Source organism: Stappia taiwanensis (assembly GCF_014635285.1).
In the GTDB taxonomy this organism is placed as follows: domain Bacteria; phylum Pseudomonadota; class Alphaproteobacteria; order Rhizobiales; family Stappiaceae; genus Stappia; species Stappia taiwanensis.
Map to the genome: position 1 here is coordinate 227,079 of NZ_BMCR01000003.1, position 223,758 is coordinate 450,836.

General features: G+C 66.1%; 210 protein-coding genes, 2 tRNA genes, 1 pseudogene and 2 riboswitches (2 of these 215 running past the window's edge). Of the genes and pseudogenes, 129 read left to right on the forward strand and 84 right to left on the reverse strand.

What is annotated here, in order from left to right; genetic code table 11:
- From IEV83_RS08405 to IEV83_RS08430, 6 genes are all read left to right on the forward strand, one after another.
- Positions 1-670: the 3' portion of an adenosine deaminase gene (locus IEV83_RS08405; protein WP_181760978.1), read on the forward strand. 344 nt of this gene lie to the left of the window's left edge; only the last 670 of its 1,014 coding nucleotides appear in the window; its start codon lies beyond the left edge, outside the window; the stop codon is at positions 668-670.
- A 156-nt stretch (positions 671-826) separates the two neighbouring features.
- Positions 827-1,456, forward strand: coding sequence for a uracil phosphoribosyltransferase (upp, locus tag IEV83_RS08410; protein WP_181760977.1), 630 nt, complete (start codon positions 827-829; stop codon positions 1,454-1,456).
- 44 nt (positions 1,457-1,500) lie between these two features.
- Positions 1,501-2,262 carry an SDR family NAD(P)-dependent oxidoreductase gene (locus IEV83_RS08415; protein ID WP_181760976.1) on the forward strand — a complete coding sequence of 254 codons (762 nt, stop codon included), beginning with the start codon at positions 1,501-1,503 and terminating at the stop codon, positions 2,260-2,262.
- A gap of 49 nt (positions 2,263-2,311) precedes the next feature.
- Positions 2,312-3,226, forward strand: a complete 915-nt coding sequence (locus tag IEV83_RS08420; protein ID WP_181760975.1) for a ribokinase — start codon at positions 2,312-2,314, stop codon at positions 3,224-3,226.
- A gap of 150 nt (positions 3,227-3,376) precedes the next feature.
- A complete protein-coding gene (locus tag IEV83_RS08425) occupies positions 3,377-3,892 on the forward strand; it encodes a retropepsin-like aspartic protease family protein (protein ID WP_181760974.1) in 516 nt (171 codons plus the stop codon).
- A 131-nt stretch (positions 3,893-4,023) separates the two neighbouring features.
- Positions 4,024-5,055: a histone deacetylase family protein gene (locus tag IEV83_RS08430; protein WP_181760973.1), complete on the forward strand. Its 1,032-nt coding sequence runs from the start codon at positions 4,024-4,026 to the stop codon at positions 5,053-5,055.
- A gap of 19 nt (positions 5,056-5,074) precedes the next feature.
- On the opposite strand, the gene IEV83_RS08435 is transcribed toward IEV83_RS08430, so the two are convergent.
- A complete protein-coding gene (locus IEV83_RS08435; RefSeq protein WP_181760972.1) occupies positions 5,075-5,692 on the reverse strand; it encodes an HAD family hydrolase in 618 nt (205 codons plus the stop codon).
- Between the two features lie 277 nt (positions 5,693-5,969).
- On the opposite strand from IEV83_RS08435, the gene IEV83_RS08440 reads away from it, so the two are divergent.
- Complete coding sequence (locus tag IEV83_RS08440) at positions 5,970-6,998, forward strand: phosphate/phosphite/phosphonate ABC transporter substrate-binding protein (protein WP_181760971.1); 1,029 nt, start codon at positions 5,970-5,972, stop codon at positions 6,996-6,998.
- On the opposite strand, the gene IEV83_RS08445 is transcribed toward IEV83_RS08440, so the two are convergent.
- The 5 genes from IEV83_RS08445 to IEV83_RS08465 all read right to left on the reverse strand — a co-directional run bounded on the left by IEV83_RS08445 (position 6,988) and on the right by IEV83_RS08465 (position 11,411).
- The gene (locus IEV83_RS08445; RefSeq protein ID WP_181760970.1) at positions 6,988-8,169 is read right to left on the reverse strand and encodes an acetate/propionate family kinase; all 1,182 of its coding nucleotides are present in this window, start codon (positions 8,167-8,169) and stop codon (positions 6,988-6,990) included. The two genes, IEV83_RS08440 and IEV83_RS08445, sit on opposite strands and share 11 nt — an antisense overlap.
- Positions 8,166-9,590, reverse strand: coding sequence for a bifunctional enoyl-CoA hydratase/phosphate acetyltransferase (locus IEV83_RS08450; protein ID WP_181760969.1), 1,425 nt, complete (start codon positions 9,588-9,590; stop codon positions 8,166-8,168). The genes IEV83_RS08445 and IEV83_RS08450 overlap by 4 nt, the downstream gene beginning before the upstream one ends.
- Before the next feature lie 151 nt (positions 9,591-9,741).
- Positions 9,742-10,314 (reverse strand): TadE/TadG family type IV pilus assembly protein, encoded by a 573-nt coding sequence (locus IEV83_RS08455; RefSeq protein WP_181760968.1) that lies wholly within the window; start codon positions 10,312-10,314, stop codon positions 9,742-9,744.
- Positions 10,314-10,874 (reverse strand): TadE/TadG family type IV pilus assembly protein, encoded by a 561-nt coding sequence (locus IEV83_RS08460; protein WP_181760967.1) that lies wholly within the window; start codon positions 10,872-10,874, stop codon positions 10,314-10,316. Before IEV83_RS08460 ends, IEV83_RS08455 begins: the two co-directional genes overlap by 1 nt.
- A 45-nt stretch (positions 10,875-10,919) precedes the next feature.
- Positions 10,920-11,411, reverse strand: coding sequence for a pilus assembly protein N-terminal domain-containing protein (locus IEV83_RS08465; RefSeq protein WP_209003051.1), 492 nt, complete (start codon positions 11,409-11,411; stop codon positions 10,920-10,922).
- Positions 11,412-11,765: 354 nt separating this feature from the next.
- Between IEV83_RS08465 and IEV83_RS08470 the strand changes: the two genes are divergently transcribed.
- From IEV83_RS08470 to IEV83_RS08510, 9 genes are all read left to right on the forward strand, one after another.
- A complete protein-coding gene (locus tag IEV83_RS08470) occupies positions 11,766-11,951 on the forward strand; it encodes a Flp family type IVb pilin (RefSeq protein ID WP_181760966.1) in 186 nt (61 codons plus the stop codon).
- Between the two features lie 251 nt (positions 11,952-12,202).
- The gene (locus tag IEV83_RS08475; RefSeq protein WP_181760965.1) at positions 12,203-12,706 is read left to right on the forward strand and encodes an A24 family peptidase; all 504 of its coding nucleotides are present in this window, start codon (positions 12,203-12,205) and stop codon (positions 12,704-12,706) included.
- Between the two features lie 219 nt (positions 12,707-12,925).
- A complete protein-coding gene (gene cpaB / locus IEV83_RS08480) occupies positions 12,926-13,705 on the forward strand; it encodes a Flp pilus assembly protein CpaB (protein WP_181760964.1) in 780 nt (259 codons plus the stop codon).
- 35 nt (positions 13,706-13,740) lie between these two features.
- Entirely contained in the window at positions 13,741-15,183 is a 1,443-nt protein-coding gene (locus IEV83_RS08485) for a type II and III secretion system protein family protein (RefSeq protein ID WP_181760963.1), read from the forward strand.
- Between the two features lie 11 nt (positions 15,184-15,194).
- On the forward strand, positions 15,195-15,953 hold the full coding sequence (locus tag IEV83_RS08490; RefSeq protein WP_181760962.1) for a CpaD family pilus assembly protein: 759 nt from the start codon (positions 15,195-15,197) through the stop codon (positions 15,951-15,953).
- Positions 15,954-15,970: 17 nt separating this feature from the next.
- Positions 15,971-17,278, forward strand: coding sequence for a CpaE/TadZ family protein (locus tag IEV83_RS08495; RefSeq protein WP_244628116.1), 1,308 nt, complete (start codon positions 15,971-15,973; stop codon positions 17,276-17,278).
- A gap of 64 nt (positions 17,279-17,342) precedes the next feature.
- Positions 17,343-18,833: a TadA family conjugal transfer-associated ATPase gene (locus tag IEV83_RS08500; protein ID WP_181760961.1), complete on the forward strand. Its 1,491-nt coding sequence runs from the start codon at positions 17,343-17,345 to the stop codon at positions 18,831-18,833.
- On the forward strand, positions 18,826-19,845 hold the full coding sequence (locus IEV83_RS08505; RefSeq protein WP_181760960.1) for a type II secretion system F family protein: 1,020 nt from the start codon (positions 18,826-18,828) through the stop codon (positions 19,843-19,845). Before IEV83_RS08500 ends, IEV83_RS08505 begins: the two co-directional genes overlap by 8 nt.
- A gap of 12 nt (positions 19,846-19,857) precedes the next feature.
- Complete coding sequence (locus tag IEV83_RS08510) at positions 19,858-20,841, forward strand: type II secretion system F family protein (protein WP_181760959.1); 984 nt, start codon at positions 19,858-19,860, stop codon at positions 20,839-20,841.
- A gap of 167 nt (positions 20,842-21,008) precedes the next feature.
- Here the strand turns inward: IEV83_RS08510 and IEV83_RS08515 are convergent, their stop codons facing one another.
- Complete coding sequence (locus tag IEV83_RS08515) at positions 21,009-21,842, reverse strand: tetratricopeptide repeat protein (RefSeq protein WP_181760958.1); 834 nt, start codon at positions 21,840-21,842, stop codon at positions 21,009-21,011.
- A 199-nt stretch (positions 21,843-22,041) separates the two neighbouring features.
- Between IEV83_RS08515 and IEV83_RS08520 the strand changes: the two genes are divergently transcribed.
- From IEV83_RS08520 to IEV83_RS08535, 4 genes are all read left to right on the forward strand, one after another.
- Positions 22,042-23,445, forward strand: coding sequence for a leucyl aminopeptidase family protein (locus IEV83_RS08520; protein WP_371873436.1), 1,404 nt, complete (start codon positions 22,042-22,044; stop codon positions 23,443-23,445).
- Between the two features lie 124 nt (positions 23,446-23,569).
- Positions 23,570-23,920 (forward strand): MarR family transcriptional regulator, encoded by a 351-nt coding sequence (locus tag IEV83_RS08525; RefSeq protein WP_181760957.1) that lies wholly within the window; start codon positions 23,570-23,572, stop codon positions 23,918-23,920.
- Between the two features lie 3 nt (positions 23,921-23,923).
- A complete protein-coding gene (locus tag IEV83_RS08530) occupies positions 23,924-24,799 on the forward strand; it encodes a C40 family peptidase (RefSeq protein WP_181760956.1) in 876 nt (291 codons plus the stop codon).
- Positions 24,800-25,058: 259 nt separating this feature from the next.
- Positions 25,059-25,505 (forward strand): PleD family two-component system response regulator, encoded by a 447-nt coding sequence (locus IEV83_RS08535; protein ID WP_181760955.1) that lies wholly within the window; start codon positions 25,059-25,061, stop codon positions 25,503-25,505.
- A gap of 19 nt (positions 25,506-25,524) precedes the next feature.
- Here IEV83_RS08535 and IEV83_RS08540 read toward each other — a convergent pair whose 3' ends face one another.
- On the reverse strand, positions 25,525-26,469 hold the full coding sequence (locus IEV83_RS08540; RefSeq protein WP_181760954.1) for a 2-hydroxyacid dehydrogenase: 945 nt from the start codon (positions 26,467-26,469) through the stop codon (positions 25,525-25,527).
- 145 nt (positions 26,470-26,614) lie between these two features.
- On the reverse strand, positions 26,615-27,865 hold the full coding sequence (locus IEV83_RS08545) for a DNA recombination protein RmuC (protein WP_181760953.1): 1,251 nt from the start codon (positions 27,863-27,865) through the stop codon (positions 26,615-26,617).
- A gap of 122 nt (positions 27,866-27,987) precedes the next feature.
- Here IEV83_RS08545 and def point away from each other — a divergent pair, with 122 nt between their 5' ends.
- The 4 genes from def to truA all read left to right on the forward strand — a co-directional run bounded on the left by def (position 27,988) and on the right by truA (position 31,044).
- Positions 27,988-28,509: a peptide deformylase gene (gene def / locus IEV83_RS08550; RefSeq protein WP_181760952.1), complete on the forward strand. Its 522-nt coding sequence runs from the start codon at positions 27,988-27,990 to the stop codon at positions 28,507-28,509.
- A gap of 104 nt (positions 28,510-28,613) precedes the next feature.
- A complete protein-coding gene (gene fmt / locus IEV83_RS08555; protein WP_181760951.1) occupies positions 28,614-29,573 on the forward strand; it encodes a methionyl-tRNA formyltransferase in 960 nt (319 codons plus the stop codon).
- Positions 29,574-29,681: 108 nt separating this feature from the next.
- Positions 29,682-30,209, forward strand: coding sequence for a GNAT family N-acetyltransferase (locus IEV83_RS08560; RefSeq protein WP_181760950.1), 528 nt, complete (start codon positions 29,682-29,684; stop codon positions 30,207-30,209).
- A gap of 22 nt (positions 30,210-30,231) precedes the next feature.
- Positions 30,232-31,044 carry a tRNA pseudouridine(38-40) synthase TruA gene (gene truA / locus IEV83_RS08565; protein WP_181760949.1) on the forward strand — a complete coding sequence of 271 codons (813 nt, stop codon included), beginning with the start codon at positions 30,232-30,234 and terminating at the stop codon, positions 31,042-31,044.
- Here truA and IEV83_RS08570 read toward each other — a convergent pair.
- The 4 genes from IEV83_RS08570 to dapD all read right to left on the reverse strand — a co-directional run bounded on the left by IEV83_RS08570 (position 31,011) and on the right by dapD (position 34,709).
- Positions 31,011-31,925: a DUF2189 domain-containing protein gene (locus tag IEV83_RS08570; protein ID WP_181760948.1), complete on the reverse strand. Its 915-nt coding sequence runs from the start codon at positions 31,923-31,925 to the stop codon at positions 31,011-31,013. The two genes, truA and IEV83_RS08570, sit on opposite strands and share 34 nt — an antisense overlap.
- A gap of 109 nt (positions 31,926-32,034) precedes the next feature.
- Positions 32,035-33,210 (reverse strand): succinyl-diaminopimelate desuccinylase, encoded by a 1,176-nt coding sequence (dapE, locus tag IEV83_RS08575; RefSeq protein WP_181760947.1) that lies wholly within the window; start codon positions 33,208-33,210, stop codon positions 32,035-32,037.
- Positions 33,211-33,257: 47 nt separating this feature from the next.
- Positions 33,258-33,683, reverse strand: coding sequence for a DUF805 domain-containing protein (locus IEV83_RS08580; RefSeq protein WP_181760946.1), 426 nt, complete (start codon positions 33,681-33,683; stop codon positions 33,258-33,260).
- 165 nt (positions 33,684-33,848) lie between these two features.
- Positions 33,849-34,709: a 2,3,4,5-tetrahydropyridine-2,6-dicarboxylate N-succinyltransferase gene (gene dapD / locus IEV83_RS08585; RefSeq protein ID WP_181760945.1), complete on the reverse strand. Its 861-nt coding sequence runs from the start codon at positions 34,707-34,709 to the stop codon at positions 33,849-33,851.
- 331 nt (positions 34,710-35,040) lie between these two features.
- Between dapD and IEV83_RS08590 the strand changes: the two genes are divergently transcribed.
- Positions 35,041-35,946 (forward strand): DMT family transporter, encoded by a 906-nt coding sequence (locus tag IEV83_RS08590; protein ID WP_181760944.1) that lies wholly within the window; start codon positions 35,041-35,043, stop codon positions 35,944-35,946.
- Positions 35,947-36,003: 57 nt separating this feature from the next.
- Here the strand turns inward: IEV83_RS08590 and IEV83_RS08595 are convergent, their stop codons facing one another.
- The 9 genes from IEV83_RS08595 to rpmH form a co-directional block, all read right to left on the reverse strand.
- Complete coding sequence (locus tag IEV83_RS08595; protein ID WP_181760943.1) at positions 36,004-36,528, reverse strand: PhnA domain-containing protein; 525 nt, start codon at positions 36,526-36,528, stop codon at positions 36,004-36,006.
- Positions 36,529-36,612: 84 nt separating this feature from the next.
- Complete coding sequence (locus IEV83_RS08600; RefSeq protein ID WP_181760942.1) at positions 36,613-37,359, reverse strand: pyrimidine 5'-nucleotidase; 747 nt, start codon at positions 37,357-37,359, stop codon at positions 36,613-36,615.
- Positions 37,356-38,243 carry an acetylglutamate kinase gene (gene argB / locus IEV83_RS08605; RefSeq protein WP_209003052.1) on the reverse strand — a complete coding sequence of 296 codons (888 nt, stop codon included), beginning with the start codon at positions 38,241-38,243 and terminating at the stop codon, positions 37,356-37,358. The genes IEV83_RS08600 and argB overlap by 4 nt, the downstream gene beginning before the upstream one ends.
- Positions 38,244-38,369: 126 nt before the next feature.
- Complete coding sequence (locus IEV83_RS08610; protein ID WP_181760941.1) at positions 38,370-40,616, reverse strand: putative bifunctional diguanylate cyclase/phosphodiesterase; 2,247 nt, start codon at positions 40,614-40,616, stop codon at positions 38,370-38,372.
- 171 nt (positions 40,617-40,787) lie between these two features.
- Positions 40,788-41,444, reverse strand: a complete 657-nt coding sequence (gene yihA, locus IEV83_RS08615) for a ribosome biogenesis GTP-binding protein YihA/YsxC (RefSeq protein ID WP_181760940.1) — start codon at positions 41,442-41,444, stop codon at positions 40,788-40,790.
- Between the two features lie 77 nt (positions 41,445-41,521).
- Positions 41,522-42,169, reverse strand: a complete 648-nt coding sequence (locus IEV83_RS08620) for a CatB-related O-acetyltransferase (protein ID WP_181760939.1) — start codon at positions 42,167-42,169, stop codon at positions 41,522-41,524.
- Between the two features lie 361 nt (positions 42,170-42,530).
- Positions 42,531-44,345, reverse strand: coding sequence for a membrane protein insertase YidC (yidC, locus tag IEV83_RS08625; protein WP_181760938.1), 1,815 nt, complete (start codon positions 44,343-44,345; stop codon positions 42,531-42,533).
- 9 nt (positions 44,346-44,354) lie between these two features.
- Positions 44,355-44,747, reverse strand: coding sequence for a ribonuclease P protein component (gene rnpA / locus IEV83_RS08630; RefSeq protein WP_181761034.1), 393 nt, complete (start codon positions 44,745-44,747; stop codon positions 44,355-44,357).
- Between the two features lie 74 nt (positions 44,748-44,821).
- Positions 44,822-44,956, reverse strand: coding sequence for a 50S ribosomal protein L34 (gene rpmH, locus IEV83_RS08635; protein ID WP_067220180.1), 135 nt, complete (start codon positions 44,954-44,956; stop codon positions 44,822-44,824).
- A gap of 345 nt (positions 44,957-45,301) precedes the next feature.
- Here rpmH and IEV83_RS08640 point away from each other — a divergent pair, with 345 nt between their 5' ends.
- The 4 genes from IEV83_RS08640 (at position 45,302) to IEV83_RS08655 (ending at position 49,473) form a co-directional block, all read left to right on the forward strand.
- On the forward strand, positions 45,302-46,162 hold the full coding sequence (locus IEV83_RS08640) for a TVP38/TMEM64 family protein (protein ID WP_181760937.1): 861 nt from the start codon (positions 45,302-45,304) through the stop codon (positions 46,160-46,162).
- A 46-nt stretch (positions 46,163-46,208) separates the two neighbouring features.
- A complete protein-coding gene (locus IEV83_RS08645; protein WP_181760936.1) occupies positions 46,209-47,642 on the forward strand; it encodes a dihydrolipoyl dehydrogenase family protein in 1,434 nt (477 codons plus the stop codon).
- A 39-nt stretch (positions 47,643-47,681) separates the two neighbouring features.
- On the forward strand, positions 47,682-49,223 hold the full coding sequence (locus IEV83_RS08650; protein ID WP_244628117.1) for an ATP-binding protein: 1,542 nt from the start codon (positions 47,682-47,684) through the stop codon (positions 49,221-49,223).
- 173 nt (positions 49,224-49,396) lie between these two features.
- A tRNA-Arg gene (locus IEV83_RS08655) sits at positions 49,397-49,473 on the forward strand.
- Between the two features lie 118 nt (positions 49,474-49,591).
- Here IEV83_RS08655 and IEV83_RS08660 read toward each other — a convergent pair.
- On the reverse strand, positions 49,592-50,539 hold the full coding sequence (locus IEV83_RS08660; protein ID WP_181760935.1) for a LysR family transcriptional regulator: 948 nt from the start codon (positions 50,537-50,539) through the stop codon (positions 49,592-49,594).
- A 137-nt stretch (positions 50,540-50,676) separates the two neighbouring features.
- Between IEV83_RS08660 and nhaC the strand changes: the two genes are divergently transcribed.
- From nhaC to IEV83_RS08680, 5 genes and pseudogenes are all read left to right on the forward strand, one after another.
- On the forward strand, positions 50,677-52,077 hold the full coding sequence (gene nhaC, locus IEV83_RS08665; RefSeq protein WP_181760934.1) for a Na+/H+ antiporter NhaC: 1,401 nt from the start codon (positions 50,677-50,679) through the stop codon (positions 52,075-52,077).
- Between the two features lie 70 nt (positions 52,078-52,147).
- Entirely contained in the window at positions 52,148-52,960 is an 813-nt protein-coding gene (locus IEV83_RS08670; protein ID WP_181760933.1) for a hypothetical protein, read from the forward strand.
- Between the two features lie 178 nt (positions 52,961-53,138).
- Positions 53,139-53,285, forward strand: a pseudogene (locus IEV83_RS20460) (hypothetical protein); the annotation flags it as partial.
- Positions 53,286-53,323: 38 nt separating this feature from the next.
- Complete coding sequence (locus tag IEV83_RS08675; RefSeq protein WP_209003053.1) at positions 53,324-54,586, forward strand: asparagine synthetase B family protein; 1,263 nt, start codon at positions 53,324-53,326, stop codon at positions 54,584-54,586.
- Positions 54,587-54,609: 23 nt separating this feature from the next.
- A complete protein-coding gene (locus IEV83_RS08680) occupies positions 54,610-55,143 on the forward strand; it encodes a GNAT family N-acetyltransferase (RefSeq protein ID WP_181760932.1) in 534 nt (177 codons plus the stop codon).
- A 13-nt stretch (positions 55,144-55,156) separates the two neighbouring features.
- Here IEV83_RS08680 and IEV83_RS08685 read toward each other — a convergent pair whose 3' ends face one another.
- Positions 55,157-55,486: a hypothetical protein gene (locus IEV83_RS08685; RefSeq protein WP_244628118.1), complete on the reverse strand. Its 330-nt coding sequence runs from the start codon at positions 55,484-55,486 to the stop codon at positions 55,157-55,159.
- A gap of 551 nt (positions 55,487-56,037) precedes the next feature.
- On the opposite strand from IEV83_RS08685, the gene IEV83_RS08690 reads away from it, so the two are divergent.
- The 15 genes from IEV83_RS08690 (at position 56,038) to IEV83_RS08755 (ending at position 69,747) form a co-directional block, all read left to right on the forward strand.
- The gene (locus IEV83_RS08690; RefSeq protein ID WP_181760931.1) at positions 56,038-56,928 is read left to right on the forward strand and encodes a TauD/TfdA dioxygenase family protein; all 891 of its coding nucleotides are present in this window, start codon (positions 56,038-56,040) and stop codon (positions 56,926-56,928) included.
- A gap of 91 nt (positions 56,929-57,019) precedes the next feature.
- Entirely contained in the window at positions 57,020-58,669 is a 1,650-nt protein-coding gene (locus IEV83_RS08695) for a GMC family oxidoreductase (protein ID WP_244628119.1), read from the forward strand.
- A gap of 3 nt (positions 58,670-58,672) precedes the next feature.
- Positions 58,673-59,176 (forward strand): GNAT family N-acetyltransferase, encoded by a 504-nt coding sequence (locus IEV83_RS20055; protein ID WP_209003054.1) that lies wholly within the window; start codon positions 58,673-58,675, stop codon positions 59,174-59,176.
- Between the two features lie 55 nt (positions 59,177-59,231).
- Complete coding sequence (locus IEV83_RS08700; protein WP_181760930.1) at positions 59,232-60,641, forward strand: DUF8614 domain-containing protein; 1,410 nt, start codon at positions 59,232-59,234, stop codon at positions 60,639-60,641.
- Between the two features lie 58 nt (positions 60,642-60,699).
- Positions 60,700-61,866 (forward strand): hypothetical protein, encoded by a 1,167-nt coding sequence (locus tag IEV83_RS08705; RefSeq protein ID WP_181760929.1) that lies wholly within the window; start codon positions 60,700-60,702, stop codon positions 61,864-61,866.
- A 31-nt stretch (positions 61,867-61,897) separates the two neighbouring features.
- A riboswitch (TPP riboswitch) is annotated at positions 61,898-62,000 on the forward strand.
- 102 nt (positions 62,001-62,102) lie between these two features.
- Positions 62,103-62,981, forward strand: a complete 879-nt coding sequence (thiD, locus tag IEV83_RS08710) for a bifunctional hydroxymethylpyrimidine kinase/phosphomethylpyrimidine kinase (RefSeq protein WP_181760928.1) — start codon at positions 62,103-62,105, stop codon at positions 62,979-62,981.
- Complete coding sequence (gene thiO, locus IEV83_RS08715) at positions 62,978-63,970, forward strand: glycine oxidase ThiO (protein WP_181760927.1); 993 nt, start codon at positions 62,978-62,980, stop codon at positions 63,968-63,970. Before thiD ends, thiO begins: the two co-directional genes overlap by 4 nt.
- Positions 63,964-64,161: a sulfur carrier protein ThiS gene (gene thiS, locus IEV83_RS08720; protein ID WP_181760926.1), complete on the forward strand. Its 198-nt coding sequence runs from the start codon at positions 63,964-63,966 to the stop codon at positions 64,159-64,161. Before thiO ends, thiS begins: the two co-directional genes overlap by 7 nt.
- Before the next feature lies 1 nt (position 64,162).
- Positions 64,163-64,936 (forward strand): thiazole synthase, encoded by a 774-nt coding sequence (locus IEV83_RS08725; RefSeq protein ID WP_181760925.1) that lies wholly within the window; start codon positions 64,163-64,165, stop codon positions 64,934-64,936.
- Positions 64,933-65,571, forward strand: coding sequence for a thiamine phosphate synthase (locus IEV83_RS08730; protein WP_181760924.1), 639 nt, complete (start codon positions 64,933-64,935; stop codon positions 65,569-65,571). The genes IEV83_RS08725 and IEV83_RS08730 overlap by 4 nt, the downstream gene beginning before the upstream one ends.
- 34 nt (positions 65,572-65,605) lie before the next feature.
- Positions 65,606-66,541, forward strand: coding sequence for an ABC transporter substrate-binding protein (locus IEV83_RS08735; RefSeq protein ID WP_181760923.1), 936 nt, complete (start codon positions 65,606-65,608; stop codon positions 66,539-66,541).
- A 10-nt stretch (positions 66,542-66,551) separates the two neighbouring features.
- Positions 66,552-67,250: a thiaminase II gene (gene tenA / locus IEV83_RS08740; RefSeq protein WP_181760922.1), complete on the forward strand. Its 699-nt coding sequence runs from the start codon at positions 66,552-66,554 to the stop codon at positions 67,248-67,250.
- A 2-nt stretch (positions 67,251-67,252) separates the two neighbouring features.
- Positions 67,253-68,008, forward strand: a complete 756-nt coding sequence (locus IEV83_RS08745) for an ABC transporter ATP-binding protein (RefSeq protein ID WP_209003055.1) — start codon at positions 67,253-67,255, stop codon at positions 68,006-68,008.
- On the forward strand, positions 68,005-68,775 hold the full coding sequence (locus IEV83_RS08750) for an ABC transporter permease (RefSeq protein WP_181760921.1): 771 nt from the start codon (positions 68,005-68,007) through the stop codon (positions 68,773-68,775). The genes IEV83_RS08745 and IEV83_RS08750 overlap by 4 nt, the downstream gene beginning before the upstream one ends.
- 204 nt (positions 68,776-68,979) lie before the next feature.
- A complete protein-coding gene (locus IEV83_RS08755) occupies positions 68,980-69,747 on the forward strand; it encodes a GntR family transcriptional regulator (protein WP_181760920.1) in 768 nt (255 codons plus the stop codon).
- A 43-nt stretch (positions 69,748-69,790) separates the two neighbouring features.
- Here the strand turns inward: IEV83_RS08755 and IEV83_RS08760 are convergent, their stop codons facing one another.
- Entirely contained in the window at positions 69,791-70,462 is a 672-nt protein-coding gene (locus IEV83_RS08760) for a thiamine diphosphokinase (protein WP_181760919.1), read from the reverse strand.
- 163 nt (positions 70,463-70,625) lie between these two features.
- Between IEV83_RS08760 and IEV83_RS08765 the strand changes: the two genes are divergently transcribed.
- Positions 70,626-71,969 (forward strand): NAD(P)H-dependent oxidoreductase, encoded by a 1,344-nt coding sequence (locus IEV83_RS08765; RefSeq protein WP_181760918.1) that lies wholly within the window; start codon positions 70,626-70,628, stop codon positions 71,967-71,969.
- Positions 71,970-71,998: 29 nt separating this feature from the next.
- Here the strand turns inward: IEV83_RS08765 and IEV83_RS08770 are convergent, their stop codons facing one another.
- Both IEV83_RS08770 and IEV83_RS08775 read right to left on the reverse strand, forming a co-directional pair.
- On the reverse strand, positions 71,999-73,381 hold the full coding sequence (locus tag IEV83_RS08770; protein ID WP_181760917.1) for an L-serine ammonia-lyase: 1,383 nt from the start codon (positions 73,379-73,381) through the stop codon (positions 71,999-72,001).
- Positions 73,382-73,552: 171 nt separating this feature from the next.
- Positions 73,553-74,287 carry a GntR family transcriptional regulator gene (locus IEV83_RS08775; protein ID WP_181760916.1) on the reverse strand — a complete coding sequence of 245 codons (735 nt, stop codon included), beginning with the start codon at positions 74,285-74,287 and terminating at the stop codon, positions 73,553-73,555.
- 214 nt (positions 74,288-74,501) lie between these two features.
- Between IEV83_RS08775 and kynU the strand changes: the two genes are divergently transcribed.
- From kynU to IEV83_RS08815, 8 genes are all read left to right on the forward strand, one after another.
- Positions 74,502-75,737 (forward strand): kynureninase, encoded by a 1,236-nt coding sequence (kynU, locus tag IEV83_RS08780; RefSeq protein WP_209003056.1) that lies wholly within the window; start codon positions 74,502-74,504, stop codon positions 75,735-75,737.
- Entirely contained in the window at positions 75,734-76,588 is an 855-nt protein-coding gene (gene kynA / locus IEV83_RS08785; RefSeq protein ID WP_181760915.1) for a tryptophan 2,3-dioxygenase, read from the forward strand. Before kynU ends, kynA begins: the two co-directional genes overlap by 4 nt.
- Before the next feature lie 33 nt (positions 76,589-76,621).
- Positions 76,622-77,248, forward strand: a complete 627-nt coding sequence (gene kynB, locus IEV83_RS08790) for an arylformamidase (RefSeq protein WP_181760914.1) — start codon at positions 76,622-76,624, stop codon at positions 77,246-77,248.
- Positions 77,249-77,326: 78 nt separating this feature from the next.
- On the forward strand, positions 77,327-78,094 hold the full coding sequence (locus tag IEV83_RS08795) for an ABC transporter ATP-binding protein (protein ID WP_181760913.1): 768 nt from the start codon (positions 77,327-77,329) through the stop codon (positions 78,092-78,094).
- A complete protein-coding gene (locus tag IEV83_RS08800; RefSeq protein ID WP_181760912.1) occupies positions 78,095-78,802 on the forward strand; it encodes an ABC transporter ATP-binding protein in 708 nt (235 codons plus the stop codon).
- A gap of 5 nt (positions 78,803-78,807) precedes the next feature.
- The gene (locus IEV83_RS08805; RefSeq protein WP_181760911.1) at positions 78,808-79,680 is read left to right on the forward strand and encodes a branched-chain amino acid ABC transporter permease; all 873 of its coding nucleotides are present in this window, start codon (positions 78,808-78,810) and stop codon (positions 79,678-79,680) included.
- Between the two features lie 13 nt (positions 79,681-79,693).
- A complete protein-coding gene (locus IEV83_RS08810) occupies positions 79,694-80,650 on the forward strand; it encodes a branched-chain amino acid ABC transporter permease (protein WP_181760910.1) in 957 nt (318 codons plus the stop codon).
- 120 nt (positions 80,651-80,770) lie between these two features.
- Entirely contained in the window at positions 80,771-81,970 is a 1,200-nt protein-coding gene (locus IEV83_RS08815; RefSeq protein WP_181760909.1) for an ABC transporter substrate-binding protein, read from the forward strand.
- A gap of 166 nt (positions 81,971-82,136) precedes the next feature.
- On the opposite strand, the gene IEV83_RS08820 is transcribed toward IEV83_RS08815, so the two are convergent.
- Positions 82,137-82,592 carry an Rrf2 family transcriptional regulator gene (locus tag IEV83_RS08820; RefSeq protein ID WP_181760908.1) on the reverse strand — a complete coding sequence of 152 codons (456 nt, stop codon included), beginning with the start codon at positions 82,590-82,592 and terminating at the stop codon, positions 82,137-82,139.
- A 184-nt stretch (positions 82,593-82,776) separates the two neighbouring features.
- On the opposite strand from IEV83_RS08820, the gene IEV83_RS08825 reads away from it, so the two are divergent.
- Genes IEV83_RS08825 through IEV83_RS08845 form a run of 5 tightly spaced genes read left to right on the forward strand, consistent with a single transcriptional unit; the run spans position 82,777 to position 86,553 of the window.
- Positions 82,777-83,400, forward strand: a complete 624-nt coding sequence (locus IEV83_RS08825) for a TetR/AcrR family transcriptional regulator (protein ID WP_209003057.1) — start codon at positions 82,777-82,779, stop codon at positions 83,398-83,400.
- The gene (locus IEV83_RS08830; RefSeq protein WP_181760906.1) at positions 83,400-84,218 is read left to right on the forward strand and encodes an enoyl-CoA hydratase/isomerase family protein; all 819 of its coding nucleotides are present in this window, start codon (positions 83,400-83,402) and stop codon (positions 84,216-84,218) included. The genes IEV83_RS08825 and IEV83_RS08830 overlap by 1 nt, the downstream gene beginning before the upstream one ends.
- Positions 84,219-84,240: 22 nt before the next feature.
- Positions 84,241-85,809 carry an AMP-binding protein gene (locus tag IEV83_RS08835; RefSeq protein WP_181760905.1) on the forward strand — a complete coding sequence of 523 codons (1,569 nt, stop codon included), beginning with the start codon at positions 84,241-84,243 and terminating at the stop codon, positions 85,807-85,809.
- Positions 85,796-86,194: a MaoC family dehydratase gene (locus IEV83_RS08840; protein ID WP_181760904.1), complete on the forward strand. Its 399-nt coding sequence runs from the start codon at positions 85,796-85,798 to the stop codon at positions 86,192-86,194. Before IEV83_RS08835 ends, IEV83_RS08840 begins: the two co-directional genes overlap by 14 nt.
- A complete protein-coding gene (locus tag IEV83_RS08845; protein ID WP_181760903.1) occupies positions 86,191-86,553 on the forward strand; it encodes a hotdog family protein in 363 nt (120 codons plus the stop codon). Before IEV83_RS08840 ends, IEV83_RS08845 begins: the two co-directional genes overlap by 4 nt.
- 115 nt (positions 86,554-86,668) lie before the next feature.
- Here IEV83_RS08845 and IEV83_RS08850 read toward each other — a convergent pair whose 3' ends face one another.
- The 7 genes from IEV83_RS08850 to IEV83_RS08880 all read right to left on the reverse strand — a co-directional run bounded on the left by IEV83_RS08850 (position 86,669) and on the right by IEV83_RS08880 (position 92,914).
- A complete protein-coding gene (locus IEV83_RS08850) occupies positions 86,669-86,881 on the reverse strand; it encodes a cold-shock protein (RefSeq protein WP_181761975.1) in 213 nt (70 codons plus the stop codon).
- 273 nt (positions 86,882-87,154) lie between these two features.
- Positions 87,155-87,955 (reverse strand): alpha/beta fold hydrolase, encoded by an 801-nt coding sequence (locus IEV83_RS08855; protein WP_181761976.1) that lies wholly within the window; start codon positions 87,953-87,955, stop codon positions 87,155-87,157.
- Positions 87,952-89,010, reverse strand: a complete 1,059-nt coding sequence (locus IEV83_RS08860; RefSeq protein ID WP_181762007.1) for a branched-chain amino acid ABC transporter permease — start codon at positions 89,008-89,010, stop codon at positions 87,952-87,954. Before IEV83_RS08860 ends, IEV83_RS08855 begins: the two co-directional genes overlap by 4 nt.
- Before the next feature lie 9 nt (positions 89,011-89,019).
- Positions 89,020-90,048: a branched-chain amino acid ABC transporter permease gene (locus IEV83_RS08865; protein WP_181761977.1), complete on the reverse strand. Its 1,029-nt coding sequence runs from the start codon at positions 90,046-90,048 to the stop codon at positions 89,020-89,022.
- Positions 90,045-90,770, reverse strand: a complete 726-nt coding sequence (locus IEV83_RS08870; RefSeq protein WP_181761978.1) for an ABC transporter ATP-binding protein — start codon at positions 90,768-90,770, stop codon at positions 90,045-90,047. Before IEV83_RS08870 ends, IEV83_RS08865 begins: the two co-directional genes overlap by 4 nt.
- Positions 90,763-91,578, reverse strand: a complete 816-nt coding sequence (locus IEV83_RS08875) for an ABC transporter ATP-binding protein (RefSeq protein ID WP_181761979.1) — start codon at positions 91,576-91,578, stop codon at positions 90,763-90,765. The genes IEV83_RS08870 and IEV83_RS08875 overlap by 8 nt, the downstream gene beginning before the upstream one ends.
- Before the next feature lie 154 nt (positions 91,579-91,732).
- Positions 91,733-92,914 (reverse strand): substrate-binding domain-containing protein, encoded by a 1,182-nt coding sequence (locus IEV83_RS08880; protein WP_181761980.1) that lies wholly within the window; start codon positions 92,912-92,914, stop codon positions 91,733-91,735.
- A gap of 314 nt (positions 92,915-93,228) precedes the next feature.
- On the opposite strand from IEV83_RS08880, the gene IEV83_RS08885 reads away from it, so the two are divergent.
- On the forward strand, positions 93,229-93,570 hold the full coding sequence (locus IEV83_RS08885) for a BA14K family protein (protein WP_181761981.1): 342 nt from the start codon (positions 93,229-93,231) through the stop codon (positions 93,568-93,570).
- Positions 93,571-93,837: 267 nt separating this feature from the next.
- On the opposite strand, the gene IEV83_RS08890 is transcribed toward IEV83_RS08885, so the two are convergent.
- Both IEV83_RS08890 and IEV83_RS08895 read right to left on the reverse strand, forming a co-directional pair.
- A complete protein-coding gene (locus IEV83_RS08890; protein WP_181761982.1) occupies positions 93,838-95,088 on the reverse strand; it encodes a BaiN/RdsA family NAD(P)/FAD-dependent oxidoreductase in 1,251 nt (416 codons plus the stop codon).
- Positions 95,085-95,867, reverse strand: coding sequence for a glycosyltransferase family 2 protein (locus tag IEV83_RS08895; protein ID WP_181761983.1), 783 nt, complete (start codon positions 95,865-95,867; stop codon positions 95,085-95,087). The genes IEV83_RS08890 and IEV83_RS08895 overlap by 4 nt, the downstream gene beginning before the upstream one ends.
- A gap of 283 nt (positions 95,868-96,150) precedes the next feature.
- Here IEV83_RS08895 and IEV83_RS08900 point away from each other — a divergent pair, with 283 nt between their 5' ends.
- Positions 96,151-97,410 (forward strand): porin, encoded by a 1,260-nt coding sequence (locus tag IEV83_RS08900; protein ID WP_181761984.1) that lies wholly within the window; start codon positions 96,151-96,153, stop codon positions 97,408-97,410.
- A gap of 466 nt (positions 97,411-97,876) precedes the next feature.
- Positions 97,877-99,043: an acetyl-CoA acetyltransferase gene (locus IEV83_RS08905; protein WP_181761985.1), complete on the forward strand. Its 1,167-nt coding sequence runs from the start codon at positions 97,877-97,879 to the stop codon at positions 99,041-99,043.
- 25 nt (positions 99,044-99,068) lie between these two features.
- On the opposite strand, the gene IEV83_RS08910 is transcribed toward IEV83_RS08905, so the two are convergent.
- Entirely contained in the window at positions 99,069-99,785 is a 717-nt protein-coding gene (locus IEV83_RS08910) for an HAD-IA family hydrolase (protein WP_181761986.1), read from the reverse strand.
- Positions 99,786-100,245: 460 nt separating this feature from the next.
- Between IEV83_RS08910 and cysG the strand changes: the two genes are divergently transcribed.
- The 7 genes from cysG (at position 100,246) to IEV83_RS08945 (ending at position 107,397) form a co-directional block, all read left to right on the forward strand.
- Complete coding sequence (gene cysG, locus IEV83_RS08915; RefSeq protein WP_181761987.1) at positions 100,246-101,691, forward strand: siroheme synthase CysG; 1,446 nt, start codon at positions 100,246-100,248, stop codon at positions 101,689-101,691.
- 14 nt (positions 101,692-101,705) lie between these two features.
- Entirely contained in the window at positions 101,706-102,011 is a 306-nt protein-coding gene (locus tag IEV83_RS08920) for a DUF2849 domain-containing protein (RefSeq protein ID WP_181761988.1), read from the forward strand.
- Positions 102,012-102,094: 83 nt separating this feature from the next.
- Positions 102,095-103,756, forward strand: coding sequence for a nitrite/sulfite reductase (locus tag IEV83_RS08925; RefSeq protein ID WP_181761989.1), 1,662 nt, complete (start codon positions 102,095-102,097; stop codon positions 103,754-103,756).
- Positions 103,743-104,498 (forward strand): phosphoadenylyl-sulfate reductase, encoded by a 756-nt coding sequence (locus IEV83_RS08930; protein WP_181761990.1) that lies wholly within the window; start codon positions 103,743-103,745, stop codon positions 104,496-104,498. The genes IEV83_RS08925 and IEV83_RS08930 overlap by 14 nt, the downstream gene beginning before the upstream one ends.
- Before the next feature lie 3 nt (positions 104,499-104,501).
- The gene (locus IEV83_RS08935; protein ID WP_181761991.1) at positions 104,502-105,026 is read left to right on the forward strand and encodes a DUF934 domain-containing protein; all 525 of its coding nucleotides are present in this window, start codon (positions 104,502-104,504) and stop codon (positions 105,024-105,026) included.
- Positions 105,027-105,226: 200 nt separating this feature from the next.
- Positions 105,227-106,039 (forward strand): ferredoxin--NADP reductase, encoded by an 813-nt coding sequence (locus IEV83_RS08940; RefSeq protein ID WP_181761992.1) that lies wholly within the window; start codon positions 105,227-105,229, stop codon positions 106,037-106,039.
- Positions 106,040-106,194: 155 nt separating this feature from the next.
- On the forward strand, positions 106,195-107,397 hold the full coding sequence (locus IEV83_RS08945) for a lytic murein transglycosylase (RefSeq protein ID WP_181762008.1): 1,203 nt from the start codon (positions 106,195-106,197) through the stop codon (positions 107,395-107,397).
- 21 nt (positions 107,398-107,418) lie between these two features.
- On the opposite strand, the gene msrA is transcribed toward IEV83_RS08945, so the two are convergent.
- The gene (msrA, locus tag IEV83_RS08950) at positions 107,419-108,033 is read right to left on the reverse strand and encodes a peptide-methionine (S)-S-oxide reductase MsrA (RefSeq protein ID WP_209003059.1); all 615 of its coding nucleotides are present in this window, start codon (positions 108,031-108,033) and stop codon (positions 107,419-107,421) included.
- A 190-nt stretch (positions 108,034-108,223) separates the two neighbouring features.
- On the opposite strand from msrA, the gene IEV83_RS08955 reads away from it, so the two are divergent.
- Positions 108,224-109,678, forward strand: a complete 1,455-nt coding sequence (locus IEV83_RS08955) for an aldehyde dehydrogenase family protein (RefSeq protein WP_244628120.1) — start codon at positions 108,224-108,226, stop codon at positions 109,676-109,678.
- 50 nt (positions 109,679-109,728) lie between these two features.
- On the forward strand, positions 109,729-110,478 hold the full coding sequence (locus IEV83_RS08960; protein ID WP_181761994.1) for a glucose 1-dehydrogenase: 750 nt from the start codon (positions 109,729-109,731) through the stop codon (positions 110,476-110,478).
- Positions 110,479-110,487: 9 nt separating this feature from the next.
- Here IEV83_RS08960 and IEV83_RS08965 read toward each other — a convergent pair whose 3' ends face one another.
- From IEV83_RS08965 to IEV83_RS08975, 3 genes are all read right to left on the reverse strand, one after another.
- On the reverse strand, positions 110,488-111,741 hold the full coding sequence (locus IEV83_RS08965) for a diguanylate cyclase (protein WP_181761995.1): 1,254 nt from the start codon (positions 111,739-111,741) through the stop codon (positions 110,488-110,490).
- A gap of 213 nt (positions 111,742-111,954) precedes the next feature.
- Positions 111,955-112,590, reverse strand: a complete 636-nt coding sequence (locus IEV83_RS08970) for a CoA transferase subunit B (protein WP_181761996.1) — start codon at positions 112,588-112,590, stop codon at positions 111,955-111,957.
- 16 nt (positions 112,591-112,606) lie between these two features.
- A complete protein-coding gene (locus tag IEV83_RS08975) occupies positions 112,607-113,302 on the reverse strand; it encodes a CoA transferase subunit A (protein WP_181761997.1) in 696 nt (231 codons plus the stop codon).
- A 229-nt stretch (positions 113,303-113,531) separates the two neighbouring features.
- Here IEV83_RS08975 and IEV83_RS08980 point away from each other — a divergent pair, with 229 nt between their 5' ends.
- A complete protein-coding gene (locus tag IEV83_RS08980; RefSeq protein WP_181761998.1) occupies positions 113,532-115,331 on the forward strand; it encodes an AsmA family protein in 1,800 nt (599 codons plus the stop codon).
- Between the two features lie 69 nt (positions 115,332-115,400).
- On the opposite strand, the gene IEV83_RS08985 is transcribed toward IEV83_RS08980, so the two are convergent.
- From IEV83_RS08985 to IEV83_RS09005, 5 genes are all read right to left on the reverse strand, one after another.
- Positions 115,401-116,225 (reverse strand): ABC transporter permease, encoded by an 825-nt coding sequence (locus tag IEV83_RS08985; RefSeq protein ID WP_181761999.1) that lies wholly within the window; start codon positions 116,223-116,225, stop codon positions 115,401-115,403.
- A gap of 31 nt (positions 116,226-116,256) precedes the next feature.
- The gene (locus IEV83_RS08990; protein ID WP_181762000.1) at positions 116,257-117,258 is read right to left on the reverse strand and encodes an ABC transporter permease subunit; all 1,002 of its coding nucleotides are present in this window, start codon (positions 117,256-117,258) and stop codon (positions 116,257-116,259) included.
- 32 nt (positions 117,259-117,290) lie between these two features.
- Entirely contained in the window at positions 117,291-118,439 is a 1,149-nt protein-coding gene (locus IEV83_RS08995; protein WP_181762001.1) for an ABC transporter ATP-binding protein, read from the reverse strand.
- A gap of 70 nt (positions 118,440-118,509) precedes the next feature.
- The gene (locus IEV83_RS09000; protein ID WP_181762002.1) at positions 118,510-119,601 is read right to left on the reverse strand and encodes a polyamine ABC transporter substrate-binding protein; all 1,092 of its coding nucleotides are present in this window, start codon (positions 119,599-119,601) and stop codon (positions 118,510-118,512) included.
- A gap of 181 nt (positions 119,602-119,782) precedes the next feature.
- Positions 119,783-121,174, reverse strand: coding sequence for a glutamine synthetase family protein (locus tag IEV83_RS09005; RefSeq protein WP_181762003.1), 1,392 nt, complete (start codon positions 121,172-121,174; stop codon positions 119,783-119,785).
- 109 nt (positions 121,175-121,283) lie between these two features.
- Here IEV83_RS09005 and IEV83_RS09010 point away from each other — a divergent pair, with 109 nt between their 5' ends.
- From IEV83_RS09010 to IEV83_RS09025, 4 genes are all read left to right on the forward strand, one after another.
- A complete protein-coding gene (locus tag IEV83_RS09010) occupies positions 121,284-121,955 on the forward strand; it encodes a GntR family transcriptional regulator (protein ID WP_181762004.1) in 672 nt (223 codons plus the stop codon).
- Positions 121,956-122,129: 174 nt separating this feature from the next.
- Complete coding sequence (locus IEV83_RS09015; RefSeq protein WP_181762005.1) at positions 122,130-123,527, forward strand: glutamine synthetase family protein; 1,398 nt, start codon at positions 122,130-122,132, stop codon at positions 123,525-123,527.
- A gap of 80 nt (positions 123,528-123,607) precedes the next feature.
- Positions 123,608-125,005, forward strand: coding sequence for an aspartate aminotransferase family protein (locus tag IEV83_RS09020; protein WP_181762006.1), 1,398 nt, complete (start codon positions 123,608-123,610; stop codon positions 125,003-125,005).
- A gap of 32 nt (positions 125,006-125,037) precedes the next feature.
- Complete coding sequence (locus tag IEV83_RS09025) at positions 125,038-126,327, forward strand: NAD(P)/FAD-dependent oxidoreductase (RefSeq protein ID WP_244628121.1); 1,290 nt, start codon at positions 125,038-125,040, stop codon at positions 126,325-126,327.
- 34 nt (positions 126,328-126,361) lie between these two features.
- On the opposite strand, the gene IEV83_RS09030 is transcribed toward IEV83_RS09025, so the two are convergent.
- The 4 genes from IEV83_RS09030 to IEV83_RS09045 all read right to left on the reverse strand — a co-directional run bounded on the left by IEV83_RS09030 (position 126,362) and on the right by IEV83_RS09045 (position 134,894).
- The gene (locus IEV83_RS09030) at positions 126,362-128,077 is read right to left on the reverse strand and encodes an ABC transporter permease (protein ID WP_209003060.1); all 1,716 of its coding nucleotides are present in this window, start codon (positions 128,075-128,077) and stop codon (positions 126,362-126,364) included.
- 98 nt (positions 128,078-128,175) lie between these two features.
- On the reverse strand, positions 128,176-129,162 hold the full coding sequence (locus IEV83_RS09035; RefSeq protein ID WP_244628137.1) for a Fe(3+) ABC transporter substrate-binding protein: 987 nt from the start codon (positions 129,160-129,162) through the stop codon (positions 128,176-128,178).
- A 358-nt stretch (positions 129,163-129,520) separates the two neighbouring features.
- Positions 129,521-130,483: a threonine dehydratase gene (locus IEV83_RS09040; protein ID WP_181760306.1), complete on the reverse strand. Its 963-nt coding sequence runs from the start codon at positions 130,481-130,483 to the stop codon at positions 129,521-129,523.
- A 103-nt stretch (positions 130,484-130,586) separates the two neighbouring features.
- Positions 130,587-134,894: an ATP-binding protein gene (locus tag IEV83_RS09045; protein ID WP_209003061.1), complete on the reverse strand. Its 4,308-nt coding sequence runs from the start codon at positions 134,892-134,894 to the stop codon at positions 130,587-130,589.
- Positions 134,895-135,262: 368 nt separating this feature from the next.
- Between IEV83_RS09045 and IEV83_RS09050 the strand changes: the two genes are divergently transcribed.
- The 9 genes from IEV83_RS09050 (at position 135,263) to IEV83_RS09090 (ending at position 142,524) form a co-directional block, all read left to right on the forward strand.
- Positions 135,263-135,646: a phasin gene (locus tag IEV83_RS09050; protein ID WP_181760305.1), complete on the forward strand. Its 384-nt coding sequence runs from the start codon at positions 135,263-135,265 to the stop codon at positions 135,644-135,646.
- A 266-nt stretch (positions 135,647-135,912) separates the two neighbouring features.
- Positions 135,913-136,428 (forward strand): phasin, encoded by a 516-nt coding sequence (locus IEV83_RS09055; protein ID WP_181760304.1) that lies wholly within the window; start codon positions 135,913-135,915, stop codon positions 136,426-136,428.
- 178 nt (positions 136,429-136,606) lie between these two features.
- Positions 136,607-136,683: transfer RNA gene (locus IEV83_RS09060), tRNA-His, on the forward strand.
- A 174-nt stretch (positions 136,684-136,857) separates the two neighbouring features.
- Complete coding sequence (locus IEV83_RS09065) at positions 136,858-138,093, forward strand: MFS transporter (protein ID WP_181760303.1); 1,236 nt, start codon at positions 136,858-136,860, stop codon at positions 138,091-138,093.
- A gap of 83 nt (positions 138,094-138,176) precedes the next feature.
- Entirely contained in the window at positions 138,177-138,605 is a 429-nt protein-coding gene (locus tag IEV83_RS09070) for a helix-turn-helix domain-containing protein (RefSeq protein ID WP_181760302.1), read from the forward strand.
- Positions 138,606-138,766: 161 nt separating this feature from the next.
- Positions 138,767-139,219: a helix-turn-helix domain-containing protein gene (locus IEV83_RS09075; protein WP_181760301.1), complete on the forward strand. Its 453-nt coding sequence runs from the start codon at positions 138,767-138,769 to the stop codon at positions 139,217-139,219.
- A gap of 217 nt (positions 139,220-139,436) precedes the next feature.
- Complete coding sequence (locus IEV83_RS09080) at positions 139,437-140,000, forward strand: GcrA family cell cycle regulator (protein ID WP_181760300.1); 564 nt, start codon at positions 139,437-139,439, stop codon at positions 139,998-140,000.
- A gap of 310 nt (positions 140,001-140,310) precedes the next feature.
- Positions 140,311-140,691, forward strand: a complete 381-nt coding sequence (locus IEV83_RS09085) for a hypothetical protein (RefSeq protein ID WP_181760299.1) — start codon at positions 140,311-140,313, stop codon at positions 140,689-140,691.
- Positions 140,692-140,850: 159 nt separating this feature from the next.
- Positions 140,851-142,524: a thiamine pyrophosphate-binding protein gene (locus IEV83_RS09090; RefSeq protein WP_244628122.1), complete on the forward strand. Its 1,674-nt coding sequence runs from the start codon at positions 140,851-140,853 to the stop codon at positions 142,522-142,524.
- A 90-nt stretch (positions 142,525-142,614) separates the two neighbouring features.
- Here the strand turns inward: IEV83_RS09090 and IEV83_RS09095 are convergent, their stop codons facing one another.
- The 3 genes from IEV83_RS09095 to IEV83_RS09105 all read right to left on the reverse strand — a co-directional run bounded on the left by IEV83_RS09095 (position 142,615) and on the right by IEV83_RS09105 (position 147,733).
- Complete coding sequence (locus IEV83_RS09095; RefSeq protein ID WP_181760298.1) at positions 142,615-145,329, reverse strand: bifunctional acetate--CoA ligase family protein/GNAT family N-acetyltransferase; 2,715 nt, start codon at positions 145,327-145,329, stop codon at positions 142,615-142,617.
- A 242-nt stretch (positions 145,330-145,571) separates the two neighbouring features.
- The gene (locus IEV83_RS09100; protein ID WP_181760297.1) at positions 145,572-146,399 is read right to left on the reverse strand and encodes a universal stress protein; all 828 of its coding nucleotides are present in this window, start codon (positions 146,397-146,399) and stop codon (positions 145,572-145,574) included.
- Positions 146,400-146,578: 179 nt separating this feature from the next.
- Positions 146,579-147,733, reverse strand: a complete 1,155-nt coding sequence (locus IEV83_RS09105) for an acyl-CoA dehydrogenase family protein (protein WP_181760296.1) — start codon at positions 147,731-147,733, stop codon at positions 146,579-146,581.
- 58 nt (positions 147,734-147,791) lie between these two features.
- Between IEV83_RS09105 and IEV83_RS09110 the strand changes: the two genes are divergently transcribed.
- From IEV83_RS09110 to IEV83_RS09130, 5 genes are all read left to right on the forward strand, one after another.
- Positions 147,792-149,654, forward strand: coding sequence for a sensor histidine kinase (locus IEV83_RS09110; protein WP_181760295.1), 1,863 nt, complete (start codon positions 147,792-147,794; stop codon positions 149,652-149,654).
- Positions 149,651-151,081, forward strand: a complete 1,431-nt coding sequence (locus IEV83_RS09115; protein ID WP_181760294.1) for a sigma-54-dependent transcriptional regulator — start codon at positions 149,651-149,653, stop codon at positions 151,079-151,081. The genes IEV83_RS09110 and IEV83_RS09115 overlap by 4 nt, the downstream gene beginning before the upstream one ends.
- A 312-nt stretch (positions 151,082-151,393) precedes the next feature.
- The gene (locus tag IEV83_RS09120; RefSeq protein WP_181760293.1) at positions 151,394-152,404 is read left to right on the forward strand and encodes a C4-dicarboxylate TRAP transporter substrate-binding protein; all 1,011 of its coding nucleotides are present in this window, start codon (positions 151,394-151,396) and stop codon (positions 152,402-152,404) included.
- Positions 152,405-152,604: 200 nt separating this feature from the next.
- The gene (locus IEV83_RS09125; RefSeq protein WP_181760292.1) at positions 152,605-153,249 is read left to right on the forward strand and encodes a TRAP transporter small permease subunit; all 645 of its coding nucleotides are present in this window, start codon (positions 152,605-152,607) and stop codon (positions 153,247-153,249) included.
- Entirely contained in the window at positions 153,246-154,613 is a 1,368-nt protein-coding gene (locus IEV83_RS09130) for a TRAP transporter large permease (protein ID WP_181760291.1), read from the forward strand. Before IEV83_RS09125 ends, IEV83_RS09130 begins: the two co-directional genes overlap by 4 nt.
- A gap of 131 nt (positions 154,614-154,744) precedes the next feature.
- Here IEV83_RS09130 and xseA read toward each other — a convergent pair whose 3' ends face one another.
- The gene (gene xseA / locus IEV83_RS09135; protein ID WP_181760290.1) at positions 154,745-156,319 is read right to left on the reverse strand and encodes an exodeoxyribonuclease VII large subunit; all 1,575 of its coding nucleotides are present in this window, start codon (positions 156,317-156,319) and stop codon (positions 154,745-154,747) included.
- Between the two features lie 127 nt (positions 156,320-156,446).
- Between xseA and IEV83_RS09140 the strand changes: the two genes are divergently transcribed.
- The 3 genes from IEV83_RS09140 (at position 156,447) to IEV83_RS09150 (ending at position 159,544) form a co-directional block, all read left to right on the forward strand.
- Complete coding sequence (locus tag IEV83_RS09140; RefSeq protein WP_181760289.1) at positions 156,447-157,196, forward strand: 16S rRNA (uracil(1498)-N(3))-methyltransferase; 750 nt, start codon at positions 156,447-156,449, stop codon at positions 157,194-157,196.
- Between the two features lie 131 nt (positions 157,197-157,327).
- Complete coding sequence (locus IEV83_RS09145; protein ID WP_181760288.1) at positions 157,328-158,701, forward strand: glutamate--cysteine ligase; 1,374 nt, start codon at positions 157,328-157,330, stop codon at positions 158,699-158,701.
- A gap of 90 nt (positions 158,702-158,791) precedes the next feature.
- Complete coding sequence (locus IEV83_RS09150) at positions 158,792-159,544, forward strand: DUF937 domain-containing protein (protein WP_181760287.1); 753 nt, start codon at positions 158,792-158,794, stop codon at positions 159,542-159,544.
- Positions 159,545-159,706: 162 nt separating this feature from the next.
- Here IEV83_RS09150 and IEV83_RS09155 read toward each other — a convergent pair whose 3' ends face one another.
- A complete protein-coding gene (locus IEV83_RS09155) occupies positions 159,707-160,015 on the reverse strand; it encodes a DUF1127 domain-containing protein (RefSeq protein WP_181760286.1) in 309 nt (102 codons plus the stop codon).
- A 213-nt stretch (positions 160,016-160,228) separates the two neighbouring features.
- Between IEV83_RS09155 and IEV83_RS09160 the strand changes: the two genes are divergently transcribed.
- Positions 160,229-161,110: a LysR substrate-binding domain-containing protein gene (locus IEV83_RS09160; RefSeq protein ID WP_181760285.1), complete on the forward strand. Its 882-nt coding sequence runs from the start codon at positions 160,229-160,231 to the stop codon at positions 161,108-161,110.
- A 19-nt stretch (positions 161,111-161,129) separates the two neighbouring features.
- On the opposite strand, the gene IEV83_RS09165 is transcribed toward IEV83_RS09160, so the two are convergent.
- Positions 161,130-162,113, reverse strand: a complete 984-nt coding sequence (locus IEV83_RS09165) for a DMT family transporter (protein WP_181760284.1) — start codon at positions 162,111-162,113, stop codon at positions 161,130-161,132.
- Positions 162,114-162,242: 129 nt separating this feature from the next.
- Positions 162,243-162,884, reverse strand: a complete 642-nt coding sequence (locus tag IEV83_RS09170) for a hypothetical protein (protein ID WP_181760283.1) — start codon at positions 162,882-162,884, stop codon at positions 162,243-162,245.
- Between the two features lie 226 nt (positions 162,885-163,110).
- Here IEV83_RS09170 and IEV83_RS09175 point away from each other — a divergent pair, with 226 nt between their 5' ends.
- On the forward strand, positions 163,111-163,896 hold the full coding sequence (locus tag IEV83_RS09175; protein ID WP_181760282.1) for a transporter substrate-binding domain-containing protein: 786 nt from the start codon (positions 163,111-163,113) through the stop codon (positions 163,894-163,896).
- On the forward strand, positions 163,880-164,746 hold the full coding sequence (locus IEV83_RS09180) for an amino acid ABC transporter permease (RefSeq protein WP_181760281.1): 867 nt from the start codon (positions 163,880-163,882) through the stop codon (positions 164,744-164,746). Before IEV83_RS09175 ends, IEV83_RS09180 begins: the two co-directional genes overlap by 17 nt.
- Before the next feature lie 87 nt (positions 164,747-164,833).
- On the opposite strand, the gene IEV83_RS09185 is transcribed toward IEV83_RS09180, so the two are convergent.
- From IEV83_RS09185 to IEV83_RS09200, 4 genes are all read right to left on the reverse strand, one after another.
- Positions 164,834-166,165, reverse strand: coding sequence for a DUF3422 family protein (locus IEV83_RS09185; protein ID WP_181760280.1), 1,332 nt, complete (start codon positions 166,163-166,165; stop codon positions 164,834-164,836).
- A gap of 67 nt (positions 166,166-166,232) precedes the next feature.
- Positions 166,233-167,609 carry a TRAP transporter large permease gene (locus tag IEV83_RS09190; protein ID WP_181760279.1) on the reverse strand — a complete coding sequence of 459 codons (1,377 nt, stop codon included), beginning with the start codon at positions 167,607-167,609 and terminating at the stop codon, positions 166,233-166,235.
- Between the two features lie 16 nt (positions 167,610-167,625).
- The gene (locus tag IEV83_RS20060) at positions 167,626-168,588 is read right to left on the reverse strand and encodes a TRAP transporter small permease subunit (RefSeq protein ID WP_209003062.1); all 963 of its coding nucleotides are present in this window, start codon (positions 168,586-168,588) and stop codon (positions 167,626-167,628) included.
- Between the two features lie 117 nt (positions 168,589-168,705).
- Positions 168,706-169,749 (reverse strand): TRAP transporter substrate-binding protein, encoded by a 1,044-nt coding sequence (locus IEV83_RS09200; protein WP_209003063.1) that lies wholly within the window; start codon positions 169,747-169,749, stop codon positions 168,706-168,708.
- Positions 169,750-170,054: 305 nt separating this feature from the next.
- Here IEV83_RS09200 and IEV83_RS09205 point away from each other — a divergent pair, with 305 nt between their 5' ends.
- From IEV83_RS09205 to IEV83_RS09220, 4 genes are all read left to right on the forward strand, one after another.
- Positions 170,055-170,885: an FCD domain-containing protein gene (locus IEV83_RS09205; RefSeq protein WP_181760278.1), complete on the forward strand. Its 831-nt coding sequence runs from the start codon at positions 170,055-170,057 to the stop codon at positions 170,883-170,885.
- On the forward strand, positions 170,882-171,688 hold the full coding sequence (locus IEV83_RS09210) for a (Fe-S)-binding protein (RefSeq protein WP_181760277.1): 807 nt from the start codon (positions 170,882-170,884) through the stop codon (positions 171,686-171,688). The genes IEV83_RS09205 and IEV83_RS09210 overlap by 4 nt, the downstream gene beginning before the upstream one ends.
- A 67-nt stretch (positions 171,689-171,755) precedes the next feature.
- On the forward strand, positions 171,756-173,177 hold the full coding sequence (locus IEV83_RS09215) for a LutB/LldF family L-lactate oxidation iron-sulfur protein (RefSeq protein ID WP_181760276.1): 1,422 nt from the start codon (positions 171,756-171,758) through the stop codon (positions 173,175-173,177).
- A complete protein-coding gene (locus tag IEV83_RS09220; protein WP_181760275.1) occupies positions 173,174-173,851 on the forward strand; it encodes a LutC/YkgG family protein in 678 nt (225 codons plus the stop codon). The genes IEV83_RS09215 and IEV83_RS09220 overlap by 4 nt, the downstream gene beginning before the upstream one ends.
- Positions 173,852-173,998: 147 nt before the next feature.
- Here the strand turns inward: IEV83_RS09220 and IEV83_RS09225 are convergent, their stop codons facing one another.
- Both IEV83_RS09225 and IEV83_RS09230 read right to left on the reverse strand, forming a co-directional pair.
- Positions 173,999-174,397: a c-type cytochrome gene (locus tag IEV83_RS09225; protein WP_181760274.1), complete on the reverse strand. Its 399-nt coding sequence runs from the start codon at positions 174,395-174,397 to the stop codon at positions 173,999-174,001.
- A gap of 177 nt (positions 174,398-174,574) precedes the next feature.
- Positions 174,575-175,525 carry a LysR family transcriptional regulator gene (locus tag IEV83_RS09230; RefSeq protein ID WP_244628123.1) on the reverse strand — a complete coding sequence of 317 codons (951 nt, stop codon included), beginning with the start codon at positions 175,523-175,525 and terminating at the stop codon, positions 174,575-174,577.
- 121 nt (positions 175,526-175,646) lie between these two features.
- Here IEV83_RS09230 and IEV83_RS09235 point away from each other — a divergent pair, with 121 nt between their 5' ends.
- From IEV83_RS09235 to glcF, 3 genes are read left to right on the forward strand one after another with little or no spacing between them, the layout of a single operon-like run.
- On the forward strand, positions 175,647-177,143 hold the full coding sequence (locus IEV83_RS09235; RefSeq protein ID WP_181760272.1) for an FAD-linked oxidase C-terminal domain-containing protein: 1,497 nt from the start codon (positions 175,647-175,649) through the stop codon (positions 177,141-177,143).
- A 13-nt stretch (positions 177,144-177,156) separates the two neighbouring features.
- Positions 177,157-178,374 (forward strand): FAD-binding protein, encoded by a 1,218-nt coding sequence (locus tag IEV83_RS09240; RefSeq protein WP_181760271.1) that lies wholly within the window; start codon positions 177,157-177,159, stop codon positions 178,372-178,374.
- Positions 178,375-178,376: 2 nt separating this feature from the next.
- Entirely contained in the window at positions 178,377-179,708 is a 1,332-nt protein-coding gene (glcF, locus tag IEV83_RS09245; RefSeq protein ID WP_181760270.1) for a glycolate oxidase subunit GlcF, read from the forward strand.
- Positions 179,709-179,799: 91 nt separating this feature from the next.
- Here the strand turns inward: glcF and IEV83_RS09250 are convergent, their stop codons facing one another.
- The 3 genes from IEV83_RS09250 to IEV83_RS09260 all read right to left on the reverse strand — a co-directional run bounded on the left by IEV83_RS09250 (position 179,800) and on the right by IEV83_RS09260 (position 182,386).
- Positions 179,800-180,474: a hypothetical protein gene (locus IEV83_RS09250; RefSeq protein WP_181760269.1), complete on the reverse strand. Its 675-nt coding sequence runs from the start codon at positions 180,472-180,474 to the stop codon at positions 179,800-179,802.
- A gap of 189 nt (positions 180,475-180,663) precedes the next feature.
- Entirely contained in the window at positions 180,664-181,377 is a 714-nt protein-coding gene (locus IEV83_RS09255) for a L,D-transpeptidase (RefSeq protein WP_181760321.1), read from the reverse strand.
- 295 nt (positions 181,378-181,672) lie between these two features.
- Complete coding sequence (locus IEV83_RS09260; RefSeq protein WP_181760268.1) at positions 181,673-182,386, reverse strand: DUF2927 domain-containing protein; 714 nt, start codon at positions 182,384-182,386, stop codon at positions 181,673-181,675.
- A gap of 246 nt (positions 182,387-182,632) precedes the next feature.
- Between IEV83_RS09260 and IEV83_RS09265 the strand changes: the two genes are divergently transcribed.
- The 6 genes from IEV83_RS09265 (at position 182,633) to IEV83_RS09290 (ending at position 188,066) form a co-directional block, all read left to right on the forward strand.
- Positions 182,633-183,355, forward strand: coding sequence for a protein phosphatase CheZ (locus IEV83_RS09265; RefSeq protein WP_181760267.1), 723 nt, complete (start codon positions 182,633-182,635; stop codon positions 183,353-183,355).
- 122 nt (positions 183,356-183,477) lie between these two features.
- Positions 183,478-184,116, forward strand: coding sequence for a DNA-3-methyladenine glycosylase I (locus tag IEV83_RS09270; RefSeq protein ID WP_181760266.1), 639 nt, complete (start codon positions 183,478-183,480; stop codon positions 184,114-184,116).
- Between the two features lie 184 nt (positions 184,117-184,300).
- Positions 184,301-185,299: a TRAP transporter substrate-binding protein gene (locus IEV83_RS09275; RefSeq protein WP_181760265.1), complete on the forward strand. Its 999-nt coding sequence runs from the start codon at positions 184,301-184,303 to the stop codon at positions 185,297-185,299.
- A 68-nt stretch (positions 185,300-185,367) separates the two neighbouring features.
- Positions 185,368-185,877 (forward strand): TRAP transporter small permease, encoded by a 510-nt coding sequence (locus IEV83_RS09280; protein WP_181760264.1) that lies wholly within the window; start codon positions 185,368-185,370, stop codon positions 185,875-185,877.
- 9 nt (positions 185,878-185,886) lie between these two features.
- Positions 185,887-187,161, forward strand: coding sequence for a TRAP transporter large permease (locus tag IEV83_RS09285; RefSeq protein ID WP_181760263.1), 1,275 nt, complete (start codon positions 185,887-185,889; stop codon positions 187,159-187,161).
- 35 nt (positions 187,162-187,196) lie between these two features.
- Positions 187,197-188,066: an isocitrate lyase/PEP mutase family protein gene (locus IEV83_RS09290; RefSeq protein ID WP_181760262.1), complete on the forward strand. Its 870-nt coding sequence runs from the start codon at positions 187,197-187,199 to the stop codon at positions 188,064-188,066.
- 227 nt (positions 188,067-188,293) lie between these two features.
- Here the strand turns inward: IEV83_RS09290 and IEV83_RS09295 are convergent, their stop codons facing one another.
- The 4 genes from IEV83_RS09295 to hisS are packed head-to-tail and all read right to left on the reverse strand — an operon-like array spanning position 188,294 to position 193,282.
- A complete protein-coding gene (locus tag IEV83_RS09295; protein ID WP_181760261.1) occupies positions 188,294-189,724 on the reverse strand; it encodes an amidase in 1,431 nt (476 codons plus the stop codon).
- A 3-nt stretch (positions 189,725-189,727) separates the two neighbouring features.
- The gene (gene hisG / locus IEV83_RS09300; RefSeq protein ID WP_181760260.1) at positions 189,728-190,696 is read right to left on the reverse strand and encodes an ATP phosphoribosyltransferase; all 969 of its coding nucleotides are present in this window, start codon (positions 190,694-190,696) and stop codon (positions 189,728-189,730) included.
- A gap of 7 nt (positions 190,697-190,703) precedes the next feature.
- Positions 190,704-191,810: an ATP phosphoribosyltransferase regulatory subunit gene (locus IEV83_RS09305; protein WP_181760259.1), complete on the reverse strand. Its 1,107-nt coding sequence runs from the start codon at positions 191,808-191,810 to the stop codon at positions 190,704-190,706.
- Complete coding sequence (gene hisS / locus IEV83_RS09310) at positions 191,807-193,282, reverse strand: histidine--tRNA ligase (protein WP_181760258.1); 1,476 nt, start codon at positions 193,280-193,282, stop codon at positions 191,807-191,809. The genes IEV83_RS09305 and hisS overlap by 4 nt, the downstream gene beginning before the upstream one ends.
- Before the next feature lie 221 nt (positions 193,283-193,503).
- Between hisS and IEV83_RS09315 the strand changes: the two genes are divergently transcribed.
- The 5 genes from IEV83_RS09315 (at position 193,504) to IEV83_RS09335 (ending at position 200,405) form a co-directional block, all read left to right on the forward strand.
- Positions 193,504-194,697, forward strand: coding sequence for a glycosyltransferase family 2 protein (locus tag IEV83_RS09315; RefSeq protein WP_181760257.1), 1,194 nt, complete (start codon positions 193,504-193,506; stop codon positions 194,695-194,697).
- A 4-nt stretch (positions 194,698-194,701) separates the two neighbouring features.
- On the forward strand, positions 194,702-196,249 hold the full coding sequence (locus IEV83_RS09320; protein ID WP_209003064.1) for a glycosyltransferase family 39 protein: 1,548 nt from the start codon (positions 194,702-194,704) through the stop codon (positions 196,247-196,249).
- Between the two features lie 97 nt (positions 196,250-196,346).
- Positions 196,347-197,135, forward strand: a complete 789-nt coding sequence (locus IEV83_RS09325) for a ChbG/HpnK family deacetylase (RefSeq protein WP_181760256.1) — start codon at positions 196,347-196,349, stop codon at positions 197,133-197,135.
- Between the two features lie 297 nt (positions 197,136-197,432).
- Positions 197,433-198,122 (forward strand): Crp/Fnr family transcriptional regulator, encoded by a 690-nt coding sequence (locus IEV83_RS09330; RefSeq protein ID WP_181760255.1) that lies wholly within the window; start codon positions 197,433-197,435, stop codon positions 198,120-198,122.
- A gap of 228 nt (positions 198,123-198,350) precedes the next feature.
- A complete protein-coding gene (locus IEV83_RS09335; RefSeq protein ID WP_181760254.1) occupies positions 198,351-200,405 on the forward strand; it encodes a methyl-accepting chemotaxis protein in 2,055 nt (684 codons plus the stop codon).
- 115 nt (positions 200,406-200,520) lie between these two features.
- Here IEV83_RS09335 and IEV83_RS09340 read toward each other — a convergent pair whose 3' ends face one another.
- Positions 200,521-200,955, reverse strand: a complete 435-nt coding sequence (locus tag IEV83_RS09340) for an RrF2 family transcriptional regulator (protein ID WP_181760253.1) — start codon at positions 200,953-200,955, stop codon at positions 200,521-200,523.
- A 109-nt stretch (positions 200,956-201,064) separates the two neighbouring features.
- Between IEV83_RS09340 and IEV83_RS09345 the strand changes: the two genes are divergently transcribed.
- From IEV83_RS09345 to IEV83_RS09355, 3 genes are all read left to right on the forward strand, one after another.
- Entirely contained in the window at positions 201,065-201,550 is a 486-nt protein-coding gene (locus IEV83_RS09345; protein ID WP_181760252.1) for a group III truncated hemoglobin, read from the forward strand.
- Positions 201,550-201,768 (forward strand): hypothetical protein, encoded by a 219-nt coding sequence (locus IEV83_RS09350; protein WP_181760251.1) that lies wholly within the window; start codon positions 201,550-201,552, stop codon positions 201,766-201,768. Before IEV83_RS09345 ends, IEV83_RS09350 begins: the two co-directional genes overlap by 1 nt.
- Before the next feature lie 368 nt (positions 201,769-202,136).
- Positions 202,137-202,490, forward strand: coding sequence for an acyl-CoA thioesterase (locus IEV83_RS09355; RefSeq protein WP_181760319.1), 354 nt, complete (start codon positions 202,137-202,139; stop codon positions 202,488-202,490).
- Between the two features lie 67 nt (positions 202,491-202,557).
- Here the strand turns inward: IEV83_RS09355 and IEV83_RS09360 are convergent, their stop codons facing one another.
- The 4 genes from IEV83_RS09360 to IEV83_RS09375 all read right to left on the reverse strand — a co-directional run bounded on the left by IEV83_RS09360 (position 202,558) and on the right by IEV83_RS09375 (position 206,481).
- The gene (locus IEV83_RS09360) at positions 202,558-203,193 is read right to left on the reverse strand and encodes a hypothetical protein (RefSeq protein WP_181760250.1); all 636 of its coding nucleotides are present in this window, start codon (positions 203,191-203,193) and stop codon (positions 202,558-202,560) included.
- A gap of 247 nt (positions 203,194-203,440) precedes the next feature.
- The gene (locus IEV83_RS09365) at positions 203,441-204,199 is read right to left on the reverse strand and encodes an ABC transporter ATP-binding protein (protein ID WP_181760249.1); all 759 of its coding nucleotides are present in this window, start codon (positions 204,197-204,199) and stop codon (positions 203,441-203,443) included.
- On the reverse strand, positions 204,196-205,434 hold the full coding sequence (locus tag IEV83_RS09370) for an ABC transporter permease (protein WP_181760248.1): 1,239 nt from the start codon (positions 205,432-205,434) through the stop codon (positions 204,196-204,198). Before IEV83_RS09370 ends, IEV83_RS09365 begins: the two co-directional genes overlap by 4 nt.
- Before the next feature lie 3 nt (positions 205,435-205,437).
- A complete protein-coding gene (locus IEV83_RS09375) occupies positions 205,438-206,481 on the reverse strand; it encodes an efflux RND transporter periplasmic adaptor subunit (RefSeq protein ID WP_181760247.1) in 1,044 nt (347 codons plus the stop codon).
- 270 nt (positions 206,482-206,751) lie between these two features.
- Here IEV83_RS09375 and IEV83_RS09380 point away from each other — a divergent pair, with 270 nt between their 5' ends.
- Both IEV83_RS09380 and IEV83_RS09385 read left to right on the forward strand, forming a co-directional pair.
- Positions 206,752-208,239: a sigma-54 dependent transcriptional regulator gene (locus IEV83_RS09380; protein ID WP_209003065.1), complete on the forward strand. Its 1,488-nt coding sequence runs from the start codon at positions 206,752-206,754 to the stop codon at positions 208,237-208,239.
- A 178-nt stretch (positions 208,240-208,417) separates the two neighbouring features.
- The gene (locus IEV83_RS09385) at positions 208,418-209,020 is read left to right on the forward strand and encodes a hypothetical protein (RefSeq protein ID WP_181760246.1); all 603 of its coding nucleotides are present in this window, start codon (positions 208,418-208,420) and stop codon (positions 209,018-209,020) included.
- A gap of 7 nt (positions 209,021-209,027) precedes the next feature.
- On the opposite strand, the gene IEV83_RS09390 is transcribed toward IEV83_RS09385, so the two are convergent.
- Positions 209,028-210,665, reverse strand: coding sequence for a TadE/TadG family type IV pilus assembly protein (locus tag IEV83_RS09390; RefSeq protein ID WP_181760245.1), 1,638 nt, complete (start codon positions 210,663-210,665; stop codon positions 209,028-209,030).
- Between the two features lie 284 nt (positions 210,666-210,949).
- Between IEV83_RS09390 and groES the strand changes: the two genes are divergently transcribed.
- From groES to IEV83_RS09410, 4 genes are all read left to right on the forward strand, one after another.
- Positions 210,950-211,237 carry a co-chaperone GroES gene (gene groES, locus IEV83_RS09395; RefSeq protein WP_181760244.1) on the forward strand — a complete coding sequence of 96 codons (288 nt, stop codon included), beginning with the start codon at positions 210,950-210,952 and terminating at the stop codon, positions 211,235-211,237.
- Between the two features lie 156 nt (positions 211,238-211,393).
- Positions 211,394-213,043, forward strand: a complete 1,650-nt coding sequence (gene groL, locus IEV83_RS09400; RefSeq protein WP_181760243.1) for a chaperonin GroEL — start codon at positions 211,394-211,396, stop codon at positions 213,041-213,043.
- A gap of 98 nt (positions 213,044-213,141) precedes the next feature.
- Positions 213,142-213,354 carry a SlyX family protein gene (locus IEV83_RS09405; RefSeq protein ID WP_181760242.1) on the forward strand — a complete coding sequence of 71 codons (213 nt, stop codon included), beginning with the start codon at positions 213,142-213,144 and terminating at the stop codon, positions 213,352-213,354.
- Positions 213,355-213,463: 109 nt separating this feature from the next.
- Positions 213,464-214,771, forward strand: a complete 1,308-nt coding sequence (locus tag IEV83_RS09410; protein WP_181760241.1) for an MFS transporter — start codon at positions 213,464-213,466, stop codon at positions 214,769-214,771.
- A gap of 31 nt (positions 214,772-214,802) precedes the next feature.
- Here IEV83_RS09410 and IEV83_RS09415 read toward each other — a convergent pair whose 3' ends face one another.
- Positions 214,803-215,984, reverse strand: coding sequence for a PQQ-dependent sugar dehydrogenase (locus IEV83_RS09415; protein WP_371873437.1), 1,182 nt, complete (start codon positions 215,982-215,984; stop codon positions 214,803-214,805).
- 275 nt (positions 215,985-216,259) lie between these two features.
- Positions 216,260-216,368: riboswitch (SAM-I-IV-variant riboswitch) on the forward strand.
- Positions 216,369-216,415: 47 nt separating this feature from the next.
- On the opposite strand from IEV83_RS09415, the gene IEV83_RS09420 reads away from it, so the two are divergent.
- Complete coding sequence (locus IEV83_RS09420) at positions 216,416-216,751, forward strand: hypothetical protein (protein ID WP_181760240.1); 336 nt, start codon at positions 216,416-216,418, stop codon at positions 216,749-216,751.
- A 69-nt stretch (positions 216,752-216,820) separates the two neighbouring features.
- Here IEV83_RS09420 and IEV83_RS09425 read toward each other — a convergent pair whose 3' ends face one another.
- Positions 216,821-217,018, reverse strand: coding sequence for a heavy-metal-associated domain-containing protein (locus IEV83_RS09425; RefSeq protein ID WP_181760239.1), 198 nt, complete (start codon positions 217,016-217,018; stop codon positions 216,821-216,823).
- Between the two features lie 212 nt (positions 217,019-217,230).
- Here IEV83_RS09425 and IEV83_RS09430 point away from each other — a divergent pair, with 212 nt between their 5' ends.
- Positions 217,231-218,787 (forward strand): EAL domain-containing protein, encoded by a 1,557-nt coding sequence (locus IEV83_RS09430; RefSeq protein WP_209003066.1) that lies wholly within the window; start codon positions 217,231-217,233, stop codon positions 218,785-218,787.
- A gap of 199 nt (positions 218,788-218,986) precedes the next feature.
- Here the strand turns inward: IEV83_RS09430 and IEV83_RS09435 are convergent, their stop codons facing one another.
- The 5 genes from IEV83_RS09435 to IEV83_RS09455 all read right to left on the reverse strand — a co-directional run.
- Positions 218,987-220,348, reverse strand: a complete 1,362-nt coding sequence (locus IEV83_RS09435) for a M16 family metallopeptidase (RefSeq protein WP_181760238.1) — start codon at positions 220,346-220,348, stop codon at positions 218,987-218,989.
- Positions 220,349-220,368: 20 nt separating this feature from the next.
- A complete protein-coding gene (locus tag IEV83_RS09440) occupies positions 220,369-221,784 on the reverse strand; it encodes a M16 family metallopeptidase (RefSeq protein WP_181760315.1) in 1,416 nt (471 codons plus the stop codon).
- Positions 221,785-222,008: 224 nt separating this feature from the next.
- Complete coding sequence (locus IEV83_RS09445) at positions 222,009-222,743, reverse strand: hypothetical protein (protein WP_181760237.1); 735 nt, start codon at positions 222,741-222,743, stop codon at positions 222,009-222,011.
- Between the two features lie 123 nt (positions 222,744-222,866).
- Positions 222,867-223,382, reverse strand: a complete 516-nt coding sequence (gene lspA, locus IEV83_RS09450) for a signal peptidase II (protein WP_371873426.1) — start codon at positions 223,380-223,382, stop codon at positions 222,867-222,869.
- A gap of 33 nt (positions 223,383-223,415) precedes the next feature.
- Positions 223,416-223,758 carry the final stretch of a DMT family transporter gene (locus tag IEV83_RS09455; protein ID WP_181760236.1) on the reverse strand. 614 nt of this gene lie beyond the right edge of the window, so only the last 343 of its 957 coding nucleotides appear in the window; its start codon lies beyond the right edge, outside the window — the gene reads right to left on this strand; it ends in the stop codon at positions 223,416-223,418.

Consider the following 223,758-nt stretch of genomic DNA (forward strand, 5'->3'; position numbering starts at 1 on the left):
GCTGGCGGAAGGCATCGAGCGCGCCCGGGCGGAGACCGGCATCGAGGCCCGGATGATCGCCATCGGCGTGCGCCATTTCGGTGCCCAGGCGGTGGAGCGGGTGGCCCTGCAGGTGACCGGCGCGCCTCATCCGCTGGTGACCGGCTTCGGCCTTGCCGGCGATGAGCGCGAGGGCCATCCCGCCAGCTTCGCCCGCGCCTTTCGCATCGCCGGGGAGGCGGGGCTCGGGCTGACCGCCCATGCCGGTGAATTCGCCGGCCCGGAGAGTGTCGCGGCGGCGCTCGACTTCCTCAAGGTCCGCCGGATCGGCCATGGCGTGCGGGCGATCGAGGATCCGGCGCTGGTCGAGCGGTTGGCGGCGGAGGGCATCGTGCTGGAGGTCTGCCCCGGCTCCAACCTGGCGCTCGGCCTTTATGGCGCCTTGCGGTTCCACCCGGTCAACCTCCTGCGCCGGGCGGGATGCCGGATCACGCTGAACTCGGACGATCCGCCGTTCTTCCGCACCACTTTGGGACAGGAATACGCTTCCTGCGCGGAGGTTTTCGGCTGGTCGCGGGAGGATCTCATCGCCATCACTGGCTGCGCCATCGACGCGGCCTTCTGCGATGACGAGACCCGCGCGGCGTTGCGCCGACGTCTGCCGGCCGTCCCGGCACAGTGGCAAACCTGAGGAAAAAAGACGAAATCTCACCCGGCATGCACCCTCGCGGCTGGCAAGGCTGTTCATCCGCGCGCGAAAAGGGCATGTAGGAAACTCCAGAGACGGTAACCCGACAGGCCGCCCGGCATGTGTTTCCGGCCAGCGGCGAAAGACAAGAGGCGCGACATGACCGGTGCCACGGTAATCGACCACCCGCTCGTCCAGCACAAGCTGACCCATATGCGGATGAAGGACACCTCGACCCAGGGCTTTCGTCGGCTCTTGCGGGAAATCGCGGTGCTTCTCACCTATGAGGTCACCCGCGACCTGCCGATCACGACGACGGAGATCGAAACGCCGCTGCAGCCGATGAACGCGCCGGTGATCGAGGGCAAGAAGCTGGTGTTCGCCTCGGTGCTGCGCGCCGGCAATGGCCTTCTGGAAGGCATGCTGGAGCTGGTACCGGCCGCCCGCGTCGCCCATGTCGGCCTTTACCGCGATCCGAAGACCCTTCAGCCGGTCGAATATTATTTCAAGGCACCGGAAGGCATGGCCGAACGGCTGGTGATTGTCGTCGATCCGATGCTGGCCACCGCCAATTCGGCCATCGCCGCGGTGCAGCGGCTGAAGGAGGCGGGGGCGACCCAGTTGCGCTTCCTCTGCCTGCTGGCAGCGCCCGAAGGCATCGAGAAGTTCATTGCCGCCCATCCCGATGTGCCGGTGTTCACCGCCGCCATCGACGCGGGGTTGAACGAGAAGAGCTACATACTGCCCGGCCTTGGCGATGCGGGCGACCGCATGTACGGCACCAAGTAAAACCGTCAGTTTTTTATATCATTCGAACTGTCCGAGGGGGATTTATGGGCGGAGCGATCTATCCGGATCTGCAGGAACGCACGGTTTTGGTTACCGGCGGTGGCAGCGGCATTGGTGCGGAAATCGTCCGGCACTTTGCCGCGCAGGGCGCGCGGGTCGGCTTCATCGACATTGCCGCCGAGGCGTCAGAGGCGCTGGTGCAAGAGCTGACCGCCGAGGGCCGGACGGTCCACTTCGAACAGGCGGACCTGACCGATATCGACGCGCTCCGCGCCGCCATTGACCGGGTCCGTGAGGCGTTCGGCCCGATCACCGTTCTGGTCAACAACGCGGCCCATGATGAGCGTCATGCGCTGGAAGACGTGACGCCGGAGTATTGGGACCAGCGGATGGCGGTCAATCTCCGGCATCAGTTCTTCTGCGCCCAGGCGGTGGTGCCGGACATGCGCGCGGCCGGTGGCGGCGCCATCGTCAACATGGGCTCGATTTCCTGGATGATCGGCGAGGGCAACATGGCCGGTTACACCGCCAGCAAATCGGCGGTGCTCGGGCTGACCCGCTCGCTTGCCCGCGATCTTGGCCCGGACAATATCCGCGTCAATTCCATCGCGCCCGGCTGGATCATGACCCAGCGCCAGATCGACCTCTGGCTGACCGAGGAGGGCGAGCAGAACATCATGAAAAGGCAGTGCCTGAAGCGCAAGCTGGTGCCGGCCGATGTGGCGCGGGTGGTGCTGTTCTACGCTTCCTCCGAAGCCTCCGCCTGCACCAACCAGAGCTACATCGTCGACGGCGGCTGGGTCTGATCGCGCCGCCAGGTCGCCGGTCCGGCATCGCGCACGGAAAGGGCCTGCCATGATCATCGTCTTCGGCTCGATCAATCTCGATCTGGTGGTGGCGCTGCCGCGCCTGCCGCGCCCCGGCGAGACCATCGTCGGCCCTGACCATCAGGCCTTTGCCGGGGGCAAGGGCGCCAATCAGGCCCTGTCCGCCCGCCGCGCCGGGGCCTCTGTCCGCATGGTCGGGGCCGTCGGGTCGGATTCCCATGCCGGCCCGGCACTGGCAAACCTGACCGCCGCCGGTGTCGATCTCTCCCATGTGCGGCATCTTGAGGGCGCGACCGGGATCGCCATGATCGGCGTCGATGCCGGGGGCGAGAACCTGATCATGTGCGCCAGCGGGGTCAACGCCCGGGTGGTGCCAGAGTGGCTCGACGGTTGCCTTGAAACCGGTGATCTTCTGGTGCTGCAACGGGAGCTGGAGGCCGAGCCCATCGCCGAGGCGGTGCGGCGCGCGGAGGCGGTCGGGGCGCGGGTGCTGTTGAACACCGCGCCGTCCGGCGATACGGCGTTGGCCGGGCTGGTCGACCGGGTCGACATCGTTGTCGCCAATGAGGCGGAGGCAGCGGAGCTGGCGCAGGCCCGGGGCGCGGCCGGAACGGATGCCGAGGCCCATTGCGCGGCGCTGGCCGGACCGGAACGGCTGGCGGTGGTGACCCTTGGCGGGCGCGGGCTGGTGGCCCGGCGCGGAAAGAAGCGCTGGCGGGTGGCCGCGCGGGCGGTCGAGGTGGTCGATACCACCGGCGCGGGCGACGCCTTCGTCGGCGCGCTGGCTGCGGCGCTGGATCGCGGCGCTCCGGTGGAGCGGGCTCTGTGCGAGGGAACGGCGGCGGGCGCGCTGGCCTGCACCGCCAATGGCGCCCAGTCGAGCGCGCCGGATGCGGATGCGATCGCGGCCCTTGCCGATACGCTGACCTGCAGCGCCGAATAGCCGGACCCTGTTTCAAGGGCGGCGGAACAAGGAGGGAAAGCGATCTTCGTTTTCGCCCTTTCCTATCCGGTTCACCTGTTCCTAAGCACCTCCGGTGCACGCTAGGGCAAGAGGAAGGCCCGGCACGCGGGAACGTTCAAGGGAACCATCATGCTGCGCTATCTTGTCATCGCCGCCGTCGTGGTCGTCGCGGCGATCTTCGGGCCGCGCTTGACCGAGCAGGTGCTCGACCGGGCGGCGACGGAAACGCGCGCGGCATCAGTGAGCGATGAGGACCGGCGGCCGCGTACGGGCAAGCGTACGCTGGTGATCAAGGCCGACCGCAGCGGCCATTTTCGCACCACCGTTCGCCTCAACAATCGGCCGGTCGATGCGCTCATCGACACCGGCGCCACGGCGATTGCCCTGCCGGCGGAGGTCGCGCGCCGGTCCGGCGTTCGGCCCAGGGCGTCCGATTATACGGTGCGGGTCAGGACCGCGAACGGCATGGTGCGGGCGGCCCCCATGCGCATTGGCGATGTGCGCCTTGGCAGCATTCGCCTCAGGAACGTGGACGCGCTGGTGATGCCCGAAGGTGCGCTGGAGGTGACGCTTGTCGGCATGTCGGCGCTGGGGCTGCTGCGCACCGTCGATATCCGCGCCGGCACCATGCGGCTTGTGCAGTAAGGCCGCCGCCGGGACTGGACTTCGCGGAACGAACGGCCCATTGCTGAGGTCTTGGTGACCGCCGGACAGGGCCCCGTGCCCGGTGCCGAAGGATTGCCTTTCCCACCTTGCCAAGGGACCGCGCAGAACCGATGAAAACCGTCTTCTCTCCCGGGCAGCTTGCCCATGATCCGCGACATGAAATTTCCGATGGCGAACTGAAACCGGCCGTGGAGATCCCGGCGAGGGCCGAGATCGTCCGCGCGCGCATTCTTGAGGCCGGAATGGGAGAGATCCTGGCGCCGGAGGAGTTCGGCATGGCGCCGCTCGCCCGGGTGCATGATGCCGGGTATCTTGATTTTCTCGACAGTTTCTGGAGCCGATGGACCGAGGCGGGACGGGGCGGCGAGGCCTTTCCCTTCGTCTGGCCGGTGCGCGGCCTGCGGGCCGATCCGGTGCCGGACCATATCGACGGGCTGTTGGGGCGATACTCCTTCGACGCCGGAACGCCCATGGGGGAGGAAACCTTCGCCGCCGCCCGCGCCAGTGCCAATTCCGCGCTGACCGGGGCGCGCCTCGTTGCTGGCGGAGATCGCGCCGCCTTTGCGCTCTGCCGCCCGCCGGGACACCATGCGGCGGCCGATTACTACGGCGGCTACTGCTTTCTCAACAACGCGGGCATTGCCGCCCAGTGGCTGCGCGACGCCGGCGCGGCGCGGGTGGCGATCTTCGATGTCGACTACCACCATGGCAACGGCACCCAGGCGATCTTCTACGACCGCTCCGATGTGCTGTTCCTGTCGGTCCATGCCGATCCGCGCGAGGAATACCCCTATTTCCTTGGCCATGCGGAAGAGACCGGGATCGGTGCCGGCGAGGGCTTCAACGTCAACTATCCGCTGGCACCGGGGGCGGACTGGGCCATCTGGTCGGCCGCGCTCGATGCCGGGCTGGAGCGGATTGCCCGCTTTGCGCCCGACGTTCTGATCGTCTCGCTGGGGCTCGATCCTTACGAGAAGGATCCGATCTCGCGCTTCCGGCTGACCCAGGACGACTTCACCCGGCTCGGCGCCCGGCTGGCGCGGGCTGGCCTGCCGACCCTTTTTGTGCTGGAGGGCGGCTATGCGGTCGATGCGCTTGGGGTCAATTGCGTCAACACCCTGACCGGGTTCGAGGCCGGCTGACGCCCCGGAGCGGCCACGGTCAGACCGGGAAGCCGAGGCCCTGAAGATGCCGGCGCAGGGCCTCGGGGCCGGTGAAATGCACCGCTGCCATGCCGGCGGCGCGGGCGCCCTCCACATTCGCCGCGCTGTCGTCGATGAAGATCGTCTGCGCCGGGTCGAGGGGATTGCGCTCGAACAGGATGTCGTAGATCCTCCGATCCGGCTTGACGCAGCGCTCATGCGCGGAGACGACGATGTCGCGGAAGGAATTGGCGAGGAACGGGAAGCGCTCCTGGCATTCGGCGAATTTCTCGCCGGAGAAATTGGTGATCGCGTAAAGCGGAACGCCGGCGGCCTTCAGCTCTTCCAGAAGCGTCACGGTGCCGTCGATGGCGCCGGGCACCATGTCGTGCCAACGGCTGTCCCAGGCGCGGATCGGCTCCGCATGCTCGGGAAACAGCGCCAGCCGCTCGGCGATGGCGTCCTTGAACGTCCGGCCCAGATCCTGTTGCAGGTTCCAGTCATGGGTGCAGACTTCGGCGAGAAACCGGTCGGCTTCCTCCTCATTGCCGAAGATGTCCCGGTAGAGCAGGCGGGGATCCCAGTGGATCAGCACATTGCCGATATCGAAGACGACCGTGTCTACACTGCGTGGCATGATGGAACCTGTGTGAATCGTGTGAACGGGAAAATGCCCGATACCCCGGGTTTGTGACAATTCGTCGGTTCCCGGAAAAGGTCGGACAGATAATGCACCGGTTTCGGTAAAGCGGATGGGCAGGATGGCTCTGTACGGATCTGCGAAAGATCAACCGGACGCGGCGGATTGTCAAAGTGCAAGCGTGGGACGGTGCCTCGGCCGGGTGCGGGTCACCGGCCTGTGTCTCATCCTCCTCTGCCTGCTTCCGGCCGCAGGTGCCGTCAGGTCGCAGGATATGCCGCCTCAAGAGGACGCCGTGGAGGAGCTTGCGCCCCCCGCCCTCTACCTGCCCTGGCCGGAGGAGGAGCTTGCGGAAGGCGGAGGCGAGGGCGATGCCGACGATCCCGACGCCGCGCCGGATGCAACGCCAGATGGCGCTTCGGGTGAAGATCGGACCTTCGATCCGGAACTGACCGCACTGCTGCCGGTGCTGCGGGTCGGCTTGGTGCTGGAGCCGTCCGCCGGGGAATTTTCGGTGGCCGAACCGTTCCGCGCCGCGCTGGAGGCGGGCCTGCGCATCCCGGTGATGCTGATCGCCTATCGCGATCTACCGCATTTGCAGCGGGCGATCATCCGGGGGGCGGTCGACTATGCGCCGCTGTCCGCCTCCGCCTATGCGGATGCCTGGCGGCGCTGCGCCTGTCTGGAGCCGCTGGTCGCCCCGCGCGGTGAGGATGGGGCAACCGGCTGGCAGGCGGTCGCCCTCGTTGCCGCCGATGCCCGCTACCGCGCTCTGTCGGATCTGGCAGGCAAGCGGCTTGCCACTTCCGGCCCCGGCTCGACCGCCGGCTACCGGGTGCCCCTTGCCGCGCTGCGCGAGCAGGGACACGACCCGGAGACCTATTTCGCGAAAGCCACGGCCCACGATGGCCCGGTCGCCGCCGCTCTGGCCGTTCTCGCCGGCAAGGCGGATGTGGCGTTTGGCTGGCGACCGCTGGGGGGCGGTGATCCGCCCACCCGGGGCACCTTGCAGGATGTGGCCAAGGAGCGGGGCGGAGCCTCGGGCCTGCGCGTCGTCTGGTCCTCAGCCCCCATCGGCAATGCGCCGCACACCATTCGCCTTGGTGTGCCTGCCGCCGTGCGCGAGCGGATCGTCGAGGTGCTGTTGGCACCGCCCACGCCGGGCGAGGCGGCACCGCTGGCGATCTCGCCGCAAGGCTTCGTGCCGGTGGCCCAAGCCGATTACGCCCCGGTGCTGGCCACCTATCCGCAAGGTGGTGACGGCACGGGGCGTCTGCGGCCGCTTCGGCCGATCAGCCCCTGATCAGCTTGCGGGCTGCCCGGGCGATCATCCTCTCCTCATCGGTGGGAATGCGCAGCACGGTCACCGCCGAGCCGGATGCGGAGAGCACATCCGCATTGGCCGCATTGGCCGCCTCGTCGAAGGCAAGGCCGAGCCACGCCTGCCCGGTGCAGACCATCTGCCGGATCAGCCGCGAGTGTTCGCCGATGCCGCCGGTGAAGACCAGCGCGTCGAGACCGCCGAGCACCGCCGTCAGCCCGCCCAGTTCACGGCGGATGCGGGCGACGAAATGCTCGATTGCCTGGGCTGCGCGCGGGTCGTCCGAGGCCTCCAGCTCGCGCATGTCCGAGGAGATCTCGGACAGGCCCTTCAGCCCGGAATCGTGGTAGAGCAGGGTGGCGATGGCATCGCCGTCCATGCCCCGCTGCTGCATCAGGTAGAGCAGTACGCCCGGGTCGATCTGACCGCAGCGGGTGCCCATCACCAGCCCGTCCAGCGCCGAAAAGCCCATGGTGGAGGAAATGCTGCGCCCCTCATGCATGGCGCACATGGAGGCGCCATTGCCCAAATGCGCGGCGATCACCCGCTTCTTGGCGATCTCCGGGGCAATCTCCGCCAGGCGGCAGGAGATGTAGTCATAGGAGACGCCGTGGAAGCCGTAGCGGCGCACACCCTCGTCGTAATACTGGCGCGGCAGGGCGAACACGGTTTCGGCGAAGGAATGGCCACGGTGGAAGGCGGTGTCGAAACAGGCGACCTGCCGGGCGTCCGGGAAGGCGACCCGCGCCGCGCGAATGCCGGAGATGTTGTGCGGCTGATGCAGCGGGGCGAGCGGGATCAGCCGTTCCAGATCTTCAAGGATCCGGTCGTTCACCTCCACCGGGTCGCCGTAGTTCGGGCCGCCATGCACCACCCGGTGGCCGACGGCGAGAACGCGCGCGTCCGGCAGCGCTTCATCCAGCCAGGCGACGACCACCGCCAGCGCGCTTTCGTGGCAGAACGCCTCTTTCGGCGACAGCGCCCGGTCGGCCTTCGGAATGTCGCTATCGCCGGAAATCCGCAGATGCGGATGGTCCGTGCCCAGCCCGTCGACCTCACCATGCAGGTGCGAATGGTCCGCGTCGAACAGCTGGAACTTGATGGAGGAGGAGCCGGCGTTGAGAACGAGAACGGACCCGTCGATGGCGCTCATTGGCTGGCCTCCCCGGTCAGGGGCGTGTCGGTGGTGAGCGCCGCGCCGTTCTGCTGCCAGTAGTCGTAGAGCAGCGCCAGAACGCAGGAGCTGAGCCGGGCCCGTTCGTCGTCGGCGCGGCTGGTGAGGATCACCGGCACGCTGGCGCCGATGACAAGGCCGGCCGCCTCCGCATGGGCGATGAAGGTCAGCTCCTTGGCCAGCATGTTGCCGGCTTCAAGGTTGGGGGCGATCAGAATATCCGCATGCCCGGCGACCAGCGAGGTGATGCCCTTGGTGCGGGCGGCCTGCACGTCGATGGCATTGTCCATCGCCAGGGGGCCGTCGACGATGCCACCGGTGATCTGGCCGCGTTCGGCCATCTTCGACAAAACCGCCGCGTCGATGCTGGAGGGCATCGCCGGATTGACCGTCTCGATCGCCGACAGAACCCCGACCTTCGGTTCCGACATGCCGATCGCCCGGCCGAGATCGATGGCGTTCTGAACGATATCGACCTTGGCGAGAAGGTCCGGCGCGATGTTGATCGCCGCGTCGGAAATGATCACCGGCGAGGGGCGGCCGGGAATGTCCATGACGAAGCAATGGCTGAGGCGCTTGCCGGTGCGCAGGCCGCCATCGCGCTTGACCACATGCTTCAGCAGCATGTCGGTGTGGAGATGCCCCTTCATCACCGCCCGGGCGCGTCCCGAATGCACCAGCGAGACGGCCATCGCCGCCGCCGCGTCCTCGCGCGGCACGTCGATGATCTCGATACCGGAAAGGTCGGCGCCGATTTCCGCTGCGGCTGCCTCGATATCGGCGGTCTTGCCGACCAGGATCGGCACGATCAGCCCCTCGCGGGCGCCCAGCAGCGCGCCGCCGAGCGAATGCGGATCGTCCGGCGAGGCGACGGCGACCGGCAGGGCCGGCAGTCGGGAGGCCAGCTCGGTCAGCCGGTCGAAATGCTGGTGCCGCTCGATCAGGATGCCCGGCAGTTCGGCGGCATCGAAGGTGATACGCCGGTCCGGCGCAGTCACCACCGCCTCGCCCTCGGCGATGACGGTGCCGTCGGAGCGGGTCACCCGGGTCGCCAAATCGACCTGGCGGTCGGCCGCTTTGTTGGTGACGGTGACGGTGGCGGTCAGGCTGTCACCAAGGTGGACCCGGTCGAGAAAGCGGAAGGTCTGGCTGCGGTAGACGGTTCCAGGTCCTGGCAGGACATTGCCAAGAACGGCGGAAATCAGCGCGCCGACCCACATGGAGGGGGCGATCGGGTCATCCTTCTTGCCATCGCCCGTCCAGTCGATGTCGGGGATGTGCACCGGATTGATGTTGCCGGAGGCATGGGCGAAAACAAACAGATCGTTGATGGTCAGCGCCCGCGACAGGGTCGCGCTTTCCCCGATCTCGATTTCGTCAAAGGTCCGGTTTTTCGCCATTGTGTCTTGTCCTCCTAGCCGGCGGCCTGCCCGGGGAGGGGGCGGCCGTGGCGCTCTAGCCATGCGCCGCCCGTCAGGGCGGCGGCTTTCCGGTCAACATCGGGTCTGATCGTGAAAAGGGAATGAACCCCGGGGCGGGATGCGCCGCGTGTCAGGAGCAACAGGTCACGTTGGTGCTGATGCGCGGACGCAGATAATAGGTGTCTCCAAGGGTGATCGTGCCGGTGCCGAAGATATCCTTCACCAGGCCGGAGAACATTGGCGTGAATGCGTATTCGGTGGTGGCGACGATCAGATAGGTGTTCTTGGTCTTGGTCAGCTCGGCCGGAAGGGGGATCGGCGGGGCGCCGCCACTGGCCCAGGCACCGGTGTTGCTGGCGCGGCTCCACACCACCTGGGGCTTGTCCACGTCCTTGATCCAGATGCTGGCGACCACGAGTTTCAGATCGGTGCCCGGGTAGGGCGACAGGATTACATCGCCCATCTTCAGGATATCGGCGATCTCGCCGCTGGACAGCTTGTCCGCCTGGGCCACCAGGTCGGCGACCGCGCTGCTCGCCTGACTGACCTTGCGGTCGAGGGTGAGCGCGTTGTTCAGCTCCAGCATGCCGATGAACAAGAGCACCATGAAGGGCAGGACCAGCGCGAATTCGACCGCCGCCACGCCTTGCCGGTTGTCCGCGAAGCGGGCGACGATCCGGCCGATTTGCTGCCGCGCGCCCATCAATTCCCCCCTTGCTGGGTCGACCAGGGGAAGGGCTCGTTGCGGAACACGGCGGTGGAGACCAGCAGCCGGTCGCCGGATCCAAGATCGCCGTAGTTGGTCTTCATGAGGGCGGAGATGAGCGGCCAGCGATACAGTGCGCGGACGATGATGATGTCACCGGCCGCACCGTGATCGTAGCCGATGTCCTGGGTAACATTGCCGGTGTCGTCGATGAGCTGCTTTGGCGAGAAGCCGCCGAAGCCCTGGATCTTCTCCACGTCGAGGGTCAACCGGTCGGCGCTGATCGGGAAGCCGGAGACGCTGTCCATGATCTGCGCCTTGAAGGTTTCCTGATTGAAGCCCTGGGCGTGGGCCTGTCCGGTCCGGATCAGTCGGGCCGCGTCCATCACCGCGTTGTTCAGCACCTGATTGGCGAAGAACGACAGGCCGATCTCGATGATGCCGAACAGCAGAAGGAAAAACGGGATGGCGACAAAGGCGAACTCGATCGCCGTGGTTCCCTCGCGGTTGCGGATGAAGCCGCGCAGGAGCCGCAGCCTCGGAAGCCGGAGGGACAAACGCTGTCGAAACATCAAACGCCCGTTCATGGCTGGGTTTATCGCCTAGTTGGTGACCCCGGCGGCTTTTTCCGACATGTCGTTGCGGGAGGTTGCCTGTTTGGTCTGGGCCTCGAACGCGTCGAAATTGTCGCCGACGCGCAGCACCGGCTCGCAGTCCGGCGCGCAGGAATAGGTGGTGCGCGAGGTGTTGCGCATCACAGTGACCACATCATTGCCGGAGGTGCTGACCCGGATCACCTCGTCGATGATCGGCTCGCCCTTCTTGTCGAGAATGACCAGGTTGGTGGTGCCGTAGAGCTTGCCGGTCACCACCACCGTTTGCCGGTCGTACATGGTGACGTCGGCAATCGCCGGGTTGCCGACGATGACCGTGTCCGCGGGCGCGTCGATGCGAAATACCTTGGCACGGTCGGTCATGACCTCCACCGCCCCGTCCTGGGCGATGGCGGGAAGGGAGGACGATGCGCACATGGCGAGCGTGATTGCCGCCAGACGGAAAAAGGCTCCCGGCTTTTTGCGAAAAAACGACACCATGGCTGGCTCCTCGGACGAATTCCTACCCGAATGTGAAGGAGATTGGTGAAGGAAGCGCTAACGCGCCAGGCACGGTCATCTCCCCAAGGGGCAGGCGGGACCGTGCCTTGCCCGGCCGGCGGGCTTGCGAAGGAGGGGCGGGGCGTCATCATGCCGAAGTGTCTCGAAATAAAATCTTTGAAGGTTATTAACCATAGGAAGACACGGGCGGTGGTTTGTTGTTGTGCCTTTGGAATTTAACCTTGTCGCAAGGAGTGGCTTCTATGTTGGCAACATCTTCGATCGACTGAAAAGTTGAAGACAAAGCCGACGAAGTGGTGCTGTCAAAACAAGCTGAATATTAGGAGCCAACCGATGAAGAATCTTCTCGCCCGCTTTGCCAAGGATGAATCCGGCGCGACCGCCATCGAATACGGCCTGATCGCCGGCCTGATCTCGATCGCCATCGTCGCCGCCGTCGAGGCCTCCGGTGGCGCCATCTCCGGCATCTTCAGCACGATCCAGGGCAAGCTGGAAGGCGCTCAGGGCAAGGTGAAGTAATTTCGGCAATCCTTCACCCAGGGTTCTGGTCCTGCCGGCCTTCGGATGACCACGTCGCCGGCCGGACGCACTGGGAGGGTTGACGCGGGCGGCACCAGCCGCCCGCATCCGTTTCCGCCATGGTCTTCTTGCCAGCGGGGACGGACATCGCCTCGCGCCGGCCCCAGCCGGGGCGGCGTGAGTGCCGGACGCCAGTCTTTGCCGCTCGCGGAACCAGAGGCTCTACCAGCGGCTGTTCGAAGGGATGTGAGATGCTCGAAGCGGCGCTGCTCGTGGTGTTCCCCTGTCTGGTGGCCTATGCCGGCGCGTCGGATCTGTTCACCATGACGATCCCGAACCGGGTGTCGCTGCTGCTGATCGCCGGCTTTGCGATCCTTTCCCCCTTCATTGGCCTGACACTGACCGATATCGGCCTGCATCTGCTCATGGGCGCCATGGTCCTTGTCCTTTGCTTCGGCTGTTTTGCCATGGGCTGGATGGGCGGCGGCGATGCCAAGCTCGCCACGGCGGTTGGGCTTTGGTTCGGGTTGTCCCCGGCCATGCTGGAATTCGCGGTGTTCGCGGCCGTTTATGGCGCGGTGTTGACGCTGGCCATCGTCTATTTCCGCGGCGTCGACTATCTGCCGTCGATCCTGCACAATCAGCGCTGGGTGCTGCGACTGCACGATAGCTCGCGCGGCATTCCCTATGGCGTCACCCTGGCGCTGGCGGCGCTGCAGGCCTATCCGCAGTCGGTCTGGTTCGCGGCCCTGTAGTCTCCCGGAACAGAGGCAGGCACAGGTGAAGTCTTAACAAGACCTGAAGACCGAGACGCAAAAAAATCCATTTTGCGAAAAGGTTAATATCCGTTCATCAATATTGCTCATACCTGATTAACCATGTCTTGACCATTTCTCCCCCACAGTAAAAACGACAGGGGTCGGTATGCGTGATGCATCCGGCGCGGAATGGTTGTTTGCGTGGGTGTTAGGGACATGAAAGTCGCACGGTTGGTTATCCTGGGTGTGGCGCTGGGCGCGGGTCTTCTGGCCGCGCGCATGATGATGGGCTCCGCACCGGATCCGGTTCCTCAGCAGGCAAGCGCTCCCGCGCCCGAAATCGAGCGCAGGGAGGTGCTGACGGCCGCCAGGGACGTGGCGCTGGGCACGGCGCTGTCGGCCGACGATCTGAGCTGGGCTGAATGGCCGAAGGACCTGGCGCCGCAAAACGCCATCCTGCGGTCCGACCAACCCGATGCGCTCGATGAATTCGTCGGCCAGATCGCCAAGGCGCCGGTCTATGCCGGCGAGCCGATCCGCGCGGAACGGCTGATCGCCACGGATCGCGGGTTCATGGCGGCGATCCTGCCGAAGGGCAAACGGGCGATCGGCGTGTCGGTCGAGGCGCTGACCACCGCCGGCGGTTTCATTCTGCCGGGCGACAAGGCCGATGTGATCCTGACCCGCCAGGTGAACGCACGCGGCGGCAATTCCTTCACCAGCGAAACCATCCTTCAGAACATTCGCGTTCTTGCCATCGACACCACCACGGCCGGCGAGCAGGACGAGAAGACCCTGACGCCGGGCCAGACGGCGACGCTGGAGCTGACGCCGGAGCAGGCGGAGATCGTCGCCCAGGCCAGCCAGCTCGGCACCATCTCCCTTGTGTTGCGCAGTGCGCAGGATTCCGCGGATGACGCGGAGGAAGAGGCCGTCGGTGGCGGCGTCAATTTCGTGAAATTCGGCGTGCCCAGTCATTCCCGGACCAACCGATAGGACGAGATGGGGCGATGACGTCAAGGAGAACAAAAATGTTGGCACAACGGGTCCTCGGCATCGGCATGGCGTTTGCCCTGGCCTTGGGCGGTCTTGCCTGGACAGGCGCGGCCTCCGCCCAAGGCTATCCCAAGACCGTGAACATCGGCGCCGGCGAGCGGGTCGCCGGGCGCATGTTGCGGGTGGGCCTTGGACGGTCCGTCGTCGTCAATCTGGGCGAAGAAGTCAGCGATGTGATCGTCTCCAATCCGGAAATCGCCGATGCGGTGGTGCGCAGCAGCCGGCGGGTGTTCGTGTTCGGCAACAAGGCGGGGCAGGCGAGCCTGTTCCTGTTCGGCCGGGGCGGCAACCAGATCGCCAGTTTCGATCTGGCGGTGGAAACGGATACCACCGATCTCAACGCGCTGATCCGCCGGGCCGTGCCGGGTGCTCAGGTGCGGGCGGAATCGGTCAATGGCAATCTCATCCTCACCGGCACCGCCAGCAGCACCGCCGAGGCGCAGCGGGCGGCCGATCTGGCCACCCGGTTCAGCGCCCGGGGCGGCGAGGGCGGCCTGCCGGTGCTCAACATGATTTCCGTGACCGGCAAGGATCAGGTGCATCTGAAGGTGACGGTTGCCGAGGTCGAGCGGTCGATCATCAAGCAGCTCGGCGTCAACCTGGCCGGCAATATCGGCATCGGCAACTACAACATCGGCTTCAACAACCAGCCGCCCTTCACGGTCAACACCAATGTGATCGGCCGGGCTGCCGGCGGCCTCTATGACGCCACCAATCCGGCGGCGGCGGCCGGCTTCGTCGCCGGCGCGACCCAGATCAAGGCGAATATTGAGGCGCTGCAGCGCGACGGCGTGATCCGCACCCTGGCCGAACCCACCCTGACGGCGATTTCCGGCGAGAACGCCAGCTTCCTGGCCGGCGGCGAATTCCCGATCCCCATTGCCGACGACAACAACAAGATCACCGTCGAGTTCAAGAAATTCGGTGTCGGTCTCGATTTCACGCCGGTGGTGCTGAGCGGGGGGCGGATCTCCCTGCGGGTCAAGACCGAGGTCAGCGAGATCACCCAGGAAGGGGCGGTCAATGCCGGTGTGCTGACCATTCCGGCGCTGAAGGTGCGCCGGGCCGAATCCACCGTCGAGCTGCCCTCCGGCGGCACCCTCGTGATGGCCGGTCTTTTGAAGGAATCCTACAAGCAGGACCTCAACGGCGTGCCGGGGCTGATGCAGGTGCCGATCCTCGGTGCCCTGTTCAAGAGCCGCGATTTCCTGCGTCAGGAAACCGAACTGGTGGTGTTCGTCACCCCCTATACGGTCAAGCCGGTGGCCCGCTCCGAGCTGGTGACGCCGGTCAAGAACCTGGCGCCGGCAACCGATGGCGACACCATTTTCCTGAACCGTTTGAACCGGGTCTACCGGGTGTCCGGCGAAGCGGGCAACGGCGGCTATCACGGCAATGTCGGATTCATCTACGAATGAGGACCGGACCCATGCAGCCTTTCAAAATCAGATATGTGCGCGCATCGGCGGGTCTCCGGCGGCGTGCGGTTCCGGCCGCGGCCCTGCTGGCCACGCTCCTGCTCGCCGGCTGCCAGTCCCAGCCGACCTACAATGCACTGGCGGCAAACGACTATCGCCTGCGCCATCCGATTACCGTGCGCGAGGCGCCGCGCACCATGGATCTGCCGATCGGCACCGGCTCGCGCCGGCTGTCGCCGCAGATGGCGGCGGCGATTTCCTCCTTTGGCGGCGATGCCCGCAGTCAGGGCGGCGGTACGGTGGAGATCGTGGCCCCGTCCGGTTCGGCGAACGAGGCGGCGGTGCATTCCCTTTTGCCGCAGATCCGCAAGGCGCTTACCCGGGGCGGGGTGGCGCGCAAGCGGATCATCACCCGCAGCTATCCGGTGCATGATACCGAGGTCGCCGCGCCGGTACGGCTTGCCTACATGACGATGCGCGCCACCGCCGGTCCTTGCGGGCAATGGCCGGACAACATCACCGGCGGCTCGCCGACCAAACACAATCCGCAGCTCAACAACACGCTCTATTCGAACTTCGGATGCTCGGCCCAGGCCAATCTGGCGGCGATGGTCGAAAACCCCGCCGATCTCCTTTATCCGCGTGCTTCGGCGCCGGGCGACCAGATGCGCCGGGGCACCGTCTACGAGAAGTATCGCAAGGGTGAGAAGACCGCGTCCGACTACAAGGAAGGCGATGGCGCGCGGATTTCCGATGCGGTTGGCAATTGACCGGGGGAGACAGACCGATGAAGGAACCCGCATTTGACGATGCGCTGGCGGACGGGCCGTCTCTGTCGCAACTGGCCGAGCCGGTGACCGAGCCGCCGGTCGATACCCTGTCGCTGCGGTCGATCCCGCGAATTGCCATCCAGGCGTTTTGCGAAAGCGACGCGGTGATCGGCGTCATCGAGGGCGTTGGTGCCGACCGGCGCATGGCGAAGACCCACGTGAAGGTGCACAAGGGCGGGATCGCGGCGGCGATCGAGTTCTACCGCAATGCGCCGACGCCGAACCTGATCATGATCGAGAGCCGGCTGGCCCCTGCGAAACTGCTGGAGGGGCTGGAGGATCTTGCCGAGGTTTGCGATGCCGGGACCAAGGTGATCATCATCGGTCATGTCAATGACGTGCCGCTCTACCGCGAACTCATCCATCGCGGCATCAGCGATTACCTTGTCGCGCCGATCGACCTGTTTCAGGTGATCCGTACGATTGGCGATCTCTACACCGACCCGGACGCGGAACCGCTTGGCCGGACCCTGGCCTTTGTCGGGGCGAAGGGCGGGGCCGGCGCCTCGACCGTGGCGCATAATGTCGCCTGGTCGATCGGCCGGATGTATGACAGCGACGTGGTGCTGGCCGATCTTGACCTCGCCTTTGGCACCGCCGGTCTCGATTTCAACCAGGATCCGCTGCAAGGGGTGCATGAGGCCGTGTCCTCGCCCGACCGTCTCGATGAGACGATGCTGGATCGCTTGCTGGCGAAATGCGCGGACCGTCTCAGCCTGCTGGCCGCGCCTGCCTCGCTGGAGCGGACCTACGATTATGGCGAAACCAGTTTCGACGGGCTGGTCGATGTGATGCGTCAGGGGGCACCATCTGTGGTGCTCGACATGCCCCATGGCTGGACCAATTGGATGCGCAAGCTGTTGGCCTCGTCCGATGACGTCATCCTGGTGGCGGAGCCGGATCTGGCGAACTTGCGCAATGCCAAGAACCTGGCGGATACCTTGCGTCAGTTGCGGCCCAACGACCCGGCGCCGAAGCTGGTGCTGAACCGGGTCGGCGTGCCGAAGCGACCGGAGATCAAGACGGCGGAATTCGCCGACGCGCTCGGTCTGGAGGCCATCGCGATCATTCCGTTCGAGCCGCAACTTTTCGGAACCGCCGCCAACAATGGCCAAATGATCGGCGAACAGGATGCGCGGCACACGACGGCGGCGCTGTTCGAGCAGATCGCGCAAGCGGCCACCGGACGCGGCGAGGCACGCCGGGACAAGGGGCTGGCAATCGGGTCTCTGGTGACCCGAATTCTGAAACGGGCATCGAAATAGGCCACCCGGCAACGGGTGACGGTCCGCTCGCTTCGGCGGGGGACAAAGCTGAGAGCAGGTGACAATGTTCGGTCGACGAGGCGCATCATCTGGAACGCCGGTTTCCCGCCCGCAGGACACTGCGGTTGCGGCGCCGGACGTGCGTGTTGATCCGGCTCCTGCCAACCCGGCACCTGCCGCCGCGCCGCCGCCCCCTTCCGCGCCGCCGCCCGCGCCCGCCGCGCCCACCCCTGCGGCGCCGGCCAAGCCGGCGACACGCCGGTCGGACGACTACTACGCAACCAAGGCGTCGATCTTCAACGCGCTGGTCGAGGCCATCGATCTGTCGATGCTGACGCGGATGAGCGCGGAGGATGCGCGCGAGGAAATCCGCGACGTCGTCAACGACATCATCGCGTTGAAGAATGTCGTCATGTCGATTTCCGAGCAGGAGGACCTGCTTGAGGATATCTGCAATGACGTTCTGGGCTACGGGCCGCTGGAGCCGTTGCTCGCCCGCGACGACATCGCCGACATCATGGTCAATGGCGCCGACACGGTCTACATCGAGACCGAAGGCCAGATGCAGCAGACCAGCGTTCGCTTCCGCGACAACAAGCAGCTGATGAACATCTGTCAGCGGATCGTCAGCCAGGTCGGCCGGCGCGTCGACGAAGCCAGCCCGATCTGCGACGCGCGCCTTCCCGATGGCTCGCGCGTCAATGTGATCGCGCCGCCGCTGGCGATCGACGGTCCGACCCTGACCATTCGTAAGTTCAAGAAGGACAAGCTGACGCTGAAGCAGCTTGTCCAGTTCGGGTCGATCACCCCGGAGGGCGCGACGATCCTGGAGATCATCGGCCGCAGCCGATGCAATGTGCTGATTTCCGGCGGTACGGGCTCGGGCAAGACGACCCTGCTCAACTGCCTGACCGCCTATATCGACCTCACCGAACGCATCATCACCTGCGAGGATTCGGCCGAGCTGCAGCTTCAGCAGCCACATGTGGTGCGTCTGGAAACCCGCCCGCCGAACCTGGAGGGCGAGGGCGAGGTGACCATGCGCGACCTGGTCAAGAACTGTCTGCGCATGCGGCCCGAGCGGATCATCGTCGGCGAGGTGCGCGGACCGGAGGCGCTCGATCTGTTGCAGGCGATGAACACCGGCCATGACGGCTCGATGGGCACCTTGCACGCCAACAGCCCGCGCGAGGCCCTGTCGCGTATCGAATCGATGATCACCATGGGCGGCTTCTCGCTGCCTTCGCGCACCTTGCGCGAGATGATCGTTGCCTCGATCGATGTGATCGTGCAGGCGCAGCGGCTGCGGGACGGCTCCCGGAGGATCACCCATGTCACCGAAGTGGTGGGCATGGAAGGCGATGTGATCATCACCCAGGACATCTTCGTCTATGACCTGATGGGCGAAGATGCCAATGGCCGGTTGCTTGGCCGCCATCGCTCCACCGGCATCGGCCGGCCGAAGTTCTGGGAGAAGGCCCGCTACTTCGGTGAGGAACACCGCCTGAGTGCGGCGCTTGACGCCGCCGAGGTCTCGGAGCTTGGCCATGTCTGACCTTCAGGCCCTGCTGACCCCGGAACTGACGATGATCGCGGTGGTCTTGCTGGTGGCCTTTTCCATCGGCGGGGTGCTCTACGCCCTGTTCCAGCCGAGCCTTAGCGGTGAAAAGCGCGGCATGCAGCGGTTGCAGCATGTGAAGGCACGGGCCGAGACCCGCGAGGCGAGCCAGCGGGTGCGCGATCTCGACCGGCGGCGCCGGTCCGTGCAGGACCAGTTGAAGGAATTCGAGGAGCGGGAGCGCAACAAGCACCGCGATGCCGCCCGTCCAAGCCTTGAAAAGCGCATCAGCCAAGCCGGGCTGCACTGGACCAAGCAGAAGTTCTGGATCGTGTCGGGTGTCTGCGGCTTGGTGAGCATGGTGTTGGCGCTCCTTGTCACCTCCTCCTATTTCCTCATTCTCTGCATTGCCTTTGTCGGCTTCTTCGGTCTTCCCAGGTTCTACATCTCCCGTCGGCGCAAGAAGCGGATCGAGGCGTTCCTGCTCGAATTGCCCAATGCGGTCGACGTGATCGTGCGCGGTACCCGGGCGGGTCTGCCGCTGGGGGAATGCATCCAGATCGTCTCGGCGGAGGCGCGCGAGCCGATTGCCTCCGAGTTCCGGCAGATCGTCGAGGCGCAGACCATGGGCATCACCTTGAGCGAGGCGATCGCCAGGCTGCCGGAACGGGTGCCGGTGCCCGAAGCGAACTTCCTGGCGATCGTGGTTGCCATCCAGTCCCAGGCCGGCGGCTCGCTGTCCGAAGCGCTCGGCAACCTGTCGAAGGTGCTGCGTGAACGCCGGGCGATGAAGGGCAAGATCCAGTCGATGAGCCAGGAGGCGAAATCCTCCGCCGCAATCATCGGCTCGCTGCCGTTCCTGGTGGCCGGGGTCATGGCCGTGACCAGCCCGAGCTACATCATGGTGCTGTTCACCCATCCGACCGGCAACATCATTTTGATCGGCAGTGCCATCTGGATGACGATGGGCATGCTCATCATGAAGAAAATGATCAATTTCGACTTCTGAGCGGGATCAGCCATGGCCTTGAACATCTCAGACCTCGCCAACCAGCAGACCATCATTGCCGGCCTGACCATGATTGCCGTTGCCGGCACCGTGTTCACGCTGGTGATGCCGCTGTTCGAAGGCGACAAGCTCAAGAGCCGGATGAAATCCGTGGCGCTGGAGCGCGAGCAGATGCGTGCACGCGAGCGCACCCGGCTGGCGAACGAGAAGTCCAGCGCCCGCGCCTCCCTGCGCAACCAGCCGAAGCAGCAGTTGCAGCGCCTTGTCGATCAGTTGAACCTGAAGGCACTGATGTCGGACGAAAACACCCGGCTTCGCCTGCTTCAGGCCGGGTTTCGTGGCACCAAGCCGCTCTACACCTTCCTGGCCGTCCGTCTGGTGATGCCGTTCCTCTTGTTGCTGGCCACCTTGTTCTATCTCTTTGCGGTGATCGGCTACGAGGGATCGGCGACCATCGCCGTGACCATTGCCTGCGCGGCCGCCTTTCTCGGCTATTATGTGCCGGACATCTACCTGCGCAACAGCATCCAGAAGCGTCAGTTGTCGATCAGTCGGGCCTGGCCGGATGCGCTCGATCTGATGCTGATCTGCGTGGAATCGGGCATGTCGATCGAGGTGGCCTTCCACAAGGTCGCCGACGAAATCGGCGTTCAGTCCGTTGCGCTGGCCGAAGAACTGACCCTCACCAACGCGGAACTCTCCTTCCTCGGCGAGCGCCGTGTCGCCTACGAGAACCTTGCCAGGCGCACGGGGCTGGAAGGGGTCAAGAATGTCTGTCTGGCGCTGATCCAGGCGGAGCGCTATGGCACGCCCGTCTCCCAGGCCCTGCGGGTGATGGCGGATGAAAACCGCTCACAGCGCATGCAGGCGGCGGAAAAGAAGGCCGCGGCCCTGCCGCCCAAGCTGACCGTGCCGATGATCGTCTTCTTCCTGCCGGTGCTCTTGGCGGTGATCATCGGACCGGTGATCCTGCAGGTGCTCGCCACCTTCAAATAGGCTGCCGTTCTCCAGAGCGGAAACTGGCCCCGGCGGGCAGGCTCGTCCTGCGTGCGGACCGATCCCGTGAACCCGCGCGCCATTACCGAAAACGCCTCCGGCGGGGGGGGGGGCGGCCGGAGGCGTGGTGATTGGGCTCATCGCTTGAATTGGGGGCGGACGCTATCCTAGCTGCCGCGTTTCTTCTTCTTGTCGGCAGCGGAAATCTCCGCCCAGGAATTGCGCTGCGCCAGCATCGATTTCAGATAGGCAATGTTCTGTTCCGCCTGCGCCGGATCGAGCTCGGCCCGGGCGACCTGTTCCGCTTCGCCGAACCGTCCCTGCAGGCCGAGGGCAAGCGCCAGGTTCTGCCGGATGCGGCTGTCGGCCTTCGGGCTCTGGGCGGCGGAGCGCAGGATTTTTTCCGCTTGCGTGACTTCGCCGGCCAGAAGATGCGACATCGCCAGATTGTTGAGAAGGCTCGGCTCGCCGGGGGCGATCTTCAGCGCCTGATTGTACAGCGCCCGCGCCTTGGCGGTGTTGCCCATCTGGTCGTTGATGGCGGCGGCGGCGGACATCAGCCGCCAGTCGGGCTGGGTCGGGGTCTGCGCGCCCTCGATCACCTGCAGCGCTTCCGGCAGCTTGCCGCCCATCGCCAGCACCTTGCCATAGGCGGCGGCGATGTCGCGGTCGCGCTGATGCTGGATCACCGCCTTGCGCAGCACTGCTTCGGCCTGCGGGATCTGGCCGTTGCGGCGCAGCGCTGCGGCGTAATTGAGAATGTTCTCCCGGTCCTTCGGCGCGCGCGCATAGGCCTGCCCCCAATAGCCAACCGCCTGCCGGGCCGGGTCCGAGCCGGGCGCCGCATAGGGCGCGCCGCGCCCCGCATGGGTGCCCACCGCCTTGTTCGACGACGCGCAGCCGCCGAGCGCCAGGGCTGCCGCCAGCGACAGGGCAAGGGTCAGATGTGAGGCGGTGAGACCAAACCGGGGGCTCTGCCTCTTGGGGCTGGTGAACGGCATCGACCGGGCTCCTCGGCGCGAGAAACGGGAGTGCAAATTGCGTGAGGCCCATCAATACGTCGTTAACCCTAATGCTTCGTTAAACACGGGCGGCGCGTGCTTGCGCTCCACGGCAAGCAGGGGTTTGCCGTCCTGCGGCCTTCATGGTCTATACAGGGGATCTCCAGTGTCTTTTCGATCAGCCAGAAGTGAGACGACCTTGCGCCAGTTCCTGTTGCCCTTCGATGCGGCCCGGCCCACCACCCCGATCCATCTTGTCGACAAGGCGACCCTTCCCGACCTCCTGCAAGAGCGGTTGCCCGAGGCGCGCGACTGGGCGGCGGCCTGCGGTTTTGACGGCGGCGCCGGCGAGCTGTTGCTGGTGCCCGGCGCGGATGGGGGGCTCGCGGCCGTGGTGTTCGGTCTCGCGGCAAGCGCGCCCTCCCGTTTTGCCGTTGGTGCGCTGGCGACCCGGCTGCCGGCGGGCGATTATCGGATCGAGGGGGACAATGCGGACGGAGAGGACGCGGCGCTCGCCTTCGCCATGTCCGCCTATCGGTTCAAGCGCTATCGCAATGCCGGCGAAGCGTCAGAGGAAAAGCCCGCTGCGCGGCTGATGCTGGCGGAAGGTGTCGACCTGGAGCGCATCGGCCGGACCCTTGATGCGGTCGGGCTGGCGCGTGATCTGATCAACACCCCGGCCAACGATCTGGGGCCGGAGGAACTGGCGGCCGCTGCGACCGATCTGTTCGCCCGTCACGGCGGGACGACCTCCGTCACCCTTGGCGATGATCTGCTCGCCGCCGGGTTTCCGATGGTCCACGCGGTCGGCCGGGCGAGCAGCCGGGCGCCGCGCCTGATCGATTGCCGCTGGGGCGAGGAAGACCACCCGAAGGTCAGCCTTATCGGCAAGGGGGTGGTGTTCGACACCGGCGGCCTCGACATCAAGCCGGCCAGTGCCATGGGGCTGATGAAGAAGGACATGGGCGGCGCGGCCAACGTGCTGGCGCTGGCCTCGATGATCATGGCCGCACGGTTGCCCGTGCGCCTCAGGGTCGTGGTTCCGGCGGTGGAAAACGCGATTTCCGGCGCGGCCTTCCGCCCCGGCGATGTGCTGCCGAGCCGCAAGGGCTTGAGCGTGGAAATTGGCAACACCGATGCGGAAGGCCGGCTGGTGCTGGCCGATGCGCTGACGCTGGCCGATGAGGAAAAGCCCGATCTGATGATCGACATGGCGACCCTGACCGGCGCGGCGCGGGTCGCCCTCGGCCCGGAGCTGCCGCCCTTCTATACCGCCGACGAGGCGTTCGCCGCGCGCCTGGCCACGGCCTCCGAAGCGGTCGCCGATCCGCTGTGGCGGCTGCCGCTGTGGGCGCCCTACATGAGCTATCTCGACAGCAGCATTGCCGACATCAACCACATCAACACCCGAGGTGCCGGCTTTGCCGGGTCGGTGACGGCGGCGCTGTTCCTGTCCCGCTTCGTCGAAAACGCCGGCACCTGGACGCATCTCGACGTCTACGGTTGGAACCCGTTCGAGCGGCCGGGCCATCCGGCGGGCGGTGAGGCGCAAGGGATCCGGGCGCTGTTCTCCGTGCTGGAAGAGCGCTATCCGGCGGGCTGATCGGGCTGGCTGATCGGGGCGGGCCGCCCCGCCGCTTGCCGCGATCTCGATAACGGAGCCGAAACGGTTTCGTGTCACAGTGCACCGACGCCACCGGGAGTGGCGGGGAAGAAATGGTGAGCGGATGGGCCTCGACATGCGGCCGTCCCAGGCCTTGCGGTTGTGGCATGAGGTCACGATGGCGATGGTCCGGGACGGGGATCAGGATTTGACGGCACGGCAGATGGCCATCCTGCTGACGGTGTATCTGGAGCCGCCGCCCCACACCGTGCGCGGGCTGGCCAGCCGGTTGAACGTCACCAAGCCGGTGATCACCCGCGCGCTCGACACGCTCGGCGCGAAGAAGCTGTTGTCCCGGCGGCGGGACGAGGCGGACCGGCGCAACGTGGTGGTGACCCGCACGGTTGCCGGCGCGCTTTATCTGGAAAGCGTTGGCGATATCATCGTCGACAAGGCGGCGACACTTGGACGGTAACCGATGACCGAGACCCTCGACAGACGCTTTCATCCGGTCCGGGCGGACCTGGCCGCCAGCGGCTATCGCGGCCGGGTCAGCGACCGGCGCTTTGCCGATGGCACTGCCATGCAGGTGGTCGCCGATCAGGTGGCGCTCCGTCCGGTGGCGGATCTCGCCCGACCGATCGACAGCGAGGCGCTGCACGGTGAGCGGGTGACGGTTTACGAAGACACCGGCGATGGCTGGTGCTGGGGGCAATTGGAGACCGATGGCTATGTCGGCTTCCTGCCGTCTGCCGCGCTTGCCCCGGCCGGCGCACCGCCGACCCACCGGGTGGCGGTGCTGCGCAGCTACCGCTATCCGGTCGCCGACCTGAAATTCCCGCCGCTTGGCCTCTTGTCCTTCGGCGCCCGGGTCGAGGTGGTGGGACGCACCGTGACGCGCGGTCTTGCCTATGCGCTATTGGCCGATGGCTCGGCCATGGTCGAACGTCATCTGGTACCCCTCGACCACCGGGCCGAGGATTGGGTCGGCCAGGCGGAGCTGTTCCTTGACACCCCATATCTGTGGGGCGGGCGCAGCTCGCTCGGTCTCGACTGTTCGGCGCTCGTGCAACTGCCGGCGCTGGCGGCCGGTTACGATTGCCCGCGCGACAGCGACATGCAGGAAACGCGGTTCGGCACCGCGCTGGACATCTCGCAAGGGCTGCCGGATCTCAGGCGCGGCGATCTGGTGTTCTGGAAGGGGCATGTGGCCATCATGGTCGCGCCGGACACGCTGCTGCATGCCAATGGCCACACCATGACCGTTGCCTATGAGCCGCTTGAGGCGGCGGTGGAGCGGATCGCCCGCACCGAATGGGGCGAGGTGACCGCCTGCCGCAGGGTTGGTGGGTGAGAAACTAAAAATGGAAATCCGCGGCGTGCCTTTTTCGGGAATTTCCCTGCGGAATTTCTGGGGGAATGATTTGTGCGGTCGTGAAGAGGTTTTTGAAGCAATCGGAATCCATGCAAATCCGGAAGTCAGATATGCGTCTGGCGCAATTGTAAGCGCTTTGCGGGCTAAATAAACGGGGCGCTTCCGTAACGGGTGGCGAGAGAGTGACGCGGGGGGCGCGCGGATCTCGTCTTTGCAAAACCAGCGCCGGGGCCCCGCAATGCCATTGACCATTCCGCATGTGGTTTTCCTTCATGTGGAAGCCGACACTGAAGCCGCCCGCCTGTTCCGTGAGGCGCTTCTGGGCATTTCCAGCAACATTCGCGTGCGCCGGGTGATGTCCGGCCAGGCCGCGCTCGACCTGATCGCGCGCAGCGACCGGCGGGAGGCCGGGCCGCCCTTCGACTGCCTCGTCACCAATGCCGCACCTCTCGACATGAGCGGTGCGGAGTTGGCCGCACGGCTGCGCAAGCGCTTCGATCCGGCGCTGCTGCCGGTCATCGCACTGACTGAGGAAGGGTCGGCCGGGGAGGGGGAAAACCTGCCGGCAGCGGACCCGCTCTTTGCCGCCGTCTATCGGCAGAGCCGGGATCCGCGTCAGTTGGCGCAAGTTGCCGACAAGGTTGTCGCCACCTGGTTCGCGGCGGCGCGCCGGTTCCACTGCTGACCGGCGCTTCGGGGAAGGTTCAGTAGCCGGCGGCCGGATCGACCACGTTGCGCAAGCCCCCTCCGGCCTCGAAACTGCGAATCTGCTCCTCGATGTAAAGAGAGAGCGCTTCGGGGTCGCTGTCGGCGGCCACATGCGGCGAAATTACCAGATTGGGCGCGTCCCACAGCGGGCTCGTCGCAGGCAAGGGTTCGGTCTCGAACACATCGAGGCTGGCGCCGGTCAAGGTGCCATCGCCAAGTGCCCGGGCAATATCCGCCTCCACCTGGCTGCCGCCGCGCCCGGCGTTGATGAACACCGGCCCGCCGAGCGCGCCGTCTCGCGCCAGACGCGACAGCAGCGCGTGGTCGACCAGATGGCGGGTCTCAGGCGTCAGTGGCAAGAGGTTGACCAGAATGTCGGTGCGTTCGAGGAAGGCGCCGAGTTCATCCGCACCGGCAAAGCTCTCGACCCCGTCGACCGCCTTGAGGCCGCGCGCCCAGCCGGCGACCTGAAAGCCGAGGCCGGCGAGCGCCTGCCCGGCCCGGGCGCCCAGAACGCCGAGGCCGAGAATGCCGACCCGCACCTCCCGCGCGCTCGGCTGCGGCAGCGGCGCCCAGTCGCGGGCGGCCTGCTGCGCCGTGTATTGGAGGTGCTGGCGATGGTGCAGCAGAACCTGGAACACCACCCATTCGCACATGCGCTCGGTCAGGTCCGGATCGACCACCCGGACAATCGGCACCTCGGGCATTTGCGGATCGCAGAGCAGGTGATCCACCCCGGCGCCAAGCGAGAAGATCGCCTTCAGATTGGGGCAGGCCCGCATCACCTCGGCCGGCGCCTTCCAGGCCAGCACATAGTCAACCTCCGCGAGATCGTCCGTCCTGTCGGGCCAGATCTGGATGTCGCGGTCGGGGAAGCGCTGACGCATCCGCTCGGCCCAGCGTTCGGAAGACCAGCCTGCGGTGGCGATCAACAGCAACATGGTGAACTCCTGCCGTAATTAGGGGAGGGGAAGACGGGTGACTGGAAGACGTGCCGGAACCGGCGCTCCAGGTCCGGAGCCGGACCGTCACTCTTGTTAGCCTGTTCGCGCGCTGGTGGTAAAGCGGCCATTGCCGCGTTCCGGATCAGCTCTCCGTGGGCATGGGCGCTGGCCCAGCGGCGGCGCCGTCCATCTCGCGCGCCTCCATCCCGGGCGTTGCTTCAGCCGTTGCCGTTGCCGTTGCCGTGGGCCGGGCGGGGGCTGTGGCGGTGGGCGGGGCCAGATCGAGCTCGCCAATCGCCTGGCCGCGCTTGCCGATCTTGTCGGTGGAGATCAGGATCTGGTCGATATCCTTCGCCGCCTGGCCGAAATGGCTGTGCAGCTTGCGCACCCGCCCGTCGAGCCTTGTGACGTCTTCCACCAGATGCGCCACCTGCGCCTGGATCAGATGGGCCTCCTCGCGCATCCGCGCATCGCGCAGCACCGATTGCACCACCTGGATCGACAGGGCAAGCAGGGAGGGGGAGACGATCACCACCCGGATCCGGTGCGCCCGCTGCACCAGATCGGGGAACTGCTCGTGCAATTCGGCGAAGATGCTTTCCGAGGGCACGAACATGAAGGCCGTGTCCTGGGTCTCGCCGGGGATCAGGTAGCGTTCCTTGATGTCGATCAGATGCTTGGCGATGTCGCGCCGGAACTGCGCCCGGGCCGGCTTTTGCGCCTCGGGCGTGTCCGCCGCGCGGATCAGGTTGTAAGCCTCCAGCGGAAACTTGGCGTCGACCACCAGCGGCGGCGCGCCGTTCGGCATGGTGATCAGGCAATCCGGCCGGGCGTTGCTGGAAAGCGTCGCCTGAAACGCATAGGCCCCGCTGGGCAGTGCGTCCTGGACGATCGCTTCCATCCGCCCCTGACCGAAGGCGCCGCGCGTCTGCTTGTCGCTGAGGATCGATTGCAGCGCGCCGACCTGCCCGCTGAGATCGGCGATGGTGCGCTGGGCCCGGTCGATCACCGCCAGCCGTTCATGCAGGTGGCGCAGGCCGTCATGGGTGCGCCGGCTCGTTTCCGCCATCGACTGGCCGAGCTTGTGGCTCATGCCGTCGAGCCGGTCGTTGACGGCACGCATCAGGTCGCCCTGGCGCGAGCCGAACACCTCGGCCATGGTCTGCATCCGCCCAGTCATTTCCGACTGCACCTTCAGGAGATCGGCGATCCGCGCTTCCAGCTCGCGCGCCTGTTCCGCCGCCTGCCATTCCGCCCGCCGCCGCGCCGCCGCCTGCCGGAACGCCAGCAAGAGCAGCGCCAGCAGCAGGCACAGGACAAGGCCGGCGCCCGCTGCCACGGCCGTGCCGGTGTCGATGGGGCGGTCCCCGAGGGTGAACAGAATCGATGACATGGAAACAAATATAGAACATTTGCCGGCGCCGCAAAACGCTTGGACGTATTTCCTTGGCGGAATCCGGGCCGTGCGCCATTGCGCGCGTTGACGTCGGCGCTGGCATCCCATATCTCACCGGCATGACAAAACGAGACATTCTGATCCTCCCGGACGCGGAACTGCGCCGGGTCAGCGAACCGGTTGCCACGGTCGACGACGGCATTCGCCAACTGGCCGACGACATGCTGGAAACCATGTATGCGGCGCCGGGCATTGGCCTTGCGGCGATCCAGATCGGCGAGCCCAAGCGGATGCTCGTGATGGATGTCGCCCGCGAGGGTGAGGAGGCGCAGCCGATGGTGGTGGTGAATCCGGAGATCGTCTGGAGTTCGCCGGAGCTGTCGGTCTATCAGGAGGGCTGCCTGTCGATCCCCGAATACTACGAGGACGTGGAGCGTCCGGCGCGGATCAAGGTCACCTTCCTCGACCGGGAGGGCAAGTCTTGCGAGTTGGAGGCCGACGGCCTGCTGGCCACCTGCCTGCAACATGAGATCGACCATCTCAACGGTGTGCTGTTCATCGATCATATCTCCAAGCTGAAGCGGGACCGGGTGATGAAGAAGTTCACCAAACAGGCCCGCCTCAACGCCAAGGCGCTCTGACCGGAGCGCACCGACGGGGCGCCATGATCGGCGCCGCGCGCACCATCCCATGACACGAAAACCGCCCGCCGCCGCGATGGCGCGGGTGCCCGAGAAGGAAGATCATGAGCCTGCGGATCGTCTTCATGGGAACGCCGGATTTCGCCGTTCCGACCCTGATGGAAATCGTCGGCCAGGGCCATGACGTGGTGGCCTGTTACACCCAGCCGCCGCGCAAGGCCGGCCGGGGCATGGCCGAGCGCAAGTCGGCGGTGCATCAGGCGGCGGAAACCCTCGGCATCGATGTCTTCACGCCGCTGAGCCTGAAGTCGGAAGAAGAGCAGGCCCGCTTCGCCGAGCTGCGGCCGGATGTGGCGGTGGTGGTGGCCTATGGCCTCTTGTTGCCGCTGGAGATCCTGGAGACGCCGACCCATGGCTGCGTCAATCTTCATGCCTCTCTGCTGCCGCGCTGGCGCGGCGCCGCGCCGATCAACCGGGCGATCATGGCCGGCGACGCGGAAACCGGCGTGGAAGTGATGCGCATGGAGGAGGGGCTGGACACCGGCCCGGTCTACATGGCCGAGCGGATCGCCATTGGCGACACCATGACGGCGGGCGAGTTGCACGACCGGCTCGCCGCGCTTGGCGGTGATCTGATGGTGCGGGCGCTCGCCGCCCTGTCGCGCGGCGCGCTGGCACCGACGCCGCAAGCAGCGGAGGGCGTCACCTACGCCCGCAAGATCGACAAGGGCGAAACCCGCGTCGACTGGACCCGCCCGGCCGGTGAGGTGCACAATCACATTCGCGGCCTGTCGCCCTTTCCCGGTGCCTGGTGCGAGATGGAGCTTGGCGGCAAGCGTGAGCGGGTCAAGCTGCTGCGCAGCGCCCTGGAAACCGGCATCGCGGTGCCGGCGGGCACCCTGCCTGGCACGGTTCTTTCCGCCGATGCGGCGGAGGGCGTCGTCATTGCCTGCGGGTCTGGCGCGCTGCGTCTTGTCCAGTTGCAGCGGGCGGGGCGCAAGCCGATGGCGGTGGCCGAGTTTCAGCGCGGCGCGCAGCTCGCCGCCGGCGATCTGGTGCACTGAGGGGGCGGCGTCCGGTAAATCGGCGCGACAGTTTTGCATCGACGGCGCGGTGTTCCTTTGCTACCCAGCGTCTCAGCCACAGAGCCAATAACAACGGACAAGACCTTCATGACCGGGACCGCGACGCCTCTTTCCATTCGTGCCGTCCTGCCGGCGGACGAAGGGGATATCGCCGAACTGATCGCCGCGGCCTTCGGTCAGCCCGATGAGGCGCATCTGGTGCGCGAGCTGCGCGCCTGCGGTGCGCTGGTGCTGGAGCGGGTCGCCTGCGATCCCTCCGGACAGATCGTCGGCCATGTGGCGTTTTCCCGGGTGACCGGCGCTGGCCAGGGGCACAGGCTGGAGATTTCCTGTCTCGCCCCGGTCTCGGTCTGGCCGAACCTGCAGAAGCAGGGCATCGGCAGTGCCCTGATCCGCGCCGCGCTCGACGATCTGCGCGCCGCTGGCGAGGATCTGGTGCTGGTGCTCGGGCCACCCGCCTACTACCCCCGTTTCGGCTTCGATCCGGTGCTGGCGCGTAAGGTCAGCGCCCCTTATGCCGGTGATGCCTTCCAGGCGCTGGCGCTGACGCCCGCCGCCCGCGACGGGCTGCCGGTCGAGGTGACCTTCGCCACGCCCTTCGAGGCCTTCGAATAGCGATCCTGCGAGCGTTCAGACCATGCCCCGCTACAAGCTGACGGTGGAATATGACGGCCGCCCCTTCGTGGGCTGGCAGCGCCAGGACAATGGCCCGTCGGTGCAAGCGGTGATCGAACGCGCCATCTTCCGCTTCTGCGGCGAGACGGTGACCATCGGCGGCGCCGGGCGGACCGATTCCGGCGTGCATGCCCTTGGCCAGGTCGCCCATATGGATCTTGCCCGCGACTGGCCGGCGGAAAAGGCGCTGGGCGCGCTGAACTTCCATTGCCAGCCGGATCCGGTGGCGATTTTGTCTTGCGAGCGCATGGAGGAGGGGTTCGATGCCCGCTTCTCGGCGATCCGCCGTCACTATCGCTATCGCATCGTCAACCGCGTGCCGCCGCTCACCCATGAACTGGGGCTCGCCTGGCACGTGAAGAACCCACTCGATGCCGAGGCGATGCACGAAGCGGCACAGGCCTTCGTCGGCCACCACGACTTCACCACCTTCCGCCACTCGCGCTGCCAGGCAAAGAGCCCGGTGAAGACGCTGGAGGCGTTCCGCGTCTACCGCGAGGGCGATCTGGTGATCGCCGAATGCAGCTCCCGCTCCTTCCTGCACAATCAGGTGCGCTCGATGGTCGGCACCCTGCGTCTCGTCGGCGAGGGACGCTGGAGCCCGGCGGATGTGACAAAGGCGCTGGCGGCGCGCGACCGGCGCGCCTGCGGTCCGGTGGCGCCGGCGGACGGGCTCTATCTCACCGCCGTCGACTATCGCTCCGCCGAGGAAGACCGCGCGGCGCGCGCGGCCTATCTCGCTCAGTCGGCGCCGGACGGGGCGGCATCTGAGTGAGCCGCCCTGCCTGAACGCGGCCCCGCTTCCGCCGTGTCGGCCGGCACCAGCCGGCGGTAGAGATGCCAGGTGGCATGGCCAAGGATCGGCAGGGTCACCACCAGCCCGACGAAGAACGGCAGCATCGAAATCAGCAGCGTCACGGTGATGATCAGCGCCCAGCCGATCATCGGTACCGGGCTCGTCACCACCGAGCGCACGCTGGTGATCATCGCGGTGATGAAATCCACCTCCCGGTCGAGCAGCATCGGGAAGGACACCACCGTCAGCGAGAACAGCACCACGGACAGCGCCGCGCCGATCACGTTGCCGACCAGCAGGAACATCAGCCCCTCCGGCGTGGTCACCACCACCTCAAGGAAGGCGGGGAAGCTGGCGAAGGACTGGAAGCCGAGGAACAGCGCCAGCAGCAGGCGCACCTGATACATCCACATGATCTGCACGAACAGCACCACGAAGGCCATCCAGGCCAGCTCCCGGCGGCGCTGCTCCCAGATCACGCCAAGGACACCGGACCAGTCGAGCCGTTGCCCCGTCTCAAGGCGCCGGCTCACCTCGTAGAGCCCGACGGCGACGAACGGGCCGATCAGGCCGAAGCCGACCGCCAGCGGATAGCTGAGGTAGCTCATGTTCAGCGCCGAGGCGCTCAGAAGCACGATGATGCCGCCAAGGGCATAGACCCCGCCGAAGAACAGCCCATAGACCGGTGCGCGGCGAAAGTCGCGCATGCCGAGCCCGAGCGCATCGACGATCTCGTTGAAGGTGATCCTGTTGACCCGGGTTGGGTCGGGGCGCCGGGACGGTGCCGGCGAGGGGGAAGAAGAGGCGGGCGTCTGTCCGCCGCCCGGGTCTCTGGGGGTGTTGCTGTCACTGACGGCCATTCGTTCTCCTCCGAGTTTTTTCTCGTTTGGAGGAAGAATGGCACCTGCCGGCCGGTTCGACCAGTGGCGTGTCTTCGGCAGCGTCTTGCGGATGGGTCGGTGCGGGCGCTCAGCCCGCCGGGAAATAGGTCTCGAGGAAGCGGCGGTAGATCGCCGCCAGCCGGTCGAGTTCATCGAGCGGCACCCGCTCGTCCACCTGATGCATGGTCTGGCCGACAAGGCCGAACTCCACCACCGGGCAATGGTTCTTGATGAACCGGGCATCGGAGGTGCCGCCGCCGGTGGAGAGCTCCGGGCGCTTGCCGGTTTCCGCCTCGACCGCATCGGCGAGCGTGTCGATCAGCGCCGCGTCATGGGTGAGGAAACTCTCGCTGGCATCGCTCTTGAAGGTGAGCGACCAGTCGCAGGAAAGGCCCGGCACCCCCTCAAGCGCCGCCTCGATGCGCGCGCGCAAACTGTCCAGCGTCCACTGGTCGTTGAAGCGGATGTTGAACCGGGCTTCTGCCTGGCGGGGGATGACGTTGAAGGCGGTGTTGCCCACATCCACCGAGGTGATTTCCAGATTGGACGGCTGGAAGCGCTCGTTGCCGGCATCGAGCGACAGCCCGGTCAGCGCGCCGACCAGCGCCATCAGATCGGGCACCGGGTTCTTGGCCAGGTGCGGATAGGCCACGTGCCCCTGCACCCCGGTTACCGTCACCGTGCCGGAGAGCGAGCCGCGCCGGCCGACCTTGATGGCATCGCCGAGCGCGTTCGGATTGGTCGGTTCGCCGACGATGCAGGCGTCGAACCGGTGCCCTTCGGCCCGTGCCCAGTCGAGCAGCTTGACCGTGCCGTTGATCGCCGGACCTTCCTCATCGCCGGTGATCAGCAGCGAGACCGTGCCCGGCAGATCGCCGCCTTGGCTGGCGAGGAAGTCGATGGCCGCGGCGGCGAAGGCGGCGATGCCCCCCTTCATGTCGACGGCGCCGCGCCCGTAAAGAATGCCGTCGTCAACCGTTCCGGCGAAGGGATCGTGCCGCCAGGCGGCACTGTCGCCGGCCGGCACCACATCCGTATGGCCGGCGAAGACGAAATGCGGTGCGCCGCTGCCGATGGTGGCGAACAGATTGTCGATATCCGGCGTTCCGGGCTCGGAAAACACCACCCGCGAGACGGTGAAGCCGGCGGCCTCCAGCCGCTCCTGCAACAGCGTCAGGGCGCCGCCTTCCGCCGGGGTGACGGAGGGGCAGCGCAACAGATCGCGGGCAAGCGCTGCGGCGGGCGACAGGGAAGAGGCGGTCATCGGCGGTCCTTGCGGAACGGGAGGAGGAAAGGGCAGGCGCGGACGGGTTACGTCGGCCGTTGCCAGCGGCTGTTCGGGCCGGGGCCATAGGCGTTCGGCCCCGGCGTGCCGGGCAGGAAGCCAAGGGCGATGATGAACAGGATGTTGAACAGTGGCACGAACACCAAGATTGCCAGGAAGCCGGTCAGTCCCCTGTCCTGCAACCGCTTGATCACCAGCGCCAGTTCGACCCACTGCAGGGCCAGCAGCATGAACGGCATCAGCGGGTTGGAATCGACGAAATCGGCCAGGTCGACCTGGGTCACGCCGGCGTCGAAATCGAGGGTCTGAAGCCAGATGCTGAGGGGAATGGCGAACAGGGCCCACACCAGTCCGAAGGCCAGCCAATAGGGCTCGCGCGAGATCCGGCCGATCGGGTTGAAGAACAGCCAGAGCGGTCCGTGGGGACCGGGGTGGGGTTGGGGAGCGGACATGGAGGCCTTTGTGTCGGCGCGGTCAAGGAGATGAGGGGGAAGTAGGCAATGGCGGCGCGACAATCAAGCCGCGCCGCCAGAAGCACCGTCAGATGCGCCGTTTGTTTTCGGGCGGCGGCGCCGGCGCGCCGCAGTCCCTTTCGATGAGATCGGCGCCGGGGTGGCTCAGTCCCGCAGGAGATCGTTGATCGAGGTCTTGGAGCGGGTCTTCTCATCGACGCGCTTGACGATCACCGCGCAGTAAAGGCCCGGTCCCGGCTCGCCATTGGCCATCGGCTTGCCCGGCATGGTGCCGGCGACCACCACCGAATAGGCCGGCACTTCGCCGTAGAAGATCTCGCCGGTCGCCCGGTCGACGATCTTGGTCGATTGGCCGATGAAGACACCCATGCCGAGAACCGCGCCCTCGCGCACGATGCAGCCTTCCACCACTTCGGAGCGGGCGCCGATGAAGCAGTTGTCCTCGATGATCACCGGGCCGGCCTGCAAGGGCTCCAGCACGCCGCCAATGCCGACGCCGCCGGACAGATGCACGTTCTTGCCGATCTGGGCGCAGGAGCCGACCGTCACCCAGGTATCGACCATGGTGCCCTCGTCGACGTAAGCGCCAAGGTTGACGAAGGACGGCATCAGGATGACGTTCTTGGCGATATGCGCCGAGCGGCGGACGATTGCGCCCGGCACCGCGCGGAAGCCCGCGTCCTCGAAGTCGATGCCGCGCCAGCCGTCGAACTTGGAGGGCACCTTGTCCCACCAGGAGGCATCGCCCGGCGCGCCGCTGATGGTTTCCATCGGATTGAGGCGGAAGGACAACAGCACCGCCTTCTTGAGCCACTGGTTGACCACCCAATTGCCGTCGGCGCCTTTTTCCGCCACCCGCGCATGACCGCGATCAAGCAGGGTAAGCGCGGCGTTCACCGCGTCACGGACCTCGCCCGTCGTATGTGTGTCGATCGAGGCACGGTCCTCGAAGGCGGCGTCGATGGTGGCAGCCAGCTTCGCCTGGTCGAGATTGGCGTGGTTCATGCGCGGGAAACTCCAGAAGGGATCGAAAGAAAAGGTCCGGGCGACCTAAGCCGGGGGACGGATTGAAGTCAAGGCCGCCACCTTGCGTTGACGGGGAGCGTATGTCGACACGAAAACAGGGAGGGCGAGTAGCGGTTGGCCAAAGAAAAGGCCGGCAAGCGAGGGGAAAGCAACCGGGAGGCGACAGCAGGGCCAATTGGCGTTATGACAGGCGCCCCCACCCGAGACCGGCCATGTGGTGCCGGCTCCTTTTCCACTCCCGCCTGCCTGTCGCCGACACCATCCGTGCCGGTGGGCTCGTCTTTCGTTCACCCCGCCTGCCGGAGCCTCCATGTCTCTCTGGATTCCGATTACCATCTTCGCCGCATTCTGCCAGAACCTGCGCTCGGCCCTGCAAAAGCACCTGAAGGGCAAGCTCGGCACCACCGGCGCCACCTTCGTGCGGTTCGGCTACGGCTTTCCCTTCGCGCTTCTTTATCTGGCGGTGCTGCATTTCGGCCTGGGGTATGCGCTGCCGGAGGCAAGTGGCACCTTCCTGATCGCCGGTGCGCTTGGCGGCGTGGCGCAGATCCTTGCCACCTTCCTGCTGGTGCACCTTTTCTCCTTCAGCAATTTCGTGGTCGGCACGGCCTATTCCAAGACCGAGCCGGTGCAGGCGGCGATCTTCGGACTGGTTCTCCTGGGGGAGACGATCACCCCGGCCGCGGGTGTGGCCATCGTCATCGGCGTTGGCGGCGTGGTGCTGATTTCCCTCTCCGGGGCTCGGGTCGGGCCGTCGGCGCTCCTGAGCGCGTTGACCGGCCGTCCGGCGCTGATCGGACTTGCCTCGGCGGCCTTCTTCGGCATTTCCGCCGTGTGCTACCGCGCCGCGTCACTGTCGCTCGGCGGGCCGAATTTCATGATGCAGGCGGCGGCGACCCTGGCCTTCGTCACCCTGTTCCAGACCGCGGCGATGGTCGGGTGGATGGCTTGGCGCGAGCCGGACCAGCTCAAGGCGAGCGTTGTCCACTGGCGCTCGGCGATCTGGGTCGGGCTCGTTGGCATCGCCGGGTCGGCCGGCTGGTTCACGGCGATGACGCTGGAAAAGGTCGCCTATGTGCGGGCCCTCGGGCAGATCGAACTGGTGTTCACCTTCCTGGCGTCCTGGCTGGTGTTCCGCGAGACGGTGCGCCCGCGCGAGGCGCTCGGCACGGTGCTGATCGCCTCGGGCATCGTTCTTCTGCTGCTGGGCCGTTAGGGACATGGCACGCCCCGCACAAGGCGGGGCGCGCGTTGCGCGATCAGGCGGTGGCCGTCAGGCCTTTTTCACGAATTGCGTGAGAATGACGATGCGCTGTCCCTCGACGCGGCCTTCGATCTGCGCCGCGTTGTCGGGCACCAGCGCGATCTTGCGCACGGCGGTGCCGCGCTTGGCGGTGAAGCCCGCGCCCTTCACGGCAAGATCCTTGATCAGGGTCACAGTGTCGCCGGCGGCGAGCACCGCGCCGTTGCAATCCACATGCACGATCGCGTCTTCCGCGTCCTCATTGGCAAGGCCGGCCTCGGCCCAGCTCAAGACGTCCGGCTCCAGATAGGCGATGTCGAGCACGTCCCGCGCCCAGGGCGCCTCGGGCAGGCCCTTGAGCAGGCGATAGGCCAGCACCTGAACCGCCGGCTCGGTGCTCCAGATCGCCTCGTTGAGGCACTGCCAGTGCGGGCCGTCCGTCGGGCCTTCCTCCAGCCCGGTGCGGCAGGTCTGGCACAGCATCACCGTGTCCGGCCGGGGAGAGACCTCATAGGCGGTGGCATCTTCGGAATTGCAAAGGGCGCAGTGCGACATCGGTCGTCCAATCGATAAGAAGGCGTATGAGAAGAGGGCTTGGGCATACGCTCCGGCCCGGCAGCGCGATGAGGAGCGGTCAGGTCAGGAGTTTATGGCGCCGAGGACGGCGGTCAGGAAGCCCTTAAGATCGTCGGTGACGAAGTCCACATGCGGGGCATTGGCGCCTTCCAGCTCCCAATCCTCGCGAAACACCTCGCGGGTGCCATCTGGAACCAGCAGCACCGAGCGCATTCCCAGCCGGTGCGGCACCACCAGATTGCGCGACAGATCCTCGAACATCGCCGCGCGCGCTGGCGCCGCGCCGGTGCGCGCCAGGAACTTGCGGTAGGTTTCAAGGTTCGGCTTGGGCATCAGGCCGGCGGCGACAATGTCGAAGATATCGTCGAAATGATCGGCGATGCCGAGGCGGGCGGCGGTGCGTTCCGCATGTGGCCGGTCGCCGTTGGTGAAGATGTACTTGCGGCCGGGCAGCCGGCCGATCGCCTCACCGAGCGCCGGGTTGGGCTCCAGCGGCGTGTAGTCGATGTCGTGCACATAGGCCAGGAACGCGTCCGGATCCATCTTGTACTCGATCATCAACCCGCGCAGGGTGGTGCCGTATTTCTTGTAGAAGGCCTTCTGCTTGACCCGCGCCTCATCGGGCGACAGATCCAGATGCTTGGCGACGAACCGGGAAATCCGCTCATCGATCTGCGAGAACAGGGCCGATGTTGCCGGATAGAGCGTGTTGTCCAGGTCGAACACCCAGGCCTCGACGCCCTTGAAGGCCCGCAGATCGTGCTGATGGGCGTGCCGCCCCTCGCGCGGCAGGGTGGGCTCCTCGGTCATGGGCGCAGCAGGGTTCCGGCGCCCTGATCGGTGAACAGCTCCAGCAGCACCGCATGGGGCACCTTGCCGTTGAGGATCACGACCCCTTCGACGCCCCGCTCCAGCGCCTCGATGCAGGTTTCCACCTTGGGGATCATGCCGCCGGAGATGGTGCCATTGGCGATCAGGTCGCGGGCCTGGCCGACGGTCAGTTCCTTGATCAGCTTGCCGTCGGCATCGAGCACGCCCGGCACATCGGTCAGGAACAACAGCCGCTTGGCGTCGAGCGAGCCGGCAATGGCCCCCGCAAAGGTGTCGGCGTTGATGTTGTAGGTCTCGCCATCGCGGCCGGGCGCCACCGGGGCGACCACCGGAATCAGCTCTTCCTTCATCACCAGTTGCAGCACGGTCGGGTTGACCGCGCTCGGTTCGCCGACGAAGCCGAGATCGAGCACCTCTTCGATCGCCGAATTGGGATCGCGGATGGTCCGGTGCAGCTTTTCCGCGGTGACCAGGTTGCCGTCCTTGCCGCACAGGCCGATGGCCTTGCCGCCAGCGGTGTTGATCAGATGCACCACTTCCTTGTTGATGGCGCCGGCCAGCACCATCTCCACCACCTCCACGGTGGCCTTGTCGGTCACGCGCAGACCGTTCTTGAACTCGCTGCGGATGCCGAGCCGATCCAGCATGGAGCCAATCTGCGGTCCGCCGCCATGCACCACCACCGGCAGGACGCCGGCAAGGCGCAGCAGGGTGATGTCGCGGGCAAAGGCCTGTCCGAGATCCGCATCGCCCATGGCGTGGCCGCCATACTTCACCACCACGACTTTCTCGTTGTAGCGCAGCATGTAGGGCAACGCCTTGGCGATAACCTGGGCGGGGTTGATCGGGGCGGCTTCGGTCATGGCGAGGTCTTAGATCCCGGAAATGGAGAAACGGGCGGGTGGGGGCACGAACGGGCGCGGCCCTTCCAAATGAGCAAGACGCGCTCTATATCGCGTTTTCCCTTATGGCTCAATCATGCTCGCCGGTCATCCGGCATTGGCGTGGGGCATCGCCCCGCCCGTGTGCCGCCGCGTGATCATGGCGTCGGTCTTCTCCATCAGCTGAGGAAACTGTTCGGCCGACACCGGCCGGGAGAAGTGGAACCCTTGCATGTCGTCGCAACCGACCAGCGACAGGAAGTGTTGCTGCTCGTCCGTCTCGATGCCCTCGGCGGTGACCTTGAGGCCGAGATCCACCGCCAGCTTGACGATGGCATGGGTCACCGTGTTGTGATCGATGCTGTTGCCGAGGCCGCGCACGAACTGCCGGTCGACCTTGATCCGGTCGATGGCGAATTGCAGCAGGTGGTTCAGCGAGCCGAAACCGGTGCCGAAATCGTCAAGCGCCACGGAGATGCCCAGACGCTTCAGCGCCTTCAGCACTTCGGGCAGGTCACCGAGCGGCGTCAGCAGCACGTCCTCGGTGACTTCCAGCTCCAGATTGGCGCCCCGGAAACCGGTCTTGTCGAGGATCGCCTGAACCCGGTTGACCAGTCGGGGGTCGCGCACCTGTCCGGTGAACAGGTTGACCGAGAGGCGGAAGTCCCGTTTGCGGGCCTCGACCCAGGGCAGGGCGGCCCGACAGGCGGTCTCCAGCACCCAGTATCCCACGTCGACCGAATGCCGGCCCGAATCGAGCGCCGCCAGAAAGGCACTGGGCAGCAGCCGGCCGCGTTCGGGATGGTTCCAGCGCAAGAGGGCCTCCGCGCCGATGATCCGCTGGTCGGCGATGCGCACGATGGGCTGGTAGGTGAGGTCGAATTGTCCGTCGTGAAACGCCTCGCTCAGCTCCCGCGCCAGGGTGTTGCGCGAATCGGCCTGACGCCGCATGCGCGGCTGAAACGCCATGTGCCGTCCGCGCCCTCTGGCCTTGGCCTCATAAAGGGCGAGATCCGCGTTGCCCATGATCTGGCTGAACGAGCCGCCGTCGTCCGGCAGCACGGCGATGCCGAGACAGCTGCCGCATTCGATGACATCGTGCTGGGCCTCGAACGGGCGCGCGATCGCCTGAAGCAGCATGGCCGCATATTCATCCACCGCCCCGCCGCGCGACAGGCTCGGGTCGAGCACGGCGAATTCATCGCCACCAAGCCGGGCGACCACCGCCTCCGGCCCGGTGCATTCGGTCAGGCGCCGGGCCACCTCGACCAAAAGGTCATCGCCGGTGGAATGGCCGTAGGTGTCGTTGACCCGCTTGAAATGGTCGATATCGAGCAGAAACACGGTGGCGGTGGCCCCGGTTTCTTCCCAGGCGCGGAAGGCGTCGGCGATCCGTGCCTCGAAGGTGGGGCGGTTGGCGACCCCGGTGAGCGCGTCGTGATGGGCCATGTGCTCCACCTCGCGCCGGGTCCGTTCCTCCTCGGTGACATCGCGGGCGGTGCCCCGATAGCCGAGAAAGGTGCCGTCCTGGGCAAATACCGGTTTGCCGCTGATCATGGTGACCCGTTCCGTCTCGCCATCGCGCCAGCGATAGCGCAGGTCGCGGAACGGTTCATGCGCCTCCAGCAGCGCCTTGTGGCGTGCCCAGAAGGCGGGACCTTCCGTTTCCGCCGAGGGGCCCTCCCAGCGGGTGGTGCCCAGCATCTCGCCGGAAGGCATGCCGGTGCCGATGCTCCTGCGGGAAATGTAGGAGAAGCGGAACTCCTCGTCCTGTTCCCAGATCCAGTCCGAGGCGATATCGAGATAGTCGCGCCAGCGCGCATCCCGCTGGCGGCCTTCCAGCACCCGCACGGTCAGCGCGGTCAGGGACTCCAGCAGCGCGTGCTCGTCAGGCGTCAGCCCCTGCGGTCGCACGGCCCGGTCGATCACGCACAGGGTGCCGATCGCATGACCGTCGTTGAGGTGGATCGGAAAGCCGGCGTAGAACCGGTGGCCGCTGTCCATGTCCACATGGGGGAGCCTGGCAAAGCGCGGATCGGTGCGAAGATCGGTGACGATCAGCGGTGCGCCGTTGCGGTAGGCCGTGCCGCAGACCGAAGTCGCGGCCGGCGTTTGCACCGTGTCGCTGCCAACGGCGGCCAGCACATGCAGCACCTCGCCCTGGGCGAAGGTGATGAAGGCCTTTTCGCAGGCGGTCAGATGGGCGGCGGTGCGGACGATGTGATCGAGATCGGCATCCGGACCGTCGTCGACCAGCCCGAAACCGGCAAGGTCGGTGCGTGCGACCGCCCGTCCATGCTCCGGAAAAACGCCGGTCGCCCCAGGCTCGCCCGATCCTTTTCCAGTCTGTCGCATACGCCTTTCCGCTCCTCGTTGCCCGTGAGCATGACGTGGATAGATTTATGCCCTGTTAAAAATGACGAGATTCGGTGATTTCGTCCAACTGGAATCGGTGAATTCGTTGCGGAGGTGGTATGAATTGGTTTCCTTTTGAAGGAAAATTCATGAATTCGACAGTATAGCGGCCTACATCGTGCCGATTGTGTTGATCTCGGCGCGGATTTCCGCAATGCCGATCCCCTTTTCCGAAGAGGTTTCGATCACAAACGGGTGAGCCGCGGGGCGTTTGGCAATCTTCTCCAGGGTTGCCTCACGCATGCGGGCCGCCTGCGGAACCTTGATCTTGTCGATCTTGGTCAGGACGATCTGGTAGTTGACGGCGGCCCGGTCCAGCAGGCCCATCACCTCGGTATCGTTGTCCTTGATGCCATGCCGGCTGTCGATCAGCACGAACACCCGGCGCAGCCGGGCGCGGCCGCGCAGGTAGGAAAACACCAGGTCGGTCCAGGCATCGACCAGGGATTTCGGGGCCTGGGCATAGCCATAGCCGGGCATGTCGACCAGTGCCACCGGGCTCTCGGGCGCGCCGAAATAGTTCAGCATTTGCGTCCGGCCCGGCGTGTTGGAGGTGCGGGCGAGGCCCTTCACCCCAGTGATGGCGTTGATGAGGCTCGATTTGCCCACATTCGACCGGCCGGCGAAGGCGACCTCGACCAGATCGTCCGGCGGCAGCTGCTCAAGCTGGGCGACGCTGGTGACAAAGCCCCAGGGGCGGCGGAACAACAGCCGTCCGGCCTCGATCTGTTCGGCTTTCTGGCGGTCGGTTTCACTGGTTTCGGTCATGCTGCGTTCCGTTGCGCGCCCGGCAGGGCTAGGGCATGTGCGGGCCATGCCGGGGCGTCTGAAGTAGGGGCTGGACGCTACGACAGGCCGGATGCCTGGCGCAACCGGTCGAGATCCGCCCCGCGAATGGCATCGAGGTGACGGCTGACCTTTTCAGCCGGCCAACTCCACCAGGCGATGGCCAGCAGGGTGTCGACCGTGTCCGTGTCGAAGCGGTATCGCACAATGCGCGCGGGGTTTCCAGCAACGACCGCATAGGGCGGCACATCGGCGGCAACGGTGCTCCCCGCACCGATGATCGCCCCGTCGCCGATGGTCACGCCCGGCATCACCAGCGCATCGCGGCCCAGCCAGACGTCATTGCCGACAATGGTATCTCCGCGCAGGCCTTCGCTGATGGAGGTAAAGTCGAATCCCTCCTCCCAGCCTCCGCCGAAGATGTTGAACGGGTAGGTGGAAAACCCGCCCATCGCATGGTTCGCCCCGTTCATGATGAAGCGCACGCCGGTGGCCAGCGCGCAATAGCGGCCGATCACCAGCCGGTCGCCGATGAAATCGAAATGGTAGAGCACGTTGCGCTCCTCGAACCGGTCGGCGTGCTCGGGGTCGTGATAGTAGGTGTAGTCGCCGACCTCGATCGAGGGACGGGAGACGACGGCCTTGAGAAAGACCGTGTGCGGCTCCCCGGCAAAGGGGTAACGCGTGTTGGGGTTGGGGCCATGCATGGTGCGGTCCTGACGGCTTGGACGGTCCGTCCCCGGCGCGTGCTGCGGGCCCGGGAAGGGCGGACGACATCTGACGCCGCGCGCCGGGCAGTTTCAAAGCCGGGCGGGCGCCGCGAAACGGGGAAGGCCGGCGCGCCGGGCCGGGCAGGGGCTCCGGCGGCGCGGGCAGGGGCGGGAAAGCGCCCTCAGGCTGTCCTGATCATCGGCCTTCCTCCGGCTCGATCCGTCATGGGGCCGTCAAGATGGCGCCGGCGCGCCCGTATCGCAAGTCCCTTGCGCGCCGAGCCGTGCGGCGGAGCCATGAAAAAAGCCCCGCGCCGGGGCGCGAGGCTTTTGTGCAACAGGTAAGGGGCGTGCTGGATCAGTCGGACTTTTCCGGCGTCGCCTTCTTGCGCGAGAAGGTGTTTCGCAGGTTGTCCCAGAGCTCCACCTTCACCCCCTGCCGGCGCATGATCACATACTGCTGGCTGATCGACAGGAAGTTGTTCCAGGCCCAGTAGATCACCAGTCCGGCGGGGAAAGAGGCCAGCATGAAGGTGAACAGCACCGGCATCCAGGTGAAGATCATCTGCTGGGTCGGGTCCGGCGGGGCCGGGTTCATCTTCATCTGCACGAACATGGTGATGCCCATGATCAGCGGCCAGACGCCGAGCATCAGCATCTGCGGCGGATCCCAGGGGATCAGGCCGAACAGGTTGAACAGCGACGTGGGATCGGGTGCGGAAAGGTCCTGAATCCAGCCGAAGAACGGCGCATGCCGCATCTCGATGGTGACGAACAGCACCTTGTAGAGCGCGAAGAAGACCGGGATCTGCACCAGCACCGGCAGACAGCCGGCCAGCGGGTTGATCTTCTCCTTCTTGTACAGCTCCATCAGCGCTTGCTGCTGCTTCTGCTTGTCGTCCTTGTAGCGATCACGGATTTCCGTCATCTGCGGCTGCACGAGCTTCATCTTGCTCATGGAGACGTAGGACTTGTTGGCCAGCGGGAAGAACACGGTCTTGATGGCGACCGTGACGATCAGGATGGCGACACCGAAGTTGCCGACCAGACGGAACAGCCAGTCGATGGCGAAGAACAGCGGCTTGGTGAGGAAGTAGAACCAGCCCCAGTCGATCAGCAGCTCGAACTGCTCGATGCCGAGGTCTTCCTCATAGGCGTCGATCGTCGCCGTTTCCTTCGCACCGGCAAACAGGTGGGATGTGGTCGTCGCTTCCGCACCCGGGGCGACCTTCAGGGCGCCGCCGAGGAAATCGGTCTGGAAGTTGTCGCTCGCCGGCGAATAGGAGAACTGCGGCTGGAAGGCTTCGCCCTGGGTCGGGACAAGCGCGGCGGCCCAGTACTTGTCGGTGATGCCGAGCCAGCCGTTTTCCACCTGGTCGGGGCGGATCTTCTTGGCTTCCTGCAGATCGTCGTAGTCGATCTCGCTGAGGCCCTTGTCGCCGAAGACGCCGATCAGCCCCTCATGCAGGATGTAGAAGCCGGCGGTCTGCGGAATGCCGGTGCGGGCGATCAAGCCGTAGGGGTAAAGCTGCAGGTCGGCGTCGGTGCCGTTGATGACGCCCTGCTCGATCTTGAACATGTAGTTCTCATCGATCGAGATCGTGCGCTTGAAGGTCAGGCCGGCGCCATTGTCCCAGCTCAGCACCAGCGGCGTGTCCGGGGTCAGCACCGCGCCTTCGGGAGCCTGCCAGACCGTCGCCGCATCGGGAAGCGCCACATCGGTGCCCGGATCGGCTGCGAAACCGAAGTCGGCGTAATAGGGGGCGGGGCTGCCCTTCGGCGAGAACAGGACGATGGTTGGGCTGTCCGGGTCGACCGTCTCGCGGTAGTCCTTCAGCCGCAGATCGTCGATGCGACCGCCGGTCAGGTTGATGGAGCCGGACACCCGCGGGGTTTCGATCTTGACGCGCGGCGCGGCGGTGAGCGCCGCCTCGCGGTTGACCGCCTGGCCTGCCGTACCGCCAGCGCTGGGGGCGGCGGCGCCTCCGGCAGCGGGCGCGGAGCTGCCGGGCTGCGGCACTGCGCTCTCGCCGGTCGTGCCCTGCAGGGCGGCCTGCTGCTCGGCGGCTTCGCGCTGCCGCTCGATCTGCGGCTGGGCGATGAAGAATTGCCATCCCAACAGGACGATCAGGGACAGAACGATAGCCAGGATCGTATTACGGTTGTCAGCCATGATTGGCGGTCACCCTTGGTTTTTCGGGACGGTTGGGGATTTCGCCTTGTTCGGGCGCGGCCGCGGGCCGCGACGATGGCGATGGGAAGGATCGGGTGTCAGGCGCGGCTTGGCGAGGCAGTCGGCAAGGTCATTCACCAGCGAGGTGAACTCCTGCGACAAGGCTCCGCGCCGGCCGATCAGCACATAATCCGTTCCGGCGCGGGCATTCTCGCTCGCAGCGCGGATGGCGGCGCGCAATCGCCGCTTGATTCGATTCCGCTCCACCGCGTTGCCCGTTTTCTTGGTCACGGTGTAGCCGACATGTGGCTCGCGGCCGCTTTCGGCGGCCTGAAGCACGAATCCACGCCGCGGGCTCCGGCCACCTTTCGCGGTGGCCAGGAACTCGGAGCGCTTCTTCATGGTCGGTAAGGTCTTGCTCGGCGGTTGATTGGGCACGGTCAGAAACCTCCGCCGTTCAACCGGCGCCAGACGCGTCAGGCGCTGAGGCGCTTGCGGCCCTTGGCGCGGCGACGGGCGAGAACCTGACGGCCGTTCTTGGTTGCCATGCGGCTGCGAAAGCCGTGACGGCGCTTGCGGACGAGGCGGCTCGGCTGGTAAGTGCGCTTCATTGTCTTCTTCTCCACGCGCTAAGGGCGCGTGGCCCTGATTGTCGAATTGTTTGCTGGACGATGACCGCATGTCTTTGGGACATACGGCTCCCGTGGGCGCCGCAATAATCAGCACGACCCGGTTTCGGGGGCTTATACGGGGCCGGTGCAGCGAAGTCAACGAGAAGCGGCGGCAGCATTTCGGTTGTTTTGCGCAAAAGACCCTCGTGAGCGCTGTCACGGGGCGGTGAGGGGCGGAACCCGCGCCATCAATTCCCGGTGAAACTGCCCACATTCCCGTTTTGCTCACCTAGATTGCGGGAAATGGGCCGGTAAACAGGTGCCGGCGCACGCAAGCAAAAGGCGATGGATGTGGATGCTCAGGGAAGCCGAGTGGAGGAGGGTGCGGTGAAGGTGGATGGCGCACCGGGCGGCGCGAATGGAAGTGGGGACAATGGTCTTCGGGCAGGGGAAACCACCGCGCCCGGGCGCCTGCGCCGCTGGGGGCCGCTTGTCACCCTTCTGGCGCTACTGGGCCTTGGCTATCTGCTCGGTTGGCATGAGCATCTCACCCTCTCCAATCTGATCCGCGAGCGCTTCGTTCTTGCGGACTTCGTATCGGCGAACATGGCACTTGCCGCCCTGATCTACATGGCGATCTATGTGGTGGCGGTCGCCGCGTCCTTCCCCGGCGCCTCGCTGCTCACCATCATCGGCGGCTTCCTGTTCGGCTGGCTGGTCGCCGGCAGCCTGACGGCGGTGTCCGCGACCCTTGGCGCCATGTTGATCTTCCTGGCCGCGCGCAGTTCGCTCGGCTCCGCTCTGGCCGCCAAGGCCGGCCCGTCCATCAACCGTCTGGCCAAGGGCTTTCGCGAGGATGCCTTCCACTATCTGCTGTTTCTGCGGCTGGCGCCGGTCTTCCCCTTCTGGCTGGTGAATATCGCGCCGGCGCTGTTCGACATGCGGCTGAAGCCCTATCTCATCGCCACCTTTCTCGGCATTCTGCCCGGCACCTTCGCCTATGCCTTCGTCGGCGCCGGTCTCGACAGTGTCATCATGGCGCAGGAACAGGCCAATCCAGGTTGCGCCGCCGCCGGCACCTGCGCCATCGAGTTGTCGGCCCTTGTGACCAGGGAGGTGATTCTGGCCTTCGCCGCGCTCGGGGTGGTCGCGCTTGTTCCGGTCGCCGTGCGCAAGTGGCGCGCCCGCCGCCGTGCCGGCGCATGACGCGCGCAACCCTTGAGGCCTCCCGCCCTCAGATGGAGCCTGTCCCATGTCCCGCAACCTGACCCCGGATATTTGTGTGATCGGCGCCGGCTCCGGCGGTCTTTCGGTTGCCGCCGCCGCTGCTGCCTTCGGCGTCGAAGTGGTGCTGGTGGAAAAGGGAGCGATGGGCGGCGATTGCCTGAACTACGGCTGCGTGCCCTCCAAGGCGCTGATCGCCGCCGGCAAGGCGGCCCATCACGCCCGCACCAGTTCTCCCTTCGGCGTCCATGCCCAAGGGGTCTCGGTCGATTTCCAGCGGGTGCACGATCATGTTCACGAGGTGATCGCCGCCATTGCCCCGCATGATTCGGCGGAGCGGTTCGAATCGCTCGGCGTGACGGTGATCAAGGCCACGGCGCAATTCGTCGACGGGCGTACCCTTGTCGCCGGCGACACCCGCATCCGTGCCCGCCGCTTCGTCATTGCCACCGGCTCCTCGCCGGCGCTGCCGCCGATTCCCGGCCTCGACCAGGTGCCCAGCCTCACCAACGAGACGATCTTCGACCTGACCGCCTGCCCGGAACACCTGATCGTCATCGGCGCCGGGCCGATCGGGCTGGAACTGGCCCAGGCCCATCGCCGGCTGGGGGCCCGGGTCACGGTGATCGAGGCGGAAACGGCGCTGGCGAAGGAGGATCCGGAGCTGGCGGCTGAGGTGGCGGCGCAAATCCGCGCCGAAGGGGTGGAGCTCTTGGAGGGCGCGCGGGTCGGTGAGGTTGCGGCAGCGGACGGGAGCGGCATCCGGGTGCGTGTCAGCGACGCGGCGGGAGAGCGCTGGGTGAGCGGCTCGCATCTCTTGGTGGCCACCGGGCGCCGGCCGAACACCAAGGGGCTGGGGCTCGATGCCGCCGGCGTTGCCCATGGGCGGGGCGGCATTACCGTTGGCGCCGACCTTCGGACCAAGAACCGCCGGATCTATGCCATTGGCGATGTCGCCGGCGGGCTGCAATTCACCCATGTCGCCGGCTATCACGCCGGGATCGTCATTCGCGCGCTGCTGTTTCGCCTGCCGGCCCGGCAAAACCCCGATATCCTGCCCCGGGTCACCTACACCGATCCGGAATTCGGTCATGTGGGGCTGTCCCGGGCGGAGGCGGAGGCGCGCTTTGGCGCGGGTCGGGTGCGGCAGGTCAGTGTGCCGTTTTCCGACAATGACCGGGCGCAGGCGGAGCGCCGGACCCTTGGCGAGGTCCGGCTGATCGTCGGCCCGCGCGGGCGGCTGGTCGGAGCGGACGTGCTTGGTGCCTCCGCCGGCGAGATCGTCAACCTGTTGTCGCTGGCCATTTCCAGCGGGTTGAAGGTCCGGGATCTGGCCAGTTTCGTCTCTCCCTATCCCTCCTTGTCCGAAGCGGTTCGCCGCGCGGCGATTTCCCTTTATGCTGGTGTTCCTGAAAACCCGTGGCTTCGCCGTCTCGTTCGTTTCCTTGCCCGATTCGGGTAAGGCGCACGGCGGCGGAGCCGAGCGGAAGGACGGCAGAGTTTGAACGCCGACGACACGACAGGCGCGCCGCGTCCGGCCATCCCGTCGCCCGCGCCCGAGGCCGCCAATCCGGAGCCCGCAAGCCCGGAGCCCGCCAGTGCGGGCCCGCTCCGGTCGGAAACCGCCGGGGGGCGGGGGCGCTGGGGCGGCCTGTCGGGGCGGCTGCTTGCGCTCACCGTGCTGTTCGTGATGCTGAGCGAAGTGCTGATCTTCGTGCCTTCGGTCGCCAATTTCCGCAACACTTGGCTGAACGACAAGCTGACCATCGCCGGTGTCGCCGCCAGCGTGCTGGTCGAGGTCGACATGGTCGCGCCGGAGGTGCAGGCGGAGTTGTTGCGGGCCACCGGCGCCGTGGCCATCGCCCTTGACGGCGGGGGGCGCCGCCGGCTGATCGCCATGTCCGAGGCGCCCGGCGAGGTCCGGCGGCTGATCGACATGGGGCAGATGACGCCGGCCCGGGCGATTGCCGAGAGCTTCCGCACCCTTCTGGGCGGCGGCGGCGGGCTGGTGCGGGTGGTCGGTCCCGCGCAGATGGGGCTGGGCGGGCGTGTGGATATCGTCCTGCCGCTCGATCTCTTGCGCGACGCGATGCTGGCCTTTTCCGTGCGGATTCTGGCGTTGTCCTTGGTGATTTCGGTGATCACCGCCACGCTGGTCTACCTGTCGCTGCGCTGGCTGCTGGTGCGGCCGATGCAGCGCCTGACCCGGTCGATGGCGCGGTTTCAGGAGCAGCCGGAGGATGTCGCCCGGGTGATCGCTCCCTCCGGCCGCGCCGATGAGATGGGCGATGCGGAGCGGCGTCTGGCGGAGATGCAGCGCACCCTCGCCGGCACCTTGCAGCATCAGAAGCGGCTGGCCGACCTTGGCCTGGCGGTTTCCAAGATCAACCACGATCTGCGCAATCTCCTGGCCGCCGCCCAGCTTTTTTCCGAGCGGCTGGAGCAGGTGGCCGATCCGACGGTGCAGCGGCTGGCGCCGAAGATCATCGCCACCCTCGACCGGGCGGTGGCCTACACCCGCTCCGTGCTGGCCTATGGCAGCGCGCGGGAGGCGCCGTTGAAGCGCCGGCTGGTGCGGCTCGCCATGGTGGTGGGGGATGTACGCGAGGTGCTGCATCTGTCCACCGGCGATGCGGTCAGTTTCGAGAACCGGGTGCCGGACGGCATGGAGATCGATGCCGACCCGGAGCAGATCTTCCGCATCCTGATGAATCTGTGCCGCAACGCCGCCCAGGCCATGACGGCGAATGGCGGGCCGGAGGTGGTGCGCCGGATCACCGTGGAGGCCGCCCGCGCCGGCGATGTGGTGGAGATTCGCATCAAGGATACCGGCCCGGGCATTCCCCCGGTGCTGCGCGGCAAGCTGTTCCAGCCCTTTCAGTCCTCGGCCAAATCGGGCGGCACCGGTCTCGGGCTGGCGATCACCGCGGAGCTGGTGCGGGCCCATGGCGGCAGCATCCGCCTTGTGGAGGGGGAGGGGCCGGGGGCGCAGTTCGAAATCCGCATTCCCGATCGCGAGCAGGGCGATGCGCGCAAGCCGTAGCGGGAGGTTCGGTTATCAACAGGCAAGGTGCGATGGGCTCAAAAAAATTCGATGGCCGCGCTTGCAATCCCCGGGGGACCGGAGTAGAGGTAGCGCCCTGTTGGGGACGCAAGTCACCCACCGCTTCCAACCCGGCCCGGCCGGAGCAGTTTGGAAGCAGATGAAAATGGTACGCGCCCGTAGCTCAGCTGGATAGAGCACCAGACTACGAATCTGGGGGTCAGAGGTTCGAATCCTTTCGGGCGCGCCATTCTCCTTCATTTGCCTGATGTCTCTCAAAAAATCAGCGCTGCCCGGAACTGCTCGCGCCATTTGTCCGCGCAGCGGCCAGCCGCTGCCGTGCGGTCACCGCTGTTCCGTTCAATCGTTCAGTCGGTTGGGCGGAAATCCGCGAGCCGCGCCTCGAAATGGCCGATTTCCATGGCGGTTTCCGCCAGCCAGCGGCGAAAGGCGGGCAGGCTGTCGTTGGCGCGGGCCTGCGGATTGACCACCAGCGCATAGCCGCAGGGGCTGACGGTGCGTGGCGGCATCAACGGCACCAGCTTGCCCTCGGTGATGGCATCCATCACCAGCGAGCTGCGGCCCATGGCGATGCCCTGGCCAAGCTGTGCCAGCTCCAGCGAAATGTTCGACTGGGAGTAGCGCTGGATGTCGCTCCATTCGAGTTGCACCCCGTTCGCCATGCTCCAGACCCGCCAGGTATCGACCGTGTTCTGCCCCTCATCGGTGGTCTCGCCAAGCAGCGGCAGCGTGGCGATGCGCCGTCCCAGCTCCGCTTCGTCAGGGCTTGCGAGCAAGCCGTGCTGGCGGGCGAAGCGCGGTGCGGCCACCGGATAAAGATGCTCGGTGAACAGGAATGCCTCGCCCGGCCGGACGGAATAGACGATGCCCACATGCGCGAAGCTGCGATCGAAATCGGTGGTGTCGATCACCGACTTGACGGTCAGCCGAACCTGGGGGTGCGCCTGCCGGAACCGGTTGAGGCGCGGCAGCAGCCAGCGCACGGAAAAGCCCGGCTGCACGGCGATCACCAGATCCGTGCCGGCATCCCGGCTCTTTTCTTCCTCGATGGCTTGCTGAATATGCCCGAAGCCGTGCCGCACCGCCTGTAGCAGCCGGCGTCCGGCATCGCTGAGGGCAACGCGTCGGCCGCTGCGCTCGAACAATCGGAAGCCGACGGTCTGCTCCAGCAGCTTGATCTGCTGGCTGACAGCGCTTTGGCTCACCGACAGCTCGTCGGCGGCGGCGGTGAAGCTTTCCAGCCTTGCGCAGGCTTCCAGCACCCGCAGGGCCCGCACCGAGGGAATGTTGATCATCCGGTGTCTCGCTCCGGTCGGTCATTGTTAATTCATTAGGTAGATATAATCATATTATTAGATATTGAATATTTTTTCTAATTCATCTGCGTGCTACCCCTCCCGCTCTTGTCTGTCGGAACTCAAGGGAGGGTGAGATGACCGAACCGAACAAGCTGCCTGGCTTTTTACATGCACTGGTGACCTTTGGCGCGATCGTGGTGGTGATCGGCTACGGCCTGTTCGTGCTGGAGGCGAGCCTGCACAGTCTGATGCTGATCTGTCTGCTGATCGCCGGTATCAGCGCCTGGATGCTCGAAAGGGGAGGGTTCGAGCCGATCCGGGATGCCATGAATGCCGGCATCAGCCGTGCCTTCGGCGCGATCTACATCTTCATCCTGATCGGCGTCTTGATTGCCGCGCTGATCCAGGCCGGCTCCGTCAGCGCGTTGATTTCCTATGGTCTGCAGGTGATTTCCCCTGCGGTCTTCCTGCCGGCCGGGCTGATCCTGTGTTCGGTCATGTCCATTGCCACCGGTACCAGCTGGGGCACGGTCGGGACCGCCGGCGTGGTGCTGATCGGCATCGGCGGGGCGATGGAAATCCCACTGCCGCTGGTGGCCGGGATGATCGTCTCCGGTGCCTGTTTCGGTGACAAGATGTCCCCGGTTTCCGACACCACCAACCTGGCGGCGATGTCCTCCGGGACCAATCTCTATGCCCATATCCGGTCGATGACCTACACCACCGGCCCGACCTATCTGATCGTGCTGGCGATCTTCACGGTGCTGGGGCAGGGCTACGCGGCCAATCCGATGCCCGCCGAGCGGTTGCTTGAGCTGACCACGGCCCTGAATGACGCCTATGTCATCAACCTCCTGTGCCTGCTGCCGTTCGTGGTGATGATCGGCCTGAGCCTCGCGCGGGTGGCGGCGGAACCGGCGATGATGGCGGCGGCATTGGTCGCGGTGGTTCTGGCGGTTCTCATGCAAGGGGCGGATTTCACCGCGGTGCTGAACGCGCTTTACGGCGGCGGCAAGGGGGCGACCGGGGTGGAGGCGCTGGACAGCCTTTTGTCGCGCGGCGGCATCGCCTCGATGATGTGGACCTTGTCACTGGCGCTGATGGCGCTGGCGCTCGGCGGCATCCTGCATGGGTTTGGCTTCCTGCGGGTGCTGATCACCACGGTGCTGCGCCGGGTCAGGTCCACCGTCGGGCTGGTCGCCACCACCATCGTCTCCTGCCTCGTCGGCAACATGACCATGGGCGAGGCCTATATGACCATCATCCTCGGCGGCCAGCTGTTCGGTGATGCCTATGACGCCCAGGATATCGACCGCACGGTGTTGTCTCGTTCGCTGGAAGAGGGGGCGACCCTGACCACCACGCTGATCCCCTGGACCACCGGCGGCGCGTTCTTCGCCAGCACCCTCGGTGTCAGTGTCATCGACTATGCGCCCTGGGCCCTGCTGAACTGGATGAACCCGCTGTTGTCGATCCTGTTCGCCGCCTTCGGCATCGCGATCTTCCGCCGCAAGCCCGGCGCGGCCCTTGCGTAACCCGCCGACGCCATGGCCGGCAGGGGCGCATGGCCCCTCCGGCCCGTCTTTTCCCTGAAGGAGTATCCCCATGACCGCTTCCGCCTATCCGCTGGAGATCGATGCCCTGGTGATGACGCGCAACCTGCCGGACGACCTCATTCAGGCCATTCCGGTGCTGATGGTCAATCGGCAGGGCGACAGCGAGAGCGCCTATATGCGTACGGAGAATTTCCTCGGCCATGTGGAGCCGGGCCGGGCCTATCGATTGACGCTCTCCGGTTTTGCCGAAGCTGACGGCGAGGAGCCTGAGCCGCTGCCCGAACCGGCGGAGCCGCCCCATTGCATCCTGCGCGGCACCTGGAACGAGGCCGTCGACCTGACCATTCGCGATGCCAATATCCTTGGCGGCAACGGCCGCTACACCCTGCCGGAGGGCGAGGAGGAACTGGTGGTGCCGGTCGCCCCGGCGACGGCGGAAAACCTGGCTTACTATGGCTGCCAGTTGCTGAAGGTGGGGGAGGTGACCCGCTTCGTCTCCACGGACAATCTGCCGGTGACCATCACGTCGGTCGGACGGGACTATCCGGAAGGCTACCTGCTGCAGCCGGAAAAGGGCGGTGGTGCCTATCTGGAGGTGCATGACCGGCCGCATTTTCACATGCCGCTGGAGGAGGACGCGGGCGGTTACCTGATCATCGGCAAGCGGGATGCGGCGGGCGTGCAGCGGGTCTCAGCCTTCCAGGTGCCCTTTGGCCATGGCATCCACATGGCGCCCTGGGCAATCCACAGCGACGCCTATCTCGTCGGTCGTTACATGGTGATCTATTCGGCAACGCCGGAATTCTCCACGGTGATCCTGCGCAAGGCCGATGGCAGCCTCGCCCCCGTTGCCTTCCGCTAGGAGACCGCCTGACCATTCCCATACCCTCGCCCATGGATGGGGCCGGCTGGCTGCGCGAATTTGCCCTTGCGTCACTGGGGAATTGCAACCAATGATAGGTTAATTCTGTTTATGCTCGCGCATACCTCCCAAGTGTCATCAAGCGAAGGGGGCTGCGCGGGCGAAAGCTGGAGCCGTCATGGGTGGTCTGGTGGGCTGGGTGGATTTTCGCGGCGGATTGGCCGGGCAGGAAGCGCTCCTGCGCCGCATGACCGCGACGTTGGCCCATCGGGGGCCAGACGGGCAGGACGTCTGGTTGTCCGATTATGCTGGGCTCGGCCATTGCCGCCTTGCGGTGGGGGCGGGCGCAGCAACGCGCAGCCGGTGCGTATTGGTGCCGACCGGCACGCGCGGGACGATGACGGTGAGGCCGCCATCGTCGGCGTTCAGACCGGCGCGCTCTACAATCACGAAGAGCTGCGGCGGGATCTGGAGCAGCGCGGCATTCGCTTTGCCGGACGGTCCGAAACGGAAGTTCTGCTGCGGGCCTATCGCCAATGGGGCGCCGATTTCGTGGGCCGGCTGGAGGGCATGTTCGCCTTCGCGATCTGGGACGCGGGCCGGCGGCAGCTTCTGCTCGGGCGCGACCGTTTCGGCATGAAACCGCTCTACTATCATGCGTTCCGGGACGGTTTGCTGTTCGCCAGCGAGCCCAAGGGCATCATGGCGCATCCGCGCTTCGTTCGCCGGCTCGATCTCGACCGGCTGCCGATGGTGTTACAGCCGCGTCTGGCGCTTCCCGGTGAGACCCCGCTTGCCGGGTTGCATGAGCTGCCTGCCGCCCATCTCCTGACCGTGACGGAAGCCGGAACCGCGACCCGGCGCTATTGGCGGCTGGTCAGCGCGCCCCATGGCGATGATTTCGCGGCAACGGCGGGCCGGGTGCGCGGCCTGCTGGAGGACAGCGTTGCCCGGCAGGCGGGCGCGAGCGCGGGCGCGGCGCTCGGCGCCATGCTCTCCGGCGGCATCGATTCCACCTCCGTCGCCGCGCTGGCCTCGGCCGCGCGCCGGCGGCAGCGGCCGGATGCCGCGCTTCCCACCTTTTGCCTGCGCTTTGGCGGCGACGCGGCGCATTTCCAGCCGACCGAGCTGCGCCCGGATGTGGATGCGCCCTTCGCGGCGGAGGCGGCCGCGTTCCTCGGCTGCCGGCATGAAAGCGTGACCGCCGCCGCCAGCGATCTGCCGGCGGTGATCCCCGCCACGCGCCGGGCGCGCGATCTTCCCGGCTGGGGCCAGTTCGATGCCTCCATGTATCTTCTGTTTCGTGAGGTGCACCGCGATTGCAAGGTGGCCCTGACTGGCGAGGCGGCGGATGAGTTCTTCGGCGGCTACCCGCATGTGCAGGATCCGGAGTACGACCGGGCGCTGTTGCGCGAGGCCCATCGGCTCGCCAATGATCCGGGCTCGGCGATTGCCGGCCTGTTCGACACTGGCCGCCTCAACGGGCTGATCGCCGCCGTCGGCGACGACCCTTCCGGCGCCATGCGCGCGCGGGCCTTTCCCGGCGGATCGAGCGCGCCGCACCTGTTGATCCAGCTGCTGGAACTGGGCCGCTGGGTCGAGGACTACAGGGTTCCACTGGGATAGCTGGGGCGCGGGAGGGGGAAGACATGGAGCAGGACGCAATGGAACCCGACACGATCGGGCGGCCGGCGCCGGCAGGCGGACTGCGGATCCGGTTGGCCGTTTCCGACGATGCGCCGGCCATTGCCGACCTGGTACGCCGGGCCTTCGCGCGGCAAGCCGTTGCGGTGATGCCGCCGCCCTCGGCGCTGGGGGAGACCGGCGGGCGCATCGCCGCGCATCTGGCCCGGGATGGCGGGCTGGTCGTCACGGTTGGATGCGAGATCGTCGCCGCCTGCCTCTGGACCGTGACGGGAGGCGACATGTATCTCTCCCGCGTGGCGGTCGATCCGCAGTGGCGCCGGCGCGGCATCGCCCGGGCGATGCTGGTCGAGGTACGTGAACGGGCCCGAGCCGCTGGTCTGGCGCGCATGACCCTGAAGACCCGCATTCTGCTTGAGGGCAACCGGCGGCTCTTTGCAAGCTGCGGCTTTCGCGAGATCGCCCGTCACACTCATGAGGGCTACGACCAGCCGACCTCGGTGGAAATGGCGCTGCTTCTGGAAGACGGAGCGGCGTGAAGCGCGTCTCCGGTCAGCGGTCCTTCGGGCGCGCGGCGATGATTTCGGCAATCCGCTCGGTGTCGCTGGCTTGAAGGTGTCGGCCGCGATCGAGGATCTCGATGGTATATTCCTCATAGGTCAGCCCCAGCCGCTCCGCCCGTTTGATGCGAAACAGGGCGACGTCGCGCGACACGCTCGCCAGCGCCGCCTTGCGGGCCTTCTTCCAGGTGAAATAGCTGCCGACCGGGCCGGTGCCCCATTCGGGCCGATGCTCGTCGTCAAGCGGCGGGCCGCCGTTGTGGCCGATCAGTGCCGGAGCGATGGGGGCCAGATCCATTGAAAGGGATGCGCCGCGAAACATTCCAGGGCTCTCCGCTGCCAGGGGTCTTTTCTGCCAAGGCTCTTTTCCGACTGTCGCATACCGCCTGCGGCGACCGGGTGACCCTCTCGGCATAGCCCGCTTGCGCAGGCACCGCAATGCCGCCGGATGAGGCGGTAAATCCGGCCGCCTCCTTTTTGTGCAGATCTTGCGCGTATCCCCGCTTGTCCCCGATGTCCGGAGCCGCGCCGGACAGACGCGCCCTGTCAAAATGTCGGGGGGCGCGAGAGCGTGGAGCGGGAGCGAAGAGCGGTTCGCCGTCGGCGGGTCGGGAAAGGCGCCGTAGACGGCGCGAAAGGCGTGGGACCTGCACAAATTTCCTTCGGATTGCGCAAATAATTCGCAAAATTGGCGCGGGATTTGGCCGAGTTGCACCAAGCAGAGCCGGTTGAGCCGAACCGGATGGCGATGGGTCTCGGTAAATCTAACGCTGCGGCAGGTTTTGGTTGACAGTATCGCCCTTGCATTGCAGCGTGTTTAATGTTGCAATCTATAGGGGTATGTAGTCGCGCCCGTCGCATCGGAGGCCGGACATGCTTGAACTCATTCCGCTGGTAGATCGCATCGGTATGGAAGTCCGGGGAGTGGATGTGACGGGGCCCATCAGCTCCGGGGATTTCGAGCGGATCTACCAGGCCTGGATCGACAACACGATCCTGCTGTTTCGCGATCAGCACATGACCACGACCGAGCAGATCGCCTTCACCCGGCGGTTTGGCGAGGTGGTCAGCTACACGCGTAAGCAGTTCGCTGAAGGCAGCGAGCCGGAAATCCTGATCCTGTCGAACATCAGCAAGGATGGCAAGCCGATCGGCTCGCCGGTCAGCGGCCGGGTGTGGCACACCGACGGGCATTACCTTCCCGAGCCGCCGGCCGGCTCGCTCCTCTATGCCCTGGAAACGCCGGCTGAGGGCGGGGATACGCTCTTCGCCAATATGTTCGCCGCCTATGACGCGCTGCCGGAGCCGGTGCGGGCGCGGATCGAGGATCTGCAGGTGGTCATCAGCCGGGTGCAGTCGCGCCCCTACAACTATCCGGATCGTCCGCCGGTTACCGAGGCGGAGCGGGCCGAATGGGCGGATGTGCCGCAACCGATGGTGCGGTTCCATGAGGAGGCCGGGCGCAAGGCGATCTACGCCGGCGGCAACGTGCCCTGGCGCATTGTCGGCATGGATGAGGCGGAAAGCGCGCCGCTGGTGACCTTCGTGCAGGAGTTCTCGGTCCAGCCGCGCTTCACGTATCGGCACAAGTGGCGGCCCGGCGACATCATCCTGTGGGACAACCGCAGCGCGCTCCATCGGGCCACCCCTTATGACTTCGCTGGCAGCCGCAGGCTGATGCATCGCACCACGCTGGCGCCGCGCCGGGCGGTGCCCGAGGCGCGAACCGGAGGACGGGAGCACGGCGCGGCCATGGCCGGATGACGGAACGCCTCGACGGGGAGGCCGCCCGGCAAGGCGCATGGCGCGGCCCGGCGGCGTGACGGGCAGGTAGAAGGCGGGGAAGGGGGACAGCGTGATCACGGAATGTGACTATGCGATCATCGGCGCCGGAGCGGCCGGCTGCATCCTCGCCGCCCGCCTCAGTGCAATCGCCGGCGCCCGGGTCCTGCTGCTGGAGGCCGGCGCCCGCCGCCGTTCGCCGCTTCTGTCGATCCCGGCCGGAGAGACCTGGCTGCTCGGCAACCCGCGCTATGACTGGCGCTTCGAGACCGAACCGGATCCGAGCCTGTACGGCCGACGCCTGAAGATCCCGCGCGGCCGCCTGCTCGGCGGCTCGAACGCCATCAACGGCATGATCTTCGTGCGCGGTCAGCGTGCCGATTTCGACGACTGGGCGGAAGGCGGCGCGGACGGCTGGGGCTGGGACGATGTGCTGCCGTACTTTCGCAAGCTGGAGGACTGGCAGGGCGGGGAAAGCGAGACGCGCGGGGTCGGCGGCCCGATCCGGGTCGAGCTGCCGCGTCAGCGCGAACCCTTGTGCGATGTGTTTCTGGAGGCGGCCCGCCAGACCGGATTTGCCGCCAATCCGGACTACAACAGCGGGGATCTGGAAGGCTTCGGCTATTACCAATGCACCCAGCGTCGGGGGCGCCGGGCGTCGGTGGTGGAGGGATATCTGACCGGCGCCCGTGCCCGCGCCAATCTGGCGGTGGAGACCGAGGCGACGGTGACGAGCCTGTGTTTCGAGGGGTGCCGCTGCACCAGCCTGCGGTATCGGCGCGGCGGCGAGAGCCACACCGTCACCGTGACGCGCGAGGTGATCCTGGCCGCTGGAACCATCGGCTCGCCGCAGATTCTGGAACTCTCCGGCATTGGCGAACCGGGGCGCTTGATGCGTGCCGGCATCCATGTGCATCACGCCCTGTCGGCGGTTGGCGAGAACTTTCGCGATCATCTCGCCGCACGCCTGCGCTGGCGGGTCGGCCAGCGCGTCACCTTCAACGAGCGTACCCGGGGACTGGCCCTCGCCGGCCAGATTGCGCGTTATCTGACCACCCGGCGCGGGGTACTCAGCCTGCCCATCGCGCTTGGCTTCGGCTTTGTCCGCAGCACGCCGGGCGAGCCGGTGCCTGACCTCCAGTTTCATTTCGCTCCGGCCAGTTACGGTCCCGGCTCGACCCGGCGGCTCGACCGCCACCCGGGCATGACCCTTGGCGTCTACCCCTTGCGGCCGGCCTCGCGCGGCAGCGTGCATGTCGACGCCGCCGACCCACTTGGGCCGCCGGTGATCGAGCCGCGTTTCCTGTCCGAGGATGAGGACAGACGTCGGTTGATCGCCGGAATCCGCATCGCCCGCCGCATTGTCGCGGCGCCGGCATTCGATGGCTATCGCGGGGAAGAAACCGCGCCGGGGGAGCATCTTTGGGACGAACGGTCGCTGACCGACCATCTCAGGGGCAGCGCCGACACCTCCTATCACCCGGTCGGAACCTGCCGCATGGGCGCGGGGGGCGGGGCGGTGGTCGACCCGCGCCTGCGGCTGCGCGGCCTGTCGGGCCTGCGGGTGATCGATGCCTCGGTGATGCCGACCATGGTCTCGGGCAACACCCAGGCGGCGACCATGATGATTGCGGAAAAGGGCGCGGCGATGATCCGCGAGGAGGCTGGAGCGCGGCCATCACATGCGGCCCGCACAAGTGCTCTGGCGGGAGAGGGGGGCTAGCCGATGAACGGGATCGTTCTGCAGTACAGGATCGTCAGGGCCGGACCGACCCTGCCGGGGATTGCCGCGCTGCTTGCCGCGTCGGAAGTGCATGCCCATGCGCTCTATCCGCCGGAAAGCGTTCACATGCTCGATGTGACCGAGCTCACCCGGCCGCATGTGCGCTTTCTCGCGGTGACCTGCAGCGAGGGGATCGCCAAGGGGTGCGGTGCATTGGTGCTCGACCGGGCCTCCCGCACCGGCGAGCTGAAGCGCCTGTTCGTCGCGCCCTCGGCCCGGGGACGAGGGCTCGGCGCGATGCTGCTCGGCGGCCTGGAGGCGGAGGCGCGGGTGGAAGGCTTGCAGGCGATCCGGCTGGAGACCGGCATCGAACAACCCGAGGCGCTCGGCCTTTACGGCCGCTTCGGCTACCGCCGGCGTGACCCGTTCGGCGACTACCGCCCCGATCCCCTGAGCGTGTTCATGGAAAAACGGCTGCTGCCGGACGCGGAGGGGAACAGCGGCTGATCTGGCGCAGGGAAACGCAAAAGCGGGTGGGGACATCCGGCAAGGAGAGAGGCAGATGACAGGCGGGCGGTTCGATCATCACGGCAATCGCCAACGGGCGGGGAGCTACAGGGGCTGGCGTGGTGTCTTCTGGCCGCCAGCCGATGGCTACCGCGTGCTCTGTCTGGATATCGGCGCCGAAGCCCCATCGCTCGGCAGTGCCTTCGAGGAGGACATGGCGCATCTGGCGGCGCTGATCGAGAGCGAATGGACGGCCTGCAAGCGGCAGGGCGTGCCGGGACGGACCCGCCTGCGCGACCCCGAACCGATTGCCGCCTGCCTGCGCAAGCTCGCGGCGCGGCTGCCCGCGCAAAACGACCGGCAGGCGCTGAGCCTGCGCGCCAATGCGCTTGAAACCGGCTATGACGCCGCCGCTTTGGCGCAACTGGCGGAGATCGATGAGGAGATCGCCTTCGTTGCCGGGCAGATCGCCACCTGGTACGGCAAGCAGACCGGCGGTCTGCCGACCGCTTTCGGCTGTCGCCGTGATGAGGCCGCCCGCGCGGCCGTTGCCAAGGCACGGGACATGCAAGGCGAGGTTGGCGACTGCCTGCGGGGCCTGCGCGCTGGCCTGACCCTTGGCGAGGTGCCCGCCTTTGCCCCGAGCCGGGTGTTCCTGATGGCCGGCGAGGGCAATCGCCTCCCCAAGCACATCGCCTATTTTCTGCCGGAGGACGAGGGGGTGAAACGCTCGCCCTTCAAGAAGAGCTATTACTTCACCAACACCCACCGGGCGCTGATCGACGCGGTGTCGCTGCCGCTGGCTCGCCGCCTGCTCGATCTTGGTTCGCCATTTCCCGAGGAGGCAAGCGGCTTTGGCCAGATCCCGACCCTTGGCGTGCTGGCCCATGAATTCGGTCATTTCGTCCATCGCCCGGAGACGGAGTTCGCCGCGCTGAATGCCGCCGATCGCTGGAACTCGGTGGTGCTGCAGGAGGTGGCGGCGGATGTCTTTGGCGTGTTGATCCTGGCCGAGGTGCTGGCGCCGGCACTGGATCTGCCGCCCGAGCAGGTGCTGGGCTATCACCTTGCCGAAACGCTGCGCTATGTCGACCGGGGACTTGGGCTCTTCCCCGACAGCGACGGCATGTATCTGCAACTGGGCTATCTGACCGCCTTTGGCGTGCTGGCCTTCGCGGAGGCGGGGCCGGACGGCCGGTCTGCCCCTTGCCTTGTCGGCGATCCGCAGGCGGTGCTGGCCGGTTTCCGCTCGCTGGCCCGGGTGCTGGCGGACACGTTGCTGGCCGGGGAGGTGGACCGTAGCCTGGCGCTTTGCCGCGACTTCGGCCCCGGGGCGGGGACGGAGACCGCCCGGAGGCTTGCGCCGCTGCTTGAGCATCTGGCCGAAGGGCTGCCGACGAGTATCGACTATCGGCAGGAGCAAGCCGTGGCCGAAACGGGGGCTCGGGTGGCCATCGCAAGCTGACCGGCTTCGTGCCGCAGGAGGGGGCGCCGCGGTGCGATCTCTCGACAGGAGGACGTCGATGACGCAGACAGCGGGAATGGTATCCCTTCGCCAGGAGCTTGGCCGAGTCCGGGACTACTACTGCACGCGGCGGGCGGTGGATGGCCAGCGGCAACGGAGCATCTACGAGATCTGGGAGGCGGGGGAGGCGTTCAACGATTCCGTGACCCCGTCCACCTATTGCCCGGACTATCGCAGCCACATGGTGCTGAAGATCCTGTCTTTGACCGAGGCAGGCGACAGGGTGTTTTCCTTGGGCTGTGGCAATGCCTTCGTCGAAGGCGATCTGGAGCGCGCGGGCCGCCCGGTCCGGGCGATCGACTGCAATCCGGAGGCGGTGCACTTGGCGACCGGCAAGGGCATGGAGGCGTTCACGGCGGATTTCTTCGATCTGCCGAATGGGGCGCTGATGGGGTTCGATGTGGTCTATGCGGACGGGTTCCTCGGCCATGTGTTTCAGGCCGAGGGCGAATTGACCGGGTTCTTCGAGAAGCTGGCGATGCTGGCGCCGCCGCCCGGATGCTGGCTGGTGTTGTCCAACGATGCGCCGCTGAGCCGGGAGGCGCTGGTGGAGCCGCACCCGCGCGTGGAAGATTTCTGGCTGCTGTCGCGCCGCTATCTCGATACGGTGCTGGGCCGGTTCGGCTTCGAGACCTCAGAGCAATATTACTTCCCCTACCAACGGCCGATGGAGTGCGGGCGCTATGTCACCGGCCCGCATGGGGTGCTGGTCGCCCGGGTGGTCAACCGGATGGCGAAGGAACGGCAGATCGTCGGCCTCGATGCATCCATGTCGGCACTGATGCGGCCGGGCTTTTATCGCGGCGCCTATCACCACATCACCTTGCCCTTCGTCGCGCCGGGCGCCCGCGCGCCGGTCACCGTCGATGTGGTCGGCTCCCTGTGCGAGAACATCGACCGGTTCGCGGTTGACCGCTCCTTGCCGGACCCGCGCGTGGGCGATCTGGTTTATATCCACGATACCGGCGCCCATGGTCATGCCATGGGCTTCACCTACAATGGCCGCCTGCGCCCAGCGGAACTGCTGTTGACCGAGGCGGGCGAGGTGCTGGAGATCCGCCGCGCGGAAACCTTCGCCGATTACACCGGCACGCTGCGCTGGGACCCGGTTGCCGTCGGTCCGGCCCGCCACGAGACCTCTGCGATACCCGCTGCGGGTGCTTGACCGCAAGGTCGCCGTCTCCTATCGTCGCCGACATCATTCGTTGGGGTGCCGAAAGGCTGAGAGGCGCGTTGAAGCGTCAACCCACTGAACCTGATCCGGGTCATGCCGGCGGAGGGAACGGATATTTGCCAAAAAGGCGCGAGGCCCCGAGAACGGGCCGCGCCGTGTATTGGCGCTAGTCTTTCTCCATGCCAGCAAGATGCCGGATCGCCCAGACAGAATGTGGGTGAAACGGAATGCGACGAGATCAAGCTTCAGGCGCCGTCGGAGAGAACGGGCAGGGCATTGCCGCGCCGGCCCGATCCGCGCCGCCAGCCATTGCGCTGACCATTGCCGGCTCGGACAGCGGCGGCGGTGCCGGGATCCAGGCGGACCTGAAGGCGTTTTCCGCCCTTGGCGTTTATGGCGCCAGCGTGATCACTGCCGTCACCGCCCAGAACACCCGCGCCGTTACCCGGGTGCATGACATTCCCGTCGATGTGGTGAGCGCGCAGATCGCTGCCGTGCTCGACGATCTCGACGTGGCGGCGGTGAAGATCGGCATGCTGTCCTCGCCGGAGATCGTCGCGGCGGTTGCCGATGCGCTCGCCGGTTTTTCAGGGCATGTGGTGCTCGATCCGGTGATCGTCTCCAAATCGGGCGCGAAGCTGCTGCGCGACGAGGCCATCGCCGCCCTGCGCGAGCGACTGATCCCGCGCGCCAGCCTGATCACCCCGAACCTTCCGGAAGCGGCGGCGCTGCTGGGTGTGGACCCGGTGCTGGACGCCGCTGGGGCGGAGCGGCAGGGGATGCAGTTGCAGGCGCTTGGCCCCGCCGTCCTGATGAAGGGTGGGCACGGGGAAGGCGCTGAATGCACCGATATCCTGCTTCGGACAGGCGAAGCGCCGCTGCGCTTCACCGCGCCGCGACTGGAAACCGCCAACACCCACGGCACCGGCTGCACCCTGTCGGCGGCGATTGCCGCCGAATGCGCCAAGGGCGCTGATCTGGCCGAGGCGGTGCGTGCCGCCCATGCCTATCTGCATGAGGCGATCCGCGCCGCCGACACGCTGAAGGTCGGTGCGGGCCATGGTCCGGTGCATCATTTCTACCGGCAATGGGAGCTGCACCAATGAAGGTCTCGGTCATCGGCGCCGGTGTCGTCGGACTGGCCTGCGCCAGCGAATTGCAGGCGCGTGGAGCCCAGGTCACCATCTATGAACAGGGCGAGAGCGTCGGCGACAGCGCCTGCTCCTGGTGGGCCGGTGGCATGCTGGCCCCCTGGTGCGAGCGTGAAAGCGCCGAGGAGCCGGTGGAACGGCTCGGCGCCGAGGCGCTCGACTGGTGGGACACGCGCGTCGGCGGCGTGGAGCGCAACGGCAGTCTGGTGCTGGCGCTGGGTCGCGATGCGGGCGAATTGCGCCGCTTTGCCCGGCGGACCTCGGAGTATGAGGAGATCGACGGGACGCGGGTCGGGGCCATCGAGCCGGATCTTGCCGGTCGTTTTGGCGCCGGGCTCTACTTCGCCGGTGAGGGGCACCTCAACCCGCGCCGGGCACTGGCCGATCTCGCCAAGGGACTGGCCGCGCGCGGGGCCGAGCTGTGCTTCGGCTCGGCCATGGAGCCGGACAACGCGCCGGGCGATGCGGTGCTCGACTGCCGGGGGCTGGCCGCCCGCGACGTGCTGCCGGGCCTGCGCGGGGTCAAGGGCGAGATGCTGGTGATCCGCAGCGCGGATGTGACCCTCTCCCGCCCGGTGCGGCTCCTGCATCCGCGTATTCCGCTTTACATCGTGCCGCGCGGCGACGGGGTCTTCATGGTCGGCGCGACCATGATTGAAAGCGATGACCGCACGCGGATTTCCGCCCGCTCCATGCTGGAGCTGCTCGGCGCCGCCTATGCGCTGCATCCGGCCTTCGGCGAAGCGGAAATCCTGGAAACCGGCGTCGATGTGCGCCCCGCCTTCGCCGACAACCTGCCGCGCCTTGTTCGTCACGGCAATGGCCGCGTTCTGCATGTCAACGGCATGTACCGCCATGGCTTCCTGCTCGCCCCGGCGGTTGCCCGGATGGCCGCCGAGGCCGTGCTCGATGCCACCGCTACCCCGGAGTTTTTCCAATGCTGATCAAGGTCAACGGCGAAGCGCGGAGCGTGGAGCCGGATACGCTGTCCGCCGTGCTCGACGCGCTTGGCTATGGCGAGGCGATTGTCGCCACCGCCCTCAACGGCGAGTTCGTGCCGGTGGAGGCGCGCACCGAAACCCGGCTGCGCGACGGCGACCGGCTCGAAATCCTCGCCCCGATGCAGGGAGGCTGAGATGCTGCGTGTTTATGGCGAGGAGATCGCCAGCCGGCTGTTGCTCGGCACGGCCCTTTACCCTTCGCCGGCGATCATGGTGGAGGCGGTGCGTGCCTCCCGCGCGCAGATCGTCACCGTCTCGCTGCGGCGGGAAGCGGGCGGCGGCGGCGCCGGGCAGGATTTCTGGGCGCTGATCCGCGAGCTTGGCGTGCGCGTTCTGCCCAACACCGCCGGCTGCCATTCGGTCAAGGAGGCGGTGACCACCGCGCAGATGGCGCGGGAGGTGTTCGGCACCCCCTGGATCAAGCTTGAGGTGATCAACGACGCGGAAACCCTGCAACCGGATGTGTTCGGTCTGGTCGAGGCGGCGGGCATCCTGACGCGCGAGGGGTTCAAGGTGTTTCCCTATTGCACCGAGGATCTGGGCGTTGCCGACCGGCTGCTGACCGCCGGATGCGAGGTGCTGATGCCCTGGGGCGCGCCGATCGGCTCGGCGCGCGGGCTCAACAATGTCTATGGCCTGCGCTCCTTGCGCGCCCATTTCCCGGATGTGCCGCTGGTGGTGGACGCCGGTCTTGGCGTGCCCTCCCACGCGGCGGCGGCGATGGAGCTTGGCTATGACGCGGTGCTCTTGAACACGGCGGTCGCCAAGGCCGGCGATCCGGCGGCGATGGCCAGCGCCTTCGCCCTTGCCGTGGAGGCGGGACGCACCGCCTTCGAGGCCGACCCCATCGAGGCCCGCGACATGGCCGCCCCCTCAACGCCGGTGCTTGGAAAGGCCTTCCTGGAATGACCTTCGATCCGTTCTATCCGATTGTCGACAGCGCCGACTGGGTGGCCCGGCTGGTGCCGCTCGGCGTCAAGCTGATTCAGCTCCGCATCAAGGACCGCGATCCGGAAACGGTGCGGGCCGAGGTGCGCCGCGCCGAAGCCCTGTGCCGCAAAGCGGACTGCCTGTTGGTGGTCAACGACTACTGGCAGATTGCCATCGAGGAAGCTTGCCGCTGCGTGCATCTGGGGCAGGAGGATCTGGACGAGGCGGATCTCGGCGCGATCCGCGCCGCCGGCCTCCGGCTCGGCCTCAGCAGCCACGATCACGCGGAGCTCGACCGGGCGCTGGCCGCCCGGCCCGACTACATCGCTCTCGGGCCGGTCTATCCGACCATCCTGAAGAAGATGAAATGGACGGAACAGGGGCTCGACCGGGTCAGCGAATGGAAGCGCCTGGTCGGCACGATCCCGCTCGTTGCCATCGGCGGCATGAGCGTGGAGCGCGCGCCGGGCGCCTTCGCCGCCGGTGCCGATATCGTCTCCGCCGTCACCGACATCACCCTCAATGCCGATCCGGACGCGCGGGTGCGCGCCTGGCTCGACGTGACCCGTAACCCCGGTTCGGGGGCGCCTGCGCCCGCCGGACAGCCGGCCTGATCAACCCGACACACCTGACAAGAGGCTCATTCCCATGCGTATTCTGGCCCTGCTCGCCGCGCTTGCGATCGCCATGCCCGCCCATGCGGCGGACAAGATGACGTTGTTGCTCGAATGGTACGTCAACCCGGACCACGGTCCGATCATCGTTGCACAGGAACTCGGCTATTTCGCCGACGAGGGGCTGGAGGTGGAGATTGTCGCCCCGGCCGATCCCAGCGCGCCGCCCAAGCTGGTTGCCGCCGGTAAGGCGGATCTGGCGATTTCCTACCAGCCCCAGGTGCATTTGCAGGTGCATGAGGGCATGCCGTTGAAGCGGGTCGGGACGCTGATCGCCAGCCCGCTCAACTGTCTGATGGTGCGCGACGAAGGTCCGGTGAAGACCATTGCCGACCTGAAGGGCCGCAAGGTCGGTTATTCGGTCGCCGGCGTCGAGGAAGCGGTGCTGAAGGCGATGCTCGCCAAGAACGGCATGAGCATGGACGATGTGGAGATGGTCAACGTCAACTGGTCGCTGGCCCCGTCGGTCATGTCCGGCCAGGTCGATGCGGTGATCGGCGCCTATCGCAATGTGGAGCTGAACCAGATGGCGATCGAGGGCGTCAAGGGGCGCTGCTTCTTCGTCGAGGAAGAGGGCGCGCCGAGCTACGACGAGCTGATCTACGTCGCCCATGCGGACACCATGGACAAGGACAAGATCGCCCGCTTCCTGTCGGCGACCGAACGGGCGATGCAATACATCGTCAATCACCCGCAGAAGAGCTTCGAGATCTACTCCGGCACGGCCAAGGAACTGCAGGACGAACTCAACAAGCGCGCCTGGTTCGACACCATCTCCCGCTTCGCCCTGCGCCCGGCGGCGCTGGATGCGGGCCGCTATGAGCGGTTCGAGGAATTCCTGCTCGAATACGGCCTGATCAAGGAAAAGCGCCCGGTGGCCGATTTCGCCATCGACGTGACCGCGAAGTAAGGGGGCGAGAATGACCTTCCACACCACCGCGCCGGATTTCGGCTCCACCGTTTTCGCCCGCTGGCGCGCCGAAGCCGGCGAGGACTGGCACGCCTACACCCGCCATGCCTTCGTGCGCGGTCTTGGCGATGGCAGCCTGCCGCAGGCGAATTTCCTTCACTACCTGGTGCAGGACTACATTTTCCTGTTCCATTTCGCCCGCGCCTGGGCGCTGGCGGTGGTCAAGGCGGACAATATCGCCGAGGCGCGTCTTGCCGCGTCGATTGTCGACGGTCTCGTCAATCATGAGATGTCGCTGCATGTGGACATCTGCGGCAAGGCGGGCATTGCCGAAGAGGCGCTGCTGCAGGCCGAGGAAGAACGCGAGAACCTCGCCTACACCCGCTATGTGATCGACGCTGGGCTGTCCGGCGACTTCCTCGATGTGGTGGCGGCGCTTGCCCCTTGCGTCTTCGGCTATGGCGAGATCGGTGCGGCGCTCGCGGCGGAGGCCGCCCCGGATGCCACCTACCGGCAGTGGATCGATACCTATGCCGGCGAGGAGTATCATGACATGTGCCGCCAGGTCGGCGCGCTGGTCGATGCGGCGGTGGAGGCCCGTCTCGGGCCCGATCCGCAGTCTTCCCCGCGCTGGGCCATGATCAGCCGCCGGTTCCAGGCCGCGACCCGCCTTGAGGTCGGCTTCTGGGACATGGGGCTAAGGGGATAGACTTGAAGCACGTTCATCCATCTTCCGCGCAGGTGCCGGCTCCCGGCCTGCGCCTGCGCGGGGATTTCGATCACGCCGGCGTGCCGCTGTTTCGCGATCTCGATCTGACGGTCGCGGCCGGCGGCTGGACCTGCCTGCTCGGGCCCTCCGGGGTCGGCAAGTCGACCGTGTTGCGGCTGCTCGCCGGGCTTGAGACCGGCGGCAGCTTCACCGGTGAGATCGGCGCCGACGATGGCGGACCGATTGCCGGGCGCATTGCCTTCATGGCCCAGACCGATCTGCTGGCGCCCTGGCTCGATGTGCGCGGCAATGTCACGCTCGGCGCTCGCTTGCGCGGCGAGACCCCGGACGCGGCGCGCGCAGAGGAGCTGATCGCCCGGGTCGGGCTGGCCGATCATGTGCACAAATGGCCGGCGAGCTTGTCCGGCGGCATGCGCCAGCGGGTGGCGCTGGCGCGGGTGCTGATGGAGGATCGTCCCATCGTGCTGCTGGATGAGCCCTTCGGCGCGCTGGACGCCCGGACCCGGGCGGAAATGCAGGAACTGGCGTTCGAAACGCTCACCGGGCGCACGGTGCTGCTGGTGACGCACGATCCGGCGGAGGCGGTGCGCCTTGGGCACCACCTGTTCATCCTGTCGGAAAACGGTCTCAGCGAATGCGCCGGGCTGGAGAACGAGCCGGTGCGGGCCGTCGATGCGCCCGAAACCATCGAGATGCAGGTGCGGCTGTTCCGCAGCCTGCGGGGAGGTGTGGCATGACCCGTCGTCGGTTGCTCGATGGACTGCTGGCCGCCACCGTCGCCATTCTGCTGTGGCAGGCGCTGGTCTGGATCACCGGGGTGCCGCCCTTCATCCTGCCCGGACCGCTGCGGGTCGCCGGAAGCCTGGTCGACAATGCCGGCCTGATCCTCGACCACGCGACGATCACCGTCGCCGAGGTGCTGATCGGCCTGGTGCTCGGCGCGCTGTTCGGCGCGATGACGGCGCTGCATCTGATGATCTCGCCGCTCGCCCGCCGGCTGGTTCTGCCGGTGATGGTGTTCAGCCAGGCGATCCCGGTGTTCGCGCTGGCGCCGATCCTGACCCTGTGGTTCGGCTACGGCATGGCCTCCAAGATCGTCATGGCGCTGCTGATCATCTATTTCCCAGTGGTCTCAACCTTCTATGACGGCTTGCGCCGCACCGATCCGGGGCTGCTGGATCTGGCCCAGACCATGGGGGCCCGGCCACGCCGGACCCTGTTTTTCCTGCGGCTTCCGGCCGCGCTTCCGGCCTTCGGCTCCGGCCTGCGGCTGGCTGCGGTTTACGCGCCGATTGGCGCGGTGATCGGCGAATGGGTCGGCGCCTCGCGCGGGCTCGGCTACCTGATGCTGCTGGCCAATGGCCGAGCGAAGACGGACCTGATGTTCGCGGCGATGTTCGTGCTGGCGGCCTTTGCCGTGCTCCTCTATGCCGTCGTGTCGGTCATCACCCGGCGCATGGTTCGGTGGTCCGATGAGACCGTCGAGGCGACCCCGCGCGCCTGACGGGGTGATGATCCGATAGAGCACCTTTGCCCCGGGGGCGGCGCCCCTCCCGCCCTCGGGTGCCCGGAGGCAGGGGCGATTGTCCTTGCCTGCCGTGATATTGGCCGTTTATTGGTAGCATGACAGTTTGCGCCAGTGGTTCCGGCGATCTCGTCGGACGGCGTTGCCGATCTTGGGGGCAGGACAGCCATGCAGAACGGGGGAATGGCCGGAGGCGCAGCGGCGTTTCTCTCGGCGGAAAACTGGCCGGCACCGGCCAGCGGGCCGTTGTATCTTCAGGTCAAACGCCGGCTCGAAGAGGCGGTCGCGAGCGGCATTGTCGCCCCGGGCGATGCCTTGCCCTCGGAGCGGGAAATCGCCAGCCTTGCCGGCATTTCGCGGGTCACCGTCCGCCGGGCGGTGCAGGAGCTGGTGAAGGAAGGGGTGCTGCTGCAACGGCAGGGCTCGGGCACCTTCGTCGCGCCGAAGGTGGAGCGGGTCGAGCAATCCCTGTCGCATCTGACGAGCTTTTCCGAGGACATGGCCCGGCGCGGCAAGACGACCACCGCGCAGTGGCTGGAACGGGGCGTTTTCGAACCCTCGCCGGAAGAAACGGTGGTGCTTGGGCTGTCACCGGGCGACCGGGTGGCGCGGCTGAGTCGGCTGCGGGTCGCCGATGGGGTGCCGCTGGCAATCGAGCGGGCGGTGCTGGCCACCGCCATGTTGCCGGATCCCGAAGGGGTGGAAAATTCCCTCTATGAGGCGCTGGACAAGGTCGGCAATCGGCCGGTGCGGGCGATCCAGCGGATCTCGGCGCAGACCCTTGGCGAGGAGGCGGCCCGTCTGCTCGACGCGCCGGTTGGCGCGGCGGCCCTGCGCATCGAGCGGATTTCCTATCTCGCCAGCGGCCGGGTGGTGGAGCACACAACCTCGACCTACCGGGGCGATGCCTATGATTTCGTCGCGGAGCTGCGCTTGCGGCAGCCGCGTTGATCGCCGCGCGGCTCTGAAGCCGGGGAGGGGCGAGTACCCCCCCTCAGACCGTGCCTGCCGCGTCCGTGTCATACGGGCGGGCGATCAGCAGCGCCTTGCCGGCCTCCAGGCCGACGGACAGCGGCGCTTCCGTCTCGGCCAGGATCTTGTTCGACAGGGTCAGAGTGTCGCCGAGGGGAACGTCGCGCCGGGAGAGCGGCCAGTGCACCCCCTCCAGCGTCAGGCCGGTGAGATCCGACAGGGCAAGCACCGAGAACAGGCTGTTGGCCGGCAGGTCGAACGACTGACTGCCCGGCGTCAGTGGCCAGGCTTCCTCCAGACCGCTGGTCATCAGCACACTGATGCCGCGCTCCCGCACGGCCATGCCGAGCAGAAGGTTCTGCATCGCATGGTCCGAGCGCTCGCCGCCAAGGGCGCCGGCGATCACCAGCCGGGTCGCGCCTCGCTCCAGCGCCGCCTCCACCGCAAGTGCCCCATCGGTCATGTCCTTGGCCGGGGGATGGGCCTCGCGCGGGATATGCTCCCAGGTCGATTGCAGACCGGCCGGGCTGGAATCGAAATCGCCGACCCACAGCTCCGGCAGTAGCTCCAGCACGCCGGCATGGCGGATCCCGCCGTCGGCGGCGATGGCGGGAAGCCCGGCGACCTGGCGCAAAAGCCGGTCGGTGAGGGTCAGATGGCCGCCAAGGAGAATCAGGAAAGGGGTGTCGTTCATGCGTTCAGGGCTCATGCTTGCTCTGGGATGAGGGCCGGTGCGCGGCGACCTGGCGCCGGGGAATAGGCGGTTCTGGGCGCGAATCCCGCGTTCGGCTGGCGCTGACGCCAGCGGGCCGGCACACTGGGGATAGTATATCCCAGAACGATATCAGGGGGGGAATATGAATCTGTCGCGGATGTTGCTGGAGCGGGAGGCGGAAGGCCGGCCGGTGCGGGTTGCCTTGATCGGGGCCGGGAAATTCGGCTCCATGTATCTGACCCAGGCGCGGCTGACGCGCGGGGTGCATATCGCGGCGGTGATCGACCTTGCCCCGGTGCGGGCGCGCGCGACCCTTGCCAGATGCGGCTGGCCGCAGGAGCAGGCCAAGGCACGCGATCTCGACGCGGCGGTGGCGACCGGGGCGACCTGGGTCTCCGACAACGCCGAGGCCGTTCTGGCCGATCCGCGCATCGATGTGGTGATCGAGGCGACCGGCGATCCGGCGGTCGGCATCCGCCACGCCCTCGCGGTGATCGGCGCCGGCAAGCATGTCATCATGGTCAATGTGGAAGCGGATGTGCTGGCCGGGCCGTTGCTGGCGGCACGGGCGGAGGCGGCGGGCGTCGTCTATTCGCTCGCCTGGGGCGATCAACCGGCGCTGATCTGCGAACAGGTGGACTGGGCGCGGACCTGCGGCTTCAAGGTGGTCTGCGCCGGCAAGGGCACCCGCTACCTGCCCGGCTATCACAGCCTGACACCGGAGACGGTGTGGGAGGTGCTCGGCCAGTATCTCAACATCACCGACCGCGCGAGCATCAACCCGAAGATGTTCAACTCGTTCCTGGATGGCACCAAGTCAGGCATCGAAATGACCGCCGTGTGCAACGCCACCGGCCTGGTCAGCCAGCCGGACGGGCTCGCCTTCCCGCCGGCCAGCCGGTTCGAACTGGCCGATGTGTGCAAGCCGGGCGAGGAGGGCGGAACGCTGGCGCTCTCCGGCACGACCGAGGTGGTGTCCTCGCTGACCCGGGACGGCAAGGACATTCTCCATCATCTGGCGATGGGCACCTTCGTGGTGATCGAGGGCGAGACCGACTACGCGCGGCAGTGCTTCCGTGAGTATCACATGCTGGAGGACGCCAGCGGCCGGTTTGCCGCGCTCTACCGGCCAACGCATATGATCGGCATGGAGCTTGGGGTGTCCGTTGCCTCGGCGGCGCTGCGCGGCGAGCCGACCGGTGCCCCGCGCGGCTTCGTCAGCGATGTGGTGGCCACCGCCAAACGGGCGCTGAAAGCCGGCGAAATGCTCGACGGGGAGGGCGGGGCGACGGTCTGGGGCAAGCAGCAGCCCGCCACCACTTCGCTCCGCGAAGGCTATCTGCCGCTCGGGCTGGCCGCCCATGTGGCACTGCGCCGGGACGTGGCGGAAGGGGCGGTGCTCACCTGGGAGGACGTGGTCATCGACCCGGAAGCGGAGGCGGTACGCATCCGCCGGGAGATGGAAGCCCGCTTCGCCCCGAGCTGAGACACAGGCGCGCGTCGGCGGGGCGCCGGTCAGCAGGCGACCACGTTGACCGCCAATCCGCCCTTTGAGGTCTCCTTGTACTTGTCGGTCATGTCGAGGCCGGTCTGGCGCATCGTCTCGATGCAACTGTCGAGCGGCACGAAATGGGTGCCGTCGCCGCGCAGCGCCAGCGAGGCGGCGGTCACCGCCTTGACCGCGCCAAGCGCGTTGCGCTCGATGCAGGGCACCTGCACCAGCCCGCCGATCGGATCGCAGGTCATGCCCAGATGGTGCTCCAGCGCGATCTCGGCGGCGTTTTCCACCTGGGCGTTGCTGCCGCCGAGGGCCGCGCACAGCCCCGCCGCCGCCATCGCCGAGGCCGAACCGACCTCGCCCTGGCAACCGACCTCCGCGCCGGAGATCGAGGCATTGGCCTTGATGATGCCGCCGATGGCCGCCGCCACCAGGAGGAAGGTGCGGATACCGGAGCCGCAGCCGTCCGGGCAATGGTCGAGGTAGTAGCGGATCACCGCCGGGATCACCCCGGCGGCGCCATTGGTCGGCGCGGTGACCAGCGACCCGCCGGCGGCGTTTTCCTCGTTGACCGCCATGGCGTAGACGCCGAGCCAGTCCATCACCGTGTGCTGGAAGGGCCGGTTCTTGCCGGCGTCACCGAGGAGCTTTTGATGAATGGCACGGGCGCGGCGCTTGATCTTGAGCCCGCCGGGCAACTCGCCCTCCAGCGATAGCCCGCGTTCCAGGCAGGCGTTCATGGCGCGCCAGATCCGGTCAAGCCCCTCATCGAGATCGCCATCGGGATCGCGCGCCTCCTCGTTCGCCCGTTTCATCGCCTCGATCGACAGGCCGCTGGCCTCGCCCATCTGCAGCATTTCCGCCGCGCTGCGGAAGGCGAAGGGGGCTCGCTCGTCATTGGTTCGCGGCATCAGGTCGTTCTGCCGCTCAAGCTCCTCGGCGGTGGCGACGAACCCGCCGCCGATGGAATAGACGGTCTCTTCCAGCAGCGTCTCCCCCTCCGGGCCAAGGGCGCGGAAGATCATGCCATTGGCATGGGCCGGCAGCGGCGGGCCGTAGTCGAATACCAGATCGGTCTCAGGGTCGAAGGCAATGCCGCCGATGCCCTCCACCATCACCCGCTTGTCCCGCTGCAGCCGCTCCATTTCCCCCTCGATGCAGGCGGGGTCGATCGTCGCCGGGTCATGGCCGGCCAGGCCGAGGCAGATCGCCCGATCGCTGGCATGCCCCTTTCCGGTGAAGGCAAGCGAGCCGTGCAGCGAGGCGGTGATCCGGGCCGGCTTCAGGCCCTTGCTGCGCAGATCGTCGAGAAAGCGGCCGGCGGCGACCATCGGTCCCATGGTGTGCGAGGACGACGGACCGATGCCGATCTTGAAGATATCGAAAACGCTGATGAACACATGTCCCTCCCAGAACGTGTCTGCAGCTTTTTTCGCCCTCGGCACCTCCACACTAGGGGCGGCTGCTTGCGCGGGATCATGCCGCGCAAGCGATGGCGCGTCACCCGCAAACTGCCGATTGTCGCAATTGGCTCTTGGCGGCGTCGCATCTCGGCGACCCGAGGGCCGAAACTATCCGGCGGCCGGGCTGCCCCGGTCCTGCACGTCCTCAGGCCAGAGGAAGGCATAGACGGCGAGGGAAAAGCCGATGTGCTCGTTAAGAAGGGAAATGGCCCGGTCCGCGTCGCGGGCAAGGGTGGCTTCCATCAGCTCCGTGTGATGGGCAAGGCCGAGGGTGCGCTCGATCAGCGCCTGGAAGTGGCCGGCCGCCTCGCTGTCCATCTTGCGACGTGGCGCCGGGCCGCTGATCATGTGCCGGTGATGGCGGGTAAGCTGCTCCCGGATCTGATGCTGAAAGCCGGCCAGCCAGACGGAGCTGTCGCCGGCCAGAAGCGCATCGTGAAAGGCATCGTGACGGGCTTCCCACTGCGCGATCCTGTCGCCGGCCATCACCGGATCCGGTGGCGGGGTCTGCGCCAGAAGGTAATGGGCGGCGACAACCTGGCCTTCCCACTCCGCACCGCCCGCCTCGATCGACCGGCGCAACAGGGTGCTTTCCACCGCGCGGCGAGCTTCCTGCAGGTCCACCAGCGAGGCGGCGGAGACCGGCGCCACCCGATAACCGCGATTGCGCTCCGAAATCACCAGCCGTTCCGCTTCCAGCCGTGACAGCGCCTCGCGCAAGGGGGTCCAGCCAAGGCCGTAGCGTTCGGTCAGGGTGGCCACCACCAACGGGGCGCCCGGCGCCAGCCGGCAGGACAGGATATCGCTTCGCAAACGGCTCAGAGCTTCGTCGGTCTTTGTCATCGCATGCCGTTTCCATGTGGCGCGGGGTGCACGTTCGCCGATGATAGTTCAGGAAAATACAATCGACATAATTATATATAATCCTTGCCGCCTGTCTTCCCCGTTGTTAGGCTGCCTTCGACATCCGGGAGGAACCTGGCGCAAATGCGCGGGTCGGATGCGGACCGTGTTGCCCTGATTTGCGATGGGCCGGTGATTGGGAGAGGCGATATCCATGATGGATGCGGTGAGCGCGCATGCGCGGACACTGGATGAGGGCAATCCGTTCGCGGCCCGGCGTGGCCGGTTCCGGTTGCCGGACGGGGTCATCTATCTCGACGGCAATTCGCTGGGCGTGCTGCCGGCGGCGGTGCCGGAGCGCATGCGCCAGGTGGTCGAGACCCAATGGGGCGAGAGCCTCATCCGCGCCTGGAACGAGCATGACTGGATCGACCTGCCGCAGCGTGTCGGCGACCGCATCGGCGCGCTGATCGGCGCGGCGCCGGGAACGGTCACCGCCGGAGACAGTACCTCGATCAATGTGTTCAAGATGCTGGCGGCGGCGCTGTCCCTGCGCCCGGAGCGCAAGGTCATCCTCTCCGACAACGGCAACTTCCCGACCGATCTTTATGTGGCGCAAGGGCTGCGCGACCTTCTGGACAAAGGCCATGAGCTGAAGGTGGTCGCCCCGCAGGAGGTGGAGGCCGCGCTCGACGACACCGTGGCGGTGATGATGCTGACTGAGGTCGATTATCGCACCGGCCGCCTGCATGACATGGCCGGACTGACCCGCAAGGCCCATGCTGTCGGCGCGCTGACCCTTTGGGATCTGGCTCATTCCGCCGGCGCGCTGCCGGTCGATCTTGGCGGCGCCGGGGCGGATTTCGCGGTCGGCTGCGGCTACAAGTATCTGAACGGCGGTCCCGGCGCGCCGGCCTTCCTTTATGTCGCGCCCGAGCATCAGCCGAGGATCGCCGCGCCGCTGACCGGCTGGATGGGCCACGAGGCGCCCTTCGCCTTCGATCTCGACTACCGTCCGGCCCCTGGGGTCGATAAGATGCGGGTCGGCACGCCGCCGATCCTGTCGCTCTCAGCGCTCGATGCGGCGCTCGATGAATTCGACGGCGTCGACATGGCGGCCCTGCGGGCGCAGTCGGTCAGCCTCAGCGAATTGTTCATTGCCGAGGTGGAGCGGCGCTGCGACGGGCTCGAACTGGTCAGCCCGCGCGATCATGCCCGGCGCGGCAGCCAGGTGTCGTTCCGCTTCGAGCATGGTTACGCCCTGATGCAGGCGTTGATCGACCGGGGGGTGATCGGCGACTTCCGGGCGCCGGATGTGGTCCGCTTCGGCTTCACGCCGCTTTATCTCAGCCATGAAGATGTGCTCCGAGCTTGTGAGATCTTGGAGGACATCGTGGCGACCCGGTCCTGGGACCAGCCAAGGTTCCACAAGCGGGCGAAGGTCACATGAGCGGCAAGGGGGAAGCTATGGAACCGTTCGATCCGGCGCGCGATGGCGCGCAGATGGCCTTCGATGGCCGCATGTCCTATGGCGACTACCTGTCGCTGGACAAGATTCTGGATGCGCAAAAGCCGCTGTCCGAGGCCCATGACGAGATGCTGTTCATCATCCAGCATCAGACCTCGGAACTGTGGATGAAGCTGGCGATCCATGAGCTGGTCGCCGCCAAGGCACGCATCGCCAATGACGATCTGCCGCCGGCCTTCAAGATGCTGACCCGCGTTGCCCGGATCTTCGAGCAGCTTACTGGCGCCTGGCAGGTGCTGCGGACGATGACCCCGTCCGAATACACCGAATTCCGCGATGACCTCGGCCAGTCCTCCGGCTTCCAGTCGTATCAGTACCGGGCAATCGAGTTTCTGGCCGGCAACAAGAACGCGGCGATGCTGCGTCCGCATCAGCACGTGCCGGAAACCTACCAGTGGCTCGACGGTCTGCGCCACGAGACCAGCATCTATGACGAGGCGTTGCGGCTGCTCGCCCGCTCCGGCTTGGCCGTCGATCCGGCGGTGCTGGAGCGCGACCTGGCCGCGCCCTACCAGCGCGATGCCAGCGTCCATGCGGCCTGGCTGGCGGTCTACCGTGACCCGGGCAAATACTGGGCGCTTTACGATCTGGCGGAAAAGCTCGTCGACTTCGAGGATTACTTCCGCCGCTGGCGTTTCAATCATGTCACCACGGTGGAGCGGGTGATCGGCTTCAAGCGCGGCACCGGTGGTACCTCGGGCGTTTCCTACCTGCGGCGCATGCTGGATGTGGTGTTGTTCCCTGAGCTGTGGGACATTCGCGCCGATCTTTGAAGCCGGCATGGTTTTCGCCGACGAGGAGCCTGCATGTCGCAGCTGATTGACATCACACCGCCACTGGCGCCCGGTGCCGCCGTTTTTCCCGGCGATGCGCCCTATCGGGTGGACAAGACCTTTCAGATCGGCCCGGGCTGTCCGGTCAACGTGACCTCCGTGTCGCTCTCCACCCATTGCGGTGCTCATGCGGATGCGCCCTTGCACTACAGTGCCGAGGGCGTTCCCATCGACCGGGTGCCGCTGGAGGATTTCATCGGTCCGGCCCGTCTGATCGACGCGCGCGGCGACGGGCCGCTGTGCCGGCCGGAGGAGTTGCTGCCGCATCTGGATGATGTGCCGCCACGGGTGCTCTTGCGTCTGGCCGATACACTCGACCCGATGCGCTGGCCGGAAGGGTTTCGCGCGCTGGCGCCGGAGACGGTCGATCTTCTGGCAGAGCGGGGTGTCCGGCTGGTGGGCGTCGACGTGCCCTCGGTCGATCCGGAAACCTCCAAGGAGCTGCCCGCGCATATGGGCTTTTTGCGTCATGACATGCGAATCCTGGAAAACCTTGCCCTCCGAGAGGCGGAATTCGGGGATTATGAGTTGATCGCGCTGCCGTTACGGCTAGAAGGGCTGGATGCCGCGCCGGTGCGCGCGATATTGCGGCGGGTATGAGCGGCGCGAAGCCGCCAGAAGAAGAGCCCAACAGGCATTGACGTTGCGCTAGGCGCAACCAGCGGGGGGAGAGGCAACATGCTGGAAGTAGACCAGCTTGTGATGAGCTACGGCGGGTTCCGCGCGGTGGACAATTGCTCGCTGTCCGTGACGGAGGGCAGCATCACCGGCTTGATCGGCCCGAACGGCGCCGGCAAGACCACATTGTTCAATCTGGTGGCCGGGGCGTTTCCGCCGTCCTCCGGTCGGATCCGCTATCTCGGCGAGGACATCACCGGGCTCAGCACCGACCGGCGGTTCCATCTCGGTCTGGTGCGCACCTTCCAGATCCCGCACGAGTTCCATCGGCTCACCGTCATGGAAAACCTGATGATGGTGCCGCCGCATCAGGCCGGCGAGACGCTTCTCGCCAACTGGCTGACCTTTGGCAAGGTGCGCCGGAACGAGGAGGAGGTGCGCCAGCGGGCCGAGGAAACCCTTGCCTTCCTTGAACTGGAGCATGTGGCCGAGGAGCGGGCCGGAAATCTCTCCGGCGGTCAGAAGAAGCTGCTGGAGCTGGGCCGGACCATGATGACCGATGCCCGGTTGGTGCTGCTCGACGAGCCGGCGGCCGGCGTCAACCGGACGCTTTTGCGCAAGCTGGAAGAGAAGATCGCGATCCTCAACAAGGAGCGCGGCTACACCTTCATCCTCATCGAGCATGACATGGAGATGATTGAGAAGCTGTGCCACCCGGTGATCTGCATGGCCGAGGGGCGGGTGCTGATCGAGGGGGACTTTGCCACCGTGCGTGCCGATGAGCGGGTGCTGGAAGCCTATCTCGGCGAAACCGTGGGAGCCGCCTGAATGAAACCGCTTTTGCAGATGACCGATCTTCATGGCGGCTATGGCGACGCCAACATCCTGCATGGGGTCAACCTTCATGTGGCGCCGGCGGAAATCGTCGTCATCGTCGGGCCGAACGGTGCCGGCAAGTCGACGGCGATGAAGGCGATCTTCGGTCTTTTGAAGATCCGCGGCGGTTCGGTGACCGTCGGCGGGGTCGACATCACCGGCTGGGAGCCGAACCGGATTGTCGAGGCGGGCGTCTGCTACGTGCCGCAGGTCGACAATGTGTTCCGCGAAATGACCGTGCATGAAAACCTGGAAATGGGCGCCTTTCTGCGCTCCGGTGATCTGTCCGCCGCCTATGATCGGGTCTACGGCCTGTTCCCGGACCTGAAGGAACGGCGCAAGGCGCTGGCCGGCAACCTGTCCGGCGGCCAGCGGCAGATGGTGGCGATGGGCCGCGCCCTGATGCTGGAGCCGAAGATCCTGCTGCTCGACGAGCCGACCGCCGGCCTGTCGCCGAAATACATGGAGCAGATCTTCCAGATCAGCCGGGATGTGCGCGACACCGGCGTCGCCATCCTCTTGGTGGAACAGCACGCCAAGCAGGCGCTGGCTTTCGCCGATCGCGGCTATGTGCTCGCCTCGGGCTGCAACCGGCACGAGGGCACGGGCGCGGATCTTCTGGCCGACCGCGACGTCGCCGACATGTTCCTCGGAGGGTGATGGGGATGGGCGCTCTGGAAATCATCAACTTCTATCTCGTGCCCGGCCTCGTGGTCGGCTCGATCTACGCGCTGGGCGCGGTCGGCATCACGCTGGTCTTCGCCATCCTGCGCTACGCGCATCTGGCCCATGGCGATCTGGCAACGCTCGGTGCCTTCCTCGGGCTCGGGCTGGTGACCGCGCTCGGCATCTCGCCCTATCTCGCCCTGACGGCGGTGATGGCGCTGACGGCGGTGGTCGCGGTCGGCATCGACAGGGTATTCTACGACTATCTGCGCGAGAGGCCGAAGATCGTCACGGTGATGGCCTCGCTCGGCATCGCCCTGATGGTGCGGGCGATTGTCCAGATGGTATGGGGCGTGGATTCGCAGACCTACACCCGGGGTATCGTCCGGCCGGAAAACTGGTTCGGCATCCGCGTGCGCGACCGGGAACTGATCACCATTGTGGCGATGATCGTGCTGGTGGTCGCCCTGCAGCTCTTCCTGCAGCGCAGCAAGTGGGGCAAGGCCATGCGTGCCATGTCCGACAATCCGGATCTGGCGCTGCTGTCGGGTGTCGACAACGGCAAGGTGGTGACGATCACCTGGGTGATCGTCGGTGGGCTCTGCGCCGCCGCCGGCCTGTTCCTGGGGCTCAATTTCGAGCTCAAGGCGATGATGGGCTGGTCGATGCTGCTGCCGATGTTCGCCGCCGCGATCCTGGGCGGTGTCGGCCGGGTGGAGGGCGCTGTGCTTGGCGGCCTGATCGTCGGCGTGGCGGAGGAGATGTCGACGCTGTTCCTGCCGACCGAATACAAGGCGGCGACCGCCTTTGCGATACTGCTGCTGATGCTGCTGGTGCGCCCGACCGGGCTGCTGCGCGGCAAGGTGCTTTAGGGAGGACGGCGCGATGGAATGGATCGGATTTGCCAACTACGCCGTCTTCATGGCGATCTTCATCTGCATCTATGCCCTGCTGTCGCTGGGGCTGAACATCCAGTGGGGCTTCACCGGCCTCTTCAATGCAGGCATCGCCGGCTTCTTCGCCGTCGGTGCCTATACCTCGGCGGTGCTGACCTCGCCGGCGGCGGATGGGCGCCTTGGCGGCTTCGACCTGCCGTTCTGGGTGGGCTGGATCGGCGCGATGGTGGCGGCGGCGCTGATCGCCTGGCCGATCGGCAAGATCTGTCTGCGCTTTCGCTCCGACTATCTGGCGATTGCCACCATCGGTGTTGCCGAGATCATCCGTCTGGTGATCAAGTCGGAGGACTGGCTGACCAATTCCGCCCGGGGCATTACCGATATTCCGCGCCCGCTGGGCGATCTGTCCTACACCATGTCGCAGCTGGCCTATCTGGGGATCGTCATGGCCATCCTGCTCGTTGCCTATCTGATGGTCGAGCGGCAGATCGCCTCGCCCTGGGGGCGGATGATGCGGGCGATCCGCGACAATGAGGATGCGGCGCGAGCGATGGGCAAGGACGTGCCCTATCGCCGTCTGGAGGCGTTCATCTTCGGCTCGGCGCTGATGGGACTGGGCGGCGCGCTGTTCGCCCATTTCAACCGCAGCATCACCCCGGAGGCGATCGACCCGATGGTCGCGACCTTCCTGGTGTGGATCATGCTGATCCTCGGCGGCTCGGGCAACAACCGGGGGGCGATCCTCGGTGTCGCGGTGGTCTGGATCATCTGGTCCCTATCGGAAATCGTTACCGATCAGTTCCCGCATGAATACGCGGTCAAGGCCAAGTACCTGCGGATTTTCCTGATCGGCTTGATGCTGCAACTGGTGCTGCGGTTTCGCCCCGAAGGGCTGTTGCCCGAGGCGAGCGGGGAACGCAAACCGGTGGGAAAACCAAGCGATTGAGGCTTGTGGGGAGGCGGCATTTGGGTTGAGACTGCGGGTTCAGAACAAGCCCGGTCAACGGGGTTTGCAGAAGGCACGCAGCCGGGTGGCTGTGTGCCAGGATAAGGTGGAGGTATTCCAATGAAACTGTTTCAGACCGCCATTGCCGCGGCGCTTCTCGGCGCCACCGCGCTGGCCGCGCCGGCGCATGCGGATGTCAAGATCGGCCTGATCGGCGGCGTGACCGGCCCGATCGCCGCGATGGCTCCCCCGATGATCGCCAGCGCCCAGCTCGCCATCGACCAGGTCAATGCGAACGGCGGGGTTCTCGACGGCCAGAAGCTGATCGGCGTCGTCGGCGACAGCGCCTGCAACCCGCAGAACGGCACCGATGCGGCCACCAAGGCCGTCAACATCGAAGGCGTCGTCGCCATCGTTGGCCCGCATTGCTCGGGCGCGGTGCTGGCGGTTGCCAACTCCGTCACCGTGCCGGCCGGCATCGCCATCATCACCCCGTCGGGCACCTCGCCGGAGATCACCAGCCTTGACGACAAGGACACGGTGTTCCGTACCGTGCCCTCCGATGACTATCAGGGCCGGGCACTGGCCCGCACCTTGCTGGACCGGGGCACCAAGAAGGTGGCCGTCGCCTATCTGAACAACGATTATGGCAAGGGCCTGGCCGAGGCGTTCAAGTCCGAATTCGAGGCCAAGGGCGGCGAGATCGCCGGCTATGCCGCGCATGAGGGCGAGAAGGCTTCTTACCGGTCGAACCTTGCCGAACTCGCCTCCGGCGGTGCCGATACCCTGGTGATCCTCGACTATGGCGATGGCTCGGGCCTGACCCTGTTGCGTCAGGCGCTGGAAAACGGCTTCTTCGAGAACTTCGTCGGCGCCGACGGCATGAAGTCGGACGCGACCTTCAAGGAGCTGGGCGCGGAAAACCTGACCACCTTCGTCGCCTCCTCGCCGGTCGGCGAGAAGTCCGAGGCGCTGGAGATGTTCAACAAGGCCTTCAGCGAGGCGGGCGGCGACCCGAGCGCCATTTTCGTGACCACCTCCTATGACGCGGCCTTCCTGATGGCGCTGGCGGTCGAAAAGGCCGGCGGTGACAAGACCAAGGTGGCCGCGGCCATGCGCGAGATTTCCAGCGGTTCGGGCGAGACGATCCTGCCGGGCGAATGGGCCAAGGCGAAGGAGCTGATCGCCGCCGGCAAGGCCATCGACTACAAGGGCGCGGCCGGCGATCACAACTTCGATGAAAAGGGCGATGTGCCCGGTGCCTATGCGCTGTTCAAGGTCGGCGCGAATGGCTTTGAGATGATCGGCGAAATGAAGTAAGGGCCGGGCGGCGCCACGCCGCCCTGTCTCCCGCTTGCCGGAAAAGGGCGGGCGAGAAACACGTGCGGCGGCGTCCTTCGGGATGCCGCCGCTCTTGTTTGGCTGGTGCCGAAAATCCGGACGGGAAGGCGATCCGTCAGCCCGCAATACGATAGGCCGTTGCCGCTCAGGCGGTGGCGCTGATTTCCGGCGGCATCTTCAGCAGGAAGCGGATTTCACTGCGGTCCTCGGCAAGCTCGGCGATGGTATGCGCATCGAGCACGTTCATGAAGGCTTCCAGCGCTTCGTGCAGCAAGCCGTTGAAGCCGCAGGAGGTGATCAGCGGGCAGTCCTTGCGCCCGGATTCAAAGCACTCGGCGAGGAGGAAACTCTCCTCGGCGGCGCGGACCACGGCGCCAACGGTGATTTCTTCGGCCGGGCGGGCAAGCACGAGACCGCCGTTGCGCCCGCGAATGGTGCGCACGAAGCCGTTGCTGACCAGCACCTTGAGGATCTTGAACAGATGCGCCTCGGACATCTCGAAGCTGGCCGCGACATCCGCGACCCGGCTCGGGGTGTCCGGATTGGCCGCACAATAGATCAGGGTGCGGACCGCGTAATTGGTCTGTTGTGTAAGGCGCATGTCCCTAGATAGGCGCGCCCGGCGTCCCGCGTCAACGGGCTTGCGCGGGAAAACAGGAGTTTTTCGTTCAGCTATTTGGCGTTCGGCGCAAAATACCGCGACTTTCCGCCCTTCGTGCCCCGGAGCTTGCATCTGAGGTGAAAAACATGAATAGTGATTCATAATTCATGTTGGGAGGATGAAGATGGCAGAGACCGGGACACCGGCGAAAGACCAGACTGGCCGGGAGCCGAAAACCGCGCGTGGGGAAGCGACCCGCCGGGCGATTCTCGGCGCGGCCGAGAAAGTCATCGGTCGCCAGGGCTTCAACGAGGCGTCCATCGGTTCGATCACCCGCGAGGCGGGCGTCGCCCAGGGCACATTCTACATCTACTTTTCCAGCAAGGATGAGGTGTTCTCCGAACTGGTCGCCGAGATGGGGCGGATGCTGCGCCATGTCATCAGCGAGGCGACCGGCGGCATGGCGGATCGGCTGGAGGCGGAGCGGGAGGGCCTGCGCGCGTTTCTGACCTTCGTTGCCTCCCATCCCGAACTGTACCGGATCGTGCAGGAGGCGCAATTCGTCGATCCCGACGCCTATCGGGCCTATTTCCGAACCTTTGCCGAAGGCTACCGGCAGGGCCTGGCCGAGGCGGCCGAGGCCGGAGCGATCCGGCCGGGCGATGCCGATGTCAGGGCCTGGGCGCTGATGGGCATTGCCCGTGCCCTTGGCGAGTATTCCGTGGTGTTCGGCGACACCACGCCGATCGATGAGGTGGTCGACATCGCCCATGATCTCATCGTCGATGGTTTGAGGAAGCGATCCTGATGGCCGATCTCGTTCATTTTCACCGCGAAGATGATGTCGTCACCCTGACCCTCGACCGTCCGGGGCGCGGCAATGCACTGGTGCCCGAACTGCTCGCCGCACTGCGCGGCGGATTGGCGCGGGCCTCGCAGGAAGCGCCCGCCGCGCTGGTTCTGGCCGGCAAGGGGCGGGCCTTTTCCGCCGGCGGCGATGTGGCCGCCTTTCACGAGCATGCCGGCGACCGGGATGAGTTGCTGCGCTATGCCGCCGAGGTGGTCGGCGAACTGAATGGCGCGATCCTCGATCTGCTCGCCTTTCCCGCGCCGGTGCTTGCCGCCGTCAACGGCGCGGTGACCGGCGGCTCCACCGGCCTGGTGCTTGCCTCCGACATGGTCGTGATGAGCGAGCGGGCCTTCCTTCAGCCCTACTACGGCGAGATGGGCTTTGCGCCCGATGGCGGCTGGACCGCGCTGCTGCCCGAGCGCATCGGCGCCGCGCGGGCGCTCGAAGTGCAGTATCTGAACGCGCGTCTGTCGGCACCCGCCTGCCGCGATCTCGGGGTGGCCAGCACCGTCTGCGCCGCCGAGGCGCTGGCGGCGACCGTGGCCGAGCGGCTGGCGACGCTCCGCCGCATGGATCGCGAGACCCTGCGCACCACCCGCGCCCATGTGTGGAGCGAGCCGCGCCGGGCACAGGTCGCGGCAGCGCTGGAGGAGGAGCGGCAGGCGTTCCTGAGGCTGGTGGTCCGGCCGGAAACGCTGGCGCGGATGGAGACGTTTCTCGGGCGGGAGAGTGCCGCGGGTAGCGCCGCCAAGGCGCAGACCCAACAGCAAGTGTAACGGTCTTTTGGGGGGACGGGATATGGAGTGGCTCACCGATATGGCGGCGAAGCGGGCGGAACTGAGCCCCGACCGCGTTGCCTTTGTCGATCATGAAACCGGGGCGGAGCTGACCTTCGCCGATGTGGAGGCGCGGGCGAACCAGATGGCCCGGGCCTTGAGGATGCTCGGCGCGGCCGCCGGCGACCGGGTGGCGGTTCTCTGCCACAACCATCCGGACTTCTTCGTTCTGTTGTTCGCGGCCCAGAAAAGCGGCGTCATCCTGCTGCCGCTCAACTGGCGCCAGCCGGCGGTGGAACTGGCCCCGACCGTGACCCGCTCTGGCGCGCGGCTGCTGATGCATGACAGCGCCTGTGGCGCGACGGCGCGGGCGCTTGCCGAAAGCTGCGGTCTGACGCCGGTCGGTTTTGCCGATGCAGCGGGCGAAGGCGGTGAGGCGGCTGCCACCGATTTCGAGGCGCTGTTGCGTGATGCCGATCCGGCGCCGTTCGGCGATGGCCGGATCCCCGCGTCCGCCCCCTGGTATCTGCTGGCCACCTCCGGTACCACCGGTGAGCCGAAGCTGGTGGTCCAGACCGCGCGCATGGCCTGGGCCAATGCGGTCAACTATACCCAGGCGACCGGCATCACCGCTGGCGACTGCACCGTCAATTACCTGCCGCTGTTTCACACCGCCGGCATCAATCTGATGTCGATGCCGCTGTTCCTGACTGGCGGCACATCCATCGTGCTGCGCCGCTTCGATGTGGCGGTGGTTTTGCGGCTGATCGGCGAGAAGCGGCTGACGGCGTTTTTTGGCGTGCCAGCAATCTATCAGGCCTTGTCGCTCGATCCGGCGTTCGAGACGACGGATTTCTCCGCCGTCCGCAGTCTCGGTTGTGGCGGTGCGCCGATGCCGGCGCCGCTGCTGCGCACCTATCTGGCGCGGGGTGTCACGGTCTGCAACGGCATGGGCATGACCGAGACCGGGCCGACCGTGTTTCTCGCCGATCCGCAGCGGGCGCCGGAAAAGATCGGGTCCGTCGGCAAGGCACAGATATTGGCCGAGGTGCGGCTTGTGGGGATCGACGGTGCGGTGGTAACCGGCGCCGGGGCCGGCGAATTGCAGATCCGTGGGCCGGGGGTGACGCCTGGATACTACGAAAATCCGGAGGCAACCCGCGCCGCGTTCACCGAGGATGGCTGGCTGCGCTCCGGCGATGTCGCCGCGCGGGATGCAGATGGCTATTTCGCCATCGTCGACCGGATCAAGGACATGTATATCTCCGGCGGCGAGAACGTTTATCCGGCTGAAGTTGAGCGGGTTCTGGTCACCCATCCGGCGATCCTCGATGCGGTGGTGGTCGGCGTGGCCGATGCCCGCTGGGGCGAGGTGGGGGCGGCCTATCTGATCCCGCGCCCGGGCGAGCGGATCGAGGAGGCGGCGCTGGTCGCCTGGTGCCGCGAGCGGCTGGCCGCCTACAAGGTGCCGCGTCATATCGCGGTGGTCGACGACCTGCCGCGCACCGCTGCCGGCAAGGTGCAGAAGCACGTGTTGAAACACGCACATGAAGAGCAGAAGGAGGGGGCGTGCGGTGATGGCGAACGCTGACGTGACAGCGGTTGGAGAGGGGCTGGAAAGCCGCTGGCGTCCGACCCAGGCGGATTTCGACCGGTTCGCGGCGATCTCTGGCGATGACAACCCGATCCATGTGGATCCGGAGTTTTCCGCCCGGACCCGGTTCGGGCGCACCGTCTCGCACGGGATGCTGCTCTACTCCCGGGTCTGGGCGCTGATCCGGGCGACCTGGCCGGGCCGGCACCTGCTGCAGGAGCTGATGTTCCCCAACCCCGCCTATGCGGAGGAGGAGCTGGTGATCGCCTTGACACCCACCGCCGCGAACCCGCGCTTGCTGGAGGTCAGCGTCCGCCGGGCGGCGGATGGGGCCATCGTGCTGCAGGGCAAATGCGAACTGGATGAAGGGGCGGGCCGATGATCGAACTGGGACAGAGCGCGGAGCTGGAGCGTGTCTATCCGCGCGAGCAAGCGGCTGATTTCGCCGACCTCGCCGGGCTCGATGCGGTGCCGGACAGCGTGCCCGAGCCCTTGATCGGCGGGCTGTTTTCCTACCTGCTTGGCGTCAAGCTGCCCGGCTTCGGCACCAACTACCTGAAGCAGGAAATGCGTTTTCTCGGCGCTGCCGCCTTCGACACGCCGCTGATCGCCCGGGTGACGGTGACCCGGCTGCGCCCGGAAAAGCATCTGGTCGATCTGGAAACGGTCTGCGAGACCCGGGACGGTACGCGGGTCTGTGAGGGCCGGGCGCTGGTCTATGTGGAGGATGTCGGCGCCTGACGGCGTCGTCATTCAGGACCGGCGATCCGGGCGCGTTGTCTGGTGCGACGCTGCCACAAACAAAAACGCCGCCGGCAAGCCGGCGGCGTTTCCAAAACCGGAGGTCCGGTTAAGCTCAGTCGAGCGCGAGCTGCGCGGCCTGCAGGCCACGGCCGCGACGGTCTTCTTCCGTCACGAAGGTGAGGGTCGTGCCCTCGGCCGGAACGGCAATGCCCGAACGCTCGAAAGCGGTGATGTGCACGAACACATCCTTGCCACCTTCCGCCGGGGTCACAAAGCCGAAGCCGCGATCGTGGTTGAAGAACTTGAGGGTACCTGTCTGGCGCATGGGGAAACTCCTGTCCCGTAGTCAGTCTAAGTGTAAAGAGCGCAAGTAAGCGCGCTTGCTTGCGCGAGCGTGGCATTCAGAAACGGGAAAGGCAGTTCTGTTCGACAGAACCGGCCGTTGTGACCGGGAAGGCGCCGCATACCGAAACTTTCTTAACCGGGTTCGAATTTTCAAGCCCGCTGATGTTGGACCCACATCCAACGTGGACACTATAAGTCAATCGGGTCAACTCGGCAAGCGTTCTGCTCGGTTGCCGCACGGGACTTCGCCCTTTTACCGGGTGGCGAGGCCGCTCAGGAGGGCATTGAAAGCGTCCGCCTCCTCCAGATGCGGGGCGTGGCCGGAGCGGAAAAAGGGGGCGATCCGGGCGCTCGGCAGGCGGCTTTGCTGCCAGCGCGCCGCCCGGCTGTCGTAGAGCTGGCTCTTGCCGCCAGGCGCCAGCACCACCGGAATGTCGATCGCCGGCAGCAAGGCCCGGAAGTCCTGGGCCGTCAGCGAGGCCCACATGGCCGCCAGCGCCGCCGGGTCGGCTTTGCGCATCTCCTGCTCGGCGTGTCGGATCAGCGGGCTGGCCGGGTCGAGATCGGCAGCGAAGGTCTTCAGGGCGGTGGGCCGGACCAGCGCCGGCCATTGCTTTTCCAGCGCCCGGAGGAAGACCGCGTTGCGCCGGGCATCGAGGTCGCTCAAGGTGCCAAGGTCCCAGTCGGGGCCGTTCAGCACCTTCGGCGACATGTCCTCCACCACCAGCGCGGCAAGACGGTCCGTGCCGTGGCGCTCGATCAACGACCAGGCGACGAGCGCGCCCATGGACCAGCCATGCAGAACGACCTCGTCGAGTCCCTCGGCCGCAATCCGCGCCATCACCGCATCCGCCGCCGCCTCGATGGTGAAAGGGCGGACGGCGCGGCTTTCGCCATGGCCGGGCAGGTCCGGCGCCAGCACCAGGGTTTCCCGTCCCAGCGTTGTCAGTTGCGGCTCCATGAAGCCGCCGTGGCAGGACCAGCCATGCAGGAGCACGACCGGCCGCTTGCCCGCCGCAAGTTGGCCGCGGCGCCTTATGTGAAGATCGCTCACCGGCGGCTCCGCAGCCGGCCGACGACCCCGTCGGGAAAGAAATAGACGGAGAGGATGAACAGCATCCCGAGCCACATGAGCCAGCGTTCCGGCGCCACCAGCAGCGGGATCAGCGGCAGCGCCTCGGTGGCGTGTTCGGCGCTGGCCATCAGGGTCTGCAGATAGGTCTGGGCGAGAATGAACAAGGTGGCGCCGATCACCGCCCCGTACATGGTGCCCATGCCGCCGATCACCACCATCAAGAGAATGTCGATCATGATTTCCATCGACAGGGTGGTCGCCGGCCCGGTGTAGCGGATCCAGATCGCCAGCAGCGCACCGGCAAGGGCCGCCACGGCGGCGGAAAGCACCGTGGCGGTGGTGCGGTACCACACCACCCGGTAGCCGATCGCCTCGGCCCGGAAGCCATTGTCGCGCACCGCCTTCAGGGTCCGGCCGAAGGGGGAGTTGACGACCCTGAGCAGCCCGAGGAACAAGACCAGCGCGGAGAAGAACACCAGATAGTAGCAAAGCAGCCGGCCATTGATGCGCACGCCGAAGATCTTGCCATCCATCAGCTTAAAGGCGGGACCGAGTGCCCGGGGAATCCGGTAGGTGAGCCCGTCCTCGCCGCCGGTCAGCCCGGAGAGTTGCGAGACGAGAACGGCGAAGGCACTGGCGACCGCCAGGGTCACCATGGCGAAGAAGATCGCCTTCACCCGCAGCGAGAACAGGCCAATGGCCAGCGCCAGGGCAGCGGCAATCGCCGTGCCGCCGGCGGTGCCAAGCACGATGGCGGTGAAGCTCGGGCCGAGTGAGGAGAGTGCCAGCGCGGTGCCATAGGCGCCGATGCCGAAGAACATCGTGTGGGCGAAGGAGACGACGCCGGTATAGCCGAGCAGGAGGTCGTAGCTCGCCGCCAGCACGATGAAGATGCAGATGCGCGCCGCCGTATCGAGGGATTTGGTCCCGGGAAACAGGAACGGGGCGAAGGCAAGGCCGATCAGGATAAGTGCCAGCACCCCTGCCAGGAGGCGGCTTCGCGGTCGGTCGCCAGACAACAGCCGATTGATCATCATGGGCTCCTACTTCGCCTTGACCACGGGATAGAGCCCTTGCGGGCGCCACATCAGAACGCCGACCATCAGGGCGATGGTCGAGACCAGCGCCACCTTGGGGGCGAGAAAGGCCATGTAGTTGGAGAGAAGGCCGACCAGCAGCGCGCCGATGAAGCAGCCCTCGATGGAGCCCAGCCCGCCGATGATGACGACGACGAACACCAGCACCATGATTTCCGAGCCCATGTGCGCGGTGATGGTCTCCTGATAGAGCCCCCACATCACCCCGCCGAGGCCGGCAAGCGCGGACCCTGCCATGAACACCAGGAGGAACAGGCGGCGGATGCGGTAGCCGAGCGCCTCGACCATCTCGCCGTTCTCCACGCCGGCCCGGACCAGAAGGCCGACCCGGGTGGAGCGCAGCACATGGCGCATGGCGACGAACAGCACCAGCCCGACCGCGACGGCGAACAGCCGGTACTTCTCGATGGCCGCCTCGCCGAAGATCACCGCGCCCTGCAGCGAGGGCGGGCGGGAAAGGTGGATGGCATCCGGTCCCCAGATCACGTGAATGAGCTGCTGGGCGACGATCAACCCGCCCATGGTCACCAGGATCTGTTTCAGATGGTGGCCATAGACCGGGGCAACGATCACCCGCTCGAACATCAGCCCGATCCCGCCGGTCACCGCCATGGAGGCGAGGATGGCGAGAAACACGGCCAGAAGATTGAGCATCACGGCCGGGCTCTGGGTCCAGCCGGCGAGCCAGGCCAGCACGGTGAAGCCGACGAAGGCGCCGACCGAGACGAAGGCACCATGGCCGAAGTTGATCACATCCATCAGGCCGAACACCACGGTCAGGCCGGAGGCCATGATGAAGATCATCAGCCCCATGGCAAGGCCGGCGACGGTCAGCGTCAGCCAGGTGGCGCCATCGCCGATGGCGACAAGACCGAGCCCGGCGAGCACCGGCGCCAAAAGCAGCGGTGCGGCGGATTTCAGCCGTTCGGCGGGCGAGGCCGCGACGAGTTTCGGGCGGATCGCGGTCGAACTCATTGATGCACCTCCAGGCTCAATCCCATCAGCCGTTCCTGCAGACCGTTGTCGGCGGCAAGCTCGGCCATCGTGCCGGCGTGAACGATCCGGCCGTCATCCATCACGGCGACCGTGTCGCCGAGGCTTTTCGCCATCTGGAAATTCTGCTCCACCAGCAGGATGGTCGTTTCGGTTTCCTTGAGTTGGCGCAGGGCGTCGGTCATTGCCCGGATGATCGCCGGCGCCAGCCCCTTGCTTGGCTCGTCAATCAGGATCAGCTTGCGCGGCTCGATGATCGCCCGCGACACGGACAGCATCTGTTTCTGACCGCCCGACAGCGTGCCGGCCGGCCGGTCCCAGAAGGTGGCGATCGGCGGAAACAGCTCTTTGATCCAGGAAAGGCGCTGCGGGTCCATCGTCCCGCTCGCCGCCGCCAGCGTCATGTTCTCGCCAACCGTCAGGTCGGCGAAGATCCCCATGTTCTCGGGCACATAGGCAATACCGGCACGGGAGATCGCCGGCGTCGGCTGTCCGTCGATACGGGTGCCGTCAAAGTGGATCTCGCCCGCGCTCGGCGTCCACAGCCCCATGATGGAGCGCAAGGTGGTCGACTTGCCCGCGCCGTTGCGTCCCAGGAGCACGCTGACGCCGCCGCGCGGCACCTCAAGGTCGACACCCTGGAGAATGTGATAGGGGCCGATGTGGGTGTGCACACCGGCAAGACGAAGCAGGATGTCAGCCACGGGCCACCTCCTCGGTCGCGGTCTTTGCGCGGGCCTCCTCGGCGTCCTCGGGCGCGTTGCCGAGGTAGGCTTCCTGGACGATGGGCGATTTCATCACCTCGGCCGGGTCGCCATCGGCGACGAGCTGGCCGTTGTGCAGCACGATGATCCGGTCGGCGAGGCTGCGGATCACATCCATTTTGTGCTCCACCAGGAGGATCGTCCGGTCCCGGTCGTTTTTCAGCTCGCGAATGAGATCGAGAATCACCGGCACCTCGTCGACGCTCATGCCGGCGGTCGGCTCATCGAACATCAGCACCTGCGGCGCCAGGGCGATCATCATCGCCACTTCCAGCTTGCGCTGGTCGCCGTGGGGGAGAGCGGAGACCGGCTGGTCGGCCTGGTCGAGCAGCTGAACCTCGGCCAGCACATGCTCGGCCCGCTCGATCAGCTCCACATGACTGTCGGCGCGCGAAAACAGGTCGAAGCCGCGCCGCGCCTTTGCCTGAACCACCAGCCGCACGTTCTCGCGCACGCTCAAGGTGGGAAACAGGTTGGTGAGCTGGAAGGCCCGGCCGATGCCCCGGTCGCAGCGCTCGGGAACGCCAAGGCGGGTGATGTCCTCGCCATTCAGCGTGACCGTGCCGGAATAGGCGCGAAGCTGACCGGAGATCAGATTGAAATAGGTGGTCTTGCCGGCGCCGTTCGGGCCGACGATGGCCGTCAGCGTGCCGCGCTCGAAGGCGCAGCTCACCTGATCGACGGCGACATGTCCGCCAAAGCGGATCGTCAGGTCCTGGGTCGTCAGGACGGGAGCTTCAATCGCCACGGGAGGTCTCCGCAAGCAGCCGGCGGGCAGCGGGCCGGGAACGCGGACGGGCTGGTACCGCGCCGCGCCGGGCCGATGGCCGGGGTCGATATCGGATGGATGAAGAGGCGGACCGGACGGGGCAGGCGTCGCCGTCCGGTCCGATTGGCGGGGCTCAGCGCCCGTTGCGCACCGGAATGTCCATGTCCTCGATGGCCAGTTCGCGAACCAGCTCCGGAATGCCCCACTCCACCTCCGGGTCGACCCGGATCTTGAAGTGGTACATGGACTGCAGCGCCTGATGGTCCTCGGCGCGGAACACCATCTTGCCCTTCGGCGTCTCGAAAGCCATGCCTTCCATGGTCTCGATCAAGGCTTCGGTGTCGGTGCTGCCGGCGGTCTTGATCGCCTCGACCACGGCAATGGCAGCCGACATGCCACCGGCGGTGAAGAAGTCCGGCGGGGACTGGAAGCGGGCCTGATGCTCCTTCACCAGCCAGTCATTGGCCGGGTTCTGCGGAATGTCGTGGTAGTAGTAGGTGGCGCCTTCCATGCCGGGCAGGGCCTTGAAGGCCTTCATCGCGGCGAGGATGTTGCCGCCGGTGGCGATCTCGATGCCGAAACGCTCCGGCTCCATCGCCTTGATCTTGCCGATCGGATTGTTGCCGCCGGCCCAGATGATGAAGAGGAACTTGCGGCTCTCCTCGTCCTTCAGCGCATCGAACACCCGCTGGGCGCTGGCGGTGAAGTCCTGGGTGTCGGTCGGGGCGTATTCCTCGAACACCAGCTTCGCGCCGGTCTTCTCCAGTGCCTCGCGGAAGGCGGCAACGCCATCGCGGCCGAAGGCATAGTCCTGCGCCAGCGTGGCGATGGTCACCCCTTCCTTGCCGAGCGCGACCGCATTGGCGATGGCGTCCTGCGAGGAGTTGCGGCCGGTGCGGAACACATAGCGGTTCCAGTTCTCGCCGGTGATGCTGTCGGCCACCGCCGGCTCGACGATCAGGATCTTCTCATATTCCTCGGCGACCGGCAGCATGGCCAGGGCAACGCCGGAGGACACCGGCCCGACGGCAATGTCGACCTCGTCGTCGCCATAGGCCTCGGCCAGGGCGGCGCGGGCGATGTCCGGCTTGAGCTGGGTGTCCTTCTCGATGACGCTGATCTTGCGCCCGTCGATTTCCATGGTGCCACCGGTGGCATACTCCAGCCCCATCATGAAGCCGGTGTGGGACTGCTTGCCATAGGCTTCCAGCGCACCGGTCTTGCCATAGACATGGGCAATCTTGATGTCGTCGGCGAGGCCGGGTGCCGTGCCAAGGCCAAGGGCCAAGGCCGTTGCGGCGATGATGCGTTTCATGTCGCGTCTCCTCCCTGTCGGCGGCTCGGGTGGCGCCGTGGCGCGGGGCGCGCGGCCGGCGCGGAACTCTCCCCCATGTCCGCTCGCCTATATATGACGCATGATTCATGTTTCATGTCAAATCTCATGGCAGGCCGCGCGGCGGCTTCGGTGGCCGTTTTCCTCGCGCGCCGGGTGTTTGGCGGCAACCTGCGAAGGCGTGACGGCGGTCACAGAAGACGGTGGCCGCCCGGCCTAACCTTGTTTCATCAGCGCTGAGAACAGCGCCGGACAAGAAGAAGACGCGAAACCGGATCAACAGAGGGAACAAGGCGATGTACAGGAAATTTGCAGCAACCGGACTGGCGATTGCCCTGACGGCGGGCGCCGTTCTTGCTACCGCGACCACCGATGCCGAGGCGCGGCGCTGGCACCGCAACAACGGCTGGGCCGCCGCCGGCGGCTTCGTGGCCGGCGCGCTGATCGGCTCCGCCCTGAGCCAGCCACGCTACTACGAGCCGGCCCCGGTCTATGTGGAGCCGCGTCCGGTGCGCGGTGGCCGCTTCGAGCCCTGGACCCGGCCCTGGTACCGCTATTGCGCGGCCAAGTACCGCTCGTTCGACCCGTCCACCGGCTACTACCTGACCTATTCGGGGCGGTATCGCTTCTGCCGCTGACGGGGCGGGCGCCCTTGAAGGACGGGAAAAGGCCCGGCGATCCGCCGGGCCTTGAACTGCCGGCAAGGGCAAAGCCCCCGCCCTTGACCTCTGCTCGGCGTCATCCGGCCCCCGAGCCGGGATCGGGGAGCCAGAAGACAAGCGTTTCCAGCGAACAAAAGCCGAGCGACCGTGCCTCTCCGATCCCGGATCTTCGCTGACGCTTCGTCCGGGAGGACGCGGAGAATGGGGCTCTGTCCTCACGCCGGGCCTTTTGTTGCGTGTCCGCTACCGCGCCTCTTCCGGCGCGCTGGCCAGCCGTCTGGCGATTCCCGCTGCCGCCGCCCGTCCGGTGGCAAAGCACGCCTGCAGCAGGTAGCCGCCGGTCGGCGCTTCCCAGTCGATCATCTCCCCGGCGACGAATACCCCCGGCAGCCGTTTCAGCATGAAATCGGCGTCCAGTTCTTCCCAGGCGATGCCGCCGGCGCTGGAAATCGCCCGTTCCAGACCAAAACTGCCGGTGAGGGTGAGCGGCAGCGCCTTGATTCGCGCGGCGAGCTCTTCGGGCGTCGCCGGGCGCGGGCCGGCCTCGCTGAGAAGGGCGATGGCCACTGGCGGCAATCCGGCGGTCTTGCGCAGATGCGTGGACAGGGAGCGCTTGCCACGCGGGGCGGAAAGGCGGGTCGTCAGCGCCGCCAGATCAAGATCCGGGCGCAGGTCGACCGTCAGCACCGCTTCGCCGCGTTGCTGAAGCTCGGCGCGAATCTCCGCCGACAGCGCATAGATCGCACCGCCTTCGATGCCGCTGGCGGTGATCATCGCTTCGCCGCGCACGAGGTGCCCGCCGGCGGCAAGAGCGATCCGCTTCAGCGGCGTGCCGGCATGGCGGGCGGCGAACGTCTCTGACCAATTGACCGTGAAACCGCCATTGGCGGGCATGAACGCCCGCCGGGCGATGCCGAGTCGGTCGATTTCACCGCTCCAGCCGCCATCGCCGCCAAGCCGTGGCCAGCTTGCTCCGCCAAGGGCGAGCAGCACGGCGCGGGGGCGGGGCAGGCTCCGAGGCCCGTCCGGTGTGTCGAATCGCAGCGCGCCATCCTCGTCAAAGCCGCGCCAGCTCCAGCGGGTCGTCAGGCGCACGCCGCGCGCGGCCAGACGGGCGAGCAGGGCGCGCAACAGTGGCGAGGCCTTCATCGCCGAGGGAAACACCCGGCCGCTCGATCCGGTGAAGGTCGAAATGCCGAGTTCTTCGCACCAGGCGCGCAGGTCGCCGGGCGAAAACGCCTCGATGGCCGCCCGCAGGAATGGCGCCGCCTCCCGGTAGCGGGAAAGGAAGCGTTCGGCCGCCTCGCTATGGGTCAGGTTGAGCCCGCCGCGCCCGGCCATCAGCAGCTTGCGGGCTGGCGAGGGCATGCGCTCGATGATGTGCACCGTCAGCCCTTGTTCCGAGAGCGCATCGGCGGCGATCAGCCCGCTCGGGCCAGCGCCGATGATCAGCACATCGGCGGGGCGAGAATCGTTTGTGGTCGCGATATTCATCGGGAGCGGTTCCCGAGTTCGGCTTCATAGGCCTTGGCGACCCGGAGAAAGCGCGTGTAGGCGAAGTTGGTCGAGATCACGAGCCCCCACCAGCCGTACAGCGCGTAGCGGCGCAGCAGATAGGCCTTGAGAAAGGCGAGCGGAAACTCGGCGACAAGCCGCCAGCGGCCGATTCGCCGCCCGCGCGCCGCCATATCCTGCGCCTGCATGGTGGAGTAGCGGTTCATCTTCTCCACATGGAAGGCGATGGAGCGAATCGAGCGATGCTCCATCGGCGCCTTGAGCTGGCCAAGTCGCGCGTCCTTGGGCGGGCGGACCGTGTCATGCACGGTCGAATCGGAAAACCGGCCGCGCCGCCGGTCGTAAAGCCGGATCTGGTTGTAGCCATAGGCCCAGGAGGCGGCGCCGGCCTCATGGGCGAACACATCCTTGATGCGCACCCGCCAGAAATCCGCCTGGCCAACGCGGCCCGAGGCAAAGAGATCCCGGATTTCCGCCGCCAGCGCCGGGGAGGCGGCCTCGTCGGCATCGAGATTGAAGATCCAGTGGTTGCGGCACTGGTCCTCGCCGAAGCGCTTCTGCGCGCCATAGCCGGCCCACTTATTGTAGAGAACGCGCGCGCCGAGAGATTCGGCAATGCTGCAGGTGTCGTCGGTCGAGCCGCTGTCGATGACGATCACCTCATCGGCGAATCCGCCAACGCTCTCGATCGCCCGGCTGATCCGGTCGGCTTCATTGCGTGCAATAATAAAGACTGAGATCGGCTGCTGAGTGGTCATGATCGTCCGGTTGCCAAGGTCGTGCCCCTGACTTACGCGGCCGGGATACGGGCGGCAAGGCGCTTTTCGGCGCCAAACCGGGGCCGTTTCCTAACGAGGCCTTAACGGGGTGTGCCCACAAAGACACACTGTGTCCCAACAGTGCCTCCGCTGGGCATTTGCCGGTTGCTTGCCACGGCTCGGGTCGCTTAGAACAAACTTGAGCTCGCGGGGAAGCTTGCTCAACTCTTCACTTCCCGCCCGGCAACGGCATGGGCGGAAAATAAAACGACGAGGTCAGGAAATGAACATCAAGAGCATTCTGCTCGGCGCTTCCGCCGCTGCTCTGGCAGCCACCGGCGCGCAGGCTGCCGACCTTCCGGTCGCTCCGGAGCCGGTCGACTACGTTCGCGTTTGCGACGCTTTCGGCACGGGCTTCTTCTACATCCCGGGTACCGAGACCTGCCTGAAGATCGGTGGCGGTGTCCGCGCCGAGTTCCGTATGTTCGACGTGCTCGACAACGGTGGTTCCAACTGGGATGACCGCACCGACACCTCGACCGGCATGCGTGCTCGTGGCTACATCAACTTCGACAGCCGCACCAACACCGAGTACGGCCTGCTGCGCACCTACGTCGCTGCCTACATCACCGTTGACAACAACGGCGCTGCCGGCACCACGCTCGATGAAGCCTTCATCCAGCTCGGCGGCTTCGTCGCTGGTCGTACCGGTTCGTACTTCGACTTCTACACCGGCGACAACTGGGGTTCGGTCCTCGATCAGGGCTTCGCGGATAACGGCGACGTCAACCTGTTCGCTTACACCTTCCAGTTCGGCAACGGCTTCTCGGCATCGGCCTCGGTCGAAGCTGGCGATGACCGTCGTTCGCAGATCTTCTACAACGGTAACCAGATCGTGACGGCGGCTACCGCTACGGCTCTCCAGGCCAACAGCGATGGCTACGGCGGCCACAAGGTTCCGGACTTCGTCGCCAACCTGCGCGTCGACCAGGGTTGGGGTTCGGCTCAGTTGATGGGTGCCCTGCACCACGTTTATGGCCGTTCCTATGCCGCTGGTGTGGCAAACGCACCGGTTCCGGCAGCTGGCCTTGCTGGCAAGGGTAAGCTCGGTTGGGCGATCGGCGCTGGCGCTACCTTCAACCTGCCGATGCTGGCCGCTGGCGACAGCTTCTCGATCCAGGCCTCCTACGCTCAGGGCGCCATCCAGTACGTCAACTCCGGCTGGGGTGCGTTCTCCGACGCTTCCTACAACACCGTTGGCGGCCTGAAGCTGTCCAACGCTTGGGGCATCGGTGCGGGCTTCACCCACTTCTGGACCCCGGCGATCTCCACCTCGCTCACCGCGAGCTACTCGGATCTCGACCAGGCCCTCACGGTCGGCGGCGACTTCCGCGAGATCAACGTCCAGGGTAACGTTGGCTGGCGTCCGGTTTCCGGCCTGCTGGTTGGCGCCGAGCTCGAGTACCGCAACCGCGACTTCTCGGGTGCGACGCCGAACGACGACGCTCTGGTCGGTATCCTCCGCGTGCAGCGCACGTTCTAATCGGATCCTTTCGGATCACGATGAAAGCCCGGCGGGAAACCGCCGGGCTTTTTGCTTTTGAGGTCGCTCACCGGGATGCTGTGAGCTCTGGTTTCGTGCAGATGGGGCGTGGTGGCCAGACTCCGCCAGCCGGAGCGTCACGAAACTGATTTGAATTTATTGTAAGTAATTGATATTACTCGTCTAAAACAACTATCTTGACGTTTTCGTCAATAAAATGCTTGGCTTGACGCTGACGGGACCGGGATCGGACCGCCGCGCGCAAGGCCTTGCAATTCTTTTCGGCATCGGCGCAGCGCTTTCCGCCTCATCCCTTGACCTGCGGCCCATCGGGGCCAGTGTTCCGTTCAAGCGACCGCGTGTCGCCGGGAGGCGGCCACGGTAAAGCCGGCAGCGCGAAAGACCGGATGGCGAGGGGATGAGGGCACTTTGCGCCCACCTGCTCGCGTGGAAAGGGAGAGATGTGATGACCGCCGCGATTGTGGGATGGGCGCATACGCCGTTTGGAAAGCAGGCCGAAGAGACGGTGGAGAGCCTCGTGGTGACCGCCGCGCGCGAGGCCATCGCCGATGCGGGGCTGGAGCCCGGCGACGTCGATGAGATCATTCTCGGCCATTTCAACGCCGGCTTCTCGGCCCAGGACTTTACCGCCTCGCTGGTGCTTCAGGCCGATGCGGCCTTGCGCTTCAAGCGGGCGACGCGGGTGGAAAACGCCTGTGCCACCGGCTCGGCGGCGGTGCATCAGGGGGTGCGTGCCATTGCCGCCCGCGATGCGCGCATCGTTCTCGTGGTCGGGGTGGAAAAGATGACTTCCACGCCGGGGCCGGAGATCGGCCGTAACCTGCTCAGGGCCTCCTATCTGGTCGAGGATGGCGATACCCCTGCTGGTTTCGCCGGTGTGTTCGGCAAGATCGCCGACAGCTACTTCCAGAAATACGGCGACAAGTCCGACGCGCTGGCGGCCATCGCCGCCAAGAACCACCGCAACGGTGTCGGCAACCCTTATGCGCAGATGCGCAAGGACCTGGGCTATGACTTCTGCCGCACCGAGAGCGAGAAGAACCCTTACGTCGCCGGTCCGCTGAAGCGGACCGATTGCTCGCTGGTCTCCGATGGTGCGGCGGCCTTGGTGCTGACCGATGTGGAAACCGCGCTTGGCCGGGACAAGGCGGTGGCCTTCCGCTCCATGGCCCATGTGCAGGATTTCCTGCCCATGTCCAAGCGTGACATCCTGCAATTCGAGGGCTGCGGCCGTGCCTGGCAGGATGCGCTCGGCCGCGCCGGGCTTAGCCTTGACGATCTGTCCTTCGTCGAGACTCACGATTGTTTCACCATCGCCGAGTTGATCGAATACGAGGCCATGGGGCTGACTCCGGCTGGTGAAGGGCACCGGGCGATTCTCGAAGGCTGGACCGAGATGGACGGCAAGCTGCCGGTCAATCCCTCCGGCGGGCTCAAGTCAAAGGGCCACCCGATTGGCGCGACCGGCGTGTCCATGCATGTGCTGACCGCGATGCAGCTCACCGGCAAGGCCGGTGACATTCAGGTCAAGGATGCGGAGCTTGGCGGTATCTTCAACATGGGCGGCGCGGCGGTTGCCAACTACGTGTCGGTGATGCAGGCGCTGAAATAGCGGCGATTATAAAACGGCTGCGCGGTCAGTACCGCGCGGCCGATTCCATCTGCCGGGCGAGATCGAGAAGATCGAAGGCGACCACGTCCCAGGGTTCGCTCGGTTCCAGATCAGAGGTCTGTGCCGGTCCATGCTCGCCGGGGCGGGCGAAGAAGGCAGTCTTCAGCCCGGCCTCACGCGCCGGGTAGAGGTCGCGATTGTGGGCGGAGACCATCATCACTTCATCGGGCGCCAGTCCGAGGGCCGCGGCGAAGCTCACATGGGCGCTTGCCGGGTCTTTTTGCGGTGCGGCCGGCTCCGAGGCCAGAATCACGTCCCAGGGCAGGCCGGCGTGTTTTGCCAGCCATGTCATCAACGCGACCGCGCCATTGTTGCGGGGCGCGATCACATATTCCCGTTTCAACGCCTTGAGGCCGGGGACGCTGTCGGGCCAGGGCGGCAGTTTGCGCCAAAGCTGCGGCAGCGCGGCGGTGTCACTGTCGGTGAGCTGCCCGTCCAGGCCGATCTTGGCCAGGCTTGCGCTGAGGGCGCGGGCGAGGGAGGCGTCGAGTGCGTGCCCATCGACAGGCGACGAGCCATCCGCACGCAAGCTGTCGAGGCACTGTTCATGCCAGGCGTCGGCGAGGGTGGGGGCATCGGCGTCGAGCCCTGCGCGGGCAAAGGTGCGCTCCAGCCCGTGAACCAGACCGCTACGCCAGTCGACGACGGTTCCGAAAACATCGAAAAGAATTGCTTTGATCACTGCGATATCGCTCGATAGGAAAAGTCAACGGAGTATGAAACAACTTCATTTCTGATTGTCTTGATTGAAAAATCAATCAGGAGTTACGTTTTCGGGCTCATGGTGTGTGCCCAGTGTCTTCAATTTCTGATCGGTGCAATGTTGATGCCATCCCCTGCATATCCATCATGCGTGTGGTTCGCCATGTCTTGCACCCTGCGCGGTCGGCCCTGAAGAAGAGCATGATGATCCGGGATTCTGTATAGCAATATATAACGAGCTGACCTTTCGCTGGCACCCTGAATCTTTCGCGCGAGGCGGTCGCCGGTTTGCGGGCAATGCCCGGCCCCTGCGGGCCGTCTCTGGGCGATCTGGTTTTTTTTTCTCTCCTTGCTCGCGGCTTTGAAATGTGATGCCCGGCGGATCCGGCGCCGACCGACTATGTGTTGATCGTGTTCGATGAAGCCGGAGGCCGGACGCGATGAGCCGGGAGTTGCCGAAGGAACGTAAGCTCGATGTCTTCCCCGCCTTCCACAAGGTGGCAGGGCGGCGCGTCGTCATCGTCGGCGGCGGCGAGGAAGCGCTCGCCAAGCTGCGGCTCTTGTTGCAAAGCAGCGCGCGGATCGAGGTGGTTTCGGCCGAGATTGTCGCATCCTTGCGAGAGCTGGTGGAGGCGGCGCCCGGTGCGATCTGGCGGCGTGAGCAGTTCCGCCCGGGTCTGCTCAGCGGCGCGGCCTTGGTGTTTGCCGCCAGCGGCGAGCCGGAAACCGACGCGGCGGTGGTCGCGGCGGCGCGGGAGTTGGGACGTCCGGTCAATGCGGTCGACCGGCCCGATCTGTGCGATTTCTATGTTGGCGCCCTGGTCAACCGCGCGCCGGTCGCAGTGGCCATTTCGTCCACGGGATCCGGCCCTGTTCTGGCCCGTCATATCCGCGCGCGTATCGAGGCGATGCTGCCGCGTGAAACCGGGGATCTGGCGCGTCTGGCCGAGAGTTTTCGCGGCTCCGTGTCGCGAGTGATTGCCGGGGCAGCGGAGCGCCGCCGCTTCTGGGCACGGTTCTTCTCTGGGGCGGTGGCCGCCAATCTCTTCGCCGGACGGACAGATGCCGCACGTGCCGAGGCCCAGCGCCTGCTCAATGGCGAGCAGGAGGCGGCGGGTTTTGTCTGGCTGGTGGGTGCCGGGCCGGGGGCGGAGGACCTTCTCACCTTACGGGCGCAACGCCTGCTGCAGGAAGCCGATGTCATTGTCCATGACGCGTTGGTGCCGGAGGCGGTGGTGGCGATGGGGCGTCGCGATGCGCTGCGCCATCCGGTGGGCAAGCGCAAGGGCGCGCATTCGGCCGCACAGGAAGAGATCAACGCCCTGTTGGTGCGTGAGGCGCGCGCCGGCAAGCGGGTGGTGCGGCTGAAGGCAGGCGATCCGCTGGTGTTCGGCCGTGCCGGTGAGGAACTGGCGGCCCTGCGCGCGGCCGGGATCGGTTGCGACATCGTGCCTGGCGTGACCGCCGCGCTGGCGGCGGCGGCAAGCGCGCAGATCCCGCTGACCTTGCGCGGTGTCGCCTCGCAGCTGGTGTTCGCCACCGGTCACGACAAGGACGGCGAAACGCTGCCGGCCTGGGCGGAACTGGCACTGCGCGGCGCCACGGTCGCGGTCTACATGGGCCGCTCCGTCGCCGCGCGGGTGGCCGCCCGTCTCACCGAGGCGGGGTTGGCGGACGCAACACCGGTGGCCGTGATTGAGAATGCGGCTCGCGATAACGAGGTGTTTTACAGCGGCACCCTGGCCGATCTCGCCCTGGTGGAAAGCCGCAAGGAGATCGACGGCCCGGTGCTGATCGTCATCGGCGATGTGGTGGCCGAGGCGGACCTCGCCCGCGCGCGCCCCTTGCGTGCGTCGCTGACCGAGCGCGTGACCGCCGCAGCCTGAAGGAGAGAACCGGAATGAAAGCGCTTACCGCCAATCGCCTGATCGACGGCGAAGTCGTCTGGCTCGACCGTGCGTCGGCCTGGGTGGAAACCCTCGCCGAGGCGCAGGTTCTGGAAGGGGCGGCGGCCGAGGCCGAGGCTTTTGAGTTGGCAGCGGCGGCGGTCGCGGGCCGGCTGATCGTCGATCCCTATCTGATCGACATGGAGCGGGTGGAGGGCGCGCTTCAGCCGGTGCGCCTGCGCGAGCGCATCCGCGCGAGCGGCCCGACCATGCGGCCCGATCTGGGCAAGCAGGCGCGGCCGCGCAGCTCCGCCGCCTGAGTTTTCCGGCCTTTCGCTCGCGACGGCACGAACATCACAAGGCACCTGACCTGCCGAGGGCGGGCGCCGCCGAGGATCTGACCATGTATCGATACGATGAGTTTGACGAGAGCTTTGTCTCCTCCCGGGTCGCCCAGTTTCGTGACCAGGTGCGCCGCCGCCTGTCCGGCGATCTGACCGAGGATCAGTTCAAGCCCTTGCGGCTGATGAACGGTGTCTATCTGCAATTGCATGCCTACATGCTGCGGGTGGCGATCCCCTATGGCACGCTGAATGCCCGGCAGATGCGCAAGCTGGCGGAGGTCGCGCGGACCTATGACCGGGGCTATGGCCATTTCACCACCCGGCAGAACATCCAGTTCAACTGGCCACGGCTGCAGGACGTGCCCGATATCCTTGCCGAGCTGGCCGAGGTGGAGATGCATGCCATCCAGACCTCGGGCAATTGCATCCGCAACGTCACGGCGGATCATTTCGCCGGGGCCGCTGCCGACGAGGTTGCGGACCCGCGCCCCTATGCGGAGATCCTGCGGCAATGGTCGTCGCTCCATCCGGAGTTTTCGTTCCTGCCGCGCAAGTTCAAGATCGCGGTTACCGGGGCGGCCCATGATCGGGCAGCGGTTCAGGTGCATGATATTGGATTGCAACTCATGCGCGATGAGGCGGGAGCCATCGGCTTCACCGTGTTCGTTGGCGGTGGGCTGGGGCGCACGCCGATGGTGGCGCGCAAGGTGCGCGATTTCCTGCCGGAGACGGATCTGCTCGCCTACACGGAGGCAATTCTGCGCGTCTACAACCGTTACGGGCGACGCGACAACAAATACAAGGCGCGGGTCAAGATCCTGATGCATGAGACCGGCCTGGAGACCCTGCGCGCGGATATCGAGCGGGAGTTTCAGGAGGTTCGCAGCGGCGTTCTCGACCTGCCAAAGGCGGAGGTGGACCGGATCAGCGCCTATTTCGCACCGCCGCCTTTCGTGCCAGAGCAAGCGGGCGAGGCGGACGCCTTCGCGCGGGCACTTGCCAGTGATCCGGCGCTTGCCACCTTTGCCGAGCGCAATCTGGCGCCGCACAAGGCGCCGGGCTATGCCAGCCTGACCATTTCGCTGAAGCCGATCGGCGAGGCGCCGGGCGATGCTTCGGCCGAACAGATGGAGCTGGTGGCGGATCTGGCCGAAACCTTCGGCCATGACGAGATCCGGGTCAGTCATGAGCAAAACCTGGTGCTGCCGCATGTGCGCAAGGCCGATGTGCCGGAGATCTTCCGCCGCTTGCGAGGAGCTGGACTGGCCGAGGCCAATGCGGGCCTGATCACCGATATCATTGCCTGCCCTGGCATGGACTATTGCGCGCTGGCAACCGCGCGGTCGATCCCGGTGGCCCAGCGGATTTCCGAGCGTTTCGCCGCATCCGGGCGGCAGCGAGAGATCGGTGACCTGAAGGTCAAGATTTCCGGCTGCATCAACGCCTGCGGCCATCACCATGTGGGCCATATCGGCATTCTCGGCGTGGAGAAGAAGGGCGAGGAATACTACCAGATCACCCTTGGCGGTTCGGGCGATGAGAACACGTCCATTGGCCAGATCGTCGGACGCGGCTTCTCCTATGACGGCATCGTCGATGCGGTCGAAACCGTGGTCGACACCTATCTGGGCCTGCGCCAGTCGCCACAGGAAGACTTCCTGGCCGCGTATCGCCGGGTTGGCGATACGCCCTTCAAGGAGGCGCTTTATGGGACGGCCTGACCCGATCCTGCGCGCGGATGCGCAGCTTGAGGCAGCGCGCGAGGCGAGCCTGCTTGGCGAGCGTTTGCGCGAAGCCAGCGTTATCGAGGTGATCGCGGCTGCACGCGACCGTTTCGGCGACCGGCTGGCGCTGGTTTCCTCCTTCGGGGCGGATTCCGCTGTGCTCTTGCATCTGGTGGCAAGCGTCGATCGCTCGATCCCGGTGCTGTTCATCGACACCGGCAAGCTCTTCCCGGAGACCTTGCGGTATCGCGACCGGCTGGTTGAGAGCTTTGGCCTCACGGCGGTGCGGACCATTGGCCCGGACGCCGCCGATCTGGCGGAGGAGGATCCGGCCGGTGCCTTGTGGCTGAGCGATACCGATGCCTGCTGCGATCTGCGTAAGACCCGGCCACTCGCTCGTGCCCTTGCCGGGTTCGACGCGTGGATTTCCGGACGCAAACGCTTTCAGGCCAGCACCCGCTCGAACATTCCAGTGTTCGAGCCGGATGGGGCCCGGATCAAGGTCAATCCGCTGGCTGACTGGGATCCGGGGGATCTGCGCGCCTATGCCGCCGAGCACGGGCTTCCCGCCCATCCGCTGGTGGCGCAGGGCTTTCCTTCGATTGGCTGCCTGCCCTGCACCAGCAAGGTCGCGCCAGGGGAAGACCTGCGGTCCGGTCGCTGGCGCGGTCAGGAAAAGACCGAATGCGGCATCCACTTCGCGATGCCCCAGGAAAACGAACAGGGAGCGGGGATCTGAATCATGCAGGCCGACATCTACAAGGAAAACGGGTTCTTCCTCGATGAATGGCAACTTCTGGAGGATGAGCAGGCGCTTCCGACCGAGCCGGGGCGATTTCTCGTTTCGCTGGAACGATTTGTCGCAGCGCCAGAGGCGTTTGCCAGCTTGCCGGAAATCGCGATCCTGGTGCGCGCTGGCGATGATGTGACCGTTCTGGCACCTCATCTCGACCGATTTACCATGGTGGCGATTGAATTTGCTGCGTTCTCGGACGGAAGAGGCTATTCTTCCGCAAGGTTGTTGCGTCAGAGGCTTTGCTACCATGGAGAGTTGCGGGCGGTTGGCGATGTCCTTCTGGATCAGATCCCGCTGATGCGGCGTTGCGGTTTCGATGCCTTCAAGGTGGTGCATGAGCCCACGCGGCGGGCGCTTGAAACTGGTCATTTGGCGGAGGTGCCGCTATACCTGCAACCGGCGGCGCGGCCCGATGAGCAACCTGCGGGCGCGCGAGCCTGGGCGCGCAGCCCGGCCGGCTTGGCGAGATGAATGGCGGGTGCTCCGCGTACCCCCTGTCCCCAGCCCGTGCCGGGTGGCGTGGTCACGGTTTCACGAGGGCGGACCTTCGCCGGTCCGGGACGGTCACGGAAATGGCGCACGTGGATCGCTTTGCGCCGGTCGATTGGACAGGAAACGGGGTGGAACCGTTCGGGTTCCGTCCGACATCTTGCGAAGCTGGGGAATAAATCATGAATGTGGTCGATCTTGCCGCCGGACTTTCGGATGCGGTGCCTGCGGGTACCTTTGTCGAGACTGTCACCGACGTTCAGCATTACACGGCGGATCTCTTTCGCTTCCGCCTCACCCGCCCGGCAAGCTTCCGGTTTCGCTCCGGTGAATTCGTGATGATCGGTCTGATGGTCGGCGAAAAGCCGATCTTCCGCGCCTATTCGATCGCCAGCCCGTCCTGGGACGAGGAACTGGAGTTCTTTTCGATCAAGGTTCCGAACGGACCGCTCACCCAGCATCTGCAGAAGATCAAGCCGGGCGATGTGGTGCTGATGAAGAAGAAGCCGACCGGCACGCTCGTCAATGATGCGCTGGTGCCCGGCAAGCGGCTCTACATGTTCTCCACCGGCACCGGCGTTGCGCCCTTCGCCAGCCTGATCCGCGATCCGGAGACCTACGAGAAGTTCGAAGATGTGATCCTGACCCAGACCTGCCGCCAGGCCGCCGACCTGGCCTATGCGCAGGATGTGGTCGCCGCTGCCAAGGCCGATCCGCTGATCGGCGAGCTGGCGTCCGAACGGCTGCGCCTGTTCACCTCCACCACCCGCGAGCCGCACCCCTATCAGGGCCGGATCACGACGCTGATCGAGGATGGCACCCTGTTCAAGGCGTTGGACGTGCCGCCGCTCGATCCGGCCACCGACCGGGCGATGATCTGCGGCTCGATGGCGATGATCCAGGACACCAAGACGCTGCTTGAGAAGAACGGCCTGACCGAGGGCGCCAACAACCGCCCGGCCGAATTCGTGATCGAGCGCGCCTTCGTCGGTTAGCGCTGCCGCGCGGGCAGTCGGTTAGCGCTGTCGCGCGGGCTGTTGAATAACGTATAAAGGCAACTCCCGGTGGCTTGCCGCCGGGCTTGCCATCATCATGCCAAGATGACGTCGTCCTCTGCGCGCTGGACCATGGCGCGGGGAGGCGGAGAATGATGATGTGGCGTGCACGGTACGGCGGGCTTTGGCTAGCGCTGGCCGGTGTGATGGCGCTTGGCGGCATGGTCCCGGAAGCTGGAGCTGCCAGTCTCGATGCCTGCGTGGCATCGATCCGCACGGAAGCCCTGAAGAAGGGGGTGAGCCGCGCCACCGTCGACAAGGCGCTCTCCGGCGTTGCCTATGACGAAAAGGCGGTGCGCTTTTCCACCGCCCAGCCCGAATACAAGACCCCGATCTGGGATTATCTCGCCTTTCTCGTCGATGAGCAGCGCATTGCCGATGGCAAGGCCATGGCGAAGAAGCATGCGCGCACCCTTGCTGCCGTGGAAAAGGCCTATGGCGTCGACCGCTACATCGTTCTCGCGGTCTGGGGCGTGGAGAGCGACTATGGCCAGTTTCGCGGCGATTTCCATGTGCCGCACGCGCTGGCGAATGTCGCCTGCTCCGGCCGTCGGAAGAAATATTTCCGCTCCGAGCTGATCCATTTGCTGAAGATCGTCGACCGGGGCGATGTGCGTCTTTCCGATCTCAACGGCTCCTGGGCCGGCGCCTTCGGCCAGACCCAGTTCATGCCCTCCACCTACCGCCGGCTGGCGGTCGACCACGATGGCGACGGCCGCCGCGATCTGGTGAATTCGGTGCCCGACGCGCTGGCCTCGACCGCCAATTACCTGCGCAAGTCCGGCTGGGTCACCGGAATGCCCTGGGGCTATGAGGTGAAGCTGCCGAAGGGCTATCGTGGTCCGTCGGGCCGCAAGAAGCGGGCGAGCGTCAGCGCCTGGGGCAAGCGCGGGCTGCGGCACCTGGACGGGGACAGCTTGAAGGGCAGCGCCAAGGCGGGGCTGCTCTTGCCGGCCGGCGCCAATGGGCCGGCGTTCCTCGTCTTCAAGAATTTCAACGCAATCTATTCCTACAATGTCGCCGAGAGCTATGCGTTGGCGATTTCCCATCTGGCCGACCGGATCCGGGGCGGCGGTCCGTTCAAGACCCCCTGGCCCACCTCCGATCCTGGTCTGTCGCGGGCCGAACGCCTGGAGCTGCAAAAGCTGTTGCTCAAGGCCGGCTATGACATCGGCGAGGCCGATGGCCGGGTCGGTGCGGCGACCCGGGCCGGCATTCGCCAGGCGGAAGCGCGCCACGGCATGCCGCAGACCGGGCGTCCCGGGCGCAAGATCTACCGGGCGCTTGGCGGCCGCTGACGGGCGCTCTCGCGCGCCCGGTCAGTGCTTGCCTGGAATGCCGGCGAAGGCATCCTTGCCCCAGACCGCGTTGATCCGCGCGTCGCGGCCGCAGGACCAACGGTAGTAGGCGTAGCGGACCGGGTTCTTGTCGTAATAGTTCTGGTGATAGTCCTCCGCCGGGTAAAACGGCGCGGCGGGCAGGATCGGCGTGGCAAGCCGGGAGCCAAGCACGGCCGCGGCCTTCGCCTTCGCAGCGTCCGCCTTGGCCTTCTGCTCCGGCCCGGCGACGAAGATGGCGGTGCGATAGGAGGCGCCGCGATCGCAGAACTGGCCGTCGGCATCGAGCGGATCGACACTGCGGAAGAAGGCGGAGAGCAGCGCCTCATAGCTGACGCGTGCCGGATCGAAGCGGATCCGCACCGCCTCGTAGTGACCGGTGCCGCCAGCCGACACTTGCTCATAAGTGGGGTTGGCGAGGGATCCGCCGGTGTAGCCCGAAACGGTTTCCAGAACCCCGGGAATGCGGTCGAAATCCGATTCCACGCACCAGAAACAGCCGCCGGCGAAAATCGCCGTCTCGGTGGTTTGCGCCCTGGCCGGGGCGCCGGACACGAGCAGCAAGGGCAGGAGCAAAAGAGTGGCAAGACGAGACATTGGGGGAACCTCCATTTGCCGGCATTTGTGGCCCGGGAAGGTGTGCGATCAAGCAACATTGTGATCGCGCGGGCTCACAAGATCGGCATCGGTTCGGCACGTGCGAAGTGATTGCGAGGGAACCGGGGTTCCTTTACCGTCCGTTGAAACGGCTGGGAAACCGCTCGGCACAGGCAGGGAGGCACGCGACGTGGACAGCGAAATCGCCCCTTTTCAGGCGCTGATCGACGGGGCGCGATGCGAGGCCGCCGGTGGTGGCCGGATCGCCATGCATTGCCCGTCCGACGGCGCGGTCTTCGCCAGCATTCCGCGTTGTGACGGCGGCGATGTCGGCCGCGCCGTCGTTGCCGCCCGCCGTGCGTTGGAACGGGAGGACTGGGCCCGAATGCCGGCGGCGGAGCGCGGCGCGATTCTCTCCCGGTTGGCGGCCCTGATCCGCGACAATCTGGAGAGCTTGAGCGCGCTGGAAAGCCGCGACACTGGCAAGCCGCTGCGGCAGGGACGAGCCGATATCGTCAATGCGGCCCGCTATTTCGAGTTCTATGGCGGGGCCGCCGACAAGGTGGCGGGCGAGACCCTGCCGCTGCAGCCGGAGGCGTTGGCTCTGACCCTGCGTGAACCGCATGGGGTGGTCGGCTCGGTGGTGCCGTGGAATTATCCGGCGCAGATCATGGCGCGGGTGGCCGGCGCCGCGCTCGCCATGGGCAATACCCTGGTGATGAAACCGGCTGAGGATGCCTGTTTGTCGGTACTGGCCATCGCCGGTCTTGCGCTGGACGCCGGACTGCCGGCCGGTGTGTGGAATGTGGTGACCGGCTATGGCGAGGAGGCCGGCGCGGCGCTTGCCGATCATCCTGGGGTGGATTTTCTCACCTTCACCGGCTCGCCGGAGGTGGGCACGGCGATCCAGAGCGCGGCGGCACGCAATCATATCGGCTGCACGCTGGAGCTCGGCGGCAAGTCGCCGCAACTGCTGTTCGCCGATGCCGATCTGGAGGCGGCGCTGCCGGTCATCGTCAATGCCATCGTGCAGAATTGCGGCCAGACCTGCTCCGCCGGCAGCCGGCTGCTGGTGGAGGCGTCGATCCTGCCTGAGATCGCGGGCCTGTTGCGTCAGCGTTTCCGCGCGCTGGTCGCCGGCCCGCACGACCGGGATCTCGATCTCGGCCCCCTGATCAACGAAGCGCAGATGCGCCGGGTGGATGCCTTTGTCCGCGAGGCGGAGACGGCGGCGATCCCGCTGATCGCCGAGGGAAGCATCGCCCCCGATTGTCCGCCGGGCGGATATTACGTGCCGGCACGGATCTATGGTCCGGTCCCGGCGAGCGCGCGGCTGGCACAGGAGGAGGTGTTCGGCCCGGTTCTCGCTGTCATCCCCTTTGCGGATGAGGCCGAGGCGGTCGCCATCGCCAATGGTACCGACTATGGCCTGGTTGCCGGTGTCTGGACGCGGGACAGCGCTCGCGCTCTGCGGGTTGCCCGCAAGGTGCGGGCCGGTCAGGTGTTCGTCAACGGTTATGGGGCGGGCGGCGGCGTCGAGTTGCCGTTCGGCGGTTTCAAGAAGTCCGGCCATGGCCGGGAAAAGGGATTTGAGGCGCTGCGGGAGTTTTCGGCGCTGAAAACGATTGTCATTCGGCACGATTGAGGCAGGGGAGGTATCTGCCGCACCGTGGCCGGTTCCTGGGGGGGATGCGAATGAGCCAGAGGCTTGCAGGGAAAGTCGCCATTGTCACCGGCGCCGGATCGGGGTTCGGCGCCGGCATGGCACAGCGCTTCGCCGAAGAGGGGGCGCAGGTGATCGTCGCCGATCTCAACGGCGAGGCGGCCGCCACGGTGGCCGGGGAGATCGGCGCGGCGGCGGAGGCGGTGACCGCCGATGTCACCCGGATGGCGGATGTTGAGGCCATGTGCGCGGCGGCCGAGGCCCGTGGCGGGCTCGACATTCTCGTCAACAACGCCGGCTATACCCATCGCAGCGGCGCTCTGCTCGATGTGGACGAGGAAATCTTCGACCGGGTGTTCGAGGTCAACGCCAAGGCCATCTATCTGGCGGCGAAGGTGGCGGTGCCGATGATGCGCGCGCGCGGCGGCGGGGTGATCCTGAACACCGCGTCGACGGCGGGCCTGCGCCCGCGCCCCGGCCTGACCTGGTACAACGCCTCCAAGGGCTGGGTGATCACCGCGACAAAGTCGATGGCCGTTGAACTGGCACCGGACAACATCCGGGTCAACGCCTTGTGCCCGGTGGCCGGCGAAACCGGCATGCTGCATCTGTTCATGGGCGAGGACACGCCGGCGAAGCGCGAACAGTTCCTGGCCTCGATCCCGCTTGGCCGGTTTTCGACCCCGGCGGACATGGGCAACGCCGCCTTGTGGCTGGCTTCGGAGGAGGCGTCCTTCATCACCGGTGCGGCCCTTGAGGTCGATGGCGGCCGCTGTATCTGACGCGCCGCTTCAGGAGGCAACCGTGCGATTGCGTCCGCCGTGCTTGGCCGCGTAAAGGCGCATGTCCGCCGTCCTCAGCGCGGCGTGCAGGGTTGGCTCCGTCCCTGCCGACAGGCCGGCACTGATCGTCACCGGCCCGAGCATGCTAAGGGGGCCGGTGACACCGGTGCGCGCTTGCAACTGCTCCCGTAGCCGGGTGACGAACTCCAGTGACGCCTGTGCATCGAGACCGGGCAGCAGCACGCAGAATTCATCGCCGCCGAGCCGCGCGGGAAAGGCGCGGGGCGGGCAGAGGGTGCGCAGCAACTCGCCGAACTGGCGGATCAACGCGTCTCCCTGCTCATGACCGTGACGATCGTTGACCGATTTGAACCGGTCGATGTCGATCGCCGCGACGGTGATCGCCTCGCCAGCCTTTCGCGTGCGTTCGAACAGGGCGTTGCCATCGGAAAACAGGTGCCGCCGGTTTGAAATCCCGGTCAGAACATCGCCATGCGCCATGGCCGACAGGGTCTGGATCCGGTCCAGCATGTCCAGGTTCTGCGAAATGCGCAGCATGAACTCTTCCGGCGTGCAGGACTTCGGCAGGAAGTCATTGGCGCCGGATTTCAGGAAACGGGCGATAACGTCGGGACCTGCGCGGCTGGATAGGCCAATGACCGCAAGATCATTCATGCCGTAGCGGCTGCGCAGGGCGCGCAGCAGCTCGAAACCGTCCGCTTCGGGCATGATATAGTCGAGGACCACCAGCCGCAGGTTTTCCAGGGTATCGAGCATGGCAATCGCTTCGCCGTAGCTCGCAGCTGTATGAACGCGCAGACGGTATAGCTCCAACCGCCGGGCAATCACTTCCGTGTCGATCCGGCTGTCGTCGATGACCAGGGCGTCGATGCCACGGTTGGCATGGACCCGACGCACCAGGGTGGCGAGATAGGTCAGGCTGGCGGGGCTGTCCTTCAGGATATAGTCGACGATGCCCTTGCTCAGCAGCGTTTCCCGAAGTTTCTCATCGAAGCGGCCGGAAAACACGATGGTCGGAAGGCCGGCGTCCAGCGTCACGTCGACGATCTCGCCATTGGGCGCATCGGGCAGCGTGAGGTCGACAAGGGCGATCACCGGCTCGAACGCCGGGTCGGCAAGCAGCACCTCGGCCTCGGCGCGGCTGGCGGCGGATATGACCTCCAGCCCATCGATCTCATCGAGATGGCGCCGGATGACGCGCTCGAAAAACGAGGCGTCTTCTACTAGCAATATCTGGCTCATGGGCAGTCAACTTGCATGAGGGCTGCTGAAGAAACGCAGAATGGCCGGGGTCGGTAAAGGAAGGGTTCAGAAAAGGCAGTTCTGCGGCGTGGAAAATCTCCCGGGGAAGCTTTTGGAGAAGGCTGGGGCAACTATCAAATTATATGAATATGTCTTTGCAATAAGCAGATGAGGCGGGCCGGGTGAGTACTCCGGCCCGCCAAAAGGGTATCGTCAGGCCGGAACCTTGAGCTTGGCCTTGGTGTTGGCCAGAACGTCCTCGACGGTGACGCCGCTTGCCAGTTCCACCAGCTCAAGCCCATCCTCGGTGACATCGAAGACGCCGAGATTGGTGATGATCCGATCGACGCAAGCGACACCGGTCAGCGGCAGGGTGCAGCTGTCCAGAAGCTTCGGGTCGCCCGCCTTGGAGGTGTGATCCATGATCACCACGACGCGCTTGACGCCGGCGACGAGATCCATCGCCCCGCCCATGCCCTTGACCATCTTGCCCGGGATCATCCAGTTGGCGAGATCGCCGTTTTCCGAGACTTCCATGGCGCCGAGAATCGACAGATCGATATGGCCACCGCGAATCATCGCGAAGCTGTCGGCGGAGGAGAAGTAGCTGGTCTGCGGCAGTTCGGTGATGGTCTGCTTGCCGGCGTTGATGAGATCGGCGTCGACCTCGTCATCGGTCGGGAAGGGGCCCATGCCGAGCATCCCGTTCTCCGACTGCAGCGTCACGTGAACGCCTTCGGGGATGTAGTTGGACACCAGCGTCGGGATACCGATGCCGAGGTTGACGTAGAAGCCGTCTTCCAGCTCCTGCGCCGCGCGCTGTGCCATTTCGTCACGAGTCCAAGCCATGATGCTCTCCTTGTCCTCAGGCCGCGCGGGTGGTGCGCTTTTCGATCCGCTTTTCATGCGAACCGACGATGATCCGGTCGACGAAGATGCCGGGGGTGTGGATGTTGTCCGCGTCCAGCTCGCCGATCTCCACCAGCTCTTCGACCTCGACCACGGTCACCTTGCCGGCGGTGGCCATCATCGGGTTGAAGTTGCGGGCGGTCTTGCGGAACAGAAGGTTGCCTTCACGGTCCGCCTTCCAGGCCTTGACCAGCGACACATCGGCCACGAGTCCGGTTTCCATGATGTAGGTCTGGCCGTCGAAGTCCTTGTGTTCCTTGCCCTCGGCGATCAGCGTGCCCACACCGGTCTTGGTGTAGAAACCCGGAATGCCGGCGCCGCCAGCGCGGATGCGCTCGGCCAGGGTCCCTTGCGGGTTGAACTCAAGCTCGAGCTCGCCATTGAGATACTGGCGCTCGAAGGTGGCGTTTTCTCCCACATAAGAGGAGATCATCTTCTTGATCTGCCGCGTCTGCAGCAGAAGGCCGAGGCCGAAATCATCGACACCCGCGTTGTTGGAGATGGCGGTGATCGCCTTCGCACCACTGTCGCGCAGGGCGACGATCAGGTTTTCCGGAATACCGCACAGGCCGAAACCACCGGCCATGATCGTCATTCCGTCGAAGGTCAGTCCCTCCAGCGCGCTTGCCGCGTCGGGGTAAACTTTATTCATCGGGATCTCCTCGCATCGGATAAACGCCGGGTACATGGCCCAGCATGAACCCTTCGTCTGGCGTCTTGTGATAGCGCCGAAGTGTGCCCACCTCAAGCGCCAACCGGATCTTGTGCCCGTGCCAGTCCGGCTTTGTCCTTGAACCGGCCCCGGTTTCCCCCTATCCCGCTTGACAGAGGCGGGGCGGGCAACCGCGACGCTTCCGCACTGGCATCAATCGGACTGCTACATGACACGCCTTCTGGCACTTGCCGCCGCAATCCTGATCCTCGGACTGGCGCTCTTTTTCGGTCCCCGCTGGCTCGTGACGGGGGAGACCGCCCGGCTGCGGGCCGAGGCCGAATTGTCGGATTGGCTGGGGGCTTCGGTGCGCCTGCCGGCCGCGCCGTCCGTGGAGTTTCTCCCCGAGCCGCGCCTCAGCCTCTCCGATGTCCGCCTTGAGAGCGTGAACGGGCTGTGGTCGCTGTCGGCAGGGCGGATACATGTACGTCTCGACGTCTTTGCCCTCGTATTCGGCGAGATGCGCTTCACCGCGTTTCAGATCGAGAACCCGCGTATTCGTCTGGGCGATGGCGTGCTGCCCGCCGGTGCCAACTGGCGCGATGGGCTGCGCGCCGCCGCACGGGGACTGCACCGGCTGACCGCCTATCCGCTGACCGTTACCGATGGGGTTCTGCTCGGAGACGCCGGAGAGATGGCCCCGCTCATCGACCGCATTTCCCTGCGGTTTGTCCGGGATGGGCAGAAGAGCAGCATTCGCGGTGGTTTCCAGGTTTCCGATCAACCGGTGGATATGGCGGTGAGCCTTGCCGATCGGGACAGTCTGATCGGCAAGGCGGGCGGTGCCGTGGCGGTGACGCTGGAGGCGCCGCTGGCGTCCCTGCGTCTCGATGGGGAACTGACCGGCGCGGGCGGCGGTCCGCTGGCGGGCCAGTTCGCGTTCGCCGCCAGCGATCTGCGTGGTCTCGGGCAGCGTCTGGGGTATCAACTGGCGGCGGAGGCCGCCTTTGGCGCCGGTCGGCTCGCCGGAACCGGGCAGCTGTCGTTCGATGCGTTGACGCTGGACAGTGCGCGGATCGAACTTGATGGCAACCTCGGCGAGGGGCAACTGGCGTTTGACATGGCGGACCCGCGTCCGCGCCTGGACGGCACGCTCGCCTTCGAGCGCCTCGACCTGTCCGCCTACCTGCACGAGGCGCCGGTGCTGGCGCGCGGCGCGTGGCGGCGGGCACCGTTGGCTGACGTGCTCAGGCAGATGGATCTCGATCTTCGGGTTTCGGCAGGCGATCTGATCGCCGGTGATCTCTCCCTTCGCCGCTCCGGCCTGTCCTTGTTGCTGCGCGATGGCGATTTTTCCTTCGATCTCAGTGAAGCGACGTTGGCAGGCGGCCGCGCAGCCGCATCGCTGCGGGCAAAGCCGGATGCGGTCTCACACGGGTATGCGGCAACCATGACCGTGCTCGGTGAGGGCCTCGACTTTGCCGCCTTGCCCCGGCCGCAGGAGATGGAGGCGTGGCCGCAAGGGGGGCGCATGGCCGGGCGCGCCAGCGGCGTGGCGGCGGGCGAAAGCCTTGACGACTTGCTCTCGAGCTACAAGGTGACGGCAGCGGTCGACACGCGTCAGACCCGGTTTGCGTCCGATGGATTGGCCACGGCAATCGGAAGACTTGGGACGCCGGGCACGCCTGCGACCTCCTCCGGGCGCTCCACCTTCGCCAAGCTGGATCTTGCGCTGGAGATCGCCCCGGACGCGATCGCGGTACAGCGGCTTCTCGCGGAAACCGGCAAGCATCGGCTGATTGCATCCGGCCGGGTGTCGCGGCCGGAGGGAAGCCTGGCCCTGCGCGGACTGGTGGCCGCTGTGGAGGCGGACAGGCCCGCCGACGGCGAGCCTGAAGGCCCGGCAGCTGCCACCGGCGTGCCGGTGCTCATGCGCGGAACCTGGAGCGAGCCGCTGTTGCTGCCGGACCTGACCGAATTCGTCGGCCCGCCAAAGCGGCATCAGAAAACCACCGCAGGCGGACAGTAGAGCGCGCGCAAGAAGACCGCGCTCCGCGCCGACAAGAGGCCGGCGGCGGGGAGAGGTCAGGGAAGGGCGTCAGGCCTGCTGGGCTTCCGCCAGCCGGATGTCCCGTTGCCGGCGCACCTCCTGACGCTTGGTCATGAGCGAGACGGCAATCACCACCACGGCCACCAGGCCGACGAGAACGGTCGATATGGCGTTGATCTCCGGCGTCACCCCCAGGCGCACCTGGGAATAGATCTTCATCGGCAAGGTGGTCGCGCCGGGCCCGGTGGTGAAGCTGGCGACGACGAGATCGTCGAGCGACAGGGTGAAGGCCAGCATCCAGCCGGCGATGACGCTGGGCAGGATGATCGGCAGGGTCACGGAAAAGAAGGTGCGCAGCGGCGGGCAGCCCAGATCCTGCGCCGCTTCCTCCAGCGAAGCGTCGAAGCCGGTCAGGCGCGACTGCACCACCACGGCGACATAGCACATGGCGAAGGTGGTATGGGCGATGATGATCGTCCAGAAGCCGCGTGCCTGATCGACCGCGACGAACAGAAGAAGCAGCGACAGGCCGAGGATCACTTCCGGCATGACCAAGGGGGCATAGACCATGCCGGAGAACAGCGTCCGGCCGAGGAACCGCCCGGAGCGAACCAGAACGAGCGCCGCCAGCGTCCCCAGAAACGTGGCGATGGAGGCGGAGAGAAAGGCGACGCGCAAGGTCACCCAGGCCGCATCGAGAAGCTGCTGGTTGTTGAGCATCTCCCCGTACCAGCGGGTGGAGAAGCCGCCCCAGACCGTCACCAGCCGGGAATCGTTGAACGAATAGATCACCAGCAGGACGATCGGCAGATAGAGAAAGCCAAGGCCGAGCGCGACGGAGGTCACGTTGAACCAGCTAGGACCGTTGCGCATCACATCCCCTCCGTCCGGGTCGCCGCCACGCTCATCGGCCCTTCTCCGTCGCCCGCTGTTGGTGGTTCTGGAACAGGACGATGGGCACCACCAGGATCAAGAGCAGCAGCACCGCCACGGCGGAGGACACCGGCCAGTCCCGGTTGTTGAAGAATTCCGTCCACAGGGTCTTGCCGATCATCAGCGTGTCCGAGCCGCCGAGCAGGTCCGGGATCACGAATTCGCCGACCGCGGGAATGAAGACGAGGAAACAGCCGGCGATCACCCCGGGCAGCGACAGTGGTACGGTGATCGTCCAGAAGCTGCGCCAGGGCGGGCTGCCCAGGTCGCTGGCCGCCTCCAGCAAGCTTTCATCGAGCTTTTCCAGCGTGGCGTAAAGCGGCAGCACCAGGAACGGCAGGTAGGAATAGACGATGCCGATATACACCGCCACATTGGTGTTGAGGATCGTCAGGGGCGTGTCGATCAACCCAACCCACAGGAGGAACTGGTTGAGCAGCCCTTCGGTCTTGAGAATGCCGATCCAGGCGTAGACGCGGATCAGGAAGCTGGTCCAGAACGGCAGGATCACCAGCATCAGCAGTGTCGGACGCCAGGCCTTCGGTGCGCGCGCCATGCCATAGGCCATGGGGTAGCCGACAATCAGGGTGATCAGCGTCGATGTTGCGGCGATGACAATGCTGGAGACGTAGGATTTCCAGTAAAGACTGTCCTCCGTCAGCCAGAGATAATTGTCGATCGACAGCGCCGTGATTCCGGAGACGAAGTCATCCCAGCCGGCGGCAAGGTCGAAGGTGGGCAGATAGGGCGGAATGGCGACCGCCACCTCCGACAGCGAGATCTTGAAGACGATGAAGAACGGCGCCAGGAAGAAGGTCAGCAGCCAGAGATAGGGTACGGCGATCAGCAGCCAGCCGCCGAGCCCGCGCCGCACGCGCGGGCGGACGGTCCGTTCGATGTCCGTCCCTGTGGTCGCCGTTCGTTTTGCGGTCAACCCGAACGGTGCACCGGATGCGCTGTCGCCTGCCGTCATCCTTTCCCCTCGCTGTCCGTTTGGCGTCCCCGCTATCGGGTCAGCACGATGCCCGCGTCCCGATCCCAGGACAGCCACACCTTGTCTTCCCAGCTCATCGGCCGTTCCACCACCCGGCTGTGATTGGCCACGGTGGCGCGGATGGTTTCCTCGTCGCGAATATGGGTGTGGTAGATCGAGACGTCGCCGAGATAGCCGATGTCCCACACCTCGCCGGCGAGCCGGTTGACGGCGGTGGCGGGCGCGTCGAAGCCGATGCGCACCTTTTCCGGACGAATGGCGAACCAGACCGTATCGCCGACGCTGGCCTCGACCGGCTGGGCCACTTCGATGTCGCAGTCGAAGATCTCGGACCGCAGGGTCGAGCTGTCGCCGTTGCGCCCGGTTAGCTTGCATTCCAGAAGGTTGATGTCGCCAATGAAATCGGCGACGAAGCGGGAGTTGGGCAATTCGTAGATTTCCGCCGGCGAGGCGATCTGGATGATCCGGCCCTTGTCCATCACCGCGATCCGGTCGGCCATGGTCATCGCTTCCTCCTGATCGTGGGTGACGATCACGAAGGTCATGCCAAGGTCCTGCTGCAGATCGGTCAGCTCGAACTGGGTTTCCTCGCGCAGCTTGCGGTCGAGCGCGCCCAGCGGTTCGTCCAGCAGCAGCACCTTCGGCTTCTTGGCGAGCGAACGGGCCAGCGCCACCCGCTGCCGCTGACCGCCGGAGAGCTGATGCGGTTTGCGCCGGGCGAAATCCTCAAGCTTCACCAGCTTCAGCATCTGCGCGACCCGCTCGGTGATGGCCGCCCTGGCCATGCCTTCCTGCTTCAGGCCGAAGGCGATGTTCGCCTCCACCGTCATATGCGGGAACAGCGCATAGGACTGGAACATCATGTTGACCGGCCGGCGGTGCGGCGGAACCCCGCGCAAGGGCTGGCCGTCGAGGAAGATCTCGCCTGAATTCGGCGTTTCGAAGCCGGCCAGCATGCGCATCATCGTCGTCTTGCCGCAGCCGGAGCCGCCGAGCAGGGCGAAGAATTCGCGCTCGTAGATTTTCAGGGACAGGTCATCGACAGCGGTAAAGTCGCCGAACCGCTTGGTGACATTGCGAAACTCAATGAACGGGGTCGCGTTCCCGTCTTCCCAGGGTGCGAACGCACGGCGCACCGGACCGATCGGTTTCTTTGCCAAGGGAGCCCCTTCCCTGTGCCTGCGAGGGACGACAAGGCCCGGCGCTGAAACGCCGGGCCTTGCAAACGCGTCACTGACCGGTCTTGACCTTGGTCCATTCGCGGGTGCGCACCCGCATCGCCTTCGGCGACTTGGTGGTGGTGGAGAACAGGTTTTCCACCGTCGCCTCGCTCGGGTAGATCGCCGGATCCTCCAGCACTTCCTTGCTGATGAAGGCCTGGCTCGCCTTGTTGCCATTGGCGTAGAACACGTAGTCGCTCGCCTTGGCGATCACTTCCGGCTTCATGATGTAGTTGAGGAAGGCATGGGCCTCCTCCACATGGGGAGCGTCCGCCGGGATGGCCATGTTGTCGAACCACATCATCGCCCCTTCCTTGGGGATGCTGTAGGCGACCGTCACGCCATTGTCGGCCTCCGCCGCGCGGTCGCGTGCCTGCAGCACATCGCCCGACCAGCCGATCGCCATGCAGATGTCGCCATTGGCCAGCCCGTTGATGTATTCGGACGAATGGAACTTCTGGATATAGGGCCGGATCTTCAGGAGGACCTCGGTCGCCTTGGCGAAGTCTTCTGGCTTGTCGCTGTCCGGATCGAGACCAAGGTAGGCGAGGGCGGCGGGGAACATTTCATCGGCCGTGTCGAGCACGTGGATGCCGCAATCGGCGAACTTCGAGATCACTTCCGGCTTGAAGATCATGTCCCAGCTGTCGACCGGCGCATCCGGCATCCGCTCCTTGATCTTCTCCACGTTGTAGCCGATGCCGGTGGTGCCCCACATGTAGTTGATGGCATGCTCGTTGCCCGGATCGAAGCGTTCGATCCGCGACATGATCTGCGGCCACAGGTTCTTCAGGTTGGGGAGTTTCGACTTGTCCAGCTTCTGGAACACGCCGGCCTGGATCTGGCGACCGAGGAAGGTGCCGGTCGGAGCCACCACGTCATAGCCGGTGCCGCCGGCAAGAAGCTTGGTTTCCAGGATCTCGTTGCTGTCGAAGACGTCGTAGACGACCTTGATGCCCGTTTCCTTGGTGAAGTCTTCCAGGATGCTTTCGTCGATATAGTCGGACCAGTTGAACACCCGCACGACCCGATCCTCGGCGGCAAGGGCGGAGCCGCCCAGAAGGCCGAGAAGCGCGGCACCCGCAAACAACAGTTTCTTCATGACAACTTCCTCCACTTCCCCGTCCGATAGTGTCGCGGGCCTGCCTTCGCCTGGCGGCCCGGCCGCCTGTTTCGCCATTGCTCCGACCCTAGATCAAGAGGCAATCCGGTGAAAACACCTGATTGCGCGTCTTCTTCGCTCGTCCCCGAGATTGAAGCGCTCATCCTCCCGAAAAGCGGCATCAAAGGTAGGTTTGCCGCTCCAGCGTCGATATTTCGCGTCCGAATGCAAAGAGTTCGTGACGCTTGATGTCGACCAGCACCTTGTGCATGTCCGCGCCGACCGCGTCGCTCATGCGCTGCGAGGCGGCGAAGGCGTCGATTGCCTCGTCCATCCACGGGGTCAGGCGCGGCGCAGTCTTCTCATAGGCGTTGCCCTCCACCGGCGGCGGCGGCGCCTCCGCTCCGGTGATGCCCTGCAACATGCCGGCGAGCACGCCGGTGAGCACCAGATAGGGATTGGCGTCGGCCCCGGCGATCCGGTGTTCGATCCGCGCCGATTCCGGCGTGCCGGCCGGTACCCTGAGGGCAACCGAGCGGTTGTCGTGGCCCCAGCAGATCGAAGTGGGCGCGTAGGAGCCCGGCTGCATCCGGCGGAAGCCGTTGAAGGTGGAGACGAACAGAAGGTGCGCCTCCGGCATGGTGTCGATCAGCCCCTTGATCGCATGGCCGAGCCGGGTTCGTCCGCTGTCCGGATTGGCGAAGATGTTGCCCGCGCCGTTCTCCAGGCTGACATGCACATGCATGCCGCTGCCGGGCCACTCGACGAAGGGCTTGGCCATGAATGAGGCCTTGAGATTGTGCTTGCGGGCGACACCGGCCACCAGCCGGCGCAGCAGCACCGCGTCATCGGCCGCGCGCAGCGGGTCGCGGCGGTAGTGAAGGTTCAGCTCGAACTGTCCGGGCGCGGCCTCCGACACGGCGGCGTCGGCGGGAATGTCCTGAGCGTCCGCCGAGCGGCGGATCTCGTCCACCAGCGGCATGAAGGCTTCCAGATCCGACAGCGCATACATGTTCTGCCGCGCCGGGCCGAGATGGGTGGAGAACACCGGCTGCGGCGCGCCGCTCCAGTCGCCGTCGTCCTGGTCCTCGAACAGGTAGAATTCCAGCTCGAAGGCCGCCGTGGCCGTCAGGTCTTGCCCCGCGAGCCGGTCGGTCATCCGCGACAGCACGTGGCGCGGGTCGCACAGGAAGGCGCCGCCATCCCGGTCATGCATGGACAGGAGCACCTGCGCGGTCGGCCGGTCGGCCCAGGGCACGGCGCGCAAGGATCCGGGCACCGGCCAGCACACGCCGTCCTTGTCGCCGGTCTCGATATGCATGCCGGTCTCCTCGACCTCTCGGCCCCAGACGTCGAGGCCGAACAGGGAGAAGGGCAGGGCAACGCCATTTTCGAACACCTTGCGCAGGGCGCTGCCGGGCAGCCATTTGCCGCGCAGAACGCCATTGCTGTCGGGCAGGATCACTTCAAGCGTGTCGAGATCCGGGTGCTCCGCCTCGAAGCGGGCGACCTCGTCCTGCCAGGTGTCGTCGCCGGCGGGGCGCTGCCAGGCCGAGCGCGAGGTTTGCAACATGAAATCCTCCGGATGGGCGAACCGCGAGAGGCGCGATTGCCGGGACGGCGAAATTGTGATCACATAGCCTGTGCGGTGTCAAGAAAGCCAGCTTGGGAGATGGGCGGCGATGTTGGAGCTAGGGGCTGGATCGGGGCCGGGGGCGCCGGTTGCAGCGGCGCGCGGATCGATCCGGGACCGGGTGGAAAGCGCGGTGCGCGAGGCGCTGCTCACCGGCCGGTTCGTGCCGGGGCGGGCGGTCACCTTGCGCGGGCTTGCCAGCGAGCTCGGGGTCAGCCCGATGCCGGTGCGCGAGGCGGTGCGCTCGCTGTCGGCCGGGCATGCGCTGGAGGTGCGGCCGAACGGCCGCATCCAGGTGCCGACCATGACCGAGGAGCGGCTGGCGGAGATCCTCAAGGCGCGCCTGCTGCTGGAGCCGGAGCTGGCGGAAATGGCCGCGTCCTACCCCGCCGATCTCGATGCGGATGCCTTGGCCGCGCTGGACGATCGGGTCGATGAAAGCCTGATCGGCGGCGATGCCGAAACCTACATGCGCTACAATCACGCCTTCCATTTTCACATTTACCGGGCGTCGCGCTCTGAGGTGCTGTTGCCGCTGGTGGAGAATTTGTGGCTCCAGTTCGCCCCGTTCATGCGCACGGTCTATGGCCGGGTCGGCACGGCGGCGCTCGACGATCATCACAAAGAGGCGGTGCAGGCGGTCCGCGATCGCGATGCGGGCGCCTTGCGCTCAGCGGTTGCGGCCGACATCCGCTGCGGCATGGAGCTGCTCGACCGCTAGGAGGTGACGGCCCAGGCGGTCGGGTTCGAGCGCAGTCGAGATTGACAAGTCGAAATATGTGATCACAAGATGCGCCGGTTCAATACGCGCCCGTCCGGGTGGCTGCGTCGCCGTGAATGGTGACGGCTGCGCCGGTTGGGGAAGTTTCGAGGGGAATGCCCGGAAAGGTTCGTTGTGAGCAAGAAGAAGAAATCCTCGCCGAAGATCGAGAGTCTGCGCGGCGTTGCCTCGCTGGAGGAGGCCTCCATCTGGCTGGCCGAGCGGGGCATTGAGGATATCGAGTGCATCGTTCCGGATCTGGCGGGCGTGGCCCGGGGCAAGATGATGCCGACGGAGAAGTTCTTCTCCGGTCCGGTGATGACCATGCCCGCGTCGATCTTCGCCCAGACGATTTCCGGCGATTATCCGCCCGACGACGAACGCTTCCAGCACAATGCCACCGACGGCGATCTGTTCTTCCGGGCCGATTATTCCACTCTGACGCGGGTGCCCTGGGAGACCGACCCGACGGCGCAGCTCATTCACGATGCCTACACCCGCGAGGGCATTCCGGTGGAGACCGCTCCGCGCAACGTCCTGAAACGGGTGTTGCAGCTCTACGAGGACGAGGGCTGGGAGCCGTTGGTCGCGCCGGAGATGGAGTTTTATCTAGTCCGTCCCAACACTGACCCGGATTATCCGCTGGAGCCGCCGACCGGGCGGTCCGGCCGGCCCGAGGTGGGGCGCCAGTCCTATTCGATTTCCGCGCTCAACGAGTTCGATGACCTGATCGACGACATCTACGACCTGTCCAGTGCGCAAGGGCTGGAGATCGACACCCTGATCCATGAGGAGGGGGCCGCGCAGATGGAGATCAACCTGCGCCATGGCAATCCCCTGGTGCTGGCCGATCAGGTGTTCCTGTTCAAGCGGACCATCCGCGAGGCGGCGTTGCGGCACGACATGTATGCCACCTTCATGGCCAAGCCGATGTCGAACCAGCCGGGCTCGTCCATGCACATCCACCAGTCGGTGATCGATCGGGAGACCGGCGCCAATCTGTTCTCCCGCGAGGATGGCGAGCCGAGCGCGGAATTCCTTTCGTTCATCGCTGGCCATCAGGCCTATTTGCCGGCGGTGACCTGCATTCTCGCCCCTTACGTCAATTCCTACCGCCGGTTCAGTCGCGACACCACGGCGCCGGTCAATGTCTACTGGGGCTATGACAACCGCACCGTCGGCCTGCGCGTGCCCAATTCCAAGCCCTCGGCGCGGCGGCTGGAGAACCGGGTGCCGTCCTCGGACGCCAACCCCTATCTCGCCATCGCCGCCTCGCTCGCCTGCGGCTATCTCGGCATCAAGCAGAACCTGACGCCGGACGAGCCGCGCAACGGCTATTCCAGCGACAAGATGCATGCGCTGCCGCGCGCGTTGCTGGATGCGGTGGCTCTGTTTGGCGAATGCGACGAGTTGATCGATGTGTTCGGCGAGAAATTCGTCGCCACCTATCGGGCGATCAAGCAGGAGGAATTCGAAACCTTCATGGCGGTGATCAGCCCGTGGGAACGGGAATACCTGCTTCTCAACGTTTGAATGTGAGGGGTGGCGCGCGCCGGCCCCTCAAGTGCCCCTGTCCTGACCAAGGACGAGACCTGATTGTGGAGATACGCGCCATGACCGGTGCATCGAACCGCTACCCGACCCGGGACCTGCAGGCCCGTGACGCGGCCCATCACATCCATCCCTTCACCGACACCGGTGCGCTCAACCGGGAGGGGCCGCGCATCATCACCAGCGCCGATGGGGCGTGGCTGACCGACAGCGACGGCAAGCGCTATCTCGATGGCATGGCCGGGCTGTGGTGCTGCCAGGTTGGCCATGGCCGGCAGGAAATCGCCGACGCGGTGCACCGGCAGATGTGCGAATTGGAGTATTACAACACCTTCTTCAAGACCAGCCACCCGCCGGCGGTCGCTCTGGCGGAAAAGCTTGCCGAGCTGACGCCGCCGCAGTTCAACCGGGTGTTCTTCACCTCCTCCGGCTCCGAAGCCAATGACACCGTGTTCCGGATGGTGCGCGCCTACTGGGACAAGATGGGCCAGCCGGAGAAGAAGACCATCATCGGCCGCTGGAACGGCTATCATGGCTCGACCCTGGCCGGCACCAGTCTTGGCGGCATGAAAGGCATGCATGAGCAGGGCGACCTGCCGGTCCCCGGGGTTCACCATATCGCCCAGCCCTACTGGTTCGGCGAGGGTGGGGACATGTCGGAAGAGGAATTCGGCCTATGGGCGGCGCGGGAGCTGGAGCGAGCCATCGACGAGATCGGCGAGGACAAGGTGGCCGCCTTCATCGCCGAGCCGATCCAGGGCGCGGGCGGGGTGATCATCCCGCCGCAGAGCTACTGGCCGGAGGTCTCGCGCATCTGCAAGGAGCGCGGCATTCTGTTGGTCGTCGATGAGGTGATCTGCGGCTTTGGCCGGCTCGGCACCTGGTTCGGCTCCGACTATTACGGTCTGGAACCGGATCTGATGCCCATCGCCAAGGGGCTCTCCTCCGGCTATCTGCCAATCGGCGGGGTGATGGTCTCCGACCGGGTGGCCAGCGTCTTCATCGACCAGGCCGGCGACTTCCATCATGGCTTCACCTATTCCGGTCATCCGGCCTGCTGCGCGGCGGCGCTTGCCAATCTGGAGATCATGCAGCGGGAAAAGCTGGTGGAGCGGGTCGCCGACGACATCGGCCCCTATCTTCAGGCGAAGTGGACAGGGCTGGCCGATCATCCGCTGGTTGGCGAGGCGCGCATGGTCGGGCTGGTCGGCGCGCTGGAACTGGTGCCGGCCAAGGGCGACCGGTCACGCGCCTTCGAGCCGGCCGGTGATGTCGGCACCCTGTGCCGGGACCTGTCGTTCGACAACGGGCTGGTGATGCGCGCGGTGCGCGACAGCATGATCATCTCGCCGCCGCTGGTGCTGACCCACGAGGAGGCCGATCTCCTGGTCGAGCGTACCGCCAAGACCCTCGACGACACCTATGCGGTGCTCAAGCGCGACGGTCGGCTCGCGGCCTGAGGTCGCGGATTGCTTGAGGAGAGAGGGCCATCGTGACCGACATCGTCGCCCCCCATGCCCCATCCTTCTATGCGGCCACCGTGCCGGAGGCGCCGGTTCGCCCGGCGCTCGCCGGGCGGATCCGGGCGGATGTGGCGGTGGTCGGCGGTGGCTTCACCGGGCTCAACGCCGCGCTCACCCTGGCGGAAGCCGGGCGCCAGGTGGTGCTGGTGGAGCAAAACCGCATTGGCTGGGGCGCGAGCGGGCGCAATGGCGGCCAGTTGCACAGCGGCCAGCGGCGCGATCAGGATCATCTGGAAGCGGCCTTCGGGCTGGAGCGCGCCCGCCGGCTCTGGGATCTGGCGGAGGAGGCCAAGGCACTGCTGCTCGGCAGGGCGGCGCGCCATGGCATCGACTGCGACTGGATGCCCGGCCTGATCGAGGCGGCGCACAAGCCCGCCCATGTGGAAGAGAGCTGGCGGTATGCGGAGAAGCTGGCCCGCGACTACGGCTATGACAAGGTGACACCGCTCACCCGCGAGGAACTGGCGGCGGCCATCGGCACGTCGGTCTATTTCGGCGGCACCCGGGATGCCGGCGCCGGCCATCTGCATCCCTTGAAGTTGGCGCTGGGGCTCGCCGCCGCCATCGAGGCCGCAGGCGGAACCATTCACGAGACGACGGCGGCAACGTCGATCACGCCGCAGGGCGGGCGGGTCAAGGTCGGCACCACCCATGGCGAGATCGACGCCGGCGAGGTGCTTCTGGCCGGCAATGGCTATCTCGACGGGCTCGATGCCGATAGCGAGGCGCGGGTCCTGCCGATCAACAATTTCATCCTGACCACCGAGCCGCTCAGCGAGAGCGAGGCCGATGCGCTGATCCCCGGGCGGGAGGCGGTGTCGGACACCCGCTTCGTGGTGCATTACTGGCGCCTGACCAAGGATCGCCGCATGCTGTTCGGCGGCGGCGAAACCTATCGGCGCGGCTTTCCGTCCGATATCGAGGGCTTCGTGCGTGCGCATATGCGCAAGGTCTATCCGCAGCTTGCCGAGGTGCCCGTCGCCCATGCCTGGGGCGGAACCCTGGGGGTGACGCAAACGCGCATGCCCTGCCTGCGCCGCAGCCGTCCGGGCGTCTATGTCGCCGCCGGGTTCTCCGGCCACGGTGTCGCGATGGCCGGCTTCTGCGGCCATGTGACGGCGCAGGCGATGCTCGGTGACAGCGAGCGCTTCGATGTGTTTTCGGCCCTGCCGACGCCGAAGTTCCCCGGCGGCCGGCTGCTGCGCTGGCCGATCCTGGTGCTGGCGATGAGCTGGTTCGCCCTGCGCGACCGGCTGTAACCGGTCCGGCGGGAAACCCGGTTTTGCCCGCCGATCAGCCGCGGGCGCTCTTGCGACCGCGGAAGCTCTGCGCCGAAGACCAGGCCAGCAGAACCGCCGGCGCCAGCCCCACCAGCACGATGACAAGGGCCGGGACGGCGCCTTCGGCGAAGGCTTCGCGCGAAGCGGCGTTGTAGACCGTGGTCGCCAGCGTTTCGAAATTGAACGGCCGCAGCAGGATCGTCGCCGGCAGCTCCTTCATGCAATCGACGAAGGCCAGAAGCACGGCGGTCAGCAGGATCGGCCGGATCAGGGGCAGATGCACCTCGAACAGGGTGCGCACGGAGTTGCGGCCAAGGGTACGGGCGGCCATGTCCAGATGCGGCGTGACCTTGCCGAAGCCGCCCTCAATCTGCCCATGCGCCACCGCCAGGAAACGGACCATATAGGCATAGATCAGCGCGGCGCCGGAGCCGAGCATCAACAGGCCGGTACCGACACCGAAGACGGAGCGGGAGAAGCCGTCGATGAAATTGTCGAAGGCGGCGAGGGGGATCAGGATGCCGACCGCGAGCACCGTGCCGGGAATGGCGTAGCCGATGGAGGCGACGCGGCCGAACAGCTGGGTCGCCGGGTTGTGCTGGATCCGCTGGGCGTAGGTTAGAAGAATGCCGATGGCCACCGTCAGCAGCGCGGCGGTGATCGACAGCACCAGACTGTTGCCGACGGCCGCCATCAGCGCCGGGTCGAACAGCTCATCGAGGCGGCGGCTGGCATAGTCGACCAGCAGTGCGGCGGGCAGAACGAAGCCGAGTAGCACCGGCAGGGCGCAGGCGAGGATGGCCAGGCCCGCGCGCGGGCCGGTGAGCTGGTAGCTCGGCAGTGCCAGATAGCGCGAGGTGGTGATGTGGAAGCGCTGCTTGCGCCGGGCATAGCGCTCCGCCCACAGCAGAAGAAAGACGATCGCCAGCATGCCGCAGGCAAGCTGGGCCGCACCGGCGAGGCTGGAACGGTGGATCCAGGTGTCATAGACGGAAAACGTCATGGTGTTGACGCCGAAGAAGGTCACCGCGCCGATATCGTTGAGGCATTCCATCAGGGCCAGCGACAGCCCGACGACAATGGCCGGCCGGGCCAGCGGCAGGGCGACGACGAAGAACAGTCGCATCGGTCCGGCGCCGAGGGTGCGCGAGACGTCGAGGGCGCAGGCCGATTGCAAGAGGAAGGACGCTCGGGTGGTCAGGTAGACATAGGGGTAGAGCACGAAGCCCATGACGAAGATCGCCCCGCCGAGGGAGCGGATCTCGGGAAACCAGTAATCCCGCGAGGTCTTGAAACCGAACAGCGCCCTCAGGGCGCCCTGCACCGGGCCGGTATAGTCGAGAATTTCCACATAGGTATAGGCGATGATGTAGGTGGGCACGGCCAGCGGGATCAGCAGTGCCCAGTCGAACAGCGCCCGTCCGGGAAAGCGGCACATGGTCACAAGCCAGGCGGTGCCGACGCCGACGATTAGCGTGATCGCCCCGACCCCGAGCATCAACAGGCCGGTGGTGACCAGCGAGGACGGCAGCACGGTGCCGAGCAGATGGGTCCAGACCTCACCGGTCGGCTGCACCGCGATCACCACCAGCGCCAGGATCGGCATCAGGGTGAGCGCGGCCATCAGAAAGCCGATGGCGAGCAGAACCCGATCCGACCGGGTCATGGCGGAGACCGGCCGGACCGCCGCTGCGGCGTCGAACGTCGGGGAGGAAACGATGCTGCTCATGGGGCGCTCATGCGTCCGGATCTGTCGGGGGCGAAACGGCGAACGGCGCCCGGCCTGATCAGGCCGGGCGCCGCCCTATGCGGGAAGGAGAACGTCGGTCAGCTCGACGGGCCGTCGTTGAAGCCGACCTTGTCGACCAGCTCGCTGGCGGTCTTGCGGTTGTTGGCGATCTCGGCCAGCGGCAGGCTATCCGGCTTGATCTCGCCCCAGGACTTCACCCGCTCGGACGCTGCCACGCCCGGCTTGACCGGGTATTCGTAGTTGGCCTCGGCATAGACCTGCTGCGCCGCGTCGGAGGAGAGGAACTCGATCAGCTTCAGCGCTTCGGCCGGATGCGGCGCGTTCTTGGCCATCACCACGCCGGAGATGTTTACATGGGTGCCGCGCTCTTCGGTGTTCGGGAACAGGATCTTGACCGAGTTGGCCCAGTCCTTCTGCTCCGGCTCCTTCTCGTTGGTCTGCATCTTGCCCATGTAATAGGTGTTGCCGAGCGAGATGTCGCATTCGCCGGCGAAGATCGCCTTCACCTGGGCCCGGTCGTTGCCGGAGGGCTTGCTGGCGAGATTGTCTCGCACGCCCGCGAGCCATTCCTCGGTCTTCTCCGCGCCGTGATGGGCGACCATCGAGGCGAACAGGCCGATGGAATAGACATGCTGGCCGGAGCGGGTGCAGATGCGGCCGCGCCACTTCTCGTCGGCGAGCTCCTCATAGGTGATGCTGTCCTGTTCAACCCGGTCCTTGGAGGCATAGACGACGCGGGCGCGGGTGGTCAGGCCGATCCAGTGGCCTTCCGGATCGCGGAACTCGGCCGGGATGTTGGCATTGACCACCTCGGAGGACACCGGCTGGGTGATGCCGAGCTGCTTGGCCCCGTCAAGACGTCCGATATCGACGGTCATCATCACATCCGCCGGGGAATTGGCGCCCTCCGCCTGGATCCGCTCCGCCAGCCCGTCGGAGGCGAAGATGACATTGGTCTTGATGCCGGTTTCCTTGGTGAAGGCATCGAGCAGCGGCTGGATCAGTACCGGCTGGCGATAGGAATAGATGTTGACCTCACCATCGGCCAGCGCCGGTGTCGCCATCGCGGCGGTGGTGAAAAGGGCCGCGGCCAGGAGGCCGGAACGGGTCGGACGGATCGTCTTGGTCATGTCAGTCTCCACACGCACAGGGGGCAAGGCCCTGCCGCGTTGTTGCAATTGGGTCGCGCTGGCAACTGGCGCCAACACCGCGCATCCTAAAAAGAAGAGTTTCAGTGTCAAGATAATTCCCAAGATATTTCAATACCTTGGAATTATTCCAAACTAACCGGAGCGGCGCGTGCTGCGTTGCCACATAGGGGTTTTTGCGAATGGTTCGCGAAAGCTGTGTGGAGTCAAGCCGTTACATTTATCGCAGGGTGGGGCTGCCCGGGCTGTGCGGTTGCCGGGCAGCAACCTGCTCTCAGACCGTGGGGGTTTCGCCGCCGAGCACCTGGTGCATCCATTCGGTGTCGATGTTCTGTCCGGTGAACACCACGCCGGGGTGGCTGCCACGCGGCTTGTCGGCAAGCAGGGCCGCAAGTGCCGCCGCGCCGGCGCCTTCGGTCACCGTGTGGGTTGCGCGGAAGGCAAGGCGGATGGCCTCGGAGATCTGGTCGTCGCTGACCCGGACGATGTCTTCGGCGCCGGCGCGGATCACCGCCAGGGCCGCCTCGCTCGGGCAGCGCACGGCCATGCCATCGGCAAAGGTGTTGGCGCTGTCGGTGTCTTCCAGTTGGCCGCTTTCCAACGACCGGGCATAGGCATCGGCCTGGTCGGAGACGACGCCGACGATCCGGGTCTTCAGTCCGAGCGCGTCACGGGCGGAGATCATGCCGCAAATGCCCGATCCAAGGCCGATCGGGACATAGACCACATCAAGCTCGGGCACCGCGCGCAGGAACTCCATGCCGTAGGTGGCGACACCGCGCACCAGATCGACATGAAAGCTGGGCACCAGCGTCAGCCCGCGTTCATCGGCAAGCTCCGCAGCATGGGCGCGGGCCGCGTCGAAATCCTCGCCATGTTCGATCAGCTCCGCGCCGAAGGCGCGCATGGCCGCGTTCTTCTCACGCGAATTGCCATGGGGCACGACGATGGTGCAGCCAAGGCCGAAGCGGCGGGCGGCGAAGGCAAGGCTCTGTCCATGGTTGCCCCGGGTCGCCGAGACGACGCCCGCGCCGCGCGGGGCATGGGCGGCGAAATCCTGCAGCATCACCAAGCCGCCGCGCACCTTGAAGGCGCCGGTCGGCGTGTGATTCTCATGTTTGACATGGACCGGGCGACCGACGGCCTCGGCCAGAAGCGGCCAGGCATATTGCGGCGTCGGACGCATCGACCGGTAGACGATTTCGGCGGCATCCTCAATGGCGGCGAGCGTAAGCATGAAACCTCTTGGTATCTGGAAGGGGGATGAGACTGCCGCGCCTTACCGGCGCGGTCAATCAGGCAGAGGACAACCGACGGGTTGCCGCTCTGCGCGAGGGGGATTACTCGGCCAGCACCCGCTGCGGCGGGAAGGTGATCTCCACCAGCGTGCCCTGGTGCAATTCCGAATCAATGCGAAAGCTTGCCCGGTTGGCCTCCACCAGCGCCTTGGTCAGCGGCAAGCCGAGCCCTGTGCCGCCGCCGTGCCGGGCGGTGTGGAGCTGGCGGAACGGCTCCATCGCCGCACCTAAGTCCTTGGCGCTCATGCCCATGCCGGTGTCACGCACCCTCAGGATCACCTCGCCGCTGTCCTCCAGTGCCGTGGAGACGATCACCTGACCGCCGGGCTGGTTGAACTTGATGGCGTTGGACAGAAGGTTGAGGATGATCTGCCGCACCGAGCGCCCGTCGGCAACGATGCTGGGCACGGAGCCGGGCAGGCTGGCCCGGATGATCACCCGTTCGCGATTGGCCTGGGGCTGCATCAAGGCGACGCATTCGCGGATGATGTCATTCGCCGAGACCGCCTCGAAGGTAAGATCGAGCTTGCCCGCCTCGATCTTCGACAGGTCGAGCAGGTCGTTGATCAGGCTCATGATATGCGAGCCGGAATTGTGGATGTCGCGCAGGTAGCCCTTGTAGCGGTCGTTGCCGACCGGGCCGAAGCGCTCTTCCATCATCACCTCGGAAAAGCCGATGATGGCATTGAGCGGGGTGCGGATCTCGTGGCTGATCTTGGCGAGGAAATCCGACTTCTGCGAGCTGGCGTTTTCCGCCTGCCGCTTGGCGTCGGTCAGCTCCTCTTCCGCCGTCTTCCACTGGGTGATGTCGCGCAGCACCGTGCAGAAACGCGGACCTTCCGCGTTGCTGCCAACCCGGCCAATGGTCATGAACAACGGGATCAGCCCGCCGGAACGGACCTGGCCAATCACCTCGCGCCCGTCGTTGAGCACGCTGGCGACACCGTTGCGCGCCAGCCCTTCCAGGTAGTCATTGGCGTCCCTGTGGCTTTCCGGCGCCAGATAGCCGGTCAGCGCGGCGCCGATCATCTCGTCGCGCGAGGCGCCAAACAGGGCCTCCGCCGAGCGATTGACCTTGAGGATGCGCCCCTCTTCATTCAGCAGAAGCACGCCGTCGGTGGCGGTCTCCAGCACCGCATCCATCTCCGACAGATGTTCCTCGGCGATGTTGAGTGCGGTCTGTACCTCGTGCAGCCGGTCGAGCGCGGCTTCCTGCGCCGGATCGTGCCGGTCGAGCAGGGAGACCATCAGCGCCTTGCCATCCTGCCAGGGAACGCTGTGCAGCCGTGCCTTCACCGGCTTGGTGCCGCCATCTGCAAGGCAGATGCGCATGGTCCGTTCGGTCATCGAGCCGGGAGGCGCGCCGGGCCAGTCCTCCGGTTCGGCGAAAACCGCGCTCAGACCGCCGGCAGCGCGCAGAGCGGCAAGATCCGGATAGCCGAGAAGATCGAGCAAGGTGGTGTTGGCATAGCCCACGTCATCGCCGTCGATGATGCCGACGCCGACCGGCAGCCGGTCGAGAAGCCCGGTGCTGGTGATGTCCGCAGGTGTCGCGTCGCCATCCGTATCGCGGGCCGGTTTCGCGGGCGGGGGCGCGTCGACCGGTTCCACCGTCTCGGGCGTGTCGGCGCGTGAAGGCACATGCGCCTCGCGGATGCGCCGGCCAAGGTCGATGATCGAGCCGGCGCGAACTGCTGGAGCGGCGGGAGCCGTCGGTGTCGCTGGAGCCGCCGGCTCCGCGCGCCGGCTCGGGATCCTGGGCGGTTCTTCGGTGTCCGGTGTCGCCCCAAGGGCCTCGGCGATCTTACGAAAGGCCTCCCGTTCCGGCTTCGACAGGCGCGAGGCGCCGAGCGCCGGGTCCGCTGACGTCGGGCCATTGGCGGTCGGACTTTCCGGGGAGGTCACGTCTTCCGGGGGGTGCTGACTTTCCGCCGGTGTCTGGCTTGCAGGCGCCGGTTTGGCCTCCTCTGTCGCCGTCAGGCCGGAAGCTGGGTCGTCTGTGACCGTTTCGTCCCCGATGGCGGCAGGCGCCGTGATCTCCTCCCGGGAAAACAGATCGGCCGCAGGCCCATCGTCTTCCGGCGCGACGACGGTCTCTCCCGGGAGGGTCGGGCTGGCCTCCGCCTCTTTCATCGGAGGCGTTGCGGCCATTGCTTCTTCCGGCTGGGCCGTCTCCGCGTCGGTCGCATCAGGGGCGAGAGGACGATCGGTGGCGCGATCTTGCGCGAGGCGGTCGGCCCTTGCCGCTTTCGCCCGCCCGGCGATCAGTGCCGCCATGGCCGACAGCCCCGAGACCACCGTGCCGCCGCCGCGCGGCGCCGGCTCTGCCAAGTCGTCGGGTGCCGTGCTTGCAACCTGTTCCGTTGTGGCCTGCGGCTCGGAAGCCTCCGGCAGCGAGACTGGTGCGGCTGTCTCGGGCGCGGCGCTGGCAGGGAGCGTGTCGGTGACGGGGGCTTCGGCGTGAAGAGCCTGAACCTCCTCGCCCAAAACCGCGCTGGCGGGCGTCTCGGCAGGGGAGGCGATAGCCGCCGCCTCATCTGGCGCTGCCTGCTGCGGCGTGGCGCTGTCCGGTTGCTCGACGGTCACGGAGGTGTCCCGCAGGCGCAGGCCGAGACCGATCTCCAGCGGATCCCGGGTCGCCTCGCCGGTGCGGCAAACGCCAAATCCCCGGAACCCTTCGAACACGCGGTGTCGGTCGAAGGCGGGCAGTGCCGCCATGTCCACCGGCACCTTGAGGGCGGCGCCGCTGACCGGCCAGCGCACGGTGCGCCCGCTCCAGGTGTCCCGGCGGGTCAGCGAGGCGGCAATGCCGCCTTCCGGATCGAGCTGAAAACGCTCGGCCACCTCGGTCCAGGTCAGGCCGAGCACATCGGCCGCTTCCGGGCCGAGCGCCTCGGTGAATTCCGGAGAGAGGAAGGTGAAGCGCTGGTCGATGTCCATCTTCCAAGCAAAGCGCACCGGTCGCGGATGCGGTGTGAAGACAAAGCCGCTGGCCGAGGCCGGGACCTCCTGGGCCGGCGTGACATCGCCTTCCGGCCCGGCGCTGTTGCGGTCAAGATCCATGGCGGCGGTGGGGGCGAGGGCGCCGTCTGGCATCGCGGTTGCGACCTCCGCCGGAGCGCTGGCCGTATCGGCTGCGGGCCGCTCTTTCATGCGCGAGGCATCGTTGGCCTGATCCGCGTTGTCCGCAGTCGCCTCGCTGTGGCGGAACTCCTCCTCGAGTGCCTCTCGCGCCATGTGCGCGTCCGCTGCCTCGGGCGCTTTCTGGGCGGCGATCCCGGCAAGCACGCTGGCCATGTCCGGAAGCTCTTCAGTCTCCTGAGGCGGCAGCGTGTCGGAAGCCGGCGCGGTCGTGTCCGCCGTGCCGGACAGGAAGCGGGTGGCGCTGGCCAGGGCAAACAGACCGCCGGTCGGCACTGCGGGCCGAGCCGGTGGCGTGTCGTCCGCCGGCTGGGTCGCCAAGGGGGGCTCTTCCGTCTGTTCGGGTGGCAGATCCTCGGCGCTCAGGAGACTGTCCTCGGGTTCGGCATGATCGCCAAGAGCTGCGGGCGCAGGGAACCTATCGGGTCTTTCGCCAAGGTTCATGTGGGGCGCGTTGCTTGCGGTTGTTGTTTCCTCCGGCAGGCCCAGGCCTTGCAGCGCAGCGGAGGATGCGGGCATGTCCGTGCCGGTGGCCATGGGGGCGGCGAGGGGCGCGGCGGCGTCCGTGCCGCTCTCCACCACCAGCAACTCGCCGCCATCGTCGAGGGCGAGCAGGGCCGCTTCCCGCAAGGCGCCGTCAATCGTCAGCGGCGCAACCACCGGCGAGTGCTTGCCGGCGTGGCGCAGGGTGGAGCGCTCCGCCCCGTCCGGGGGCGAAAGGCTGCCGTCCGAGTGCCGCAACGTGCCATCGGAGCCGAACAGGAAGGCGGCATGATCGTTGTCGGCAAGCAGGTGGCACAGGGCGATCGCGGGCTCTTCGCTCTGGCCAGCGTTGATGGACGGCGCGTCATTGGCGACGATCAGGGCGCCGCTGTCCCCATCGGGCAGGGAAATCCGTCGACAGGTGCAGGTCAGCAGCATCACCCGCAAGCCGCGATAAAAGCGCAGCCGGTCGATGCTGTCCCGGTCGGCGGGGCCGGTCGCGGCAATCCGGGCGATATGCGGGCGCGCGGGCGCGCGGGCCAGACCATAGACATCGGCAAGGTCGGCCAGGGTGCTTGCGCCGAAAAACGCCGCGCCGGCGGCGTTCGCCCACAGGATCGTCTTGCCGTCGGCGGCCCAGATCCAGGCGGGACGACGGTCGGTCAGGTAGATATTGGCGGCGGCCAATCCGCTCAAGGCCATGAAGTTGCGCAAATGGCTGTTCATGGGCGCGCTGTCTCCACCGTTGCTGTTTGTCCCGGGACGGATCGTCCGCTCACCCGTATCAAGGGAACGGACCGTGCCTGCTGGGCCAAAGTCGGTAAACAAAATGTAAATATCGTGTCCGTCACGAGTCGTCCACGCCGGCCACGGGTATTGGCGCCATTGTCGCGCACGGTGGTTAACAGGCAATGCAACGATTGCAACCGGCTATACGCCGAAAGGCGGGGGCGAATACCTGATGCAGGACTATCCCTCGATGTGATCTTTCCTTTAAGATCAACGGGCAGGATAGGGCGGTGCGACCATCCGGCAATGGGATGTTCCGGCAGGCTGGTCGGGGTCCGGCCGGCAAGTGAAGGAGAAGCGGACTGATGACGAGCAACAAGAGCAGCTTTGAAATCCCCGAGCAGATGCGGCAGATGGCGGATCAGAGCGTCGATCAGGCGCGCAAGGCATTTGATGAATACATGGCGGCGACCCGCAAGACCGTGAGCACGGTCGAGGACAAGGCCAGTTCGATGAAGGCCGGGGCCGACGATATGGGGCGCAAGGCGCTGGAATACACCGAGGAACACGTGTCTGCGGCGTTCGAACTTGCCCAGAAGATGGTGCGCGCCAGCGATGTGCAGGAAATGATGGCGCTGCAGAGCGACTATATGCGCAAGCAGATGGAAGCGCTGGGCGAGCAGGTGCGCGAGCTTGGCGACAAGGCGGCGAAAACCGCTCAGGACGCGGTCAAGCCGGGCAAGGACTGACCGCGCAAGGGCCAATAGCCAGGACGCAAGGACGGGGAACCGAAGCGTTTGGCCCGTCCTTGCGCTGTATTTTCCGGTGCTGTGGCAATGCCTTCGGCCGGCCTGCGCGTTGTGCGTCGCAATAAAATGTTGCAATGCACAATAAATGGGTTTATATAGGTGATGTAGCTGGCGACGACGCGTACCCAAGGCGCATCGGTCGCAGAACATCTTCCCCGGGATGAGACAGGCGCTGGGCCGCTATCCCGGCCACAGGAGTTTGACACATGACCGAGACCAAGACCGCAGCGTCGACCAAGACGGCGCGTGCCAAGACCGCAGAAACCGCCGCCGACGCGACCGTGACTGCTTTTCCGAATTTCGAGGCCTTCGCTCTGCCGAAGATGGAAGTCCCGACGCTGACCCGCGAGATGGCCGAGAAGGGCATCGAGCAGGCCCGTGATGCCTACGCCAAGATCAAGTCGGCGGCCGAAGAGGCGACCGATCTGATGGAAGACGGCTTCGAGACCACCCGCCGCGGCGTGCTGGACTTCAACCGCAAGGCCGTCGATGCGGCCAAGACCAACAGCGACGCGACCTTCGCGTTCGTGAAGGACTTGTTCGAAGTCAAGTCGGTTGCCGAGATGATCGAGCTTCAGGCTTCCTTCGCCCGCAGCCAGTTCGACGCGCTGAGCGGCCAGGCCAAGGACATGCAGGAGCTGTCCACCAAGCTGGCCACCGAAGTGTCCGGCAGCGTCAAGGACGCGATCGAGAAGACCACGAAGGACTTCAAGGCGGCTTGACGTTCTGACGATGGCTGAGTAATAGCGGTGAAACCCGGCTCGCAAGGGCCGGGTTTTGCTTGTCCGCCGGACCTGTTGGCGGCAGTATGAAATTGGCTGTGGACATGGGTGGTGCAAGCGGGATGCAGGCTCTTGCATTCAGGCGAAATTGCCACTAGGTTCCGCCACCAATCGATGTGCAGACGTAGCTCAGTTGGTTAGAGCGTCGGATTGTGGCTCCGAAGGTCGTTGGTTCAACTCCAACCGTCTGTACCATTTCTCCCTGATTTGACTGTTTGTTTTCGTCCCGGCGCTGAGAGGCGGCGGGTTTTTTTGTATGTGGCGGGTGGGCCGCCTACCGTTCTGGGAGGGGCGGGCGTGCCCTTGACAGGGACGGCAAACCACCTTCCAGATTGGGCATTGGCGGCAGGCGGAAAGCGAGCCCTGGTCATGTCCTTTCTGGCAAAGAGCGAACAGCCGTCCTCCTATCCGAACTACCGCATCTGGCTGGACACCATCTACCTGCGCTCCTGGCTCGCGGTCTTCCTGTCCATGTCCGGAACGTTCCTGTTGCTGCTGACCCTGTCCACGGTGGTCTACGCGCAAACCGGTTCGGCCTTCTGGTCGGCGGCGGTTTTTGCCAGCCAGTGGGTCCTCGCGATTCTCAGCCCGCCTGTGGTCGCCTGGCTGGCGCAGCGGTTCCAGCCGGTCATGTTGCTGGCGTGGGCGGATTTTCTGGCCGCAGCCGTGGTCATCGCCGCCGGTCTGATCTTTCCGGTGTCGCTGGTGGCGTGTCTGGTGCTGCTGGCGATCCATGGCGTCCTTGATGCCATCAACAGATCGCTGCGGGTGCTGCCGTTGAAGGCGCATGTGCCGCCGGAGCATCTCAAGGCGGCGGTTGCCTATTTTTCCACGGCGCAATATCTCGCCTTCGGCGTCGGACCGCTCGTCGGCATCCTGTTGGTCGACCGCTTGACGGTGCTGGGGATCGCGGCACTCGACGCCCTGTCCTTCGTCGCCTCCGGTTGCCTCTACCTGAGCTTCCGCAAGCTGACGATCGGGATGGGGGATGCGTTTTCCGGCTTCGCCGCGCTCTGGCGTGAAACCCGAGCGGTGGTGGCGAAGAATGCGCTGCTGCGCCGAGCCTTGCTCTATCTCATCGTAATCGTGTCGCTGTACCAGGGCTTTCACAACGTGGCGCGGTCGGAATTTGCCTTCCGCTATCTCGGAATGTCGCTGGACGGTACGATGTATGTGCAACTGGTCGCCAGCGTCGGCATCGTTTTTGGGGCGCTGCTGGCCGGGCGCGTCAGCCGGCATTTGCCGGCCTATTCCAGCGCCTTGCCCTTGTTGATCGCCACGGCCCTGGGGTGCCTGGCAATCTTTCTGCCGCTGGGCAGGGAGGCGGTGCTGGTGCTCTACGGGGTCTTCATGGCGCTGTTTGAGGTGGCTTTCATGGTCTGCCAGGCAGAGGCCGTCGCAGAATGCCCGCTGCCCTCCCTGCCGGCGGTCAATGCAGGCAGCTTCGCGGCAATGACCACCGGGATGATGCTGATGGTCTTCGCCGGAGCGGCCGCCACGGATCTGACATCGCTGTTCACCGTCGCCCTGACCATCGGCGTGGCCGCGCTTGCGCTGGGCTTGCTGGTCAACCGGCAAACGCCCCATGTGGCCGGCTCAGACTGACGGGGGGCTTCACGAGGCTGGCGGTTCCTGACAGTGTTGCTTTCTGGTTCCTCCGCCGGTGGCGGTCTGTTGGGGAGGCTTGAGTGACGCAAGGGGCGCGGCGGCAGGAACAATCCGGAACCGCCTATCGAACGCGGCGGTTGCTTGAGACCTACTATGAAATGACCTTGCAGATTCAGGAGCGTTTCGGCGCGCGCGACGGCGATGATGTGCTGATGCTGGTGTTGATCGGCATTGCCGATCTGCGCGGGGCACCGATGGATGCTGACCTGCTGGCGGAAAAGCTGAACATGTCCCGCTCGAGCGTGGAGCGCCGCCTGCGTGCCCACCTGCGCAAGGGGACGGTGGAGAAGGAGCGGCGCGGCAAATCGGTTGTCTATCTCTGGTCGCAGTCCCCGCCCGATGCGGCAGGGGGTGGGGCGTCTGGATGCGTCACCGCCTCGGACGGCGAGATGAGCATGGAAATGATCGGTTCGATCATGAAACTGGTGGTCGACGTGGCAAGCGACTAACGCCCCTGATGGGGATGGAGCGTGTGGAGAGGGGCCGCGTCCCGGACATTCGGGGTGATGTCGGCGGGGAATGGCGGCTTTTTTGTCGGTCTGTCTCGGGCGAAAGCGCCGTTACCTTTGTCAAACTGACGAAGCAAAGCTGACGAAACAGGGGGAAGATCATGGAAGACGGGAGGGGGGCTGGCCACGCACGTAGAATTCTGCGCCTCTATGAAATGTTCTTCAGCCTCATGTTCCGGTTCATGGATGAATATAACGTTCGTGACCTTGGAAGTTTAATGATCATAACGACGATCTCAATCGCGGAAACGAATGAAATAGATCCGGATATCGATCTGATTTCAGAGGAAACGGATATCCCATACTCGACGGTCCGGAGAAAAATAGAAAAAATGATTTTGGACGGATGGATAGAGGCAAGGAAGGAGAATCAGAAGCTTGTCTTTTCTATTTCGGGAAGTATGAAATTTGCACACCCTGGTCAGTCTGACAATGAAGTGAATAAGAAATTCAATTCGGATGTCGTTTCAATCGTCATGTCAGCGATAAGAAAGGTTATTTCGGACGGGGAATTTGAAATCCAAAGTGAAAATCCTAAGCGATTGACGGATTAATATAACATTTACGATAATTTATCGGAGATTGACGAGAGGCTTCCCGGGGAGGGGTGCATTCTCGCTGCTCGAGGACGTTCGCGGAAACCTCCTGCATTACGACACAGCGTCAATTGAATAATGCCGACCGGCCCGCTCCAGACCAAGGCGCCGGCGGAACAGGGGCCCTTTGTGCCTGTGCATGGGGCCTCCAATGACAAAAGGATTGGGGCTAGACATGACTTGGACAAGCGAACGTGAAGACCTCTTGCGCAAGCTCTGGCGGCAGGGCCTCAGCGCCCGGCAGATCGCCTATGTCATCGCCGGGGTGACCCGCAATGCGGTGATTGGCAAGGCCCATCGGATGGGCTTGCCCAAGCGATCCGCCACCATGACCCATCGACCGAAACAGCGCCCGGTGCGTGGGCGGCCGTCGCTTGCCTGTATTGGCGGCGCCCCGGCGGCAGCGCTGGCGGAAGATGCAGGCCCGGCAACGGGCGCCGGGGGTGAGGGTGTGAGCGCCCGGATCGAACGGGAGTTGGCCCGGGCAAGTTTCGAGGCCGGCCGCTCCGGCGCATCGGAGCAGGACTGGGGCAAGCTGATGACCCTGACCGGCGGCGCCTGCAAATGGCCGATTGGCGATCCGGTCGACGCGGACTTTCGGTTTTGCAACTGCCCGGCCGAGGGCAGCCGCTCCTATTGCGCGTTTCATCTTCGGCTGGCCTATCGCGGCCGGCGACGCCGGTCCGGCGTCGCGGCGGCGGCCCAGGCGGGTGCGGAAATTTCGGCCATCGCCGGCTGAATGGAGCCGGCCCGTGGCGGCTGGCGGTCAATTGGCGGCAATGAAAGGGGCAATGCGCGTCGGTCTTTGTTGAAGTCTTCCCTCCCGGGCTGTGACGGGCGCATCCTGGCGGAGCTGGCAACAGCTCCGCCCTTTTTTTGTCGCTGTCTGGCCCGCGGGCCTGTCCTATCTTTCACAGATGGGGAAAAGAGGGGCCGGTCTTGGCGGGAGCCCCTTGGGTTTGATTTCCATCATTTGATGCCTGTGAGGCTTGCGGGAAAATGGGTAAACTGCTGTCAAAGATACCTGAATCGAGGAAGGATGCGCCTACATGACCGCTGACCTGGGCTTGAAGAAGATCAGATTGAACCTGGCCCGGACCAAGGAGTTCCCCAACGGCTCGCCGCGTCACGGCTATGAGTTCATCGCGCCGCTCGACGCCGATGGCCATATCGACGCGGGCGAGTGGAAGAAGCACCGCGACCAATGCCGGGTTCGCCGCTTCTGGGCCGATGAGGAAGAGGATATCGGCCATCTGCGCCATCGCCCCGGTGGATCCTGGGCCTTCCATTACGATATCGAGGGGGACGAGGATGACGAGGCCGGCTACCGCTTCGGCAGCCATGCGTTCCGGCCCGGTGAATACGTCTCCATCAAGGATGAGGACGGAGACCTGCACACCTTCCAGGTGGTGACGGTCCAGGACCTTTAGATCGGCGCCGCGCCGATCCGGATAATCGAAACATCATTCCGGTTTGGAATAGGTTGCGGACGGTCGCGCTTTTGCGCGGCCGTTTTGCGTCAGTGTATATGCAAGGACAGTGCTTGCATGTGATCACGGGACCCTTGTCGGTCCGGGAGAGGCGAAGAGATGGACATGGCCAAGGTCTGCCGGATATCCGGCACGGGGGGGCAGTTGCTGGTCGCGGCGCTGGAGCAGATGGGGGCCGAGCGCGTTTTCTGCGTGCCGGGCGAAAGCTATCTGCCGGTGCTCGATGCGCTGCATGACGCGGCAATTCCGGTCACCGTCTGTCGGCAGGAAGGCGGGGCGGCGATGATGGCCGAGGCCTTCGGCAAGATGACCGGCCGCCCCGGCATCTGCATGGTGACCCGTGGGCCCGGCGCGACCAATGCGGCCGCTGGCCTGCATGTGGCGCAGCAGGATTCCACGCCGATGATCCTGTTCGTCGGCCAGATCGAACAGGGGATGCGCGGCCGCGACGCCTTCCAGGAGGTCGACTACGTCCAGATGTTCGGCGGCATCGCCAAATGGGTGGCCGAGATCGAGGATCCGGCCCGCATGCCGGAGATGATCTCGCGCGCCTTCCATACGGCAACTTCCGGGCGTCCTGGGCCGGTGGTCCTCGCGCTGCCGGAGGACATGCTCGCCGCGGCGGCGGAGGTGACCACGCTGCGCCCGTTCACGCCGCTCGAAACCCACCCCGGGCTGTCGCAGATGGCGGAGCTGCAAAAGCGCCTGTGGGCGGCGAAACGTCCGTTGGCGATCCTCGGCGGCAGCCGCTGGACGGAGGCGGCGCGCGATGCCTTCACCCGCTTCGCCGAGCGTTTCGAGCTGCCGGTCGCCTGTTCGTTCCGCCGGCAGATGCTGTTTGACCATCTGCACGATTGCTATGCCGGCGATGTCGGCATCGGCATCAACCCGGCTCTGGCCGAACGGGTGCGGGACGCGGATCTGCTGCTTCTCGTCGGCGGCCGCCTGTCGGAAATGCCGAGCCAGTCCTATACCCTGCTCGACAGTCCGCAGCCGCGCCAGGATCTGGTGCATGTCCATGCCGACGCGGAGGAGCTTGGCCGGGTCTATCGGCCGTCGCTGGCCATTCATGCCACCCCGGCCGGCTTCGCAGCGGCTCTGGAAGGTATCGAACCGCCGGCGACGATCGGCTGGAGCGGTGCGGCCGGTGAAGCGCATCAGGCCTATCTCGACTGGTCCGGCGCCCGTCCGCGCGTGGCCGGCTCCTTGCAGATGGCCGATGTGATGGACTGGCTGGAACAGAACCTGCCGGACGACGCGGTGCTGACCAATGGCGCGGGCAACTATGCCACCTGGGTGCACCGGTTCCATCGCTTCCGCCAGATGAACACCCAGCTTGCGCCGACCAGCGGCTCGATGGGCTATGGCCTGCCGGCCGCCGTTGCCGCCAAGCTGAAATTCCCCGAGCGGACGGTCGTCTGCTTTGCCGGCGATGGCTGCCTGCAAATGACCATGCAGGAGTTCGGCACGGCGGCGCAGGAAGGGGCGGCAATCATCCTGGTCGTCGTCGACAATGGCATGTACGGCACCATCCGGATGCATCAGGAGCGGGACTTCCCCGGGCGGGTCTCGGCCACCACCCTGGTCAATCCGGATTTCGCCATGTTCGCCAGCGCCTATGGCGCCCATGCGGAAACGGTGGAGACGGCCGAGGCCTTCGGTCCGGCCTTCGAGCGCGCGGCGGCCTCGGGTCGGCCGGCGCTGCTGCACCTCAAGCTCGACAAGGAAGCGATCACGCCGACCCGTTCCCTGTCCGAGATCCGCGCTGGCTAAGCTGGTCCGAACCTGACGGACCACCCGGGCCGCACATCGGTGCCGGGTGGTCGTGGCAGCTTCGGAGGTGCGGCGGCTCTTGCGGGAGGATCAGCCGCGCCGCTGGCGAATCTCGGCCACCGGCAGGGTGACCACGGCGATGGCGTCATCGTCCATGGAGGATTTGACGGAGAACCCCAGCCCCTTGCACATGGCCAGCATGGTGGTGTTCTCCTTCAGCACCTCGCCCTTGATGGTCTCGATGCCATCGGCCACGGCATAGTCGATGATCAGCTGCATCAGCACCCAGCCGAGCCCGCGCCCCTTTAGCGTCGATTGCACCAGAATGGCGTATTCGCCGGTGCGGTGATCGGGATCCGCATGCAGCCGGACCACGCCGAGGATTTCCTCGGTCTGCGGGTCGCTGGCGACGAAGGCGATGGCCCGCGAATAGTCGAGCTGGACCAGCCGGGCCATGAAGGCGTGGTTGAACTCCTTGACGGGCGCGAAGAACCGCAGCCGGAGGTCCTCCGGCGAGACCTTCTGGAAGAACTGCCGGTAGGGCTCCTCATCCTCCGGTCTGACCGGGCGAACGAACACCTCCGACCCATCCTTCAGCGTCAGATGGCGCTCCCATTCCTTCGGATAGGGGGCAATGGCAAGGCGGGAGGTGGCCCGCCGTCCCGGATGGACCGTGGCCGGGGCAATGGTGATGCGCGCATCGAGGGCCAGAACGCCGGTGTGGTCGGTCAACAGCGGGTTGATGTCCATCTCGCGGATTTCCGGCACGTCCACCGCGATCTGCGCCACCTTGACGAGGGTGAGGGCAATGGCGTGCAGGTCGGACTTGGGCCGGTTGCGGAACCCGTTCAGCAGCCGGCTGATCCGCGTGCGGCCGATTAGCTCCTCTGCGAGATTGAGGTCAAGCGGCGGCAGGGCCATGGCCACATCGCCGGTGACCTCCACGGCGGTGCCGCCGCTACCGAACAGAATCACCGGGCCGAAGGTGGCATCGTCAGCCAGGCCGATGAACACCTCGCTGGCGTGTTGATGCCGCATCATCGGTTGCAACACGATGCCGGTGATATCCGCGTCCGGATGCGCGGCGGTGATCCGGTCGATCAACTCGCCGGCGGCCGTCTCCACCTCCTCCGGGGTCTTCAGGTCGAGGATGACCCCGCCCACATCGGATTTGAACGGAAGCTGCGGCGAGGTCAGTTTCAGCGCCAGCCGCTCGTGCTGTTGCAGCAACTCGCGCGCCGCATCCGCCGCGTCAGCGGGTGTGGAGGCAATCGTGCTCGGCACCTGCGGGATGTCATAGGCCTGCAGGATGGTGCGCACTTCCGCCGGGGTGAGGGCGCTGCGGCCCTGCGCCAGCGCCGAATGCACCAGCGCTCGGGCGGTCTCCGCCAGCGGCGAGAAGGAGGAGGGCAGGCTCGGCGGCGCGGCCATCAGCAACTCGCGCGCCTCGGCATAGCGCACCAGATGCATGAAGGCGCGCACCGCTTCCGAGGCGCTGCCGTGACAGGGAATGCGGGCGTTGTCCAGCGCCTGCCGTGGCAGCGGCGCGCCAGCGGCCAGCGCCACCAGGAGCGGCTTGCGCCGGCCATAGGAGGGGCGGTAGGCGCGATAGGCGGCGGCCAGCGCATCGGCGGTCGGCTGGAGGTGTGAAAAGGCGGAAGGGCCGATCACCGCGAGCACCGCATCCACGCCCCGGTCGCCCAGCAAGGTGGTGACCGCCTCCACATAGGCCTCCGGTGGTGAGGTTTCGTGCAAGGTGACCGGATTGCAGGTGCTCTGGCCGGCCCGTTGCAGCGGCGCGACCTTCGCGGTGGTGTCCTCGGAAAGCTGGGCAAGGGTGCCGCCTTGCTGCTCCAGTTGGTCGGCGGCCAGCGTCGCGAGGCTGCCGCCGGTGGCGACGATGGCCAGCCGATGGCCGGCGACCGGCTTCAGCCGGCTGACGGTTTCCACCGCCTCGAACATCTCATCGATATCCTGGACCCGCAGCACACCGGCGCGGGCCAGCGCCGCGTCGAACACCCGGTCGGACACCGCGATCCGTCCGGCATGGGTGGTGCCGACGCCCGCCGGCTCACGGCTGGCGCCGGAGCGCAGGATGACCACCGGCTTGGTGCGCGCCGCGGCCCGCGCCGCAGACAGGAACTTGCGCGGATTGGCGACGGTTTCCAGATGCACCAGGATGGCGCGGGTCTTGTAGTCGAGGGCGAACCAGTCGAGCAGGTCCGAAGCATCGACATCGGTTCTCTGGCCGAGCGAGGCAATGCCGGAAAAGCCGATTCCATTCGACTGGGCCCAGGACAGGGTGGCATTGATCACCGTGCCGGAGCGGGCGATGAAGGCAAGATCGCCCGCCGCCGCCGGCGAGATCCCGAGATGGCCGGCGAGCTTGCCCGCCGGTGCGGCAACGCCGAGGCTGCCGGGGCCGAGCAGGCGCAAGGTGTTGGGGCGGGCGGCCTGAAGGGTGCGGGTGACGAGGTCGTCATCCCAGCGGTCGTAGCCCGGCGACAGGGCAACGGCGGCGCGGGTGCCGGCATCGCCGGCGGCGCGGATCAGCTCCGGAGCGTCTTCCGGCGGGCCGACCAGCAGCATCAGATCGGGTGGGGTGTCGAGATCGGCCAGCCGGCGCTTGGGGCGGAAGCCGTCCGGCAGGTCCTTGCCGCAGCCGATGACGGTCTTCGGTCCGGCGAACCCGGCCTCCTGCAGACGGGCGAGCAAGAGGTCGAAGGCCGGTTCGCCAAGTCGGCAGGGGCCGACGACGGCAAGGGACGTCGGGCGAAACAGGCCCTCCAGATTGCGTATCGTCACGGCTCGTGTCCTTTACGCCGGCTGGGAAGCGAGCGTGCGGCCGTGCCGGCGCTCCGCTCCCGGGAGAGCGCCCGCGCGGGCGCTGAACGCGCCCCCGCGCGGGGGTAAAGTCGGGCAACCAGCCCCGGTGGTTCCGCCCTTGGAGGTTCTGAAAAACGGAACCTGCCAGTCGGCATGACCGGGGGCATTCGGTCCTGGCGCCAAGTCCTTCGGGAAGACCGGGCGGCCTTCCCGAGAAGCGCTTAGTGGGCCATCAGCACCGGAACGGTCATGGAGGCGAGAATGTCGCGGGTCGCCCCGCCGAACAGGAATTCCCGCATCCGCGAATGGCCGTAGCCGCCCATGGCGATCATGTCGATGCCCTTGTCGGAGACATAGTTGAGGATCGCATCGGCAACGCCGGTCTGCGGCCGGGGCACCACGTCGATGGTGACGTCGAGACCGTGACGGGCCAGATAGGTGGCGATGTCGGTGCCCGGCTCGCCGGCGGAGCGGCGGCCGGTCTCGACGATCATCACGGTGACCTTTTCGGCCATCTGCAAGAGCGGCAGCGCCGCATGCACCGCGCGGCTGGCGGTCGGGCTGCCGTCCCAGGCGACGAGCACGTTCTTCATCGGCAGGCCGCCGCCGATATACGGCACCACCATGACCGGCACGCCGGCCTCGAACAGGATCGATTCGATCAGCATCTCCCGCATCGGCTCCGGCTCATCCGGATTTTCCTGGCCGATGACCACAAGATCGGTCAGCCGGCAATGAGAGACCACCGGGTCGGAGGCACCACCGGTGATCATCTCCGCCGTGCGCACCTCGGCGGTGACGCCGGCCTTGCGGGCCATCTCACTAAAGGCGGCGCCGGCATCCTTGGCGGCCTTGAGCGCCTGAGTGCGGGCGACCTCGATGTAATCGGGCGGCATCGGCGCGGCGATGAAGCCCGGCACGACCGGCTCGAAAGCCACCGCAAGCCCGGTCGCATGGGCGCCGGTGCGCTGTGCCAGCTCAAGCGCGGCCTGGGCCGTGCGCTGCTTGCCGGCCAGGTCGATCACCGTGAGAATGTCCTTGATCGCCATAAATAGTCCCTCCGTTGTGCAGCCGTTGGCGCGTCCCTTGTCCTGACGCCATCGACCGGTCTGTGCGGAACGTTACGCGCAATGCGCGTCGCCGGTCCTTGATCGGAATCAATCAATCAACACACGCCCTGATATTTCAAGGGACTGAATGCGCTTTTCACCAAAAGGGCAGGAAGACGTCACACCGCCTTCATCGCTTCGCGGGCGATGATCAGCCGCTGGATTTCCGAGGTTCCCTCATAGATCGTGGTGATCCGGGCATCGCGGGCAAAGCGTTCCAGCGGATAATCCTGGATATAGCCGGCGCCGCCATGAAGCTGCAGGGCGGTGTAGGTCGCCCGCTGCGCCGCCTCGGAGGCAAACAGCTTGGCCATCGAGGCCTCCCGGGCAAAGGGTTTGCCGGCATCCTTCAGGGCGGCGGCCTGGAGAATCAGCAGCCGCGCCGCTTCCAGATCGGTTTCCCGGTCGGCAATCATCCACTGCACCCCTTGCATGTCGGCGATGGCCCGGCCGAATTGCTGGCGCTCCTTGATATAGGCCTTGGCCCGGTGCATTGCCGCCTGGGCGATTCCCAATGCCAGCGAGGCCACGCCGATACGTCCGCCGGCAAGTTCGCCCACGGCGATGCGGAACCCATCGTTCTCCACCCCCATCATGGCGCTGGCCGGAACCCGGCAGTCCTGAAAGATCACCTCGTTGGTGGCCGAGCCGGTCTGGCCCATCTTCTTTTCCGCCTTGCCGACGATCAGCCCCGGGGTGCCGGCCTCCACCAGGAAGCAACTGATGCCCTTGCCCTTGCCCGCATCCCGGTCGGTGACCGCCCAGACCACGAAGACGCCGGCATATTCGGCGGAGGTGATGTAGAGCTTGGTGCCGTTCAGCACGAAGTGATTGCCGTCGCGCACCGCCCGCGTCTTCATCGCGGAAGGGTCGGATCCGGCACCGGCCTCGGTCAGGCAGAAGGCGCCGGCGGCATAGGTGCCATCGGTCAGCCGAGGCAGATAGGCCGCCTTCTGCTCCGGCGAGCCCACCGCCTCGATCACCTCCGCCACCATGTTGGTCACCGACACGGTGACGCCGGTGGCGGCGCAGGCCCGGCCCACTTCCTCCACCGACAGCGCGAAGGCCACCGCGCCGGCGCCGGTGCCGCCAAACTCCGGCGACACATTGAGGCCCATGAAACCGTTTTCCGCCAGAAGCATCAGGTTGGTGAGAAATGCCGCGCGGCCGCCGCCCTGGTCCAGCTCTTCGGCGAGCGGCGCGATGCGCTCCTCGGCCAGTCGGCGCGCGCTGTCGCGGATCAGGATTTCTTCCTCGCTGAGGGAAAACTGCATCGATGTCCTTTCCGGGCAGCGATGGTCAGGCAAGCGCGCTGCCGCTACGATTGTCGCCATGTCAGACCAACAGGAATACGGGCAGGCCGCGCCCCTGTCCATGACTGCCGATAAAGACGCCGCCCCCCCTGCCGCCCCCTCCGCGCCCGCCCGTTTGGCGCCTTGGGCAAGGCGCGCCCTGTGGCTGCTGCCGGCGCTGGCGATCCTCGTTGGCGCCTATTTCGGAGCCGGGTGGGTGGAGGACCGCGCGGCCCTGCGCGGCGACATCAAGGCGCGCGAGCGGCTGACTCTCTACCGGGAAACGATCCTGCGGGAGCTGGAGAAGTTCCGCTACCTGCCACATGTGCTGGCCCGCGACCCGCGCGCCGTCGGCGTTCTGTCGGCGCCGGAGAGGGCCGCAAGCACCAACCGTTTCCTGAAGGATCTGGCGGCGATCACCGGCGCTGAAGCGCTCTACATCATGGATGGCAACGGGCGCACGGTCGCGGCCAGCAACTTCGACACGGCCACGTCCTTCATCGGCAGTTCCTACGGGTTTCGTCCGTATTTTCGCGCCGCGATCAAGGGTGAGGAGGGGCAGTTCTTCGCCGTTGGCGCCACCACCGGCATTCCCGGCATGTTCTTCGCCCGGGCAACGCCGGAGGGCGCCCCCGCCGCCGGGGTGGTGGTGGTCAAGGTCAACATGGACCGGCTGGAGCGGAGCTGGCGCGATGGCGGCGAGACCGTCTTCGTCAGCGATGTGCACGGGGTCGTCTTTCTCGGCTCGCGCGATGACTGGCGCTACGCCTCGATCGCGCCGCTGTCGGACATGGTGGTGGCGGCGATCCGGGCCAATCAGCAATATGGCGGGGTCCCCTTGAGAGCGTTGCAGGACGGCCCGCCCGCCGCCGAGGTCCTGCGGATCGGTGGCGCTGGCTATCGTCAGGCCCGGCTGAAGGTCGGTCTGCTCGACTGGACCATTCACTATCTGACGCCGATGGCACAGGTGCGCGCGCCGCGCGCCCTGGTCTGGACCGGGGCGGTCGCCCTCTTGCTGGTCTATCTGATCGCGGCGCTGGTGGTGCGCAGCCAGCGGCTCAGGCGCCAGTCGGCGGGGCTGCGCCGGTTCAATCGGCGGCTCGTTGAGGAAATCGAGGAACGCCGCCGGGTGGAGACGGAACTGCGCGAGGCCCAGGCAGGGCTGGCGCGTGCCAGCCGGCTGGCGGCCGTTGGCGAAATGTCGGCGGCGGTGTCCCATGAGCTCAACCAGCCGCTGGCGGCCTTGCGCATGTTCGTCTCCGGCAGCCGGGTTTTTCTGGAACGGGGCGATCTTGCGTCCGTTCAGGAAAATCTTGGCGAGATCGATGCGCTTCAGGCGCGCATGGCGGCGCTGACCCAGGAACTGAAGCGTTTCGCCCGGCCGGGGGAATCGCGCGTCGAGCGGGTGGACCTGCGCGACTGCCTGCGCACCAGCGCCAAGCTGATCCGCCCGCGCATTGAGGAAACCGGCGTTCCCCTCGATCTGTCCCTGCCGGAAACGCCGATGCTCGCGGCGACCGCGCCGCTGCGGGTGGAGCAGGTGCTGGTCAATCTGCTGCGCAATGCCATCGACGCCTGCCAGGCCGCGCCCGCGCCGCGGGTTTCCGCGCGTGGCTGGATCGAGGAGGGCCTGGTGCGGATCGAGATCGCCGACAATGGCGACGGGGTGCCGGCGGAATTGCGGGAGCGGATCTTCGAGCCGTATTTCTCCACCAAGCCGGCCGCCTCCGGGCTGGGCCTCGGCCTTGCCATCTCCGCGCGGATCGTGGAAGACCTTGGCGGCACTTTGTCGCTGCATGAAAGCGCGGCGGGCGGCGCCGCCTTCGTGCTGGCGCTGCCGGTTGCGCCGCCGCTGACGGGGACGGAGCCCGGCGAGAAGGCGGGCGAAGCGGAATACGCATGAGGGGAGGCAAGGCGGTGGAGGAACTGGCGACACCAGATCCGGCGACAACAGAGGCGGACAAGCCGGATCGGCTGCCGGTGCTGATCGTCGATGACGATCCGGCCATGCGCGCTGGGCTGCGCCAGTGGATGCGCCTTGCCGGCTATGAGCCGGTGGAGGCGGTGGACGCCGAAGCGGCCTTGCAGCGCTTGTCGCCGGGCTTTCCCGGCTGCGTCGTCTCCGATGTGCTGCTGCCCGGGGCGAGCGGCATGGATCTCTTGCGGACGGTCAAGGGCATCGATCCGGAGCTTCCCGTGGTGCTGCTGACCGGCCATGGCGATGTGCCGATGGCGGTGGAGGCAATGCGCGGCGGCGCCGCCGATTTCATCGAAAAGCCGTTCGATCCGGATGTGCTGGCGGCGGTTGTCGCGCGGGCGCTCGATCATCGCCGGCTGGTCCTGGAAAACCGGGCGCTGACCCGCCGGCTCGAAAGCCGCGACGGGCTGGAGGCCCGCCTTATCGGCGACAGCGCTGCCATGCGCCGGGTGCGCGAGGAGATCGCTCATTTCGCCGCCACCGATGCTTCCGTCCTGGTGATCGGCGAAACGGGAACCGGCAAGGAGGTGGTGGCCCGGGCGCTGCATGAGCTGTCCGGCCGGGCAGGTGGCCCCTTCGTTGCCGTCAATTGCGCGGCCCTGCCCGACAGCATGGTCGAGGCGGAGCTGTTCGGCCATGAGGCCGGCGCCTTCACCAGCGCCGACAAGGCCCGCGCCGGGCGGATCGAACAGGCCGATGGCGGTGTCCTGTTTCTCGATGAGCTGACGTCGATGCCATTGGCGCTGCAGCCCAAACTGCTCCGCGCCCTGCAGGAGCGGGAGGTGGACCGGCTGGGCGGCAAGGCGCCGGTGCCGGTGGATTTGCGCATGGTCAGCGCCGCCAACATGGAGCCCCGTCAGGCGGTCGAGGACAATCTGCTGCGCCAGGACCTTTTGTTTCGCCTCAATGCTATCGAGATCCGCATTCCGCCGCTCAGGGCACGCGGCGGCGATGTGCGGCAGTTGTTCGACAGTTTCGCCAACCGGTTTTCCGCCGAATACCGCATGGAGGTGCCGGCGCTCTCCGCCGATGATGCGGCGTTCCTCGCCGGTTATGATTGGCCCGGCAATGTGCGCGAGCTGCGCAACGCCGCCGAACGCTATGTGCTAGGCGGGGCGATGGGAAGCCCATGCGTGCGCGCGCTTGTCACCGGCGGCCGCACCGAAACGGCGCCAGCCGCCGCCCCGGGTGGGCGGCTGAAGGATCTGCTGGAAAGCTATGAGCGGCAGGTGATCGCGGACGCTCTGCGCCGACATGAGGGCCGGGTCGCCGATGCGATCGAGGAACTGGACCTGCCCCGGCGCACCTTCAACGAAAAGATGGCCCGGCTCGGCCTGAGCCGCTCCGGATAGGCGTGGCCGGTTTCTGACGCAGGGTGAGCGGATTTTCGCCGATGGCCGGCGCAGTATCGGCGAAACCTTGCCGAATGGCCTGGGGTGCGTCACTCTTGCTGGTGGCCGCGCGTGACAACAACAACCGAAATCACGCGGGCTGGCGCCGATGATCGGTTGCGCCCGGGAGGTGCGCCCTCATCTGGCATGACGTTTGCCTGTATCCGGTCGGTGCCGTGGAGGACGGAGTCGCCGGTGTTTCGATTGTCGGAACGTCAGGGCAGGAGCACGTCGGGAGAATCGGTGCCAAACGCGCTTTATGGGAGGAATAATATGACTTTGAGCCGCAAACTGGCCGTTCTGGGAACGGCGACCCTGCTTTCCGCCGGTTTCGTCGGGGAGACCTTCGCGCTGGAATGGAACGTCTCGCTCTGGGGCAAGCGCCGGGCCTTCACCGAGCATGTCGAAAAGCTCGCCGAGCTGGTCAGCGCCAAGACCAACGGCGAATTCACCCTCAATCTGGCCTATGGCGAGGCGCTGTCCAAGTCGCGTGAGAACCTCGATGGCATTTCCATCGGCGCGTTCGAGATGGCGCAGTTCTGCGCCTCCTATCACGCCGACAAGAACCCGACCCTGACCGTTCTGGAGCTGCCGTTCCTCGGCGTGCCGGATCTCAAGACCCAGGTGATGCTCGACAAGGCGGTCTACGCCCATCCGGCGGTGGAAAAGGATCTCGCCCGCTGGAATGCCAAGCTGCTCATGTCCTCGCCGATGCCGCAGTACAATTTCGTCGGCAAGGGCGACGCGCCGACCAAGGTGTCGGATTTCGAGGGCATGCGCGTGCGCGCGCTCGGCGGCATCGGCAAGGCGATGGAGACCATCGGCGCGGTTCCGACCACGGTGACCGCCTCGGAGACCTTCCAGGCCATCGACAGCGGCACGGTTCGCGCGGCGTCTTTCGCCCCGCATGCGCATCTGTCGTTCAAGACCGTGGAGGCCGGCAACTGGTGGACCACCAATCTCAACCCGGGCACGGTGAACTGCCCGGTGGTGGTCAACAAGGACGCCTATGACGCCTTGCCGGAAAACTACCGCGAGGCGCTGGATTCGTCCGTCGACGAGGCGATCGACCACTATCTGGCGACTTATGACAAGGTCTACGAGAAGTGGTACCCGACCCTTGAGGAACTGAAAATCGAACAGGTCACGTTCCCCAAGGACCAGCTCGCCGCCTTCAAGGAAAAGGCCGGCAAGCCGCTGTGGGACGCCTGGGTGGTCGAGATGGACGGCAAGGGCATTCCGGGGCAGGAACTGCTCGATCTCGTTCAGTCGAAGCTGAACTGATCCCGCCCGCAGTCTGACTTAAAAAAAGCCGGTTTGCCGCAAAGGCCCGGCCCGCCGTCCCCGGGTGATCGTGCTCCCGGGGGCGTCTGGCCGGTCGCCTTCCGCCCCTGGGGCCTTGTTCGATGGTGTGTCATGACGGCGCGCCTCGGGTCGGGGTCTTTTGCGGAGTGGCGCACGGCTGGCTTTCGCCCGGAGTTCCCATGATATCGCCCTCCGCCTCTCCTGGCCGGCCCGGCACCTATATCCGTTTCGACGGATGGCTGCTCGCCGTGGAAAACGCCTTCAACCTGATTGCCGCCGCCAGCATCCTCATCCTGATGCTGCTGGCCGTGGTTCAGATCCTCGGCCGCAACTTCTTCAACCTGCCGGTGCCCGGCTTCATCGACATCACCGAACAGGCGATGGCGGTCTTCGCCTTCATGGGCGTTGCCTATTGCCAGCGGGTCGGCGGGCATATCCGCATGGAACTGGTGCTCGGCCAGCTGCGCGGCCGCACCCTTTGGGTCGCCGAGCTGGTCGGCGTCGTGCTGATCTGGCTGGTGATCGCCGCGCTGATCTATGGCTCCTGGTTCCACTTCGAGCGGGCCTGGACCAACGGCGACAGCTCCATCGACATCGGCCTGCCGATCTGGCCGTCCAAGCTGGTGATCCCGGTGGCGCTGTCGCTCCTGTGGTTGCGGCTCACCATGCAGATCTACGGCTACTGGCGGCTGATCCGCCATCCTGCCGCCGAACCGATTGCCGTGCCGGTGATCACTGGCATCGAGGAGGCCGCCCGGCATGAGATCGAGGAAGCCTTCGGCGATGAAAACGAAACTGGCGGCAAGGAGGGAACCGGCCGATGACCCCGTTTGAAATCGGCCTGGTGATGACCGGGGTGCTGTTGCTGCTCGTCGTCTTCGGCGTGCGTGTCGCCTTCGCCGCCGCCTTTGTCGGCACGGTCGGCCTGATTGCGATCTTCACCCAGAAGCTGGGCTTCGAGAAGGGGCTGGTGGTGGCGCTGAAGATGGCCGGCACCATTCCCCATTCCAAATCCGTCACCTATTCCCTGTCGGTGCTGCCGACCTTCATCCTGATCGGCTTTCTGGCGTTCTACGCCGGGTTCACCCGTCAGTTGTTCGAGGCGGCCAAGCGCTGGCTCGGCTGGCTGCCGGGCGGCATGGCCGTCGGCACCGTGTTCGCCACCGCCGGCTTTGCCGCCGTGTCCGGGGCCTCGGTCGCCACTGCCGCGGTGTTCGCCCGGGTCGCCATTCCGGAGATGCTCGCCGTCGGCTATTCCAAGCGGCTGTCCGCCGCCGTGGTGGCCGCTGGCGGCACGCTCGCCTCGCTGATCCCGCCCTCGGCGATCCTGGTGATCTACGCCATTCTGGTGGAACAGTCGGTGGCCAAGCTGCTGCTTGCCGGTTTCCTGCCGGGGGTCTTCTCGGCGCTGATCTATGTGCTGATCATCGTCGGCATGTCCATGTGGAAGGGCGATGCCCCTGCGGTCGGCGGCTTCACCTGGGGCGAGCGCCTGTCGTCGGTGCCCGGAACCCTGCCGATCGTCGCTGTTGTCGTCATCATCTTCGTCTCGCTCTACGGCGGCTATGCAACGCCGACGGAAGCGGGTGCGCTGGGCGCCTTCGTCGTGCTGGTCAGCGCCTTCGTCAACGGCATGCGCAGCAGGCAGCTCTGGCAGGCGCTGCATGAGACGGCCAAGCTGACGGTGATGATCTTCACCTTGATCTGGGGCGTCCTGGTCTATGTGCGCTTTCTCGGCTTCGCCGGCCTGCCCGAGGCGTTCAAGCTGTTCATCGTCTCGCTGGAGTTCTCGCCTTGGATCGTGCTGATCCTGATCCTGTGCGCCTATGCGGTGCTGGGCATGTTCATCGATGCCATTGGCATGCTGATCCTGACCTTGCCGGTGGTCTATCCGGCGGTGATGGCGCTGAATGGCGGCGAGGGGGTGTCGGCCGCCGACAGCGCCTTCGGCATGTCGGGGGAACTCTGCGCGATCTGGTTCGGCATTCTGGTGGTGAAGATGGCGGAGCTCTGTCTGATCACTCCACCGATCGGGCTGAACTGCTTCGTCGTTGCCGGGGTGCGGGACGATATTCCGGTGCAGGAGGTGTTCCGGGGCTGCGTGCCGTTCTTCGTCGCCGACATCCTGACCATCGCCGGGTTGGTCGCCTTCCCGTCGATCATTACCCTGCTGCCGTCGATCATGTGAGGCGGGCCGGTCATCTCACTGGCCGGCCTTCCCCTCGCCGACATGAAACGGGCGCCGTCGCATTGCGCGGCGGGCGCCCGTTTTGCATGAGAGGACGGTGGGGCGGTACTCCGGCCGTCTTCCCTTCCCCTTTAAAACAAGGAGCCTTGCCCCTTGGGGGTGGATTTCGCCGATGCCTTTGCTCGGGCGGGCTTTGCCTTGCGCGGCGGCGGGGATTTGCCATCCCCGGACATGGCCATGACGTCGAGGCGGCTGGCATCGCCGAATTCCACCGAAAGGGCGCTGCCGGCGGCAATGCCGCTGGCGGAGCGCACCGGCTGGCCGTCCGCATCGCGCACCAGCGCGTAGCCGCGCGCCAGAACGTTCTTGTAGGACAGGCTGTCGAGCAGCTTGGTGGTGGCGTCGAGCCGTGCTCGCTCCGTGGCCAGCCGTTGCCCGTGGGCACGTTCGGCGCGGGCGGCAAGGCCGCCGAGGCGCTCCCGCGACAGGGCGAGGGTGCGGGCGAGCCGGTCCGGGGTCAGTCCTCGGGAAGCAGCGGTGAGCGCGTGGCGGCGCTGGTCGGTGCCGGTCACGAGCGCCCGGCGGACCTGTCGGTCGAACTGGGCAAGCCGGTCGCCGAGCACGGTCAGCGTACGCCGCAGCACATGGGGCGACAGCCGACCGGCGGCGGCGAAATAGCGGCCGCGATGATCGCGCAAACCGGCCCGCAGCGCCGGTGCCAGCCGTTCGCCGCCATTGTCGAACCGTTGCCGTGGCAGCGCCAGAAGATCGCGCGGGGCGGGCAGGGCGGCGGCTGCGGCGCGCAGCTCCGTGCGCCGGCTGGCGATCAGCCGCAACAGGCCGGAGATCTGCCGCCGCGACAGATCGTCGAGGCTGGCCAAGAGTTCGGAACGGACCGGAACGGCGAATTCCGCCGCGCCCGTTGGGGTGGGCGCGCGCAAGTCGGCGGCATGGTCGATCAGCGTCCAGTCGGTTTCATGCCCGACCGCCGAAATCAGCGGAATGTCGGATGCCGCCGCCGCCCGCACGACGATCTCGTCGTTAAAGCCCCAAAGGTCTTCCAGCGAGCCGCCGCCCCGGGCGACGATGATCAGATCCGGGCGCGGGATCTGCCCGCCGGGGGTGAGCCGGTTGAATCCGGCGATGCCATTGGCGACCTCCTGGCCCGAGGTTTCGCCCTGCACCCGCGCCGGCCAGACCAGCACATGCAGCGGAAAGCGGTCGGAGATCCGGTGCAGGATGTCGCGGATGACGGCGCCGCTTGGCGAGGTGACCACGCCGATCACCCGGGGCAGGCCCGGCAGCGGCCGCTTGCGTGCGGCGTCGAACAGGCCTTCTGCGGCGAGCTTCTTGCGCCGTTCCTCCAAAAGCGCCATCAGCGCGCCGACCCCGGCCGGCTCCAGCGTGTCGATCACAAGCTGGTATTTGGACTGGCCCGGGAAGGTGGTGATCTTGCCGCTGGCGATCACCTCAAGGCCCTGTTCCGGCTGTATCTTCAGCCGCTTGGCCTGACCGCGCCAGACAACGCCCGCGATCACCGCGTTGGCGTCCTTCAGGTCGAGATAGATATGACCGGAGGCGGGACGGGAAATCCGTCCCAGTTCGCCGCGCACCCGCACATGGCCGAAGGTGTCCTCCATCGTGCGCTTGATCGCGCCGGAGATTTCCGACACCGAGTATTCGGCGATGTTGCTGTTCCCGGCCACAAATGCATCCCTTTGAGGTGGCGCGTCTTGCGCGCGCGCGGACAAAGTGCGAGGGGAGCGCAGCGGGGCGGCGCCGTCAAGGTGTCCGCCCCCGGTATCGACAGAGGATTTTCGTCAAGGGACCCCCATGCCCCGTTACGAGTTTCGAATGCAGCGCCTGTTCCTGCCCGCCGATCTGCGCGCCGGAGAGCCGGTCTCCGCTGATCGGGCGCAGGCCAATTACCTGCTCAACGTGCTGCGCCTCAAGGATGGCGATCAGGTGCTGGTGTTCAATGGCCGCGATGGCGAATGGCGCGCCGCGCTGTCGGTGGAAGGGCGCAAGCAGCTCTCGTTGGTGCCGGTGGATCAGACCCGGCCGCAGACCCCGGTGCCGGACCTGCACTACCTGTTCGCGCCGATCAAGCACGCCCGGCTCGACTACATGGTGCAAAAGGCGGTGGAGATGGGCGCGGGCACCCTGCGACCGGTTGTCACGCGCCACACCCAGTCCTCCCGGGTCAATCTGGAGCGCATGCGCTCCAATGTGATTGAGGCCTGCGAGCAATGCGGCGTGATCGCCGTGCCAGAGGTGTGCGAGCCGGAACCGCTCGCCCGGGTGCTGGAGCGCTGGGCGGAGGCCGGCGACGGGCGCCGTCTGGTGTTCTGCGATGAGGGCGAGGCGACCCAGAACCCGCTTCCCGCGCTGAAGAACCTGGCGCCGGGGCCGTTGGCGGTGCTGATCGGGCCGGAAGGCGGCTTCTCGGAAGAGGAGCGGGCGACGCTGCGCGCCCGCGATTTCGTCACGCCCGTGCCGCTCGGCCCGCGCGTGCTGCGGGCGGATACGGCGGCGGTCGCCGCGCTGGCGGTGATCCAGGCGGTGATCGGCGACTGGCACTAGCGACTGACACTTGCCAGGGAGCAGGAACGGGCGGGGCGCTGAAACCCCGGCCGCGATCACGAAAATTCTCATTTGTTTTGCATCGGACGCCTGAGTATGGTGCGCGCCGATCACGTGAAGGATGACGGTTCATGGCCCGCGATACCATTGATTCGACCCCGATCGCGGGAGCATCGGAGCTCGCCGCAACGCTTGAGGCGGGATGCAAGCCGCCGGAAGAGTTCCGGATCGGCACCGAGCATGAGAAGTTCGGCTTCAACACCGCCGATCTGTCGCCCATTCCCTATGAGGGCGAGGGCGGCATCAAGGCAGTGCTGGAAGGCATGGAAGGCCTTCTGGGCTGGGAGCGGATCGAGGATAACGGTCTGATCATCGGCCTTGCCGATCCGGTTGGCGGCGGCGCCATCTCGATCGAGCCGGGCGGTCAGTTCGAGTTGTCCGGCGCGCCGCTGGAAAACCTGCATCAGACCTGCCGCGAGACCAACTGCCATTTGGCGCAGGTGCGGCAGGTGGCCGAACCGCTCGGCATCGGCTTCCTCGGGCTTGGCATGACGCCGACCTGGCGCCGCGACGAGATCCCGGTCATGCCGAAGTCGCGCTACCAGATCATGACCCGCTACATGCCCAAGGTCGGCACGCTCGGCCTCGACATGATGTACCGCACCTCGACCATTCAGGTGAATCTGGATTTCGCCAGCGAGGCGGACATGCGCCGCAAGATGCGGGTCGGCCTGGCGCTGCAGCCGCTGGCAACCGCGATCTTCGCCAATTCCCCCTTCACCGATGGCCAGCCGAACGGCTTCCGCTCCTTCCGCGGCGAGATCTGGAAGGACACGGACAATGACCGGTCCGGCGGGCTGCCTTGTGCCTTCGATGAGGGCTTCGGCTTTGAATCCTACGTGGATTGGGCGCTCGACGTGCCGATGTATTTCGTCAAGCGCGGCGATGCCTATCACGATGTGACCGGCACCACCTTCCGCGCCTTCATGAACGGCGCGCTGCGCGGCGTCGTGCCGGATCCGGAGCCGAACATCGGCGACTGGAACAATCACCTGTCGACGCTGTTCCCGGATGTGCGGCTGAAGAAATATCTGGAAATGCGCGGCGCCGATGGCGGGCCGTGGCGGCGGATCTGCGCGCTGCCGGCACTCTGGGTCGGTCTGCTCTATGATAGCGGCGTGCTCGATCAGGCCGAACAGCTCGTGCGCGACTGGACGGCGGCGGAGCGCGAGACCTTGCGCAACGAGGTGCCGCGCGGCGGGTTGCAGACACCGTTCCGGGGCGGTCAGGTGCTGGATGTGGCCCGCGAGATGCTGGCGCTGTCCCGCGAGGGGCTGAAGCGCCGCGCCCGCCTCAATGACGGTGGTCAGGACGAGCGGTTGCATCTGGCGGCGGTGGAGGAAAGCCTTGCCAGCGGGGAAACTCCCGCCGATGTGATGCTGCGCCGCTATCACGGCGAGTGGAACGGCGACATCAGCCGGGTCTTTGCCGAATACGCCTACTAGCAGCGGCGACCGGTCGCGCGGCGGTTGCCATTTGACCGCCGGCGCGGCTGCGGCGATGATCGTGCCACAACCAGCAACGGGCGAGGCACCATGCCAGACAGCTTACCATCCTTCGAGGCCTTCGATCCGGCGGCCCTGCGCGAGAGTTTCGCGCGTCAGTTCGGCTGGGGCGAGACCGAGATGTTGCGCGCCGCCGAAGCCCTGATGCCGGCGGCGATCGCCGGCATGCGCCGGTTCGGCTCCTCCCCCGATGGCTTTGAAGGGCTGATGGCGCTGTTCCCCGGTCCGGCGCGGTTTGCCGCCGGCGCCGATCCCAAGGCCTTTCTCGGCGAGCCGCTGGCGCTGATCTTCGGTCCGGCGGATACGCAAAAGGCGATTGCACAGTATGTGGCGGGTCAGACCGGGCTGGAACTGCCCGGCGTGGAAACGATGATGCCGGTGGTGGCGACGCTGGCCCTGGGGCAGATGGTGCGGCGCTTCACGGTCGGCCCGGCGCGTGACCTGCTCGACGCCTTCCTTGCCGGCTATGCGCGCGGACGGCCGAAGCCGATCCCCAATCCGCTGCAGGCCATGGCGCCCTATACCGAGGCCATGCGCGCCTTCTGGGATGGTTATACCGGTCTGTTCCCGGCGACGGGCGCCGCCGCCGCCAGCCAGCCGGAGCCGGCGGAATCGGCGGAACCGGAAACGCCGGCGGCTGCGGCGGAGAGCGCCTCGGAGGGGACGCAGGAGCCCGGCCTGCTCGATACCTGGATCGGCCTTGGCCGCGACATTCAGGACAGTCAGGTGCGCAGCTTCGAGGCCCTGTTCGACAAGCTGGCCGAAAAGCAGGCCGAGAAATAGGGCTGATCGCAGCGGCGGTTGCGCAAAAAAATGCCCGCCTCCGGAGAGGCGGGCAGGTGCGTCGGCGAGGGGCCGACAGGGCAACAGGTCAGGGCCGGTATGGGAGCCGCCGGCGCTGAGCGGTTGGTCGGGGAAGCGGTGTCTAGCGGGCGCTCTGGTCGGTCACGCGCCACGGACCCCCTTGCGGGCGCGCTCCGCCTGGTGGCGCTCGTTGCGCGCCATCGCCAGCCGGGTGCCCGGATCGACCTCATCGTGAATCAGCACCGCCGCGAGCACATCCGTGCGGGAGAGGCCGATGTCCTTCAGCATGTAGTCGTCGTGCGACAGCAGGGCGGCGATCTCGCGCCGGTGCCTGCGCCGTTGCCAGACGGCCGCGACATAGGCGGCAGCCTTGTTGAGGCCCGCCATCAGCCACCCGCGCGTGGGGATCGGGGATACGGATATCGGTTCGCAATTGCAGGCATGGGTCATGACGGCAGTCTCCTTTCCGGCCCCCGGGTGTGCCGGAAGCCTGGCGTCTCTGGCGGACCGGATATGAGGGCCGCGCGGATCTGTTTTCTGTGTGAGGAAAAGGTAGTGGGATGCGATCAATCAAACAAACGAATGTTATCTATGGATTGTGATCGATTTTCGTGATGTATTGATGCGAGCCGATGATCATTGCACCCGCTGGAGGAGGTCGTCATGCCCCATGGACTGGATATCGATCAGCTTCGCACCTTTCTGGCGATTGCCGAACTGGGCAGTTTCACCAAGGCGGCGGAGGCGGTGCACAAGACCCAGTCGGCGGTCTCCATGCAGATGCGCCGGCTGGAAGAGCGGCTGGAGCGGCCGATCTTCGTCAAGGATGGCCGCAATTCCCGCCTGACCGAGGATGGCCATCGGCTGATTGAATACGCCCAGCGGATGATCCGGCTCAATGACGAGACCCTGCTGGCGTTTTCCGAACCGACCATGGTCGGCATGGTCCGGCTCGGCCTGCCGGACGATTATGCCGAACGGCTGTTGCCGCAGGTGCTGGCGGCCTTCGCCCGGCTCAATCCGGCGATCGAGATCGCGGTGCAATGCCAGGGATCCATCTTCACCGGCCAGATGATCGCGCGCGGCGATCTCGATATCGCCATCGTCACCTCCGGCGATTGCGTCGGCTTCCAGGGCGATGTCATCCGCCGCGAGCAGTTGCATTGGGTCGCGCCGGCAAACCGCTGCATTCACACCGAGGAGCCGGTGCGGCTGGCTCTGGGGCCGACCACCTGTTCCTGGCGTACGCAGGCGGTGTCGCTGCTCGACCGGCTGAACAGGCGCTATTGCGTCGCCTATTCCTCCTCCAGCGCGGCGGCGCTGATCAGCGCGGTACAGGCCGGGCTGGCGATTGCGGTGCTGCCGGAAAGCGCGGTGCGGTCGGGCATGCGCATCCTCGGCGAGAACGATGGCTTCCCGGCGCTGCCCCATTGCGACATCACCATGCTGCGCGCCGCCACCGCGACCGATCCGGTGCATGATGCGCTCTGCGCGCATATTCAGGCGGCCATCGGCAATGTCTCGATGAACATGGCCGCCGCTTGAGGTCATCTTGCGGCGTCGGTTAGGCGGGGTCGCCTGTCGGTGCCCGCCGCCGGGCGCCGCCGCTGCGCAGCACCAGGAGATTGCCCATCAGTACGCAGCCAAGGCCGGCGAGTGTTTCGGCGGTCCAGTGGAAATCCTCCATCACGGTGGAGACCAGCAGGGCAATCACCGGGAACATCACCGTTGCGTAGCCGGCGCGGGCTGCGCCGATGCGTCCTAGCAGGGTGAGATAGCAGGCAAAGGCGACCACCGAGGCGAACACCGCCAGATAGATCATGCTGCCCAGATAGGCCGGGCTCCAGTCGATGGCGAAGGGGGCGCCGCGCAGCGCCGCGAAGGCACCCAGCAGCATGGTGCCGTAGACCATGCCCCAGGCATTGGCCGACAGCACCGGAATGCCCTCCCGCTGGCTGGCGGTGGAGATCATGTTGCCGAAGCAGAAGGACAGGGTCCCACCGAGGCAGAAGCCGAGACCGATCAGCGCGCCGGTGTCGAAATCGCCAGCCCCGCCCATCACCTGCGGCCGGAACAGCAGCGCCACGCCGGTAAAGCCGAGCAGGCCACCAAGCAGCACCCGCCGGCTGATCCGCTGGCCGAAAATGAGGAAGCCGAGCGCGATGTTGAACACCGAGGTCAGCGAGAACACCACCGACAACAGCCCGGAGGGCACATACTGCCCGCCGTAGTAGAACAGGGTAAAATTGGTGGAGAAGATGAAAAGGCCAAGCGCGGCGAAGCGCAGATGGGTGCGCAAAGGGAAGCGCAGCGGTGCCCGGGCGACAAGCGCCCAGCCCATCATGATCGAGGCGGCGATGAGGAAACGCCAGAAGAGCGATACCTCCGGCGGAACAGTGCCGAGCTGCATCCGCAGCGCATACCAGGAGAAGCCCCAGGTCAGGACGGTGACCCCGTAAAGGCCGAGGTCGCCGGCCCCCAGGCTCGCGTCCTCGCGCGTGCCGCCGCTGTTGCGCAGGGAAGGGGCCGGCCTTGCAATGCTGGTCATGTATCGGGTGCCTGATCGTCGGGAGCCAAGGGGAGGAGGCCAAACTGCCCGAGCCCGCCTTGTCGAACCAATTCTTAATTCTGCGGCGATCCATCGATTTTATTGATCGATTGACCGTCCAGGGGGCACTCAATCGGCGGAGGGGTGCCAGCCGGGTCGGTAGGATGCGGCCAGCACCGCGACGATGCTCGGCGGTGTCAGCACCGCGACCGTTCCGATATCCACCGCGGAAGAATGAGGCGCAAGGGGCCGGTACCCGTCAAAGCTCCAGACAAGCAGCCGGCCCGTCCGCCAGGTCAGGATCTGGCCGCCGTGCTGGAAGACGGCGCCATCGGGGAGGCTGTCCGCCGACGCCAGATGTGTGCTTTTGTCGCGGCCGGACAGGCGCTCGCCATGGAGCGCGCGGTCCATCTGATCGGCGCTTGGCGGGCGTTCAAGGCCCCGGGCCGCGCCCCAGGCGGCGGCGAAGGCGCGGGCGTCGTCTCGTCGGCACTCGAAACAGGGGCGATGGCCGGCGGCAAGGGCGGTGACCTCATCGAGGAAGAACAGCTCGGTGTAGCCGGCGCCCATCACCTCGCGCCGCCGCCCGGCGAAGTCGAGCCGGCAGCAGATCCAGCGGCGCGAGCGCCAGCGGGCCGGGCCAAGGCGCCGGGTCGCCGGATCGTGCAGCCGCCCGCCGCGATTGCCCATCATGGTGCCGCGCGCGCGGACCGCGTGCAGACTGCCATCCGCCGCGACCCGGTTGCAGAGCGGTTGATCAACAGAAGACATGACCGCTGCTCCCTGTGATCATGTGCTGCCTCCCGGGCATCTTTCTCATCGGCACAGAGTAGCAACCTCCGGACGTCTTGGCATCGGCGCCCCGATACATCGCACACGGCCAGCGGGGAGGGGGTGAGGAAATCACGCGGCTCCACTGGTCAGGTGGGAGCGGGATTGATATGAGCGGGAGAGACGCGCCGCACCGGGGGCGGCGGAAATCTGCGAGGGGAATGCCATGAAACTTGTCGCCGCGCTTGTCGCACTCCTTGGTCTTGGCGCGGTCGCGCCGGCACAGGCTGCCGATCTGCCCGATCTCGGCGGGCGAACGATCGTCGCGGTGACCGAGAACGCCTACACGCCGCTCAACTTCGTCGATCCGGCCACGGGCGAGGGCATCGGCTGGGAATACGATGCCATCAACGAGATCGCCCGGCGGCTCAATGCCAAGGTCGACTGGCAACTGTCGTCCTGGGATACGATGATCGAGGCGGTGCGCAGCGGCCAGTTCGATGTCGGTATGGATGGCATCACCATCACCGATGAGCGCAAGCAGCAGGTCGATTTCTCCGATCCCTACATGGTCTCCGAACAGTTCATGCTGCTCCGGGCCGATGAGGATCGCTTTGCCAATGCCAAGGAGTTCGCCGCCGATCCGGAGCTTCTGATCGGCGCCCAGCCGGGCACCACGAATTTCTACGTGGCGGTCTACAACGTGCTCGACGGCGATGAGAAGAACCCGCGCATCAAGCTGTTCGAGACCTTCGGCGCCAGCGTTCAGGCGCTGCGGGCCGGCGATGTCGACACGGTGCTGATGGATGCGACCTCGGTGCGTGGCTACATCGGCGCCTCGCCCGGATCGTTCAAGGCGCTCGACGAGCCGCTGGGGACAGAGGAATTCGGCTTCATCTTCACCCCGGGCTCGGATCTCGTCGAGCCGGTCAACGCCGCCCTGGCCGCCATGCGGGCCGATGGCACCCTGGAAAAGCTGAACAAGAAGTGGTTCTTTGACTACAACCGCTGACACCGGGGCGGCCCCCGCCCGCCGTCGCCGCAAGCCGGGCCGGGAGTTTCCCTACTGGCTGTTGGTGGCGGTGCTGCTCGCGGTCGGCTTCGCCTGGGTGATCGCCGTCGATGGCGATTACCGGTCGATCTTCTCCGCCCTGTCCCGTGGCATCGCCACCACGCTTTGGGTCACCTTCGTCGGTTTCGCGCTGGCGAGTGCGCTCGGCCTGCTGGTGGCGCTCGGGCGTAACTCCCAGCGCCGGCTGGTGCGTGAGGTCTCCACCTTCTACGTGGAGATCGTGCGCGGCATCCCGGTGCTGGTGCTTTTGTTCTACATCGCCTTCGTCGGCGCGCCGCAGCTGGTGGCCTTGTGGAACTGGGCGCTGTCGCCGCTGATCGACGCCGGCATCGCCGGCAAGATGAACGTGCGCGATTTCGACTTCACCTGGCGGGCGATCGTCGCACTGATGATCTCCTATTCGGCCTTCATCGCCGAGGTGTTCCGCGCCGGGATTCAGTCGATCTCCTCTGGCCAGAGCGAGGCGGCGCGGGCGCTTGGCCTGTCGCGCTTCCAGACCTTCCGCCTTGTGGTGCTTCCGCAGGCGCTGCGCAACATCCTGCCGCCGCTTGGCAATGATTTCGTGGCGATGGTGAAGGATTCCGCGCTGGTCTCCGTGCTCGGCGTGCAGGACATCACCCAGCTCGGCAAGGTGTATTCCGCCTCCACCTTCCAGTTCTTCGAGACCTACAATGTGGTGGCCTATCTCTATCTGGTCATGACCGTATCGCTGTCCCTGCTGGTGCGGGCGCTGGAAGCGCGGCTGCGGCGCAGCGAGGCGGCGCGCAGCAGCAGCGGCGGAAACACGTGAAGAGCGGCGGCGTGATCGGGAATGTCGCCGGCACTGCCACCGGCGGCATCGGCCGGCCCCCGGCTCGGCCGGTTTGACGCCCGCCGCTCAGGGATGCCCCTCGGTGTCGCCGTGGCTCTTGCGGATCCGGCGCACCATCAGAAAGATCACGACGAGCACCACCGGCACGGCCAGCCCGGTCATGATCTCTGGGGCGGGCAGCAGCGCGCCGAACCGGCTCTTCGTCAGCGCCTTGGTCAGATAGGCCATCAGCCCGACCACATAGTAGCTGACCGCCGCGACCGACAGCCCCTCCACCGTCTGCTGCAGCCGCAGTTGCAGCCGCGCCCGGCGGTTCATTGCCTCAAGCTGCCCGCGATTCTGCTCCTGCAACTGCACATCGACGCGGGTGCGCAGCAAGGTCGCCGCGCGGGCCAGCTTGCGCGACAGGTTGGCCTGGCGCTCCTCCAGCGTCTCGCAGGTGCGCATGGCCGGCGCCATCCGCCGGGTCAGGAACTCGCTGAAGGTGAAGGAGCCGCCGCGCTGCCGTTCGTCAATCGATTCCAGCCGCTGGCGCACGATCATGTAATAGGCCCGGCTGGCACCAAACCGGTAGGCGCTGGCGGCCGCGCCCGCCTCCAGATCGGCGGCAAGACGGGTCAGCTCATCGAGCAGCGTCCGGTTGGCATCGAGCCCGTCGATGGCGCGCATCCGGTCGGCAATGCCAAGCAGCCCCTGTTCGATCGCCAGCACGCGCGGGGCCTGCCGATTGGCCTCCGTCAGCCCCAGCATGGCGAAGGTGCGGTAGGTCTCAAGCTCAAGAAGGCGCTGGGTCAGAACGCCGGCCTGAACGTCGCTGAGCGACCGGTCGCCGATGATCATGCGGGTCAGGCCATCGCCATCCTGGCGGAAATCGCTGGCGATGATCGCCGCGCCGTCCTCCACCTCCGAGACCGCCAGGCTGGCGTGGTCGAACCGCTCCAGCTGCCGGGAAAAGGCCTCTCCATCCGCCTTGACCAGATCGAGACGCACGGCGACGAGCAGCGGCCCGGGCGGGCGGAAGCCGGCGCCGAACGGATGGCCCGCCGGCGCCCCTTCGATATCGCCCGAGGCCGGCAATGGGCCGTCCCAGGTGTAGGTGACGAACTCGCCATGCAGCTCACGCCGCAGGCCGGTATCGCCGACCCGCACCAGGTGGTGGCGCACCGCCTCGTCCGGCCCCTGCGCTCCGATCGACTGGCAATAATCCCGGAACCAGGCGTTGTCGGCCACGACCGCCTCTTCGTCGACGACGAAGCCGTAGCGCAGGAACACACGCGGGCTGGACACCGCACGAAAGGGACGGGCATGCACCTCGCCGAGCGCGAAGCTGCGCGCCGGATGCGGGGTGTAACTGGGCAGGCCGATATGCGGCGCGGCGTGAATTTGCGTATCTGGCATCGGGCCCGCAAGGCTCCTCGTCTCTGGCAAGCATCAGGCTCCGCTTCGAACGAAGCCGCCTATCTGATCACAAGAGGAGGTCCGGAAGCCACAGGACGATGCCCGGAAACAGCATGCACAGTGCAAGACCGATGAGTTGCAGCAGCACGAAGGGGATGATGCCCTTGTAAATGTGCTGGATCGTGACCTCCGGCGGCGCCACGCCTTTCATGTAGAACAGGGCGAAGCCGAAGGGTGGCGTCAGGAAGGAGGTCTGCAGATTGGTCGATACCAGGATCGTGAACCAGATCAGCGCGGCCTCGCCAACGCCCTCGAAACCGGCAAGATGCGGCCCGAAATCCAGCCGGCCGACAATCGGCCCGAACACCGGCAGGACGATCAGGGTGATCTCGACCCAGTCGAAGAAGAAGCCGAGGAAGAACACCATCCCCATCAGCACGAACAGGATGCCCCAGGGACCAACGCCGGCCCAGGCGATGAACTCATCGATCAGAGTTTCGCCGCCAAGCCAGCGGAACACCAGCGAGAAGCAGGTGGCGCCGAGAAAGATGCCGAACAGCATGGCCGTGGTCAGCGCCGAGCGGTGACACACGTCCTGCAGCACGGAAAAGCCGAGTTTGCGGTTGAGGATCGCCAGCAAGGTCGCGCCGACAGCGCCCACACCCGCCGCCTCGGTCGGCGTGGCGATCCCGGCGAAGATCGAGCCGAGCACGAGTGAGATCAGGAACACCGGCGGCACGAAGCTCTTCAGGATCATCAGCCAGAATTCGGACCGGCTGGTCGGCCCGATCTCAGCGGGCAGTGGCGGCGCGAGCCCGGGTTTCAGTCGGCACAGGACCAGGATATAGACCGCGTAAAGCGCGGCCAGCAGCAGCCCCGGCATGATCGCGGCGACAAACACCGTGCCGACCGGGATCGACAGAAGGTCCGACATGATCACCAGCATGATCGACGGCGGGATAAGGATGCCGAGCGTTCCGGAGGAGGCGATGGTGCCGGTGGCCAGCGGCAGGTTGTAGTTGCGCTCCAGCATCACCGGCAGGGCCAAGAGGGTCATCATCACCACCGAGGCGCCGATGATCCCGGTGGTCGCCGCCATGATCGTGCCCATCAGCGTCACCGACAGGGCCAGCCCGCCGGGAACGCGCCGGGTCAACACCTGCAGACAATGCAGCAGATCCTTCGCCACGCCGGATTTTTCCAGCATGGTGCCCATGAAGATGAACATGGGGATCGCCACCAGCACCGGGTTTTCCATGGTGCCGCCGAAGATGCGGTTGGGAATGATGACGAGGCGCGAGACGTTGAAGGTGCCCAATTCCTGCGCCAGGAACGCAAAGCCGAGCCCGACGCCGCCGAGGATGAAGGCCACCGGAAAGCCGGAAAACAGCAGCACCCCCAGCGCCACGAACATGAAGATCGGCAGAAGTTCGACAAATGTCATTGGCTGAATTCCCCGATCAATCCGCTATCGGACCATTGACGGCAACATCCTCGGGCAGATCCGCGTGATGGGTGCCGGCATAGTCGTTCACCTGGTCACGCAGATACGTCGGCCCGAACAGGTAGACGATGCATTTGAAGGCCGCTGACACCCCGGCCGCGAAGAGAAACGCGAAGCCGACAGGCATGGCCGCCTTGATGATCCAGCGATGGCTGAGGCCGGTCTGGGCGGCGGAGACCTCGCCGATCCGGTAGGACCGCCCCGCGAAGGTCCAGCCGAAGGCGATGATCAGGTAGCAGTAGGTCAGCAGGAACAGGACGATGCCCAGAAGTTCCAGCCACACCCGCGAGCGTGCCCGCAGCCTGTCGCGCACCAGCTCGATCCGCACATGGGCGTCATAGCGATAGGCAAAGCCCAGACACATCAGGAACAGCAGCGAATGCAGATGCCATTCCAGTTCCTGCAGCTTGGTGGAGTCGAAATAGAAGGCGGAGTCGATGATCGTATTGTCGAAATCGAGCAGCTTGCGCTGGCTGACATCGTAGAAGATCACGATCATGGTCGGGATGAACAGCCAGGAGGCCAGCTTGCCGACGCCAACCACGATCCGGTCGATGTCGGTCGAGGCGCCGACCATTTCCTCAAAGCCGCGCGGTGCGTGCTGGCGCACCATGGCCACCATCAGCAGCACGATCAGGAGCGCCGCCGTCAGCCCTGAGATGCCGTCATAGAACTTGAAGAAGCGCTTCGGATTGGCGCCCGCCGCCTTGATCACGGCGGCGAAGCCGTCGGGCGTGACCGCGAAGACGAAGGCGATGAACACCAGGCCCGCCAGCGCCAACGACAGCCGGGCGCGCGCCAGCCCGCCGATGGTACAGAGCACGAAGCCGGCAATGCACAAGGCATACCCGGGAATTCCGGGTTCGAAGACAGCCAGGATCGCCAAGGCGATACCGGCAAGACAAAGCAGCGTTGCCACCAACGGAACGGTCCCCCGCGTGCCGATCTCCTCGCGCCAAGTGGCGCGGGCGATCCAGGTTTGACGTCCCCCGCGCGGCCACCGGGGCCGCACGGGGCCTTTCAGAAAAACGCCGGGTTACTTGAGGTAGCCGAGGTTCGACCAGGTCTTGTACTGCTCGCGGAAGGCGCTCAGCGACTCCCAGACCTTGACGAAGTTCGGGTTGGCGGCCTTTTCTTCTTCCACCACCTCAAGCCAGGCTGCCTGCAGCGCTTCGAGGATCTCCGGGTTCCATTGGTGGATGGTCACGCCCTGGGCTTCCAGCTCGGCCAGCGCTGCCGGCTGGATCGCCTCGCCCTCGGCAATGCCATAGGTGATGTTGGCGTCGCAGACGGTCTCGAACACCGCCTTGGTCTGGTCGTCGAGCGCGTCCCACTCGTCCTTGTTCAGCATCAACTCGAAGATGGTCGACTGCTGGTGCCAGCCAGGGAAGTAATAGTGCTTGGCCACCTGATAGAAGCCGAGTTTCTGGTCGATCGCCGGCATCGAGAACTCGGTGGCATCGATGGTACCAAGCTCAAGCGCGGGGAAGATGTCGCCGCCGGCAAGAAGCTGTGTGGACACCCCGAGCTTCTGCATCACCTTGGCGCCGAGGCCGAAGAAGCGCATCTTCAGACCCTTGAGATCGTCCACCGAATTGATTTCCTTGCGGAACCAGCCGGAAGCCTCCGGGGCGATGACCGCGCAGGCAAGCGACTTGATGCCATAGGCACCATAGACCTCGTCCATCAGTTCCTGTCCGCCGCCGAATTTCATCCAGGCGAGATATTCGGATGCGCGCGGGCCGAAGGGCACCGCCGCGAACAGGGACAGCGAGGAATCCTTGCCGGTCCAGTAGCCGGGCGTCGACCAGGCCGCCTGCACCGCGCCTGAAGACACCGCGTCGAACACCTCCAGCGCCGGCACGATGGCGCCCGGTTCCTGGAATTTCAGATTGATGGTGCCACCGGACACCGCGTTGAGCCGCTCGGACAGAACCTTGCCGAGGGTTCCCAACTGCGTCAGCGAGCCGGGATAGGTCGATGCCATGTCCCAATCGACCTGGTCGAGGGCCGAGGCCGGGCCGCTCGCGCCAATCGCAAGCGACGCCGTGACGGCAACTGCCGAAATGATTTTCTTCACTGCACCTGTCCTCCCAAAAGGTTGCGCCGCCTCTTCTCACCCCAGGCGCCGCTTCGGCTTGCGGGTGTCGTGGCCCCCGCATTCGCGCATGCAAGGCTGTGATGCGTGCCGCCAGCCTCCGTGAAAAAAAACGGATGCTGTAGCCCCGGCCTCCCAACCGGCGCACCAACCTGCCCTAACTGGATAACAATATTGACCACTGAACGCAACAGGTATTAGTTTGTCAAAACGCAGGGGAATGATCGGGTTTCTCTTGGGATTTGAGTGAAAAATCAAGCATATTCGAAAATTCACCGGGTATCCTGATGGTATTCAAGAAAATCGACCACAACCGGACGGCGAATTACGTTGTCGATCAGATCGAGAAGTTGATCCTGCAGGGTGTCTTGCGCTCGGGGGACCGGCTGCCTGCCGAACGGGAGCTGGCCAAGAAGGTCGATGTCTCCCGACCGATCCTGCGCGAGGCGATCAAGATCCTGGAGGAACGCGAGTTGATCGTGACCCGGCACGGCGGGGGCACCTTCGTCGCCGACTTGATCGGCACGGTCTTTTCCGAGCCCGTGGTCAATCTGATCCGTCGGCATCCGCCGGCGATTGTCGACTACTTGGAATACCGCCGGGAAATCGAATGCATGGCTGCGCGCCTCGCGGCCTTGAGGGCAACCCCTGCCGACCGCGAGATCATTGGCCGGTTGTTCCGGGCGATGGAAGCGGCGCACGCGCGGGAGGATTTCGAGCAGGAGGCCTCTCTCGATGTGGAGTTTCATCTGGCCATCGGCGAGAGCGCGCACAACATCGTCTTGCTGCACACGCTGCGATCCTGCTACCGACTGCTGGCGGATGGGGTTTTCTACCATCGGGGACAGCTCTACCGTTACCCCGAATCGCGCGATAAACTGTTGCTTCAGCACCAGGCGATCCACGACGCTGTGATGAATGCGGATGCCCAGGCCGCCGTGATGGCTGCTGCAGCGCATATCGACTATGTCGCGCAAGTGATGCATGAAACGGAGAAGACCAGCTCCTGGAACGCGGTCTCGACGCTGCGCCTGCAGCAGCGGCTCGACAGCGAGATGGATGACGGCAAGAAGCGGCGCGCGCCGCGCAAGACGACAGAGGGAAACACCAGTTCATGAGTGCAGACGCCGCCCCGGCCCAGACACCGCCCCCGGCCGGCTTGCCGCCGCGTGTCGGATTGTTCGTCACCTGTCTCGTCGACCTGTTCCGGCCGAGCGTCGGTTTCGCCGCGGTCAAGCTGATGGAGGATGCCGGCTGCACCGTCGAGGTTCCGGCGGCGCAGACCTGCTGCGGACAGCCCGCCTTCAACTCCGGCGACCGGGCCGATGCCCGCGATATCGCCAAGGCGGTGATCCGCGCCTTCGAGGGGTATGACTATGTGGTCGCCCCCTCCGGCTCCTGTGCGAGCATGCTGAAGAAGCACTATGTGGAGCTGTTTGACGGCGACCCTGCGGCGATGGAGCGCGCCAACCTCTTCTCCGCCAAGGTGTTCGAGCTGGTCAGTTTTCTGACCGATGTGCTCGGCCTCGATCAGGTGGAGGCGGCGTTTTCGGGCTCCGCCACCTATCACGACAGCTGTTCGGGCCTGCGCGAATTGGGCATCGAGCGCCAGCCGCGCAAGCTGCTTCAATCGGTCGAGGGGCTGGAGCTGAAGGAAATGCAGGACAGCGACGTCTGCTGCGGCTTCGGCGGCACGTTCTGCGTCAAGTATCCGGACATCTCCAACAAGATCGTCAGCGAGAAGACCCGCTGCATCGAGGAGAGCGGTGCGGAGCTGTTGCTCGCCGGCGATCTCGGTTGCCTGATGAACATGGCCGGCAAGCTGAAACGGGAGGGCTCGCGCATCGAGGTGCGGCACGTGGCGGAGGTGCTGGCCGGCATGACCGAGCAGCCGGCCATCGGCGAAAAGAAGCGCGGGTAAGGAGGGCGCGCGGCCGGGACATCGGCGGCGCCAGCGGCTCTGATCTGCCGCAGGGAGACTGACACAGATGCACATCACCTCGCCGGCCTTCAAGGACAATGCCCGGGCCGCTCTTGACGACGACGCGCTGCAACGCGCGCTTGGCAACGTGCGCTCCGGCTTCATCGGCAAGCGGGCCAAGGCTGCGGCGGCGCTGCCGGAATTCGAACAGCTGCGCGACGCGGCGCGCGACATCAAGGACCATGTCCTTGCCCATCTCGATCTCTATCTTGAGGCCTATGCGGACAAGGTCGAGGCATCGGGCGGCCATGTCCACTGGGCCCAGGACGCGGAGGACGCGCGGCGGATCATCCTCGGCATTTGCGAGGCGAAGAAGGCCCGCACGGTGACCAAGGGCAAATCCATGATCACCGAGGAAATCGGCCTCAACGCCTTTCTGGAGGAGCATGCGGTCACGCCGGTGGAAACGGATCTGGGCGAATACATCATCCAGCTGCGCGGCGAACACCCGAGCCACATCATCGCCCCGGCGGTGCATGTGAACAAGGATCAGGTGGAGGAGGACTTCCGCCGGGTGCACACCCATCTCGATCCGGCGCGGAACCTCGAAGAGCCGACCACCTTGCTCAGCGAAGCCCGCGCGGTGCTGCGCGACAAGTATTTCCAGGCCGATATCGGTATCACCGGCGCCAATTTCCTCGTCGCCGAAACCGGCAGCTCGATCATTGTCACCAATGAGGGCAATGGCGATCTGACGCAGATCCTGCCGAAGACGCATATCGTCGTCGCCTCGGTGGAAAAGGTGGTGCCGACGCTGGAGGACATGTCGCAGATCCTCAGGGTGCTCGCCCGCTCGGCCACCGGTCAGGACATGTCGGTCTACACCACCTTGTCCACCGGCCCGAAGCGGCCGGAGGACCCGGACGGGCCGGAAGATTACCATGTGGTGCTGCTCGACAACGGCCGTTCGGCCATGCTCGGCAGCGAGTTCCAGGAGATGCTGCGCTGCATCCGCTGCGGCGCCTGCATGAACCATTGCCCAGTCTACCATGCAGTCGGCGGCCATGCCTATGGCTGGGTCTACCCGGGCCCGATGGGCGCGGTGCTCACCCCCTCGCTGATCGGGGTCGATCAGGCCGGGCACCTGCCCAATGCCTCCACCTTCTGCGGCCGCTGCGAAAGCGTCTGCCCGATGCGCATTCCGCTGCCGAAGATGATGCGCCATTGGCGCGAGCGGGAATTCTCGCGCAATCTCAACCCGGCCGCCGCCCGCTACGGGCTCGGCCTGTGGGCCTTCTTCGCCAAGCGGCCGGCGGTTTATCATGCGGCCATGCGCCTTGCCATCGGCACCCTGTCACGGCTCGGGCGGCGTTCGGGGCGCTTCGCCTCGCTGCCTTTCGCCGGTGGCTGGACCCGCTTCCGCGACCTGCCCGCGCCGCAAGGGGCGACGTTTCAGGCCCAATGGGCCAAGAAAAGGAAATCCGCATGAGCGATGCCCGCAGCGCAATTCTGGCGCGGATGCGCGCCTCTCTGGGACAAAGGGCCGAGGATGCGGCGCGGCGCGCGGCGGTCGCCGACCGGCTGCAGCGCGCCCCGCGCGGCATTGTCCCCCAACGCGGCCAGCTCGACCCGGCCGCCCGCACGGAGCTCTTCTGCAAGATGGCGGAGGCGGTTCAGGCCAGCGTCGCCCGCGTTGCCTCGGCCGCAGCCGTGCCGGGCGAAGTCTCCGCCTATCTGAAGACGCACAACCTGCCGGCCCGGGTGCGCATGGGCGCCGATGCCCGGCTGGCAGCCATGCCCTGGGCGGGCGAACCGCATCTGGAGATCGCCAGCGGCCGCGCCGAGGGCTCCGATCTGGCGACCGTCTCTCATGCGATTGGCGGGGTTGCGGAAACGGGAACGCTGGTGCTGACTGCCGGCTCCGACAATCCGACGACGCTGAACTTCCTGCCCGAGCATCATATTGCCGTTGTGCGGGAAAGCGATCTGGTTGGCGATTACGAGAGCATCTGGGACCGGCTGCGCCAGATCCACGGCAAGGGCGTGATGCCGCGCACCGTCAACATGATCACCGGACCGTCGCGCTCGGCCGATATCGAGCAGACCTTGCTGCTCGGCGCGCATGGCCCGCGCGCGCTGCACATCATCGTCGTCGCCGACTGATCGCGGCGGCATCAGAAAACGCTCATTGCCGACCGGGTGGTCACCTGCTGCCGGTGGCGCTCCTTCACCAGGAAAGCGAGGGCCGTCAAAGTAAACGGGGCCGGACTGGCGTCCGGCCCCGCGTTCCGCCATTGCTGGCGGGACGCGTCACTTGGTGGTGCCGTCCGCGTTGAACTGCGCCAGATAGGCGATCACGTTGGCGCGGTCGTCTTCCTTCTTCAGGCCGGCGAACGCCATCTTGCCCTTGGGGATCACGTCCTTCGGCTTGGTCAGGTAGGCGTCGAGCGTGGCCGCGTCCCAGACCTTGCCCTCTTCCTTGCCGGCCAGCAGCGGCTTGGAATACTTGTAGTCGGCGACTTCGCCCCAGGCGCGATCGACGACGCCGTTCAGCATCGGGCCGACCTTGTTCTTCGCCTTTTCGCCAACCGCGTGGCAGGCGGCGCACTTGCGGAAGACCTTCTTGCCCTTTTTCAGGTCGCCGTCGGCGAGCGCACTCGCGGTCATGGCAAGGACGGCGGCGCCGGCGAGCAACATCAGACGTTTCATTTGTATCTCTCCCGAGACTTTTGATTGCAATAACGCGGCAGTCTGGCTGCGACAGGCCGCGAGCAAGACTTCTGGACACTAGCACGTTGACGGATCACGTCACCCCGTCCGGGCATTTTGTCGCATTCTGCTCCACGTTTTCTTCCCCCACGGTCACCCGGCAGGCGGAAAGCGGCCCTATCGGGACCAGTTCGCGAGGCCCTTGTCCCAATAGGGTTCAGGACCGTAGAGCTGGGCCAGGAAGTCGATGAAGAAACGCACCTTGGCGGGCAGGAATCGGCGGGTGGGATAGACCGCGTAAAGGCCGACGTTCTTGGAGGCGCGGAACTGCGGCAGAACGACCTGTAGTCGTCCTTCACGCAGCTCCGGTCCCACATCCCAGGTGGAGCGAAGGGCAATGCCGAGCCCGGCCAGCAGCGCTTCGCGGACCACCTCGCTGGAGTTGGTGCGGATCGGCCCGCCCGTGCGGACCAGCTCAAGGCCTTGCGGCCCGTCGAGGCGCCAGATCTCCTGCTGGCGGGTGGAAATGCAGACGTGATCGTCCTGCAACTCGGCGACCGAGGCCGGCGTGCCGGCGCGCTCCAGATAGGCCGGCGCCGCGCATAGCACCCGGTGCACTGGGGCAAGGCGCCGGGCGACCAGGCTGCTGTCCTCCAGCTCGGCGATGCGGATCGCCAGATCGTAGCCCTCGCCGACAATGTCGATCAGCTCGTCGCTCAGGTCGAGGCTGAACGACAGGTCCGGATTGTCCTTGAGGAAACGGGCGAGATGCGGGGCGATGTGCATCCGTCCGAAGGAGGTCGGCGCGCTGACCTTCAGCGTGCCCCGGGCCCTGTCCGAGCGCCGGGTGACGAAATCCTCCGCCTCTTCGACGGAGGCGAGGATCGCAACCACCCGGGCGTGGTATCCTTGTCCGGCCTCCGTCAGCGCCAGTTGGCGGGTGGTGCGTTGCAGAAGTCGCGTGCCGAGCCGGTCTTCCAGCCGCCGGAGCCTTTTGGAGACGACCGCCGGCGACAGGCCCAGGTCCCGGGCGGCGGCGGACATGCTGCCGGCGGCGACGACCCTTGCGAAGATTTCCATGTCGGGGAAGCTGCTCAATTTCAACACACCGGAATTTGTTTTTATCATTTCTGATCAATAGGCGAGGCGTCAAAGGTCTGTCACAGTTGCGGCAGGGACGCAACGAACCGGCCCGACGTCCGCCCGAAAAGGGCAGGATGTGGCCCGGCGAAGCGCTAAGGAGGATGCGATGACCGGTATTGCCATGCCCCGTCCGGATGCGGATGTGATTGCCCGGCGGGCGGAGATCGTCCGGGCGATGCGGGCGATCGTTCCGGGGGAAGGGGTGGTCGACGCGGACGTGGAAATGCGCGCCTATGAGACCGACGCGCTGACCGCCTATCGCCAGTTGCCGCTTGTCGTCGTTCTGCCGGAAACGGTGGAGCAGGTGGCGACGGTGATGCGCTATTGCCATGACAATGGCGTCAAGCTGGTGCCGCGCGGCGCCGGCACCTCGCTCTCCGGTGGGGCGCTGCCGGTCGGTGATGGCGTGTTGTTGTCGATGATGAAGTTCAACCGGGTGCTCGACATCGACTGGGCCAACCGGGCGGCGGTGGTGCAGCCCGGCGTCACCAATCTCGGCATCACCCGGGCGGTCGAAGGGCGCGGGTTCTACTACGCGCCCGATCCGTCCTCGCAGATCGCCTGTTCCATCGGCGGCAATATCGCGGAAAACTCCGGCGGGGTGCACAGCCTCAAATACGGGCTGACGACCAACAATGTGCTTGGCCTGGAAATGGTGCTGGTCACCGGCGAGGTGATCCGCCTGGGCGGCAAGCATCTGGACAGCGAGGGCTATGACCTTCTCGCGCTGGCGACCGGGTCGGAGGGGCTGCTCGGCGTCGTCACCGAAGTCACCGTGCGCATCCTGCAGAAGCCGGAGACCGCCCGCGCGGCGCTGATCGGCTTTCCCTCCAGCGAGGAGGGCGGGCAATGCGTCGCCGATATCATCGCTGCGGGCATCATCCCCGGCGGCATGGAAATGATGGACGAACTGGCGATCAATGCCGCCGAGGATTTCGTCCATGCCGGCTATCCGCGCGAGGCCGGCGCCCTGCTGATCGTCGAGCTCGACGGGCCGGAGGCGGAGGTGGATCACCTGCTGGCGGCAGTGGAGGCGATTGCCCGGCGCAACAACGCCGGCTCGGTGCGGGTCTCCACCAGCGAAGAGGAACGCTTGCGCTTCTGGGCGGGGCGCAAGGCGGCCTTCCCGGCGGTGGGGCGGATTTCGCCCGACTATCTGTGCATGGATGGCACCATCCCGCGCAAGGCCCTGCCGCAGGTGCTGACGCGCATGCGCGAGCTGGGCGAGAAGCACGGGCTGCGCTGCGCCAATGTGTTCCATGCCGGCGACGGCAACCTGCATCCGCTCATTCTCTATGATGCGAACAAGCCGGGCGAACTGGCGGCGGCGGAAGCCTTCGGCGCGGATATCCTGCGCCTGTGCGTGGAGGTCGGCGGCGTGCTCACCGGCGAACACGGGGTCGGCATCGAAAAGCGCGACCTGATGCCGGAGATGTTCACCGAGGAGGACCTGAAGCAGCAGCAGCGGGTCAAATGCGCTTTCGACCCGAAGCAGCTTCTCAACCCAGGCAAGGTCTTCCCGGTGCTGCACCGCTGCGCCGAACTGGGCCGGATGCATGTGCACAAGGGGCAGTTGCCCTTTCCCGATATCCCGCGTTTCTAGGAGACAAGAGGGAATGTCTGACAGGTTCATGCCGGAAACGGCGGAAGACGCGCGCGAGATCGTGCGATGGGCGGCGGCCGAACACGAACCGCTGGAGATCGTCGGCCGGGGTTCAAAACGGGCGCTGGGCCGGCCGGTGCAGGCGGGCCACAGGCTCGACCTGTCGCGCCTTGCCGGGGTGGAGATGTACGAGCCGGCGGAACTGGTGCTGACCGTTCTGGCCGGCACGCCCATTGCCGAGGTGGAGCGGCTGGTGGCCGACAACGGTCAGGAACTGGCGTTCGATCCGATGGACTATGGCCCCTTGCTGGGGGGCGCGGCGGGCGATGGCACCATCGGCGGGGTGATTGCCGCGAATCTTTCCGGCTCGAAACGGCTGAAGCACGGGGCCGCCCGCGATCACATTCTGGGCCTTGAGGCGATTTCCGGGCGCGGCGAGAAGTTCAAGTCCGGCGGGCGGGTGGTCAAGAACGTCACCGGTTATGACCTGCCGCGCGCGCTCTGCGGCTCTTGGGGAACGCTGGCGGTGGCCACGCGGATCACCCTCAAGGTGCTGCCCCGGGCCGAGACCGAGGCAAGCGTCCTGTTGCGCGGGCTGGACGGCGCTGCGGCAACTGCGGCAATGACGGCGGCGCTGGGCTCCTCGGCGGAGGTGTCCGCCGCCGCCCACCTTCCGGCGGGCGTGGTCGAGTGCTGCGGCGAAGATGCTGCCGGTCTTGCCGGCGCGGCGACGCTGTTGCGGCTTGAGGGCTTCGGCCCCTCGGTCGATTACCGGTTCGAGACCCTGCGCCGGCTGCTCGCCGATCATGGCGCGGTGGAGCGGATCGAGGCGGAGGCTTCGCGCCGCCTCTGGTCGGCAATCCGTGACGTGAAGCCCTTTGCAGCAAGCAATGACATGGTCTGGCGCGTGTCGCTGGCGCCCACCGCCGGTGCGGGCTTTGCCGAGGATCTGGCAAGCCGGATGGGCTGTTCAAGTTATCTCGACTGGTCGGGCGGCCTCGTCTGGTTGGCGCTGCCGGGGGATGACCCGCAGGCGCACGAGGTGCGCGCCGCCATCGCCCGAGCCGGTGGCGGACATGCCACCTTGATGCGCGCGCCCGAGCCGGTGCGCGCGGTGAGTGATGTGTTCCAGCCGCAGCCCGGCCCGCTGGCCGCGCTGGCCGCGCGGCTGAAAGAGCAGTTCGATCCGCATGGGGTGTTGAACCCTGGCCGCATGGTTGCTGGGGGCTGAGGATGCAGACCAATTTTTCCATTCACCAATTGGCCGACCCGCATGTGGCCGAAGCGGAAGCGATCCTGCGCAAATGCGTGCATTGCGGCTTCTGCACCGCCACCTGTCCGACCTTCGCGCTCCTGGGCGATGAACTCGACAGCCCGCGCGGGCGCATCTACCTGATCAAGGACATGCTGGAGAATGACAGGCCGGCGGATGCGCGCACGGTCAAGCATATCGACCGCTGCCTGTCATGCCTCTCCTGCATGACCACCTGTCCCTCTGGCGTGCACTACATGCATCTGGTCGACCACGCGCGGGTGCATATCGAGAAGACCTACCGGCGGCCGCTTGGCGATCGGCTGGTCCGGGGCATGCTTGCCGCCGTGCTGCCCGATCCCGGCCGGTTCCGGTTGGCGCTGAGGGGCGCCCGTCTGGCGCGGCCGCTGGCCGGGCTCGTCGGTTCCCTTGGCGGGCCGTTCCGGCGGCTGGGGGCGATGCTGGAGCTGGCGCCTGCGCGCATTCCCGCCCGCTCGAAGATGACAGCGCCGGGGCAGTTTCCGGCGGAGGCCGAGGCGGGGCGCAAGGGCCGGGTTGCCCTGCTCACCGGCTGTGCCCAGCCGGTGCTTGCCCCCGGCATCAACGCGGCGGCGATCCGTCTTCTCACCCGCGCCGGCGTCGAGGTGGTGTTGCCGGAGGGCGAGGGCTGCTGCGGGGCGCTGGTGCATCATCTGGGCAAGGAGGAGCCGGCGCTGGAGGCGGCACGGCGCAATGTCGATGCCTGGATGCGCGAGATCGAGGGCGAGGGGCTCGATGCGATCCTTGTCACCGCCTCCGGCTGCGGCACCACGATCAAGGATTATGGCTTCATGCTGCGGCTCGACCCAGCCTATGCGGAGAAGGCGGAGCGGGTCTCGGCACTCGCCCGCGATGTGACGGAGTATCTGACAACGCTGGAGCTTCCCGCCCCGGCGGCACCTGTCGGCCTGACCGTGGCCTATCACTCCGCCTGTTCCATGCAGCATGGGCAGAAAATCACCCGCGAGCCGAAGGATCTGTTGGCGGCAGCGGGCTTTGCCTTGCGGGATATTCCCGAAGGGCATCTGTGCTGCGGCTCGGCCGGCACCTACAACATCCTGCAGCCGGAGCTTGCCCGGCGCCTGCGCGACCGCAAGATCGCCAATATCGAGACTACCCAGCCGGATCTGATCGCCACCGGCAACATCGGCTGCATGACGCAGATCGGCGGCGGCACGGAGCTGCCGATCGTGCATACGGTGGAGCTGCTCGACTGGGCTCATGGCGGGCCTGTGCCGGAAACGCTGGCGCGCCATCGTCCGGCGGCGGAATAGCGGGAAGAAGGAATGTGCCGGCGGCTTGAGCGCCCTTCCGCCTGATTGCCCTGCCTGGTGGGGCGGGCGTTCTCCGCGTCAGTTCTCCGCCTCAGTTCGGGGCGGCGGTGGCGGTGGTGACTGTCAGTGCCGGGCGCTCCGGCGCGAACTGGAGGGCCACATGGATATAGATGATGGAGGTCAGCACGGCGGCAAGAGCCGCCCCCAGCACCAGCGCGGTGGAGGCGGGCGCGCGCAGCCGCTGGCGCAGGTTCAAGGGCGCCTCGGGCGCCGGCTCGGAGGGGGCTTCGCCTGTTTTCTCCATGGGGCCAGTTTGCCTCGCGGGGGATGAGGCCGGTGTGCCGTCCGCAGGCGTGGCAGGCACCGGCGTTTCCTCCGGCGGGACGCTCTGCCCGGCCTCCGCGTCTGCTGTGGTGTCGCTGAACACCGGTTCATAGCCGATGTCGGCAAGCCGGATCTGGATCGCGTCATCGGCGCCGGCATCCGCATAGTAGGATTTCAGCAGGTTGCGCAGCCGTGAGGCATTGACCCGGACAATCGGATTGCTGCGCGGATTGAAGTTGTCGTGTTGATTGAACACCGCGCCGGCGATGGCCGTTTCGGTCAGGTCCTCCGCCGTACCCTCAAGCTTGGCGGTGACCAGATAGGTCAGGAGGCTGCTGACCTTGGGCGAGCGGGCCAGCGGCGGGGTCTCCAGCAGGGCGGTCAGGGTGGCGCGGACCTCTCGTGCCGAAGGCCGGGTGTCGCGGTTCGTCTCGTTCGCCATCCTCTCCCCCAAAGATATGGCTCGGCCGATCAAGGAGATCCGCCAAGGGCTCCTAGCGAATATAGTTAATTTTTACGATGTCAACAGCGCCGAGGGGGTGAGAGGAGCTTAAGACGAAGAAAACCCGGCACGAGGCCGGGCTTGGAAGTTCCGCGGGGAAGCGGTTGTGGGGTCGGCAGGGAGCGGACGTCAGATGACGTGCACGCTCGCCCCCACCGGGACCCGGTTATAAAGGTCGATCACGTCTTCGTTGCGCATCCGGATGCATCCGGACGACACCGCCCGGCCGATGGTCCAGGGCTCGTTCGAGCCGTGGATCCGGTAGAGCGTCGAGCCGAGGTAGAGCGCGCGGGCGCCGAGCGGGTTTTTCGGCCCGCCGGGGACGAAGCTCGGCAGGTTGGGTTGTCGTTTGCGCATCTCCGCAGGGGGGCGCCAGTCCGGCCATTCCGCCTTGCGGCTGACCTTGTGCTTGCCGGCCCATTCGAAACCCGGGCGACCGACGCCGACCCCATAGCGTTTGGCGAAGCCGCCCGGCTCGACCAGATAGAGATAGCGCTGGCGCGTGTCGATGACGATCGAGCCCGGTTTGTGCTTGCCGTTATAGGCGACGGTGGTGGGCAGGAAACGCGGGTCGATACCGCGCTTCGCCCGACGCTTCGCGCTCGCCTGCGGGCGCACCGCGCTGTAGCGGCTGGCGCGCGGGGGCGCCGTGATCGGCCGGGTGGTGACGCGCGGGCGCACCGCGCGGCGGTCGGGCCGCAGCTGCAGCACCCAGGGTTCGGTCAGGTCCGGGCTCAGCAACAGGGGCGGAGCGGACACCCGGCTCTGGTAGTCGGCGGCCGCCGGCAGCAGGGCCGGGCCAAACAGCAGCGCCAGGGCGAGGGCAATTGCACGGTTTCGCATCATCGACGTACTCGCAACCTCTTCGTCGGACTCACCTGCGGACCGGGCTGTGCAAGAAAACCCGCCTGCCGACTTTTGCCGGTGGGCTTGCTCCCTCGCGCGCATCGGCGAAAGCCGGTGCGTTTACCATCCGCGAGAGGCAACGATAGGGCGAAAGAAACTGTCAATCATGAATCGGCGCGGGACCCTTTTCGGGAATCTGGCCGCGTGGTTAGCGTTCGGTTGCCGAAAAGGGTTAACGCTCTGTTTCGCCGTGCAAACCGGCGTGTCCTGAGCGGTCCACCCCGGACCGGGTTCAGCGCACCAGCGGCCGGATCTCGCGCACGATCGAGGGCAGCATCGGCTCCACCTCCTTCGGCCGCATCCCCGGCTTGATCCGGCGGTGATACAGCATGTTGAGGATATACTTGTCGAAGACGGTGAACCGGCTGTGGCGCGAGCGGTCGTTGAACACCGAGTGGGCCAGGTCCGGATCGTCGTTCATGGGGCCAAGCCCCTGCAAAAGCTCTTCCACCAGGCAACGGCGGAACAGGAAGTTGCCCTCGTTGGAGACGATCACCGCCGTGGAGCGGGAAATCCCCCGGCGGTCCGAGGCAACGCGCACGAGGCAGCGGCCGGGCACATCGGCCTTCGGGTCCTTGTAGATATAGCGGCGGACCACGTCGTCATACTGGTCGCGGTCGACCACATAGACGATGAAATTGGCTTCTTCCGGCGCGGCAACGACCATGGTCGACAGGCCGTGGATGTCGCGTCCGATGGTCTTGATGAAGCCGTAGACCATCGGCCGGCGGTTCTTGCGCGCCAGGTTGTGAACGTAGAAGCGCACCGGGCCGACGTATTTCTTGACCAGATAGGGCTGCCAGCTCCACGAGCGGTACTCAAGTCCGAACACCGTCTTCATGAAACCGTTGACCAGCTCTTCTGTCGAAAACGTGTAGGGCGCGGCCCGGGCCTGCCCGGCCAGCGGCACGCTCGCCAGAAGAAAAGCGCAGGCAATCAGAGACATAAAAGGCGATTTGAAACGGCGCACGAGGAGCTTCCAGATGCCGGATCGGGTGGATCCGCGATGTTCGATGGTGTGACAATACTCAATCCCCCGCAAATGCGGAACGATGAACTGTCTCGATCACGAAACAGCCCGTCGCCCGCATCTATTTCAGATGCGGGAACAATTCCTTAAATCTCGACCCTTATACCCTTGCTGGAGATGCCGCACAGCCCACAGACACGACATGTGGAGACGAATATCGAGATGATGGCCACCAAACGAGCTTTCCGGGCGGAGCGCCTGCTGCAGCAAACCCGCAACGACGGGGCGCCGGCAGCCGCCATGGACGATCGCCATCATCAGGAGCTGATGTCGGAGATCGCCTCGATCAAGGAATTGATTCGCCCCAGCGAAGAGGTGGGCGAGCATGTTCTGGCCCAGTTCAAGGCGGAGCTCGGCGAAGCCGTCAAGCTCAAGGCGGAGCTGGATTCGATCTACGAGGCGATTGCCAAGACCAAGCGGGAAATCGCCACGCTGCACAACACCACCGGCGCCCAAAGCCAGGACATGGTGCGGGTCACCAATGAGCTGGATGCGGTGGTGATGGGCACGGAAGGGGCCACCGAGGGCATTCTGTCCGCCGCCGAATTCATCGACGAGACCGCCAACACCCTGGGCGCCCGCCTGTCGGGGCAGGACGCGGAACTGGCCGGCGATATCCAGGACCGGGTGGTCAAGATCTTCGAGGCCTGCAATTTCCAGGATCTGACCGGCCAGCGCATCACCAAGGTGATCGGCACGCTGCGCTTCGTCGAGGACCGGATCATCCGCATGATGGAAATCTGGGGCGGGATCGAGAGCTTCAAGAGCATCGAGCCGGAGCAACAGCCGCCGAAGGCCGGCGACGCGGCGCTGCTGCACGGGCCGGCGCTGGAGGCCGACGAGGGCGTTGCCAGCCAGGACGATATCGACGCGCTGTTCGCCTGATCGCGGCGCGGGCCGCTCGTTTTTTCTCAGATCCGCAAGGGAACCGGTTCCGCTTTCCTGCGGATCGGCTATTATGAACAAACAAGGAACATTTGTGCGCGCAGGTCGGGAAGGGCTGGTGAATGTCGGAATTGCCTGAGGGGATCATTGCTGGAGAGGACGGCGAGCCGCGCTGTTGGTGGCACGGCAATCTGCCGGACTATCTCGCCTATCACGATACCGAATGGGGCCGCCCGGTCGCGGACGACCGGCGCCTGTTCGAGAAGATCTGTCTCGAAGGGTTTCAGTCGGGCCTCTCCTGGCTGACGATCCTGCGCAAGCGGGAGAATTTCCGCTCTGCCTTCAGTGGCTTCGATTTTAATGAGGTGGCGGAGTTCACCGACGCCGATGTCGAGCGCTGCGTGGCCGATGCCGGCATCGTCCGCCATCGCGGCAAGATCGTGTCGGTGATCAACAACGCCCGCCGGGCCCAGGAGCTGGTTGCTGAGAAGGGGTCGCTGGCCGCCTATTTCTGGAGCTGGGAGCCGGGCGCCGACGAGCGACCGGAACGGTGCGATCACGCCACCCTGTCCAAGCTTGGCAAGACGGAGGTGTCCACCGCCCTGTCGAAGGACCTGAAACGGCGCGGCTGGAGCTTCGTCGGACCGACCACCGTCTATGCCTTCATGCAGGCCATGGGCATGGTCAACGACCATCTGGAGGGGTGCTGCGTGCGGGCCGAGGTGGAGGCGGCGCGGGGCGCCTTCCTGCGGCCGACCTGAGGAGCTTCTTCGGGCAATTGCCTTTTTTGGTAGGGCGCAGCGTTGCGCGCGCCCGCTTCAACCGGTTAAATCACCGCGCGATAGGCGATGGGGCGGGCGACCGGCGACAGTGCGGTGGCCATGCGTCTTTTCGCTGAAAAAACAACAGGGACGCGGGTCTACGCGGACCCTTGGGGAGAAAACGATGAAACTCGCTCGATTCGCCGCCGGCCTGGCCGCAGGCCTGGCCATGACCGTTTCCGCCGCGCTGGCCGAACAGACCACCTTGCGGATCACCCTGCAGCTGCCGATGAAGAGCCATCTCGGCCAGAACCTTCTGGTGTTCAAGGAGAAGGTCGAGGCGGCGTCCAACGGCGAGGTCGCCGTCGAGATCTATGATTCGGCGCAGCTCTACAAGGACAAGGAAGTCCCGCAGGCGGTCGGCTCCGGCGCCATCGAAATGGGAGTCGTCTCGCTCACCCGCTATGTCGGCGACGTGCCGGCGGTGGATCTGTTCTACATGCCGTTCCTGCTCAACAGCGAGGAGCTGGTGCGCAAGGCCGTGGCCCCGGGCAGCCCCGTGCGCGGGCCGCTGGACGAGGCGATTCTCGACACCGGCAGCCGCGTGTTGTGGTGGCAGGCCTATGGCGGCTCCGTGCTTCTGTCCAATGGCGGCCCGATCAAGACCCCGGCCGATCTTGCCGGCAAGAAGGTGCGCGTCTTCGGCAAGACCCTGGGCGAATGGGTCAAGGCCGCGGGCGGCGCGCCGACGCTGATTTCCGGCTCCGAGCAGTACATCGCCTACCAGCGCGGCACCGTCGACATCGGCATGACCGGCGTCTCCGGCGTCAAGAGTCGCCGTCTTTGGGAGGTGATGGACACCATCACCCTGACCAACAACGCCGATGTGGAATTCGTCGTCGTGGTCAACGAGGACTTCTGGAAAGGCCTGCCCGAGCAGCATCGCGCCTGGATCAACGAAGCCGCGCTGGCCGCGGAAAAGGACGTGCGCGACAAGATGTCGACCATCGAGGCGGAGGCCATCAAGATGGCGGCCGACAACGGCATGACCATCTACACCCCGACCGCCGAGGAAATCGCGGTGTGGAAGGCGTCCGCGCAGCCGGTCTATGACCAGTTCGCCGCCGATGCGGGCGAGCTTGGCCAGAAGGTCCTCGACGCGGCCCGCTCCTTCCAGAACTGAGCCGTCTTTAAAGTACATGCAACCGCCGGAACGGGCCTCCCGTTCCGGCACTTTTCATGGAATGCCCGATGACCCGACTGGTCGACCGCCTGTCGGCCCTTGCCGGTACTTTTGCCGGCTGGGCCTATTTCGTCACCGCGCTGATGCTCGGATACGAGGTTTTCATGCGCTACCTGTTCGTCGCGCCGACGATCTGGGCGGAGGAGCTGTCGCGCCTGCTCTTGGTCTGGGCCACCTTCGCCGGCGCCGCGCTGCTGCTGCACCGGCGCCAGCACATCACCATCACGCTCTTGACCGACCGTCTGTCGCCCCGCGCCCGGCAGATGCAGGAAATCATCGCCCTCTTGTTCATCGCCGCGCTTGGGGGCGTCATCGTCTACCTTGGCGGCGGCATCGCCCTGCATTCCTTCGAGCGGGCGCGAACCACCGGCTCGATGCTCGATCTTCCGGCCTGGTGGGCGGAAGCCGCCCTGCCGCTCTGTTTCTCCCTTCTCGCGATCCAGGCGCTGATCGAGGCGGTGCGCGTCGCGCTCAACGGCGTCAACGATCGCCCGGCCGCCCCCCGCGTGGAGCATTGACGGACAGCCATGACCACAGTCTTCATTCTCGCCGGCCTGTTCTCGCTGCTTCTGGCCGGTATTCCGGTGGCCTTCGCCCTCGCCGGGCTGGGCTTTCTCCTCCTGGCGCTGGGCGGGTTCTCGCCGTTGATGGTGCCGCAGGGGCTGTTGTCCGCCGCCGACAGTTTCGTGCTGATCTCCGTGCCGCTGTTCCTGCTGATGTCCAATGTCCTCCTGAAGGGCGGGGTGGGGCGGGACCTGTTCGCCGCCGTTCAGGCCTGGGTCGGCCATTGGCCGGGCGGTCTCGCGGTGGCGACGATCCTGTCCTGCGGTATCTTCGCGGCGATCTCCGGCTCCTCCGTCGCCACCGCCGCGACCATCGGCACGGTGGCCATCCCGGAGATGACCGAGCGCGGCTATCCGCGCCGCTTCGTGCTGGGCCTGCTGGCCGCCGGCGGCACGCTCGGCATTCTCATTCCGCCGTCGATCCCGATGATCGTCTACGGGGTGATCACCGAGGAATCGATCATCGCGCTGTTCCTTGCCGGCGTCGGTCCGGGGCTGTTGCTGATGGGCCTGTTCATTCTCTGGTCGATGCTCTACGCGCGTTTTGCCAGCGACTATCGCCCGAGCCCGCGCGCGGGCTGGGACGAGCGCTTCAGCACGCTTTTGCGCGCGCTGCCGACCATCCTGCTCGCCGCGCTGGTGATCCTGGGCATCTACGGCGGCGTCTTCACCCCCACCGAGGCGGCCGCGGTCGGGTTCCTCGGGGCTCTGGTGGTCGTCGGCCTGCTGCTGCGCACCCTCGACTGGCCGAAGTTCAAGGAAGCGGTGATGGAGGCGATGACCACCTCCGTTGCCATCCTCTTGATCGTCGCCGGCGCCAAGGTGTTCGGCAAGGCGATCACCCTCTACCGGATCCCGCAGGACATCTCCATGGCCCTGTCGGAGCATATTTCCACCGCCGGCGTGTTCGTCGCCGTGGTGGCCCTGGTGCTCCTGGTGATGGGCCTCTTCCTGGAATCCCTGTCGATGATGCTGATCATGGTGCCGGTTCTGGCCGGTGCGCTGACGGCGCTCGGGCTCGATCCGGTCTGGTTCGGCGTGTTCTTCGTCATCATGGTCGAATGCGCGCTGATCACCCCGCCGGTGGGGCTCAACCTCTATGTGATCCAGGCGGTGGGGAAGGCCAGCATGGGCGAGGTCTCCGCCGGTGTCTGGCCGTTCCTGGCGATCATGCTGTCGAGCGTTCTCATCATCTTCTGGTGGCCGGATCTGGTGCTCTATCTGCCGTTCAAGTTCTAGGCCGCTGGCCAAACCCGTTTGAAAGGTTCTCCGCGATGACCTCTCCCGCCGCGCGCCTGCGCGCCCATCTCACCGACACGCCGCTGACGGTGATGCCCTGCTGCTTCGACGGGCTGTCGGCCAAGCTGATCGGCGATGCCGGCTTTCCGGTCACCTTCATGTCCGGCTTTGCCGTCTCCGCCGCCCGTCTCGGTGCGCCGGATACCGGCCTGATCTCCTATGGCGAGATGGTCGATCAGGGGCGCAATGTCTGCGCCGCCACCCCCTCGCTGGTGATCGGCGATGGCGACACCGGCTATGGCAATGCACTCAACGTCAAGCGCACGGTGAAGGGCTATGCCCAGGCCGGCTTTGCCGCGATCATGATCGAGGACCAGCTTGCGCCCAAGCGCTGCGGCCACACCCGGGGCAAGCTGGTGGTGGACCGGGTGCAGGCGGTCGACCGGATCAAGGCGGCGGTCGATGCGCGCGAGGACGGCGCGGATATCCTGATCCTCGCCCGCACCGATGCTCGCCACGGACATGGGCTTGACGAGGCACTGGAGCGGGCGCGGCTGTTCCGCGAGGCCGGCGCCGATCTGCTCTTTGTCGAGGCGCCCCAGTCGGTGGAGGAAATGGAGACCGTGTGCCGCGAGGTGCCGGGCATCCACATGGCCAATCTGGTGGAGGGCGGGGCAACGCCGATGCTCTCCCATGCGGAGCTGGAACAGATCGGCTATCGGCTGGCCGCCTATCCGCTGACGCTTTTGTCGGCGGCCACCAAGGCGATGGTCTCGGCGTTGCAAGTGATGGCGGCGGGCGAGCATCCCGGTTCCGCGCTGCTCGATTTCGCCGAGCTGCGCCGGCATGTCGGCTTCGACGCCTATTACGCGGAAGAGGAAGCCTACGCCGACAAGCGGTCCTGAGCGACGCTTCGGGACCGGCGGGAGACGGGCGGCACGCTGGATGATCCAGATGGGCCGCCCTTGCGTAGCCTCATGCAAGGTTCGGAAAAACGCGCGGGTGCACGGCCTCCCGGTTCAGCCGCCCCGCGCATCCACTCCGCGTTTCGCGGAAGGTCCCATGCAGGATCGCCGGACCCGAGGCCGCTCTCGTCCCCCCGGAGCGGCCTCTTTTTCGTTCAGGTGACTTTTCAGGCGTTGCCGGGTGTCCGCTCGGTCCAGTCGGTGGCCGCGTCATAGGCCTTGGCGCAGGCCAGCAGCCCGAGATCGTCGCGCGGCCGGCCGATCAGCTGAAATCCGGTGGGCAGACCGCCAGGACCGAAGCCGGCGGGCAGGGCAATCGCCGGCAGCCCGAGAATGCTGACGCCGACAACCACCTCCATCCAGCGATGATAGGTATCCATCGTGCGACCGGCGATGGCTTTCGGCCAGTCGAGATCGACGTCGAAGGGAAAGACCTGCGCGCTCGGTGCGACGAGATAGTCATATTTGCCGAACAGCGACAGCACCGCCCGGTGCCAGGCGCTGCGGGTGAGCGAAGCTGCCTCGATGGCCTGCATGTCCAGCGCCCGGCCGCCCTCGATCTCCCAGATCGCTTCGGGCTTCAGGTGCTCGCGTTTTTGCGGGTCGTCATAGAGCTGGGCCAGCTTGGCGGCCACCCGCCACTGGCGAAGCGCCACCCAGGCCTGCCACAGCCGCTCCATGTCAAAGCCGGTGCCGGTCTCTTCCACATGGGCGCCGAGCCCGGCGAGGACGTCGAGCGCCTTGCGGTTGAGATCGAGGATGCCGTCCTCGAACGGCAGATACCCGCCGAAATCGCCGAGCCAGCCGATCCGCAGGCCCTTGACGCTGCTGCGTAGCTCCCCGGCGAACTCCTGCCCGTCGCCGTCGAGCGATTGCGGCGCGCGTGGATCGTAGCCCGCCTGCACAGCAAGCAACATCGCCAGATCACCCACCGAGCGGGCCATCGGTCCGTCGGTCGCCATCGTATCCATGAACAGCTCGGGGCCGGGACCGCCGGGCACCCGCCCGTAGCTGGGGCGAAAGCCGATCACGTTGGTGAAGGCGGCGGGATTGCGCAAGGAGCCCATCATGTCGCTGCCATCGGCCACCGGCACCAGCCGGGCGGCAAGTGCCGCCGCAGCGCCGCCGCTCGATCCGCCGGCGCTGCGGCTAAGATCGTAGGGGTTGCGGGTGGGGCCGAACAGCGGATTGTAGGTGTGCGAGCCGAGGCCGAATTCCGGTGTGTTGGTCTTGCCGATGAAGATGGCACCGGCGGCGCGGATGCGCGCCGCGTGAATGCTGTCCTCATCGGGTTTGAAACGGGCGAACAGCGGCGAGCCCATGCTGGTCACGAGCCCGGCGGTCATCGACAGGTCCTTCACCGCATGGGGAAAGCCGTGCATCCAGCCGCGCGACAGACCGCGCGCCAGCTCCTGATCCCGGGCTTCCGCCTCGGCGAGAAGCTCTTCGGCCGGGCGCAGCGAGACGATGGCATTGATCGCCGGGTTCTGCGCGTCGATGCGGGACAAAAACGCCGCCATCACCTCCCGGCAGGAAAGCTGGCGGGCGTGAATGGCCGTGGACAGCTCCCGGGCGGAAAGGGTGGTCGGATCGCTCATGCTCTATCCGCCGACCTTGGCGCTCAGCGGGTCGTACAGCGGATTGGCGGTGCCGAACACATAGTCGAGCGTGGTGACGCTGACATGCGGCGCCCCGTGCTCGCGCAGCAGGCTGGCGCAGTCGGCGGCGTGCTCGGCCGGGCAGTGCAGCAGGAGCGGCTGGCCCACCTGGGTGCCGAAGGGCGCGACGCAGCCATACTGCTCGGCGGCGCTGCGGGCGGTGAACTCCGGTGCGGCGACCAGCGCGCGGATCTCGCGCACGCCGCGGGCGCGCTCTTCCGCCGCGATCCGGTCGAGGATCGCCCGGGCCGAGGCCAGCGCCTCTGGCGACCAGGTGGCGGCGAGCGAGGCAACCAGATGCGCTTCGCTCTTCAGGATCACGCCGTCGTCCAGTACCTTCAGGTCGTTGGCGGTCAGGGTCGAGCCGGTGCTGGTGATGTCGACGATCAGCTCGGCGGTTCCGGCCGCCGGGGCGCCTTCGGTGGCGCCGGCGCTCTCAACGATGCGGTAGTCGGCGATGCCGTGGGCGGCGAAGAAGCCCCGGGTCAGCGCAACGTATTTGGTCGCAACCCGCATGCGCCGGCCATGCCTTGCGCGGAACGCGGAGGCGACATCGGCAAGATCGGCCATGGTGTTGACGTCGATCCACGACGCGGGCGCGGCGACCACCACATTGGCGTGGCCGAAGCCGAGCGGGGTGACGATATGCACCGCCGTGTCCGGCTTGGCGATGGTCTCATGCACCAGATCCAGCCCGGTGACGCCGAGATGGGCGGTGCCGGCGGCCAGTTCGCGGGCGATTTCCGAGGCGGAGAGGAAGGCGATTTCCACGCCGTCGAAGCCGGCCAGCCGGCCCCGGTAGTTGCGCGCGCCGCCGGGCTGGCGCACGGACAGCCCCGCCCGGGCGAAGAAGGCGTGGGTGTTGTCCTGCAGGCGGCCCTTGGAGGGAATGGCGATGATCAAACCGGTCATGACATCCTCAAAGACGGTCGAGCCAGATGGAAAAGCCGGTGGCCGGAACATGCGCGCCGGCACCGAGAAGGGCGAGGAGCTTGTCGTAGCGCCCGCCGCCGATCAACTGGCCCGCCTCGGGGTTGGACCGTGAGTGTATTTCAAAGACAAAGCCGGTGTAATAGTCGAGACGCCGGCCGAAGTCGGCGGAAAATCGCAAGCCATCCAGCGCGATCCCGCGGGCGTCGAGCGCCGCCAGCCGGTCGCGGAAGCGGGCGAGCGGGGCGGCAAGGTCGAGGCCGGTGTCGGCGGCGAACCGCTCCAGCGCGGCAAGCGCCTCTTCCGGCGTGCCGGAGATGTCGAGGAAGCGCGACAGAACATCCGCCGCCCGGTCGGTGGTGACGTCGTGGCTGGCGAGTGCCGCCTGTTCCAGCATCCGTTCGGCGATGTCCTCGGTGCTCCGCCCGCCGATGGGGCGCAGGCCGGTCAGCGCCAGCAGCTCGGCCACGGCGCCGCGCGCCGCCTCCGGGTCAAGCCCGTCCAGCGCTCGGGCCAGCGCCGGGGCGGCGGGGGCGGTGTCGTGGGCGCCGCCGCGCATCCGTTCGATCGCCTGATCGAGTTCGGCCCGCTCGCCGAACAGGTCGCCAAGCCGGCGATGCCAGGCGGCCGGCAGGCCGAGCCCGTCGAGCACCGCCCGGAACAGCGCCTCGTCGCCGATCTGGATCATCGGATCGGCAACACCGAGACGGTCCAGCGCGGTCAGGGCGAGGGCGAAGATATCCGCGTCCGCCGTTTCCAGATCCGTGCGCCCGAGGCATTCCACCCCGGCCTGCAGGAACTCGCCGGTGCCCTCGGGCCGCTGGCGGAACACCTTGCCGCAATAGCTGTAGCGCCCGGCGCGGGCCGGATCGCCATCGGAAATATGCTGGCGGCAGACCGGAATGGTGTAGTCCGGGCGCAGGCACAGCTCCTCGCCGGCCTGGTCGGCGGACAGATACATGCGCCCGCGAATGTCCTCGCCGATCAGGTCGAGAAACACCCGCGAGGGCTGCAGGATCGCCGGTTCGACCGGGGTGTAGTCGGTCTGCGCGAACAGTTTGCGCAGCCCGTCGGTGCGGGTCCGGGTCTCGCTCATTCGCCGCTCTCCGATGCCTTGTCGCGATCCTCCGCCTGGGCGGTCAGCATCCGCGTCACCGCCGCGACGATGTCGCCCTCGGCCACGGTTTCCTGTGCCGGACGGCTTTCGCGCCAGGTGACATTGTCGGTGATCTCGCCGGACAGCCGCTTGCCCTCGATCAGGTCCTTGATCTGCACCACGCCCTGTTCGCGCTCGTCCGAGCCCTGGATGATCGCCAGCGGACAGCCGCGCCGGTCGGCGTATTTGAGCTGGTTGCCGAACTTCTTCCAGTTGCCCTGGTACATTTCGGCGCGAATGCCGGCGGCGCGCAAGGTCTGGGTCATCTTCTGGTAGCGGCCGAGCGCTTCAAGGCCGCCGTCCATCACGGTGACCAGCACCGGCGCCAGCACCTCCTCGCGGCCCAGCTTGCCGAGGTTCTTCAGCGCGGTCATCAGCCGCGACACGCCGATGGAAAAGCCGGTGGCCGGAACGTCACGGCCGGTGAAGCGCTTGACCAGCCCGTCATAGCGGCCACCGCCACCGACCGAGCCGAACTGCACCACTTCGCCCTTTTCATTGGTGACGGGGAACAGCAGCTCCGCCTCGTAGACCGGGCCGGTGTAATATTCGAGGCCGCGCACCACGGACGGGTCGATCTTGATCCGGTCCGCGCCGTAGTCGCAGGCGGTGAAGATCTCCGCCATCTGGTCGAGTTCAGCCTGGCCCTCGGTGTCGAGCCGGGTCGTGCCCGCCATATAGCCGAGGATCAGGTCGATTGCGTCCGCGCCCAGCTCCGCGCCCTTGGTGAAGTCGCCGCTTTCGTCCTTGCGGCCTTCGCCGAGCAGCAGGCGCACGCCTTCGGGGCCGAACTTGTCGAGCTTGTCGATGGCCCGGAGCACGGTCAGTCGCCGTTCGGCATTCTCCTCGCCGCCCAGGCCGATGGCCTCCATCACCCCGTCGAGCACCTTGCGGTTGTTGACGCGGATGACATAGGAGCCGCGGGGGATGCCGAGCGCTTCCATGGTGTCGGCCATCATCATGCACATTTCCGCATCCGCCTGGACGCCGGGGGCGCCGATGGTGTCGGCGTCGAACTGCATGAACTGGCGGAACCGGCCGGGGCCGGGCTTTTCGTTGCGGAACACCCAGCCAGCCCGGTAGGTGCGGTAGGGCAGCTGGATCTCGTTGATGTTCTCCGCCACATGCCGGGCCAGCGGCGCGGTCAGGTCGTAACGCAGGGACATCCACTGCTCGTCGTCGTCCTGCACGGAGAAGACGCCGGCATTGGGCCGGTCGGTGTCGGGCAGGAACTTGCCGAGGCAGTCGGTGTATTCGAAGGCCGGGGTCTCGACCGGATCGAAGCCATAATGCTCATAGACCGCCCGGATCTTCGCCAGCATCGCGTCGCTGGCGCGAATATCGGCGGCGGAGCGGTCGACAAAGCCACGCGGCAGGCGGGCCTTGAGCTTGAACGTCTTGGGTTTGGCCATCGGATTTCCGGAAGATGCGGCATAGCGCGAAAGAATTGCGGGACAGGCCGGTTTCCTAGACGAAACAGCCGTTAAGGGCAAGGCGGGGGCGGAGCTTGCTGCCCGGGGCCTTCCCCCGCGACGCCTCGGCACTTGCAATGCGGGGCGTTCCGACTATGGTCCCCCGCGTCTTCGCGGCCGCAGGATCCGCCGCCGCGTTTTGAAGTTTTGCTGGAGACACCATGCCGGGCGACGGCGCTTCACCCTCTGAACTGGCCGCATCCGTGGCACCGCGCACCGCGACGCCTGCCGCCGCGACGACGACTGCCGCGACCTTGGCCCCTGCGACCTTGTCCATAGTGCTGCCCACCTTCAACGAGCGCGACAACGTGCCGGTGCTGGTGGAGCGGCTCGACAAGGTGCTGGTCGGCGTGGCCTGGGAAGTGATCGTCGTCGACGACAATTCCCCCGACGGCACGGCGGATGCGGCGCGGGCGCTGGCGGCGCGCGATCCGCGCGTGCGGGTCATCCGCCGGGTGGGGCGGCGCGGGCTCTCCGGCGCCTGCATCGAGGGCATGCTGGCCTCTTCCGCCGATTTCGTCGCGGTGATGGATGCCGATCTTCAGCACGATGAGACCCTGTTGCCGAAGATGCTGGCGACGCTTTCCGCCGACGAGGCCGATCTGGTGGTGGCCAGCCGCCATGTGGAAGGCGGTGCGGTCGGCAACGGGCTCTCCTCGGTGCGCGCCTCCGGGTCGGGCCTTGCCAACACGCTGGCGCGCCGGCTCTTGCAGGTGGACCTGAGCGACCCGATGAGCGGGTTCTTCATGATCCGCCGGCGGGAAGTGGAGCGGCTGGCGCCGAGGCTGTCGGCGCAAGGCTTCAAGATCCTGCTCGATATCGCCGCCAGCGCGCGCGGCGAGTTGCGCATCGCCGAACTTCCCTATGTGTTCCGCGAAAGGCTGCACGGGCAAAGCAAGCTCGACACCCTTGTCGCCCTCGATTTCCTGGGTCTGCTCTTGTCCAAGCTTGTCGGCGATTTCGTTTCCGTCCGCTTCCTGATGTTCATGATGGTCGGCGCCTCCGGTGTGGTGGTGCACATGCTGGCGCTGTTCGGCGGGCTGGAATTGCTCGGTCTTGAGTTCCAGAGCGCGCAGACGGCGGCGACCTTCGTGGCGATGACCACGAATTTCTACCTCAACAACCGGCTGACCTACCGCGACCGGCGGCTGAAGGGCTGGCGCGCCTTGCGCGGGCTGCTCAGCTTCTATCTGGTGTGCAGCTTCGGCGTCATCGCCAATGTGGGCGTGGCCACGCTGGTCTATGAGGAAAACGCCGGACGGCTGATGACCGGCATTGCCGGTGCCGCCGGCGCGGTGATGGGCGCGGTCTGGAACTACGCCGCCAGCTCCGTGCTGACCTGGCGCAAGGCCTGAGCCGATGTCGGGCGCGCGCATGCCGGGCCGGGACGGTGAGACGCAGAGCGCCGGGATCGGGGGCGCGGATGTGCCGCGCTGGCTGAGGCCCGGACCGCTCGTCGCTCTGGTTGTCGTCCTGACGCTGCTGCGGCTTGTGGTCGCCGCCTCCTCCGGTCTTGCCGAGGACGAGGCCTATTACCGGCTCTGGGGTCTTCATCCCGCGACCGGCTATTACGATCATCCGCCGATGATCGGTTGGTGGATCTGGCTTGGCCAATGGCTTGCCGGCGACACCGCTCTTGGCATCCGTATCATCGGCGTTCTGTCCGGTGCGCTCGGCTCGCTGGCGCTGTGGCGCACGGCGGCGCTGTTGTTCGGCCGCACCACCGCCGGCTGGACGGTGCTCCTCTTCAACGCAACGCTCTTGATCGGCATCGGCAGTCTGATTGCCACGCCCGATGCGCCGTCCGTGCTGTTCTGGGGCCTGACCATCTGGGCGCTGGCGGAGCTGACGAAGGGCCGCAATGCCAACTGGTGGCTGGCGGTCGGGCTTTTCGCCGGGCTCGGCCTTGCCTCGAAATATTCGGTGCTGTTTCTCGGCGCGGGCATCGTGCTCTGGCTGCTTCTGGTGCCCGACGCGCGCCGCTGGTGGCGGTCCTGGCAGCTCTGGGCCGGCGGTGCGTTGGCGCTTCTGATCGTCCTGCCGGTGGTGCTGTGGAACGCCGATCACCAATGGGCGTCCTTCTACAAGCAGTTCGGCCGGGCCGTGCCCCATGGCTGGACGCTGAAATACCTGCTGGAGTTCATAGGCGCGCTGGCCGGGCTGCTCAACCCGCTGATCGCGGTGCTGGCGGTGATCGGTGCGGCGCGGATGATCCGTGGCACCTTGAAGGGGGAGGCGGCGGCCGGCTTGCTGATCTGGACCAGCCTGCCGTTCCTTGCTTATCTCGTCTTCCATAGCTTTCATGCCCGGGTGCAGGGCAACTGGCCGGCGCCGCTGTTCCCGGCGCTGGTGATGATGGCGGCAGTGGTCGCGAGCGCACCGCCGCAGCGCCTTGCCCGGCTGTGGCGCGGCTGTGCCGTGATCGCCGTGCCGCTTGGTCTGGCGGTGTCGCTGGTCGTCTATGTCCATGCGGTGAGCCCGCTGACCGGCACGCTGGCGCGCAAGGACCCGACCTTCCAGACCCGTGGTTGGCCGGAGATCGGCGCCGCTCTGACCGATCTGGCTGGGCGGCACGACGCGCGCTGGATCGCCACACAGGCCTATGGCCTCAACGGGCAGCTTGCCTTTACCCTGCGCGGCGTCTTGCCGGTGGAGCAGGTTACCGAGCGCATCCGCTATGTGATGCAGCCGGATCTGGCTTCCGAAACCGCCCGTCGGCCGGCGCTGTTTGTTGCCGAGGCGCGGCGCGATCCGGGGGCGGAGGCGCTCGCAGCGCGCTTTGGCAAGGTCGAGCGGGTGGCCGAGCTGGTCCGCTCCGTTTCCGGTGTGCCGCTGGAAACGCTGGTGGTCTACCGCGTGGCCGAGCCGTCCGGCGACCCGCGCGATCCGGTTTACCCTTTACCCTGATTGGGGTTCTGACAGGGCGTGACCGTCTGGTCTAAGCGGGTATAAAGGGGAACCTGTTGTTTTCGTTCCGCCCGCTTCGCCCTGAAAGACCTTTTTGATGCGACGTATCCTGCTGACCGCGCCGGACTATGGGCTTGCCTTCGGCGTTGACCGCGCGCAGCGCGAGCTCGTTGCCGCCGGGCTTTTGTCCGCCGTCGGCTGCATGGTGGTGTCCGATCTGTGGACCCGCGAATACCTGCCCTTGCGCGATACGGTCGATGCCGCGCGCCATGAAACGCGTGTCGGGCTGACGGTCACCCTGTGCGGACCGCATGCGCCCCTGTCGGGGGCGGCGCGAGAGCGGTTCGGCGAGACCTTTCCCGGTCCCTTCTGGTGGCGCTGGCGCAGCGCGCTGCGGCTCTTGCCCGAGGAGGTGCTGGCGGCGGAGGTCGATGCCCAGTTCCACCGCTTTGAGGACTACTACCAGCGCCCGGCGGATTTCGTGCATGTCGGCGATGATCTGATGGCAGTGCCGCGCGTCGCCCAGGTGGTGCTGCGGCAGGCGAGCCAGCGCGCCATGCCGCCGCAGGTGATTGCGCCTGGCAAGGGGCGCCGGGGGTTGCGCGCGCTGCACCGTGCGGCGGAAGCGCTCGGCCTGGAGGTGCGTCCGCGCGGGCCGGGCTTTCCCTTTCCCGGCGCCCAGGCCGATTTGCGGGCGCATGTCTGGCGCGGGTTGAACGGGGTGCCGGATGGGGCGGTGGTGATGTGCCAGCCAGGGGAGGCCGATGATCGCCTGCGCCGCAGCGAGCCGCCGGTGGCTCAGGCCGCGCGGGCGGAGCTGTTCGGTTTCCTGAAGAGCGAGGAGTTTTCGCTGCTCCTGGTGGAAAAGGACATCTTCCTCTATTGACGACATGGTCAAAAGGAGCGGGCCCATACGAAAACGGCCCCCCGCGGGGATGGGGAGCCGTTTTCGTATGGGCCGGTCGCGAGGTCAGGAAAGCGACCGGCTGTTGTCCTTGATATAGGGAGCTTCCGGCCGGACAACAGTGATGGGCATCACACAATCCGTTTTGTCGGAACGGAAACGACACTAAGCTGTTTTGGCTCCCGCCCAGGTGGCAGGCGGGAGCAGCGCGGCAGGCATGCTGGAGGGGCAGGGCCGGGGCGCCGCGCGAGGGCGGGCACACGAACGGGGCAGAATACAATGGTTGAGCTGCAAAGGTTTCTGGAGAACAGCTTCTCGCTGGAGGGGCTGTCGGGCGATCTGGCGTCCGGGCTGGCGGCTCTGGCGCGGCCGATGTCGGTCAAGCCCGGGGCGATCCTGTTTGAATCCGGCGATCCGGGCAACGGCTGCTATGCCATTCTGGAAGGCTCGCTCAAGGTCTCGATTGTCAGCGTCGAGGGGGACGAGCAGTTTCTCGCGGTGATGGGGCCGGGCAGCATCGTCGGCGAACTGGCGCTTCTGGACGGGCGGGCGCGTTCGGCCAATGTCACGGCGCTGAAGGCCTCGCGTCTGGCCTTCATCGACAAATATGCCTTCGAGCGCTTCGCCGATGCCAATCCGGCGGTCTACCGCCATATGCTGTCGATTGTCGGCAAGCGGTTGCGCCAGGCCAACGACGTGCTTGCCGCGCGCTCCTTCCTGCCGCTTCCCGGACGGGTGGCCCAGACCTTGTTGCAACTGGCCGAGACCTTCGGCAAGCCGGTGGAGAAAGACCGGATCCTCATTCACTACAAGCTTTCCCAATCGGACATCGCCAATATGGCTGGCGCGGCGCGGGAAAACGTCAGCCGGGTGCTGAATGACTGGAAGCGGGCGGGAACCATCAGCCGGATTTCCGGATATTACTGCCTGGAGAAGCCGGATCTTCTGAAACAGGCCTCGGCGCTCTAGCAGCGCGCGGCCTGCTGCGAGGCTTTCCCGGAACCGCCGTTTCCGCGACGTCGCGACGTCATTTTACGCAATTCGGGCATGAAAATTCTTTTGCGTGCATTGATCGAAGGATGCATCCGGAAATAGAAAATAGTCAGAAATCGCAGGGGGTTAAGCCGTCGGTAACAAGGTTGATCGTAGCAAGGATCAACCAGAGGGTGCCGATGGGCCAAATGCGAGGTTCGCCAGATGCGGTTTTCTGATCTTTCCATTCGCAACAAGCTTCTTCTCAGTGCCGGCGCACTGTTTCTCGTGTCCCTGCTTGGCGTGAGCCTCACCGGATCGGTGGTGATGACCTCCGCGACCCGGGATCTGGCGCATGAGCAAGCCCGCGCCCTGCTTGAGGCCTATGCCGAAGACGTGTCGGGCTCGGTGATCGAGCCGGTGACCGTTGCCAAGACCGCCGCCGCGACCGTGGAAGGGCTCATCCAGGGCGGCATGCGCGATCGCGACAGCCTTGGCGATCTGATGATCCGCACCGTGGAAGCCAATCCGGAACTGGTGGGCATGACGCTGGCCTTCGAGCCGAATGCGCTCGATGGCAAGGATGCGGAGTTCACCTCGCACAAGTATTCCGACGCCACCGGCCGCTTCGTGCCCTATTTCTTCTTCGGCCCCGACCGCACGGTGAAGGTCGAGCAGCTGGTGATGACCAAGGAGGCGGGCACCGAGGGCTGGTATGATGCGCCGGTGCGCAACAACCGTTCGTCGATCACCCCGCCTTACACCTATCCGCTGAACGGCAAGGACGTCCTGATGACCACGGTCAGCTGGGTGCTGCGCGAGGCCGGCAAGCCGGTTGGCATCGTCACCGCCGACATGGCCCTGACCGATATCGTCGAACGGATGTCCACGCACACTCCCTTCGGCGCCGGACGGGTTCGCCTCGTTGGCGGCGACAACCTGTGGGTCTCGACCGACGAGGCGGACAAGCTCGGCAAGCCCGTGGCCGATGCCAGCGTGCTGGAGCTGATCCGCCAGGCGGAGAGTGCCGGCTATGGCGAGAGCATCGACGACCGGTTCCAGGCGGCCGTGCCGGTTGCCTTCCCCGGGGTGGAGAACAAGTGGTACGTCACCGTCGACATTCCCTATGACGTGATGATGGCCGGCGCCATCAGCGCGCGCAACACCATGCTGGCGATCTCCGGCGGCTTGCTGGTGCTGGTCCTCGTTTTCGTCTGGTTCGGTGCCGGTGCGGTTGCCCGTCCGGTGGTGCGGCTCACCGAGGTGATGCGGCGTCTGGCCGATGGGGATACCTCGGTCGACACCTCGATCGGCGCGCGCAAGGACGAGATTGGCGACATGGCCGTTGCCGTCGAGACCTTCAGGGAAAACGCCATCGAGCGTCAGCGTCTTGAAGCGGCGCAAGGCGAGGAGACCAGCGCGCGGATTGCCCGTCAGGCCCGCACCGAGGCGCTGATCACCGATTTCCGCAGCAAGGTGCAGGAGCTGATCGGTACCGTCAGCCAGACCGCCAGCGGCCTTGGCGAGACCGCCCGCGAGTTGACCGAGACCGCGCGCGACAATGCCGAACGCTCGGTCGCGACCTCGCAGGCCAGCTCCGAGGCGACCGACAATGTGCAGACCGTCGCCAGCGCGGCGGAGGAGCTGAGCGCCTCCATCGCCGAGATCTCCCGCCAGGTCGGTCAGACCACCCAGGTGGTCGATCAGGCGACGCAGGGCACCCACGCGACCAACGAGAAGGTCGCCAGCCTTGCCCAGGCCGCCAACAAGATCGGCGAAGTGGTCAGCCTCATTCAGGCGATTGCCGAACAGACCAACTTGCTGGCCCTGAATGCCACCATCGAGGCGGCGCGGGCCGGCGAGGCCGGACGGGGCTTTGCCGTCGTCGCGGCGGAGGTGAAGGAACTGGCGACCCAGACCTCCAAGGCCACGGAAGAGATCGGCGCGCAGATTTCCTCGATCCAGGGATCGACCGGCGAGGCCGTGTCGGCGATTGGCGAGATCGCGCAGATCATGCAGGAGGTCAACGGCTACACCGCCTCGATTGCCAGCGCGGTGGAGCAGCAGGGCGCGGCAACGAGCGACATTTCCCGCAGCGTGCAGCAGGCGGCGCAAGGCACCGGCGCGGTGACCCGCCACATGGGCGAGCTTGCCCAGGCGGTGGAAAGCACCAGCATGGCGGCGGAAAACGTGCTGTCGGCCTCCGGCGCGATGAGCGACAACACCGATGCCCTGCGCAGCGAGATCGACCGCTTCCTGCAGGATGTGGCCGCCGCCTGACCGGCGCGGATCACAGGACAGAACCGAAAAGACGGCGGGGCAGGTCCCCGCCGTTTTTGCGTGCGCCAATGCATCCCGGCCCCCGCGCCGGGATCGGGGAGCCACCGGATGCGCGCTACGGCGCCAGCCGTTCGAGCGAGCGGGCCGGCTGGGTGCCTTTCAGCAGATCCTCCAGCGTCCAGCGGTCGAGGCTGTCCAGAAACGCCTCCGCCGCCTCGGCCATCGCCCCTTTGAGGGCGCAGAGCGGCAGGAAGGAGCAGGCGCAGGGCCCCTCGCGCAGGCAGGCGACCACCGCCAGATCCTGCTCCATCAGCCGCACCACCGCACCGGCACGGATCTCCGACGGCGGGCGCAAGAGGCGCACGCCGCCGCCGCGCCCGCGGGTGGTCTCCACCAGACCGGCCTGCGCCAGCCGGGCAACCAGCTTCATCACATGGGACTTCGCCAGCCCGAGGGTGCGGCTGAGCGTGTCGATGGTCTGCGGCTCATCGACCTGCCCCAGCCGCATCAGGATACGCAAGGCGAAATCGCTTGCCTGGTTCAGTCGCATGGGACCCTCAAAACATTCATTTCATATGTTGCTTTTACCGCGCGAGCATGGCAAATAAAAGATGCGCATGAAATGAATGATAGGCAAAGCCGAGACAGGCAGGGTGACGATGACCGGCACGGGCGAAAGGGACGACGCGGAACTTCGGGTGGTCTCGGCACAGATGCGCCGGGCGCCGGCCCATGCGGATATCGACGCGGAAAAGATCGACCGGTTGGTCGAGGAGTTCTACGGGCGCATCCGCCGCCATTCCCGTCTGGGGCCGATTTTCGAGACGCGCCTTGCCGGGCGCTGGCCGGAGCATCTGGCGATCATGAAGCGGTTCTGGTCGTCGGTGCTGCTGAAGACCGGCAGCTACAAGGGCCAGCCGGTGCCGGTGCACCAGAAGCTGTCGGAGGTTGTTTCCGAGGATTTCGAGCTGTGGCTTGGCGAATTCCGTGAGGTCTGCCGGGAGATCTTCTCACCGGGCGCGGCCCGGGCGGTGATCGAGGCGGGCGAGCGGATCGCCCAGAGCCTGTGGTTCGCCCGCTTCGGCTTTGCCGGGTCGGAACCGCCGCAGGGGCTGACGCAAACGCAAAAAAAGGAGACCGTGTGATGCTGGAAGCTGTCGTGCTTGTTGCGGAAGTCGGCGCGTTTGCGTGGCTGGTGCTGTTCTCCGTGCTGCTTGTCTCCATGGCCGCCGATAGCAAATGGCGGCCCGCGCCCCGGCTCGACCGGATCGGCCGGTCGCTGGTCGGCAATGCCCGAGCGGCCCTGACTGTCGGCGTGGTTGCGCTCGCCGCGCTCGCCGCCCATGACTTCGCCCTGTTCTGAAGGAGGTGGTGTGATGAAACGGCTCTTCTCGCCGCGCCTGGCCCATTGGCTCCCGGCCCTTTTGATCTGGGTGGCGGCGCCGATGCCGCTGTGGATCATGCTGGCGATGATCTGGATCTACGAATAGCGCCTTTAGGGGGGGGGGGGCGTCTGGCCGCATGGGGCGCCGGGGTGGTGAGGCAAAGCTTGCGTCGACACCCCATGCGGTCGCGTCTTTTCTGTGGGCAAGCGATTTCCGCTGACAGCGGAATGGATTAAGCTCCGGCGGTGAGCCTGCCCATCGCCGCATCCGGAGCCTTCCCAACGTGACCGACCAGACCGACCAGACCGAGACCGAAGCGCCCTCGGGTGAGCTGACCCTGCGCACCATGGCCATGCCGGCCGACACCAATGCGGCGGGCGATATCTTCGGCGGCTGGGTGTTGTCGCAGATGGATCTGGCGGGCGGTATCGCCGCCGGACAGCGCGCGCTCGGCCGGGTGGTGACCATCTCCGTCGACCGGATGACCTTCATCCGCCCGGTGCAGGTCGGCGATGTGCTCTGCGTCTATTGCTCGATCCCGACTGTCGGCCGCACCTCGATGAAGGTGGCGATAGAGGCCTGGGCCCTGCGCCACCGCCACGGCGGACGGGAAAAGGTCACCGACGCCACCTTCACCTTCGTCGCCGTCGATGACACCGGCCGCCCCCGCCCGGTCCCCCCGCTCGACGCCGAGGGGTGAGGGCTTTAGGGGAATAGGGAATTCTTGATTTTGATTTCTTGGCTTGGTGTGCAGGAAGTATATCTTTCTATTTTCTGCACATATCGCTTTCCCCAGCGTATAAGCGAAAAAGAAATGGCCTGTCTTTTCTATTTTCTATTTGTAGGCCGAATATTAATACGCATCTATTTTCGTCAAGGCGAGCGGACCGAAATCCCAGATTTGTTGAAAATATTGGATCCGGGTTCCATATCTCATACGATCCTCCCTGAACGAGTCGGCTTCGAAGTTTCTTGAAATCGTTTTGAAACTCCGTTTCGTGTTTCATCGTAAATTCATTATAACTTTCTTTAAATAATACCTTGCATTCGCGGCGAGTTTTTCCGCTACTGGTTGGATGATGGGCTTCTATTATATTGTAGAGACTATTTTGTTTTTCCCAGATAATTTCCTTTATATCATAACCTGGATAAATTGGGTCAGTCAAAATAGGGTGAGTAATTGGAGGAAATGTTGTTACACGCTTTCCCAATTTTCGCAGGCCAAATTTATCTAAGCTTTTTTTAGTTTCAATTGATTTTCGACAAATTTCAAATAGATCAACCCAATTGGTAGAGTATTCGTTATTTTGATTTGCGTGTGATGTGGAGGTGGGAATTAGTAATGAAAAAGTCAATATTATTTTAATAAATTTTATAATTAATGTATTTTGGGGTTTATACATAATTAATATTCCTTTTTACGTATAACTTTGAAGAGTAAGATGTAATAAGTCGTGGAAATTACGTGGGTCGGCCTCCACAGGAGAAATCGTCCAACTTCGCTAGGCTTGCTCCGGTGGTCATATGCACCTGGGCGTGTCGACAACCATGCGCTTCCGATCAACTGCGTACAACCCCGACCACCATTCGCGGTACCCCACTAGCCGAGCAGGCCATCCACGAGAATGTAAGAGGAATGCGTGCTCCCCCCTACACCCCTTCGGCGGGTGGGTCGGCGAGGCGGCCGTCGATCAGGTGCAGGCGGCGATCCATCCGCGCGGCCATGTCGAGATCATGGGTGACGGCGATCACCGACTTGCCGCGCCGGTCCACCAGATCGCGCAAGATTTCGAACACCTGCTCGGAGGATTTGCTGTCAAGGCTGCCGGTCGGCTCGTCGGCGAGGATCACCGGCGGTTGGTTGGCGAGCGCCCGCGCCACCGCCACCCGCTGGCGCTGGCCGCCCGACAGTTGATCCGGCCGCTTGTCCACATGATCGGCCAGGCCGAGATCGGAGAGCAGCCCGACCGCCTCATCCCGCATGGCGTCATGGGAGAGCTTGCCCAGCTTGCGCATGGGGATCATGACGTTTTCCGCCACGGTGAATTCCGGCAAGAGGAAGTGGAACTGGAAGACGAAACCCAGCGTGCTGAGCCGCAGCCGCGCCCGCTTGGCCTCGCTGTGCAGGTGGGTCGGCTTGCCATTGACAAGCACCTCGCCGCTCGTCGGCGTGTCGAGCAGGCCCAGGAGGTAAAGCAGCGAGGATTTGCCCGAGCCGGACGGCCCGGTGATGGCGACGAACTCGCCGCGCTTGATCTCAAGGTCGATGTCGCGCACCAGCGTCACCGGCACCAGGCCGGGCAGGATGCGCGTCAGCCCGCGCGCCTCGATCAGCGGCCCGGCTTCGGCCTCGGTTGTCGCGCCGGGGCCGTCGTGGGTGCTGGTCGCAGCGGTTTCGGACGCGCTCATGCCGCCCCCCGGATGATATCGACCGGGTTGAGCCGGGCGGCGCGGCGGGCCGGCAGGTAGCCCGCGACCCCGGCGGAGAAAAGGGCGAAGGCGCAGGCGATCAGGTAATGCACCGGGCTGTAGTAGAGCGGCAGCGAAGTCAATTCGATCTCGGTCTTCACCTCGAAGGTGAGCGAGCCGAGCGTCAGGCTGAGCGCGTAGCCAAGGCCGGAGCCGAGCACCGAGCCGACCAGGCCGATCAGCAGCCCCTCGGTGAGGAAGATCCGCCGGATGTCCGATTGTTCGAAGCCGAGCGACTTGAGAATGGCGATATCCCGCGATTTCTCATGGACGATGGTCGAGACGATGGTGAAGATGCCAAAGCCCGCGACGAGCAGGATCGCGCCGACCACCGTGTACATGATGATGTTGCGCACCACGAGAACCTCCATCAGCCCCTCGTTCGCCTCCTGCCAGGAGGTGGCGCGGTAGCCGGTCATGCGCTCCACCCGGGCGGCGATCGCGCGCGCGGCGTTGACGTCGTCGAGCCGGATCGACAGGCGGTTGATGGCATTGGGCCGGGAGAACAGCACCTGCGCGGTCTTCAGCACCGTGTAGCCGGTGGCGTCGTCCGCCTGGGTCACGCCGGTGTGGTAAAGGCCGATCACCTTCAGCCGGCGCACCGCCCCGGAGGAGGCGGAGACCGCCACCGTGTCGCCGAGGCTGGCGCCGAGCTTGTCGGCGACCCCATCGCCGATGATCAGCCCGTTGAGATTGGCCGCAAGGTCGAGGAACGAGCCGGCGCGCATGTCCTCGGCAATGGTGGAGATCTTCAGATGGGCGGCCGGATCGACCCCGGTGAGCGAGATCGCCACATCCTTGCCGCCGTAGCGCAGCACCGCCTGGCCGTTCAGCGAGGCGGCCATGCGCCCGGGCAGCCAGCTTGCCAGCATCGCCCGCAGCCGCACCGGATTGCGCAGGCCCCGTGTGTCGTCATCCGGCCGCGCGCCGATCACATTGACCGCGTCGAACCGGGTGGCGGCGGGGGGAGGGGGCGGATCGCGCTGATCATCGGTCACCTCCACATGCGGGATGGCATCGACCAGCGTGGCGATGAAGTCATGCTGGGAGCCCTCCATCAGCGCCGCCATGGCAATGGAAAAGCCGACGCCAAGGGTCACCCCCAGCACCGAGACGACGCTCTGGCGCAGCCGTCCGGCCACATGGGTCAGCGCGATCGACAGGATCAGCGGCATGGCTCAACCCTCCGGCGCGCCGGAGACGGGGGCTGCATCGGCGCGCGCCTGCGCCTTCGCCCTCTGGCCATCGCGCAAGGCATCGCTCCAGGTGGCGACGATCCGCTCGTCTTCGGCAAGCCCGTCCAGCACCTCCACCGTGGTGGTGCCGCGAATGCCGATCATCAACTGGCGGGTTTCCAGCCGGCCGTCATCGCGCAAGACATGCACCCGGTCGCCGTCGAGCGCCGCCAGCGGGATCAGCAGCGTGTCGGCGACCTGACGCACGATCACGTTGACATCGCTGGTCATGCCGATCATCAGCGGCGTCTCGGCCGGGAAGGTGAGATAGACCCGGTAGGTCTTCAGGATCGGATCGCCTTTTGGCGTGATCCGGTCGACGCGGGCGTCGAAGGTGCTGCCGGGAAAGGCGTCGGCCCGCACCAGCGCGGTCTGGCCGGCGCGAATGAGCGGAATGTCTTCCTCGTTGATGTCGGCGACGATCTGCAGCGGTTCGGCCTGTCCGACCCAGAACAGCACCTCGCCCGGCTCGGCCACCTCGCCAACTTCGCCATCGCGGCGCAGCACCTTGCCGTCCATCGGCGCACGCAGCTCATAATCGGCAAGGCGCGCCGACTGCGCCGCCACCAGCGCCACGTTGCGCGAATGATCGTTCTCCACCCGGTCGAAGGCCTGGCGGGAGATCACCCGCCGCTCGACAAGGCCCGCCGCCCGCTCCAGCTCCTGCGCCGACAGCTTCTCGCGCGCCTGAAGCTCGGCGAGCGTTGCCCGGGCGTCCGAGGCGTCGAGCCGGCCGAGGACGGTGCCACGAGTGACCGTCTCGCCCTCGCAATTGCACAGCTCGATGATGCGCTCGCGCAGCACACTGGTCACCTTGGCCCAGCGGACCGGCTCGACGACGCCGGTGGCATAGACCACATCGGCGGCGCTGCCGCGATGGGGCTGAACGATGGCCACCACCACCGGCCGGTCCTTCCACCACCAGGCGCCGGCCAGGCCTGCCGCCAGCAGCAGAAGAAGAATGAGGAACGTTCGCCAGCCGGTCATCGCGCTGCATCCAGGTCAAGAGTGCCGAAGGGTACGGAGAATGATACGGGTCTCAATCGCTTGCCTCTTGCCCTTGATGTTTCGGGCGAGCCTATCACCGCTTCGGCCGGGCCATCCATCCGCAGAAGCGCGGAAGACGGAGGGTAAGGTGGATTGCTACACGCAACCGGCGAGGTGGAAACACTTTGTTTACCATGTCTGGCCGAAAATCCGGCGACAAATCAATTTGATGCCGACTGCTCGGCTGAGAAACAAGGGGGTCGCCAAAGCATGGAGTCCATGCATGGCGCTGAGGGGCACATCCGGTTGGCCGTCCTCGACGGAGAAGGCACGACGCGCAGTCTTGCCGGCTCGGTCGCGACCGCAATGGATCATCCATGCGCGGCGCCGGTGGCATTTCACAGCTTCGAGCCGTTTTACGCGGCGAACACGCAAACCCGCCCGGACGTGATGATCGTCGATCTGGAGACGCTCGGTCAGGATGGGCATCTGTCCCGGCTCGCGGCGGCCCAACCCCAGGCCCTGCTGATGGCGGTCAGCGCCAAGGGCTCGCTCAGCCGCAGCCTGTCGGCGATGGAGGCCGGCGCCCATGATGTGATCTCCATTCCGGCCGATCCGGTGGTGGTCGCCGAGAAGATCGACCGGTTCCTGCTGCAAAATTCCCGCGCCCCGCGCGGTCAGGGGGGCGCGGCGCGCGCCGGCGCCGCAGAGCGGGCGAAACCTGAGAGCGCCACGCCCTACACCTTCGAAGGGTTCGTCGGCGGGTCGGCCCGCATGCGCGACATCTACGATCAGATCCGCCGCATTGCCCCGTCCACCGCGCCGGTGTTCGTGACCGGCGAATCGGGCAGCGGCAAGGAATTGTGCGCAGCGGCGATCCACGCCCGCTCGCCGCGCAAGGACAGTGCCTTTGTCGCCATCAACTGCGCGGCGATCCCGGCCGAGTTGATGGAGAGTGAGATCTTCGGCCATGTCCGCGGCGCGTTCACCGGTGCGGGCGAGGACCGGCCCGGCGCGGCGGAACTGGCCGACAAGGGCACGCTGTTCCTCGACGAGATCGGCGAGATGGACATCGCCTTGCAATCGAAGCTTCTGCGCTTCGTCCAGACCGGCATGATCCAGCGGGTCGGCGACACGCGGCAACGGCCGGTCGATGTGCGGATCCTGTGCGCGACCAACCGGGACCCGCATGAGGAAATCGCCCGGGGGCGGTTTCGCGAGGATCTTTATTACCGGCTGCATGTGCTGCCGATCCGGCTTCCGGCCCTGCGCGACCGGCGCGAGGACATCCTGCCGCTGGCGCAGACCTTCCTCACCCGCTACGCGGAGCAGGAGGGGCGCAAGTTCACCCGCCTCGACCCGGCGGCGGAAGAAAGCCTTCTGACCTACGACTGGCCGGGCAACGTGCGGCAGCTCGAAAACGCCATGCGCCAGGCCGTGGTTCTGCATGATGGCGAGCTGCTCAGGGCGCAGATGCTGCCCGGCTTCCTGCGCGGCGAGGGCAGTGCGATCGGATCGCCGATCACCTCGCGCGATCTCGCGCCTGTGCCGGCGCGCGGCCGGGTTCGTGAGATCGAGCCGCTCTGGGCGCAGGAAAAGCGGATTATCGAACAGGCGCTCGCTGCCTTCGATGGCAATATTGCCAAGGCGGCCGCCGCGCTGGAGATCAGCCCCTCGACGATCTACCGCAAGCGCCAGTCCTGGAGCGGGCGTCCGGAAGAGGTGAGCGGGGCGACGTTTACGTCTTTCGCTGGATAATCTTGTTGTTTTTCCAGGGCCGGTCTATACGGTGCGCCGCGAATGCTTGGGTGCCGCGGGCGCATCCGCGTCCGGTCGGGGGCGGATGCTGCGGTTGCCGGGCAATGATCACATGGCGGGTCCTGCAGCCGGAAGAGGCGGTTGCCGATGCGCCGAGCCAGCGGCTGTGGGGCGAATGATGACCAAGGCTCTTTTTTCCGGATGCGGCCCGGTTGCGGCTGCCGCCCTGCTTCTGACGGTGAGCCATATCCTGCCCGTTTCCGCCGAAAGCCCGGAAAACCTGCCGAAGGATGCTCCGGCAAGTGCTGCGGCCGCGACGCCAGAAGCTGCCCTGTCGAAGGCCCAGGCTGAACTGGACACCGCCTGGCGGGCGCTGGAGCCGCTCGGCTTTTCCGCTGGCCTCTTCGTCGAAGCGGGCAGTGTCGTCGGCTATGGCGCCTATGTGCCGCGCGCCAAGGCCAGCTTCGCCCCCACCGACACCCTGGTCGTCTATGCCCAGCCGGTCGGCTATGGCTATCGGGAAACGGAGACGGGCTATGGCATCCGGCTGACCGCCGATTACACCCTGCTCACCCCGTCCGGACAGGTTCTGGCGGAGGAAAAGGGATTTGCCCGCCTCACGTCCGACAGCCGGGAGAAGCGCCGCGAGCTTTACATCACGCTGCGGCTCGGCTTCGACGGCCTGCGCCCCGGCGCGTACACGCTGCTCGCCCGGATCAACGACGCGGTCAGCGGCAAGTCCGGCGAGTTGTCGCTGCCCTTCACCGTCACGGCCGAGTAGCCAGACCCTAGCGCGCCAGCCGCAGCTTGCTGATCTCGTCGGCAATCCGCTTGAACGCCTCGACCAGATCGTTGTTGGACTTGGCCTCGAACGCCATGTTCGGCGAGGTGGCGCAGTTGCGCATCATCTTCACCGTGTCCCGGTCGCTGATCCGGAAGGCGACGGTGTAGATCGAAACCCCGTCCGCCTTGGCGTTCTCGCAGGTCAGCGCCGTGCGTTCGTCCATTTTTCGCTCGATTTCCCAGCGTTGGTCGACACCGCGGCCAAGACGTTGCTCCGCGCCATAGCCATAGGCTTCCGGGCGGGTCCGGTTGAACGTGTACTGGTTGGTATAGGTGTTTTGCCCGTCGGTCATGACGATCAGGATGCGCACATGCTCGTTGTCGCTGGTCTCGTCCTTTTCACGTCCGGAGGTGAAGGGCGCGCCCGGCGTCAGCATCCGCCAGCCCCAGACCGTGCCCTGTTGGATGTTGGTGTTGCCGGTGGCCTTCATCTTCTTCAGGCCGGCATAGATTGTGCTTTCTTTGTCGGTCAGATTGGTGACGGGGGCGGTGCGGCAGTTGTAGTTCGGGCCCTTGGTGTAGCTGTTGCCGTAGCTCCGGGGCTGGTTCCGGTATTTGCAGAGCCGCTTCTGGGCATATTCCGGGCGGGTCATGCCGCTGTTCTTGTAAGCTCTTTTGACGGAGGTCGTGCAGGCGCCCTTGTCTTCATCGAGATAGAAGTTGGTGAATTTGCCCTTATAGTCGCCCTGGTTTTTTTCCCTTAGTGGCTCGGCGGGGGCGAACTGCGGCACGAACAAGGTGGCGGGATCGTCCCTGGTCGGCGCCGCGTCGGTGACGTCATACGGCATCGGTCGGGCCTCGACACAGCCGAGCCAGTCCGTGTGCTTGAGCTGCTTGAACAGGGTGAAGCGGCTGGGCCGGCCGTTGATGAAATACCGCTGGTCGAACTCGTTCGGGTCCGGGGTGCCATCGGCGCGGGTCTCGAAATTGGTCCAGTGGATCGGCGAGCGCCCCTCCCGGTCCATCCAGTCTTCCGACGCGCTCTCCTTGCCGATGTTGACGAAGGAGGTGAAAGGCACCAGCCCGATCTTGACCCGGTCGCGCCGGTCGCCGGTCTTGTTGATCTCGAACAGGGTTTCGGCAAGGTCCTTGCCGGCATTTTTCAAGGTGGTCAGCTTGCTGCCGCGCATGGAGCCAGAGTTGTCGAGCACCATCACCACATCGAAGGTGGCCTTGCCGACCACGGTTTGCGAGCGCACCGAAACATCCAGGGTATCATTCCCGAAGAAGCTGCCGAACAGGGCCGGCACCTTCTCCCGGCCGATCACCGTCACCACGCCCTTGACCACGGAAACCTCCACCTCGACGTTTCCGCCGTGCTGGGGAATGTAGGTGGAGTTGAAGTAGCGGGTCGCGTTCTCCCTGATCGCGTCCTCGGAAAGGCCGTCCGAATCGTAGTTCGCCGCCAGCGCTGCCGCATCCACCGCCGCCTGCAGCCGGGCCTTGGTGCTGTGGCCACGGCCAAAGTCCAGCCCGGCGCCAACGATCAGGATCAGGAAGGCTGCCACCAGCGCCAGCATGATGACCAGCGCGCCGGAGCGATCGTCAGCGAATTTCGAGAGGAGACGCCTGAATTTTCTCATGGAAGGAGTGCTAGAGCGAACTGTTTTAAAAAGAGTTTCCGCAGCTTGAACGATTGGCTCGACCGTCCTCGCCAGCACCCATTCATGCCGCGCTCACCGGTAACCGTATCGACGAAAAAAACCGGATAAGAAGGTCATTGACAGGGCAGGGGCACCATCCTACATGTGCAGCGCTGTTAGCACTCTCATTGAAGGAGTGCCAACGTGGTCTGCGGTCGCCCCGTTGCGGTTTTCATGCAACGGGGGATGAGTACCACGCTGGCCAGGAAAGGAAAGAGCACGTCATGAAGTTCCGCCCTTTGCATGATCGCGTCGTTGTCCGCCGCGTCGATTCCGAGGAAAAGACCGCTGGTGGGATCATCATTCCGGACACCGCCAAGGAAAAGCCGCAGGAAGGCGAGATCGTCGCTGTTGGCGCCGGCGCCCGGAAGGACAGCGGCGAGCTGATCGCGCTGGACGTCAAGGCCGGCGACCGCGTGCTGTTTGGCAAGTGGTCCGGCACCGAAGTCAAGATTGACGGCGAAGACCTTCTGATCATGAAGGAATCCGACATCATGGGCGTGATCGGCTAAGCACCGAAACGCTCTTGCCGCCGGGCTTGGGGCACCGTTGATGTGCGCTCGTTTCTCGGCCTCGCCACTTTAGCGCGGGGCTGACGAGCGCCCCTCGGAGGCACCGCGAGCCATCGGCGGTTTCACCGGACAAAGATCAATCAGGAGACTGAGATTATGGCTGCCAAGGAAGTCAAGTTTTCCACCGAAGCCCGCGACCGGATGTTGCGCGGCGTCGACATTCTCGCCAATGCGGTCAAGGTGACCCTCGGCCCGAAGGGCCGGAACGTCGTCATCGACAAGGCCTTCGGCGCTCCGCGCATCACCAAGGACGGTGTGTCGGTCGCCAAGGAAATCGAGCTTGAGGACAAGTTCGAGAACATGGGCGCCCAGATGGTGCGCGAAGTGGCGTCGAAGACCAACGACATCGCCGGTGACGGCACCACCACCGCCACCGTTCTGGCCCAGGCCATCGTTCGCGAAGGCGCCAAGGCCGTTGCCGCCGGCATGAACCCGATGGACCTGAAGCGCGGTGTCGATCTCGCCGCTGCCGCTGCCGTCAAGGATCTGGTCGGCCGCTCCAAGACCATCTCCACCTCCGCCGAGGTTGCCCAGGTCGGCACCATTTCGGCCAATGGCGACACCCAGATCGGCAAGGACATCGCCGAGGCGATGCAGCGCGTCGGCAATGAAGGCGTGATCACCGTCGAGGAAGCAAAGTCCCTTGAGACCGAGCTCGAAGTCGTCGAAGGCATGCAGTTCGACCGCGGCTACCTGTCGCCGTACTTCGTGACCAACGCCGAGAAGATGATTGCGGATCTCGAGAAGCCGTACATCCTCCTGCACGAGAAGAAGCTCTCCAACCTGCAGGCCATGCTGCCGATCCTGGAAAGCGTCGTGCAGTCCTCGCGTCCGCTGCTGATCATCGCCGAGGACGTCGAAGGCGAGGCTCTGGCCACCCTCGTGGTCAACAAGCTGCGTGGCGGCCTGAAGATCGCTGCCGTCAAGGCTCCGGGCTTCGGCGATCGCCGCAAGGCCATGCTCGAGGACATCGCCATCCTGACGGGCGGCACGGTGATCTCCGAGGATCTCGGCATCAAGCTCGAGAACGTCACCCTCGACATGCTCGGCACCGCCGAGAAGGTTGCCATCACCAAGGAGACGACCACCATCGTCGACGGTGCGGGCGACAAGGCCGACATCGAAGGCCGCGTTGGCCAGATCAAGGCGCAGATCGAGGAGACCACCTCCGACTACGACCGTGAGAAGCTCCAGGAGCGTCTTGCCAAGCTCGCAGGCGGTGTGGCCGTGATCCGCGTCGGTGGCGCCACCGAGGTTGAGGTCAAGGAAAAGAAGGACCGCGTCGACGACGCGCTCAACGCGACCCGCGCTGCCGTGGAAGAAGGCATCGTACCGGGTGGTGGCACCGCCCTGCTGCGCGCCAAGAAGGCTGTCGAGGCTCTGACCTCCGACAATGCCGACATCCAGGCCGGCATCAAGATCGTGCTGCGTGCGCTTGAGGCTCCGATCCGTCAGATCTCCGAGAACGCGGGCGTCGAAGGCTCGATCGTTGTCGGCAAGATCCAGGAGAACGCCGACGAGACCTTCGGCTTCAACGCGCAGAGCGAAGAATTCGTCAACATGGTGGAAGCCGGCATCATCGACCCGACCAAGGTCGTGCGCACGGCTCTGCAGGACGCGGCTTCGATCGCCGGCCTGCTGATCACCACCGAGGCGATGGTCGCCGAGCTTCCGAAGAAGGAAGGTGCAGCGGCTCCGGCAATGCCGGGCGGCGGCATGGGTGGCATGGGTGGCATGGACTTCTAAGAAGTCCTGCATCCAGCTATGCTTCGTGGAAGGGGTGGCCTTTGGCCGCCCCTTTTGCATGAACGCCCCGGAACCAGCAACGTTCAAGGAACCTCAAAATGACCCGCGATACGGTGGAACGCATCGAGCGGCTCGAGGAGCAGGCCGCGCATCAGGAGCGCACGATCGAGGACCTCAACGAGGTGATCACCGCCCAGGCCCGTCAACTCGACGCGCTCGCCCGCAAGGTGGCGGCGCTGGCCGAGCATGTGGATGAGCTTGAGGACCTGTCGGTGTCCCAGGCGCCGGTGACCCGCCCGCCGCACTACTGAGGGGGCCGGCGCTTCGGTCGCCGTCGGATCGTGGCGGTCGAAGCGGGAAAACGGCGGGCGCGATAACATCGTCTTGCGCCGCGCCGGGCGATCCCGCTAACTGGCTGACATGGTCCAGATTCTTCCCGTCGCCGCTCTTCTCGCCGGCTCCGCCCTGTTGCTCTTGGCGGGCGGTCTGCATGGCCTGCTGTTGCCCTTGCGCGGCTCGGCGGAGGGGTTCTCCGATACCTCGCTCGGCCTCCTCGGCACCGGCTGGGCCATCGGTTATGTCGCCGGCTGCCTGATGACGCCGATCATCGTCAGTCGGGTCGGGCATATCCGCTCCTTCGGTGTGTTTTGTTCCCTCGCGGCCATCGTCGTCCTGCTCAACCTGCTGATCCTGCATCCGGCGGGCTGGATTCCCTTGCGGGCGGTTTCCGGTTTCTGCTTCGCCGGCGCGGCGATGGTGGTCGAAAGCTGGCTGAACGAGCGGGCCACCCCGGAGAGCCGTGGCCGGATCTTCGGCCTCTACACCATGATCAATCTGGGTGCGACCACCGCCGGTCAGATGCTGCTGATCATGGGCGATCCGGCCGGCTATTTCTTCTTCGTGCTGGGCTCGATCGTCTATTCCATGGCGCTGCTGCCCACGGCCCTTTCGACGGCGGCCGCGCCGACGCCGCTGGCGCAGGCCCGGCTCGACCTCAAGGCCCTGTGGCACAACTCTCCGGTGGCGGTGACGGGCGTGTTCCTGGTGGGCATTTCCAACAGCGCCTTCGGGACCCTTGGCGCGGTCTACGGGCGCCAGATCGGGCTGTCGGTCACCAGCATCGCCAGCATGATGTCGATTGCGCTGCTCGCCGGCGCCTTGATCCAGCTTCCCATCGGCATGCTGTCCGACCGCATGGACCGCCGCTTCGTGCTGATCGGCCTGGCCGCCTGCGGCTGCCTGATCGGCGCCCTGCTCAGCCTGGGATCGGGCTTCCCGGTGGCCTTGACCATCGCCCTCGTCGGGGCCTTCGGCGGCATGGTCTATTCCATGTATCCGGTGATCGTCGCCCATGCCAACGACCACTCCCCGCCGGGCGAGTTCCTGAAAACGAGCGGCGGCCTGCTGCTTCTGTTCGGCGCCGGCTCGGTGGTCGGCCCGCTGCTGGCGGCGATCCTGATGACCGTCACCACGCCGAGCGGCCTGTTCGGCGTGACCTCCGCCGCCCATGGTACGATCATCGCCTTTACGCTCTGGCGCATCACCCAGCGCAAGGCGGTGGCACCGGAAGAGCGGGAGGACTTCGTCGCCATGGCCTCGGCGACCCGGTTCTCGACACCCGAAGCCCTGTCGCTCGATCCGCGCGCGGAGGAGGAGCTGGAGGACGACAGCGCCGATTTGCCCGACCAGCCGGAGGAGACGCTGTCGCAGCGTCCGGCATGCACGTGAGCCCAATGGCGATCGGCTGCTGGCCCGCCGGTTAGTCGCCTTCGTACCAGATGCGGTAAAGCGCGCCGGCGCGGTCGTCGGAGACCAGCAGCGAGCCATCCGGCAACTGCGCCACATCCACTGGCCGGCCGAGATAGGAGCCGCTTTCATCGAGCCAGCCTTCGGCGAAGGGCACCGTTTCGGCGCTGCCATCCTCGGCAATGGCGGTGAACATCACCCGCGCGCCGACCGGCGTCGTCCGGTTCCAGGAGCCGTGCTGGGCGGAAAAGATGCCGCCGCGATAGCGCTCGGGAAACATCTTTCCGGTGTAGAAGCTCATGCCGAGATCCGCCGCATGGGCGATGGTCTCGACCGCCGGCATCACCACGTCCTCGGGCACCGTGTCGGCGGCGTATTCGTGGGTGCGCACCGCGCCACCACCATACCAGGGAAAGCCGAAATGCTGGCCCGGCGCTGTCTGCCGGTTGATTTCCCCGGGCGGAATGTCGTCGCCCATGCGGTCGACCTGATTGTCGGTGAACCACAGCTCGCCGGTCTCGGGATGAAAATCATGGCCGACCGAGTTGCGGATGCCCCGGGTGAAGACCTCGCGGCCACTGCCATCCCGGTTGAGGCGGATGATGCCGCCAATGCCGGTCTTGTCGTAGAGCGCGAGTTTGCGGCGCGGGGGCACATTGTAGGGCTGGCCCAGGGAGATGTAGAGCCGGTCGTCGGGGCCGACGCGGCAGACCCGGGCGGAGTGATTGCGGCTCTCCTCCGATGGCGGGATCAGCTCCCCCTTTTGCACAATGACGGTTGCCGGCGGATCGCCCGCGTCACCAATCGTTCCGGCACCGGCAAAGCCGAGAACCCGGTTCTGCTCGACCACGTAAAGAACCCCATCGGGCGCGAAGCAGACCCCATTGGGGATGACGAAATCGACCGCCGGGGCAAATTGCCGGACCGTGTCGGCCCGCTGGTCCTTGTCTTGGTCGGTCACCACCCAGACCCGGTCGCCCCGGGTGCCGACAAAGACGTGGGTCCCCTCCGGCGCCACCGCCAGATGCCGGGCTCGGGGCACCAGTGCATAGACATCGATCCGGAATCCGTCGGGCAGGGTGATGCGGTCAAGGATCGCGCGCAGGCGCTCAAGACGTGCCGCGTCCTGAGCGACGGTTTCGCCCCTTGGCGCGGGCGCCGCATCCACCGGCACTCCCGCGCCCGGAGCCAGCATCAGCGCCGCCATCAGCGTGAGAGCGGTCAGGCATCGTCTGGGGCCGGACAAAGAGGCGCTGAAGAGACGCGAGGATACGGGCATGACGGAACCTCCCTTGTGGGCGCGGGCGGGTGGCCCGGGGCGTGCCTGCCGGATGCGTGGGCAAGGGCAGACGGGAAGTGTAGCCCATGGCCTCCCGGTGCGCATGTGGCGCGCGCGGCGCCGGTGTGTCCCGGCCGGTCCTGGAGGGTAAAATTGCCCGCTTGCCCTGCTTCCGCCACCGTGGCATAAGAAGCCGTCATCAAGAGAAGGGCTGGCGCCCTCGCCAACCTGCCCGACCGGGCAAGGTGGTCTCCCTCAACCGGGGATGTGGCCGGGAAACCGGCAACGAAACGGTCGACTTTGTCTCTCGCGCCAGTCCTCCTCGGGAAACCGATGGAGGATTTTTCATGCTCGGTCTTCGCCAACGTCTCCAGCCGGAGGCTGACGCCCGCACGCCGCTTGCGCGGGAACAGGCAGAGCCGGTCTCGTCTTCCGAGCCGTTGTCGTTTCTGGAGTTACGGGTGCTGGCCGTTGGGGCGCTGGTGCGGCTGCGGATGCCCCGGGCCGGCCGGGTCGCGCCCCCGCTGGCGGCGACAGAGCGGCTGGCGCGGCTGGAGCGGCTGCAAACGCTGTGGATGTCCGGCTGCCGGCAGGTGATCGATGAGGGGCTCTTCCATGACATCGCCCATCGCCACCCCACTGTGGCCCGGAGCGTTCGCGCCCGGGTCGAAAGCCGCCCGTAAGGCGGAGGTGGGCAGTGGGGCGAACGGGGCCGGGCACCAGGCTTGCTGGCGCCCGTGCCGTGACGGCGATCAGGCCGGGGTAACGTCGTAGCCTGCCGCCTCGATGGCCTGCATCAGCTCCTTCTGCGGGCGCACGCTCTGGATTTCGGCGATGCCCCGCTCAAGGTCGATCTCGGCCGTGGAGGTGGGATCGGCGGCGGAGAGGGCCTTGGCGACGGCGGATACACAGCCGGAACAGGCCATGCCTTCGATTTTCAGGGTGATCATGTCGCTTCCACACTGGTTGCTGTAAGGTGGGAGGTATCCTGAGCCTTTCCGCAACTGGAAGGTCAAGCACGCACAAATGCGGACCGTATCTGTGCACAAGACGGGTACGGGGGCCGGCGGGAGGGAGCTTGAACGGCTGGAGATTCGGCAGAATCAGCGTATTCAGGCAGTATTGTATCTGGGCATGATTCGGCTGGAGCCGACGGAAAAGCATGGCGCGCGCGACAGGCATCTTCATTTTTCTCTGCATGGTGATCATCGCCGGGTCTGTGGCGGCGATGCTGATGTTTCAGTTCGCCCGGCCCGTCGGCGAGGCGTTGTCCCTCAGCCTGGCTCTTCTGTGCGCAATGGTCGTGATTCATCTGGTGTTCGCCCGTCAGCGCGAACGCAGCGATGTCAGCGAAAAAGTCGCCCAGTTGGAAGAGCGGGTGATGGAGGTCGATGAGGACATCGGCAATCTGGAAGGCCGGCTGAGCGGCATGGAAACCAGCCTGCCGCGTCGGGCCCGGGACGAAATCGACCCGCTGTTCGCCGAGGTCGAGGTTCTGGGCGGCCTGATCAAGCAGATGGCCGAGGCTATGGCCGGCATGGAAGATCGCATCGACGAGCAGGACCGTAAGGCGCTGGAGGCACCCCCGCCCCGTTACGTCGGTTACGAAGAGGCACCGCGCGCCCTCGGCTATACCCAGCCGCCCGAGCCGGTGCACGCGCCGCACCGGGAGGAGCCTCCGGCCCCGGCGCCCCGCATGTCCGCGCCTGCGCAGGATCAGGGTTATGCGGAGCGGTCCCACGCGGACCATGGCTATCAGGAGCGCGGTCATTCCGAACGTGGGCATCCCGAACGCGATCATGGCGAACACCGTCGTCCCGAACGCGCGCCTGGCCCGCAGGACCGCGCCGCGCGGGCGCCGAGGGAGGCCGCCCCGCCGGTCGAACGCACCCGCGTCCGGCATGGCCCGGCGCCGACGCGGCACGGTCGGCCCGATCTGGCCATGCGTCAGACCATTCAGGAAGCGCTCGATTCCAGCCGGGTCGATCTCTACCTGCAGCCGATGGTGACCCTGCCACAGCGGCAAGTGCGCGACTATGAGGCGCTGACCCGCATCCGCGATGCCAATGACACCATGCTGGAGCCGGTGGATTTCATCGATGAGGCGGTGCGGGCCCGGCTGATGCCGGCCATCGACAACCTGATGCTGTTTCGCGCCATCCAGGTGCTGCGGCGCCTGTCGAGCCGCAACCGGAGCTCTGGCCTGTTCGTCAATGTCTCCTCGCAGACCCTGGTGGATGAGCGGTTCTTTCCCGGGTTTCTCGACTTTCTGCGCGGTCAGGAGGGCTATGGCGAACACCTGACCTTCGAGTTCACCCAGCACGATGTGGCTGACATGGGCGCGCTCGAACATGAAAGCCTTGGCGCCCTCGCCGAACTCGGCTTCCGTTTTTCCGTCGACCGGGTGACGGATCTGCGGATGGATTTCAAGGCGTTGGCCGATGTTGGCTTCCGGTATGTCAAGGTGCATGCCAGCCGTCTGATCGGCGGCGATGCCCTGCAGGCAAGCCACATTCATCCGGCGGATTTCTCCGACCTGCTGCGCCGGTTCGGCATGGAACTGGTCGTCGACCACATCGAGACCGAGGCACAGGCGTTGGAGGTGCTGGATCTCGAAGTGCGGATCGGTCAGGGCTACCTGTTCTCGCCGCCGCGCCCGGTCCGCCCGGAGGTGCTGCAGGGCCGCCCGCCGCGTCCGGCCCGCCGGGCGGCGGAGTAGGCCTTTCTCCCGGGACGGCCGGCTCTCTCGGTGCCCTCCTGGCCCCCGAGCCGGGACCGGAGAGCCGAAAGACGTGCGTTTCCAACCTCTCTTGAGAACCGGCCAGCCGGGCCATCAGGCAAAAGGGCCGCGAGCGGGAAAACGCTCGCGGCCCTTTTTCGTGCTCAGCAGGTGGGGGACTTCCCCCACCAAGGTTGGGTCAGGACGGCTGTTTCGGGCCGACGGTGACGATGGTCGGGCTGGCGCTGCCCAGCAGCCGCTTCGCCACCCGCTTGATGTCCTCCAGCGTGACCGCCTCGATCAGCGAGTTGCGCTTGTCGATGTAGTCGAGGCCGAGCTTTTCCATGCGGATGCCGAGAAGCTGGTTGGCGATCTTGCCCGAGGTGTCGAACCGCAGCGCATAGGAGCCGGTCAGGAAGCTCTTGGCCTTGGCAAGTTCCTCTTCCGTCGGCCCTTGCGTGGCCATGCGGCCCATCTGCTCGCCGATGATCTGCAAGGTCTCGCCCGCCCGGTCCGCGCGGGTGCCGGTCGCGGCGATCAGCATCCCGGCGTGATCGTAAGGCACCAGATAGGAGCCGACCGAATAGGCGAGGCCCCGCTTTTCCCGCACCTCGTCATAGAGCCAGGAGGAGAACGAGCCGCCGCCGAGAATATGGTTCATCACATAGGCGGGGATAAAGTCTGGGTCGTCACGCTTCAGGCCGGGCAGGCCGATGCGGATCGCGGTCTGCGGCACATCAAGGGTGACAGCCTCCTCGATCTCCGTGCGCGGGGTGATTTCCGCCACCGGCGTCAGATCCGGCTCGGCGGGCAGAGCGGCGAAGACCCGGTCGAGCAGCGGGCCGAGCGTGGCCGCATCGATCGCGCCAACGACGGCGATCTTCAGGGAGCTTTGGGCGAACAGGCGCTGATGCTGCGCCTTCAGATCCGCCGGGGTCAGCGCCGAAACGGTCTCTTCCGTGCCATTGGCGGGCCGGCCGTAGGGATGGTCGGGGAAGACGGTACGGGCAAAGGTGCGGGCGGCGATGGCATCGGGGTCCTTCTCCTGTCGGCGCAGACCGGCGACGATCTGGCTGCGCATCCGCTCCACCGCATCCGCGTCGAAACGTGGTTCGGTGACCGCCAGCCGCAACATCTCGAACGCGTCCTCCGCATTGGGCGTCAGCGTGCGCAGCGAGCCGTAAAAGGCATCGCGCCCGGCGTCGAAGCCGATCTTGATGGCCAGATCCTGCATCCGCTCCTGAAAGGCGCGGGAGGTCAGGTCGCCCGCGCCCTCGTCGAGGGTGGCGGAAAGGAGGTTGGTCAGCCCCTCCTTGCCGTCCGGATCCTGCGCCGAGCCGCCGGAGAAGGCGAAATCGACGGCGATGATCGGCACCGTGTGGTCCTCCACCAGCCAGACCGACAGGCCGGCGGGGGTTTCGAACGGCTGGATGTCGACCGCCCGTGCATTCGCGACCGTCAGGAACAGCGCGATCATGCTGGCGACGAACAGCAGCGACAGGCGGTGCGGCAGCGGCGCCGGCAGAGGGCGCGCGATGGCGGCGGAACGGGGTCGGGTCATGGTCTGTCGGTCTCCGGCAATCAGGGCTGGGCGGTCGTTGCACCGGCCTCAGAGGGGGCCGCTGCATCAGCGGTCGGCGCCGGTCCTTCGGCCACGACCTGGGGGCGCAGGTAGGCCGTCACCGGCGGCCGGACGAGATACTTCGCGGCAGCCGCCTGCACCTCCTCGGCGGTGATGGCGCTCACCTTGGCCGGCCAGTCGCGCACGTCCTGAATGCTCGACCCGGTGGTCATCGCCGCGCCGAACATGCGCGCCAGCGTGGACTGGCTGTCCTGGGCGTAGAGGGCACTGGACAGAAGGCTTTTCTTCGCCCGCTCCAGTTCCTCCGCGCTGACCCCATCGGCGACCAGCGTATCGATGGTCTGGCGGATCGCGGTGCCAAGTTCTTCCAGTGTGTGCCCGTCACGCGGGACCGCGTAGATCATGAAGCTGGTGTCATCCAGCGAGGTCGACTGATACCAGCCGCCGGCCGAGGCGGCGATGGCGTCATCGGCCACCAGTTGCCGGTAGAGCCGGCTGGTGCTGCCGCCGCCGAGGATCTCGGCCAGAAGGTCGAGCGCCAGCGCATCGCGCCCCTCGGCGGTGGTGTAGCTGGGCACCAGCCAGACCTGCCGCACATTCGGCTGGTTGACCCGGGCATCGTTGAGCGTGACCTGCCGGGTGCCCGGCACCAGTTGCGGCGCCGGGCGGCTGCGGGCCCCGGGCTCGGCGCGCCGGCGCACCGCGCCATAGGTCTTTTCGGCAAGGGCGCGCACCTCTTGCGCATCCACATCACCGGCGACCACCAGAATGGCGTTGTTGGGCGTGTAGAACCGGTCATAGAAGGCAATGGCGTTGTCGCTGGACAGCGCCTCGATTTCCGCCGGCCAGCCGATCACCGGCGTGCCGTAAGGGTGGTTCACGTACAGCATCGCATCGAGGGTTTCGCTGAGTCGGGCGCCCGGATCGCTGTCGACCCGCATCCGCCGCTCCTCCAGCACCACATCGCGCTCCGGCGCCACCACCTCGTCGGTCAGCACCAGGTTCTCCATCCGGTCGGCCTCCAGCGCCATCATCTCGCCGAGATGCTCCTTGGCGACGCGCTGGAAATAGGCGGTGTAGTCATTCGAGGTGAAGGCGTTCTCCACCCCGCCGATGGCCGCGACCCGCTGGGAGAAGGCGCCGTCCGGATTGGCTTTCGTGCCCTTGAACATCAGGTGTTCGAGGAAATGGGCAACGCCCGACATGCCCGGCGGTTCGTCCGCCGCCCCGACCTTGTACCAGATCATGTGGGTGACCACCGGCGCGCGGCGGTCGGGAATGACCACCACCTGCAGGCCGTTGTCGAGGGTGAAGCTGGTCATGTCGCCGCCCACGCGAATCGTCGCGAAATCGGCAGCGCTTGCCGCGCGCGTCAACTCAGCCTGTGCCGGAAGCACCGGGGCAAGGGTCAGCATTGCTGCGCAGAGGGCGGCGCCGACGCGCAGGCGCGCGGAGCGGGCTGGGGGCGTGTCGGACTGTTGCACGGGGGAGGCCTCCTGAGCATCGGGCAGATGGGTTTCGATAGATATAGGCGGGCTGGGCCAGAAAGCCCGTGAACTTTTGGTAAGGTGGACAAAATTGCGAAAAAAAAGCCCGCCAATTGGCGAGCTTTTTCGGAAATTGTGCAAATTGACGCCGGCTATTTCAGGGTGCGGGCGGACTGGCCGTTCATCACCTTTTCCATGTCGCTGACCTCGGGCTGGCGATCGACCCGTGTCGGCGCGGCCATGGGTGCATCGGCCGCCGGGGTGGAATACTCCGTCGGCGGCTCGATCAGATAGCGCCGCACGGGCTGTCCATCGGCGCCCATCAGCTTGGAGGTATCCACGGTGCCGACCTTCTGGGTGCGCAGCTCTGCTGGTGTCATCCGGCCGTTCTCAAGCCGGTCTTCCAGCTTGATTTCCTGCTGCACGTTGCGGCTGGAGCCGTCCTTGGCAAGCGACGGCAGACCGCGCGCCTGCTGCGGCGAACTGCGCCCGGCGCCGTCGAGATGTCCGCTGCCCCGGCCATCGTTGGCATAGGCCTGCTGCACCCGCTTCAACTCCGCGTCATTGGTCTCGGGCCAGTTGGCGATCACGTCCGGGTTTTCCGGCGGCGGCAGCGTGTCCATCTTGGTGGGCATGGCCAGCGGCGCGCGCGGCTTGTATTCAATCTTCTTTTCGGTCTTGCCGTCGACGGCGCCAAGTCCTTCCATGAACGAGCGGATCATCGCTGTGTCCGGCGCCTCGTCGTTGGTGGTCCCGTCGTTGAACCCGTCGGAACCGGTCTGGCAGCCGGCCAGAAGCAGCGCGGAGGCGGAAACGCAGGCGAGCGCCCGCAGGCGGCTGAGACCACGGAAGCGGTTCGCAAGGGGGCGGGTGATGCGGCGCGGCACGTCGGCGGTCCTCGTTCAGTGGTGCGGGCGGACAGTCCCTGATGGAGCGGCGTCCGTCTGTCAATTCCGGGTCGTGTCAATTCCGGGTCTCGGGGCCCCGGCAGGCCAAGGCTTGCGGCAGAGCTACATAGACGGCGTCTTTGCGGCATCATTGGGGCCGGACCGGAAACTGTCATACAGCAACCCGGCGACCCCGGCAACGATCCACACATCCGCAAGGTTGAACACGTACCACGAGAAATCGCCGACGTGGACATGGAAGAAATCGGCCACCGCGCCATAGGCGATGCGGTCGATGCCATTGCCCAGCGCGCCGCCGATGACAAGGGCAAGCGACAGGGCCTGCAGCGGTCGGTCGCTGCGCGCGCCCCAGATCCAGAAAACGATTGTGATCACAAGGGTGGCGGCGATCAGCAGCCAGCGCCCGAGCGAGCCATCCTGCTGGAGCAGGCCATAGGAAATGCCGTAGTTCCAGATCATCACCAGATCGAGAAACGGGGTGAGCTCGACCCGCCCGCGCGCGGCGATGTCATAGCCGAACAGCATCCACAGCTTGAACGCCTGGTCGATGGCCATGCCGATCAGTGCCACCCACAGGATGCGGGCGCTCATCGGCCCCCAGAATGTCGGTTTGGTCATGAAGCTTGGGTCCTGGTTCTCGGCTGCGGACGCTCAGTCCGGTGGGCCTGCCCGCGTCGCCCGGGCGGCCAGATCCGTGCGGCTGCGCCGGTGTTCCCGGTGGGCGATATAGATGCCGCTGCCGACGATCAGGGCAATACCGATCCAGGTCACGCCATCGGGGAAATCGCCGAACACCAGATAGCCGAACAGAGTCGCGCTGACGATTTCCAGGTAGTTGAACGGCGCCAGGACGGAGGCCGGCGCGGCGGCGAAGGCCTTGACGATCAGCCCGTGGGCGAAGAAGGAGATCGCGCCGATGATCGCGAGCAGCGCAAGGCCCGGCACCTTGGGGGCAACCGGAACAAAGTCGTCGAACCCGGCAAGCCCGCCGAAG

What these genes read in the sequence shown, in the direction of transcription:
- IEV83_RS08580 (WP_181760946.1), bottom strand. Translation starts at nt 33,683, where the DNA reads ATGTCCGCTCCCCAACCCCACCCCGGTCCCCACGGACCGCTCTGGCTG.
- IEV83_RS08835 (WP_181760905.1), top strand. Translation starts at nt 84,241, where the DNA reads ATGGAGTGGCTCACCGATATGGCGGCGAAGCGGGCGGAACTGAGCCCC.
- IEV83_RS08850 (WP_181761975.1), bottom strand. Translation starts at nt 86,881, where the DNA reads ATGCGCCAGACAGGTACCCTCAAGTTCTTCAACCACGATCGCGGCTTC.
- IEV83_RS09320 (WP_209003064.1), top strand. Translation starts at nt 194,702, where the DNA reads ATGTCGGGCGCGCGCATGCCGGGCCGGGACGGTGAGACGCAGAGCGCC.
- IEV83_RS09240 (WP_181760271.1), top strand. Translation starts at nt 177,157, where the DNA reads ATGTCTGACAGGTTCATGCCGGAAACGGCGGAAGACGCGCGCGAGATC.
- kynU (WP_209003056.1), top strand. Translation starts at nt 74,502, where the DNA reads ATGATGGATGCGGTGAGCGCGCATGCGCGGACACTGGATGAGGGCAAT.
- IEV83_RS09160 (WP_181760285.1), top strand. Translation starts at nt 160,229, where the DNA reads ATGCCCCATGGACTGGATATCGATCAGCTTCGCACCTTTCTGGCGATT.
- IEV83_RS09210 (WP_181760277.1), top strand. Translation starts at nt 170,882, where the DNA reads ATGAGTGCAGACGCCGCCCCGGCCCAGACACCGCCCCCGGCCGGCTTG.
- IEV83_RS08970 (WP_181761996.1), bottom strand. Translation starts at nt 112,590, where the DNA reads ATGGCTTGGACTCGTGACGAAATGGCACAGCGCGCGGCGCAGGAGCTG.
- IEV83_RS09000 (WP_181762002.1), bottom strand. Translation starts at nt 119,601, where the DNA reads ATGAAGAAACTGTTGTTTGCGGGTGCCGCGCTTCTCGGCCTTCTGGGC.
- yidC (WP_181760938.1), bottom strand. Translation starts at nt 44,345, where the DNA reads ATGGCTGACAACCGTAATACGATCCTGGCTATCGTTCTGTCCCTGATC.
- IEV83_RS09010 (WP_181762004.1), top strand. Translation starts at nt 121,284, where the DNA reads ATGTTGGAGCTAGGGGCTGGATCGGGGCCGGGGGCGCCGGTTGCAGCG.
- thiD (WP_181760928.1), top strand. Translation starts at nt 62,103, where the DNA reads ATGCGACGAGATCAAGCTTCAGGCGCCGTCGGAGAGAACGGGCAGGGC.
- IEV83_RS09315 (WP_181760257.1), top strand. Translation starts at nt 193,504, where the DNA reads ATGCCGGGCGACGGCGCTTCACCCTCTGAACTGGCCGCATCCGTGGCA.
- IEV83_RS08840 (WP_181760904.1), top strand. Translation starts at nt 85,796, where the DNA reads ATGGCGAACGCTGACGTGACAGCGGTTGGAGAGGGGCTGGAAAGCCGC.
- IEV83_RS09130 (WP_181760291.1), top strand. Translation starts at nt 153,246, where the DNA reads ATGACCCCGTTTGAAATCGGCCTGGTGATGACCGGGGTGCTGTTGCTG.
- IEV83_RS09425 (WP_181760239.1), bottom strand. Translation starts at nt 217,018, where the DNA reads ATGATCACCCTGAAAATCGAAGGCATGGCCTGTTCCGGCTGTGTATCC.
- IEV83_RS09225 (WP_181760274.1), bottom strand. Translation starts at nt 174,397, where the DNA reads ATGAAACGTCTGATGTTGCTCGCCGGCGCCGCCGTCCTTGCCATGACC.
- IEV83_RS08705 (WP_181760929.1), top strand. Translation starts at nt 60,700, where the DNA reads ATGACGCAGACAGCGGGAATGGTATCCCTTCGCCAGGAGCTTGGCCGA.
- IEV83_RS08905 (WP_181761985.1), top strand. Translation starts at nt 97,877, where the DNA reads ATGACCGCCGCGATTGTGGGATGGGCGCATACGCCGTTTGGAAAGCAG.
- IEV83_RS09125 (WP_181760292.1), top strand. Translation starts at nt 152,605, where the DNA reads ATGATATCGCCCTCCGCCTCTCCTGGCCGGCCCGGCACCTATATCCGT.
- groL (WP_181760243.1), top strand. Translation starts at nt 211,394, where the DNA reads ATGGCTGCCAAGGAAGTCAAGTTTTCCACCGAAGCCCGCGACCGGATG.
- IEV83_RS08765 (WP_181760918.1), top strand. Translation starts at nt 70,626, where the DNA reads ATGAATCTGTCGCGGATGTTGCTGGAGCGGGAGGCGGAAGGCCGGCCG.
- IEV83_RS08660 (WP_181760935.1), bottom strand. Translation starts at nt 50,539, where the DNA reads ATGATCAACATTCCCTCGGTGCGGGCCCTGCGGGTGCTGGAAGCCTGC.
- IEV83_RS09295 (WP_181760261.1), bottom strand. Translation starts at nt 189,724, where the DNA reads ATGAGCGATCCGACCACCCTTTCCGCCCGGGAGCTGTCCACGGCCATT.
- IEV83_RS09390 (WP_181760245.1), bottom strand. Translation starts at nt 210,665, where the DNA reads ATGAGAAAATTCAGGCGTCTCCTCTCGAAATTCGCTGACGATCGCTCC.
- IEV83_RS09175 (WP_181760282.1), top strand. Translation starts at nt 163,111, where the DNA reads ATGAAACTTGTCGCCGCGCTTGTCGCACTCCTTGGTCTTGGCGCGGTC.
- IEV83_RS09115 (WP_181760294.1), top strand. Translation starts at nt 149,651, where the DNA reads ATGAGGGGAGGCAAGGCGGTGGAGGAACTGGCGACACCAGATCCGGCG.
- IEV83_RS08965 (WP_181761995.1), bottom strand. Translation starts at nt 111,741, where the DNA reads ATGAGCCAGATATTGCTAGTAGAAGACGCCTCGTTTTTCGAGCGCGTC.
- IEV83_RS08800 (WP_181760912.1), top strand. Translation starts at nt 78,095, where the DNA reads ATGAAACCGCTTTTGCAGATGACCGATCTTCATGGCGGCTATGGCGAC.
- IEV83_RS08420 (WP_181760975.1), top strand. Translation starts at nt 2,312, where the DNA reads ATGATCATCGTCTTCGGCTCGATCAATCTCGATCTGGTGGTGGCGCTG.
- IEV83_RS08505 (WP_181760960.1), top strand. Translation starts at nt 18,826, where the DNA reads ATGTCTGACCTTCAGGCCCTGCTGACCCCGGAACTGACGATGATCGCG.
- dapD (WP_181760945.1), bottom strand. Translation starts at nt 34,709, where the DNA reads ATGAACCACGCCAATCTCGACCAGGCGAAGCTGGCTGCCACCATCGAC.
- IEV83_RS08685 (WP_244628118.1), bottom strand. Translation starts at nt 55,486, where the DNA reads ATGTTTCGCGGCGCATCCCTTTCAATGGATCTGGCCCCCATCGCTCCG.
- IEV83_RS08595 (WP_181760943.1), bottom strand. Translation starts at nt 36,528, where the DNA reads ATGTCGCACTGCGCCCTTTGCAATTCCGAAGATGCCACCGCCTATGAG.
- IEV83_RS09385 (WP_181760246.1), top strand. Translation starts at nt 208,418, where the DNA reads ATGACCAAGGCTCTTTTTTCCGGATGCGGCCCGGTTGCGGCTGCCGCC.
- nhaC (WP_181760934.1), top strand. Translation starts at nt 50,677, where the DNA reads ATGACCGAACCGAACAAGCTGCCTGGCTTTTTACATGCACTGGTGACC.
- IEV83_RS09420 (WP_181760240.1), top strand. Translation starts at nt 216,416, where the DNA reads ATGCTCGGTCTTCGCCAACGTCTCCAGCCGGAGGCTGACGCCCGCACG.
- IEV83_RS08495 (WP_244628116.1), top strand. Translation starts at nt 15,971, where the DNA reads ATGAAGGAACCCGCATTTGACGATGCGCTGGCGGACGGGCCGTCTCTG.
- IEV83_RS08725 (WP_181760925.1), top strand. Translation starts at nt 64,163, where the DNA reads ATGCTGCGTGTTTATGGCGAGGAGATCGCCAGCCGGCTGTTGCTCGGC.
- IEV83_RS09350 (WP_181760251.1), top strand. Translation starts at nt 201,550, where the DNA reads ATGCTGGAAGCTGTCGTGCTTGTTGCGGAAGTCGGCGCGTTTGCGTGG.
- IEV83_RS08885 (WP_181761981.1), top strand. Translation starts at nt 93,229, where the DNA reads ATGTACAGGAAATTTGCAGCAACCGGACTGGCGATTGCCCTGACGGCG.
- IEV83_RS08865 (WP_181761977.1), bottom strand. Translation starts at nt 90,048, where the DNA reads ATGAGTTCGACCGCGATCCGCCCGAAACTCGTCGCGGCCTCGCCCGCC.
- IEV83_RS09270 (WP_181760266.1), top strand. Translation starts at nt 183,478, where the DNA reads ATGTCGGAATTGCCTGAGGGGATCATTGCTGGAGAGGACGGCGAGCCG.
- hisS (WP_181760258.1), bottom strand. Translation starts at nt 193,282, where the DNA reads ATGGCCAAACCCAAGACGTTCAAGCTCAAGGCCCGCCTGCCGCGTGGC.
- IEV83_RS08600 (WP_181760942.1), bottom strand. Translation starts at nt 37,359, where the DNA reads ATGACCGAGGAGCCCACCCTGCCGCGCGAGGGGCGGCACGCCCATCAG.
- IEV83_RS09275 (WP_181760265.1), top strand. Translation starts at nt 184,301, where the DNA reads ATGAAACTCGCTCGATTCGCCGCCGGCCTGGCCGCAGGCCTGGCCATG.
- IEV83_RS08470 (WP_181760966.1), top strand. Translation starts at nt 11,766, where the DNA reads ATGAAGAATCTTCTCGCCCGCTTTGCCAAGGATGAATCCGGCGCGACC.
- IEV83_RS09040 (WP_181760306.1), bottom strand. Translation starts at nt 130,483, where the DNA reads ATGCTTACGCTCGCCGCCATTGAGGATGCCGCCGAAATCGTCTACCGG.
- IEV83_RS08430 (WP_181760973.1), top strand. Translation starts at nt 4,024, where the DNA reads ATGAAAACCGTCTTCTCTCCCGGGCAGCTTGCCCATGATCCGCGACAT.
- IEV83_RS08815 (WP_181760909.1), top strand. Translation starts at nt 80,771, where the DNA reads ATGAAACTGTTTCAGACCGCCATTGCCGCGGCGCTTCTCGGCGCCACC.
- IEV83_RS08690 (WP_181760931.1), top strand. Translation starts at nt 56,038, where the DNA reads ATGCTTGAACTCATTCCGCTGGTAGATCGCATCGGTATGGAAGTCCGG.
- IEV83_RS08645 (WP_181760936.1), top strand. Translation starts at nt 46,209, where the DNA reads ATGTCCCGCAACCTGACCCCGGATATTTGTGTGATCGGCGCCGGCTCC.
- IEV83_RS08415 (WP_181760976.1), top strand. Translation starts at nt 1,501, where the DNA reads ATGGGCGGAGCGATCTATCCGGATCTGCAGGAACGCACGGTTTTGGTT.
- lspA (WP_371873426.1), bottom strand. Translation starts at nt 223,382, where the DNA reads ATGACCAAACCGACATTCTGGGGGCCGATGAGCGCCCGCATCCTGTGG.
- IEV83_RS09440 (WP_181760315.1), bottom strand. Translation starts at nt 221,784, where the DNA reads ATGCTGACCCTTGCCCCGGTGCTTCCGGCACAGGCTGAGTTGACGCGC.
- tenA (WP_181760922.1), top strand. Translation starts at nt 66,552, where the DNA reads ATGACCTTCCACACCACCGCGCCGGATTTCGGCTCCACCGTTTTCGCC.
- thiS (WP_181760926.1), top strand. Translation starts at nt 63,964, where the DNA reads ATGCTGATCAAGGTCAACGGCGAAGCGCGGAGCGTGGAGCCGGATACG.
- rpmH (WP_067220180.1), bottom strand. Translation starts at nt 44,956, where the DNA reads ATGAAGCGCACTTACCAGCCGAGCCGCCTCGTCCGCAAGCGCCGTCAC.
- IEV83_RS09215 (WP_181760276.1), top strand. Translation starts at nt 171,756, where the DNA reads ATGCACATCACCTCGCCGGCCTTCAAGGACAATGCCCGGGCCGCTCTT.
- IEV83_RS08750 (WP_181760921.1), top strand. Translation starts at nt 68,005, where the DNA reads ATGACCCGTCGTCGGTTGCTCGATGGACTGCTGGCCGCCACCGTCGCC.
- IEV83_RS09410 (WP_181760241.1), top strand. Translation starts at nt 213,464, where the DNA reads ATGGTCCAGATTCTTCCCGTCGCCGCTCTTCTCGCCGGCTCCGCCCTG.
- IEV83_RS08510 (WP_181760959.1), top strand. Translation starts at nt 19,858, where the DNA reads ATGGCCTTGAACATCTCAGACCTCGCCAACCAGCAGACCATCATTGCC.
- IEV83_RS08940 (WP_181761992.1), top strand. Translation starts at nt 105,227, where the DNA reads ATGAATGTGGTCGATCTTGCCGCCGGACTTTCGGATGCGGTGCCTGCG.
- IEV83_RS09285 (WP_181760263.1), top strand. Translation starts at nt 185,887, where the DNA reads ATGACCACAGTCTTCATTCTCGCCGGCCTGTTCTCGCTGCTTCTGGCC.
- rnpA (WP_181761034.1), bottom strand. Translation starts at nt 44,747, where the DNA reads ATGAAGAAGCGCTCCGAGTTCCTGGCCACCGCGAAAGGTGGCCGGAGC.
- IEV83_RS20055 (WP_209003054.1), top strand. Translation starts at nt 58,673, where the DNA reads ATGAACGGGATCGTTCTGCAGTACAGGATCGTCAGGGCCGGACCGACC.
- IEV83_RS09100 (WP_181760297.1), bottom strand. Translation starts at nt 146,399, where the DNA reads ATGGCGATCAAGGACATTCTCACGGTGATCGACCTGGCCGGCAAGCAG.
- IEV83_RS09170 (WP_181760283.1), bottom strand. Translation starts at nt 162,884, where the DNA reads ATGTCTTCTGTTGATCAACCGCTCTGCAACCGGGTCGCGGCGGATGGC.
- IEV83_RS09355 (WP_181760319.1), top strand. Translation starts at nt 202,137, where the DNA reads ATGGCCATGCCGGCCGACACCAATGCGGCGGGCGATATCTTCGGCGGC.
- IEV83_RS08450 (WP_181760969.1), bottom strand. Translation starts at nt 9,590, where the DNA reads ATGGCGAAAAACCGGACCTTTGACGAAATCGAGATCGGGGAAAGCGCG.
- IEV83_RS09330 (WP_181760255.1), top strand. Translation starts at nt 197,433, where the DNA reads ATGGTTGAGCTGCAAAGGTTTCTGGAGAACAGCTTCTCGCTGGAGGGG.
- def (WP_181760952.1), top strand. Translation starts at nt 27,988, where the DNA reads ATGACAAAACGAGACATTCTGATCCTCCCGGACGCGGAACTGCGCCGG.
- IEV83_RS08540 (WP_181760954.1), bottom strand. Translation starts at nt 26,469, where the DNA reads ATGTTGCTGTTGATCGCCACCGCAGGCTGGTCTTCCGAACGCTGGGCC.
- IEV83_RS08670 (WP_181760933.1), top strand. Translation starts at nt 52,148, where the DNA reads ATGACCGCTTCCGCCTATCCGCTGGAGATCGATGCCCTGGTGATGACG.
- IEV83_RS08500 (WP_181760961.1), top strand. Translation starts at nt 17,343, where the DNA reads ATGTTCGGTCGACGAGGCGCATCATCTGGAACGCCGGTTTCCCGCCCG.
- IEV83_RS09360 (WP_181760250.1), bottom strand. Translation starts at nt 203,193, where the DNA reads ATGTATAAACCCCAAAATACATTAATTATAAAATTTATTAAAATAATA.
- IEV83_RS09065 (WP_181760303.1), top strand. Translation starts at nt 136,858, where the DNA reads ATGTCCTTTCTGGCAAAGAGCGAACAGCCGTCCTCCTATCCGAACTAC.
- IEV83_RS09080 (WP_181760300.1), top strand. Translation starts at nt 139,437, where the DNA reads ATGACTTGGACAAGCGAACGTGAAGACCTCTTGCGCAAGCTCTGGCGG.
- IEV83_RS09280 (WP_181760264.1), top strand. Translation starts at nt 185,368, where the DNA reads ATGACCCGACTGGTCGACCGCCTGTCGGCCCTTGCCGGTACTTTTGCC.
- IEV83_RS08530 (WP_181760956.1), top strand. Translation starts at nt 23,924, where the DNA reads ATGACCGAGACCCTCGACAGACGCTTTCATCCGGTCCGGGCGGACCTG.
- IEV83_RS09105 (WP_181760296.1), bottom strand. Translation starts at nt 147,733, where the DNA reads ATGCAGTTTTCCCTCAGCGAGGAAGAAATCCTGATCCGCGACAGCGCG.
- IEV83_RS09340 (WP_181760253.1), bottom strand. Translation starts at nt 200,955, where the DNA reads ATGCGACTGAACCAGGCAAGCGATTTCGCCTTGCGTATCCTGATGCGG.
- IEV83_RS08610 (WP_181760941.1), bottom strand. Translation starts at nt 40,616, where the DNA reads ATGCGACAGACTGGAAAAGGATCGGGCGAGCCTGGGGCGACCGGCGTT.
- IEV83_RS09145 (WP_181760288.1), top strand. Translation starts at nt 157,328, where the DNA reads ATGGCCCGCGATACCATTGATTCGACCCCGATCGCGGGAGCATCGGAG.
- upp (WP_181760977.1), top strand. Translation starts at nt 827, where the DNA reads ATGACCGGTGCCACGGTAATCGACCACCCGCTCGTCCAGCACAAGCTG.
- IEV83_RS08880 (WP_181761980.1), bottom strand. Translation starts at nt 92,914, where the DNA reads ATGAAACGCATCATCGCCGCAACGGCCTTGGCCCTTGGCCTTGGCACG.
- IEV83_RS09380 (WP_209003065.1), top strand. Translation starts at nt 206,752, where the DNA reads ATGGAGTCCATGCATGGCGCTGAGGGGCACATCCGGTTGGCCGTCCTC.
- IEV83_RS09005 (WP_181762003.1), bottom strand. Translation starts at nt 121,174, where the DNA reads ATGTTGCAAACCTCGCGCTCGGCCTGGCAGCGCCCCGCCGGCGACGAC.
- kynA (WP_181760915.1), top strand. Translation starts at nt 75,734, where the DNA reads ATGAGCGGCAAGGGGGAAGCTATGGAACCGTTCGATCCGGCGCGCGAT.
- IEV83_RS08465 (WP_209003051.1), bottom strand. Translation starts at nt 11,411, where the DNA reads ATGGTGTCGTTTTTTCGCAAAAAGCCGGGAGCCTTTTTCCGTCTGGCG.
- glcF (WP_181760270.1), top strand. Translation starts at nt 178,377, where the DNA reads ATGCAGACCAATTTTTCCATTCACCAATTGGCCGACCCGCATGTGGCC.
- IEV83_RS08980 (WP_181761998.1), top strand. Translation starts at nt 113,532, where the DNA reads ATGACACGCCTTCTGGCACTTGCCGCCGCAATCCTGATCCTCGGACTG.
- IEV83_RS08700 (WP_181760930.1), top strand. Translation starts at nt 59,232, where the DNA reads ATGACAGGCGGGCGGTTCGATCATCACGGCAATCGCCAACGGGCGGGG.
- IEV83_RS08485 (WP_181760963.1), top strand. Translation starts at nt 13,741, where the DNA reads ATGTTGGCACAACGGGTCCTCGGCATCGGCATGGCGTTTGCCCTGGCC.
- IEV83_RS09205 (WP_181760278.1), top strand. Translation starts at nt 170,055, where the DNA reads ATGGTATTCAAGAAAATCGACCACAACCGGACGGCGAATTACGTTGTC.
- IEV83_RS08525 (WP_181760957.1), top strand. Translation starts at nt 23,570, where the DNA reads ATGGGCCTCGACATGCGGCCGTCCCAGGCCTTGCGGTTGTGGCATGAG.
- IEV83_RS09050 (WP_181760305.1), top strand. Translation starts at nt 135,263, where the DNA reads ATGACGAGCAACAAGAGCAGCTTTGAAATCCCCGAGCAGATGCGGCAG.
- IEV83_RS08440 (WP_181760971.1), top strand. Translation starts at nt 5,970, where the DNA reads ATGCCGCCTCAAGAGGACGCCGTGGAGGAGCTTGCGCCCCCCGCCCTC.
- kynB (WP_181760914.1), top strand. Translation starts at nt 76,622, where the DNA reads ATGTCGCAGCTGATTGACATCACACCGCCACTGGCGCCCGGTGCCGCC.
- thiO (WP_181760927.1), top strand. Translation starts at nt 62,978, where the DNA reads ATGAAGGTCTCGGTCATCGGCGCCGGTGTCGTCGGACTGGCCTGCGCC.
- IEV83_RS08760 (WP_181760919.1), bottom strand. Translation starts at nt 70,462, where the DNA reads ATGAACGACACCCCTTTCCTGATTCTCCTTGGCGGCCATCTGACCCTC.
- IEV83_RS09055 (WP_181760304.1), top strand. Translation starts at nt 135,913, where the DNA reads ATGACCGAGACCAAGACCGCAGCGTCGACCAAGACGGCGCGTGCCAAG.
- dapE (WP_181760947.1), bottom strand. Translation starts at nt 33,210, where the DNA reads ATGACCGCCTCTTCCCTGTCGCCCGCCGCAGCGCTTGCCCGCGATCTG.
- IEV83_RS08930 (WP_181761990.1), top strand. Translation starts at nt 103,743, where the DNA reads ATGGGACGGCCTGACCCGATCCTGCGCGCGGATGCGCAGCTTGAGGCA.
- IEV83_RS08985 (WP_181761999.1), bottom strand. Translation starts at nt 116,225, where the DNA reads ATGCGCAACGGTCCTAGCTGGTTCAACGTGACCTCCGTCGCGCTCGGC.
- IEV83_RS08570 (WP_181760948.1), bottom strand. Translation starts at nt 31,925, where the DNA reads ATGGCCGTCAGTGACAGCAACACCCCCAGAGACCCGGGCGGCGGACAG.
- IEV83_RS09290 (WP_181760262.1), top strand. Translation starts at nt 187,197, where the DNA reads ATGACCTCTCCCGCCGCGCGCCTGCGCGCCCATCTCACCGACACGCCG.
- IEV83_RS08560 (WP_181760950.1), top strand. Translation starts at nt 29,682, where the DNA reads ATGACCGGGACCGCGACGCCTCTTTCCATTCGTGCCGTCCTGCCGGCG.
- msrA (WP_209003059.1), bottom strand. Translation starts at nt 108,033, where the DNA reads ATGTCTCGTCTTGCCACTCTTTTGCTCCTGCCCTTGCTGCTCGTGTCC.
- cysG (WP_181761987.1), top strand. Translation starts at nt 100,246, where the DNA reads ATGAGCCGGGAGTTGCCGAAGGAACGTAAGCTCGATGTCTTCCCCGCC.
- IEV83_RS09190 (WP_181760279.1), bottom strand. Translation starts at nt 167,609, where the DNA reads ATGACATTTGTCGAACTTCTGCCGATCTTCATGTTCGTGGCGCTGGGG.
- fmt (WP_181760951.1), top strand. Translation starts at nt 28,614, where the DNA reads ATGAGCCTGCGGATCGTCTTCATGGGAACGCCGGATTTCGCCGTTCCG.
- IEV83_RS08735 (WP_181760923.1), top strand. Translation starts at nt 65,606, where the DNA reads ATGCGTATTCTGGCCCTGCTCGCCGCGCTTGCGATCGCCATGCCCGCC.
- IEV83_RS08960 (WP_181761994.1), top strand. Translation starts at nt 109,729, where the DNA reads ATGAGCCAGAGGCTTGCAGGGAAAGTCGCCATTGTCACCGGCGCCGGA.
- IEV83_RS09185 (WP_181760280.1), bottom strand. Translation starts at nt 166,165, where the DNA reads ATGCCAGATACGCAAATTCACGCCGCGCCGCATATCGGCCTGCCCAGT.
- IEV83_RS09110 (WP_181760295.1), top strand. Translation starts at nt 147,792, where the DNA reads ATGTCAGACCAACAGGAATACGGGCAGGCCGCGCCCCTGTCCATGACT.
- IEV83_RS09090 (WP_244628122.1), top strand. Translation starts at nt 140,851, where the DNA reads ATGGACATGGCCAAGGTCTGCCGGATATCCGGCACGGGGGGGCAGTTG.
- IEV83_RS08475 (WP_181760965.1), top strand. Translation starts at nt 12,203, where the DNA reads ATGCTCGAAGCGGCGCTGCTCGTGGTGTTCCCCTGTCTGGTGGCCTAT.
- IEV83_RS09305 (WP_181760259.1), bottom strand. Translation starts at nt 191,810, where the DNA reads ATGAGCGAGACCCGGACCCGCACCGACGGGCTGCGCAAACTGTTCGCG.
- IEV83_RS08890 (WP_181761982.1), bottom strand. Translation starts at nt 95,088, where the DNA reads ATGAATATCGCGACCACAAACGATTCTCGCCCCGCCGATGTGCTGATC.
- IEV83_RS09220 (WP_181760275.1), top strand. Translation starts at nt 173,174, where the DNA reads ATGAGCGATGCCCGCAGCGCAATTCTGGCGCGGATGCGCGCCTCTCTG.
- IEV83_RS08535 (WP_181760955.1), top strand. Translation starts at nt 25,059, where the DNA reads ATGCCATTGACCATTCCGCATGTGGTTTTCCTTCATGTGGAAGCCGAC.
- IEV83_RS08680 (WP_181760932.1), top strand. Translation starts at nt 54,610, where the DNA reads ATGGAGCAGGACGCAATGGAACCCGACACGATCGGGCGGCCGGCGCCG.
- IEV83_RS09165 (WP_181760284.1), bottom strand. Translation starts at nt 162,113, where the DNA reads ATGACCAGCATTGCAAGGCCGGCCCCTTCCCTGCGCAACAGCGGCGGC.
- IEV83_RS09085 (WP_181760299.1), top strand. Translation starts at nt 140,311, where the DNA reads ATGACCGCTGACCTGGGCTTGAAGAAGATCAGATTGAACCTGGCCCGG.
- IEV83_RS09230 (WP_244628123.1), bottom strand. Translation starts at nt 175,525, where the DNA reads ATGATAAAAACAAATTCCGGTGTGTTGAAATTGAGCAGCTTCCCCGAC.
- IEV83_RS09345 (WP_181760252.1), top strand. Translation starts at nt 201,065, where the DNA reads ATGACCGGCACGGGCGAAAGGGACGACGCGGAACTTCGGGTGGTCTCG.
- IEV83_RS08945 (WP_181762008.1), top strand. Translation starts at nt 106,195, where the DNA reads ATGATGTGGCGTGCACGGTACGGCGGGCTTTGGCTAGCGCTGGCCGGT.
- IEV83_RS08795 (WP_181760913.1), top strand. Translation starts at nt 77,327, where the DNA reads ATGCTGGAAGTAGACCAGCTTGTGATGAGCTACGGCGGGTTCCGCGCG.
- IEV83_RS09045 (WP_209003061.1), bottom strand. Translation starts at nt 134,894, where the DNA reads ATGAACAGCCATTTGCGCAACTTCATGGCCTTGAGCGGATTGGCCGCC.
- IEV83_RS08845 (WP_181760903.1), top strand. Translation starts at nt 86,191, where the DNA reads ATGATCGAACTGGGACAGAGCGCGGAGCTGGAGCGTGTCTATCCGCGC.
- IEV83_RS09325 (WP_181760256.1), top strand. Translation starts at nt 196,347, where the DNA reads ATGCGACGTATCCTGCTGACCGCGCCGGACTATGGGCTTGCCTTCGGC.
- hisG (WP_181760260.1), bottom strand. Translation starts at nt 190,696, where the DNA reads ATGACCGGTTTGATCATCGCCATTCCCTCCAAGGGCCGCCTGCAGGAC.
- IEV83_RS08730 (WP_181760924.1), top strand. Translation starts at nt 64,933, where the DNA reads ATGACCTTCGATCCGTTCTATCCGATTGTCGACAGCGCCGACTGGGTG.
- IEV83_RS09120 (WP_181760293.1), top strand. Translation starts at nt 151,394, where the DNA reads ATGACTTTGAGCCGCAAACTGGCCGTTCTGGGAACGGCGACCCTGCTT.
- IEV83_RS08425 (WP_181760974.1), top strand. Translation starts at nt 3,377, where the DNA reads ATGCTGCGCTATCTTGTCATCGCCGCCGTCGTGGTCGTCGCGGCGATC.
- IEV83_RS09375 (WP_181760247.1), bottom strand. Translation starts at nt 206,481, where the DNA reads ATGACCGGCTGGCGAACGTTCCTCATTCTTCTTCTGCTGCTGGCGGCA.
- IEV83_RS08490 (WP_181760962.1), top strand. Translation starts at nt 15,195, where the DNA reads ATGCAGCCTTTCAAAATCAGATATGTGCGCGCATCGGCGGGTCTCCGG.
- IEV83_RS09365 (WP_181760249.1), bottom strand. Translation starts at nt 204,199, where the DNA reads ATGAGCGCGTCCGAAACCGCTGCGACCAGCACCCACGACGGCCCCGGC.
- IEV83_RS08975 (WP_181761997.1), bottom strand. Translation starts at nt 113,302, where the DNA reads ATGAATAAAGTTTACCCCGACGCGGCAAGCGCGCTGGAGGGACTGACC.
- IEV83_RS09150 (WP_181760287.1), top strand. Translation starts at nt 158,792, where the DNA reads ATGCCAGACAGCTTACCATCCTTCGAGGCCTTCGATCCGGCGGCCCTG.
- IEV83_RS09075 (WP_181760301.1), top strand. Translation starts at nt 138,767, where the DNA reads ATGGAAGACGGGAGGGGGGCTGGCCACGCACGTAGAATTCTGCGCCTC.
- IEV83_RS09370 (WP_181760248.1), bottom strand. Translation starts at nt 205,434, where the DNA reads ATGCCGCTGATCCTGTCGATCGCGCTGACCCATGTGGCCGGACGGCTG.
- IEV83_RS08755 (WP_181760920.1), top strand. Translation starts at nt 68,980, where the DNA reads ATGGCCGGAGGCGCAGCGGCGTTTCTCTCGGCGGAAAACTGGCCGGCA.
- truA (WP_181760949.1), top strand. Translation starts at nt 30,232, where the DNA reads ATGCCCCGCTACAAGCTGACGGTGGAATATGACGGCCGCCCCTTCGTG.
- IEV83_RS09430 (WP_209003066.1), top strand. Translation starts at nt 217,231, where the DNA reads ATGGCGCGCGCGACAGGCATCTTCATTTTTCTCTGCATGGTGATCATC.
- IEV83_RS08925 (WP_181761989.1), top strand. Translation starts at nt 102,095, where the DNA reads ATGTATCGATACGATGAGTTTGACGAGAGCTTTGTCTCCTCCCGGGTC.
- IEV83_RS08895 (WP_181761983.1), bottom strand. Translation starts at nt 95,867, where the DNA reads ATGACCACTCAGCAGCCGATCTCAGTCTTTATTATTGCACGCAATGAA.
- IEV83_RS09260 (WP_181760268.1), bottom strand. Translation starts at nt 182,386, where the DNA reads ATGTCTCTGATTGCCTGCGCTTTTCTTCTGGCGAGCGTGCCGCTGGCC.
- groES (WP_181760244.1), top strand. Translation starts at nt 210,950, where the DNA reads ATGAAGTTCCGCCCTTTGCATGATCGCGTCGTTGTCCGCCGCGTCGAT.
- IEV83_RS08830 (WP_181760906.1), top strand. Translation starts at nt 83,400, where the DNA reads ATGGCCGATCTCGTTCATTTTCACCGCGAAGATGATGTCGTCACCCTG.
- IEV83_RS09415 (WP_371873437.1), bottom strand. Translation starts at nt 215,984, where the DNA reads ATGCTGGCTCCGGGCGCGGGAGTGCCGGTGGATGCGGCGCCCGCGCCA.
- IEV83_RS08935 (WP_181761991.1), top strand. Translation starts at nt 104,502, where the DNA reads ATGCAGGCCGACATCTACAAGGAAAACGGGTTCTTCCTCGATGAATGG.
- IEV83_RS08515 (WP_181760958.1), bottom strand. Translation starts at nt 21,842, where the DNA reads ATGCCGTTCACCAGCCCCAAGAGGCAGAGCCCCCGGTTTGGTCTCACC.
- IEV83_RS08805 (WP_181760911.1), top strand. Translation starts at nt 78,808, where the DNA reads ATGGGCGCTCTGGAAATCATCAACTTCTATCTCGTGCCCGGCCTCGTG.
- IEV83_RS09020 (WP_181762006.1), top strand. Translation starts at nt 123,608, where the DNA reads ATGACCGGTGCATCGAACCGCTACCCGACCCGGGACCTGCAGGCCCGT.
- IEV83_RS08775 (WP_181760916.1), bottom strand. Translation starts at nt 74,287, where the DNA reads ATGACAAAGACCGACGAAGCTCTGAGCCGTTTGCGAAGCGATATCCTG.
- IEV83_RS08455 (WP_181760968.1), bottom strand. Translation starts at nt 10,314, where the DNA reads ATGGGCGCGCGGCAGCAAATCGGCCGGATCGTCGCCCGCTTCGCGGAC.
- IEV83_RS08810 (WP_181760910.1), top strand. Translation starts at nt 79,694, where the DNA reads ATGGAATGGATCGGATTTGCCAACTACGCCGTCTTCATGGCGATCTTC.
- argB (WP_209003052.1), bottom strand. Translation starts at nt 38,243, where the DNA reads ATGACCGAAGCCGCCCCGATCAACCCCGCCCAGGTTATCGCCAAGGCG.
- IEV83_RS08640 (WP_181760937.1), top strand. Translation starts at nt 45,302, where the DNA reads ATGGATGTGGATGCTCAGGGAAGCCGAGTGGAGGAGGGTGCGGTGAAG.
- IEV83_RS08545 (WP_181760953.1), bottom strand. Translation starts at nt 27,865, where the DNA reads ATGTCATCGATTCTGTTCACCCTCGGGGACCGCCCCATCGACACCGGC.
- cpaB (WP_181760964.1), top strand. Translation starts at nt 12,926, where the DNA reads ATGAAAGTCGCACGGTTGGTTATCCTGGGTGTGGCGCTGGGCGCGGGT.
- IEV83_RS08860 (WP_181762007.1), bottom strand. Translation starts at nt 89,010, where the DNA reads ATGATCAATCGGCTGTTGTCTGGCGACCGACCGCGAAGCCGCCTCCTG.
- IEV83_RS09255 (WP_181760321.1), bottom strand. Translation starts at nt 181,377, where the DNA reads ATGCGAAACCGTGCAATTGCCCTCGCCCTGGCGCTGCTGTTTGGCCCG.
- IEV83_RS09265 (WP_181760267.1), top strand. Translation starts at nt 182,633, where the DNA reads ATGATGGCCACCAAACGAGCTTTCCGGGCGGAGCGCCTGCTGCAGCAA.
- IEV83_RS09140 (WP_181760289.1), top strand. Translation starts at nt 156,447, where the DNA reads ATGCCCCGTTACGAGTTTCGAATGCAGCGCCTGTTCCTGCCCGCCGAT.
- IEV83_RS08920 (WP_181761988.1), top strand. Translation starts at nt 101,706, where the DNA reads ATGAAAGCGCTTACCGCCAATCGCCTGATCGACGGCGAAGTCGTCTGG.
- IEV83_RS08445 (WP_181760970.1), bottom strand. Translation starts at nt 8,169, where the DNA reads ATGAGCGCCATCGACGGGTCCGTTCTCGTTCTCAACGCCGGCTCCTCC.
- IEV83_RS08820 (WP_181760908.1), bottom strand. Translation starts at nt 82,592, where the DNA reads ATGCGCCTTACACAACAGACCAATTACGCGGTCCGCACCCTGATCTAT.
- yihA (WP_181760940.1), bottom strand. Translation starts at nt 41,444, where the DNA reads ATGACCGAAACCAGTGAAACCGACCGCCAGAAAGCCGAACAGATCGAG.
- IEV83_RS09035 (WP_244628137.1), bottom strand. Translation starts at nt 129,162, where the DNA reads ATGGCGACACCGGCGCTGGCCGATGGTGAGGTCAACATCTATTCCTAT.
- IEV83_RS09435 (WP_181760238.1), bottom strand. Translation starts at nt 220,348, where the DNA reads ATGACCCGACCCCGTTCCGCCGCCATCGCGCGCCCTCTGCCGGCGCCG.
- IEV83_RS09335 (WP_181760254.1), top strand. Translation starts at nt 198,351, where the DNA reads ATGCGGTTTTCTGATCTTTCCATTCGCAACAAGCTTCTTCTCAGTGCC.
- IEV83_RS08825 (WP_209003057.1), top strand. Translation starts at nt 82,777, where the DNA reads ATGGCAGAGACCGGGACACCGGCGAAAGACCAGACTGGCCGGGAGCCG.
- IEV83_RS09250 (WP_181760269.1), bottom strand. Translation starts at nt 180,474, where the DNA reads ATGGCGAACGAGACGAACCGCGACACCCGGCCTTCGGCACGAGAGGTC.
- IEV83_RS08900 (WP_181761984.1), top strand. Translation starts at nt 96,151, where the DNA reads ATGAACATCAAGAGCATTCTGCTCGGCGCTTCCGCCGCTGCTCTGGCA.
- IEV83_RS08990 (WP_181762000.1), bottom strand. Translation starts at nt 117,258, where the DNA reads ATGACGGCAGGCGACAGCGCATCCGGTGCACCGTTCGGGTTGACCGCA.
- IEV83_RS09030 (WP_209003060.1), bottom strand. Translation starts at nt 128,077, where the DNA reads ATGAGCAGCATCGTTTCCTCCCCGACGTTCGACGCCGCAGCGGCGGTC.
- IEV83_RS09235 (WP_181760272.1), top strand. Translation starts at nt 175,647, where the DNA reads ATGACCGGTATTGCCATGCCCCGTCCGGATGCGGATGTGATTGCCCGG.
- IEV83_RS08435 (WP_181760972.1), bottom strand. Translation starts at nt 5,692, where the DNA reads ATGCCACGCAGTGTAGACACGGTCGTCTTCGATATCGGCAATGTGCTG.
- IEV83_RS08620 (WP_181760939.1), bottom strand. Translation starts at nt 42,169, where the DNA reads ATGCATGGCCCCAACCCCAACACGCGTTACCCCTTTGCCGGGGAGCCG.
- IEV83_RS09405 (WP_181760242.1), top strand. Translation starts at nt 213,142, where the DNA reads ATGACCCGCGATACGGTGGAACGCATCGAGCGGCTCGAGGAGCAGGCC.
- IEV83_RS09155 (WP_181760286.1), bottom strand. Translation starts at nt 160,015, where the DNA reads ATGACCCATGCCTGCAATTGCGAACCGATATCCGTATCCCCGATCCCC.
- IEV83_RS08590 (WP_181760944.1), top strand. Translation starts at nt 35,041, where the DNA reads ATGTCTCTCTGGATTCCGATTACCATCTTCGCCGCATTCTGCCAGAAC.